The 230686-nt window shown below is 42.8% G+C and carries 184 protein-coding genes, 3 pseudogenes, 2 riboswitches and 1 other annotated feature (2 of these 190 only partly in view); of the genes and pseudogenes, 127 read left to right on the top strand and 60 right to left on the bottom strand.

Annotation, left to right across the window (positions count from 1 at the left end; genetic code table 11):
• Window positions 1-527, top strand: the end of a protein-coding gene (gene glmM / locus NSQ76_RS01335; RefSeq protein WP_024424446.1) for a phosphoglucosamine mutase. The gene continues 820 nt to the left of window position 1, outside the view; 527 of the gene's 1347 nt are visible here — the last part of the coding sequence; the start codon falls outside the window, past its left edge; its stop codon occupies window positions 525-527.
• Window positions 528-1101: 574 nt separating this feature from the next.
• Window positions 1102-2904 carry a glutamine--fructose-6-phosphate transaminase (isomerizing) gene (glmS, locus tag NSQ76_RS01340; protein ID WP_034621707.1) on the top strand — a complete coding sequence of 601 codons (1803 nt, stop codon included), beginning with the start codon at window positions 1102-1104 and terminating at the stop codon, window positions 2902-2904.
• A 57-nt stretch (window positions 2905-2961) separates the two neighbouring features.
• On the opposite strand, the gene NSQ76_RS01345 is transcribed toward glmS, so the two are convergent.
• The gene (locus NSQ76_RS01345) at window positions 2962-6393 is read right to left on the bottom strand and encodes an nSTAND3 domain-containing NTPase (protein WP_341051879.1); all 3432 of its coding nucleotides are present in this window, start codon (window positions 6391-6393) and stop codon (window positions 2962-2964) included.
• Between the two features lie 163 nt (window positions 6394-6556).
• Here NSQ76_RS01345 and NSQ76_RS01350 point away from each other — a divergent pair, with 163 nt between their 5' ends.
• The 15 genes from NSQ76_RS01350 to NSQ76_RS01420 all read left to right on the top strand — a co-directional run bounded on the left by NSQ76_RS01350 (window position 6557) and on the right by NSQ76_RS01420 (window position 19271).
• On the top strand, window positions 6557-6913 hold the full coding sequence (locus NSQ76_RS01350) for a DUF2200 domain-containing protein (protein WP_034621705.1): 357 nt from the start codon (window positions 6557-6559) through the stop codon (window positions 6911-6913).
• Between the two features lie 161 nt (window positions 6914-7074).
• Entirely contained in the window at window positions 7075-7266 is a 192-nt protein-coding gene (locus NSQ76_RS01355) for a PLD nuclease N-terminal domain-containing protein (RefSeq protein WP_034621703.1), read from the top strand.
• Between the two features lie 15 nt (window positions 7267-7281).
• Window positions 7282-8199, top strand: coding sequence for an ABC transporter ATP-binding protein (locus NSQ76_RS01360; protein ID WP_341051884.1), 918 nt, complete (start codon window positions 7282-7284; stop codon window positions 8197-8199).
• Window positions 8196-8960: an ABC transporter permease gene (locus NSQ76_RS01365; protein WP_341051886.1), complete on the top strand. Its 765-nt coding sequence runs from the start codon at window positions 8196-8198 to the stop codon at window positions 8958-8960. Before NSQ76_RS01360 ends, NSQ76_RS01365 begins: the two co-directional genes overlap by 4 nt.
• Window positions 8961-9062: 102 nt before the next feature.
• Entirely contained in the window at window positions 9063-9455 is a 393-nt protein-coding gene (locus tag NSQ76_RS01370) for a RidA family protein (protein WP_056768497.1), read from the top strand.
• A gap of 228 nt (window positions 9456-9683) precedes the next feature.
• Entirely contained in the window at window positions 9684-10406 is a 723-nt protein-coding gene (locus NSQ76_RS01375) for an ABC transporter ATP-binding protein (RefSeq protein ID WP_280149052.1), read from the top strand.
• Complete coding sequence (gene skfF, locus NSQ76_RS01380; RefSeq protein ID WP_280149051.1) at window positions 10399-11820, top strand: sporulation killing factor system integral membrane protein; 1422 nt, start codon at window positions 10399-10401, stop codon at window positions 11818-11820. Before NSQ76_RS01375 ends, skfF begins: the two co-directional genes overlap by 8 nt.
• A 19-nt stretch (window positions 11821-11839) precedes the next feature.
• Window positions 11840-12355, top strand: a complete 516-nt coding sequence (locus NSQ76_RS01385) for a HEAT repeat domain-containing protein (RefSeq protein ID WP_122631571.1) — start codon at window positions 11840-11842, stop codon at window positions 12353-12355.
• A gap of 153 nt (window positions 12356-12508) precedes the next feature.
• Window positions 12509-12706: a hypothetical protein gene (locus NSQ76_RS01390; protein ID WP_236626600.1), complete on the top strand. Its 198-nt coding sequence runs from the start codon at window positions 12509-12511 to the stop codon at window positions 12704-12706.
• Window positions 12707-12859: 153 nt separating this feature from the next.
• Window positions 12860-13987: a DUF418 domain-containing protein gene (locus tag NSQ76_RS01395; protein WP_025093544.1), complete on the top strand. Its 1128-nt coding sequence runs from the start codon at window positions 12860-12862 to the stop codon at window positions 13985-13987.
• Window positions 13988-14195: 208 nt separating this feature from the next.
• The gene (locus tag NSQ76_RS01400) at window positions 14196-15449 is read left to right on the top strand and encodes an MFS transporter (protein ID WP_098677711.1); all 1254 of its coding nucleotides are present in this window, start codon (window positions 14196-14198) and stop codon (window positions 15447-15449) included.
• A gap of 306 nt (window positions 15450-15755) precedes the next feature.
• Window positions 15756-16127 carry a GntR family transcriptional regulator gene (locus NSQ76_RS01405; RefSeq protein ID WP_003217079.1) on the top strand — a complete coding sequence of 124 codons (372 nt, stop codon included), beginning with the start codon at window positions 15756-15758 and terminating at the stop codon, window positions 16125-16127.
• A gap of 5 nt (window positions 16128-16132) precedes the next feature.
• Entirely contained in the window at window positions 16133-17008 is an 876-nt protein-coding gene (locus NSQ76_RS01410; RefSeq protein ID WP_341051899.1) for an ABC transporter ATP-binding protein, read from the top strand.
• Complete coding sequence (locus tag NSQ76_RS01415) at window positions 16992-17597, top strand: ABC-2 transporter permease (protein ID WP_034621699.1); 606 nt, start codon at window positions 16992-16994, stop codon at window positions 17595-17597. Before NSQ76_RS01410 ends, NSQ76_RS01415 begins: the two co-directional genes overlap by 17 nt.
• A gap of 285 nt (window positions 17598-17882) precedes the next feature.
• The gene (locus tag NSQ76_RS01420) at window positions 17883-19271 is read left to right on the top strand and encodes an amino acid permease (RefSeq protein WP_034621697.1); all 1389 of its coding nucleotides are present in this window, start codon (window positions 17883-17885) and stop codon (window positions 19269-19271) included.
• Window positions 19272-19310: 39 nt separating this feature from the next.
• Here NSQ76_RS01420 and NSQ76_RS01425 read toward each other — a convergent pair whose 3' ends face one another.
• The 6 genes and pseudogenes from NSQ76_RS01425 to NSQ76_RS01450 form a co-directional block, all read right to left on the bottom strand.
• Window positions 19311-20192, bottom strand: coding sequence for a glycerophosphodiester phosphodiesterase (locus NSQ76_RS01425; RefSeq protein ID WP_197172510.1), 882 nt, complete (start codon window positions 20190-20192; stop codon window positions 19311-19313).
• A gap of 92 nt (window positions 20193-20284) precedes the next feature.
• Window positions 20285-21619 carry a glycerol-3-phosphate transporter gene (glpT, locus tag NSQ76_RS01430; RefSeq protein WP_061110460.1) on the bottom strand — a complete coding sequence of 445 codons (1335 nt, stop codon included), beginning with the start codon at window positions 21617-21619 and terminating at the stop codon, window positions 20285-20287.
• A gap of 224 nt (window positions 21620-21843) precedes the next feature.
• Window positions 21844-22614: a SurA N-terminal domain-containing protein gene (locus NSQ76_RS01435; RefSeq protein WP_056768484.1), complete on the bottom strand. Its 771-nt coding sequence runs from the start codon at window positions 22612-22614 to the stop codon at window positions 21844-21846.
• A gap of 152 nt (window positions 22615-22766) precedes the next feature.
• Window positions 22767-24650, bottom strand: coding sequence for a thioredoxin domain-containing protein (locus NSQ76_RS01440; protein ID WP_341051908.1), 1884 nt, complete (start codon window positions 24648-24650; stop codon window positions 22767-22769).
• Between the two features lie 9 nt (window positions 24651-24659).
• Window positions 24660-24841 (bottom strand): annotated as a pseudogene (locus tag NSQ76_RS01445) (DUF255 domain-containing protein); the annotation flags it as partial.
• Window positions 24842-24986: 145 nt separating this feature from the next.
• Window positions 24987-25898, bottom strand: a complete 912-nt coding sequence (locus tag NSQ76_RS01450; RefSeq protein ID WP_341051912.1) for a DMT family transporter — start codon at window positions 25896-25898, stop codon at window positions 24987-24989.
• Window positions 25899-26033: 135 nt separating this feature from the next.
• On the opposite strand from NSQ76_RS01450, the gene NSQ76_RS01455 reads away from it, so the two are divergent.
• A complete protein-coding gene (locus NSQ76_RS01455) occupies window positions 26034-27482 on the top strand; it encodes an aminotransferase-like domain-containing protein (RefSeq protein ID WP_341051915.1) in 1449 nt (482 codons plus the stop codon).
• Here NSQ76_RS01455 and NSQ76_RS01460 read toward each other — a convergent pair.
• Together NSQ76_RS01460 and fabF are read right to left on the bottom strand one after the other, a co-directional pair.
• Window positions 27453-27677, bottom strand: coding sequence for a DUF255 domain-containing protein (locus NSQ76_RS01460; protein WP_341051917.1), 225 nt, complete (start codon window positions 27675-27677; stop codon window positions 27453-27455). The two genes, NSQ76_RS01455 and NSQ76_RS01460, sit on opposite strands and share 30 nt — an antisense overlap.
• 132 nt (window positions 27678-27809) lie before the next feature.
• Window positions 27810-29042 (bottom strand): beta-ketoacyl-ACP synthase II, encoded by a 1233-nt coding sequence (gene fabF, locus NSQ76_RS01465; RefSeq protein WP_341051919.1) that lies wholly within the window; start codon window positions 29040-29042, stop codon window positions 27810-27812.
• A 103-nt stretch (window positions 29043-29145) separates the two neighbouring features.
• Here fabF and NSQ76_RS01470 point away from each other — a divergent pair, with 103 nt between their 5' ends.
• Entirely contained in the window at window positions 29146-29982 is an 837-nt protein-coding gene (locus NSQ76_RS01470; protein WP_151863103.1) for a helix-turn-helix transcriptional regulator, read from the top strand.
• A 53-nt stretch (window positions 29983-30035) separates the two neighbouring features.
• On the opposite strand, the gene NSQ76_RS01475 is transcribed toward NSQ76_RS01470, so the two are convergent.
• Window positions 30036-30644 (bottom strand): transglutaminase-like domain-containing protein, encoded by a 609-nt coding sequence (locus NSQ76_RS01475; RefSeq protein ID WP_025092498.1) that lies wholly within the window; start codon window positions 30642-30644, stop codon window positions 30036-30038.
• Between the two features lie 40 nt (window positions 30645-30684).
• Window positions 30685-31191 carry a hypothetical protein gene (locus NSQ76_RS01480; RefSeq protein WP_328699013.1) on the bottom strand — a complete coding sequence of 169 codons (507 nt, stop codon included), beginning with the start codon at window positions 31189-31191 and terminating at the stop codon, window positions 30685-30687.
• Between the two features lie 183 nt (window positions 31192-31374).
• On the opposite strand from NSQ76_RS01480, the gene NSQ76_RS01485 reads away from it, so the two are divergent.
• From NSQ76_RS01485 to NSQ76_RS01515, 7 genes are all read left to right on the top strand, one after another.
• Window positions 31375-31635, top strand: coding sequence for a metal-sensitive transcriptional regulator (locus NSQ76_RS01485; protein WP_003217059.1), 261 nt, complete (start codon window positions 31375-31377; stop codon window positions 31633-31635).
• 123 nt (window positions 31636-31758) lie between these two features.
• Window positions 31759-32241, top strand: coding sequence for a DsrE/DsrF/DrsH-like family protein (locus NSQ76_RS01490; RefSeq protein WP_111927593.1), 483 nt, complete (start codon window positions 31759-31761; stop codon window positions 32239-32241).
• Window positions 32242-32253: 12 nt separating this feature from the next.
• Window positions 32254-32607: a rhodanese-like domain-containing protein gene (locus tag NSQ76_RS01495; RefSeq protein WP_111927592.1), complete on the top strand. Its 354-nt coding sequence runs from the start codon at window positions 32254-32256 to the stop codon at window positions 32605-32607.
• 47 nt (window positions 32608-32654) lie between these two features.
• Window positions 32655-33209, top strand: a complete 555-nt coding sequence (locus NSQ76_RS01500) for a sulfurtransferase TusA family protein (protein ID WP_024427454.1) — start codon at window positions 32655-32657, stop codon at window positions 33207-33209.
• Between the two features lie 14 nt (window positions 33210-33223).
• Window positions 33224-34351, top strand: coding sequence for an MBL fold metallo-hydrolase (locus NSQ76_RS01505; RefSeq protein ID WP_341051928.1), 1128 nt, complete (start codon window positions 33224-33226; stop codon window positions 34349-34351).
• Between the two features lie 33 nt (window positions 34352-34384).
• Window positions 34385-34615: a sulfurtransferase TusA family protein gene (locus NSQ76_RS01510; RefSeq protein WP_024427452.1), complete on the top strand. Its 231-nt coding sequence runs from the start codon at window positions 34385-34387 to the stop codon at window positions 34613-34615.
• Between the two features lie 58 nt (window positions 34616-34673).
• Complete coding sequence (locus tag NSQ76_RS01515) at window positions 34674-35450, top strand: sulfite exporter TauE/SafE family protein (RefSeq protein WP_341051930.1); 777 nt, start codon at window positions 34674-34676, stop codon at window positions 35448-35450.
• 35 nt (window positions 35451-35485) lie between these two features.
• Here the strand turns inward: NSQ76_RS01515 and NSQ76_RS01520 are convergent, their stop codons facing one another.
• Together NSQ76_RS01520 and proS are read right to left on the bottom strand one after the other, a co-directional pair.
• Window positions 35486-35662: a hypothetical protein gene (locus NSQ76_RS01520; protein WP_162860209.1), complete on the bottom strand. Its 177-nt coding sequence runs from the start codon at window positions 35660-35662 to the stop codon at window positions 35486-35488.
• 144 nt (window positions 35663-35806) lie between these two features.
• Window positions 35807-37240: a proline--tRNA ligase gene (gene proS, locus NSQ76_RS01525; RefSeq protein WP_341051932.1), complete on the bottom strand. Its 1434-nt coding sequence runs from the start codon at window positions 37238-37240 to the stop codon at window positions 35807-35809.
• Window positions 37241-37282: 42 nt separating this feature from the next.
• Window positions 37283-37478 (bottom strand) — a binding site (T-box leader).
• 149 nt (window positions 37479-37627) lie between these two features.
• Window positions 37628-37727: riboswitch (purine riboswitch) on the top strand.
• A gap of 77 nt (window positions 37728-37804) precedes the next feature.
• Here proS and NSQ76_RS01530 point away from each other — a divergent pair.
• Window positions 37805-38977, top strand: a complete 1173-nt coding sequence (locus NSQ76_RS01530) for an MFS transporter (protein WP_341051934.1) — start codon at window positions 37805-37807, stop codon at window positions 38975-38977.
• Between the two features lie 56 nt (window positions 38978-39033).
• Here NSQ76_RS01530 and NSQ76_RS01535 read toward each other — a convergent pair whose 3' ends face one another.
• Complete coding sequence (locus NSQ76_RS01535; protein ID WP_285706960.1) at window positions 39034-39801, bottom strand: GNAT family N-acetyltransferase; 768 nt, start codon at window positions 39799-39801, stop codon at window positions 39034-39036.
• A gap of 201 nt (window positions 39802-40002) precedes the next feature.
• Here NSQ76_RS01535 and NSQ76_RS01540 point away from each other — a divergent pair, with 201 nt between their 5' ends.
• From NSQ76_RS01540 to NSQ76_RS01570, 7 genes are all read left to right on the top strand, one after another.
• Window positions 40003-40461, top strand: a complete 459-nt coding sequence (locus tag NSQ76_RS01540; protein WP_024424416.1) for a MarR family transcriptional regulator — start codon at window positions 40003-40005, stop codon at window positions 40459-40461.
• 110 nt (window positions 40462-40571) lie between these two features.
• A complete protein-coding gene (locus NSQ76_RS01545; protein WP_341051941.1) occupies window positions 40572-40802 on the top strand; it encodes a hypothetical protein in 231 nt (76 codons plus the stop codon).
• A complete protein-coding gene (locus tag NSQ76_RS01550; protein WP_125587564.1) occupies window positions 40799-41260 on the top strand; it encodes a DUF523 domain-containing protein in 462 nt (153 codons plus the stop codon). The genes NSQ76_RS01545 and NSQ76_RS01550 overlap by 4 nt, the downstream gene beginning before the upstream one ends.
• 29 nt (window positions 41261-41289) lie before the next feature.
• Window positions 41290-41706, top strand: coding sequence for a DUF5301 domain-containing protein (locus tag NSQ76_RS01555; protein WP_341051945.1), 417 nt, complete (start codon window positions 41290-41292; stop codon window positions 41704-41706).
• A gap of 81 nt (window positions 41707-41787) precedes the next feature.
• Window positions 41788-42615 carry an aldo/keto reductase gene (locus NSQ76_RS01560; protein WP_024427444.1) on the top strand — a complete coding sequence of 276 codons (828 nt, stop codon included), beginning with the start codon at window positions 41788-41790 and terminating at the stop codon, window positions 42613-42615.
• Window positions 42616-42864: 249 nt separating this feature from the next.
• Window positions 42865-43833, top strand: coding sequence for an oxygen-dependent tRNA uridine(34) hydroxylase TrhO (gene trhO / locus NSQ76_RS01565; protein WP_024424412.1), 969 nt, complete (start codon window positions 42865-42867; stop codon window positions 43831-43833).
• Window positions 43834-44174: 341 nt separating this feature from the next.
• Window positions 44175-45794, top strand: coding sequence for an APC family permease (locus NSQ76_RS01570; protein ID WP_034283122.1), 1620 nt, complete (start codon window positions 44175-44177; stop codon window positions 45792-45794).
• A 35-nt stretch (window positions 45795-45829) separates the two neighbouring features.
• On the opposite strand, the gene NSQ76_RS01575 is transcribed toward NSQ76_RS01570, so the two are convergent.
• Window positions 45830-46030 carry a hypothetical protein gene (locus NSQ76_RS01575; protein ID WP_024424410.1) on the bottom strand — a complete coding sequence of 67 codons (201 nt, stop codon included), beginning with the start codon at window positions 46028-46030 and terminating at the stop codon, window positions 45830-45832.
• 185 nt (window positions 46031-46215) lie between these two features.
• Here NSQ76_RS01575 and licT point away from each other — a divergent pair, with 185 nt between their 5' ends.
• From licT to arr, 5 genes are all read left to right on the top strand, one after another.
• Entirely contained in the window at window positions 46216-47052 is an 837-nt protein-coding gene (licT, locus tag NSQ76_RS01580) for a BglG family transcription antiterminator LicT (RefSeq protein ID WP_024424409.1), read from the top strand.
• 235 nt (window positions 47053-47287) lie between these two features.
• Window positions 47288-49147 carry a beta-glucoside-specific PTS transporter subunit IIABC gene (locus tag NSQ76_RS01585; RefSeq protein ID WP_341051949.1) on the top strand — a complete coding sequence of 620 codons (1860 nt, stop codon included), beginning with the start codon at window positions 47288-47290 and terminating at the stop codon, window positions 49145-49147.
• 19 nt (window positions 49148-49166) lie between these two features.
• Window positions 49167-50588 (top strand): glycoside hydrolase family 1 protein, encoded by a 1422-nt coding sequence (locus tag NSQ76_RS01590; protein ID WP_024424407.1) that lies wholly within the window; start codon window positions 49167-49169, stop codon window positions 50586-50588.
• Between the two features lie 153 nt (window positions 50589-50741).
• The gene (locus NSQ76_RS01595; RefSeq protein WP_208946074.1) at window positions 50742-50954 is read left to right on the top strand and encodes a hypothetical protein; all 213 of its coding nucleotides are present in this window, start codon (window positions 50742-50744) and stop codon (window positions 50952-50954) included.
• A gap of 111 nt (window positions 50955-51065) precedes the next feature.
• A complete protein-coding gene (gene arr / locus NSQ76_RS01600; RefSeq protein ID WP_024424404.1) occupies window positions 51066-51482 on the top strand; it encodes an NAD(+)--rifampin ADP-ribosyltransferase in 417 nt (138 codons plus the stop codon).
• Between the two features lie 57 nt (window positions 51483-51539).
• Here the strand turns inward: arr and NSQ76_RS01605 are convergent, their stop codons facing one another.
• The 6 genes from NSQ76_RS01605 to NSQ76_RS01630 are packed head-to-tail and all read right to left on the bottom strand — an operon-like array spanning window position 51540 to window position 59090.
• The gene (locus tag NSQ76_RS01605; RefSeq protein ID WP_341051954.1) at window positions 51540-53459 is read right to left on the bottom strand and encodes a BglG family transcription antiterminator; all 1920 of its coding nucleotides are present in this window, start codon (window positions 53457-53459) and stop codon (window positions 51540-51542) included.
• Complete coding sequence (locus NSQ76_RS01610) at window positions 53456-54340, bottom strand: ROK family protein (protein WP_024424403.1); 885 nt, start codon at window positions 54338-54340, stop codon at window positions 53456-53458. The genes NSQ76_RS01605 and NSQ76_RS01610 overlap by 4 nt, the downstream gene beginning before the upstream one ends.
• A gap of 56 nt (window positions 54341-54396) precedes the next feature.
• On the bottom strand, window positions 54397-57060 hold the full coding sequence (mngB, locus tag NSQ76_RS01615; RefSeq protein WP_341051957.1) for a mannosylglycerate hydrolase: 2664 nt from the start codon (window positions 57058-57060) through the stop codon (window positions 54397-54399).
• Between the two features lie 28 nt (window positions 57061-57088).
• Window positions 57089-58207: a PTS fructose transporter subunit IIC gene (locus tag NSQ76_RS01620; protein ID WP_024424401.1), complete on the bottom strand. Its 1119-nt coding sequence runs from the start codon at window positions 58205-58207 to the stop codon at window positions 57089-57091.
• A 35-nt stretch (window positions 58208-58242) separates the two neighbouring features.
• Complete coding sequence (locus NSQ76_RS01625) at window positions 58243-58572, bottom strand: PTS fructose transporter subunit IIB (RefSeq protein ID WP_024424400.1); 330 nt, start codon at window positions 58570-58572, stop codon at window positions 58243-58245.
• Window positions 58569-59090, bottom strand: a complete 522-nt coding sequence (locus NSQ76_RS01630) for a PTS sugar transporter subunit IIA (protein ID WP_226340863.1) — start codon at window positions 59088-59090, stop codon at window positions 58569-58571. Before NSQ76_RS01630 ends, NSQ76_RS01625 begins: the two co-directional genes overlap by 4 nt.
• Before the next feature lie 179 nt (window positions 59091-59269).
• Here NSQ76_RS01630 and NSQ76_RS01635 point away from each other — a divergent pair, with 179 nt between their 5' ends.
• Both NSQ76_RS01635 and NSQ76_RS01640 read left to right on the top strand, forming a co-directional pair.
• Window positions 59270-61936, top strand: a complete 2667-nt coding sequence (locus NSQ76_RS01635) for a S8 family peptidase (protein ID WP_341051961.1) — start codon at window positions 59270-59272, stop codon at window positions 61934-61936.
• Between the two features lie 107 nt (window positions 61937-62043).
• The gene (locus tag NSQ76_RS01640; RefSeq protein WP_024427435.1) at window positions 62044-62526 is read left to right on the top strand and encodes an Ig-like domain-containing protein; all 483 of its coding nucleotides are present in this window, start codon (window positions 62044-62046) and stop codon (window positions 62524-62526) included.
• Between the two features lie 469 nt (window positions 62527-62995).
• Here the strand turns inward: NSQ76_RS01640 and NSQ76_RS01645 are convergent, their stop codons facing one another.
• From NSQ76_RS01645 to mmuM, 3 genes are all read right to left on the bottom strand, one after another.
• Complete coding sequence (locus tag NSQ76_RS01645; RefSeq protein ID WP_341051963.1) at window positions 62996-63616, bottom strand: hypothetical protein; 621 nt, start codon at window positions 63614-63616, stop codon at window positions 62996-62998.
• A 112-nt stretch (window positions 63617-63728) separates the two neighbouring features.
• Window positions 63729-65132, bottom strand: coding sequence for an S-methylmethionine permease (mmuP, locus tag NSQ76_RS01650; protein ID WP_024427433.1), 1404 nt, complete (start codon window positions 65130-65132; stop codon window positions 63729-63731).
• Window positions 65133-65178: 46 nt separating this feature from the next.
• Complete coding sequence (gene mmuM / locus NSQ76_RS01655) at window positions 65179-66117, bottom strand: homocysteine S-methyltransferase (protein ID WP_212052291.1); 939 nt, start codon at window positions 66115-66117, stop codon at window positions 65179-65181.
• Between the two features lie 336 nt (window positions 66118-66453).
• On the opposite strand from mmuM, the gene NSQ76_RS01660 reads away from it, so the two are divergent.
• The 4 genes from NSQ76_RS01660 to NSQ76_RS01675 all read left to right on the top strand — a co-directional run bounded on the left by NSQ76_RS01660 (window position 66454) and on the right by NSQ76_RS01675 (window position 68466).
• Window positions 66454-67284 (top strand): YitT family protein, encoded by an 831-nt coding sequence (locus tag NSQ76_RS01660; RefSeq protein ID WP_024424393.1) that lies wholly within the window; start codon window positions 66454-66456, stop codon window positions 67282-67284.
• A gap of 117 nt (window positions 67285-67401) precedes the next feature.
• Window positions 67402-67719 carry a PadR family transcriptional regulator gene (locus tag NSQ76_RS01665; protein WP_024424392.1) on the top strand — a complete coding sequence of 106 codons (318 nt, stop codon included), beginning with the start codon at window positions 67402-67404 and terminating at the stop codon, window positions 67717-67719.
• Window positions 67712-68299, top strand: coding sequence for a DUF1700 domain-containing protein (locus tag NSQ76_RS01670; protein WP_024427430.1), 588 nt, complete (start codon window positions 67712-67714; stop codon window positions 68297-68299). Before NSQ76_RS01665 ends, NSQ76_RS01670 begins: the two co-directional genes overlap by 8 nt.
• Window positions 68296-68466 carry a hypothetical protein gene (locus NSQ76_RS01675; RefSeq protein ID WP_167753092.1) on the top strand — a complete coding sequence of 57 codons (171 nt, stop codon included), beginning with the start codon at window positions 68296-68298 and terminating at the stop codon, window positions 68464-68466. The genes NSQ76_RS01670 and NSQ76_RS01675 overlap by 4 nt, the downstream gene beginning before the upstream one ends.
• Window positions 68467-68681: 215 nt before the next feature.
• Here NSQ76_RS01675 and NSQ76_RS01680 read toward each other — a convergent pair whose 3' ends face one another.
• Window positions 68682-69899, bottom strand: coding sequence for a multidrug effflux MFS transporter (locus NSQ76_RS01680; RefSeq protein ID WP_268421357.1), 1218 nt, complete (start codon window positions 69897-69899; stop codon window positions 68682-68684).
• Window positions 69900-70112: 213 nt separating this feature from the next.
• Between NSQ76_RS01680 and NSQ76_RS01685 the strand changes: the two genes are divergently transcribed.
• Window positions 70113-70649, top strand: coding sequence for a GNAT family N-acetyltransferase (locus NSQ76_RS01685; RefSeq protein ID WP_024427428.1), 537 nt, complete (start codon window positions 70113-70115; stop codon window positions 70647-70649).
• Window positions 70650-71021: 372 nt separating this feature from the next.
• On the top strand, window positions 71022-71561 hold the full coding sequence (locus tag NSQ76_RS01695; RefSeq protein ID WP_285706993.1) for a DUF402 domain-containing protein: 540 nt from the start codon (window positions 71022-71024) through the stop codon (window positions 71559-71561).
• A gap of 39 nt (window positions 71562-71600) precedes the next feature.
• Here NSQ76_RS01695 and NSQ76_RS01700 read toward each other — a convergent pair whose 3' ends face one another.
• On the bottom strand, window positions 71601-73214 hold the full coding sequence (locus tag NSQ76_RS01700) for a S8 family peptidase (RefSeq protein WP_231293946.1): 1614 nt from the start codon (window positions 73212-73214) through the stop codon (window positions 71601-71603).
• 187 nt (window positions 73215-73401) lie between these two features.
• Here NSQ76_RS01700 and NSQ76_RS01705 point away from each other — a divergent pair, with 187 nt between their 5' ends.
• The 5 genes from NSQ76_RS01705 (at window position 73402) to NSQ76_RS01725 (ending at window position 77887) form a co-directional block, all read left to right on the top strand.
• Complete coding sequence (locus NSQ76_RS01705; protein ID WP_034621711.1) at window positions 73402-74883, top strand: amidase; 1482 nt, start codon at window positions 73402-73404, stop codon at window positions 74881-74883.
• Window positions 74884-74920: 37 nt separating this feature from the next.
• The gene (locus NSQ76_RS01710; RefSeq protein WP_024424384.1) at window positions 74921-75493 is read left to right on the top strand and encodes a TetR/AcrR family transcriptional regulator; all 573 of its coding nucleotides are present in this window, start codon (window positions 74921-74923) and stop codon (window positions 75491-75493) included.
• Between the two features lie 80 nt (window positions 75494-75573).
• A complete protein-coding gene (locus NSQ76_RS01715; RefSeq protein ID WP_341051986.1) occupies window positions 75574-75942 on the top strand; it encodes a quercetin 2,3-dioxygenase in 369 nt (122 codons plus the stop codon).
• Between the two features lie 53 nt (window positions 75943-75995).
• The gene (locus NSQ76_RS01720; protein ID WP_341051989.1) at window positions 75996-76595 is read left to right on the top strand and encodes a quercetin 2,3-dioxygenase; all 600 of its coding nucleotides are present in this window, start codon (window positions 75996-75998) and stop codon (window positions 76593-76595) included.
• Between the two features lie 158 nt (window positions 76596-76753).
• Window positions 76754-77887: a zinc-dependent alcohol dehydrogenase gene (locus NSQ76_RS01725; RefSeq protein ID WP_024424382.1), complete on the top strand. Its 1134-nt coding sequence runs from the start codon at window positions 76754-76756 to the stop codon at window positions 77885-77887.
• Between the two features lie 22 nt (window positions 77888-77909).
• On the opposite strand, the gene NSQ76_RS01730 is transcribed toward NSQ76_RS01725, so the two are convergent.
• Window positions 77910-78347 (bottom strand): MarR family winged helix-turn-helix transcriptional regulator, encoded by a 438-nt coding sequence (locus tag NSQ76_RS01730; RefSeq protein WP_012008812.1) that lies wholly within the window; start codon window positions 78345-78347, stop codon window positions 77910-77912.
• 261 nt (window positions 78348-78608) lie between these two features.
• Between NSQ76_RS01730 and NSQ76_RS01735 the strand changes: the two genes are divergently transcribed.
• The 4 genes from NSQ76_RS01735 to NSQ76_RS01750 all read left to right on the top strand — a co-directional run bounded on the left by NSQ76_RS01735 (window position 78609) and on the right by NSQ76_RS01750 (window position 83202).
• Window positions 78609-80117 carry a class I adenylate-forming enzyme family protein gene (locus NSQ76_RS01735; RefSeq protein WP_341051993.1) on the top strand — a complete coding sequence of 503 codons (1509 nt, stop codon included), beginning with the start codon at window positions 78609-78611 and terminating at the stop codon, window positions 80115-80117.
• A 66-nt stretch (window positions 80118-80183) separates the two neighbouring features.
• Window positions 80184-81566: an amino acid permease gene (locus NSQ76_RS01740; RefSeq protein ID WP_024424380.1), complete on the top strand. Its 1383-nt coding sequence runs from the start codon at window positions 80184-80186 to the stop codon at window positions 81564-81566.
• 100 nt (window positions 81567-81666) lie between these two features.
• On the top strand, window positions 81667-82032 hold the full coding sequence (locus NSQ76_RS01745) for a VOC family protein (protein ID WP_025092526.1): 366 nt from the start codon (window positions 81667-81669) through the stop codon (window positions 82030-82032).
• Window positions 82033-82341: 309 nt separating this feature from the next.
• A complete protein-coding gene (locus NSQ76_RS01750) occupies window positions 82342-83202 on the top strand; it encodes an alpha/beta fold hydrolase (RefSeq protein ID WP_024427419.1) in 861 nt (286 codons plus the stop codon).
• 38 nt (window positions 83203-83240) lie between these two features.
• Here NSQ76_RS01750 and NSQ76_RS01755 read toward each other — a convergent pair whose 3' ends face one another.
• Complete coding sequence (locus NSQ76_RS01755) at window positions 83241-84668, bottom strand: alanine/glycine:cation symporter family protein (RefSeq protein ID WP_024427211.1); 1428 nt, start codon at window positions 84666-84668, stop codon at window positions 83241-83243.
• A gap of 33 nt (window positions 84669-84701) precedes the next feature.
• A complete protein-coding gene (locus NSQ76_RS01760; RefSeq protein ID WP_024427212.1) occupies window positions 84702-85682 on the bottom strand; it encodes a glutaminase in 981 nt (326 codons plus the stop codon).
• A gap of 517 nt (window positions 85683-86199) precedes the next feature.
• On the opposite strand from NSQ76_RS01760, the gene NSQ76_RS01765 reads away from it, so the two are divergent.
• From NSQ76_RS01765 to NSQ76_RS01775, 3 genes are all read left to right on the top strand, one after another.
• Window positions 86200-87486 (top strand): ATP-binding protein, encoded by a 1287-nt coding sequence (locus NSQ76_RS01765; RefSeq protein WP_341051998.1) that lies wholly within the window; start codon window positions 86200-86202, stop codon window positions 87484-87486.
• A 4-nt stretch (window positions 87487-87490) separates the two neighbouring features.
• Complete coding sequence (locus NSQ76_RS01770) at window positions 87491-88429, top strand: response regulator (RefSeq protein WP_025092765.1); 939 nt, start codon at window positions 87491-87493, stop codon at window positions 88427-88429.
• Window positions 88430-88620: 191 nt separating this feature from the next.
• Window positions 88621-89706, top strand: coding sequence for an SEC-C metal-binding domain-containing protein (locus tag NSQ76_RS01775; RefSeq protein ID WP_341052002.1), 1086 nt, complete (start codon window positions 88621-88623; stop codon window positions 89704-89706).
• Between the two features lie 46 nt (window positions 89707-89752).
• Here NSQ76_RS01775 and NSQ76_RS01780 read toward each other — a convergent pair whose 3' ends face one another.
• The 4 genes from NSQ76_RS01780 to NSQ76_RS01795 all read right to left on the bottom strand — a co-directional run bounded on the left by NSQ76_RS01780 (window position 89753) and on the right by NSQ76_RS01795 (window position 93457).
• Window positions 89753-90793 carry a DUF4352 domain-containing protein gene (locus NSQ76_RS01780; protein ID WP_125587140.1) on the bottom strand — a complete coding sequence of 347 codons (1041 nt, stop codon included), beginning with the start codon at window positions 90791-90793 and terminating at the stop codon, window positions 89753-89755.
• A gap of 313 nt (window positions 90794-91106) precedes the next feature.
• Window positions 91107-91763, bottom strand: coding sequence for a response regulator (locus tag NSQ76_RS01785; protein WP_024427217.1), 657 nt, complete (start codon window positions 91761-91763; stop codon window positions 91107-91109).
• Window positions 91760-92974 carry a sensor histidine kinase gene (locus NSQ76_RS01790; protein ID WP_341052006.1) on the bottom strand — a complete coding sequence of 405 codons (1215 nt, stop codon included), beginning with the start codon at window positions 92972-92974 and terminating at the stop codon, window positions 91760-91762. Before NSQ76_RS01790 ends, NSQ76_RS01785 begins: the two co-directional genes overlap by 4 nt.
• A gap of 18 nt (window positions 92975-92992) precedes the next feature.
• Window positions 92993-93457, bottom strand: a complete 465-nt coding sequence (locus NSQ76_RS01795) for a DUF1453 domain-containing protein (RefSeq protein WP_225315555.1) — start codon at window positions 93455-93457, stop codon at window positions 92993-92995.
• 158 nt (window positions 93458-93615) lie between these two features.
• Here NSQ76_RS01795 and NSQ76_RS01800 point away from each other — a divergent pair, with 158 nt between their 5' ends.
• On the top strand, window positions 93616-94545 hold the full coding sequence (locus NSQ76_RS01800; RefSeq protein WP_024424368.1) for an aldo/keto reductase: 930 nt from the start codon (window positions 93616-93618) through the stop codon (window positions 94543-94545).
• A 32-nt stretch (window positions 94546-94577) separates the two neighbouring features.
• Here the strand turns inward: NSQ76_RS01800 and NSQ76_RS01805 are convergent, their stop codons facing one another.
• Both NSQ76_RS01805 and NSQ76_RS01810 read right to left on the bottom strand, forming a co-directional pair.
• Window positions 94578-95543 (bottom strand): sensor histidine kinase, encoded by a 966-nt coding sequence (locus NSQ76_RS01805; RefSeq protein WP_341052010.1) that lies wholly within the window; start codon window positions 95541-95543, stop codon window positions 94578-94580.
• A gap of 11 nt (window positions 95544-95554) precedes the next feature.
• Window positions 95555-96256, bottom strand: coding sequence for a LytR/AlgR family response regulator transcription factor (locus tag NSQ76_RS01810; protein ID WP_025092773.1), 702 nt, complete (start codon window positions 96254-96256; stop codon window positions 95555-95557).
• 161 nt (window positions 96257-96417) lie between these two features.
• On the opposite strand from NSQ76_RS01810, the gene NSQ76_RS01815 reads away from it, so the two are divergent.
• The 3 genes from NSQ76_RS01815 to NSQ76_RS01825 all read left to right on the top strand — a co-directional run bounded on the left by NSQ76_RS01815 (window position 96418) and on the right by NSQ76_RS01825 (window position 98801).
• Window positions 96418-97158, top strand: a complete 741-nt coding sequence (locus NSQ76_RS01815) for an ATP-binding cassette domain-containing protein (RefSeq protein WP_024424365.1) — start codon at window positions 96418-96420, stop codon at window positions 97156-97158.
• Window positions 97158-98333 (top strand): ABC transporter permease, encoded by a 1176-nt coding sequence (locus NSQ76_RS01820; RefSeq protein ID WP_044333587.1) that lies wholly within the window; start codon window positions 97158-97160, stop codon window positions 98331-98333. The genes NSQ76_RS01815 and NSQ76_RS01820 overlap by 1 nt, the downstream gene beginning before the upstream one ends.
• Before the next feature lie 129 nt (window positions 98334-98462).
• Entirely contained in the window at window positions 98463-98801 is a 339-nt protein-coding gene (locus NSQ76_RS01825; protein ID WP_103132614.1) for a hypothetical protein, read from the top strand.
• Between the two features lie 187 nt (window positions 98802-98988).
• On the opposite strand, the gene NSQ76_RS01830 is transcribed toward NSQ76_RS01825, so the two are convergent.
• On the bottom strand, window positions 98989-100050 hold the full coding sequence (locus tag NSQ76_RS01830) for a DUF4352 domain-containing protein (protein ID WP_341052021.1): 1062 nt from the start codon (window positions 100048-100050) through the stop codon (window positions 98989-98991).
• Between the two features lie 527 nt (window positions 100051-100577).
• On the opposite strand from NSQ76_RS01830, the gene NSQ76_RS01835 reads away from it, so the two are divergent.
• A complete protein-coding gene (locus NSQ76_RS01835) occupies window positions 100578-101006 on the top strand; it encodes a cell wall hydrolase (RefSeq protein ID WP_024424361.1) in 429 nt (142 codons plus the stop codon).
• Between the two features lie 119 nt (window positions 101007-101125).
• Window positions 101126-101904, top strand: a pseudogene (locus NSQ76_RS01840) (glucose 1-dehydrogenase).
• 20 nt (window positions 101905-101924) lie between these two features.
• On the opposite strand, the gene NSQ76_RS01845 reads toward NSQ76_RS01840, so the two are convergent.
• Both NSQ76_RS01845 and NSQ76_RS01850 read right to left on the bottom strand, forming a co-directional pair.
• Complete coding sequence (locus NSQ76_RS01845; RefSeq protein WP_341052024.1) at window positions 101925-102965, bottom strand: acyltransferase family protein; 1041 nt, start codon at window positions 102963-102965, stop codon at window positions 101925-101927.
• A 210-nt stretch (window positions 102966-103175) separates the two neighbouring features.
• Window positions 103176-104168, bottom strand: a complete 993-nt coding sequence (locus NSQ76_RS01850) for an LLM class flavin-dependent oxidoreductase (protein WP_103132612.1) — start codon at window positions 104166-104168, stop codon at window positions 103176-103178.
• Window positions 104169-104582: 414 nt separating this feature from the next.
• On the opposite strand from NSQ76_RS01850, the gene NSQ76_RS01855 reads away from it, so the two are divergent.
• The 15 genes from NSQ76_RS01855 (at window position 104583) to NSQ76_RS01925 (ending at window position 119739) form a co-directional block, all read left to right on the top strand.
• Window positions 104583-105185 (top strand): TerD family protein, encoded by a 603-nt coding sequence (locus NSQ76_RS01855; protein WP_024427228.1) that lies wholly within the window; start codon window positions 104583-104585, stop codon window positions 105183-105185.
• 20 nt (window positions 105186-105205) lie between these two features.
• Window positions 105206-105787: a TerD family protein gene (locus NSQ76_RS01860; RefSeq protein WP_024424356.1), complete on the top strand. Its 582-nt coding sequence runs from the start codon at window positions 105206-105208 to the stop codon at window positions 105785-105787.
• A gap of 41 nt (window positions 105788-105828) precedes the next feature.
• A complete protein-coding gene (locus tag NSQ76_RS01865; protein WP_007498343.1) occupies window positions 105829-106407 on the top strand; it encodes a TerD family protein in 579 nt (192 codons plus the stop codon).
• Between the two features lie 140 nt (window positions 106408-106547).
• The gene (locus NSQ76_RS01870; RefSeq protein WP_024424355.1) at window positions 106548-107327 is read left to right on the top strand and encodes a TerC family protein; all 780 of its coding nucleotides are present in this window, start codon (window positions 106548-106550) and stop codon (window positions 107325-107327) included.
• Window positions 107328-107426: 99 nt separating this feature from the next.
• A complete protein-coding gene (locus NSQ76_RS01875; RefSeq protein ID WP_341052029.1) occupies window positions 107427-108614 on the top strand; it encodes an HpcH/HpaI aldolase/citrate lyase family protein in 1188 nt (395 codons plus the stop codon).
• Window positions 108604-109935, top strand: a complete 1332-nt coding sequence (locus NSQ76_RS01880; RefSeq protein ID WP_341055746.1) for a phosphoribosyltransferase family protein — start codon at window positions 108604-108606, stop codon at window positions 109933-109935. The genes NSQ76_RS01875 and NSQ76_RS01880 overlap by 11 nt, the downstream gene beginning before the upstream one ends.
• Complete coding sequence (locus tag NSQ76_RS01885) at window positions 109928-111037, top strand: cysteine protease StiP family protein (protein WP_280149029.1); 1110 nt, start codon at window positions 109928-109930, stop codon at window positions 111035-111037. Before NSQ76_RS01880 ends, NSQ76_RS01885 begins: the two co-directional genes overlap by 8 nt.
• On the top strand, window positions 111034-111849 hold the full coding sequence (locus NSQ76_RS01890; protein ID WP_056764993.1) for an HAD family hydrolase: 816 nt from the start codon (window positions 111034-111036) through the stop codon (window positions 111847-111849). The genes NSQ76_RS01885 and NSQ76_RS01890 overlap by 4 nt, the downstream gene beginning before the upstream one ends.
• Window positions 111850-111919: 70 nt before the next feature.
• On the top strand, window positions 111920-113536 hold the full coding sequence (locus tag NSQ76_RS01895) for a YceG family protein (RefSeq protein WP_208946043.1): 1617 nt from the start codon (window positions 111920-111922) through the stop codon (window positions 113534-113536).
• Between the two features lie 14 nt (window positions 113537-113550).
• The gene (locus NSQ76_RS01900; protein ID WP_024427234.1) at window positions 113551-114645 is read left to right on the top strand and encodes a toxic anion resistance protein; all 1095 of its coding nucleotides are present in this window, start codon (window positions 113551-113553) and stop codon (window positions 114643-114645) included.
• A 398-nt stretch (window positions 114646-115043) separates the two neighbouring features.
• Window positions 115044-116309, top strand: coding sequence for a glycine/proline betaine ABC transporter ATP-binding protein OpuAA (gene opuAA, locus NSQ76_RS01905; RefSeq protein ID WP_024424349.1), 1266 nt, complete (start codon window positions 115044-115046; stop codon window positions 116307-116309).
• 10 nt (window positions 116310-116319) lie between these two features.
• The gene (gene opuAB / locus NSQ76_RS01910; protein WP_024424348.1) at window positions 116320-117165 is read left to right on the top strand and encodes a glycine/proline betaine ABC transporter permease subunit OpuAB; all 846 of its coding nucleotides are present in this window, start codon (window positions 116320-116322) and stop codon (window positions 117163-117165) included.
• Entirely contained in the window at window positions 117165-118046 is an 882-nt protein-coding gene (locus NSQ76_RS01915) for a glycine betaine ABC transporter substrate-binding protein (protein ID WP_341052039.1), read from the top strand. The genes opuAB and NSQ76_RS01915 overlap by 1 nt, the downstream gene beginning before the upstream one ends.
• 107 nt (window positions 118047-118153) lie before the next feature.
• Entirely contained in the window at window positions 118154-118906 is a 753-nt protein-coding gene (locus NSQ76_RS01920; protein WP_231506829.1) for an alpha/beta fold hydrolase, read from the top strand.
• 110 nt (window positions 118907-119016) lie between these two features.
• Window positions 119017-119739: an SDR family oxidoreductase gene (locus tag NSQ76_RS01925; RefSeq protein WP_125587128.1), complete on the top strand. Its 723-nt coding sequence runs from the start codon at window positions 119017-119019 to the stop codon at window positions 119737-119739.
• A gap of 47 nt (window positions 119740-119786) precedes the next feature.
• On the opposite strand, the gene NSQ76_RS01930 is transcribed toward NSQ76_RS01925, so the two are convergent.
• Entirely contained in the window at window positions 119787-120914 is a 1128-nt protein-coding gene (locus NSQ76_RS01930) for a M20 peptidase aminoacylase family protein (protein ID WP_025092784.1), read from the bottom strand.
• A gap of 153 nt (window positions 120915-121067) precedes the next feature.
• On the opposite strand from NSQ76_RS01930, the gene NSQ76_RS01935 reads away from it, so the two are divergent.
• The 3 genes from NSQ76_RS01935 (at window position 121068) to NSQ76_RS01945 (ending at window position 125327) form a co-directional block, all read left to right on the top strand.
• Window positions 121068-122498, top strand: coding sequence for a YfcC family protein (locus tag NSQ76_RS01935; protein WP_341052050.1), 1431 nt, complete (start codon window positions 121068-121070; stop codon window positions 122496-122498).
• A 216-nt stretch (window positions 122499-122714) separates the two neighbouring features.
• Window positions 122715-123662 (top strand): L-lactate dehydrogenase, encoded by a 948-nt coding sequence (locus tag NSQ76_RS01940; RefSeq protein WP_025092786.1) that lies wholly within the window; start codon window positions 122715-122717, stop codon window positions 123660-123662.
• A 42-nt stretch (window positions 123663-123704) separates the two neighbouring features.
• The gene (locus tag NSQ76_RS01945; RefSeq protein ID WP_103132604.1) at window positions 123705-125327 is read left to right on the top strand and encodes an L-lactate permease; all 1623 of its coding nucleotides are present in this window, start codon (window positions 123705-123707) and stop codon (window positions 125325-125327) included.
• 249 nt (window positions 125328-125576) lie between these two features.
• Here NSQ76_RS01945 and NSQ76_RS01950 read toward each other — a convergent pair whose 3' ends face one another.
• Window positions 125577-126566: a LacI family DNA-binding transcriptional regulator gene (locus tag NSQ76_RS01950; RefSeq protein WP_024424341.1), complete on the bottom strand. Its 990-nt coding sequence runs from the start codon at window positions 126564-126566 to the stop codon at window positions 125577-125579.
• A gap of 109 nt (window positions 126567-126675) precedes the next feature.
• Between NSQ76_RS01950 and NSQ76_RS01955 the strand changes: the two genes are divergently transcribed.
• From NSQ76_RS01955 to NSQ76_RS01985, 7 genes are all read left to right on the top strand, one after another.
• Window positions 126676-128001 (top strand): DegT/DnrJ/EryC1/StrS family aminotransferase, encoded by a 1326-nt coding sequence (locus tag NSQ76_RS01955; RefSeq protein ID WP_125587124.1) that lies wholly within the window; start codon window positions 126676-126678, stop codon window positions 127999-128001.
• Window positions 127976-128842: an HAD-IIB family hydrolase gene (locus NSQ76_RS01960; RefSeq protein WP_149126023.1), complete on the top strand. Its 867-nt coding sequence runs from the start codon at window positions 127976-127978 to the stop codon at window positions 128840-128842. Before NSQ76_RS01955 ends, NSQ76_RS01960 begins: the two co-directional genes overlap by 26 nt.
• A complete protein-coding gene (locus NSQ76_RS01965; RefSeq protein WP_103132600.1) occupies window positions 128839-129885 on the top strand; it encodes a Gfo/Idh/MocA family protein in 1047 nt (348 codons plus the stop codon). The genes NSQ76_RS01960 and NSQ76_RS01965 overlap by 4 nt, the downstream gene beginning before the upstream one ends.
• A 54-nt stretch (window positions 129886-129939) precedes the next feature.
• Window positions 129940-131130, top strand: coding sequence for an MFS transporter (locus tag NSQ76_RS01970; protein WP_025092791.1), 1191 nt, complete (start codon window positions 129940-129942; stop codon window positions 131128-131130).
• A gap of 92 nt (window positions 131131-131222) precedes the next feature.
• On the top strand, window positions 131223-131852 hold the full coding sequence (locus NSQ76_RS01975; RefSeq protein ID WP_341052067.1) for a LysE family translocator: 630 nt from the start codon (window positions 131223-131225) through the stop codon (window positions 131850-131852).
• 307 nt (window positions 131853-132159) lie between these two features.
• Entirely contained in the window at window positions 132160-132543 is a 384-nt protein-coding gene (locus NSQ76_RS01980; RefSeq protein WP_341052070.1) for a UPF0715 family protein, read from the top strand.
• Between the two features lie 148 nt (window positions 132544-132691).
• On the top strand, window positions 132692-133450 hold the full coding sequence (locus NSQ76_RS01985) for a YqcI/YcgG family protein (protein ID WP_172880159.1): 759 nt from the start codon (window positions 132692-132694) through the stop codon (window positions 133448-133450).
• Here the strand turns inward: NSQ76_RS01985 and NSQ76_RS01990 are convergent.
• A complete protein-coding gene (locus tag NSQ76_RS01990) occupies window positions 133445-134761 on the bottom strand; it encodes an amino acid permease (RefSeq protein WP_341052075.1) in 1317 nt (438 codons plus the stop codon). The genes NSQ76_RS01985 and NSQ76_RS01990 overlap by 6 nt on opposite strands.
• Window positions 134762-134873: 112 nt before the next feature.
• On the opposite strand from NSQ76_RS01990, the gene NSQ76_RS01995 reads away from it, so the two are divergent.
• The 9 genes and pseudogenes from NSQ76_RS01995 (at window position 134874) to NSQ76_RS02035 (ending at window position 144960) form a co-directional block, all read left to right on the top strand.
• The gene (locus NSQ76_RS01995; RefSeq protein ID WP_034283248.1) at window positions 134874-135470 is read left to right on the top strand and encodes a DUF1989 domain-containing protein; all 597 of its coding nucleotides are present in this window, start codon (window positions 134874-134876) and stop codon (window positions 135468-135470) included.
• Between the two features lie 199 nt (window positions 135471-135669).
• A complete protein-coding gene (nadE, locus tag NSQ76_RS02000; RefSeq protein ID WP_025092795.1) occupies window positions 135670-136491 on the top strand; it encodes an ammonia-dependent NAD(+) synthetase in 822 nt (273 codons plus the stop codon).
• A 518-nt stretch (window positions 136492-137009) separates the two neighbouring features.
• Entirely contained in the window at window positions 137010-137867 is an 858-nt protein-coding gene (locus tag NSQ76_RS02005; RefSeq protein WP_024427250.1) for a citryl-CoA lyase, read from the top strand.
• A pseudogene (locus tag NSQ76_RS02010) lies at window positions 137864-139287 on the top strand (aldehyde dehydrogenase family protein). Before NSQ76_RS02005 ends, NSQ76_RS02010 begins: the two are co-directional and overlap by 4 nt.
• Window positions 139288-139296: 9 nt before the next feature.
• A complete protein-coding gene (gene aroD, locus NSQ76_RS02015; protein WP_341052080.1) occupies window positions 139297-140070 on the top strand; it encodes a type I 3-dehydroquinate dehydratase in 774 nt (257 codons plus the stop codon).
• Between the two features lie 38 nt (window positions 140071-140108).
• The gene (locus NSQ76_RS02020) at window positions 140109-141869 is read left to right on the top strand and encodes a thiamine pyrophosphate-binding protein (protein ID WP_135032807.1); all 1761 of its coding nucleotides are present in this window, start codon (window positions 140109-140111) and stop codon (window positions 141867-141869) included.
• 23 nt (window positions 141870-141892) lie between these two features.
• Complete coding sequence (locus NSQ76_RS02025) at window positions 141893-142273, top strand: cupin domain-containing protein (protein WP_024424330.1); 381 nt, start codon at window positions 141893-141895, stop codon at window positions 142271-142273.
• A gap of 125 nt (window positions 142274-142398) precedes the next feature.
• Window positions 142399-143601, top strand: coding sequence for a CaiB/BaiF CoA transferase family protein (locus NSQ76_RS02030; protein ID WP_024427254.1), 1203 nt, complete (start codon window positions 142399-142401; stop codon window positions 143599-143601).
• 45 nt (window positions 143602-143646) lie between these two features.
• Window positions 143647-144960: an MFS transporter gene (locus tag NSQ76_RS02035; protein WP_025092799.1), complete on the top strand. Its 1314-nt coding sequence runs from the start codon at window positions 143647-143649 to the stop codon at window positions 144958-144960.
• A 39-nt stretch (window positions 144961-144999) separates the two neighbouring features.
• Here NSQ76_RS02035 and NSQ76_RS02040 read toward each other — a convergent pair whose 3' ends face one another.
• Window positions 145000-146358, bottom strand: a complete 1359-nt coding sequence (locus NSQ76_RS02040; protein WP_341052087.1) for a hypothetical protein — start codon at window positions 146356-146358, stop codon at window positions 145000-145002.
• Between the two features lie 148 nt (window positions 146359-146506).
• Here NSQ76_RS02040 and NSQ76_RS02045 point away from each other — a divergent pair, with 148 nt between their 5' ends.
• The 5 genes from NSQ76_RS02045 (at window position 146507) to NSQ76_RS02065 (ending at window position 151797) form a co-directional block, all read left to right on the top strand.
• Entirely contained in the window at window positions 146507-147280 is a 774-nt protein-coding gene (locus tag NSQ76_RS02045; protein ID WP_341052089.1) for an IclR family transcriptional regulator, read from the top strand.
• Between the two features lie 85 nt (window positions 147281-147365).
• A complete protein-coding gene (locus NSQ76_RS02050) occupies window positions 147366-147923 on the top strand; it encodes a shikimate kinase (protein ID WP_003214270.1) in 558 nt (185 codons plus the stop codon).
• A 343-nt stretch (window positions 147924-148266) separates the two neighbouring features.
• Window positions 148267-149214 (top strand): dihydrodipicolinate synthase family protein, encoded by a 948-nt coding sequence (locus NSQ76_RS02055; RefSeq protein ID WP_024424325.1) that lies wholly within the window; start codon window positions 148267-148269, stop codon window positions 149212-149214.
• Window positions 149215-149291: 77 nt separating this feature from the next.
• Window positions 149292-150299, top strand: a complete 1008-nt coding sequence (locus tag NSQ76_RS02060; RefSeq protein WP_024427258.1) for a LacI family DNA-binding transcriptional regulator — start codon at window positions 149292-149294, stop codon at window positions 150297-150299.
• 121 nt (window positions 150300-150420) lie between these two features.
• Complete coding sequence (locus NSQ76_RS02065; RefSeq protein ID WP_056765056.1) at window positions 150421-151797, top strand: MFS transporter; 1377 nt, start codon at window positions 150421-150423, stop codon at window positions 151795-151797.
• 211 nt (window positions 151798-152008) lie between these two features.
• Here NSQ76_RS02065 and NSQ76_RS02070 read toward each other — a convergent pair whose 3' ends face one another.
• Window positions 152009-152782, bottom strand: coding sequence for a class I SAM-dependent methyltransferase (locus NSQ76_RS02070; RefSeq protein ID WP_025092802.1), 774 nt, complete (start codon window positions 152780-152782; stop codon window positions 152009-152011).
• A gap of 116 nt (window positions 152783-152898) precedes the next feature.
• Between NSQ76_RS02070 and NSQ76_RS02075 the strand changes: the two genes are divergently transcribed.
• Entirely contained in the window at window positions 152899-153816 is a 918-nt protein-coding gene (locus NSQ76_RS02075) for a LysR family transcriptional regulator (RefSeq protein WP_341055747.1), read from the top strand.
• 45 nt (window positions 153817-153861) lie between these two features.
• Here NSQ76_RS02075 and NSQ76_RS02080 read toward each other — a convergent pair whose 3' ends face one another.
• Entirely contained in the window at window positions 153862-154647 is a 786-nt protein-coding gene (locus tag NSQ76_RS02080; RefSeq protein WP_341052095.1) for a carbon-nitrogen family hydrolase, read from the bottom strand.
• Between the two features lie 211 nt (window positions 154648-154858).
• Here NSQ76_RS02080 and NSQ76_RS02085 point away from each other — a divergent pair, with 211 nt between their 5' ends.
• Complete coding sequence (locus NSQ76_RS02085; protein ID WP_341052097.1) at window positions 154859-155815, top strand: acetylxylan esterase; 957 nt, start codon at window positions 154859-154861, stop codon at window positions 155813-155815.
• Window positions 155816-155850: 35 nt separating this feature from the next.
• Here the strand turns inward: NSQ76_RS02085 and NSQ76_RS02090 are convergent, their stop codons facing one another.
• A complete protein-coding gene (locus NSQ76_RS02090; RefSeq protein ID WP_024424319.1) occupies window positions 155851-156165 on the bottom strand; it encodes a hypothetical protein in 315 nt (104 codons plus the stop codon).
• Window positions 156166-156257: 92 nt separating this feature from the next.
• On the opposite strand from NSQ76_RS02090, the gene NSQ76_RS02095 reads away from it, so the two are divergent.
• The 5 genes from NSQ76_RS02095 (at window position 156258) to NSQ76_RS02115 (ending at window position 162468) form a co-directional block, all read left to right on the top strand.
• On the top strand, window positions 156258-157028 hold the full coding sequence (locus NSQ76_RS02095) for a nucleotidyltransferase domain-containing protein (RefSeq protein ID WP_341055749.1): 771 nt from the start codon (window positions 156258-156260) through the stop codon (window positions 157026-157028).
• 161 nt (window positions 157029-157189) lie between these two features.
• Window positions 157190-158107, top strand: a complete 918-nt coding sequence (locus NSQ76_RS02100) for a proline dehydrogenase (protein ID WP_341052099.1) — start codon at window positions 157190-157192, stop codon at window positions 158105-158107.
• Window positions 158108-158130: 23 nt separating this feature from the next.
• Window positions 158131-159678 carry an L-glutamate gamma-semialdehyde dehydrogenase gene (pruA, locus tag NSQ76_RS02105; protein ID WP_135032814.1) on the top strand — a complete coding sequence of 516 codons (1548 nt, stop codon included), beginning with the start codon at window positions 158131-158133 and terminating at the stop codon, window positions 159676-159678.
• Window positions 159679-159804: 126 nt separating this feature from the next.
• Window positions 159805-161037 carry a PucR family transcriptional regulator gene (locus NSQ76_RS02110; protein ID WP_024424315.1) on the top strand — a complete coding sequence of 411 codons (1233 nt, stop codon included), beginning with the start codon at window positions 159805-159807 and terminating at the stop codon, window positions 161035-161037.
• A gap of 132 nt (window positions 161038-161169) precedes the next feature.
• The gene (locus NSQ76_RS02115) at window positions 161170-162468 is read left to right on the top strand and encodes an arsenic transporter (protein ID WP_024427264.1); all 1299 of its coding nucleotides are present in this window, start codon (window positions 161170-161172) and stop codon (window positions 162466-162468) included.
• A 117-nt stretch (window positions 162469-162585) separates the two neighbouring features.
• On the opposite strand, the gene NSQ76_RS02120 is transcribed toward NSQ76_RS02115, so the two are convergent.
• Entirely contained in the window at window positions 162586-163263 is a 678-nt protein-coding gene (locus NSQ76_RS02120; protein ID WP_034283291.1) for an amino acid ABC transporter permease, read from the bottom strand.
• Between the two features lie 12 nt (window positions 163264-163275).
• The gene (locus NSQ76_RS02125) at window positions 163276-164148 is read right to left on the bottom strand and encodes a transporter substrate-binding domain-containing protein (protein ID WP_024424312.1); all 873 of its coding nucleotides are present in this window, start codon (window positions 164146-164148) and stop codon (window positions 163276-163278) included.
• Between the two features lie 182 nt (window positions 164149-164330).
• Between NSQ76_RS02125 and NSQ76_RS02130 the strand changes: the two genes are divergently transcribed.
• Window positions 164331-164660, top strand: coding sequence for a YckD family protein (locus NSQ76_RS02130; protein WP_024424311.1), 330 nt, complete (start codon window positions 164331-164333; stop codon window positions 164658-164660).
• A gap of 45 nt (window positions 164661-164705) precedes the next feature.
• Here NSQ76_RS02130 and NSQ76_RS02135 read toward each other — a convergent pair whose 3' ends face one another.
• Entirely contained in the window at window positions 164706-165470 is a 765-nt protein-coding gene (locus NSQ76_RS02135) for an MBL fold metallo-hydrolase (protein ID WP_034624002.1), read from the bottom strand.
• A gap of 115 nt (window positions 165471-165585) precedes the next feature.
• On the opposite strand from NSQ76_RS02135, the gene NSQ76_RS02140 reads away from it, so the two are divergent.
• On the top strand, window positions 165586-166002 hold the full coding sequence (locus NSQ76_RS02140; RefSeq protein ID WP_341052103.1) for an Lrp/AsnC family transcriptional regulator: 417 nt from the start codon (window positions 165586-165588) through the stop codon (window positions 166000-166002).
• Between the two features lie 28 nt (window positions 166003-166030).
• The gene (locus NSQ76_RS02145) at window positions 166031-166837 is read left to right on the top strand and encodes an aminoglycoside N(3)-acetyltransferase (RefSeq protein WP_025092812.1); all 807 of its coding nucleotides are present in this window, start codon (window positions 166031-166033) and stop codon (window positions 166835-166837) included.
• Window position 166838: 1 nt separating this feature from the next.
• On the opposite strand, the gene NSQ76_RS02150 is transcribed toward NSQ76_RS02145, so the two are convergent.
• The 3 genes from NSQ76_RS02150 to NSQ76_RS02160 all read right to left on the bottom strand — a co-directional run bounded on the left by NSQ76_RS02150 (window position 166839) and on the right by NSQ76_RS02160 (window position 169597).
• The gene (locus NSQ76_RS02150) at window positions 166839-167225 is read right to left on the bottom strand and encodes a competence protein ComJ (protein ID WP_034624004.1); all 387 of its coding nucleotides are present in this window, start codon (window positions 167223-167225) and stop codon (window positions 166839-166841) included.
• Between the two features lie 118 nt (window positions 167226-167343).
• Window positions 167344-169041 carry a methyl-accepting chemotaxis protein gene (locus tag NSQ76_RS02155; protein ID WP_034624006.1) on the bottom strand — a complete coding sequence of 566 codons (1698 nt, stop codon included), beginning with the start codon at window positions 169039-169041 and terminating at the stop codon, window positions 167344-167346.
• A gap of 127 nt (window positions 169042-169168) precedes the next feature.
• Window positions 169169-169597 (bottom strand): NucA/NucB deoxyribonuclease domain-containing protein, encoded by a 429-nt coding sequence (locus tag NSQ76_RS02160; protein WP_024424305.1) that lies wholly within the window; start codon window positions 169595-169597, stop codon window positions 169169-169171.
• Between the two features lie 367 nt (window positions 169598-169964).
• Here NSQ76_RS02160 and NSQ76_RS02165 point away from each other — a divergent pair, with 367 nt between their 5' ends.
• The 12 genes from NSQ76_RS02165 (at window position 169965) to NSQ76_RS02220 (ending at window position 222918) form a co-directional block, all read left to right on the top strand.
• On the top strand, window positions 169965-172025 hold the full coding sequence (locus NSQ76_RS02165; RefSeq protein ID WP_034624010.1) for a hydantoinase/oxoprolinase family protein: 2061 nt from the start codon (window positions 169965-169967) through the stop codon (window positions 172023-172025).
• On the top strand, window positions 172022-174010 hold the full coding sequence (locus tag NSQ76_RS02170; protein ID WP_034624012.1) for a hydantoinase B/oxoprolinase family protein: 1989 nt from the start codon (window positions 172022-172024) through the stop codon (window positions 174008-174010). The genes NSQ76_RS02165 and NSQ76_RS02170 overlap by 4 nt, the downstream gene beginning before the upstream one ends.
• On the top strand, window positions 174007-175092 hold the full coding sequence (locus NSQ76_RS02175; protein ID WP_024424301.1) for an ABC transporter substrate-binding protein: 1086 nt from the start codon (window positions 174007-174009) through the stop codon (window positions 175090-175092). Before NSQ76_RS02170 ends, NSQ76_RS02175 begins: the two co-directional genes overlap by 4 nt.
• A gap of 8 nt (window positions 175093-175100) precedes the next feature.
• On the top strand, window positions 175101-176192 hold the full coding sequence (locus tag NSQ76_RS02180; RefSeq protein WP_034624014.1) for an ABC transporter ATP-binding protein: 1092 nt from the start codon (window positions 175101-175103) through the stop codon (window positions 176190-176192).
• A complete protein-coding gene (locus tag NSQ76_RS02185; RefSeq protein ID WP_025092818.1) occupies window positions 176192-177061 on the top strand; it encodes an ABC transporter permease in 870 nt (289 codons plus the stop codon). The genes NSQ76_RS02180 and NSQ76_RS02185 overlap by 1 nt, the downstream gene beginning before the upstream one ends.
• Window positions 177054-177857, top strand: coding sequence for an ABC transporter permease (locus NSQ76_RS02190; RefSeq protein ID WP_024424298.1), 804 nt, complete (start codon window positions 177054-177056; stop codon window positions 177855-177857). The genes NSQ76_RS02185 and NSQ76_RS02190 overlap by 8 nt, the downstream gene beginning before the upstream one ends.
• Before the next feature lie 368 nt (window positions 177858-178225).
• A riboswitch (cyclic di-GMP riboswitch) is annotated at window positions 178226-178319 on the top strand.
• Between the two features lie 145 nt (window positions 178320-178464).
• The gene (locus NSQ76_RS02195; RefSeq protein WP_341052115.1) at window positions 178465-189171 is read left to right on the top strand and encodes a non-ribosomal peptide synthetase; all 10707 of its coding nucleotides are present in this window, start codon (window positions 178465-178467) and stop codon (window positions 189169-189171) included.
• A gap of 22 nt (window positions 189172-189193) precedes the next feature.
• On the top strand, window positions 189194-199888 hold the full coding sequence (locus tag NSQ76_RS02200) for a non-ribosomal peptide synthetase (protein WP_341052118.1): 10695 nt from the start codon (window positions 189194-189196) through the stop codon (window positions 199886-199888).
• Window positions 199889-199931: 43 nt separating this feature from the next.
• Window positions 199932-203765: a non-ribosomal peptide synthetase gene (locus tag NSQ76_RS02205; RefSeq protein ID WP_341052120.1), complete on the top strand. Its 3834-nt coding sequence runs from the start codon at window positions 199932-199934 to the stop codon at window positions 203763-203765.
• A gap of 63 nt (window positions 203766-203828) precedes the next feature.
• Entirely contained in the window at window positions 203829-213962 is a 10134-nt protein-coding gene (locus NSQ76_RS02210; RefSeq protein WP_341052123.1) for a non-ribosomal peptide synthetase, read from the top strand.
• A 13-nt stretch (window positions 213963-213975) separates the two neighbouring features.
• Entirely contained in the window at window positions 213976-222171 is an 8196-nt protein-coding gene (locus tag NSQ76_RS02215) for an amino acid adenylation domain-containing protein (RefSeq protein WP_341052125.1), read from the top strand.
• Window positions 222172-222177: 6 nt separating this feature from the next.
• Entirely contained in the window at window positions 222178-222918 is a 741-nt protein-coding gene (locus NSQ76_RS02220) for a thioesterase II family protein (RefSeq protein ID WP_135032832.1), read from the top strand.
• 30 nt (window positions 222919-222948) lie between these two features.
• On the opposite strand, the gene NSQ76_RS02225 is transcribed toward NSQ76_RS02220, so the two are convergent.
• The 6 genes from NSQ76_RS02225 to NSQ76_RS02250 form a co-directional block, all read right to left on the bottom strand.
• Entirely contained in the window at window positions 222949-223488 is a 540-nt protein-coding gene (locus NSQ76_RS02225; protein WP_135032834.1) for a hypothetical protein, read from the bottom strand.
• Window positions 223489-223508: 20 nt separating this feature from the next.
• Entirely contained in the window at window positions 223509-224042 is a 534-nt protein-coding gene (locus NSQ76_RS02230) for a stage II sporulation protein M (RefSeq protein WP_024427281.1), read from the bottom strand.
• Window positions 223999-224688 carry an ABC transporter ATP-binding protein gene (locus NSQ76_RS02235; RefSeq protein WP_041116637.1) on the bottom strand — a complete coding sequence of 230 codons (690 nt, stop codon included), beginning with the start codon at window positions 224686-224688 and terminating at the stop codon, window positions 223999-224001. Before NSQ76_RS02235 ends, NSQ76_RS02230 begins: the two co-directional genes overlap by 44 nt.
• An 8-nt stretch (window positions 224689-224696) precedes the next feature.
• Window positions 224697-226121: a hypothetical protein gene (locus NSQ76_RS02240; RefSeq protein ID WP_087975287.1), complete on the bottom strand. Its 1425-nt coding sequence runs from the start codon at window positions 226119-226121 to the stop codon at window positions 224697-224699.
• 64 nt (window positions 226122-226185) lie between these two features.
• The gene (locus NSQ76_RS02245; RefSeq protein ID WP_024427284.1) at window positions 226186-226485 is read right to left on the bottom strand and encodes a hypothetical protein; all 300 of its coding nucleotides are present in this window, start codon (window positions 226483-226485) and stop codon (window positions 226186-226188) included.
• A 346-nt stretch (window positions 226486-226831) separates the two neighbouring features.
• Window positions 226832-227746, bottom strand: coding sequence for a DMT family transporter (locus NSQ76_RS02250; protein WP_034622968.1), 915 nt, complete (start codon window positions 227744-227746; stop codon window positions 226832-226834).
• A gap of 130 nt (window positions 227747-227876) precedes the next feature.
• On the opposite strand from NSQ76_RS02250, the gene NSQ76_RS02255 reads away from it, so the two are divergent.
• A complete protein-coding gene (locus NSQ76_RS02255; RefSeq protein WP_341052137.1) occupies window positions 227877-229214 on the top strand; it encodes an aminotransferase-like domain-containing protein in 1338 nt (445 codons plus the stop codon).
• Here the strand turns inward: NSQ76_RS02255 and NSQ76_RS02260 are convergent.
• From NSQ76_RS02260 to NSQ76_RS02270, 3 genes are all read right to left on the bottom strand, one after another.
• Window positions 229211-229903 carry a 4'-phosphopantetheinyl transferase family protein gene (locus tag NSQ76_RS02260; RefSeq protein ID WP_024427287.1) on the bottom strand — a complete coding sequence of 231 codons (693 nt, stop codon included), beginning with the start codon at window positions 229901-229903 and terminating at the stop codon, window positions 229211-229213. The two genes, NSQ76_RS02255 and NSQ76_RS02260, sit on opposite strands and share 4 nt — an antisense overlap.
• 92 nt (window positions 229904-229995) lie before the next feature.
• The gene (locus NSQ76_RS02265; protein ID WP_024427288.1) at window positions 229996-230586 is read right to left on the bottom strand and encodes a hypothetical protein; all 591 of its coding nucleotides are present in this window, start codon (window positions 230584-230586) and stop codon (window positions 229996-229998) included.
• A gap of 82 nt (window positions 230587-230668) precedes the next feature.
• Window positions 230669-230686: the 3' portion of a YczE/YyaS/YitT family protein gene (locus tag NSQ76_RS02270; RefSeq protein ID WP_024427289.1), read on the bottom strand. Its footprint extends 627 nt past the window's final position; only the last 18 of its 645 coding nucleotides appear in the window; its start codon lies beyond the right edge, outside the window; its stop codon occupies window positions 230669-230671.

A 230686-nucleotide genomic window follows, 5' to 3' on the forward strand; every position in this document is an offset into this window, starting at 1 on the left:
GATTAAAGGATGACACCGTCGTGTCAACGGTTATGAGTAACCTTGGTTTCTATAAAGCGCTTGAGAAGCAAGGCATTAAGAGCATTCAAACTGCTGTTGGTGACCGCTATGTGGTCGAAGCGATGAAAAAAGACGGTTATAATGTCGGCGGCGAGCAGTCAGGTCATTTGATTTTCCTTGATTATAATACGACAGGTGATGGCATGCTTTCTGCGATCATGCTTGTGAATACGCTCAAAGCGACAGGAAAAACATTATCAGAGCTTGCAGCGGAAATGGAAAAGTTCCCGCAGCTTTTAGTGAATGTGAAAGTGTCTGATAAATATAAAGTAGAAGAAAATGAAAAAGTAAAATCGGTGATCCAAGAGGTCGAAAAAGAGATGAATGGTGACGGCCGTATCCTAGTTCGTCCTTCGGGGACAGAGCCGCTTGTACGTGTCATGGCAGAGGCGAAAACAAAAGAGCTGTGTAATGAATATGTGGCTCGAATTACAGCTGTTGTGAAAGAAGAAATGGGTATTGAGTAATAGGTGAAGGCAAACCGCTGGCAGCGGTTTGCTTTTTTTGAATAAACGACATAATTGGATGGATCTATACGAATGATATAAGTGAGGGCAACTTGAAGCTGCCTTCATACATAGGAGAGCACATCAAAGGTAGAACGTGACAAGCCTCATAGCATATAGTGTATGGAGGTCTCACTTTCTCAAATGAAGGGGATCACCCGCTAAATTGTGATTGACGGAGGTCAGACCTTATAGTACAATCATCCTTGTGTTACTGGATTTTTATTCTATCAGGAAAGGCAGGGTAGATGTTCAGAAACTCTCTTATAATTATAGCGCCCGAACTAAGCGATCGGACGAAAGATGCTTAGTTGACGAGGATGGAGGTTATCGAATTTTCGGCGGATGCCTCCCGGCTGATCAAAAAAAGAGATCACAGCCGTAAGTGTTTCTTTAAACCAAAGAGGTGACTCTTTGTACAAAGGGAATACACATGATCTCCCAAAATAAACATGTAGAGAGGGACGAAGAAATGTCCCTTCTATTTTAGTAGGCTTTCTTTGTCCCTTTCACATGATCGGGAGGAAGAATATTTATGTGTGGAATCGTAGGTTATATTGGTCAGAATGATGCGAAGGAAATCTTATTAAAAGGTTTAGAGAAGCTTGAGTACCGCGGGTATGACTCAGCAGGTATCGCTGTGGCAAACGAAGATGGCGTGCATGTGTTCAAAGAAAAAGGACGTATCGCTGAGCTTCGTGAAGTCGTGGATGCAAACGTAGCATCTTCAGCAGGAATCGGACATACACGCTGGGCAACTCACGGTGTACCAAGCCATCTAAATGCGCATCCGCATCAAAGTGCTTCTGGCCGTTTTACGCTTGTTCATAACGGTGTCATTGAGAACTATGTACAATTGACACGCGAATATTTACAAGACGTCACACTAAAAAGCGACACAGATACAGAGGTTGTTGTTCAAGTCATCGAACAATTTGTCAGCAGAGGTCTTGATACAGAAGAAGCTTTCCGTCAAACGCTTCTTCAACTAAAAGGCTCTTACGCGATTGCCCTTTTCGATAACGAAAACAAAGAAACAATCTATGTGGCGAAAAACAAAAGCCCATTATTGGTTGGTTTCGGCGAAGGATTCAACGTTGTGGCTTCTGACGCAATGGCGATGCTTCAAGTAACAAACGAATATGCGGAATTAATGGATAAAGAAATGGTCATTGTCACAAAAGACGAGGTCATCATTAAAAACCTTGACGGTGATATCATGACACGTCCTTCTTATATCGCTGAGCTTGATGCAAGCGACATTGAGAAAGGCACATATCCTCACTACATGTTAAAAGAAACGGATGAACAGCCGCTTGTTATGCGCAAAATCATCCAAGAATATCAAGACGAAAACGGCAAACTGTCAGTCGCTGGCGATATCGCAAGCGCAGTAGCAGAAGCAGACCGCATTTACATTGTGGCTTGCGGAACGAGCTACCATGCTGGACTTGTCGGTAAACAATACATTGAAGACTGGGCAAAAGTACCTGTAGAAGTCCATGTAGCAAGTGAATTTTCTTACAACATGCCGCTTCTATCGAAAAAGCCGCTGTTCATCTTCCTTTCTCAATCTGGAGAGACTGCGGACAGCCGTGCTGTACTTGTTCAAGTCAAAGAGCTTGGTCATAAAGCATTAACGATCACAAACGTACCAGGATCTACGCTTTCTCGTGAAGCGGACTTCACATTGCTTCTTCATGCAGGACCAGAAATCGCAGTGGCTTCAACAAAAGCCTACACAGCACAAATCGCTGTACTTGCAATCCTTGCATCTGTTGCAGCTGAATTAAACGGTCAATCTCTTGACTTTGATCTTGTGAAAGAGCTTGGTATTGTAGCAAACGCAATGGAAGCCCTTGTCGATCAAAAGGATGAAATGGAACAAATCGCTCGTGACTTCTTCACAGTGACACGTAACGCATTCTTTATCGGAAGAGGACTTGACTACTATGTGTGCCTTGAAGGTTCACTAAAACTAAAAGAGATCTCTTACATCCAAGCAGAAGGCTTTGCTGGCGGAGAACTCAAACACGGCACAATTGCTTTAATTGAAGAAGGCACACCGGTCATTGCCCTTGCAACACAAGAGCACGTGAACCTCAGCATTCGCGGTAACGTCAAAGAAGTCGTTGCACGCGGAGCAAACCCATGTGTCATCTCACTAAAAGGCCTAGAAGACGAAGGCGACCGTTTCGTCCTTCCAGCTGTACACCCAGCACTTGCACCACTTGCATCTGTTGTCCCATTACAGCTGATCGCATACTACGCAGCCCTTCACCGCGGGTGTGACGTGGATAAACCACGTAACCTTGCGAAGAGTGTGACGGTGGAGTAGGGTTAATTTTTATAATGAAACACCCCTTTGAGAATTTGTCAAAGGGGTGTTTTTTGTTTAGGTTACTATTATTTGCGAATAATCACCATTTTCAAAGCGTTTAAGGAGATTTTCAATCTTTTTTATGGATGTTAATGAGTGATTATAAACTCCAAGCTCTTTTAATAAACAGATGTTCTCTATTTTGTAAACTGGCATTTGCCAATTATGTACTTTCCGTTTTATTAAATCACCTTTTAATAAATGAGTAAATGTATTTTGGGGAATCGAAGGTAAATCCCAAAAATCAAAATCAGCTATTCCTAATTTCTCGATAAGATTTTGTTCGTCACTAATACTATATTGTTGCCCGATATGATTAATCTCATCATGCTGATCATATTCCAATAACAATTCCATAGTTGATATAAGTTGTAATACCTTTGATGATTCATCGCCATCCCCTAAGTGTTTCATAAATCGCTTAATGGCAGGTTCAACGTAGAATTGATTAAAATGATATGGTTTTAACTCTTCGAAAAGCCGATATAATATGCTTTCCCACTCACTGTTATAGATGTAGTATTCTCCAAATTCAGGATAAAATAGTTCGGATAATTCTTTTCCATTCTCTAGCTGTATTCGTTTGATTTTTTTTGAATTATCACCCCATATTTCTGGGTAGATTTCTAGTAATTCATCATCATCAACGCTAAAACATATACTCATCGAAAAGCAAGCGACGAATAATGGAATATGAATAAATCGTAACCACTGTTCATCCTCTAATATTAAATGTTCATACACAATATTTTTGAGTGAAGGGTTATCTGCTAAATGGTCACTATAAATATTACTTTTTAAAAATTCTCCTTTTCGGAATAAAGGTTTTTCCCTATACATGAATGAATAAAATGAATCAATACAGAAGTTAATTAAATTTATTAATAATGTGGAATCTCCTTGAGTTAAATGGGTTAACATCTTCATATATAAGTCGCTTTCTCTCTCAGGCATCATTGAACCGTCTTTTTCTAACATTGAAATTAACAAATTCAAGGATTCTTTCGTATTTAGTAATTGGTAGATGTAAACTGGTGAATAATTGTCTAATGTGAGAATTAGTTTATCTTTGACTCCATTCGAAAGTTTGCTATTTGATATAAGTTCGATAACTTCATCATTTTCTATTAATGCTTCTTCCTTTCCATACATCCAATCATATGCGTCATATTTTACTGTACTTATGTCATGTTCACTTGAATTATATTCATTCGACAAATGCCTGTTCATTATTGAATGATCATTATTTATTTTTGTAGGTGAGCGTCCATATAGAAGCTCAATTTCTTTATCCATTTCTATTGAGTATTGAACGCCAAAAAAATCACATAAATCAGGAATGCTATCAATTAATATATCTAATTCTACATCCATGCAGTATTCATCTAAAAAATCTAACTCTGAAAAAATTAATTGCTTTATATTTTTTCTAATTTTTGAGTTAAAAGATTCGTAAAATATTTCGTACTCCTTAGGAAATATTTCTCGAAAACGCTCCATCGCTTTATAATGAAACACACTAAAGGCGTTTTTGTAGTATTTATCTATTAATTTATATCCGTTAAAAGTCATTCCAATATTTGTGCAACTTGCGATATAACCAGGTAAATTGTGTAAATCGTTATATTGATATTCTTTAGGATCATTACTCCCCATATCAATACAGTACTGACTGATTTTATACTCTAAAAATTTATAAAGTCTCGGTTGTTTTTGATTTTGTGTTAGATAAATTCTAAGTAAATCAAAGAATCTATCTAAGCTTCCCTTTTCTTGTTCTAAAATATCAACATTCCATATATTATCGTTTTCTGAAAAACTAGTTGTATAATCATCATAATGTTCTATACAACTTTGTATGATTTGTTCACTAACGTTTGAACTACAAAAAGGTGATATATTCTTAAATAGAAATAATAATTGATTATAGAAGGAGCAGCAAGGCAGTAGTTTTGGAATCCATTGTTCACAATTCTCTTTCAAGAAGTCAAGCAGAAAATCTTGTGCTGATGGGTTAATAAAATATAAAAAGATATCATCATACTCATCATCATAAACTGTCTTGATCATGGTTTCTTCAAGTTCTCTGAGACTCTCACTTAAATTCTTCGTGTGCGTTTCAGTGAAATAATAGTGTAAGGAATTTTTGTAGCAGATTTCAATATCCTCTTGTAATGAGGGGGTCGAAGTAATTAGTAGTAGCAAAGCTACAAACTTTGCTTCATTAGATAAATTATCAAAAATATCTCTCCAAAAATCACTTGGACAATCTAAATAATTTAACAATCGATTTAAGTAATCTTCTGGTGTTTCATAACTTTGAGGTTGTTGATCTAAAAATAGTGATAGTACCCTTGGATTATAATTGTCGTGATATACAATTTCATCTGTATGAAGATGCAAATAGTTAACATGCTCATAATTCAGTTTTGAGTAATAGAGGCGACTAAATAAAATACTTATTTTTTCACTCTCGGTGTATGCTTCCAAGTTGCAAATTAAGGTATAGTTATCAAATATTTTTTTAAGTAAAGGACTTTTATGAATGAGTTGTTGAAGAATATATTCTCTTGTTGTAATAATTAATCTTGTATCATTAGGAAAATTTTCGATATCCTTTATTAACTTAGCTAAGCGTTCTTCTTCTTTTTTATTCTTTTCTTTTTCGAGGATACTTCCCCAGTAATCATCTAAAATAAAAACTTGTATTTGGTCTTCATCTAACATACTGTATATATCATCGATTGAGTATACCCATCTAAATCCGTTTAATTGATCTTGATACAAATGGGCTAAAGCTAGAATTTGAGCGATTGTTGTCTTTCCAACACCTGGTTCTCCGGAAAGTATGATAGTTCTGTTAATGTCCCAATTTGTAATTGCTGACCTATAGACTTTTGAAGGTATAAAAGTTTTTGCTGTTTTACAAGCATCTTTTAATCTATAGGCAGACTCTTTATAAATACGACTATGTAAGTATTTTTTTAACAAATGCTCTAGGACATTTGAGTTTGGGATTAAAAGCTTTGGTTGGTTGATTATCACTTTTCTGTAAGTCGGCTGTGAAAGGAGTCTGTTCAATTCAACTCTATCTAATATATCGTGTTCAGTAACGTTGAATTCTTTAAATAAATCAACAATATCTTTTGTTTGTTGTCGTGTTAACTCCATTGATACTCCTAAGATATATCGATCTGGTTTTAATTTACGGATTTTTTGGAGATCCTGCTTTAAAGTCTTCATTAATGGTTTAAAAAATTGCTGACCATAACGTTTAACTTGTATGATGGTTTTAGTTTTACTGTCTGTATAAAATCCATCAATACCTTGATCTCGCCCCTCTTTAAAGGTTCTAAAGGGGACCCTTTCTCTTTGAGACACTACATCACATACCAGCATCTCAAACTCTAATGGTTGAAGTAATGCGTGAAAATCGAAATTAGACAATTTTCTTCTTCCTTTCACATATAATAACGAGTAATTATATCATAATGTATACATATGTGGTTATTATTGTAATATATCTGATGATAAAAGAAATATAAACGAGTGGTTAACTATCTTCTAATGCATCGAAAAAATACTTAAACAAAGAAAGAGAGAAGAGCACATGACCAAACCTAAAATTTACACAATGAGCTTTGCAAAAGTCTATCCTCTCTATATCGCAAAGGCAGAGAGAAAGGGACGAACAAAGGCTGAAGTCGATACGATTATTTGTTGGTTAACAGGGTACAGTCCAGAAGAGTTGCAGGAACAGGTGGATAAAAATACAGATATAGAAACATTTTTTGCCGAGGCTCCTGAGCTTCATCCTTCCCGCAGTTTAATCAAAGGAGTCATCTGTGGTGTACGGGTAGAGGACATTGAGGAAGAAACCATGAAGAACATTCGTTATCTAGATAAGCTGATTGATGAGTTAGCGAAAGGAAAGAAGATGGAAAAGATTTTACGAGGTTCATCATGAGAATAACAAGCAAGCCCAGTGAACTAACCTTCACTGGGCTTTTTTATATTTATAGATCATTCGACCAATAAAAATAAAATCCATTTGAACGAATTCACTCTTCATGTCGTCAAAAGAAGTAATACCAAAACGAATTGGCGTTTGAAAAGGGAGTGGCGTGGATGGATATGAAGATGATATTACCTCTTATTTTGCTGCAAGCGATTTTGATGGTGATTGGTTTGTTTGATTTGCTGAAAAGAGATCCATCGAGGATCAGAGGAGAGGTGAAGTGGATTTGGGCGTTGGTGATCGTGTTTGTGGCGAGTGTCGGTCCTATTGTCTATTTGATTTTTGGTCGTAAATCATCTTAAAAGGGGGGGATTTGCTTGAATATGCTGGAGTGTCATGGGCTGACGAAATCGTATGGTCCGAATGAAGTTTTAAAAAATGTTTCGTTTTCTGTTGGGGAGGTTGGATGTGTTGGCTTTTTAGGAGCCAATGGAGCGGGGAAGACAACGACGATCCGGATTTTGACGGGGCTTGCTCGTCCTACTTCTGGGGTCGTGAAGGTGGCAGGTTTGGATGTCACAAAGGAGATGGATCAAATCAGTCATGTGATAGGGTATTGTCCGCAGCATCCTGCATTTTATCAGGATATGACGGGGCAGGAGTGGATGCATTGGGTTGGCGGGTTATTTCATTTAGAGAAAAAAATCATTCGCTCCAAAACAGAGGAGCTGTTGAAGCTTTGCCGCATATATGAGGCGAAGGATCGTGCCATTGGCAGCTATAGCGGGGGAATGAAGCAAAGGCTTGCCATTGCGCAGGCGCTTATCAACAGCCCGAAGGTTCTCATCTTGGATGAACCTGTGTCTGCACTTGATCCCATGGGGAGAAAAGACGTTCTGACATTGATTGAGCGTCTGAAACAAGAGATGTTGATCTTTATGTCGACCCATATTTTAGATGACATTGAACGTGTGGCAGATCATATTATCATGATCAACAGTGGCAAAATTGAGATGTCTTCTTCCATAAAACAGATTAAAGATGACTATATCCAGCCAGTGATTGAATTTCAATTAGAACAACAGAATATGAAATTAGTGGCTTTGTTAAAAGAGCGGGATTGGGTGGAGGAATGCTTTGAGACAGGAGATGCTTATCAGGTGCGAGTGAACGATCAGCAAATAGCATTGAAGGAGCTGCCTCGTCTCATCACTGAATCTGGGGGTGTTCTCCTCCATTATCGACTATCTAAGATGACGCTTGAAGATATTTTCATGAAGGTTGTGAATGCATGATGATGTTGAAAAAGGAATTTAGGGAGTTATTCACTAGCTATAAAATCTTATTTGTTCCTATCATTTTTACGATTTTAATGATTACGCAGCCTATTACGCTCAAAGTGCTGCCGGATCTTCTATCGAAATCAGCTAATTTACCTGAAGGATCTACATTTTACATACCAGAGCCTAGTGCAGGAGAGGCTTTGGCGAGTGCATTGAGTAAATTTGATTCGCTAGGTGTGTTTATCCTGATTTTGATCGTGATGGGGACGATCGCTGGAGAGCGTGCCTCTGGAGTGACTGCGATGATTATGGTGAAACCGATCAGTCGAACGAGTTACTATGTCTCGAAAATATGCGCCTATGCCTGTTTGACTTTGTTTAGTTTGGTGGTGGCGGTGCTTGCCTCTGTTTATTATGTGGACATTCAATTTGGGCATGTGGATTGGGTCAATGTGTTAAAAGGAACACTTCTTTATTATCCAAATTTATTGCTGATTGTGGTATCGACCATTTGTGCTTCGGCGTTCTTTCAACGTTCTGTCACAGCTGGCGGTGTGTCGCTTTTGATCAACCTTATTCTGTTTACCGTACCTTCATTTTATGAAGAGACATTAGGGAAGTTTGCGCCTAAAGGCGTGACAAGTGCAGCCGAAGAGATGATTCATAAAGGGACTTATTCGGATCAGGCACTTACAAGTTTTCTAGGTGTATCGGTATTGATTGTTTTCTTTTTTCTCATAGGATGTTTTCTTTTTAGAAAACAAGAATTATAGCAGTATCTTCAGGTTTACTTTGAGCATAAAAATCTGAATACGGTTGAAAATTTGATATGATGATAAAAATTGACTGTATTTTCAGAAAAGGGGTTTTTATCAATGAGAACATCACGTAATCCTGAGACCATTCACCCGCCAGTTGCCCCATATACCCATCAAATAGAAACAACTGGACCACAGCGGTGGTTAACTCTATCAGGTCAGGTGGGAATGGAAGCGGATGGGACAATCCCCGAAAGTCCGTTGGAGCAGCTAGAGCTAGCGTTAGAGAATGTGAAACGAAATGTAGAAGCGGCAGATATGGCTGTGGAAGATATAACGAAACTAGTATTTTATCTCGTTGGAGAGTTCGATGCTGAGAGCAGGAAACAAATTATGGGGCAGTTTTTAGGCGATCATCTGCCTTGTATGACGATGATTTATGTGGTGGCTTTGGCTTCACCTGCTTTAAAGGTTGAGGTGGATGCTTGGGCGTGTCAGGAGATGGTATAGGGTTAATAGATAAAAGATTGGGATGCTGCCACCCAATCTTTTTTTATTTTGTACATAAACTATTTTCTTTTTCCGTTGTATATAGAATAGATTACCTCATTCCTATTACCTTGTTATTCTCTATATGGTAATATTAGGGTTAGTGAATAGTGGGTCTAATGACATTCGTTTTTAATTTTAACACACCATAGATAAGCATACATCACTCTAATAAAAGGGAGAGATTTGATGCCGTTCATGGAGGTTCAGAATGTAAGCAAACGATATAGAAATGGTGATGGGATAGAGGATCTGTCATTTTCCATCGAACCAGGGGAGGTTGTGGCGCTGCTTGGGCCTAATGGTGCTGGGAAGACGACAACGATTCGGTGTGTAACAGGTCTATATAAAACAGATGGAGGGGAAATTCTCATAGAGGGTTTCCCGCCTGGTCATGCCCATGTCCAAAAACAAGTAGCTCTTATTCCTGATCACCCCTATTTGTATCCAGACCTAACGGTTGCTGAACATGTTCAATTCCGTGCACGTGGATATCATAAAGGCTTAAAACAGATCAAGGAAAAGGTATATGAAGCGTTGAAAGAAGTACATATGGAAAAGAAGATGAATGAACTGTGCGGAAGGCTTTCAAGAGGCCAAAAGCAGCGTGTCGTCTTAGCAGGAGCCATTGTTCAAGATGCCTCCCTTTTTATATTAGATGAACCGACTGTCGGGTTAGATATTCCGTCTAAACAGTGGCTGTCGGATTGGCTGAGACAAAAAAGCAGTCAAGGTGGGTCGGTCTTTGTGTCGACTCATAGTCTGGAGTTCGTTCTCGATACAGCCAGTAGGGTGGTATTGATTCGAGACGGTGCCATCATGAAGAGTATGGATGTTCCTCAATTAAAGGAAGAACAGGTTGAGTGGAGGGCAGAAGTTATTCAACTTTTGGGGGAGTGGTCAAGTGAATAACACACTCTCCCTTTTATGGATGAAATCTCAAAGGCGCTTGATCAGTAAAAATCAAGAAAAGAAAATGCCTTTTCTGATCTTACTTCTTTTCATAGCGGCAATTGGTTTTCAGCTAAGTGCAGTTTCAAGTATGGGTGATTGGAATACGGGTACAGCTGGATGGATCATTATCTGTTTGTTTGTTCTTTATACGGGGGTTGGTTTGTTTACGAACCGGCTGCCTAGCCAAATGAGCGATATCATTTGGTTATATGGAAATGGCGTTTCTTTATGGACGGTTGTTATCAGTGTGTGGATGTATCACATTTTCTGGCGAGGGGCTCTTCTCATTATCTCTGCTTTGGCTGCGGACCTTCTTCTGTTTTTTATGACACAGCAGTACCCGTTTCTGCTTGGAAAATCACTCATCCTGACAGGGCTGTTATGTTTGGTCGAAACTTGGATGATTGCGGTGTCTTGTGCCAGAACCATTCAAGTATACAAGCGTTTGCTCTTACTCGGTTTTGTATTGATGTTTTGCTTCTTTGCACTGCTTGTGTTGAATCAATTGATGATGAAACAGCCCTCATTGATGAACATTGCTGATTCTTTGATGTTTCAAGTTGGACGTATGATCGAAGAGTTCTCCATTCTTTCTGTCTTCATTTTTATTGGAGTGATGTTTCTATCTTTCATGATGATGTACAGTGCTAGTCATCGTTTAGAGATGAAGGAGTCTTTAGTCAAGGAGGCAGTATTTTGGGAGGAATTTGAGGGGAAACATATTCAATCAAGTCCAATCGTTCAAAAAAAGAGCAGGACATGGTGGGGACTTCCAGCATTAACGGGCGTTTGGGCTTTTCTTTGGATTGAATTATTGCTGATAAAAAAATATATCACCTTCCATGTGCTATCTACCATGCTGTTAATCGGTACTTACTATGTCCTCTTTACTTATTTTTCAGATTGGCTGAATCTATTCTTGATTGTCATTGCTGCATCTGTTCTTTTTAGTTCATATTATGCGGGGATTGTAAGACACGCACAAACAGGAGTGCTCTATCTTTTTCCTGGGGCTTTATATCAAAAAATCATTTTGTTAGAAGTGTTTCAAACCTTTTGGTTGTATGCGTTCTACTTGGTTTCTCTTTATTTGGTTGAGATTCAGGATGTATTGTATTGGACCTTATTTGGTGGAGGAGTTTATATATGGTTTTTGGCCATACGGCTCTTTGCCTTTATGCAGCCTCTGAGAAGAGAAAGGAGTTTTGCTTTGGCCGCCTATTATCGATCATTGCTATTTGCGTTTGTGATCAGTGCGATGGTCATGATTAGTATTCATCTCATCACTGATGGCTTGTTGACTACAATTGTATCTCTAGTGGCTGGGTCTGGATCTTATGTGCTTTGTTATCGAAACCGTGCGGTTCATTAAAAAGAGGAGTTGATTGTAAATGAAACCAGAAAATAAGCTGTCTCAATCCGTTCAACAATTGGCTAATACAAATGAAGTAACGATCGTTCAAGCAATAGGAGATTTGAGAAAATATGGAAAAGATGCAGTGCCCGTCCTTGTTGAGGCTTTAAAAGAAAAAGGCTCTCTGCGGAACATTGCAGCAGCTGTACTTGGTGAATTTGGAGCAGATGCGGGGGACGCAGCAGAACCGCTAGCTCGGCTATTAGAAAGTGACGAAGAAGATACAAGAATGGCCGCTGCCATGTCACTCATGAGGATTGGGCAACCTAGCTTGCCATTTCTTCTAGCACTTGCTAAACGTTATGAGGGACCTACTTGTTTCTGGGCATCATGGTGTATCTCTTGGATTGATCCATCAAAAATTGAAAAAAACATGTACGAGTGCTTAAAACAAGAACAAGAAAATCCAACAGGCAGCGTCACTCCTTTTGCTGCTGAGGAAGCTTTAGGGAAAATTATCGCCTTTCAGTTAAAAGATAAGGGGGATGAATAGTGGGAACGCAGAAACTCAACTGGCCTGAGCATCTTCCTTGGATTTGCCCTTAAGATCAAAGGAGTTTTTAGGGTCAATGAATAGCTTGGAAAATGGGAGATACCGGCTGGTTAGAAAACATTCATTTGGTTAGTAAGTATCAAGGAGGAGAGAGTGTTGTTTCAATCAAACAAAGAATTAAAAAGAAACGTCATTTTTTTCGCAGGTGTTGGAGCGGTTTTGCTGATTTTAATGATGCTGAAATGGTTGCCGATTTCTGCAGACTTGGAAATGGCGTTGATTTTATTCGGTTTGGGAATTTTGTTTTATTTGAAGCGTGTGCTGCGGGAAGAAGAAAGTCATAAGTCATAAGTATTTAGTATGATACCTAGAATATAGATTCTAGGTTTTTTTATTAAATTTACCTTAAAACACACTTTTTCACATGGGGATGGAAACCATTTTTTTAAAAGTGTGGTAGGATAAATATGCTTTATCTTTATATTGTCCGAAGGAGCTGTCGTCTTGAAGGGATCTAGGGTTGAGTTAATTGATAGTTTACGTGGTTTTAGTTTATTAGGTATTTTGATTGTGAATATGCTTAATTTCCAATATGATTATGATTTTGAGAAAATGTTTGATTCGAGTTTTTGGGGACAGGAATTCGGTGTATATGTGACGGAAATTTTGTTCCAAGGGTCTTTTTATCCGATCTTTTCCTTTTTGTTTGGGTATTCTTTTATCAAGCTGATTGAATCGACGAAGGCCAAGGGATTAAATACGAATGCCATTGTCGTTCGCCGTGGTTTTGGTTTGATTGTGCTTGGGATGCTGCATTACATCTTTATTTGGAACGGTGACATTCTTCTTTATTATGGAGCTTGTACGTTTTTCTTGATGATGTTTTTGAGCAGCCGGATTAAAACAATGCTTATTTGGTCGGGTGTGTTAGGTGCGTTGTCATTAGTCGTTTTGCCATACATGATGAAATTTGTTTATGGAACTGATGATTTATTAACCGATGTGTATGCAAAAGGTGATTATGGGGATATTTTGCTCAGCCGGATTACGGTTGAAGACGATATGATGATTGTGACCATGATTCTGGCGATCGTGACCATTACGCTTATGCCGATATTAGGGTTTCTTTTCGGTACGATCATGGTTGGCCCGTTTGCACTGCTTGGCATGGCGATCGGGAAAAAGGGTCATTTGACAGAAGAAGATCGAGGCATGGCTTATCGTAAAGGCTGGGTTTGGATGATTATCATCGGGCTCGTTTTAAAATGTGCGACGTTCATTGATGCTCCTTGGAGTGAATTGGTGATTACGCTGGGTGCCTATGTGCTGACGATTGGGTATATTCAAGCCTTTATTGTTTTCTACTATTCGAAGGCAGCCCAAGGTTTCAAACGCCTGCTTGCAGGGCTTGGCCGTTTGTCTCTCTCAAACTATTTGGCGCAGTCGATTATTTGTACAACGATTTTCTATTCTTATGGACTTGGTCTATTTGGACAATTGGGGTCAATGTTTGGGCTGCTGCTTGCTGTCGGACTGTACACAGCACAGCTGTTCATCAGCTATCTCTATTTGAAAAAATGGAGAAGAGGTCCTGTGGAGTGGCTTATGGGAAAATGGGTGTATTGGAAATAAAGCATATTCTTAAAACATGAGTCTACTATTAAGAATTGAGCACTTTAAGAATGTAATCTCCTCTGACACTTTTACAGGTCACCTTTATATAACATCCAGTATATTTTAAATCGGAAAGAAAATTTGAAAAATCCATTCAAATTCCTTTTTATTTTTGAGATAATGACATCAAATTTACATATTTAGAATAAAAAGAGAGATGGATTGCATGTCACAAATGAAAGCTAATCATGAGGGGAGCTATAGATGGGTTATACTCATAATAGCTACCTTTTCACAAACGTGTGCAACATTTGTAAATTACGGAGTAGGTCCTTTAGCAACATTTTGTCAAGAAATATATAACTTATCACAATTTCAAACAGGTTTAATTGTATCAGCTGTAAATATTGGTCCTATATTCTCTATGCTAATATTCGGTAACATAATGGATAAATACGGTGAACGTTGGGTTGTAGGAATAGGGTCAATTTTATTAGGACTTACCATGTTAATAACAATTCCTATTAATGAATACGTATACCTTTTGATTGTTCTCGCTTTTGTCGGGGTTTGGTATGGGACGGCTCAACCAGGGGGGAGCAGCGCAATCATCAATTGGTTCCCAAAAAACAAAAACAGAGGACTTGCAATGGGGATTCGTCAAACAGGAATACCACTTGGTGGTGCATTAGCTTCAACAACTCTACCTTTTTTCTTTTATAATTATGGTTTATCTTCAGCTAAATTAACACAAGCTATTGTAGCAATTGCAGGTGGTATAATCTTTTCAATTTTCTATAAAGATCATGGAATGACTGCGCAAAGACAACAGAATGATCGTTTTTTGGAGAAAATTAATAAGATTAAAGCAAAATCGAGTCTTTATCCAGTATTTTTTATTGGAATGAGTATGATTTCTTTACAATTAATCATATTAGCTCATCTGATGAGTTATCTAAGCAATACGTTAGATATATCATTAAGTATTTCTGGAACGTTGTTAAGTGTGGTTTTAATTGGCGGTGCAATTGGAAGGATATTGTTAGCATGGATTAGTGACAATTTGTTCAATGGAGATAGAAGTAAGCCATTACAACTTACAATATTATTAACTGTTATTATTTTAATTGTTCTAGTCTATCTTTTGAACTATCTTCCCCTATGGGGAATTTATATAATTTGTTTCATTTTAGGTTTTTTAGGGGTGGGATGGTACAGTTTATTTATTGTGCTAATGTCTGAAAAAGCAGACAAAGAGTTTATTGGATTAACTGTAAGCTTTGGATTAACTTTAAATCAAATGTTTATTGTGCTGGCACCCTCCCTATTTGGCTTATCAGTGGACTATTTTAATGGATATAAACTACCGTTCTTCCTATTAATATTGTTTATATCAATAGGGGGTATATGGCTTAACTTATCCGAAAGAAACAATAAATGTCAAACGCAAAAAGAAACTGAAAACATACCTTTAAAATAGAAAAAAGAAAACGCCATAGAATGATCATTCTATGGCGTTTTCACATTCATAAGTGATTTAAAATTATTAGAAAATTCCACATTGCGTATACCAACATGCGCATTCATTACACCCATTGCTTGGCGAATGAATGCAAATCCAAAAGATAAAAGAACCGTATGGCTTAAGGGCTGTGCGGTTTTTTAATTGCATTCTATTTTTAAAAAATAAGGAGAACATTTTTAAAATGGTTGAATATTCTTTTAGTGTGTATATAATGTATATATAGTGTATATACAATATTTTCTGAAAAAAAGAGGTTTTTATATGCAAATTACGATTTCAAACCATTCTAAGGAGCCTATCTATGAGCAAATTACGAATCAAATCAAATCGATGATTTTAACGGGTGAGCTTGCGGAAGGTGCAGCGCTGCCGTCTATTCGAAAACTGGCGAAGGATCTACAAATTAGCGTGATTACAACAAAGCGAGCGTATGAAGAGTTAGAGAAGGCGGGATTTATTTATTCGATTGTCGGCAAGGGATCATTTGTTGCGGAACAAAACCTAGAAGTGATGAGAGAGAAGAAATTGAAGGTGATTGAGGAACAGCTTGGAGCGGTTGTCACAAACGGGAAAGAATTAGGCTTATCTTTTGATGAATTGCAGCAGTTATTAAAGTTCTTATATGAGGAGTGAGATGAGTGGAGCATGTGATTGAATTCAAAGGAGTAACGAAACGATTCAAGGACTTTTCCGTTCAGGATCTTGATTTACAGGTCAAGAAAGGTTTTGTCACAGGGTTTATTGGAGAGAATGGAGCGGGTAAGTCGACCACCATTAAAATGATCATGAATTTGTTAAAGCCCGATTCAGGTGACATCAAGGTTTTTGGATTGGATTATCATACTCATGAAAAAGAGATTAAGGAACGAATCGGATTTGTTTACGATGCCAATGTTTTTTTCTCAGGGTTGAATTTAAAGGACATCAAACGGATTGTGGCTCCTGCCTATAAACGCTGGGATGACCAGCTTTTTAATCAATATATTGAAAAGTTTGGTCTGCCGCTGAATAAAGCGATCAAAACATTTTCAAAAGGGATGCAGATGAAGGCGTCACTTGCGATTGCGCTGTCGCATCATGCAGAGCTGATTATCATGGATGAACCAACTGCTGGTTTAGATCCGGTTTTTAGAAGAGAGCTGCTCAGCACGTTACAAGAATTGATGATTGATGGAAATCGGACGATCTTTTTCTCGACGCATGTGACGACTGATTTAGACCGGATCGCGGATTATATTACGTTTATACAAAATGGAAGATTGGTCTTTCAACAGTCGATTCATGAAGTGGCAGAAAGTTATGCGCTTGTGAGAGGGAGCCTGGAGTTGTTGGATCGAGACACAGAAAAGGCGTTTATCCATATTCAGCGTACATCAGCAGGTTTTGAAGCATTATCAGATCGAATTGATGAAGTGAAACTTATTTTTGGGGATGCTGTTGTGATTGAACCGGCGTCGCTTGAGGATATCATGTTTTATTTGAAAGGCGGGGCTGCGCATGTTTCATTTAATTAAGCGTGATGTGATTTTGCAAAAGAAGCAGTTACTTATTTTTATTCCGTTTATCTTATTTTTTATTTTCATGGATGTCCATCCAGTATTGACGTTTATAGTCGCTAGTGTCTTCATTCCATTTAACACATATGCGTATGATGAAAAGGCAGAAACGAATATCCTATTAAATTCTTTGCCTTATACCCGGAATGAAATTATTGCCTCCCGTTATCTTGGTGCCGTTTTTTATATGGTCATTTCGATCGGGCTGACAAGTGCTGCATTACTTGTGTTTGGGAAACTATTTTCGCTGTCAGATATTGCGATTGGCAGCGGGTTGTTTTTATTGTTCGCGGCGTGTACGTTTCCATTGTTTTATATCTTAAAGCCTGGTTATATCACAACGGCAGTGATCATTGGCTTTATCGTATTATCTGCTATGGGACCGCCTGTTGTCCTCTATTTAGCAGAGCAATTTAGTGGGCTCACTAATTTTATCATGAATGTATCGATCCCTGTTTTATATACGGGGTCAGCTGTGCTGATTATGCTCTTCTACTTGTTGTCTTGGGGACTTTCTACTGTGATTTACCAGAGGAAAGTGTTTTAGGAAAGCAATTACCGAAGTTCCTATAAATTTACAGTTTGAGCTTAGAAGACCGTGTGAGCGGTCTTTTTTTGAAGATTTTTCTGGTTATTGATTATATCAATATAAAATAATTTGAACTTACTTTTATGTCAGAATATTTTGTTAATAGTGTTTTCCTCAAAAAAACAATTGTTTTTTAAGGGTAGATTTATTATGATAATATACATCGAAAGATTGATGTTTCTCAATCAGAATGAAAATTCTGATTTTTATTTTTATGTTGTTTGTTGATGAGGGGGAAGAAAAGTGGCTCAAAAGGAATTAAAGAGAGGGTTAAGTGCCCGCCATATTCAAATGATCGCTCTTGGCGGCACAATCGGTGTTGGCTTATTTATGGGGTCAGCGAAGGCCATTCAGTGGACAGGTCCATCCGTTCTTCTAGCTTACGCAGTGTGTGGTATTTTTATCTTTTTTATTATGCGTGCGATGGGAGAAATGTTATATCTTGAGCCGAGTACAGGGTCATTTGCTACATTCGGGCATCAATATATTCATCCGCTTGCAGGGTATATGACGGCTTGGAGTAACTGGTTCCAGTGGGTCATTGTTGGAATGTCTGAAATTATTGCGGTTGGGGCTTATATGAAATATTGGTTCCCAGAGCTGCCTGCGTGGATTCCAGGGTTAATTGCGATGATCATTTTAGGAGCGGCCAACTTGATTTCGGTTAAGTCATTTGGTGAATTTGAATTTTGGTTTGCGATGATCAAAATTGTGACGATTATCTTGATGATTGTTGCAGGTTTAGGCATTATTTTCTTCGGTTTTGGAAATGGCGGAACTCCTATTGGGCTGTCTAATCTTTGGGCGCATGGCGGGTTCTTTACAGGTGGGTTTAGCGGATTCCTGTTTGCATTGTCTCTAGTTATTGCTGCTTATCAAGGTGTCGAGCTGATTGGGATTACAGCCGGCGAGGCGCAAAATCCACAAAAGACACTGACAAATGCCATCAAAAGTATCATCTGGCGTATTTTGATTTTCTATATCGGTGCGATCTTTGTCATTGTGACTGTGTATCCTTGGGATCAGCTGAATACCCTTGGCAGTCCATTTGTGGCGACGTTTGCGAAGATCGGGATTACAGCAGCGGCTGGTATTATTAACTTTGTTGTCATTACAGCAGCGATGTCCGGCTGTAATAGTGGTATTTTCAGTGCGGGCCGTATGCTTTATACATTAGGTGTGAATGGTCAGGCGCCTGCTTTCTTTACGAAAATTTCGAAGAACGGTGTACCGTATTTTGGGACATTCGCTGTGCTGATTGGTTTAGCGATAGGAGTGGTCCTGAATTATGTTTCTCCGCCAAACATTTTCGTCTATGTGTATAGTGCGAGTGTCCTTCCTGGGATGGTGCCTTGGTTTGTCATTTTGATTAGTCATATTGGCTTCAGAAAGGCGAAGGGGGCAGCGCTTGATCAGCACCCGTTCAAGATGCCGCTAGCACCGTTTTCTAACTATCTTACAATTGGATTTTTATTGATGGTTCTTGTGTTTATGCTCATTAATCAGGATACGCGTATTTCTCTTATTGTAGCAATTGGGTTCTTGATTTTAGTAGCACTTAGCTTTTTTGTATTTGGGATTGGAAAACGGAAGCCGATTGAAACAGCTTCTTCTGATCAAACGGTGAAATAATAAAAGGCCTTGCGGGATGGACCGCAAGGCTTTTTATATTTAGAGTGAAGCTTTTACACGGTTAAAGACATCTGGAAAGTTGGTGAAAAGACCGGTGACGCCGTATTGCAGTAGACGGGTCATATCTGCTTCGCTGTTGACTGTATATGGATGAAGGAGGAGTCCATGGCTTCTGACCTGCTGGGCGTTTTCAGGTGTTAATGCTCTAAAATTCGGTCCGACCCCTACAGCGTACGTTTTGATAAAGTCGAGCTGATCGTCTGTGATGGATGTCATTTGGTTTCTGTCTAATAGCTGTACTTTTGGCAGGCGTGGGGCTAATTTCTGCAGCTTTAGCAGGCTGTCTTCACTAAATGATTGTATGATAACCTGCCCTTTTCTTGTGTGTTTCCCAAGAAGGTGATGTTTCTTTAAGGCGGCCAATAGTTTTTCTTCCATTTGCGGATAAAGGTCTGGTTTTTTTGTTTCAATATAATAATTCTCTCGTTTGCCGAAATAGCGCAGCACCTCATCTAATGTAAGGACTCTCTGTCCGATATAGTTGGCATTTTGTCTGTCAGGATTTGCTTCGTTAAACCATGTACCAGCATCAAGCTGTTTGATTTCAGCAAGTGTGAGGTCTTTGACCCAGCCTGTTCCGTTTGTGGTTCGGTCAACGGTTTCATCATGCATCACGATGAGATGTCCATCCTTTGTCATTTGAAGGTCGAGTTCGAGGTAATCTGCATTCATCTTTGTGGCGAGCTTGTAGGAAGCCAGGGTATGCTCTGGTGCATACCCTGATGCTCCGCGGTGTGCAACGGTTAAGATGCGATCTGGAGATAAAAGGTTTTCATGTGCCGATACGGTGGCCGGCACCCACACAAAAGACAGTAAAGCAAAAGAGAGCAACACGAAAGCAAGTAATCTACTTTTCTTCATATTTTATCCTCCTTTTACGGTAACTGCCTCCATCATAAGAAATAGATGTAAAGAGCATGTTGGGCGGATATGAATCTTTTATGTGATTTTCATTAAGCTTGCTCAACGCGTTTTCCTGTATTCCATGTCATGGCGAGGAAAACAATCGCAAGCACACAAGAACCAACCAGTAAAATGAAGCCTCCTGTCCAGTCATAGTGATCGACGACGACGCCCATCATGGCATTGGCAAAGGCAGAGCCGCCAATGTAGCCGAAGAAGCCTGTCAGTCCGGCAGCAGTTCCAGCCGCTTTTTTCGGAGCGAGATCAATGGCTTGAAGTCCAATGAGCATAACAGGTCCGTAAATCAAAAAGCCGATGCTGATAAGGGCAATGTTATCGACCATTGGATTGCCAGCAGGGTTTAGCCAGTAAACAAGAACGGCAATTAACACCCCAGCCATAAAGATGACGCCTGCTGGTGCGCGGCGGCTTCTAAAGAAGCGGTCACTGATCCAGCCGCACAATAATGTACCGGGAATGCCTGCATATTCATAAAGAAAATAAGACCAGCGTGAATGCTCTGGTGAAAAGCCCTTTGCTTCTGTTAAGTAGGTCGGCGCCCAATCAACGACACCGTAACGGACAAAGTACACAAACACGTTGGCGATGGCGATATACCATAGGAATTTATTGTTGAGTACATATTTAAATAAAATCTCTTTCACTGTTAATTCTTTTTCTTGATCCTCATACTTTTGGGCCGGATAGTCATTTCGATATTCCTCAATTGGCGGAAGACCAGTGGATTGCGGGGTATCCCGTACGAGAAGAATGATCACGAAGGAGACGATAATGGCAATGATGGCAGGGAAGAAAAAGATACTTTTCCACGTCGCAAACAGCACAATCCCTAATGTGATAAGCGGTGCAAGAATTCCGCCGCCGATATTGTGAGCGACGTTCCAAATGGACATTTTCGTACCACGTTCACTAACCGAAAACCAGTGCGCCATCGTACGTCCGCATGGCGGCCACCCCATGCCTTGAAACCAGCCGTTTAAGAACATGAATAGAAACATGATCCATACACTGGATGTGACCCATGGAAATGAGACAAATAGGATATTGATAAGAGCTGATAAAAAGAGTCCGGCAGCTAAAAAGTATCTGGGGTTACAGCGGTCTGAGATCATCCCCATGATGAATTTACTAAAGCCATAAGCGATAGATACGGCTGCGAGTACAAAGCCTAATTCACTTTTCGTGAACCCCTCTTCCTGTAGATATGGAATGGCAAAAGCGAAATTTTTGCGCAGCAAATAGTAGCCCGCATACCCGATAAAGATGCCTAGAAAGACTTGCAGCCGCAGCCGCTTATACGTCTCATCTGTTTTGGCATCATCAAGCCTGTCGATATGTGGAGCAGGTTTAAACCATTTGAACATAAAGATCCTCCTTTTGTAGATGTCCGATTGACTGAAGCAAAAGTACGAGAATGGCTTTTGATCCTGTACCTTTTCAGAGACAAAAGAATTGTTAGCGCTTTCTTTTGTACTCCCATCATATCGGATGGAAGAGACGTTTATGATGAGGCTTTTGTCATAAATTTGGAAAAATGGTTCGTGAAGTAACAAAAAAATCCGCACAATGGCGGATTTTTTCTTAGCGGTTACAGAGTCACATTAATTTTCGCAGATTTCTTTAGTTTTTCAATTTCTTTTTGTACTTCTTTTTGCTTTTCTTGAGATTCTAGCTGTTTTTTTATTTGTGATTTAACCTCTTTGTATTCTGGTGCTTTTTGCTTTTGTTTTTTCATTTGATCTGCGTATTGATCATAGTACGCTTTGACGTCTTTCTCAGAGACGGAGGCTGATTTGATTTCTTTGTCGACATATTGGCTGTATTTGATGCTGTCGGCAATGTCACTTTTCAGCTGATCCAATGTGAGTCCGCTCTTTTTCAGTGCTTCTTCGAATTGAGCGTTGTCTTTAAACTGTTTCTTTTCTTCCTTTAGCTGCTTATCTACCTCTTTGTCAGAGGCTTTGAAGCCCTTCTTCTCAGCATCTTGCAAGATGAGCTCTTGTCCTACGAGCGCATCAATGGTTTGTTTCTTGACTGCTTTTTCGCCTTCTTTAGAAGTGGGGTCTTGCCCGGACTGCTGAAGCTGGCCTTGAATGGTAGATAAGGCGCTATTGTATTCACTGCCTGTGATTTTGTCTTTGTTGACGGTCGCAACGACCTTTTGATCATCGATTTTTTGTGCGTCTAATTTCTTTTGCATTTCTTCCATTTGCTTTTGCTGCTCTTTTTGATCAGCCTGTGTTGTTTCCTTGTTTTTGGCTGAATCGTTTTGCTTATCTTGTTTGGCATCGTTTGACGAGCAGGCTGCAAGCCCAACAGATAACAAACAAGCGATGAGTGTATATGATACCTTTTTCATCATTTTCTCTCCCTTCGGTATGAGAACGTCTAGTGCGCATTCTAACCGTTTTTTAGGAAAAATAAAACCGTACAGACAATTTGTTAGCGGATTGACATGTTTTTTATCTGTTTGTCCTCATTTTGTCTTCTCATAGTCATCTCATGACAAACTCAATTGTGGAATAATTGTTCCATCACTTCGTCGATATCGGTGATTGGCTGGCGGCAGCTGTAGTTTTCACAAATATACACGGTGGTTTTGCCATCGATTGTTTTGTAATCTTTTGTAAAGGGCGCGAGCTTCGCTAATTCTTTCCCTGTTTCGGCAGTCAATATGATATCAAATGGCACGAAGCGTTTTTGAAGCGCCTGTAAAAGCTGTTCTTTTTGAGGGTCGCCGTTTTTTCCGAGAATGATGATTTCTCTTTTCGTGGCATATTGACTTAGGAGCCCTTGCAGAAACGCTGTGTGTCCGCTTGGGTAGGAAGAGACATCGACATAAAAGGCTTGGAACATCTGCTGTAATGTGTCTAGCCAATTCTGACGTCCGGTCAGTCTGCTTAGCATGAGAAGGTGCTTGAGTGCAGTGCTGTTGCCAGAAGGCATGGCACCGTCGTACACTTCTTTTTCTCGAACGATGAGCGCTTCCGCATCTGATCCTGAGAAGAAAAAGCCCCCTTTTTCCTTGTCCCAAAACAGCTCAAACATGTTCTCGGCAATGGCTGTGGCTTTTTCCAGCCAATCTAATTCAAAGGTCGCTTCGTATAAAGACATATAGGCTTTTAGCATATGCGCATAATCCTCGATAAAGCCGAGATGCTTCACGTCACCTTCTCTGTAGCGGACCATGAGCCGCTCATGTTGAACAAGATGTGTTTCTAGAAAAGACATCGCCTGCTTCGCCATATGGATCGCTTCCTCTTCATCAAAGACCCTTCCTGCTTTGGCGAGAGCTGCGATCATCAGCGCATTCCAAGATGTAAGCACCTTGTCATCGACAAGCGGCGCGGGTCGCTGCTGTCTGACTGATTGTAAAATATGCCGGGCTTCTTGCAGCTTGGATTGAAGGGTTTTATCGTCGATCGAAAAAGAGGCTTTGATGTCCTCAAAAGAGGTAGAAATGGTGTGAGGGATGTTCTCCCCTTCAAAGTACCCCTCTTCTGTGATGTGATAGACGTCGCAAAATAAAGCGCCAAGTTCCTCCCCTAAATGGGTGATGATCTCATCTTTTGACCAGACGTAATATTGCCCTTCTTTCCCTTCAGAATCTGCATCTATCGCTGAATAAAAGGAGCCGCCCGGATTCATCATATCTTGTTTAATAAATTGGATAAGGTGTTGGACAAGCTTTTTATACTCAGGTTTTGAGGTGAGCTGATACGCTTCTGTGTAAGCTTCCATCAACAGGGCATTATCATACAGCATTTTTTCAAAATGCGGCACAAGCCATTTTTCATCCGTCGAATAACGAGAAAAGCCCGACCCAATATGGTCGTATATACCGCCATTTGCCATTCCATCTAACGTTTTCGTGACTGCATACAGCGCATTCTCCTGCCCTGTCCATTCGTAATAGCGCATTAGAAATGAGAGCATATGAGGTGCAGGAAATTTTGGTGCGGAGCCGAATCCGCCATATAGCGTATCAAAGCTGCTCATGAGCTGATAGTAGGCTTTGTGAACTGCCTCTTGAGACAGTGTGTTTTCTGTCTGCCCAGCTGCTTTAATCCGCAAGTTATTTGTCGCTTTCTCAGCCAATGATTCAATATGATCCCGGTCGTTATGGTACGCATCCAGCAGTTGTGTCAGTGCCTCGATGAAGCCAGGACGCCCGTATGCACTTCTCTTTGGGAAATATGTCCCCGCATAAAAAGGCTTTTGCTCCGGCGTGACAAACACGTTGAGCGGCCAGCCGCCTTGCCCCGTCATCATCTGACAAACAGACATATACATAGAGTCGATGTCTGGACGCTCCTCACGATCGACTTTAATCGAAATAAAATGCTCGTTTAAGATGTCAGCGACTTGTTGATCTTCAAAGCTTTCGTGTGCCATGACGTGGCACCAGTGACATGTTCCTTTGGTTATCCATACCCAATAGATACGAGAACAGGCTTGTTTTCGCGTTTCGCTTTTTCAAATGCTTCTTCTCCCCAAGGGAACCAGTCCACAGGGTTATGAGCATGTTGAAGTAAATAAGGAGACTTCTCAGCGATTAATCTATTGGGTTTACTTTTGTTTGGCATGGGATCACCTGCTTTCTATTAATTTGTACGTTTAACATACCATAATTCCCTAAAAAAATTCATACACTCCATTTTGTGAACCAAACCCAAGTTATTAAAAAGGAGAACTGCTTATGACTCTATTTTCAGGGTTAACTTCATCACCTTAATGCTTTTTAGATAAGAAATAAGGAATTAAAATCTTTATCTTTTTATTTACTGTTAGATAGGAGAAACACACCCCGACGACTGTAACCATCCCGCCTGTCAGTGCAATAAACGTAGGTACTTCACCTAACCACACCCAAGAAATGGCCAAGGCTACGGCTGGTGTTAAATAAAGTGAAATTGTTGCTTCTGAAGCACCGACAAGTGAAGTTACATACGCAAGTGCAAAGTAAGGCACAACCGTTGGTAATAAACCTAAATAAACGATAGACAAAGTTGAGTTCATTGAAGCGTTCAAAAACTCTTCCCCTAAGCCAGGCAGAAATAGAAGCATAGGTATTGTCCCGCCCCAAATAGTGAATGTAACGAATGGAATAAATCCATATTTTTTTATATAGCGGGCTTGAAAAACGAAATAAATACTCTCCGAAAATGCTGCCAGCAGGATTAACAAAATGCCGTTCACTGAATTTGTATAGTTTCCCGCCCCAAGTGAAATGATCGACACACCCAATAAACTTATAATAGAGCCGATCCATTTATAAGAACCAAAATGTTCACCAAAAAACAGACGAGATAACATTGCAGAAAAAATAGGTGTCATGGTCACGAGTAAGCTTGCTACCCCTGCGCTGACTGTTTTTTCTCCGATATTCAGCAAAATGTGATATAGTGTAAAACCTAAAAATCCTAAAGATAAAATAGCAGGGATATCCTTCATGTCGGGTAAATGCATATGAGTCAAAACAGCAAAAACCAACAATGCCATTGACCCAATCAACAAGCGAAACAAAGCGAGGTGTTCCGGCGTATAACTCTCCAAACCCGCGCGAATTCCCGGGAAAGCTGATGCCCACAACCCAATCATCAGACTGTAAGATATGCCGATTCGAATTGTTTTCTTTCGCATTTTTCTCACTCCTCTTTACAAAAACCAACCAGTTATTTAATGTGTTTCTATACTAATAAAGATTTGATGATATGACTTCAACCAGTTAAATAGATTTTGACCCAACCACTTTAGTTTTTAAGGAGGATACTTTTTATGAGCGCTTCAGAAGAAAGAAGGATGAAAAAGCTTCCTAAGTACATACAAATCATTCAATTTATAAAAGATAAAATAGGAAATGGAGAATGGCCGATTGGAAGTAAGATTCCAAGCCAGCGCACGCTTGCCAAACACTTTGAGGTGAATAGGAGCACAGTAATTACAGCTTTAGAGGAATTGATGGCGGACGGATTAATCGAAGGCAGAATGGGAAAAGGGACGGTTGTTACGAACAATACATGGACACTTTTGGCTAAGAATTCCGCCCCCGATTGGGATCAGTATGTAATCTCTGGAATCCAGCGGCCAAGCCAAAAAATCGTTCAAGAGATCAATAAATCAGAATCAAATTCTGATCTTATACAGCTCAGTAAAGGAGAACTTTCAAAGGAGATTTTTCCTTTAACTGCTATGAAAGAGATGATGGGAAAGGTATCTCAAAACATAGAGGCATTCGGATATGAGGAACCAAAAGGATATTTACCTTTGAGAGAGGCATTAAGTGGCTATTTAAGAACAATCGGAATTCAAAGTTCATCCTCTTCCATTCTTATTGTTTCGGGTGCACTGCAAGCCTTACAGCTGATATCAATGGGGCTTTTACAAAGGGGATCGACCGTTTATCTTGACCAGCCGTCCTATCTTTATTCATTACACGTATTTCAATCAGCCGGTATGAAGCTGACTGGAGTTCCTATGGATAATGATGGACTTTTGCCGGAACATATCCACGTGGCAAGGGGGGAGCGGGGGAGGGCTATATTATATACAAATCCCTGTTTTCATAATCCAACCGGTATCTCAATGTCAGAACGGCGACGGGAAGAAATACTTGCGGCAAGTGAGAATGCACAGCTTCCCATTATTGAAGATGACATATATCGTGAGTTATGGATCGATGAGATTCCTCCAAATCCTATTAAAACAATAGATAAAAATGGACATGTGCTTTACATAGGCAGTTTATCTAAGACATTAAGCCCCGGCTTAAGAATTGGATGGATCGTCGGTCCAGAATCAGTGATTGAACGTTTATCCGACATAAAAATGCAAACAGATTACGGCTCCAGTTCGTTATCCCAAAGAGTAGCGGCAGAGTGGTTTACATCCGGTGAATACCAACAACATCTAGAACAGGTAAGAAGTCAATTAAAGGTGAGAAGGCAATTGGTCATGAGTCTTTTAGAAACCAATTTGAAGAATGTTGCTACATGGAATATTCCGAAGGGAGGATTCTTTGTCTGGGTAAAAATATTGCCTCCACTATCTATGAAATCACTTTATACAAAAGCTTTGACAAAAGGGATACTTCTCAATCTCGGCAGTATCTATGCTCAAGAAAAGGGGAACTATATTCGCTTATCATATGCTTATGCATCTCTTGAAGACCTGCAAAAGGGAATTTATGAATTGGGTTTAATGATTAAGGAATTGGCAAGCAGATAAATATATAATGAATACTAAAAGACAGTGACAAGTGGCGTAACCAATGCTGACAAGCACTGGTTTATTTTCACGTTTGGCTTTGTCGAAGGCTTCTTGCCCCCACGGGTACCAGTGAACTGGGTTGTGGGCGTGCTGGAGGAGGTATGTTGATTTTTCATGAGTGGGTTGGGTGTTTCGTTGTTTGACATGGGTCACCTTCTTTCTAAATGTTTTTTAGTATTCTCTTTTCTCCATTTAATATATCAGATTGCTGAGGCTCGTCATCATTTGTCTGTGAGTGTTCCCAAAATGAAAAAAATCAAGGGCTATAAACCCTTGATAGCTACATCAATCGTAATGCTTTAACAAGATGGCTGAATTATGTCCTCCAAAACCAAAAGAATTGGATAGCCCATATTTCAATGGAAGCTGTCTCGCTTCTAATACAACATCTAAGTTGCAGTCTGGATCTTGATTCTCTACATTAATAGTTGGCGGAATCATTCCTCGTCTCAAACTTTCCACTAAAGCAATGGCTTCTACTCCGCCAGCAGCACCAAACATATGCCCTGTCATTGATTTGTTTGCCGTTGTTGGAATTTCACCTGAACGTTCACCAAATAATTTCTTAATAGCTAGAACTTCTGAACGATCACCTACTTGTGTACTTGTTGCATGAGCACTAATAACATCAATGTCATCTGTTGATAGTTTTGCACTTCTCAATGCTTTTTTCATGGCTAAGTAGGCACCTTTACCTTCTGGATGGGATGCTACCATATGATGAGCGTCTGAACTAGCTCCGTACCCAACTACTTCACATAATATCGGCGCATCTCTAAGAATCGCGTTTTCTAATGATTCTAATACTAAGATACCTGCGCCTTCACTCATCACAAAGCCATCTCTATCTGTATCGAATGGACGGCTGGCCCGGCTTGGGTCTTGGTTTCTAGTAGATAGTGCGTGTGCGTTTCCAAAACTGGCCAAAGATATCTGTGAAACAGCAGCTTCTGCTCCACCGGCAAATATAATATCTGCATCATCATTTCGGATCGCATTGAAAGCTTCACCAATAGCGGTGTTCCCAATAGAACAAGCTGTGACTGGTGACAATGATGGCCCTTGTGCCCCTAATCTAATGCTGATTTGGGCCGCAGCTGCATTTGAAATCATCATGGGGACAAGGCTGGGGCTTACTCTTGAGGGACCTCGTTTATCTAATACATTGACATGATCAACAAGCGATTGGATTCCCCCGATTCCTGAACCAACATATACGCCTAAACGTTCAAGATCAACTTGATCTAACTGTAATTGCGAATTTTCTAATGCTTGTTCGGCTGCTGCTAAGGCAAACTGACTAAAACGGTCTAATCGTTTTGCTTCTTTTCTTCCCAATATTTCATCTGCATCGAAATCACGAACGATTCCAGCTATTTTTGTTTTATAATCAGTTGTATCAAAAGAATCAATGAGAGATATTCCCGATTGTCCTTTGATTAGTTGATTCCAAAAGCTATTTACATCATTTCCAAGTGGAGAAATAATTCCCATTCCAGTAATGACAACTCTTTTCATGATCATTCCCTCCTTGTTTTTATTAACTTTAGCCATTGTGTTATCCTATTACAAGTTGTTGTTTATCCTAGTATAATTAATAATATTTTAAAGGGAGATCTTCATGAAACCTGAAACAAGACTTCAAGCATTATCAGAATTTCTAAAAAACCAACGTTCGAAAATTACGCCCCAAATGGTTGGTTTACCTGTAGGAACCCGCAGAAGAACACCAGGACTGAGAAGAGAAGAAGTGGCTCAACTAGCCGGTGTGAGTCTTACTTGGTATACATGGTTAGAGCAAGGCAGAGATATAAAAGTATCGACTTCGGTATTAGATGCGATTTCTCGAGCATTACAATTAAATAACGATGAAAGGAGATATTTGTACGCTTTAGCGTTAGAGGAAGGAGTGAAACAATCCTTTATCATTGAGAATGAGAAGGAAATCAGTCCGGCTTTAGTGAAAATTTTGCAGGAACTTCGTTATTGCCCGACGATTGTATCGGATAGAAGAAGTCAGATTGTTGGCTGGAATCAAGCAGCTGCGAATGTATTTTTGGACTTTGAACAAATCAATCCGGCAGAAAGGAATATCATACGCTTACTATTCGCAAGAAAGGAATTTAAAAGTTTAGCGGTGAATTGGGAGCATTTTGTTAGAGGATATATTGCCATATTTAGAACGTATTATGGACAGTATGTGGCAGATGACTGGTATGAGCAATTTATAGAAGAAATGGAGCAGGCATATCCTGAGTTTCGTAAAATCTGGAATGAAAATGAGATCAGCTATGCACCTGAAGTATTAATTGAATTTCGTCATGCTAAGGCAGGTAAAATGTTGTTTAACCTAACTTCATTACAAGTGTATGGGGATACTGATTTAAGATGCAGCGTTTATACTCCAGTGGAGGATACTGAAACGGAGCTTAAGTTAAAACGTTTGATTGAAGGCTAGCTATCGTTTGGATGAAGTTATTGAGTGCATTTAATATAAAATAGATCCCAAGCCTATATCTTTTCTGGTAAATGGTGTTGATACATCTCAATAGCGTCTGTATGTTCTTTTAAAATACTCATTGTTTTTGGATGGGGTCTTACATATATCAAAGGATAGTCGACTTCATCTAATTCTTGTTGGGTATGAAAAGCTAATCTTTCATGATCCAGTGAGAATTGAGCATCAATTCCTGTTTTGTTGCCACGAGAGTCTAATCGAATCCATTTATTAAGTGATTGCAGAAATACTGCATTTAATGCGTGAATACAATATCCTTTATCTGGCGTATCGAACAACATTAATCGCTGGTAACAGAAACCTGTGGGTATTCCTTGTGAGCGCAATAGAGCAGCTAATAGGTTCGATTTTGCGTAGCAAATTCCCTCTTTATAAGTTAATACCTCTGATGCATGACAAGTCACTCGTTTGGATTGGATATCCCATGTATGGGGAATTTCATCTCGAACAAACTCATAGGCTGCTTTTGCTTTTTCTATTTCTGTCTGCAATGGATTGAAAAGTTCATTTGATTTTGCTCGAATAAGAGGATGAGAATAATCAACTTCAGCTAGTTCACATAAATAATCATCAAAATTTTTAGATTCACATGTCAAGTTCATGATGATGTCCCCTTTTCTCTATACTTTTACCGCAGGAGGTCTATTTCTTCACCAACACATATTGTAAGTTTTCTAATTCAAACATATCAATCAGTTCATCGATCTCTTTAAAATCGATATGTTTTCCAAACCGTTTTTTGCTTAGGTCAATTTCTACATCCAATTGATCATCCTTTTCTTTCGTTTCGAGTCCATCTACACAAGAATAGATTTCGATGGTTTCTCCTTTTGACAGCTCTTTTTCAATGAATTTAAAAAGTGCACGAAGAGAATGAATGATGTCTAATTCATAAACAAAAGGATGCGTGAATTTGTTTCTTACCGCTTCATAGACGGTATCTAGATAATCAATGTGAATGCCTTCGAAATCCTCTTCTGTTTCAAATACTTCTATCAAAAGTTCTTCTTTTTGATAGGTTTTTGGCTTTTTTTGTTTTTTATCAAACATGTTGATATTGAGTTCAGAGAATGGTTTATAGGTAGGATTTTGACCAATGGTACCAAGCGGCAGTTCTTTGTTTGATCCGATATAATGATGTAAAGTCATGGGCTGTCCTCTTTTCTTCAATGATTTCTCGTTCGTTGATTATTTTCTTTTTATCAATAAATGGTGGAATGTGCAATTCTTTTCACATACGTTCTCTACAAAAGAGAAGGGCAAGTCGTTTGACTAAATACCTCTTAGGGTATACTATCTGTTCATAGAAAGAATAGAAAGGGGTATTTGTGAATGGAATATAATCAACAGATGAAGAACCGTCTTCGCCGGATTGAGGGGCAGATTAAAGGGGTTCTTGCGATGATGGAGCAGGGAAAGGATTGTCGCGAGGTGGTGACGCAGCTGTCTGCATCACGCAATGCCATTGATCGTGCAATGGGTGTGATTGTGAGTACAAATCTTGAACAATGTGTCCGTGAAAGCCTTGAACAAGGCAAGGATACGGAGGGGCTTGTGAAAGAAGCGGTTGAGCTATTGGTGAAAAGCCGGTAAGAAATTCTTCAGCCTTTGAAGGTTGACGGATTTTTTTACTTGTTATAATATACCCTTACCGGTATGTGTATATATTTTTTGGTTTTTATATACCCCCATGGGTAATGATGAAGGAGGAGCAGAATGGAAGGACAGAAGAAACGCACGACGATTGTGCTATTTAGTGGAGATTATGATAAAGCGATGGCGGCATACATTATTGCCAATGGTGCAGCAGCCTATGATCATGAAGTGACGATTTTTCATACCTTTTGGGGGCTGAATGCCTTGCGCAAGGATGAAATGGTGCCAATGAAAAAAGGTTTTTTAGAAAAAATGTTTGGCAAGATGATGCCGCGCGGGGCTGATCGAATGGGCATTTCAAAGATGAATTTTGCTGGAATGGGCCCAAAGATGATTAAGCACGTCATCAAAAAGCACAATGCCATGACCTTGCCGCAGCTCATTGATATGGCAAAGGAACAGGAGATCAATCTCGTAGCATGTACAATGACGATGGACCTTTTAGGGCTGCAGGAGAAAGAATTATTAGATGACATTCAATATGCTGGTGTCGCCGCTTATTTAGCAGAGGCTGAAATCGGGAATGTGAATTTATTTATTTAGTGAGGTGATGAAATGATTCAAGCGATTTTGTTCGTCCTGGTGATTGGCTTACTCGTGAGCCGGTTCCTTCCGGTTCGAGGTGTGAACCAAATGGATGCAGCCGATATGAAGAAAAGGCTGAAAAACAAAGGTCAACAGCTCATTGACGTACGATCTCCAGTAGAATTTCAAACAAACCATATTAAAGGGTTTCGAAACATTCCTTTACCTCAGTTAAAAGAACGAGCTTCTCAGCTTGAGAAAAATGAAGAGATCTACGTGATATGCCAAAGCGGAATGAGAAGTATGCAGGCAGCGAAAATATTGAAGAAGCAAGGATTTACTCATATTACAAACATCAAGGGTGGTATGAATGCTTGGCATTAAGCACGTATAAAAATATACCCCCACCCCTATATAAAGGAGGACATCACATGCAGCAACCAACAGTCATTTTAGATGCAAAAGGATTGGCATGCCCGATGCCGATTGTGAAAACAAAAAAACAAATGAATGAGCTTTTGCCAGGAGATGTACTTGAAGTGCAAGCTACCGATAAAGGATCAGCAGCGGATTTAGCGGCTTGGTCAAAAAGTGCCGGCCATGAGTTTTTAGGAACAAAAGTAGAAGGTCAGGTGCTCCATCATTTGATTCGTAAGGGCGGAGCGCAAGAGGAAGAGCCTATGATTTCGGAAATATCTTTGAATGCCTTTCAACAGAAGGTAAAAGAAGATCAATCTCTGTTTATTTTGGATGTACGAGAGCTGGATGAATACGAAGCGGGGCATATCCCAGGAGCTGTTCATATCCCGCTTGGTGAGGTGGAACATCGTGCTGAGGAGTTAACAAGAGAATCGGACATTTATCTCATCTGTCATTCAGGCAGAAGAAGTGAATTAGCTGCGCAAAAGCTAAAAGAGAAAGGATTTCAACAATTAATCAATGTGGTGCCAGGCATGAATAGCTGGACAGGAGCCATTGAAAAATAGGAGCTGAATAAAACATGACGGTAAAAGCCATGACTGCAGAGCAGTTAACAAAAAAGATCGTGGGCAAAGAGCCGCTCTTTTTGCTAGATGTGCGAAATCAAGCAAATGTGCAGGACTGGAAGATTGAAGGGGAAGCAATCGTTGATTTGAATGTGCCTTATTTTGATCTGCTTGACGGAGTAGAGGACCTTTTACAGCACATTCCTAGTGACCGTGAAGTATTGGTGGTTTGTGCCAAGGAAGGTTCCTCTATCCTGGTGGCGGAGATGCTGTCAGAGGCTGGCGTGCCTGTTCACTATTTGCAGGGAGGCATGAAGGCATGGAGTGAGCATCTAGAACCAGTGAAAATAGGTAATTTAAGCGGCGGCGGAGAGCTGTATCAATTTGTACGGATGGGCAAAGGGTGTCTGTCCTATATGATCGTGTCCAATGGAGAAGCCGCGGTTGTAGATGCAGCTCGAATGACGGAGGTCTATATCGATTTTGCGAAAAAGCATGATGTCTCTGTGACGCATGTGCTGGATACTCACCTTCATGCGGATCATATTTCTGGTGGGAAAAAGCTGGCTGAACTAACGGGTGCCATCTACTGGCTGCCGCCAAAAGATGCAGAAGAGGTAACCTTTGAATATAAACGTCTTGAAGAAGGACAGCAGATAACGATTGGAACAGCTTCTATTGATATTCAACCCATTTATTCCCCGGGACATACAATCGGCTCAACATCTTTTATCGTAGACAATCAATATCTTCTTTCAGGTGATATTTTGTTTATTGATTCAATTGGAAGACCTGATCTTGCTGGAATGGCGGAGGACTGGGTAGATGATTTGAGAGAGACGCTTTATGAACGGTATATGGCGTTTTCAAAGGAATACATCGTTCTGCCTGCGCACTTCATGACCATCGAAGAAATGAATGAAGACGGCAGTGTTTGGAAGGAGCTCGGCTCACTTTTAAAAGAAAATCATGGGCTCCATATTGAAGATCAACATGTGTTTAGAAAGATGGTGACGGAAGGTCTGCCTGTACAGCCGCATGCCTTCCAAGAGATTCGTCAAGCCAATATGGGGAAGCTGAACCCAGATGTGGAAGAGCAACGTGAAATGGAAATGGGTCCAAACCGTTGTGCGATTCGATAATGTCCAATAAAATAAGAAAAGAGGAACGATTAAATGACATCTGATCAACTATTAGACGTAACAGGGCTCGCATGCCCAATGCCGATTATTCGAACGAAGAAAAAAATGAACGACTTGGCGGAAGGTCAAGTTTTAGAAATACATGCAACAGATAAAGGGGCTAAAGCTGACTTGGCCGCATGGGCGAAGTCAAGCGGACATGAATTGATCACGCAGACAGAAGAAGGTCACGTGCTGAAGTTCTGGATGAGAAAAGGGTCCTAAAGGATGTAGGGGTATCTGCTGAAGATCCCCTTTTCCTTTTGCAAAGGAGGAGACCAGCGTGGATTTTGCATTTTTGATTACTCTTTTTATCATCGGATGTATTGGTTCCTTCTTATCAGGAATGGTGGGGATCGGCGGATCTGTGATCAACTATCCCATGCTTCTTTATATCCCGCCTCTTCTCGGTGTGATGGCACTATCAGCACACGAGGTATCAGGGATTGGCGCCATTCAAGTGCTTTTTTCAACACTGGGTGGTGTACTTGCTTATCGGAAAAGTGGATTTTTACATCGCTCGCTGATTTTATATATGGGAAGCAGTATATTAGCGGGCAGCTTATTAGGCAGTTATGTATCACATTTTATGCCGGAGAAAGGGATGAATCTCGTCTATGGATTACTCGCCATTGTGGCGGTTATTCTCATGCTGATTCCGAAAAAAGGACAGCGTCCAGACGCAGAAGGAGAAGTCACTTTTCATAAAGGACTGGCATCAGGTATTGCCTTTGTAATTGGCAGTGTTTCAGGGGTATTAGGTGCAGGCGGCGCATTTATTTTAGTGCCTGTGATGCTGTCTATTTTAAAAATTCCTGTACGGATGACGATTGCGTCGTCACTTGCGATTACGTTTCTTTCTGCGATAGGCGCATCGACTGGAAAGGTATTGACGGGTCAGGTCATGCTTCTTCCTGCTGTTGTGCTGATGGCGGCAAGTTTGATGGCAGCTCCGATTGGTGCGAAGGTCGGTCAGAAAATCAACGCCGTCTACTTGCAATGGACACTTGCTGTGATGATTACGGCGACAGCGGTCAAAATTTGGCTGGATATTTTATAAAGAAAAGACCAACAAAGCAAGCATGTTGGTCTTTTTTATTGGACGTCATCGTGCTCGATATACGTTTCTAGTGCTGGGTGGTACTCTTTTTGATAATGAAGGTTGGGACATGTTTTCACGACTTTGCCTTGCAGGGCATTGGACTTTGAGACTTCTAATGCTGATTTACATTTAGGACAGCGTTCGGCAAAGAATGAGGGCCAGCGTTTCATGTATCACCACTCCAGTTAAAGTCTTAAAAACCGATTATATTAATATGAATTATAGGGGATCATGCAGGTGAGGTCAATGGGTGTTTGGGTCTTTTTAACAAAAAAAGAAGCATCATGAGGGATGCTTCTTTATCGTTCATATTCTTAATAGGCTTTCGCCCAGAACACCATATCAGATGCAGGCTTTCCGCAGCAGACACATGTGTCAGAAATGGTTTCCTGTTCGAATGGAATACAGCGTGAGGTCGCACCTGTTCTTTCTTTAATGTCGTTTTCACAGGCCTCATCACCGCACCACATGGCTTTAATCAATCGGTTTTCTTCCGCAAGAATTTGCTCGATGTCTTCGATTGTGTGGGCGTGTGATGTCTTTTCATGTAATCGTTCTTTCGCTTTTTCGTACATCGTCCGCTGGATGTCTTCAAGCGTTGCTGTGATGGTTTGTTCAAGGGCATCTAACGTGACAGCTTGCTTTTCACCAGTGTCTCGTCTTGCAAGCATCACCTGTCCTTTTTCGATGTCCTTTGGTCCTACTTCTACACGTAGCGGAATACCCTGCATTTCACACTCGTTAAATTTCCAGCCTGGCTGTTTATCGCTTGCGTCGATGTCAGCACGTGCGATGCGGGCGAGTCGATTCTTCAATTCGTAGGCATGATCCAGCACACCTTCTTTATGAGAAGCGATTGGGACGATACGCACTTGGGTTGGCGCAATATTTGGCGGGAGGACGAGCCCTCTGTCATCGCCATGAACCATGATCATAGCGCCAATGATTCTTGTTGTGAAACCCCAAGAGGTTTGCTGGACGTGCTCTAGTTTTCCTTCACGGTTTAAGAATTCGATGCCAAATGCTTTGGCAAATCCGTTCCCGAAGAAATGAGAAGTGGCAGTTTGCAGCGCTTTTCCATCATGCATCAAGCTTTCAACCGTATAGGTGAAGCGAGCGCCGGCGAATTTTTCCTTCTCTGTTTTTCTCCCTTTAATGACAGGAATGGCAAGGAGATCTTCGCAAAGAGAAGCGTAAATGTGAAGCATTCTTTCTGTTTCTTCAACCGCTTCTTGCTCAGTCTCATGGCACGTGTGCCCTTCCTGCCATAGGAATTCAAGGGTTCTGAGGAAGGGACGTGTTGTCTTTTCCCAGCGGACGACATTGGCCCATTGGTTATATAGCTTCGGTAAATCGCGGTAGGAATGAATAATGTTTTTGTAATGCTCAGCGAACAGCACTTCAGAGGTCGGTCTGACGCAGAGCCTTTCTTGTAATTCGGATTCACCGCCATGTGTCACCCACGCCACTTCAGGAGCAAAGCCTTCAATATGATCTTTTTCCTGCTGAAGCAGGCTCTCTGGGATAAAGAGCGGCATATAGACATTCTCATGACCCGTTTCTTTAATCTGGCGGTCAAGTTCGTCGCGAATATTCTCCCAGATTTTAAAGCCGTACGGCTGAATGATCATACTGCCTCTCACGCTTGAATAATCGACGAGCCGCGCCTTTGTGACAACATCTGTATACCACTGGGCAAAGTCGTCTTCCATGCTTGTAATTTTCTCAACAAATTGTTTCTTTGACATTGCAGGTTCCTCCTTTTTTAAAACAAAAAAGCTGTACTTTAAGTTAGGGACCATTCCTGGTGGTACCACCCTAATTTAAAGCACAGCTTTACACTCAATCATGATAACGGTATGAACCGCTGTATGAAACAGAACTAAATCGGCAGGTTCACTTGAAGATGTCAGTAGGAACTTCTCAGCACCGTTCCCTCTCTGTTAAAGATCGATTCAAGCTACTATTCCAGATCTACGTTGATCCTCGTTCGTTGATTTTTCATCAGTTTACCTGTAAATGGAGGAGAAAGCAAGCTGTTCTGATTCCTTTTACGGCGCCTTTTGTTTAGGTAACGGAATGGCAGTATTTTTCTATTTTTTCAGCTTGCGAGTTATGAAAGGCTATGCTAATATATTTGAAGAAAAAAATAGACTTGTATAACCTCAATAATATGGTTTGAGGGTTTCTACCAGGATCCGATAAATCCTGATTACAAAAGCGCGCTTTCCTTTTTTGTAATCAGGGTTTTTTTGTTTGTCTGCACCCTGTATCAAAAGTGAAAGCGATGATATACAGAAGGGATGTTAGACATGAACTGGAGAGTATTTTTATTAGCCGTTTCTACCTTTGCAGTTGGATTAGTTGAGCTTGTGGTCGGGGGCATTCTGCCAAGTCTTGCAGAGGATTTGAATGTGTCTCTTGCAACAGCCGGACAGCTCATTACGGTATTTGCGATTGTGTATGCCATTTCAGCACCCGTGCTGCTGACCGCTACAGCCAAAATCGAACGAAAGCGCCTTTATTTAATCGCGTTATTGGTGTTTACATTAGGGAATGTGTTCACTTATTTTAGTTCGACCTTTGCCCTTGTCATGATATCAAGGGTGTTGATTGCCATGAGCACAGCGCTTGTGGTGGTATTATCTTTGACGATCACTGCCAAATTGGTGGAACCAGCGCATCGTGCAAAGGCATTAGGGCTGATTTTTATTGGGATTAGTTCTTCGCTTGTTCTCGGTGTACCGATCGGTATTTTTATTACAGAGAGCTTTGGCTGGAGAGTGATGTTTTTAGGAATCAGTATTCTTTCTGCCATATCGATGGTGCTGATCTATTTTCTATTGGAAAAAATGCCTGTTGAAAAAGTGACGCCTCTTAGAGAGCAGATTCGTTCTTTAGGGCATCCGAAAATTTTTAGTGCACACTTGATCAGTTTGTTTATGCTTGCAGGCCATTATATGCTTTATTCTTATTTCACTCCATTTCTGATGGAAGTTCTGCATATGACCCCGTTTTGGATTAGTATTTGTTATTTGATCTTCGGACTTGCGTCGATAGGTGGGAATGGATTTGGCGGCTGGCTGAGTGACAAACTGGGTTCAGGGAAAGCCATTTTGCTTGTGACAATCGCGTTTGCGGTTGTCATGTTTACCATTCCTTATACAGCGGGGGTGTTCGCGCTCTTTATGGTCATGGTTGTCCTTTGGGGTGCGCTCAGCTGGGCACTGACGCCTGCTTTGCAGAGTTATTTGATTCAAACAGATCCTGTCACGTCGGATATTCAGCAGAGCTTAAATACGTCGGCCTTGCAAATCGGCATTTCGATTGGATCAGCGGTTGGCGGAGTCATGTTTACGATGACCGGTTCATCTGTTGATCTGGCTAAATTCGGTGCTGTGTTTGTACTGATTGCTTTTAGCTGTGCGGTGATTTCGCTGAAGAGACCGCCGCTTTATACGGATCGTCAGCATCATGCTGAATAGCTGCCTAACTTTAGGCAGCTTTTTTACGTTCATTTCAAATTCATAAAAAGTACTTTTTATTCAAAGACGGCCATTTCGCCGATTGGTTGGAAGCCGGCACGTTGATAAATGTTTTTGCCGTCAGCTGAAGCTTGTAGGATGACACACTTTTGTTTATTCTCTGTCTGGGTCAGAAGGTAATGAAACATGTCACTGCCAAGTCCTTTGCCGCGGTGTTCTGCCCTAGTCATGACATCGTAAATACCGTAGCTGGCGTTTGTCTCGAATAATAAGCCTGTTGTGACCGGCTTGTGGTGTTCATATCCCACGAACATGCGAGCTTTTGAGTGCAATGCTTCAATCGAAAAACGCTGGAAATAGTCTTCTAAGGCGGCGGCCTCAGTCGATCCTTTGAATAGTTCAATAAAGATATGTTTGTAATCAAATAGTGTCTGCTCATCAAGTACTTCCTTGATTGTAAGTGCTGAGGATGTGACTGGATCAATGTCACCTGTATGCTCAAGCATCATGATGGTATTGCGTTCGACCTCTTGAAGCTGATATTCCTTTAATAAATCAGTCCAATCAGGATAGAGTAAGCGGTGATCGATCCATGTGCTGAAGATGAGTTTCTGTGACCGCATGTGTTCAATGGCCATTTTCACTTTTTTTGGATCTTGGATTTGAGCTGATGTCGGTAAGAGCAAATTGAACGTGTCAGTCGATATATGAGTATTTGATAGAACGAAATCGTCAGATGCAAGGAAGGCTCCGTTCACAGCAGAGGAAAACAGATGTATCTTTTCTTCTAACTGGTGAATGGCCATTTGTTGTTCAGGATTCATTTAGATCACCTTTTCATTATGATAAATTGGATGACATCCCCATGATTATAGCATGTGACAGGATGAGGAGAATCTAGTAAAAAAGTGCATATGCAATTTTCAGGTCTGATGTCCTATTATTTTACTCACATCGACATTTCTTTTGACTCCTTTCTTCATTATTAGTACCATTTTATTAACCAGTTAAGAGTGGAGGTTCAGATGGAAACAAAAGAGCAGATTGTATTAAAAGCGATTCAAGATCTGATTATGCATAGGGAAAAGAGACGGAATGATCCAACAGATCCACTGATTACCACGACTGATACACTCAAACAAGAATGGACACTCACACAGCTTCACATTTTATCGATGATTCAAGCCAATCCAAACGAATCAAACAATACATTTCTATCTCAACAGCTAAAACTATCAAAGCCAGCTATTACAAAGGCTGTGAAAAAACTAATTGAAAAAGGCATGGTGGACTATTGCCACCGGCAAGGTGATAAGAAATCTGTCTATTATTCTTTGACAGAGGAAGGCAAGCAATTGGCGGCGCTGCATGATGAACTACATGATAAAGCAGTCACGTCCTATTTAGAATTTCTCCACCAGTTTCATGAAGATGAATTACAAGTGATTGAGCGCTTCTTAAAGGCTTGGAAAGAAAAGATATAGTTAAAAAACCGAAACCATCGCACAAAGGGAGATGATGGTTTCGGTTTTTTTATGGTAAAATTAACATATATTGACGTTGTTCTTAGCCATGATGAAAGGGAGGGAGCTCATTGGAGAAAGAAATGATAGAAAATTATAAAAAATACGTATTCATCATGCCATTCGTGGGATTGTTTGTCAGCGTGCTATTATTTGTTTATTTTTTTGGCATCACAGGAGTTGAAGGATCAATTTGGGCTGCTGCTTTGTATTGTGCTCTGCCCTTTTTGGTGAATACGATATGTTTCTTGCCTGTATGTATTTATTTTAAAGTCAGCAAAAAAAGTGAGGAACATACATGATTGTCGTCAGTGCTTGTCTTGCTGGGTTGAAGGTTCGTTATAATGGCAGCCATCGATTAGATCAGCGAATTGAGGAGCTTGTTCAGGAGGGAAAGGCGGTCACAGTTTGTCCTGAGCTGCTTGGCGGCCTTTCCACGCCAAGGCCTCCCGCAGAAATCATTGGCGGAGACGGACATGATGTATTACAGGGCCTCGCCTCCGTGATTGATGTACATGGAAATGATGTCACGGAGATGTATGTAAAAGGCGCGAAGGCCGCGCTGGAACAGGTTCAGTCTCTGAAAGCGACGGCAGTTGTGTTAAAAGAGTACAGCCCTTCCTGCGGCAGCCGGATGATTTATCGCGGAGATTTTAACGGGGGGACAAAAGCTGGAGATGGAGTGACATCCGCTTTGCTTAAACAGCACGGAATTCAGGTATTTTCTGAGGAGGATGATTGGACTTCACTGTTTTTATAGGTGTGGTGTGAATAGAAGGAGGAGTTAGGTTGAAAAAGTGGATGATTGGTTTAGTCGTCATTATTTTATTAGGAATTGGTATTTATTTTCTAATCAATGCAAATACATACTCTTTTGATGATGTGGCCTCAATTGATCAGAACAAGGTGACTTCGATTCAAATTGAGCATGATAATGAGCGTGTTAAAGTGGAAAAGAAAGAGGATATTCAAAAGCTGCTGAAGGAATTTTCAGGTATGAAATTAAAGAAGGTGAATGACTCTAAAAAAGACACAAAAGAGTCTTATTGGATCAGGGTGTTAGAGGATGGCAAAGCGACATACGGATTCATCTTTTACGATCAAGCTTATTTAGAAACATATGATGGTTCTAAAACAAAAAATCGGATCAGCGAATATCAAATCATTGACACCAATCAAGTTGATATAGGAAAATATATCAAATAGCTCAGCCAGAATTTCATGCATAATCAATCGAAAATTAGGGTATAGTGCTTGGTAGTTAAAAATGAAGCGGAGGTTTGTTTGATGAGTGGATTAACAGATACAGTCACATTAGCAAACGGAGTAAAAATGCCGAAGCTAGGCTTTGGTGTATGGCAGGTAAAAGATGGGGATGAGGCTGTAAATGCAGTCAAAGACGCTCTTGAAGCGGGCTACCGCAGCATTGATACAGCAGCCGCCTATCAAAATGAAGAAGGGGTAGGCAAAGCCATTCAGCAATCAGGCATCTCTCGCGATGATCTATTCATTACGACAAAGGTCTGGAATAATGATCAAGGCTATGAATCAACACTCGAAGCCTTTGAAACAAGTATGAACAAGCTGGGGCTAGATGTATTAGACCTTTATTTAATTCATTGGCCAGTTGAAGGCAAATATAAAGAAACATGGAAAGCGCTAGAAAAACTATATGAGGATGGACGCGTTCGAGCGATCGGAGTGTGTAATTTCCATCAGCATCATTTAGAGGATTTATTGGAAGAGGCAGAAGTTGTGCCAATGGTGAATCAAATCGAGCTGCATCCGAAGCTGACGCAGGAGCCTTTACGAGACTACTGCAAGTCGAAAGGAATTCATGTTGAGGCGTGGTCGCCATTAGGAAGCGGGAAGCTTCTAAACCATCCTGTTCTCCAAGATATCGCGAAAAAACATGACAAGTCAGTAGCCCAAGTGATTCTTCGCTGGGACTTGCAGCATGGCATTATCACCATTCCAAAATCTGTGACGAAGAGCCGAATCATCGAAAACACACAAGTCTTCGATTTCGAGCTGTCCGCACGTGAGATGGGTGTCATTGATCAGCTCAATGAAGATGAGCGCACAGGTCCAGATCCAGATAACTTTGATTTTTAATCGAAAGAACAGCACAGGTGTGATGCCTGTGCTTTTTTATGTGCAGTTTTTTGATGTTGAAAGGCCTCAATGAGTTGAATGGCGTCGATAATCTTTTCTTTACATAGTCTCCAATCAAACCATCGAATATATGAGAAGAAAGGCCCTTCCGTTTTATGGAATTGAGCCGCCGACATTGCCTTTAGGTATGTATTTCCTGTATGATAAAGAATGGTATGTTTTGATTAAATTTAAGAGGTGTTTATATAGATGGAAAAACAATATCGCGTTTTACTTTACTATCAATATGTCCCCATTGAGGACCCAGAGACGTTTACAGCAGAGCATTTAGCATTCTGTAAGGAGCTTGGTTTGTTAGGCCGTATCCTTGTATCAGCAGAAGGCTTGAACGGAACGGTTTCTGGAACCATTGAGCAAACGGACAAGTACATGCAAGCGTTAAAAGAAGATCCGCGCTTTGCGTCTATGCCGATCAAAATTGACGAAGCAGATGGACATGCGTTTAAGAAAATGCACGTCCGCCACCGGAAGGAACTCGTGAACCTCAGCCTTGAGGATGACGTGAATCCGTTAGAATTAACGGGGAAACATCTTAGCCCGGTCGAATTTTACGAGCAAATGCAATCACCTGATACGGTTGTGATTGATGCACGTAATGATTACGAGTTTGATGTTGGTCACTTTAGAGGGGCAGTCCGTCCTGATATTGAGACATTCCGTGAATTACCTGAGTGGATTCGTGACAATAAAGAGATTCTTGAAGGGAAAAAAATCCTGACTTATTGCACAGGCGGTGTACGCTGCGAGAAATTCTCAGGCTGGTTAAAGCGTGAAGGCTTTGAAGATGTCTCTCAGCTTGACGGCGGAATTGTCACTTACGGAAAAGATCCAGAAGTGCAAGGGAAGCTATGGGACGGTCAATGCTATGTGTTTGATAATCGCTTAACAGTACCAGTGAATCAAACAGAGCATGTGGTTGTCGGAAAAGATTTCTTCACTGGTGAGCCTTGCGAGCGTTATGTGAACTGTGCGAACCCTGCATGTAACCGTAAGATGATTGCCACTGAAGAGAGTGAGCATAAGTATATGCGCAGCTGCAGTCATGAATGCCGCACAAGCGAACGGAACCTGTATGTGAAACAGCACAATTTATCTGAAGAAGAAGTACAAGAAAGACTAGCTGTCATTGAAAAAGAACAAGCGATTTCACAAGGATAGAGGGAATCCCCTCTATCCTTTTTTCTATACATGACGGGGGTTAGAAGATAGAGGAAGTCATTTCCTCTATCTTTTTTGTTTTGTTTTTTTCAAAATAAGGGTAAAGGTAGTTATTCAGTCTAATAGATTGAACAGGTGAAAAAGCGCTTTCTTTTGAAATAAGCATGTTCGACTATTTCAGAAAATGAAGAATTGAGAGATAATATAACAGGCGAAAAAATGAACAAAGATAAAGGTTCATTAGAAGAAATATTTGCCAGTGAAATGAAAAGTGAGCTGCTTTGAAAGAAAGACGCTTGCTTGACACATGCTCTGTATTTTAATCGAAAGGTGTTATGAACATGAATCATTTGCATCGTAGGATGGGAACTTTCGCTTTAATGATGGTAGGTCTTGGCTCAATCATTGGTTCAGGATGGCTCTTCGGTGCTTGGCGTGCAGCTCAAATCGCCGGTCCTGCTGCTATTTTATCCTGGTTGATTGGGATGGTTGTGATTTTATTTATCGCTTTGTCTTATAGTGAACTCGGATCGATGTTTCCTGAGGCAGGCGGAATGGTGAAATATACGCAATATTCACACGGATCTTTTATTGGGTTTATTGCAGCTTGGGCGAACTGGATCGCCATTGTCTCCGTGATACCAGTTGAGGCGGTTGCTTCCGTCCAGTACATGAGCTCTTGGCCTTGGGAGTGGGCAAAGTGGACATCTCATTTGGTCACAAAAGGGGTATTGACGACAGAAGGTCTTATGGTTGCCAGTGTGCTTCTTGTGATTTACTTTCTGCTTAATTATTGGACAGTTGGGTTATTTTCAAAAGCAAATACATTCATTACCGTATTTAAAATTGTCATTCCAGGATTAACAATTGGTGCGCTCTTATTCGTAGGTTTTCATAGTGAGAATTTTACTTCTGGAACAAGTATTGCCCCTAACGGCTGGGCGAGTGTGCTGACAGCTGTTGCGACATCTGGGATTGTGTTTGCCTTCAATGGCTTCCAAAGCCCGATTAATATGGCCGGTGAGGCAAAAAATCCAGGCCGGTCGATTCCAATTGCCATTGTCGGATCGATTTTCATTGCAACTGTGATTTATGTCCTTTTACAAGTCGCCTTTATCGGTGCTGTTGATCCATCTATGATTGTGAACGGATGGGGTCATTTGAATTTCAACTCGCCATTTGCGGACCTTGCCATTGCGCTTGGGATTAACTGGCTTGTTCTGATTTTATATGCGGATGCGTTTGTGTCACCTTCTGGTACAGGAATTACGTATACCGCAACGACGTCTCGTATGATTTATGGAATGGAAAAAAACAAATACATGCCAAGTGTGCTTGGCCGTCTGCACCCTATTTACGGCGTGCCTCGTCCAGCAATGTTTTTTAACTTAGCCGTATCGTTTATTTTTCTGTTTTTATTTAGAGGCTGGGGTGTACTTGCTGAAATTATCTCTGTCGCAACACTTATTTCGTATCTGACGGGACCAGTGACAGTCATGACGCTGAGAAAGACAGGGACAGATTTATATCGTCCGCTTCGAATAAAAGGACTCAGCATCATTGCTCCTCTCGGTTTTGTCTTTGCCTCATTGACACTGTATTGGGCAAGATGGCCGTTAACAGGTCAGGTGCTGTTCATTATTCTCATCGGTCTCCCTATCTATTTTTACTATCAAGCAAAAGCGAAGTGGAAAGGCTTCGGCCGCAACTTTAAGGCGGGTGCTTGGATGGTTGTGTACCTGCTTGTCATGATGACGATTTCCTGTCTTGGCAGTGACAAATTCGGCGGTTATAACATCATTCATTATGGCTGGGACATGGCACTGATTACAGTGGTAGCTCTGCTATTTTATATGTGGGCACTCAAAAGTGGATATGAAACAGAGTTTTTAGAGGATGCGAAAAAAATCAATGATGAGCTGCGTGCTTCTCAGAAAGAAGCTGCAGCAACCAAAGAATAAAGAAACGGCTGCCTGAACACTCGGGGCAGCCGTTTTTATTTGGATGAAAGGTGCATCACATGCCGTTTCAGCCAAGTGGTGACGCCGCGCAAAACGGCCGCTGTGACAAGTGAAATGAGCACATATCTCCAAAGCTGGCCTAAGCCTTGTCCACTCAGCCAGAACACGATGCCTAGGATGATGAGGGTGAACATGAGCAAGAATAAAAATGATGCAGACCAGAAAAAAGCTTTCACAGAAGGCCACCTCCTCAGGAGTATTGTATGCAGGCTGATGCACGATCAGACCAGCAATGAAGAGGTTGACTATTGATGAGAACTATTGCTAAAGTCAGATAAAAATATCAAGTGATTTGACAATTGTGTTAAGATGAGAGCATATTTTGAGTAAAGTTGTTGGTCATAGACGGAGGTGTTTGGAAATGCAGATTCAAAAGGTTCTAAACAATAATGTCATTAGTGTCATAGATGAACATGGAAAAGAAATCGTTGTCATGGGCAGAGGCATCGCTTTCCAGCGACGTCCCGGGGACCCGGTGGACGAATCGTTGATTGATAAAGTCTTCCGCCTGGAGGATCATTCCGTTCACGAGCGGATGAAAATGCTGCTTCAAGAGGTTCCGTATGATGTGGTCAAAGTGACCGAAGAAATGATCCAATATGCACATACAAAGCTGAACCGAAGATTAAATGAAAGTCTGCATGTATCGCTGGCAGACCATATTCATTACGCCATCGAACGGCTGAAGAAAAATCATCTGATTGAGAATTCGCTTATTTGGGAGATTAAACGCTTATACAAAGATGAATTTCTGGTGGCAAAGGACTGTCTTGAGATGATTGAAGAGCGTCTTCATATTGAACTGCCTGAGGATGAAGCGGGCTTTATTGCCATGCATATCATTAACGCAGAGCTCAATGAGGATATGAATACGACGGTCAATATCACAAAGGAAGTCAATGCCATTCTCACCATTGTGAAATATCATCTCAACATGGAATTTGATGAAGACTCGCTTAACTTTTACCGTTTTCTCACGCATTTGCGCTTTTTCGTCCAGCGTCTGATTAACGAAACACTGCTTGTCAGCGAAGATCAGGACTTATATCAGCTGATCAAAGTGAAATATCCGAAAGCATATGATTGCGCAAAGAAAATCGCAGAATATGTCTATCAAACCTATCATCGGGATCTCACATCGGAGGAGATGCTGTATCTATCAATTCATTTGAATCGACTGATCAAACGAGAAAAATAAAGATAGATTTTAAAAGAAAGCGTTGACATGAGAAAAGGTGAGTGGTACTATTTGCTCATAAACATAAAAGAATACGGTTTCACAATGATCGTCTTAGAGGATTGTGACTGTTCGGCAGGCAAAACCTAAACGTTCACTGAAAAAGCGCAACAGCAAGCTGCGACTATTTTTGGTGCCCGTTTAGGTTTTTATTTTGCCCAAAAACGTATTTTTTTGAAAAAAAGGGGGTTTTTGCATGAGTTATCGTCAATTAGCAGAAGACATTATTAAACACATTGGTACAGAGAAAAACGTCCATTCGTTGGTGCATTGTGCCACAAGGCTTCGCTTCACACTAAATGACAGATCAAAAGCGGATAAAGCGGCCATTGAAAAATTAAATGGCGTCGTTACCGTTATGGAAAGCGGCGGCCAATTTCAAGTGGTCATTGGCAATACCGTACCAGAGGTATATCGAGAAATTGGAGAGTTTACGAATCTATTAGAGGATTCCACTGCTTCATCTGCAAAATCAGGTGAAGAGAGCACAAGCCTTTTCGGGAAATTCGTCGACATTGTATCGGGGATTTTCACACCACTTCTCGGTGTCATGGCGGGTGCAGGTATTTTAAAAGGTCTATTAGGTATCTGTATCAACGCGAAATGGTTATCTCCTGAAGATACATCGTATCAAATTTTATTTGCAGCATCTGACAGCTTGTTCTACTTCCTGCCATTATTGCTCGCATTCACTTCTGCTAGGAAGTTTAAAGCGAATCCGTTTGTCGCTGTGACGATAGCAGGTGCACTGATTTACCCAACCATTCAAGAATTGTCAAAAGGCGGCGGAGATGTGACATTCTTCGGGATTCCAGTCGTCTTAATGTCTTATACATCTACGGTCATCCCAATCATTTTGGCAGTGTTTGTCATGGGATATATCGAACGTTTCTTTAACAAAGTTATTCATGAAAGTGTCAAAAACTTTATTACTCCACTGATTTTGCTTGTCACGGTTGTTCCGCTGACACTCATCGTATTCGGACCATTTGGTGTGTATGCAGGGAATGGCATTGCAGCTGTTTTGCTGAAAGTATTCTCCTTTAGTCCTACACTTGCAGGTGCTTTAATTGCGATGGCTTGGCAGATTCTTGTCATCTTCGGTATCCATTGGGGACTTGTGCCAGTCATTTTAAATAATATCGCAGTCCATGGGAAAGATCATATCAAGCCGGCCACTGCGCCAGCTGTATTTTCACAAGCCGGTGCTTCAATCGGTGTTATGCTGAAAACAAAGAATAAAAAACTGAAATCACTGGCTGGATCAACAGCAGTTTCTGCTGTGTTTGGGATCACAGAGCCAGCTGTATACGGGGTCACACTTCGTTTGAAAAAACCATTTATTGCAGCCGTTATCTCTGCTGGGGTCGGCGGTGCGATTATCGGTTATTCACAAAGTATTGCAATTGCGTCAGGCCTTCCAAGTTTACTGACACTGCCGATTTTCTACGGTCAAGGATTTACAGGGTTCATCATCGGAATCTCGGTCTCGTTCGTCCTTTCGATCATCCTAACCTATTTGATTGGATTTAAAGATCCAGTAGATGAAGATGAAACGCCGGCAGCCGCTTCTGCACCGGTAATTGAAAACGAACATGGGGTCAAAGCAGCTCATGTGAAAAGTCCTTTAAAGGGCGAGGTCATCAAGCTGGAGGAAGTGCAGGATAAAGCATTCTCATCTGGTGCACTAGGAAAGGGCGCAGCCATCATTCCATCAGAAGGAAAGCTGTTTGCACCAGTATCAGGAATTGTGACAACGGTGTTCCCAACTGGACATGCGTATGGTCTAACCTCTGAAAGCGGAGCAGAGGTACTCATTCACATCGGACTGGATACCGTACAATTAGGCGGAAAGCATTTTACCCCGAAGGTTGTTCAGGGGCAAACCATCACAGAAGGCGAACTGCTTGCTGAGTTTGACATAGAAGCCATCCAAGCTTCAGGCCTGTCAGTCACAACACCCGTTATTATTACCAATTCAGGTGAGTTTAGCGATATCATTGAAACGGAAGAGAAACAAATCACACCAGGCCAATCATTTTTACATCTAGTTTAATCAAAAGGAGGAAGAAATCATGAGATATTCAACACTAGCATCATTTCCAAAAGACTTTTTCTGGGGCGGATCTACTTCCGCCTATCAGGTAGAGGGTGCGTGGAACGAGGATGGCAAGGGGCCTTCTGTCATTGACATGAGAGCAAGTTATCCTGAAGGGACAACGGATTTTAAAGTCGCAAGCGATCACTATCACCGTTATAAAGAGGATGTGAAGATGTTTGCGGAAATGGGCTTGAAGGCTTATCGCTTTTCCATTGCGTGGACACGGATCATTCCAGATGGAGATGGGGAGATCAATCAAAAGGGGATTGAATTCTATCATTCACTCATCGATGAATTGCGCCGCTATGGCATTGAACCAATCGTGACAATGTATCATTTTGATCTGCCTCATGCGCTTCAAGTAAAGGGCGGATGGTCTAACCGCGGGACAGTAGATGCGTTTGAACGCTATGCAGAGGTGCTATTCAAGGAGTATGGTCAGAAGGTAAACTATTGGCTGACCATTAATGAACAAAACATGATGATCTTACATGGATCAGCGCTAGGTACACTTGATCCAAATTTAGAAAATCCGAAAAAAGAACTGTATCAGCAGAATCATCATATGCTCGTTGCACAGGCAAAAGCCATGACGCTTTGTCATCAAATGCTGCCTGAAGCGAAAATTGGTCCAGCGCCAAACATTGCGCTCATTTATCCGGCTTCTCCAAAGCCTGAAGATGTGCTTGCTGCGGCGAATTACAATGCGATCCGCAACTGGCTTTATCTTGATATGGCGGTGTTCGGGCGTTATAACAACCTGGCTTGGGCGTACATGAAAGAAAAAGACATTCTTCCTGTCATCGAAGAGGGAGATATGGATATTTTGAAAAGCGCGAAGCCAGACTTCATTGCCTTTAACTACTACACCTCACAAACAGTTGAAGCGAGTAAAGGAGATGGCAACGACGAATTTGCACGCGGCGGAGATCAGCATTTGAAATCAGGTGAAGATGGCGTCTACAAAGGCGGCAACAACCCATTCTTAAGCAAAAATGCGTTTGGCTGGGAGATTGACCCTGTCGGCTTCCGTTCAACAATGCGGGAGATTTATGACCGCTATCAGCTGCCGCTTATTATCACGGAAAACGGATTGGGTGCATTCGACAAGTTAGAAGAAGATGGATCAATTCAGGATGATTATCGAATTGATTATCTAGAAAAACATATCGAGCAAATCAAATGGGCGATCACAGACGGCGTCGAGGTATTCGGATACTGCCCGTGGTCAGCCATCGACTTAATCAGCACACACCAAGGATGCTCCAAGCGCTACGGGTTCATCTACGTCAATCGCGACGAATTTGACCTAAAAGACCTTAAAAGAATTCGCAAAAAGAGCTCTTATTGGTATGAAACCTTGATTCAGCAAAATGGAGACAACATCGGGAAATAACGATAAAAAAGCCAATCACCTTATGCGGGTGGCTGGCTTTTTTTCGTTCATTTTATTGGAAAGATCATATTGTTCGAGTTGTTCTAACATGATAGTCTGATGATATATTGTAAAAATTGGATAAAAATCCATTATCAGAAAGGGGTTGTTTATATGATGACGATTTTTTTTATGTTCTTCACATTGTTTTTGATTTTTTATAGTTTGAATTATATAGGACAGAAATTAATTGCGAAGGAATATCCAATGAACCATGGATTGATTGTGACGCTGTCAGCTGTGGAAGGTATTCTTGTTTTCGTCATTGTTGGTGTGAATGCGAAATTTCCGTTTTTATTTACAGTACTTATGTCTGTTCACATCTAACTCTCTACTATTATTATACCCCGAATTTAATGAAATTTATAGACTGTTTCTCGCCCATATCTAGCCGTATACTGTTATACGCAAGTCAAAAACGATAAGGGGTGTGGCTGTATGAATGACAAGCAAAAGGTGTTAGATCCCGGGCCATTTTTTCATGGGACAAAAGCGGAATTGAAGATTGGAGATCTGCTTGAACCGCTGCATTTATCCAATTATCAGGATAAAAAATCGAACCATATTTATTTCACCGGAACACTAAACGCGGCCAAATGGGGTGCTGAATTAGCTAGGTCTGATGCGAAAGAAAGAATTTATATTGTAGAACCGTTAGGCGAGTTTGAAAATGATCCAAATGTGACTGATAAAAGATTTCCCGGCAACCCAACACGTTCTTATCGATCGAAATCTCCGTTGAAAATAGTCGCAGAATTAGGTTCTTGGGAAAGACATTCCGATGAAGAAATCAATCATATGCTGAGCTCCTTAAAAAAATTAAGTGAAGAAGGAAAAAATGTCATCTACGATTAATGATATATATCTAAATAAAAAGGCCGCCTCATGAACTGGGCGGCCTTTTGTTTGATCTTATTGGAACAACGCATCCATCAGCTCATCAAATGTGTTGGCTTGCTTGAGGGCGCGAATGCGGTCTGGATTGTCTAGTAAATCGACGGCCTGTTCAAAGAATTGGTTCATGCAGGCAGCGTCATCCTTATGAATCGCTAATAAAAAGACAAGTGATACCTGGTCTCCCTGCCAGTCAATCGGCTGTTTTAAGTGTGCGATGGCTACAGAGGAGGTGCCTTCATTTGTGATGAGCGGGTGCGGCATTGCAATGCCGCTGCCAAGATAGGTAGACGACATTTGCTCCCGCTCAAGCACCGAGGGCCGAAAAGAAGACGATACTAGCTGATGCGCCTCTAAACGGCTGCATAATATATCTAATACCTCCTCCTTGCTGCTTAGATCAGCATTCATGAAAGTCAATCGCTCTTGAAAAAACGCCATCAGCTCTTTTGAGGGTGCCCCGTGTCCATTTAATAAATGAATGACTTCATTTACACGCTGTATATCATGATGTTCAAAAAAGGCGCTGACCTGAATGACTGGTTTCCCCTTTGATGTGAGAGGCACGGTTGTGATGATGACGTCACACGGCAAAGAGGAGCTCATGAGATAATCCTGATAGGAATAGAGCTCAACAATGTCAAGCTCGTGCTGAAAGGCTGCCTTCAATTTAATTTCAAGCAGTCTGGCCGTCCCTAGTCCAGACCCGCACACGATAATCGCTTTCTTTTTTTGCGAGGTGTCGAGCTGACTTCTTTCAAATGAAGCAGCGATATGCAGGGCAACATATGCCGCTTCATCTTCATTTGGCGTCCGTACCAGCTGTAATGCATTCAGCCCGCTGACAGCCAAATCAAACGGGTAAGGATAGGACGTTTTGATCTCATGCAAAAGCGGATTTTGTAATGATACGCCATATTGGATGCGATTTAATAACGGCTTCATATGAAGCATCAAGTCTTGCTGCAGGATGCTGTCATCAGCAAAACGATGACCGCTTATTTTTTCAATGTGCTGTAAAAAGACTGTAACCGCCTGCTGAACTTCCACTGTCGTCTGATGCTGGGCGGCTTCTTTCCACGTTTGATTCGCCAATAGATGCATGACTAAGTAATCTGTTTCATCCTCTGATAAGGTCACACAAAAAGTGTCACTCACCTGCTGTATGATTTTTTGTGCAATTCTCATCAAAACGGGTGATCTTTGTGTGCGGGCGGTACTGGCGGATATCCGCTGGTTTTTTCGTGTTTGCTGAATCGCAATGGCTAAGTGAATGACTAAATTTTTTAAGGCAATATCTTTAATGAGCAATGACTCTTGATGCAGGTTCGTCAACACAATAGATCGAATGGTTTCAAGAGAAATATCAGGAAAATGGAGCTGCTCCCGCTCGGTGATATGAGAGAGTGCAGGCTCTTCATCAAGAAGTAAGTCTGCATAGCACGTTCTTTTTTGCAGCTCATCTCCTTCAATCTTTAAGCCAAATCCAGGCTTTGATACAAGGGTCATGCCGTAACGGGCTAACAGCTCTCGTCCTTTTTTTAAATCGCTGCTGACCGTCATGCGGCTGATAAACAGTTCTTCAGCCAGCTGGTCAATTTTTAAGTAATCTGATTGAAGCAGCAGCTTTCTCATCATAAATCGTACACGCTCTTCTGGCATGACGGGGACAAGAGAGCGGGCAGGAAGCTTTTGCTGATGAAGCCAAAGTAAGAAAGCATCTTGGTCACTCGTTAAAAGAGTATATCCTTTCCCGCGAATCGTTTTAATCATGGCCCCAGTTTCCTTTAAATACTCATTTGCTTCCTTGATTAAATTGCGGATAGAGCGGTCAGATAAGCGAAAAGAGGCAGTGAGCTCCTCCAGCTTCACGAACCCCTTCGTTTCAAATAGCCGCTGAATCAGCTGATAGGTTCGAGGATCTGCCGTCATCATCATTGCGCGGCTCCTTGCGCCTGTAAGGCATCAGTTCCAAGAGCGATGGCGCCCATTAAACCAGATAATCCATCAAAGGATGGTTTTGTGATAATTTCATGTAAAGGCTTTGGCAGCTGCAAATAGCCGTGAAGCCGTTTGTCTGTTTCATCAAGAATAAGCGGCAGCATAGCGGGCTGTTTCATCACGCCTCCACCTAGAATGATGCGTTCTGGTGAAAGGGTGAGCAGCAGGTTAGCAGTCATTTGCCCGAGATAGTAAGCATGAAGTGACCAGGCTGGATGATCCTCTGGCAGCATTTGTGCCAGTGTATGATAGCGTCCTTCTATGGCAGGACCAGATGCCAGTCCCTCTAAACAGTCATGATGTATAGGGCAGCAGCCTCCGTAAGTGTCATGAGGATGCCGCTGAACAGTGATATGACCCATTTCTGGATGCAGCAATCCGTGAATCAGGCGATGTTCAATATAGGCACCGCCGCCTATTCCAGTCCCAACAGTAATATAGACCAAGGAGGCAGGCTTTTCTGCTTCAGTTGAAAAACGGGCTTCTCCGAGTGCTGCACAGTTCACATCGGTATCAAGCTTCATCGGGATCCCGAGGGCTTGTTTTAAGGTAGAGAGGAAAGGGAATTGGCGCCAGGCTGTTTTTGGTGTGTCTAAAATCGTCCCATAGCTTAGGCTTTGCTCTTTCACATCGACAGGCCCGAATGCCCCAATTCCAATGGCATCGACACGATGCTTTGTAAAGTAATCGATCACTTGCCGGCATGTTTCAACTGGATTCCCTGTTGCAAAGGAAGTCATGTGTTCAATCGTTCCGTCTGTTGTTCCGTAGCCGCAGACAAATTTCGTTCCGCCTGCTTCAATGCCTCCAATTCGCATGATCAATGCCCTCCATTAAAGAGGGGCGGAATCCAATGGATCCCGCCCCTACATGTTCATTTTTTCTTTACAATGTAGGTTTGTACCTGACAAGGTGTAAGCGGTTCAATGTGTAATGATCCATGTTGTGCTTTGAGTATATGTCCTTCAGGTGTTTCTCCTAAATTCGCTGTTTCTCCGTGTTGTAGAGATGAACTATTGATTGAAGCGGCTGTTTGACGCGTTAAATATGGATTGAAGAGACGAATGACAATGCCTGTTCCATGCTCTTCTTTTTTCAGAGCGCTTAGAATGGCTCCATCTGTCTCGATGTCAAGCAGGCTATAAGTAGATTGTAAGTCTTCTTTTTCATCTCGGAAAGAGAAAATTAAACGACCGTTTAAAAAGTCTGCCCGCTCGTAGCATTGAACAGGGGTGGTGTACCGTTTGGCAAGCTGTGCCAAGTGTCCCTCGCTGACTCCGTCCTTGCTATAGTGCATTCCAAATGAGAATGACAGTGCACCTTGCAGCTGAGCGTCAGGTGTATCAACAATTTTTTCCCCAGATGCGCGTCCTGGACGGTAAAGAAGGTTTTCTTTCCCCATTTTTCCGAAGCAGCGGAAGAGCGTATATGCAATCGTTGTATAGCCTTCTCCTGTGATCTGATATTCTCTCACGCAGTCGGTCAACAGAGCGGCACCATATGCTTCATCACGAAGTGCGACAAAGGATTGCATCGGTTCAATAGTGATCGGTTTTTCTTCCCAATGTTCATTGTTCCACCATTCTAGCTCTTGCGTCAGCTCTGTTGGGCGTTCGATTGTACCAAACTGTTGATCGCTCAGTGATACGTTTGATGCGATGCCTGTATCAAAAAGAACGCGTAGGCGATGATCTAACGCATGGTTGTCCACATCTACATGAAAACGGATGACAGCATCGTCTTTGTTTAATGCTATCTTCGCTGTGATCGGAAGTGAAGTCGCAGCCAATTGCTTAGAGCGCTCCTCTAGGTCGTAAGGGACAGTGAGCTGAAGCTTGATGGTCAGCTCTTGCTGCAGGCCGCTTTTAGCCACTGAGATGTCTGCTGATGAAAGATCCTTGGATGACACATACAGGTCCTCACGAGGGGGTGAATAGTTGTAGGAATCCCCATCATCTCCGTTGTCTTCAAAGATCATTTGCTCAGAGAATGTGCGGCCAGTTTGTTTATCTGTGATGTCCAGTGATCCGTTGTCATTTGCCGCAATGCGGTAATACATATTTTCAATCACGTGTCCTTCAGTTTGTTCCCATGCCGATTCGCTTGATTCATCGAAGACCATGCTGACCTGTGTATAACCAACTGACGGTAAGTCGAGGGCTTCGATCAGCAGCACAGCTTTCCATACTTGCTTTGGCATGTACACTTCTTTACTTGGGTTAAGAGAAATTTGCTGTGCCAGCACATAATCTGTGACATCGGTTTTGCTTTTCACTGTGTACTGAAGCGTTCTTCCATTAGCATCCTTTAACGTAAATGGACGTTCCGTGATAAAGGTTTCGACTTCAATGACTTCAGAACGCTTTGAAGGCAGGGTATTGAACACGGTGAATGTGATTTCTTGCTCTGTTTGCAGTCGAATAGCGATGAGACGCATGTGTAAGTCCACAAGATTCTCAGCGATTTCCTTTGCCTGCTTGTAGCGGAAGAAGACGTCTTGATTCGTCGTGTCACTATTACAGCCGCCAATGCTGTCATGCGCTGCATTTTCAAACATGAGGTACCAAATATCGCGAACCGTATCATGCGGATAGTCGTGTCCGAGAGAATAGCTGATCGTTAGGATGGGCTCCATCACATTCACGAGATAGTTTTCAATTTGATTGTTTAAGATTTTTAAATCCGCTCGTGTTGAAAAAATAGATTTATGAATCCGCATATGCTTCGCATGAATGAGCTCTCCGTGTAATGTCTCAAAAGATGTCCGCTCTTTTTTCACGGCTGCAATATAATCTTCTAAACTGCTGATTTCATAGTGATGCTCGTCAAGTTCATTGGCTTTTTCTAATAAATCAGGCAGGTTTTTGCGAATCGGTGCTTGGTCAAAACCATTCGGGAAATAGACATTCTTTGTGGTGGCCTTTGCTTGCAACGCACCGATTTTTTCAGATAAAAAGGCTTGTAAGTCCTCATCCTTCTCAGGGATATTACCACCGTAGTAGTAGCCAAATGGCAGATTCACAGCAAAGACTTCACTGCCGTCAGCACCGCGCCAATTGAATTCAGTATGGTTCGTCATATGGTCAGAAACGCCGCGCCAAAATGCTGTATCGACAATACCGAATCCGCGATAAATTTGAGGCATTTGTGCGGATTGACCGAAGGAGTCAGGGACATAGCCGACTTTCATCACGTGGCCGAACTGTTGACAGCGTTCAATCCCATATTGTAGGTTCCGCACAATCGATTCACCTGAAATGACGAGCTGGTCGGTTTGGGTATACCATGGGCCGATGATGAGACGTTTCGCTGTGACAAGCTTTTTGATTCGATTCTCATCCTCTGGCCGCCATTTCAGATAATCATCTAATAAGGAAGCCTGGGCATCGAGCATGAAGTAATGGAACCTTTCATCTGTTTCAAGGGTATCTAAGATGTCCATTACGCTTTTCATTAAGTAAATACGGGAGCGGGAGGTGGTGAAATACCATTCCCGGTCCCAGTGAGTATGTGGAATCACATGTACATTGACAGTCATTGATCAACGACACCTTTCTTCGTTCAAATTATCCTTCTAGCACAAGGTCAAAATCGTCTTCTTCTTTCTGCTTCTGATCATGTTCCGGCGTTTTTGGCTCTTTTTTCTCAGAGAAATTCACAAGTAGGTTGGCGCCAATACCGATGACGAGTGCGCCAGTTAGAGCTCCAATTAAATAAGCCCACCAGTTTCCGACTGAGAAGAAGCCGTATAGCCCGCCAATTGGCGGCATGATGTCATGAACTCCTAATAATGCAGCGACCCCGCTTCCAACAGCACATGCGACAACATTGAGCGGAATCAATTTCAAAGGATTGACGAGGGTAAAAGGGATCGCCCCTTCCGTAATACCGATAATGCCCATGACAAGGCCGCCACGCCCGGCTTCTCTAAAGGTTGGGGAGAAGTTGCGTTTTCGAATCAATGTCGCAAGCCCGTATCCAAGCGGTGGAATGACAATCGCAATATTGACGAGAATGGCAGGGAGGTAGACACCTGATAGAAAGAGGGCGTTACCAGCCATCCACGCTGATTTATTCACCGGTCCGCCAAGATCGAAGCCAATCATCGCACCTAAAATGAGAGCGAGTGCGAGTGTGCTTGTTCCATCAGCGACCATACCTTTGATCCATTCAATTAATGCTGTGTTCAAAGCGCCTAATGGGCCGCCCAGAAGAACTGACATAAGAAGTCCGGTTAAGCCAACGGTAATAAGCGGCAGGATGAGCAGAGGGACGAGCCCAGCTGCAGAGCCTTGAATTTGAATTTTTCTTTTCACAAAAAGAGCAACATATCCTGCGAAGAAGCCTGCAATGACGGCACCAATAAAACCAGCATTGGTTGAGCTGGCGAGAGCACCGCCGATAAAACCGGCTGCAAGACCTGATTTATCCGCAATGGAATAGGCGATAAATCCAGCGAGCAGAACGTTCATTAAGCCAATGCCTGTCCAGCCGACCTGCTCCATTAAATAGGCACCGTGCAGTATGCCGCCAGCATCCTTATAGGTGTTTAAATCTGAAACACCAAACCCTAACCCGACCAGTTTTGCTAAACCAACGATAAGTGAAGCACCGATGATTACAGGAAGAATATAAGAAATACCGGTCATGAGATGGCCTTCAATGACTTTTAATTTTGCTTTCATTTTCTTTGCTCCTTTCTATATGGCATTGCTCATGTTTATTGAGATTCAGACTTTTTCTTTTCAACAAGTGCTACAGCTTTAGTGATAATTTGCTCGGCATTTTTTAGGGCACGTCCGATTTCGACACGTACAGTGGGAATGCCTGAGAAGCGTTCCGCATCGTTGATATGCTGATTTGAGGCAATGATGCAGAGGTCTGCCTGCTGTGCTTCCTCTGCTGTAATGCCGTTCACCTGTCCCATAATCCCCTGCTGTTCGATTTTGATCTCGTGTCCGAGCTGTTTACCTGCATTTTCTAACGCTTTGGCTGCCATTGGAGTATGAGCTAACCCTGCTGGACATGAAGTGACACCGACAATTTTCATTGTGTAATCCCCTCTTTCAATTGTTGTTCAATGACTTCGTAATAGTAATCAGCTGTTTGACCTGGTTGAATCTTCTCGATAAAAGCAGGTTCCATTAGACTGGTCGCAATACCTGACAGTAATTTCAGATGTGTGACATTTGCTTCTTCTAATGGAACGAGCAGTGTAAATAAATAGCTTGTGGGCAAATCATCGAAGCTTCCCCATTCAATGGGTTGTTCAAGTTCTAAAAAAAGAAGTGAAGCCGTTTGTACAGCGGAGCTTTTTGTATGTGGAATGGCGAAGCCTTGCTGAAGTCCTGTTGAGACTTCGTCTTCGCGTGTCAACAAATCTGCTAATAGCCCCGCCTGATTGTTTGTAATCTGAAGGTCTTCAGCTTTCTCGGAAATGTATTGTAAAATCTCATTCTTTGATCGTCCGTTTACTTGTGTGAAAACATGATCTTTTTGGAACAAGCTGATCCCTTCTCTCTTGTTTGTTAAGCGCTTACAAGTTGATTGTAATGTACTTTTCAGCATGGTTAAATAGCATCATTTTCCGTTTGAAATGGCAAAAAGTTTATGAAGCTATCTGTCTTGCTGACTAAATATCTCAAATCCTAGCTTAAAACGAGTTTAATTATGTAAAAAACAGATTCTACTATATGTATTTCTGTGATATTCTTCCAAGGTATCATAAAAGATAAGGGGGTCTTTTCATGTTCAAAAAGCAGGTCAAATCCTGTGTGATCGTACTCATGGCCATCATTCTATGTATGGCAGCACTACCTGGATACGAGGCAGCAGCTGCCAGTCATGGAACAAGTGTCAATGAAGCCATTGGGTTAAAAAATGGTGAAGTCATCTCAGGTACATTACAGAATGAAAAGGAAGAGTCATGGTATGAAATCACGCCATCTGCACAAGAGGTGGCAAAACATACACACATGCAAATTTCTGTGAAAAGTAAACAAGTGCTGTCCGTATCGGTCTATCCAAGCAAGGACAGAGCGATGAAGGATGACACATATTCAAGATATCGCGTGGACACAGCGAGCGGAGAGACAGAGATCAACTTCCCGCATGCATGGTCAGGTCCCTATTATGTCAAAGTGCTCTATTTAGGGTCAGAGGAAGACAGCCGTGATGAGGAAGAGGATGCGGCATATACACTCGGATATAAAGGAGCTAATCTTCCGCCTTCTGAACCTGTTTTTCCTGAAGAAGATGAGCCTGAAATCATCATTATTGAGAAAAAGTACGGGCGTGAAATTCTTCAATCGATTCGTACAATCGAAGATAAACGATTCAATGAAACGGCAGAAGGTCAAAAGCTTTCGCGTCTGCTCCAAAAGACAAAGCCGTTTCTCAAATCAAAGCTCATCAAACATCAAAAAGAGCAGCAAAAGGTTTACAACCATCTGCTCACATTAAAAACACTGCTAAGTGACGTAGAGAAAAATGGTGCATTTAGTGGTCATATCGTAACAGAAAAAGAACAACAGGCGATCGGCTCCCTTTTTGATATGCTCAAAGAAGCAAGTCCGGCATATTTAAAAAAGGAATTACAAGCCGTCAGTCAAAAAATTGGCATCGATCAGCTTGAAGGAAAGTCAGTTGGTTATGTATTAGAGAAACAAAAGCTTGTAAAAGAAGAGAAGGTTAAAACGAATAAGATCATTTTTAAATTAAAGGATGGCCAAACACTTCAATCTGCGAAAAAGAAAATGAAAAGCTACGGCATCCAAGAAAACCGTGTGACATCACAGTCAGTCAGTCCTTTATTCAAAGGAATGTATGTCTATGATGTGCCAGCAGGGCAAGAATCAGCTGGAAAAACACTAAAAGCAGGCAAAGCGGTCATCAAAAGCACGGCAAGAAAGCTATCCAGCATGCCGAATGTTGAATTTGCAGAGCCTGTTCAAACCTATCGAGCGCTAAGCAACGACGCGCAGTATGGTTATCAGTGGCCGCTGAAAAACAGTGCGCAAAACAGCGGGAAAAAAGGCGCTGACGTCAAATTTGAACAAATGAATACACTGATTGGCACAAGCAAAATGAAGCAAACATTAATTGCTGTTGTGGATACAGGTGTAGACAGCCGTTTGACAGATTTAAGCGGGACTGTTCGGACAGACTTAGGTGCGAATCTCATTGGACGAAACAAAGATGCGATTGATGACAATGGACACGGTACGCATGTGGCAGGCATCATTGCCGCAAAATCCGATAATCATTACTCAATGGCAGGTCTCAATCAACATACGGGCATCATTCCGGTGAAGGTGCTGGATGCCTATGGCTTTGGCGATACAGAGCATATTGCACTTGGGATCAAGCATGCAGTAGACAAAGGCGCAAAGGTGATCAACATGAGCCTTGGCGGCTACTACAGCAGAGTGATTGAATATGCCATGAATTATGCTGCTCAAAGAAATGTACTAGTCGTCGTGGCAAGTGGAAATGATGGCGTACCAGAAATGGGCTACCCTGCGACATCAAAATACGCAATGGCGGTTGGCGCAAGCAACCGTATGGATATTGCCGCTGAGTTCTCAAGCTATGGCAAAGGACTGAGCATGTCAGCACCAGGGTCGGATATTCCGAGCTTAATGCCTGATGGGAACGTCTCATACCTGAGCGGGACATCAATGGCGACACCATATGTGGCAGCAGCAGCAGGATTACTGCTTTCTAAAAATCCATCCTTGAAGCCAAATCAAGTGAGAAATCTTTTGCAAAGTACAGCAGATGACATCTCATTTAAATCTATTGATGGAAAAGACGACGTTTTCTATGATGAAAACGAGGAACCAATTGTTGATCCGAAAATTCCAGGAATTGATTGGATGACAGGACACGGCAGACTGAATGCATTTGCTGCATTAAGTGCTGTCGAATTGAATGCATCTGTGAGCAAAGTGGAGGATCAGCATCAAAAGGTGACAGGTAAAGCAAAAGCCGGTGCTGCTATTTCTGTGTATAGAGGCAAAACGCTGCTTGGAAAAGGCACAGCAGGCAAAAAAGGAACCTTTAGTGTGAAGATTAAGCATCAGAACAAAAACAAGGTCCTTCACATTAAAATGTCAAAAGGAAAGGCCGCTACGACGCTCAAAACCGTCGTGAAAAAAGGAAAAGCACCTGCTAAGCCGAAAGTGAGCAAAGTAACCGTCAAAAGTAAAGCGGTCAAAGGGACTGCGGGTGCAGGTTTGACCATTAAAGTGAAAAACAAATCAAAGAAAGTCATCAAAACAGTCAAAACCAATAGCAAGGGCGCATTTACTGCCCAAATAAAACCACAAAAAGCCAAAACGGTTTTATATGTGACCGCATCAGATGTGAGAAAAAGAGAAAGCAAAGCGGTAAAAGTGGTTGTAAAAAAATAAAAAAAGGACTTCCCTTTCTAAAAAAAGGGAAGTTTTTTTGTTTTTAACTGGAAAAATACCAATTAATGTCGATAGTAAAATAGTAGGAAAAAAAGGAGGATTTATCGATGAAAAAAATCATGTTTGCTTTCGTTCTATCATTGCTTCTCGTATTCCCAAGCTTTGCACATGCTGAAGAAACAGGTGCAGTACCAGCATCAGTAGAAGTAACAAGTGTCACAGCAGCCGATAGTGGAATAGTGAATTACGGTTATGGCAGTAAATATCGCGTGGGTTCTTATTATCCAGCTACGTTTAAAGGGACACTAAAAGATGCAAGCGGAAACCTCATGCCTAATCAGCCGATCAAGCTTTATTTTGAAGCAGCCATCAAATCATATGCTCAAACAGCGACAGGCACAACAGATGAGAATGGACAGTTTTCGCTGACGTTTCAAGTTCCTGCAGGTGCAGGCTACCAATCATACAATAATGCAGGCTGGTCAACACATTACTACGATATCGTTCCAGTGACGTTCACGTCAAACGACATCAAACTATCTTCAAATGTCACAAGTGTGTACCATTTGGCGTATACATCACGTTACTAATCTCATAGAAAAAAAGGATGTCATCAGGTGACATCCTTCAGCGTGTAGACAAACCCTCGCATTCTGTGTCAGGTCTGCGCTCTGGTACTCACGAATGTCAAATTCGCTCCGTTCCAGTGCTCGTCCTTCTTAGACTGCAAAGGTTTTCTATCACGCTGAAAAAAAACAAAGGGCTAAAATGAAAATCATTTTAGCCCTTTGTTTTTTGTTAGCAAACCTGCTGGGCGGCAACCGAAAGAGTCGATAAACAAACACTCATCAGCCGTTATTCCCAGATTCGATCGAGCGTTTAACTTTTAATCTTGAGCTTTGATAGATAAGAACTTTCACACTTGAACTTTGATCCTTGAACGTTCAGCTTTGAGCTTTTATCAAGGATCATCCTAAGATGATCATCAGATGAGGAGGGAATGACCTTTCCCTCGGAGGTGTTTAGTCCTATCGATTTTCGGCTCACTAACAAAATCAATTAATCGATCTGTATTTTCGTTAGTGTATTGCTTTCAGACAAGGAAAAATCAACTTCCATTTGAAAATCTTCAATTTCTTTCGAAAGCTGTTCAATTTTCACTCGAAGACGAAGCGGATCGATGATCACCGCCTCATTTTCAGCTAGAAAAGACTTCACGATCTCTTGGTTGGCGGCCGCTTGTGTCTTTCCATCTTTCCCAAACAAGGTCTCTAAATGCTGATCAAGTCTCATTTTCACATCTTCATTCGTTTGTTCAGCTTTGTCGACCAGCTCTTTGTACACCTGTTTCATTTTCTGTAAATAACGAATATCGTAGTCTATCGACGTCTTTCGTTCAATCGCCTCTGCCACCGTCATACGGACACCCGCCACATCAATCATTGTGGTTGCATTCGATACAACGATGGCTGATTTGATGGCATTCCGGCGTTTGATTAAAGCTCGAATCGATTGATCATCAGCCTTTGCCTTTTTTTCAATCTCTTCTTGATTCTGAAATCCGTGCTGTATATGTCTGCCGATCATTAATCCACCAAGTACGGCTTCATCAACGGTTCGGTTGATTCTTTTATCTAACATTTTCAGTTCACTTAATGCTCTTGTAATGGTCATTTCCATATTCACGACAACTCCCTTGGTTCATCCTGAAAATCATAGATTCCTATCATATACCAAAGTGTGCTTATTTTACTAGCGATATCCTTTTTTGCCAATGAAAAAACCCTGATGTTTATACACCAGGTTTTTCTCGTTTTTTCTGAATCCAAGCTGTCACGTAATAGGCAGCATAGCAGAGCGCAATGAAAGGAATGCCGCAGATGAGGGCAATCCGCTGATTTGGATCAAAGGCAATGCCAATGACAGATGCAAGACATAGGAGGAAGGCTGCAATCGGAACTACTGGATAGAGCGGTGTTCGAAAGGATAAATCATGAAGCTGACCGCCCTCCTGTAAAAATCTTTTCCGAAACATAAACTGTGAGGCAGCAATCCCCATCCATACAACCACAACGGCCAGTCCAGAGATTGACACCAGGACAAGGTATACCGTTTCTGGTGCGATCACGCTCGATAGCAAAGAAAGAATACCACCGATCATACTTAAAATGAGTGCATTCAAAGGAATGCCTTTTGACGTCAGCTTCGCCAGTTTTTTAGGAAGTGTCCGTTCTTCAGAAAGCGACCAAAGCATACGAGATGATGCGTATAATCCTGAGTTTGCGGCAGATAAGATCGCGGTCAGGATGACAAAATTCATGAAATCTGCGGCATAAGGAATCCCGATACGATCAAATACCACGACAAATGGGCTTTTGATCACCCCGGCTTCTTCTACTGGAATCAAGCCAGCCAACACAACGATCGTTCCAACGAAAAACAGGACGAGACGCAGGACGGTTGTGCGAATTGCTCTTGGAATGGTCTCGTCAGGATTGACGCTCTCACCCGCAGCAATCCCAATCAACTCCGTACCTGAAAAAGCAAAATTGACAGCAAGCATCGTCATTAAAATCGGTAAAAAGCCGTTTGGAAAAAGTCCGCCTTCCCCAGTGAAATTAGAAAAGAACGGAGCGGCCTCACCGCCCTTTAATGGGATCAAACCAAACATTGCAGCTCCGCCAAGAATAATAAAGAGAATAATAGCCATCACTTTAATACTGGAAAACCAAAACTCTGATTCTGCAAAAAACTTGACTGTAAATGCATTCAGTAAAAAGATGAGAAGAGCAAACACGCCACTCCACATCCAAACCGAAGTGTCTGGAAACCAGCGCTGCATTAATAGTCCTGCCGCTGTAAATTCCGAACCGAGTGCCACTGTCCATGTCAGCCAGTATAGCCAAGCGACCGTATAGCCTGTACCAGGTCCAATGTATTTTGTTGCATACGTATGAAAAGCCCCTGTGACCGGCATTGCGACAGACAGCTCGCCTAAACAAAGCATCACGAGGTAGACAATTAAAGCCCCGACAAGATAGGCAAGAATGGTCCCCGCAGGTCCGGCCTGATTGATGGTATACCCCGAGCTTAAAAAGAGCCCTGTTCCAATGACACCGCCTAGAGAAAGCATGAACAGGTGCCGGCTCGTCATTTTTCGTTGATATTGTTGTGACTGATCTTTTGCTTGTTCCATGTCTTCCCGCCCTTTTGCTTAGAAGTATGTGTGATGATTCATGATGCTATGATGTGGTTCTTTTTAAGATGTCATTGATATCTTCTGGGGTCGTGCGGCAGCAGCCGCCGATGATATGCGCGCCGTCTTTGTACCATTGATGCGCACATTCCCCAAAAGTAAGATGTGACGTATCTCCGCTCCATACCTTTTCTTCAGGATCATATATTTCACCTGAGTTTGGATAAACCACAATCGGTTTGCTCGTTCCCTTTTTCATTTCTTGAATGAGAGAAGTAATAAATTGCGGCGGCGTACAGTTCACGCCGACAGCAGCGATTTGTTCATAAGGCTCAAGCGCCTGTACACATTCTCGTATGGAATCACCTTCACTAATGTGCAGGCCATCCTTTGCACTGAATGTGATCCAGGCAGATGTCCCGCTGAATTCATCTTGCAGCAGCTTTGCAATGGCAGTTGCTTCAATCAGACAAGGAATCGTTTCGCATGCTAGAATATCTGCACCCGCTTCTACTAATGCCTGAATTCTTGGTCTGTGAAAATCAATGAGAGCCTGCTCTGAAAGCCCATAATTTCCTTTATATTCTGAACCGTCAGACAAATAAGCGCCGAATGGCCCCACAGATCCAGCGACAAATGGTTTTGTCCGTCCTTCACGACGCACTTCATCCTGCCAAAAAAGATCGCGTGCCTCTTTCGCTAGAGTGACAGAGCGTTTCATGAGTTCAATCGCTTCTTCTTTTGTATAGCCTTTTTCAGCAAAGCCTTCAATCGTTGTTTGGTAGCTGGCGGTTGTTGCGCAGTCAGCACCTGCTTGGAAGTAGTCCAAGTGTACTTGCTGAATCAATTGTGGCTGTTCAATAAGTATTTTGGCTGACCATAAACGATCGTTTAAGTTACAGCCCTTTCGTTCAAGCTCTGTTGCTAATGCACCGTCTAAAATCAAAGGTGCGTGAGCCTGTAAACGGCTTTGAATAGGATTCATTGGAATCAAACAGCCTCCTTTTTAGATCGGAAATGATGGATATGATATGAGGCAGTAGTTTAAATGACTAAAGTGTTTTTGTCAAGGAGAGGAAAAAGCATATTAGGGCGCGAAAACCCTGAAAACATGCGGGTTTTGATGTATAAAAATGCAGTCAAAATAATAGAAAACCAAGTCATTGACAGCCTCTAAAAAGAGATATATATTATGGAAAGATTGATTTCAGAAAGCTTCGTCAAAAGGCGCCGTCTTTTGATTTTTATGTTGTCCAACGACTGTCTTCTTTCGTGCAGAAAGAGGGTTTTTTATATGCTTAAAAAAGGAGGAAAGAAGAAATTGAAAAAATGTGTAAAAGATATAGCGATGATTCTAGTTGGTTCTTTTTTATTTGCCGCAGCAGTGAACATGTTTGTCATTCCGCTTGAATTTGGTGAAGGCGGTGTCACGGGGCTGTCCATCATTTTTTATTATTTGTTTGAAATAGCACCGTGGCTGACGAACCTTGTGTTGAATGCGATCTTATTACTTGTGGGATATAAATACTTGGACAAAAAGACCACGATTTATACGGTGGTTGCCGTTGCAAGTAACTCCCTATTTTTACACCTGACCACAACATGGGTCGTGAATGTACATGAATTGATCATTGGAGCGATTTTTGCAGGAATTATCATCGGAATTGGGATTGGTCTTGTGCTCAGAGCCGGTGGAACAACGGCGGGTTCTGCCATTCTCGGAAGAATTGCCAACAAGTATTTAGACTGGAACGTGAGCTATGCCATCTTGTTCTTTGATCTGATCGTTGTATTTGCTTCCTATTTTATTATTGGTGCGGAAAAATTAATGTTTACCATTGTAATGCTGTACGTGGCGACAAAGGTAATGGACTTTGTGATAGAAGGACTTAACACGAAAAAGGCAGTGACAATTATTTCTTCATGCAAAGATGATATTGCGGAAGAAATCAATCACACCCTGGACCGAGGCGTAACGATTTTAAACGGACGCGGTCATTATTCAAAGGAATCGAAGGAAATTCTGTACGCGGTCATTCAAAAGCAGGAGCTCATGCGCCTTAAGAAAATTATTAAGAAAATAGATCGAGACGCATTCGTTGTTGTCCATGACGTACGCGATGTGTTCGGAGAAGGATTTGTAAATATATAAAAATGAAAAGTAGACAAAGAGCTAAAAGACCCGAAAAAGGGTCTTTTTTTTATTCTCTATACCTCTTGTCACACAATACTATGTAATGTATAGTATAAAGAGTTAGGAGTTGTAAACATGAATGCACAATTAAAAAAAGGATTACTGGAATTTTGTGTACTGGCGGTATTAAAGAAAGGCGATTCCTATGGTTATCAAATCATTAAAGATATGTCTCATTGTATTGAGATTTCAGAATCGACATTGTATCCGATTTTAAAGCGTTTAGAGCAAAACAATTATGTGGAGACCTATTCCCAGGAACATAACAGTCGATTAAGAAAATACTACCGCATGACAGAAAGCGGGCGGGAGCATATGGCGCAGTTTTTAGAGGAATGGGATCAGGTGATGGCGATTTACGACTTTATTTCTGGAGGACAGGGCAATGAATAAAAAAGAATTTTTGAGCAGCCTAAAGAAGCATCTGCATCTTCTAGGCGACAAAGATAGTGATCGGTTTATCGAATACTACGATGAAATGATTGAGGATTATCAGGAAGATGGCTACAGTGAACAGGAAGCGGTTCATCAAGTCGGGCAGCCTGCTATGATCGCTGAAGGAATTATGAAGGAACAAGGAATCAAAACCGTTCAGGTGCCGACGTTTGGAGAAAAAGCCACAAGACTCTCCATTCTCATTTTAGGTTTTCCGTTATGGGGCAGTATTCTAGCAACAGTCTTCCTGCTGATTCTTTCTGTGTATATGGTGATTTGGTGCATTCCACTCGTGACAGGTGCGTTGACGCTTACTGGTCTGCTCGGCGGTTTTTGGAGTATCATTGGTTCTCCATTTATTTTTCAGGACGGTTTGCATGTGGTGGTGACGCAGGTTGGTGTTGGTATTCTTCTATTAGGTGTCGGATTATTAAGCGGCATAGCCACGGCGTACTTGACAAAGCTATTTGTGCAAATGACTATTCAAACCACTAAGGCATTCATGGGAATGTTTAAAAAGAAGGTTGTGAGAGTATGAACTTGAATGATTTAAAAAAGCAATGCATCAAATGGGGGATCATCTTCACCGTTGCCGGAGGAATTGTCATGACAATTGGTTTTGGACTATCAGGCTTTGATTTAGATGCATATCACAACAATAACCAGAGCAACGTGTTCCGCACCATCAATTGGAGCAAGCCATAATAAATGAAAAAACCCGCTTATGCGGGTCTCAGCGTGTAGACAAACCCTCGCATTCTTTGTCAGTTCTGCGCTCCGGTGCTCACGAATGTCAAATTCGCTCCGCTCCGATGCTCGTCCTTCCTAGACTTCAAAGGTTTTCTATCACGCTGAAAAGAAGACAAAGAGCTAAAATCAAGATCATTTTAGCCCTTTGTCAACAGTCTAAAAAAACCCGCTTATGCGGGTCTTTTTTTCGCTCGGGCCACAAAGAAGAAATAACAGCAAAGTGCGCCTAGATCACAAAGCATAATGATCAGACCCATTGGAAAGGCTGTTTGGCTTCCGGCTAGTCCGACAAGAGGTGTCATGCAAGCGCCTAGCAGCATTTGCGCAACACCGATCAGTGCAGCTGCACTTCCTGCATGTGCTCCGTGATGCTGCATCGCAAGAGACGGCGCAGAGGTGCCGACAATTCCAACACTTGAGACAACAAAAAACAGCGGAATCAGAATGCCGAACAATCCTGCATCAATCGAGATCATCAAAAATAAAGTGACTCCGCCTAATGCAGCTGTCAGCAATCCAATGCGAAGGACTTTCTCTTCACCGATTTTCGCAGCGACTCGGGCAAATACTTGTCCAGCCGTGATGATTCCAAGACTATTTACCGCAAAGGCTGCACTAAATCCTTGTGGAGAAAGGTTGAAAATTTCCTGAAGCACAAACGGTGAACCAGAAATATAGGCAAACATCGCTGCGAATACAAAACCTTGTGAGAGAGCATATCCAACAAAGAGACGATCACTGGCTAAAATTTTCATCGCGCTTGCAATCTGTTGAAAGCCCCCGGTCTGTCTACGCTCTGCGGGTAAGCTTTCTTGCAGTGAAAAAATCGATCTCAGCAGCATCAATGCCCCGAGAATTCCGAGTAGTACAAATACACCCTGCCATGTTGTGAATCGTAAAATCTGTCCGCCCGCAATAGGTGCTGCTGCCGGAGCAACCCCGTTGACTAACATCAGCAGTGCAAAGAATTTCGTCATTTCTGATCCTTCATAATGATCTCGGACAATGGCTCGTGCAATGACAATGCCAGCTGAACCAGCAAGTCCTTGAATCAATCTAAGAAGAATGAACGTCCAAATCGATGTGACCACTGTACAAAGAAGGGATGCCGCAATAAAGATGATCAACCCAATCATCAGCGGCTTTCTTCTGCCAATGGTATCGCTGATCGGACCTGCAATCAGCTGGCCAAGCGCCAGTCCAATGAGACAAGCCATCAGACTTAATTGAGACAACGCCGTGCTCGCCTCAAAATCACGAGCAATATGAGGCAAAGCAGGTAAATACATATCCATTGCCAGCGGAGCAAGGGCTGTTAAAGATCCGAGCAATGCGGCAAGGAGAAATCGATTTTTTTTCGATTCTTGGGGATAAGATAAAGAACTCATATGATGACAACACTCCTCGTATACTTCCTCAACACAGCATAATGAATCAAGCGTTCCTTTTCAATGAAAAATTTTCAAAGATGATTCCGTGCAAAATGATTGATCTTTCGAATGAGACTCTTTACATTGAATGAGTAGAGAAAAGAGTAAGGTGATCGTATGCAGTGATTGCATGATACGTATACCCACTAATAGAGAGCAGGAGGTGCTGACATGAAGCAGCAAGAGCTGATCATTCGTCAAGCAGTCAAAGAAGATCATGAGGCCATCACACGCGTGCTGATCAAATCCTATGCACAGTATGAGCCTCAATTTACAGAGGAAGGCTGGCAAAATTATTCTGCCGCGCTTGCAGCAGCTGTAGATAATCCGAACATGGAGCTGATGCTTGTGGCGGAGCTTGACGGCAAGGTCGTGGGGACGCTTCAAATGTTCCGGTCATCAGAGCAAGCGTATGACAAACCTGAAATGGGCATTACATCAGCCATCGTCCGGTTTTTAGGAGTAGATCCCGATGTGAGGGGAAAAGGCATTGCAGAATCATTGCTGCGTAAAAGTATTGAACTGACGCAATCATGGGGCGAAAATGTCCTGTATCTTCATACATCTGATAAAATGCAGGCTGCCATTCGCCTATATGAAAGAATGGGCTTTGAGCGTGCGCTTGATAAAGAATTTGTGAACCAAAATGGGACACATGTCAAGAGCTATCAATATGTGATCAAGAAAGAACAGCCGGCAGGCTCATAATATAATGTGCAGCAAAAGGAAGAGCTTACCTCCATGGACAGCTCTTTCTTTTTTTCAATTTACGCCCACAGTACCAGCGCCCAATAGGATACCACCCACGAGATGAAACCGAACATGACAAAGAATTTTAACATGCGCTCATAAGGAGACAGCTTTCGTTCTCTCTTCGTTTTCACCAGCTGCCAATAAAGGACATAGCCGCAAATCATGAGGATGATTTGTCCAAGCTGTGTAAAGTTTCAAGAGTCGTGATTCCGTTCATTTATTTCACCTCATCATAGGTCTTCCATAAGTAAATGAGGCAATCCTTTATTTCTTCAAAAAAATCGGTGTATACTGGAAAGAAACGAGATGTTTAGAGGGAGTTGTGACATGTTGTTTTCGCTGCATGCGGATCGTTGGGATAAAGTCATCGAGAGAAAAATCAAATACGATCAAAAAGTTGTGGAACATACCTGTCAGCTGTTAGACACAAAGGAGCAGCAGGCTGTGCTGTTTCACAAGATTGAAGAACCGTTTACGATGAGGGCAGGTGAGGGTGCTCTAACCATTCCAAAAGGGAGCTATACGACCGCCTATTATTGGAAGGATCGTCCTTATAACATATATTTCTGGAGAGATGATCAAGGGAAGGAACTAGGATCTTATTTGAATATGGTGGGAGATACACAGTTCAACGGGCAGCTGGTCATGTTTGAAGACCTCATTATTGATCTTCTCATTCTTCCGAATGGTGATGTCTTTGTGCTGGATGAAGATGAATTGCCGGAGAGTTTAGCGGATTTTGAACACGGTACAGTACGGCGGGCATTAGAGAGCGTGACGGCTTCGTTAGAAAGCATTCTCGATCAAGTGAGGGCAGATGCCGAAGGGAAATATCATCACAGCTTGTTTGAGCCGATGTTGAGATAGAAAAAAACGATTCCTCGCTGAAAGGAATCGTTTTTTCTGTTAAACCTTAATACGGTTTAATCGTTTTTGTAAATTGGTTTTTGTTTTGGAGGCTTTTAGCTGTTTGACAGCGCTTTGAGCCGCTGCTTTTGTTTTCTTTGTTCGTTTGGTTTCCGCTTTTTTGACCTTTTGTTTAGCGTCCGTCACTTTCTTTTGATAAGCGACTTGTTTTTTAACTTTGTCGAGCCGGTTTTGCAGGCTTGTTTTTTCTTTGCCTTTATTTAGTTTTTTGATGGCCGTTTGAGCACTTTTAATAGCGCCCTGTGTTTTGTTCTTTTCGGCTGTTTTGACCTTTGCACGTGCCGAGCGGATATCAATGGCTGCTTGGACTTTCTTCACCCGTTCTGTGAGTGCTGTTTTTTGCTTGCTTGCAGTGAGCCTGCCAATTCTCGTTTTGGCTTGATTGACATCTGCCTGCTTTTTAGATGTTTCGGCTGTTTTGACAGCACTGGCTGCAGCCTTTAAAAAGGTGGATTGTGGCACATATTGCACGCGGCCATAGCCGAATTGCGGATCCTTCCCTTTTGCGCCAAGATCCACTGTATAGCTGCGCAATAAAGTGCGTAGCTGTGCATTTGTTTTCTTCGGATGAAGCTGCTTTAACAGTGCCAGCATTCCTGTGACATGCGGTGCAGCTTGTGATGTACCCGTTGCATACCAATATTCATTTTTCAAATAGGTACTGATGACGTTCTCGCCAGGAGCAGAAAATTCAATCCCTTTCCCTGTATTCGAGATAGACGCGAGTTTGTCTTTGGAAGTTGTTGCAGAAACGGCAATGACACTATTGTAAGCAGCAGGGTAGCTAATATAATTCTTTTTCCCATCATTTCCGCTTGCAGCAACCACGAGCAGGCCCTTTTTATAGGCTTCATCTACTGCTGAACGCAAGATGGGGATATTGTCTTCAAAGCCTAAACTTAAATTAATAATGTCCATCTTGTTGGTAATCGCCCAATCGATGCCTCGAAGCAGACTATACAGGTCGCCTTCTCCCTTTTTATCTAACACTTTCACAGCATACAGCTTCACACCGGAAGCCACGCCGACTGTTCCATAATCGTTATTAAGCGCACCAATCGTGCCGGCGACATGTGTGCCATGTCCTTCATCATCTTTATAAGAGGATGTGTAGTTCACGAATGATTTACCGCCGGATACCTTTAAATCCTCGTGTGGGAAAATACCAGTATCTAAAACGGCTACTTTTACATTTTTACCAGTGACGCCTTCTTTTATTGCTTGCTTTATATTTAGTTTTTGCAGATTGTAAGATTTTTGTACCAATGCATCTTGATTAGTAGCAGCGGCTGTTTTCTTCACAGTAGAAGCCGCGAGTTTGACCTTTACGTTTTTTGAGACGTAAGCGATGTTTGGGTCTTTTTTGAGTGAGGTGACTGCTTGTTCATCTGCTGTCACAGCGACAGCGGGAAGATGTATGTACTGTGCGTTCACTTTCTCACTTTCCTTAATAGCTGTTTGTTTTCCTTTTTGATTTTTATAGACGATGATGACATCTGTTTCTTTTGGCGGTGCAGCTGCCTGCGAATGGAAGGGCAAAGCAGTTGTCAACGCAAGAAGAAACGCAATGACGATAAGTAATTTCTTTTTCAATGCGTGGCTCCTCTCATCCGATGACCTCGGTCTTTTTTTCTCTATTATATCGGAGAAAGCAGAGGGATGGGATAGTAGAATTGTCGTCTTGTTCAGAAAGTTATTTTTACAAGTAACCTGAAATTGAAATTCATAGAATTCTAGTAGACAATAGAGACATCATGATAAGAGAAAGAAGGACATGCTGATGAACGTAAAAGAGTATATGACGTATGATGCGACTGGCTTGGCAGCACTTGTGCGAAATAAGCAGGTAACGCCCGAGGAGCTTATGCAGGCGGCATTTGATAGATTGAATGAGGTCAATCCAGAACTAAACGCTGTGATACGGACGAGACAAGAACAAGTTTTAAAAGACATCAAGGAGTTACATGAGTATCAGCCATTTGCGGGCGTTCCGTTTGTGCTGAAAAATATATCACAAGGGATAAAAAATGAACCGCTGACAGCAGGAGCTTTGCTGTTAAAGGATGTAAAAGCAAATTCGGATTCGCACTTTGTTGATCGGTTGAAGCAGGCTGGTTTTCTCATGATCGGACATACAAATACACCGGAATTCGGTTTAAGAAATGTGACGGAGCCTGCGTTACATGGTCCAACGAGAAATCCTTGGAATACGGACTATTCTCCAGGCGGCTCAAGCGGCGGGACAGCAGCAGCTGTTGCAAGCGGCATTGTACCTGCTGGCGGAGCAAGTGATGGCGGTGGTTCCATCCGGATTCCAGCATCCTTTACCGGTTTGTTCGGCCTTAAGCCTACGCGGGGAAGAACGCCGGTAGGCCCAGGCGCAGGAAGGCAGTGGCAAGGGGCTTCCATTGACTTTACACTCACAAAAACAGTGCGGGACAGTGCAGCCCTTCTGGATCTTCTTCAAGTCATTCAGCCTGAAGCTGCTTTCCAAACCCCATTATACGATGGCAGTTACCAAGAGGATCTGGTGAAACGTACATCTTCTATGCGAATTGCTTACAGTGTAGAATCTCCAGTTGGCACGAAGGTCAGTGAGGAGGCGAAGCAGGCGGTTCAGCAAACAGTGAAATGGCTGAGTGAGCAAGGTCATCAAGTAGAGGAAGCCAAGCCGGAAATTGATGGGATTCATCTCATGCAGCAATATTACGTGATGAACAGCGGAGAAATGTCTGCGTTATTCACTTCCTTGGCTCGTTCGTTAGGGCGTCCAGTAAAGCCGGAGGAAACGGACATCGTGGCATGGGTGCTGGCGGAGGCTGGCAAGAACGTGACCGCTGCTGCTTATACAGAAAGTCTTGATGCGTGGGATCGGGCTGCTGCACAAATGGCGTCATTTCATCAAACCTACGATCTCTATGTGACACCAGCTACTGCCTATTCAGCTCCAAAGGTTGGTGAACTTATGCATTCAGATCAGGAAACAGCCGCACTTTTACGTGTGTCATCTCTTTCCATGCAAGCACAGCAGGATCTCATTTATGACATGTTCCTCAAGAGCCTGACCTACACCCCATTTACACAGCTTGCCAACTTAACAGGTCAGCCATCAATGAGTGTTCCTGTTCATCTCACTAGCGCGGGCATGCCTTTAGGGGTACAGGTGACAGCACCTAAAGGAAAAGAGGACTGGCTGCTCAGGCTTGCGGCGGAAATGGAGACATCCTCGATTTGGAAAGGAACTAGTCAATTAAATCGATAACGCATGATAAGCGACTTTGGTCTATGGAGGGAAAAGAGTGTCACACGTGAGTACGAAGGACAAAATCATTCAAACGGCAGCACTTCTTTTACGTAAACAGGGATACCATGCGACAGGATTGAATCAAATTATCAGAGAGAGCGGCACACCTAAAGGCTCTCTTTATTATTACTTTCCAAATGGAAAAGAAGAGCTGGCCATTGCATCTGTTGAATACATTAGTCAAAAGGTCATCAATCAAATTGAAGAAGGCTTTGCCTATTCGGATGACCCATATATCGCCATCGATCGTTTTATGACAAAGATCATTCGAGGATTTATGGAGAAAGAAAGTGAAAGAGGGATTCCAATTGTCTTGCTTGCGGCAGAGTCCAAGCCTGAAAACGCGCAGCTTCATGCTGCATGCAAACAAGAAATGATCCGCTGGCAGGAGCTTGTAAAAGAAAAGCTAATGAACAGCGGGTATGAAGAAAACAAAGCGGATGAGCTGGCTTCTCTCCTTCACTCAATGGTCATCGGGGGTTTATCGATGACCACTGCACTCAAACAAACGACCCCTTTAGAACACGTAAAAAGTTACCTTAGACACTTATTTATGCGAGAAGAGTAAAATCTCTCGCATATTGTCTATCTATTATATCAATTGGTCTATATAATATAGATAGTCAATTTGTCATGAGGAGTGATGGGATGTCGGAGCAACCGCAATCGATGAAGCAATCCGAAGGTACCTCTTTTTATACCGTGTCTGGTTCCGGAAAGCTGTATGGGCTGGAGAATCAGCTTGTTCATATGCTGGCAGAAGCAAATCAAACGAATCAGCTGTTTGAGCTTGCCTTAATCACAGGTGGGAAAGGAGCATATTTCCCGCTGCACTGTCATGAGCACTTATTTGAAACCATTTTTGTGCTGGAAGGAAAGCTTGAAGTGATGCTGGACGGTAAAAAATACATGGTCACAGCCTTTGATTATATTCATATCCCGCCCAAAACGATTCATGGCTACAGAATGCATAGTCATAAACAAGATTTATTTCATATACACTGGGCGGAAAAATGACAGATGTCTATCAGCAAATTGGAAAGAGGCTTTTTCAAAATGAATGTTTTTTGATGAATCATGCTTTCGATGCAGCCAGTTTTCAGCAGGCTGAAAAAGAAAGCGATATCATCCTGATGCATGGAATCAGAGAACTGTCTAATACAACGAGGCCCTCCGTTTTATTTCATAGTCAGCTTCCTCACGAGGTACAGCCTTATGTATTAGAGGCTGGTGAAGGGAAGCAATACATCATTGATGGTCAGATTCATGAGCTGATTGCAACAGTAGAAACAACAGGAGGCGGATTCAGTCATTTTGTGGTTGAAGGAGCGAAGGAGAAATATTTCCCGCCGCATTATCATCAAGTTCATACAGAAGCAATCTATTGTGTTGAAGGGAAGATGAACCTTCATTTGAACGGAGAGGAGATTTGCTTGATGCCGGGTGACTTTGCCTATATCCCGCCAGATACGATCCACTCTTATGAATTTGTGTCTCATTCAAATAAAATGTTGGTTTTGCTGCTTCCAGGAGAAATTGAGCAGGTGTATGAGCAGTTTGAAGAATCTCCAAGCCCAAGTATATGCCCCTATTTTATTCAAGAAGGGAATTTCATGTTCAATCGGGAGACTTCAACTCAATATGATTTGTTTTTTGTCGAAAAGGAATAAGTGTGTAACGCGTTACACGACATCATGAGTCTGTCGAAACAATCGACAGGCTTTTTTTGTTTTTTGCCTCCTCCACATAAATTTCTCATTTGATGAATGAACCATTCATTCAAGGTGAAGCTATGTAAAGATGACTTGAGCTAAAGGAGGAAATCCATGTGAGAGCTGTTACTTATCAAGGGAAAAATAGCATTGCAGTGAAGAAAGTAGATGCACCGTCGATTCAAGATCGGGAAGATGTAATCATACGTATTACATCAACAGCAATTTGTGGATCAGATTTACATTTGTATCAGGGGAATTTCCCGCTTCCAATCGGCTATGTGATTGGACATGAACCAATGGGGATTGTGGAGGAAGTTGGCCCGGATGTCACAGCCGTAAAAAAGGGAGACCGTGTGGTCATTCCATTTACAGTGGCATGTGGTAAATGCCAATATTGCGATCATCACTTAGAAAGCCAATGTGACAACTCAAACCCGCACTACGATTCGGGTGGACTTTTTGGCTATAGTGAGAAGTATGGGAATTACCCCGGGGGACAGGCAGAGTATTTACGCGTACCTTTTGGCAACTACACCCCGTTTAAGATTCCAGAGGATTGTGAGCTGGAGGATGAACAATTGCTGTTCTTATCAGATGTCCTGCCAACCGCCTATTGGAGTGTAGAGCACGCAGGTGTGAAAAAAGGCGATACGGTCATCGTGCTAGGCTGCGGACCTGTTGGATTAATGGCGCAGCAATTTGCTTGGCAAAAAGGAGCAGAACGTGTGATTGCCGTCGATTACATTGATTACCGCCTGCGGCATGCAAAACGAATGAGCGGCGTTGAGGTCTTTGACTTTACAGAAGATCCCGACATGGGAGAAACGTTAAAGGAGCTCACCAAGGGCGGGGCTGATGTTGTGATTGATTGTGTGGGAATGGACGGGAAGAAGTCGCCGCTTGAAAAAATTGAGCAAAAGCTCAAGCTGCAAGGCGGAACGATCGGACCCATTCAAATTGCCACAAAAGCCGTTCGCAAATGTGGAACAGTGCAGATGACGGGTGTGTACGGCGGCCTGTACAACATGTTTCCATTAGGCGCTTTTTTCGCAAGAAACGTCACCCTGAAAATGGGCCAAGCCCCGGCGAGAGGATACATGTCAAAGCTCTATCAAAAAGTGACAAGCGGTGAAATTGATCCTAGAGCCATTATCACTCACAAATTACCATTAGATGAAGCTGCACATGCGTACCACATCTTCAATGACAAACAGGATGATTGTATAAAGGTCGTTTTAAAGCCATAAAAAAGAAGGCTTAGGAGTATTCCTAAGCCTTTAATGTGTGCTCGTCCATCATTTTTTCGATTAATTCAAAAAATGTTTTTTTATCTTCCTCTGAAAGGTGGTTGAACAATTGATTCACAAGCAGCTGGCGATTGTCGATCATTTGTTTAGCAATTTGTTCACCCGATTCAGAGAGTTCAATCCACACAGTACGGCGGTCATTATTATTTCGAGAGCGGATGATCAGCCCTTCGTCTTCTAAGTGATTGAGAGCGGTTGTTGTTGCAGAGGGAGATAATGAAACTTCCTGCAGAATATTTTTCACAGTACATGATTGATGGCGGTAGATGATACGTAAAATAAACCCTTTAACATTCGTGACGTTTTTCGGAATATTTTCTTCATCTATTTGTTTCGTCGCCTTTAAATACTTTGTCAGTGCATGGTCTAACAAACTTGCCTCTAGCTCGAAATGTTGCATTCTCCATACCTCTTTTCCTATTGCATTCGCATTTCCGATCAATTACTAGGTCTATCTTATCATAATAATCAACATGATTTAAACCAAAATGGAAGACGGCTATAAAATTACCTATATTATCAATTAATATAAAGAACAATTCCAAAATGAAATGATTTTACTTTCAGCTGTTTTTATTTTAGAATGTGAATGAGATAAAATCTGCCAACCCAATTCGCTGGAAATTGGCTATTGGAAATCAAACGTTTGGAGATGAAGATATTGAATACTTTACAGGCATTACTAAACGACAGAATGGAGCGCTCTTCACAAATTGAGGCGGTAACTGGCGGAGGGGTGTCTTATACATTTGAAGAATATGCAAAACGCATCGACCAGCTTGCACATTACTTAAATCAAAAAGGAATTCGAAAAGGTGACCGCGTTTGCTTTATTTGTCAAAACCATCATCACTTTTCAACGATTATGCTGGCAGCCATTAAAGCAGGTGCAGTCGCAGTTCCGCTTAGCTGGCAGCTTACTTCTTTTGAGCTGGAAGGTATTTTGAAAAAAGCAGAGCCAAAGGCTTTATTTTTTGACCGAGAATTCCGTGATGTGATTGCTGCGGTGAATGTGTCTTTAGACAACTGCCTCATGGTGGAATCTGGTGTAAATGCGAAAACAACGCAGCTGTTTGAAGACATATTGGCTTCAAATGATGGCAGTGATCTTGCGGAAGAGGTATCAGAAGAGGATCTAGCGATGATCTTATTTACCTCTGGGACAACGGGGAATCCAAAAGGCTGTATGGTCGGACATGGACGAATCTATCAATTTTTAACAAGACGCGGGAATCGAGGATTTGACTTGAAAGGGAAACGGTACTTGGCGAGTCACCCTCTCTATCATATGAGTTCAATTAATCATCTGATCGCTGCTGCCATTGAAGGGTATACACTTGTTTTCTTACATGATGCAACGCCGAAGCGCATTTTAGAAACGATCGAAAAAGAAAGAATAACGTTCATGATGGCTTTCCCATCAGCTTATACGTACATGCTGGAAGAAATGAAGCGCGGTTCGTATGACCTTTCATCCTTTGAAATTGCGATTTCTGGCGGTACGAAGGTGCCGGTCCGTTTGATTAAGGACTACAAAGAAGCAGGCATTCAGATGATGCATGGCTACGGAAGCACGGAAGCATGGGTTGTCAGTGCGTGGCATCCTGCGATGGGCGAGGATAAAATGGGCTCTGCTGGTAAAGTGGATCCAGATGTAGAAGTGAAAATCGTTCATCCTGAGACTGAGGAAACACTGCCAGCTGGAGAAATTGGCGAAGTCGTCATGAGAAGCCCATTTTATTTCTTAGGCTATTATCATCAGCCTGACGCTACTGCGAAGGTGCTCAAAGATGGCTGGTTCCATATGGGAGATGCAGGCTATCTAGATGAAGACGGGTTTCTATTTATCACAGGCAGATACAAAGATGTGATTTTATACGGTGGAGATAATATCTATCCTGATCAAGTAGAAGAAGTCATTGAACAAATTCCAGGTGTGATTGAATCAGCTGTCATCGGGGTGCCGGACGAATTATATGGTGAAGTGCCAAGTGCGTATATCGTAAAAGACGAATCCGCCGATTTCTGCGAAGAAGATGTGGTGAACTATTGTCAGGAACGTTTGGCAGATTACAAAGTGCCATCCATTCATTTCATCAGTGATCTGCCAAAAAACAAACTTGGTAAAATTACGAAGAAAGATTTACGTGAATTGGTTGTGAATGCTTAGTACCTATTCTGCTATAATGAAATTTGAATGATTTTTTGTTTTTCTAACGTTTTGGAGGGAAAGGGTTTGCGACATATTCTTCGTAAGAAACACGTTCACGATTTGTTGGAACAGAGCAGACAGCAAAAGGTAAAGAAAACACTGGGCGGGCTCGATCTCACGCTTCTTGGTATAGGGGCAGTGATTGGCACAGGGGTTATGGTGTTAACTGGTATAACAGCGGCTAAGGATGCAGGACCGGCTGTTATTTTCTCCTTTGCGATTGCAGCCATTGTGTGCAGTTTGGCAGCACTTTGTTATGCAGAAATGGCTTCAGCGCTTCCTGTATTCGGCAGTGCGTACATTTATTCATATACGACCATGGGCGAGCTTGTAGGCCATTTGATGGGCTGGACCTTATTGTCTGTTTATATGCTGACTGCTTCAGCTGTCGCCAGCGGCTGGTCGAGTTATTTCAACAGCTTGCTCGAAGGATTTGGAATTTCGATTCCGCATCAATTCTTAGCGGGGCCGGAGCAAGGCGGATATATGAATCTGCCGGCGATTATCATTGCTTTACTGATTGCGTGGATCTTATCTAGAGGAACGAAGGAAAGTAAAAAATTTAATAATATCATGGTGTTTGTGAAACTCGGTATTATTGTTCTTTTCATTGTAGTAGGCGGCTTTTATGTACAGCCATCCAATTGGCAGCCGTTTATGCCGTTTGGCGCAGAAGGCGTCATTGCCGGTGCTGCTGCTGTATTTTTTGCCTTTTTAGGGTTTGATGCAATTTCTGCTTCAGCAGAAGAGGTGAAAAATCCGCAGCGGAACCTGCCAATTGGGATCATAGGTTCATTACTTATTTGTACGATCATTTACATTGTCGTTTGTTTGGTCATGACAGGCATGGTGCACTATACACAGCTGAATGTCACAGAGGCTATGTCCTATGTCCTGCAAAGTGTACATCAAAATAGCGTGGCTGGTATTATTTCTGTTGGTGCAGTCATTGGATTGATGGCTGTGATTTTCGCCAATAATTATGCAGCAACTCGAATTGCCTATGCGATGGGCCGAGACGGACTTTTGCCTAAAGTGTTTTCAAAAACAAACAAAAGCGATACGCCTGTTGCTAGCATATGGATGATTGGCGGAATGACAGCTGTTATTTCAGGCTTTATTGATTTGAAGGATCTGTCCAACTTAGCGAATATCGGTGCGTTATTAACGTTTGCCATGGTCAGTTTATCTGTGCTTATTTTGAGAAAAACACATCAGCAGCTTGAGAGGGGCTTCAGGGTTCCTTTTGTGCCGGTTTTGCCGATTATATCAATGGGCTGCTGCTTGTTCCTTATGCTCAACTTACCAGGCCGGACATGGCTTTACTTTGGGGTTTGGCTGTTAATCGGTGTCGTCATGTATGCAGCGTATTCAAACAAACATAGTGAATTAGCGAAATCTTCATGAGAAAAAGGTGCAAATCCGTTGACGATTTGTGCCTTTTTTCATACGATTTGGGATAAGCTATAAAAGAGATGATGGACGGAACAAGAGGAGGATGAGGGATATGATTAGTGTTAGTCCTTATATTGTTGTAGAAGATGTGAAAGAATCTCTTCAATATTATCAAGGGATTTTTGGTGGGGATATTCAGATCTTAAATGAACATCAAGACCGTGTCCTGCATGCTGAATTGCATCTTGGGGAATCACTGCTTCATTTTTCAGATACATTTGGACGCACGCCAAAGCCAGAGAATCTCAGATTGATCATGCAGTTTGACAATGAAGAAGAACTAAAGGCTGTCTATGAAGCGCTGGAAGCTGATGGAGATGTACTGGTCGAATTACAGGATACCTTCTTTGGCGCACTTCACGGACAAGTACAGGACCGGAAAAATGGGTTGATCTGGGTTCTGAATTATATGAAATAGACGAAGACCTTGACGAGTGTGAAGTTTCAGCGTGTAGACAAACCCTCGCATTCGGTGTCAGGTCTGCGCTCCGGTGCTCACGAATGTCAAATTCGCTCCGCTCCGATGCTCGTCCTTCCTAGACTTCAAAGGTTTTCTATCACGCTGAAAAGAAGACAAAAGGCTAAAATCAAGATCATTTTAGCCCTTTGTCAACAATCTGTACCTTCACGAGTGTGAAGGTTTTTTTGTGAGTGTTTTTATTTTCTGAAAAATGGAAAATATGCTATGTTGGAAGAATAAAAGGACAAGGAGAAGGGTGGCAAAGGAATGGAACAAATTGAGTTTCAATCAATCCAAACAAATGGTGTAACACTTCATACAGCAATGGCTGGACCAGAAAATGGCCCGCTGCTTGTGCTGCTCCACGGGTTTCCTGAGTTTTGGTACGGCTGGAAAAATCAAATCATCCCCTTGGCTGAGGCAGGCTATCGTGTTGTTGTTCCTGATCAAAGAGGCTACCATCTAAGTGACAAGCCAGAAGGAGTCGAATCCTACGTATTAGATAAACTGAGAGATGATATTGTGGGTTTGATCAAGACGCTGAGCCCGAACCAAAAGGCGATTGTCGGCGGACATGACTGGGGCGGAGCTGTTGCTTGGCATTTGGCTTCAACCCGTTCTCAATATGTCGAGAAATTAATCATTGTCAATATGCCGCATCCGCGGGTGATGATGAAGGTTCTTCCTTTTTATCCGCCGCAGTGGAAGAAAAGCTCCTATATCGCTTTTTTTCAGCTTCCGAATGCTCCAGAGGCAGCACTTCAAGAAAATCATTTTCAAAAGCTGGATGAAGCCATTGGGCTGACGGCAAGACCGCATTTGTTCACGAAGGAAGATGTCTCAAGCTACAAGCTCGCTTGGACGCAGCCAGGCGCCTTGACCTCAATGCTGAATTGGTATCGAGCCATCAAAAAAGGCGGCTTTGAAAAGCCAATTTCCAAACGAATTCTCGTTCCTGTTCGCATGATCTGGGGGATGGAGGACAAATTTTTAAGCAGAAAGCTGGCGAAGGAAACGATAAAGATCTGTCCAAATGGCCAGCTGATCTTTGTCGATGATGCCTCTCATTGGATCAATCATGAGAAACCAGAGGTCGTCAACAAACTCATACTTGAATTTTTGACATAAAGAAAAAGCTCTGATCAGTTGACCAGAGCTTTTTTGATTTATCCGATTTGATTCTTTTTCAATGCAGCAGGTTCGTCGTCCCAGCATTCAATTTTCTCATTGTTTGGAACGGCATTTTTATAGAAAACAGGATCTTTGCCTTCTTTTTTCTGTCTCGTGTAGTCCTTCAGTGCTGCGAAGGCGACCTTAGACAGCATGGTAATGGCGATGAGGTTGACGATGACCATGAGTCCCATGAAGAGATCGGCTAGACCCCAAACGAGAGGAACAGTGGCAACCGCACCGAACAGAACCATTCCAATAACGGCAATTCGATAGATGTTAAGCCAAATTTTGTTCGCTCCAAGGAATTCAATGTTCGTTTCCCCATAGTAATAGTTACCGATCAATGTACTAAACGCGAATAGGAAAATCATGATGGCAAGGAAGCCAGAGGCCCAAGGTCCAATATGCTGACTAAGAGAAGCCTGTGTTAATTCAATTCCTTGCAGGTTTGTTGTTTTATACGCATCAGAAAACAGAACAAGGAAGGCTGTGCTTGTACAAATAATTAACGTATCTGTTAACACGCCGAATGCTTGGATTAATCCTTGTTTAACAGGGTGGCTTGTGACAGCCGTTGCTGCTGCGTTAGGTGCACTACCCATACCGGCTTCATTTGAGAAGAGACCGCGTTTAATCCCTTGTAATAAGGCACCGCCTAGCGTACCGCCAGCAAACTGTTCAAACCCGAAGGCGTGTTTCACAATCGTGCTGATGACACCAGGAAGTTCCGTGATATTTGTGACAATAACAAAGAACGCAATTCCGATGTAAGCAACCGCAAGCACAACGACAATGTATTCAGAAGCCTTTGCGATCGCTTGGATGCCTTTGAAAATGATCGCTGCAAAAATGACAGCCATCACAATACCGACGGTTAAACGGTCTAAACCGAAGGAGTTTTTAAAAGCGACAGTGATCGTATTTGATTGAACCGCATTAAAGACGATTCCAAAAGAAATTGTAATCAGGATCGCAAATAAAATCCCCATCCAGCGCTTGTTTAACCCTTTTTCCATGTAATAAGCAGGTCCACCGCGGAAACCTGTTTTGTCTTTTACTTTATATACTTGAGCTAGTGTACTTTCAACGAAACTTGAAGCAGATCCGATAATGGCTACGATCCACATCCAAAAGATTGCACCAGGGCCGCCAATGGCAATAGCGATAGCAATCCCTGTGATATTCCCTGTCCCTACACGTGCTGCCATACTGATGGCAAATGCTTGGAACGGTGATATTCCCTCTTTTTCTTTTCTTCCTTCCTTCAGGACACGCAGCATTTCTTTGATCATTCTCACTTGCAGGAAGCGTGTTCTATATGTGAAGTACACTCCAACACCAAGTAACAGAGCAATCACAATATAAGTCCAAATAAAATCATTTGTATGTGTTAAATAAGATAGCAAAGCTTTTTCGTTCATAACATCACCTCTTCAAATTCATCACTGTTCTTTTTAAAAAATACTGAGATCCCACTCTTTGGCGAGCTTTTTCAGCATCATGACACCGGTAATACTATTTCCGCAATCGTCAATGGCGGGACCGTAAATGCCAATTCCACAGCCTGTCTGAAACGGGAACTCTCTTCTTGCGCTTGGCGGAACGCAAGCCATAATTCCTCCAGACACACCACTTTTGGCTGGAACGCCTACAAAAGCAGCAAAATTCCCAGACGCATTATACATGCCGCATGTCAGCATCAATGCCTTTGTTAGTCTGGCGATATCCTTTGGGATGACTTGAACTTGTTTAAAGGGATGGTAGCCATCACTTGATATAATCAGTCCAATCAAGGCGATGTCCTCTGTTGTGACCTCAATGGAACATTGCTTTAAATACACTTCTAACGTGTCCTCGACATCCGATTCTAAATAATTGGTTTCCTTTAAATAATAAGCAAGTGCTCGATTTCGGTGCGCAGTTGCCCATTCTGATTGATAAACCTCTTCATTAACAGAAGGACGCTTACCTATTAAGTTTTCGATTAAATCGAAAATATATGCTAGCTTTTCTGTAGAAGTCTTTCCGGGAAGGATGGAGGATACGGTAATAGCTCCAGCATTAATCATTGGATTAAAGGGCTTCCCTGGTTTATGCATCTCAAGACGGTAGATGGAATTAAATGCATCACCAGTTGGCTCTACATCTACCCGATCCAAGACGTAAGGTACGCCTCTTCCTAAACATGCAGCTATAAAGCTGATGACTTTTGAGATACTTTGCAGGGTAAAGGGAACGTCCCAATCACCATATCGTACAGATGATCCATCTGGGCCTATCACGCTGATACCAAGTTGAGAGGAATTCACTTTTCCAAGTGCTGGAATGTAGCCAGCATTCTGCCCGTTTGTGTAATACGGACGTATTTCTTCTGCCCATTGATCAACAGAAGACTGGCATGCGTGTTGTGTATTTTTAGAAATTGCTGTTTTCATACGATTCCTCCAATCAAAAATCAAAAAGTACCCTATTGAATTGGCGGATGACAAAAAATGCGATCAAATAGGCACGAAAACATGTTACACATCTTCAAAGAACTTGTCATGCGCTGCTTGCACCACTCCTTTACACCTAAATATATGTACAAATGAAGGCATTGTCGGCGGAAAAACAAAAAGGGTTTTTAGTGAAAATTCAGAAAACGCTTACATATAGTTTCACTAAAATTGTTCATTCAATTTATCTTGGAAACTACACAATCTGACGTAAATCTACAGAAAAACTTACAAATAAAAATCAGTCTGTCGATAATTGTCTAAACAATTCCTATTATTGTCGTCAATGATCAAAACAGTGAATAGCTGAAAGGTCACCTTGCTGTCCCGGAAAATAGTCATAAAAAAGGATTTTGAGGATAAAAGGAGCAGTGAAAATTATTTTTTTGTACATTGTGGAGAAAAGAGTCTCCTTGTATACTGTGGCTATGCAAACAGGGGAAGGGATGTCAGTCATTTGAGTTTAAATCAGCTTGTCAAAAAGGACGCATTCATTTTAATTTTTATGATGGTCATTGTGCCGCTTGCAGGAGAGCTGAAGTTTTATCCTGTGAATGAGACGTTTCGCATCAGCTTTGGCGCACCTGCGTTTTTCTTTTGCTTATTACTCTTAAGAAAATCTAGACCGCTATTGCCGGGATTTTTAACAGGCGCAGCCATTGTGCTTTTTCGGGTAGGTTTAGATTTGATTCAGCAGAATGCTGATCTGGCTTCATCATTTTATCAGCAATTCCCAAGCTTCTTTTTCTATTTCACTTATGCTTTCCTGTTTTTTGCCGTCCGTACGGTACGCTTTAAACAGCGCTCTATTTTCATTGGGATCATCGGTCTGATGATCGAATTAGTTGCTGATTTTGTCGAGCTGTTTGTACAATTTCTAGTGTTTGATACAACGATGACCTTATCAAAGCTGAGCGATATGTTCCTCATTGCGTTTGCTCATAGCTTTGTGGTGATCAGTTTTTTTAATATGATGAAGCTGTATGAGGCTCAATCAAGAGAAAAGCAGATCATGAAACAAAATGAGCATATGATGATGGTCATTTCGAATTTATATGAAGAAACGGTGCATTTAAAGAAAACGTTAAAACATACAGAGCATATTACACAGGAATCATACCGGCTTTATCGTCTGCTGCATGAACACGAAGCAGGGAAAAAAGTGAGTCAGGAGCTGTTAAAGCTCGCAGGAGAAATTCATGAAGTGAAAAAGGACAATCAGCGTATTTATGCTGGGCTTTCAAAGCTGATTTCGAAGGAAAATATGCAAGACTATATGAAGGCGGAGGAGCTTGTTCAAATTGTGATCCGCATTCAAGAGAAGTATGCTTTATCTCTTGGGAAAAACATCTCCTTTACATCTGATATAAGGGGCATTCATCTGCATGATTATCATGTGTTTATTTTCTTATCGCTGATTAATAATTTAATGGCCAATGCAGTCGAAGCAATAAAAGATACCGGGATGATCTCACTCGAATTGAAAGGAAGTCATGATAAAATAGAGATTCGGATTGAAGATGACGGACCAGGGATTCCTATAAAAATGAGAGAGATTGTGTTTGATCCAGGGTATACCTCCAAATTTGATGCATTTGGAACACCGTCTACAGGAATTGGCTTATCCTATGTGAGAGAGCTGGTTCAAGAGCTTGGCGGTCAGATTCAAATCGAACCAAAAGAAACAAAAGGTACAGCTTTTCTGCTTGTCCTTCCTATACAAAATTTAATACAGAGAGGGTGAGTGTATGCGATTCTTCATTGCAGATGATGATCGTGCAATACGCTCGATTTTAGGTCAAATCATAGAGGATGAGGATTTGGGAGAGGTCGTAGATGAAGCGGGTGACGGAGTTGGATTAGAGGCACATTCCCTGAACCTCAAGAAAGTAGACATCCTTTTGATTGATCTTTTAATGCCTGCTAGAGATGGCATTCAAACCATCCGCCATATCCACCCTGAATTCAAAGGCAAGGTCATTATGATTTCCCAAGTAGAGGCGAAAGAGATGATGGCAGAAGCCTATGAACTAGGGATTGAATATTATATCCATAAGCCTGTCAATCGCATTGAAATCGTCAGTGTGATTCGAAAAGTCATGGAGCGTATCAAGCTGGAAAAATCGATTTACGATATACAAGCCTCTCTTCGCCACGTGCTGCCATTAGAGCCTGTGATTTCTCAAGGTGCGGGCGCTGGGGCGAAGAGAAGAACGATGAAAGAGGCTGGGGAATTCCTCTTATCTGAGCTGGGAATTGTCGGCGAGAGCGGCTCTAAGGATTTACTGGAGATACTCATCTACTTACATGAAACACAGTCAGCTAATTCTCATGAGGTCAATTTCCCGCCGCTAAAGCAGCTGTTTATTAAAACAGCAGAAAGAAAACTGGATCATGGTGCAACCGATGTAGAGGTGATGCGGGAAGTGAAAGCGGCGGAGCAGCGGATTAGACGAGCTATTCATCATTCCTTGAATCATTTTGCCTCACTAGGATTAACAGATTTCTCAAATCCTAAGTTTGAGCACTACGCGTCGAAGTTTTTCGATTTTACCGATGTCAGTCAAAGAATGAAAGAAATGCAGAAGACATCTTCTCCCTCAGGATCGACAGGCAGGGTCAATACGAAGAAATTCGTTCAAATCTTTTATTTTGAGGCAAAGCAGTTATTCGAAGGAATGAGCTGAGGAAAATCTGTTGGTATGATTGGAGAAAATAAACAGAGAAAGTCTGTCTTTCCTATGATCTATCGTGATCTTCAGGTGATTTTATAATTTAACTGATCATTCAGATTTTTCTTTTTTCTTGAAAATAAAACCCTCCTGTGCAATCGTTTGTTAAAATAGTGAGGTTAGACTAGAATGTCGGAGGTTTTATTTTGGGAAAAATTAAACGAAATGCGCTCTGCCCATGCGGAAGCGGAAAAAAATATAAACATTGCTGTGGTCAAAAATCAGGCGGAGAACAAACGTCTGAGCTTGTGTTTAAGGAAGCTGTACAAGTTCAAAAGGATTTAATGAATTATGCTTTTTCTAAGCATCAGAGAGCGATCAATCAATTCATTAATGAGTTTTCTTTCCTTGCAGATATGGATAAAGAAACGCAACAAATCTCAGTTTTCCATTTGAGTGTATGGGGCATCTTCTTCCGTCCATTAACTGATCAGAAAGAGACCATTTTCCAAGAGTTCCTGACAAAGAAAGCAGAAGATATTACACGTCCGAAAACAAGACAAGTGGTCCAATCTTGGACAGACATGGAGCCATCTTTGCTTTTATTAAATGAAAAAACGGACGAGTCTCTTTACTTTGAGAATATGATAACAGCGGAGAAGGTTGAAGTAGATGTAAAACCTGATCAAACGGTACTGCCTGAAAAGGGAAGTCTCGTGCTTGGTTTTCCTGTTCAATTTGGAGAAAAGGCAGAGTTTTTCATTCAATATACGATGTTTGCGAAAGAGTTTACAGATACTCTTCTTCTTCAAGTTCGCCAGCTTGTTGACGCATATGAAGCAAATGGAGGGGCGCGCAGCACATTTATGAGAGAATCATTCCCTGATGTGCTGAAGTGTATGTTTGCGAAGCAAGAAGTAGAAGAATCAGAAACACCTGCTCAAACAGAAGGCGATGCAGGTCTATCAGCAGATCGTATGGACTGGGCAAGTGACGTCCAGCTGGAAACTGCTAAGCTGATTGAAGACGGAATGAAGGAGCACGGTGATCAAAGCCTGACAGATGGTGCTTTAACGGTTTGGAAAGCCTACTGTGATCAGAAATCACCTGTGATCCGTAAAGCAGCGTCATTTGCTGCCGGAATCGAATACTACATTCATTCACTTGCAAGCGATGCCCCGCTTTCTCAAGCACAAGTAGCGAAAAAGTATGGCATTAGTGCGTCGACTGTATCGAGCCGTTTTAAAGATATCGAAAAAGCGGTGAAAGAAGAGCAAGAGGCGACAGTATAATCTAAAAAAAGACGCGGCTCCTTCAGAGGCCAGCGTCTTTTTTAGATTATCTCGTTTTAATAAAACCACTCATGTACTGCTCTGTATTATAATCATTGAGGTCAATTTTCCATTGACCATCCCCATTACGTTTCATTTTCACTTCATATTCAGCTGGGCTGGAAACGGGAGCAAGTTTTTCGAATTCAGATGCGTACAAGTTTAAGCTTTTTTTATACAATTCTTCTTTAGAACGGATTTTCCCGTTGTAAAACTCGTCTCTTTGCTTGTCTAGCTTGTCTTTTAAGTTAGAAGCATCAATGCCTGTTACTTGAGCGACAACCTTTGCTTCGTCATCAGAGATGGTTTTCACACTTGTTTCTACTTTGGCTTTATCCTTCATGGTGTTTTGAATGCGTTTGTACATCGACAGAATATCCCGGTCACTCACTTCATTTCCGTATATTCCTGCACTTCTTTTGAAGTCTTTTACAAACATCTCATGGTATTTATTGACGACATCCGATTGGTTGTCACCCGTTAAATCTGCGAATTCATCGTTCTTTTTATCAAAAACAATAATATCGGTATAAGCGGATAACGCTTTTGCTGGGTTATCCAGCTTTTTTGCTGAATCGAGTATTTTGTTTCCATCTAGGTCGATTTGGATGGAATCACTGTTTTTCTTGATACTGTCCTGATAGACGAACTGATATTTCTTCCCTTTGTCTACTAGGAAATAAAGAGCTCCTGAAAGTGACTTGCCTTTGTTCAATGAACCAAGGTCAAGACGGTCTTTGCTGCCGTAGAATTTTAAATCAGATACTTTGGCGTCGTCCTGATAAAGGGAGAAGTCAGAGTTATATAATGAAAGGGCTTTGTCACCTTTGTTTGTGATCGTCAGATTGACTTTTAGCACCAATTCATTGTCTCTCAAGGTAGTTGTTGAGTCTTCTGGTAACGTATATTCGTAGCTATTGACTTTTACCTCTGCTGTTTTCGTTGACTTTTGATCAGCGTCGGTTGATTTGGCTGAGCCCTGGCAGGCTGCAGAGATGATCATCACGAATGAAATCATGAGGAGTGCACTTAATTTTTTAAGATTCACAGTTGAAGCTCCTTTGCTTTTCTTTCGTCATTTCATTCCCGCTATCTGACTAAGAAAAAGGAAACAGATAGATTGGTATATTCGGGTGTTAAAGGGGAAAATATCCTAATGACGATTTGCACTATTCATTCTATCGAAATTCATTCATGATGAGGAATAGGTTTTAGTCCCTATTTTTGATAGTTTTTAACACAATCACCTATAAAATAAGGAATTAAATAAGCATAATATACTAGTTAATAAGTATTAATTTATAGATTTATTTTAGGTTTTAAATGTTTTTTGTATAAAAATCTTGAAGTGAAGGCAGTTTTTATTTCACGAGGCGGTGCCGGATGGCGAAGACGACAGCCTGTGTACGGTCTTGTGCATTGAGCTTTTGTAAAATACGGTGCACATGCGTTTTTACCGTACTTTTGCTGATAAATAATTGATCAGCAATGTCTTCATTCTTTAAGCCATAGGCCATTTGCTGTAATACATCGCGTTCACGTTCTGTGAATGATTCGTGAAGCAGATGAGTGTGATGTGTATCATTTGCCTGCTGAAGAGCTCGTGTCATCATGTGCTCAGAGGCTGCCGTTCGAAATACAGATTCACCAGCAAAGGCGGTGCGGATGGCCTCAATTAATTCCTCAGGCATTGTATCCTTCAGCAAATAACCGACTGCCCCTGCACGAATTCCGTCAAAGACGTATTCTTCCGTATCAAAGGTCGTGAGAATCACAACTTTTACATCTGGATGCTTTTTTAAAATGTGCTCTGTTGCTGTGATGCCATCCATTCCAGGCATTTGTACATCCATCAGCAGTACGTCTGGTGTGTTGATCGAGCAAAGCTCAACCGCCTCCTGACCGTCTGACGCCTCCCATATGACGTCAATATCCTCTTGAGCGCTTGCAATATAACGAAATCCTTGGCGGATCAGCGGCTGATCATCAATAATGCCAATCTTAATAGGGTTTGTCATGTCTCGGAGTCCTCCTTGATAGGAATTTGAACATGGATACAAAAGCCGTGCGGCTCGCGTATGGACGTCTTGAGGGAACCGCCTGCTGCGTCACATCGTGCCTTCATGCCTGACAGTCCAAAGCCAAATGAAATATCTTTTTCGCTGGTCAAATATCCATCGTCTTCAATGTTCATCATCAGTTCATGCTGGTCGTTAGATAGTGTAATGGTCATTGCGGTGGCCTTGGCATGGCGAATTGTATTGGTGATGGCTTCTTGTAAAATGCGGTAAAGCAGTTCAGATACGGAGAGCGGCCATTTTTTATACGTAAGCTGCTCTGTATGAAAGTGAATGTCAAGCTCACCCGATATCTCTCCTTGCTTGATGAGGCTGCGAAGTCCGGCAAGTCCGAGACCTGCATCATCTGACGCCATATGATGAACCACAGAACGAACTTCGGTGAGACAATTTTTAGAAATATGGATCAGCTCCTGAAACGTCTGCGTCATCTGCTCTGGTTCTTCCTGCTTTAAACGGTAGGGCAAAGACTGCAGCTGGACAATCATCGAGGTTAATTGGTGACCGATACTGTCATGCAGGTCACGTGCAATTCTGCTTCGCTCCTCGAGCACTGCAAATTGGAGTGACTGAACGGTCGCTTCTTCAAGCTCCATATGCGCCTTTTTCAATTGTTCATGGGCTTCTGATAATTCCTTGTGAACCAATTGCAGTTCTCCGAAGTGTTCTTCCTTTAATTCCTGTTCACGTCGACGCATTCTAGAAATCAAAACAAGTGTATACACAAGCAGTTGGAATAGCGGGAGAGTGATCACCATGTTCCAAGAAAAATCGTTTATATAATAGCTGATCCCACTGGTGAAAAAGATGATAGCAAATAGATAGGGATGATGCGCCTCTGAAAAACGAAAAGCGATAAAGCCGATCATAAAAAAGGTCAGTCCAATACTGTCTTGAATCTGACCTGTCACCAGCCACAAGAGATGTGTCAAAATCCACATCAAGAGGAGCAGAGAAAATTGCTTTTTAGGTGACAGCTTGTTTTTTGGAAAAAGACAAAGGAGAAACACCAAATAGACGAAGGTGCGAAACACCAATTCGCCTAATGAAAGGGGCTCATACATTTGAATATACATATAGGTCAAAACAAGGCCTAATACGAATTTCCGCCTTATTTGACCTAAAAGCTTGAGTGGCTGCTGAAGGTTCATATCAAAAACTCCTGTCTGTCAGTTAATAGCAGCAGATGCCTTGATGTTCATATATCTTTTTAAAAGAATAAAACGTAAGCCGATCATACTGCCGATTGGAAGGAATGTCAGGCCATTTGCGAAAATGATCAGGGAATGACCGCCATCCTGTACAATTGAACCTACTGTCATCCGGATAAGGATGATTCCGATGAAAAAAAGTGTTCCATAAAGTGAGCTGGCGGCGGTGATACGCCCCGACTGTTGATCATATGTTACTTTGTATAGTTTACCTCTCCATAGCCCGATTGCAAAACCTGTGAGTGCAAAGACAATCATTGCAAGCAGGCTCATCGCCGTGATTTCAATATGCTGGGTAAAGGAATAAGAGAGTGTGCCTAATAAAATGAGCGGTCCTATGAGAAGCCTGATGGGGCGGATTTCTTTTTCCTTGCCTGTTCTTAAAAGCAGAATAATCATAATGATGACAATTTGAATGGTCATGACAAGATCTCCTTTTCGTTTTAGTCTATCTTCATCATACGCATCTTTTATTTTCGCGGCGTCCACCTGCAGGTTGATTTTAGAGAGCGGTATACTTGAATGTTGGAAATGATTCGTGGGAAAATAAGGATGATTATGTAGATAAGGGAGATGAGCTTTTGAAAAAGGTAACGCTTGGACGAACTGATTTGCAGGTAAATCCGATAGGGCTTGGTACGAATGCAGTAGGCGGGCATAATTTATTCCCGAATCTTAGTGAGGATGCTGGACGGGAGCTTGTGGAGACCGCTCTTGATCAAGGTGTCAATTTCTTAGATTCTGCTTTTATTTATGGGCTGGGCCGTTCAGAGGAATTAATCGGTGAGATCATTGCCAAAAGAGGCGGCAGAGAAAAGCTTGTCCTTGCGACAAAAGGAGCTCATAAGGAAGTAAACGGGCAAATTGAACTTGATAACAGCCGTGATTTCTTAAGAGAGCAGGTTGAAAATAGCCTGAAACGACTGCAAACAGATTATATTGATTTGTACTATATGCATTTCCCAGATGGACGTACGCCGCTCGAAGAAGTAGCAGGCACATTAAAGGAATTGAAGGACGAAGGGAAAATCAGGGCAATCGGTGCATCAAACCTTGATTTTGAACAGCTTCAAGCCTTTAACCGAGATGGCTACTTAGACGTGCTTCAATCGGAGTATTCTCTGCTGAAACGTCAGGCAGAGCAGGATCTTCTTCCATACTGCGTCGAGCATGGTATTTCATTTATTCCTTATTTCCCATTGGCATCAGGCTTGTTGACTGGGAAATTTACAAAAGATGCGACATTTGATGATATTCGAGCAAAGGACCCGCTTTTCCAAGGCGATGCTTTCCTTTCAAATCTCGAAAAAGTAGACAAGCTGAAAGCCATTGCTCAATCAAAGAATGCAGAAACAGCACACGTCGCACTTGCTTGGCTCTTAGCGCAGGATGGCATTGATGCTATTATTCCAGGGGCAAAACGAGCAGACCAAGTGCTGCAAAACCTAAAAACAAACGATGTTCAATTAACAGAAGAGGAAATCAATCAAATCGATAAGATCTTCTCTTAACACTAAAAAAAGGTGCAGCTATGCACCTTTTTTTATGACATGGTGAGAGGGATTTTGATGACGAGCCGCAAATTTGGAGAACGGTAAGTGAAATCAAGTGTACCGTCTGCCTTTTCAACAAGCTGTTGAATGATATACGTCCCCATGCCTTGATGATCGCCGCCTTTTGTCGAGCGGCCAAAAGTTTTGAACAAATGATCTAGCACGTGTTTTTCCATACCTTTTGTGCTGTTTTCACAATGGATTAAAAATAGCCCGCTCCGAATAGAGGTCGTGACCGAAATGCTTCCCTCTTTTCCGGCTTGCTTCGCTTCAATCGCTGCATCTAGAGCATTATCAAGCAGGTTGCCAGTAAAACTAACCTGATCCGCCTTTGAAAAAGGAAGCGATGAAAAGGGTGCTTGAAGGTCTAGTGAAAGTGCGATGTCCTCTTTCTCAGCCCGCTCCAAAAAGGGATGTAGGGTTGAGGCTAAATATGCATTTTCTCCTTTAATCCATGGGAAATGTTTGACGTATTGCTGAATCAAATCTTTGATTTCATGCTCGTTGTTCGATGCGGAAAAGGCATTTAAATGTCTAGCTGTTTCATGATGTTTACTGCGCAGCTCAAGAAGTAATTCGTTGGTTCTTGATTCTGCGTCTATGAGCTCTTGAAGCTGTCCATTTAACTGTTTCTCTGTCTGCATCACCTTCAATGAGAGGATGTCGACTGTCACCATCATGATGATCGCCAAAAGACAGCTCAGCTCATTCGGTTGCGTTAGAAAGAGCAAAAGGCCTGTGCAGGTAATGAGTATAAAAGCGCCAAATATCACATCACCACTCGTATGAGGCAAAAATCTTTTGTACATAAAGAATGTATAAACACACAACGCGCAAAAGGTAAGAAGCCACAACACAATGGATGAAAGCGGCAGAAAGGCTTCAGCAGCTGCATGAAACGAAAGACCTAACCATATGAGAGCATAAATGCGAAATCCAAGATAGAAAGCGTTCACGTTCGTTCTCCTTAAAAATAGTATTTCTTAAAGAATTCTAATTGCTGCTTGGTCATCATGGCTTTTTTATCTGTACCTTCAAAAGACACGATATACGAATTTTTAGCATACGCCGAGAAATTCTTAATGTAATGAATATTAATGATAAACGATCGGTGGGAGCGGATAAAATCCTTTTCAGCCAGATCGCCTTTTAGCTCATTTAATGTCTGATAGGTCTGGATATCTCCTGTCGTTGTTACGATAGTTGTTGACCGGCCTGTTCGCTCAACAAAAATAACATCCTTTTTCTGGAGCACATGAATATCTGACTGCTGCTTAATGAGAAGCCGTCCATGAATGCTCTTCTCCTGCTTGGTGGACATATAACGCTCTAAGCATTTGGCAATTCGATCAGCTTGGTAGGGCTTCATAATATAATCATGTACATTCAAATCAAACGCATGGACCGCATATCCACTGTTTCCTGTCACAAAGACCACATCGACATTCAGTGCGTGAGAGTGAATGAGGTCCGCTAATTCATAGCCGGACATTCCAGGCATTTCAATGTCAGCGAACAACAGATCAATGTCTCCTTTTTTGACCTTCTCATATGCATCCTCTGCTGACTGCGTGACAAAGACGATGTCCACAGCCTCCATCCTGCCTACAATGGCGTGCAGCTTTTCTAAATCTACTCGGTAATCGTCGACGAGACCTACTTTTATCATAAAAATCACCTATGACCATTCTTATTATTTGTCTATTTTACCATTTGTTTTTTTGAAATAGATCATTTCAAGACAGAAAAAGGACGTTTCGCGACATTTTTATATCAGGCAAGCGTTATTTTTTCTATCATAGACTTAGAAAGTTGAAAGGGGCGAACCACATGATTACTCTCAGCGATTGCAGCTGCTGGTTTAAAGATAAGAAAAAAGTCGTAAAAGCGATGAAACACATGACGTTCTCCGTGAAGGAAGGGGAAGTCGTTGGCATTCTAGGAGAAAATGGTGCAGGAAAAACAACATTATTGCGCGCCGTAGCCACATTATTAGAGCCTACACACGGAACAGTCACTGTCGCAGGCTTTGATACAGTGAAAGAAGCAACAGAAGTGAAAAAGCGGATTGGTGTCTTGTTTGGCGGAGAGACGGGGCTTTACGATCGTTTGACGGCAAGAGAAAACCTTGAATACTTTGGCAAATTATATGGCTTAGATCAGCATGAAATCAAAGCAAGAATAGAGGATTTGGCAAAGCGTTTTGGGATGAGACAATACATGGATCGCAAGGTGAAAGGATTCTCAAGAGGAATGAAACAAAAGGTGGCGATTGCTAGAACGTTAATTCATGATCCTGACATTATTTTATTTGATGAGCCGACAACAGGCTTAGATATCACGTCGAGTAATATTTTCAGAGATTTTATCCATCAGCTCAAGCAGCAAAATAAAACGATCCTCTTTTCAAGCCACATCATGGAAGAAGTCAGCCAGCTTTGTGACAGTGTGATGATGATTCATCAAGGAGAGCTTGTGTATAAAGGCACACTTCCAGAATTATATACACAGGAACAAAGTGAAGACTTGAACTATATCTTTATGTCGAAGCTCGCTAGGGGGATTTCATAATGTGGAAAACCGTCTTTTTGAAAGAAATGACAGATGCGCTGAGAGACCGAAAAACGCTGCTTTTAACCGTGCTGATTCCTCTTTTGACGATGCTTGGACTGGTGTTCTTTTATGAAAGCATGATTGCAGATCCAGGGGATAAAGCCTATACAGTCGCCATCAATGAACAGCTTCCAGCCGAAATGAACCAAATGATCAAAGAGGTCAAAAACCTAAACCTTGAAACATTTGATGATCCGCAGCAAGCCGTCAAGGATGGGGAGGCAAATGCTTACCTAGAAATGCCGAAAGAGGCAGGCGATATGCTCAAGCATCAAAAGCCATTCGCCATTAAAATTCATGGATATACGACAGATGATGATTCAGTGATCACCGTTCAAATGCTGCAATCATTGCTGGAGCAGTATCAAAACCAGGTGGTCGAGAAGCGCTTAGCAGCGGATCAAATCGATACGTCCGTTATTCATCCGTTTGAAGTGCAGTCCGTTGATGTAGAAGAAGGTGATGAAGGGGAAAACGGAGTGACCGCTATGCTGTTGTCGATTCTCCTTCCAATGATTTTGGTGACCTCCGTGATCTCAGGTGCTTTGCCGGCAGCGCTTGATATTGTAGCAGGTGAAAAAGACCGAAAATCCATTGAAGCGTTGTTTCTGACGCCGGCCAGCAGACTCCAGATTCTCATCGGAAAATGGCTCGCTGTCTCTATGTTCGGTATTTTAAGTGGGATTGTGGCGATCGGCATGTTGCTTCTATCTACTTTGCTCTTTACAGAAAAGCTGAAGCAAGCTCTGAACTTTGGTGATCAAATGTGGAGCATTATCGGCGTTATGTTTGCGGCGCTTATCATCTTCTCCTTCATGGTATCCATGATTGAATTGCTGCTCAGTGTGATGTCGGGTTCAGTCAAAGAAGCGCAATCGTACATGTCCATGATCATTACACTAGGTGTGCTCCCAATGTTCTTTACCATGAGAGCAGGTGCAACGCAGCTAGATACGTATTACTTTGCCATCCCATTTCTCAATATTCATGCGCTGTGTAAGCAATTGATGTTTGGTATCATCGATCCAATGTCCATCACCCTGACACTCGGCTCCTCAGCCTTGGCAGTCGTCATCCTGTTTGTCATCGTCAGAAGCTTGTTTATGAAAGAGAAATGGATGCTTGCGAAATAAAGAAAACTTGCAGATATATTCTGCAAGTTTTTTTATATTCAGAGATTCATATAAAAGAGGCTCGCGATAGCATGATGGAAGAGGAAATGATATAATTATCCTAATTTTACCAAAGAAAGGAGTTCGGATATGTCTTATCAAACAGATGACGATGATGTGTTAGGACTATGTAATATATATGCTCAGCAAACACATCATTTTGAAGCCTTTATTTTGGGAAACAGGGTAGGTTTATTAGAATTAAAAAATGCAATAGACAAGGCTTTAGAAACCGGTAGTTCTACTGCAACGTTATTCCCTTCTGATTATGAGGGATATGATGTCTATATTGCTTTAGTAGACGATGAGCAAAGGTTTGAAAAATTAACAACTCCTTATGTAGAGGAATACGCACAAGAGGAAGATGCGGTTGATCCAATCGAGATCATGAAAGAATATGAAGCTGAAAAGGGGAATTCTTCTTCATGAAATATTCTCGTTATGAAAAAAAGCTGGACCTCACTATATTAATAGTAGCAGCCATTACTATATTTATGGTGGATATTCAGTGGGTGTGGTTGTCGATTTTCTTGCTTTCTTCTCTGTATTTCGGAATCAAATATAGGAAACAACCGAAATAAATTAACAAAAAACCCCCGGAATCGGGGGTTTTTCTTTAGTTCTTGATGAATTTCTCAACTAATGAGCTTGTTTTGTAGTCGTTCAAATCAAGTTTCCATTGGTCGATATCATTTTTCTTCATGTTGACTTCTACTGTTTCTTCAGAAGATGATGGTCCTAATTTTTTAAACTCATCTGGGTAAATTGATAGTAAGTATTTTTGCGCTTCATCATAAGAAGCTGAACGGTTTTTGCTGTAGAACTCAGTCGCTTTCTCTTTCAAACGATCGACAAGCGGACTTGCATCGATTGGTGTAAGAGTCACAGTCACGACAGCTTTATCACCACTGATGGATTTTGTTTTTGTTGAAACTTTTGATTTTTCAGCTAATGTTTCTTTCACTGCTTTTAAAAGCTTATCAAGGTTTTCGTCCTTCGCTGAGCTAGAAGAAATACCTGATGAAGTGATGTAACCTTGTTTGAATGATTTATCAAATTCGTTCACAACAGTTGATTTGTTATCACCTGTTAGTTTTTCGAAATCATCGTTTATCTTACCAAAAATCATCACATCAATATAAGAAGAAAGAGCTTTTGCAGATGCTTGTAGTGTATCTGCTTTTTTCATTAAGTCTTTTCCTTTAATATCGAATTCTAATGTCTTGTCATCTTTTTTCGATCCGCTTCCTGGCTCTGTGTAAACAAGCTGATAGTCTTTGTCTTTGTCAACAACAAAGAAAAGACCGCCTTTAGTCACTTTGTCTGCATTTAAAGAGCTTGAAGATAATACTTCGTTATAGTCATCTGGAGAGATTGTAGATACCTGTGCGTCATATTGGTAAAGCGTGAAGTTGCTTTTATCAACATTGAGAGGCTCTTTGCTGATATTTTTTACAGATACATTCACTTTTAGTACATACTGATCATCCTGTACAGATGTATCGTATTGAGGTGGTAATGTGTACTCAGCACTTTCTACCTTTACCTCTGCTGCATCAAGAGATTTTTTGGTATCGTTTTCTTTCGCAGCTGTTTTGTCTTTTCCACCACTACAAGCAGCAGCGACAACAGTTACACACAAGATCAGAAGAAACAGGGATAATTTCTTTTTAAACATGGCGTGTTTTCCTCCTCGGGTTTATGGTGAATTTCATTGAAAAGCTGTAGTTCATATCATTCTTTTTGCACAAAAAGAAAAATACTGTATGTTTTTTACTGTAGAATGAAGCGAAAGTACTGTCAATACCTCAGTGCGTTTCCGAGGTTGATTGGCTTCAAGTAGTAAAAATGACACTAAGTTGAGAGGAGAAACTTGTAATTTATTATTTGATATCTCCTGTAGAAACTCAACATTTTATATTTTAAGGTTTTGAGTCGGATTATTGAATAGGTTCAAATGACTGTTTTTGAAGATGATGTCGCAATTAGAAGGATTTTTATGACTTGTAAATGAGTATATAGTAATGAATATTTCTTCCTGTTATGTATATGGTCACTTGGTTTGAGTGTTGTTGGCAGCGAGACACATGTCCAGCAAATTTAGACAGGCTGCCGACACTGAACGTGCTTTTTCATGTCAAAATGGCAGTCATCTACACAGAAACGCTACATAAAATAAAAGAGAAACGAACTGGAGGTGGATGTATGGCAGTGGTAAGAGCGACAAGCTCTGATATTGATTTAATGGCCAGACTGCTGAGAGCGGAGGCAGAAGGTGAAGGGAGGCGAGGGATGCTGCTCGTAGGAAACGTGGGCATCAATCGTTTGCGTGCCAACTGCTCTGACTTTAAAGGGCTGCGTACGATTCCACAAATGATTTATCAGGAGCATGCATTTGAAGCGGTCACGCATGGTTACTTCTATCAGCGAGCACGAGAAACGGAAAAAACACTTGCGCGGAGAAATATTAACGGAGAACGTTTTTGGCCGGCAAAATTCAGCCTTTGGTATTTTAAACCGCCTGGCGATTGTCCGGCGACTTGGTACAATCAGCCGTTTGTGGCAAGGTATAAGTCGCATTGCTTTTATCAGCCAACCGCCGAAACGTGTGAAAATGTTTATAACACCTTTTAGCTTGATGAAACGCACAACCCTCTTAGAGTACAAATGCAGAGGGTTGTGTTTTTGTTTTTTCCAAAATGGGTAACCATTGTGTATCAGCAAGATGAAGCACGTGAATGGAGGAAATGAAGATGTATCAAGATTTAAAAGGGAAAACAGCCATTGTCACAGGTTCTTCAAAAGGAATTGGACAAGCGATCGCATTGCGGTTTGGACAAGAGGAAATGAATGTGGTTGTAAACTATAAAGGCGATGAAGATGGAGCTGAAGAGACCGTACAAGCCATTCAGAAGCACGGAGGTGGGGCGGTGAAAGTACACGCAGATGTCTCCAAGAGGAAGGCATCCAAGCCATCATGGATACAGCACTGGAGCATTTCGGTACAGTAGATGTATTCGTCAATAATTCAGGCTTCAACGGCGAAGAAGCGATGCCGCATGAGATGACGCTGGAGCAATGGCAAAACGTCATCGATGTGAACATAACAGGTGCATTTCTAGGCGCAAAGGCTGCGCTCGCCTATATGATGGAGCATGACATCAAAGGATCTATTTTAAATATTTCCAGTGTCCATCAGGAAATTCCACGCCCGTTCAATGTTCATTATTCCACTTCAAAGGGCGGAATGAATATGATGACGAAGACGCTGGCTCTTGATTATGCCGAAGCAGGTATTCGAATCAACGCGATTGCGCCGGGTACCATGGCAACCGAATCGAATGATGATTTACAGGATGAATTGAAAAAACAAAAGCAGCTTGAGAAAATTCCGATGAGAACCTTTGGTGAACCGAAGGAGATTGGGGCCGCTGCTGCATTCCTCGTTTCTAAGGAAGCGGCGTATATCACAGGCACCACCTTATTTGTAGATGGTGGAATGACACTTTATCCTTCTCAAATCAATGATTAATCCAAAAAACATCCGCCTGTTCATCCGGCGGATGTTTTTTGTTCGTAGCGTTGAGCGGCTTTGGCTGGTTTGCCGAGCAGCATCGGGTATTTGCTCAGGAAGGAGATACATGGCACCATGAGCAGCAATGTGCCAATCGTATAAAAAAGTGTCCAAGAGAGCTGTGCTGTATCAGCAATATTGATACCGAGTCCATAAAAAACAAATGCTTTCATGATATCGATACCGGCAAACTGCAAGACAAGAATGACAATAGAATTACGTCCTAGATACGTCAAAATAGGGGATGTTTTCAATTTAAAGCTTAAATAAATCACGGCAGCTGAACCGAGCAGAGCACATGCGTAGAAAATAAAGAGATCACCGTAGTCGTTGACGCGCATATCGATCCGTGAATTAAAGCTTTGCATGTAAGCCGTTAGCACAAGCAGACCTGCACATAAAAGAAGGGTTGGATCTGTTTTTAATTCCACAAACCATTGCTTTGCTAAAAATCCAATCGAATAAAACACAACAGCTGTCAAGGCGACATTAGCGTTCCAAGGAAGACTTTGATCTAAAAGCAAGGTAGAGGCATATCCAGCACCTCCGCAAAGAACAGTCAGCAAGATCACGGCAGCGGGTTTTCCTTTAGAAAGACGATGCATAAAGAAAAATAAAATTTCCACTAAAAAGAGCGTCGTTAAAAACCAAATCGCTGGGTTATGTGTGAGTCTTGCTTCATCTGCATTGGATATGAAAATACCTGTAAACGGAACGAAAGGATCAATATCCGTTTGTCCCTTGAATGCGAAAAAACGGGTAACGGAGAACCAAAATACATACGTAATGATGGAGAAATAGAGATAGGGCAAGAGTAAACTTTTGGCTTTTTTCTGAATAAATGACAGAGCAGGGGATGATGATGATCGAAACATCATGCCTGATAGTAAAAAGAAAAGCGGCATATGAAAAGAGTAAATGAATTGCTTGAGCGAATCTGGAATGGGCACATGCGCCATGACCACGAGCAGAATGCCAATTCCTTTAGCTGCATCAACCCAATCGAGTCTCTTTTTCATGTCTGTCATCTCCTTCTTTCTCAGCGTTGTAAACCGTTCATTGAATATGTACCTCTACTATATAAAAGGTACACCTCTTATGCGTTTACAGTTCGCTAACGATTAGAAGACACATTTGCGATCAGATGACAGACGGAAGGATTTTGACATCTTGATGTTACATTTCCCATTTTTTATGACAATGTAAAAAAGAAGCCTGGAAAGCTGGCTTCAAAATAATTCTGCTATTCTCATGAAGGAACGTTGTTTTTCGATCGGATCAAAGGAATTGTTCAGAATCATGATGTCATCCGTTTGATAGCGGTCCATCAAGGTCTGTAATTGCTCTTTCACCGTTTTCTTCGAGCCTACAATCATCCGCTGGCGGTTTTGCAGCACTTTTTTCTTTTCCTGAGTGGTGTAGTGATAGGCGCTTGCTTCTTCTATAGAAGGAACGCGGCTGTCCAGTCCCTTTTCAACACGAAGCAGCCATAAATCTGTACTGCTGGCGATCCTGTCTGCTTCTTCATCTGTTTCACCGCAGATGACAAAGACGGCAAACATAGATTGTGGCTGCCTAGAAAAGACAGATGGAGAAAAGTGTGATCGATACGTCTCAAATGCTTGTGTGCCGCGTGCAGGATGGATAAAGTGGCCAAAAATATAGTTGATTCCAAGCTCCGCCGCCTGCATGGCACTATTTTCCCCCAGCCCAAGCAGCCAAACCGGCGGATGAGCATCAACAAGCGGAGCAGCTTTCACGCCTGCATGCGGATGACCAGAAGGCAGGCTGTCTGATAAGTAAAAAAGAAGGTCCTTCAGCTGGCGGTCAAACTGAGACAGATCTTTAGGCACGCCGTCCGTCAAAGCGAGCCTCGTCCTTTCGATCCCGCCTGGAGATTTGCCGACACCAATCTCAATCCGTCCAGGATAAAGGGCTTCAAGCTGCCGCGTGACCTCTGCTACTTTAAAAGGACTGTACTGAGGAAGTAAAATACCGCCAGATCCGGTACGCAAGGTCGTTGTATGAGCCGCAATATGAGCCATTAATATTTCAGGCGCTGTACTAGCGAGCCCTCTTGTGCTGTGGTGTTCAGCGAACCAATAGCGCTCATACCCAAGCGTTTCAGCCAGCTGAGCCAGCTGCGTTGTATGAATCAATGTCTCCTGAGCAGACTGACCTTTAGGAATGGCGACTTGATCTAATATATGAAGTGATGGCATCATCAACATCCTTTCATCAACATGCTGAATATAAGTATAAAGAAATCCATAGGTGGAAGGAAACGAAAGGGTTTATCCTTTGATCCTTTGCTTTTATCTTTTCTATATCAACATATGAAACCACATCAATACACTCCTTATCAGCAAGAGCTGTTCATCGGGAATTTTCGACAATGTTTCACATGAAACACTTCATTAACGACATGAACCATTTCCAATGTGCATCTTTCGTTAAAAAAATATAAAGTGTTTGAAACCTATCTTGAACATAGATCGTATATACTAGTAAATAGAAAAAAGAGTAAGAGGCTCCAATGTCATTTCATGAATTTTGTCGAATTTTCATGTATGATGATTTTAATAGGGTCCATCGCTTAATAAATAGATTTTTATTATGCTGGAGGAGTGATTGATTTGGCGATTACATTAGAAAAAGGTCAACGTATTGATTTAACAAAAGGGAAAACAGGGCTGACGAATATTCTTGTTGGACTTGGCTGGGACCCTGTATCACAAGGCGGCGGATTTTTAGGAAAGCTGTTTGGCGGCGGAGGCGGCGCTGATGTTGATTGTGATGCTTCAGTGCTCATGCTGAAAAATGATAAGTTTACGGAAAATAAAGATTTGATTTATTTTGGCAACCTAAAGAGCAAATGCGGCAGTGTTGAGCATACAGGTGACAACCTGACTGGTGAAGGAGACGGAGATGATGAACAAGTCCTCGTCAACTTGAGCAAGGTGCCGGGTAACGTGAATAAATTGGTGTTTGTCGTGAACATTTATGATGCCCTTAGAAGAAACCAACACTTTGGTATGATTCAAAATGCTTACATTCGCATCGTTGATCGTTCAAACAATCAAGAATTAGTGAAATATAATTTAAAAGATGATTATGCAGGAAAAACTTCGTTAATCGTCGGGGAACTTTATCGCCATGAGAATGAGTGGAAGTTTGCGGCGCTTGGAAATGGTACAAATGATGCGAAGCTTGCAGATATTACGAGAAACTATATTTAAACAGAAGGGAGAGGTTCCTAGTGGGAATTTCTTTAGCGAAAGGTCAAAAAATTGATTTAACAAAAACGAATCCGGGTTTAACAAAAGTAGTCGTCGGTCTTGGCTGGGACGTCAATAAGTATGACGGCGGACATGACTTTGATCTGGACGCAAGTGTATTTCTTTTAGATGCGGCAGGTAAAGCAAGCTCTCCATCTGACTTTGTCTTTTACAACCAAACAACTGGCGGAGGCGGCAGTGTCGTACATACAGGCGATAACCGCACTGGTGAAGGGGACGGGGATGACGAGCAGGTCAATGTTGACCTTGCAGCTGTACCAGCAAGTGTTGAAAAGATTTCATTTGTCATTACAATTCATGATGCAGAAGCGCGCAGTCAAAATTTCGGACAAGTGTCTAACGCATATGTACGTATTTTAAATGCAGCATCGAATGAAGAACTCATTCGCTACGATTTGGCAGAGGATTTCTCAATTGAGACAGCCATTATTGTAGGTGAATTATACCGTCATGGCGGGGAATGGAAATTCTCAGCTGTCGGATCAGGCTATCAAGGCGGTCTCGCCCGCATTGCAACGGACTTTGGCTTAGATATCGGATAACGCAATAGTTTCCTATTTTCAAAGACAGGAGAGATACGAATATGGCGATTCAGCTTTCAAAAGGACAACGTGTCGATTTAACCAAAACCAACCCAGGGCTGACGAAAGTGATGATCGGTCTTGGCTGGGATACGAATAAATATTCTGGCGGAGCCGAATTTGATTTGGACGCTTCGGCTTTCTTGGTGGATGCAAACAATCGTTGTCAGCAAGATACAGATTTTGTGTTCTATAATAACCTTCAGCATCCGAGCGGCAGTGTCACTCATACAGGTGATAACCGTACGGGTGAAGGAGATGGAGATGACGAGCAAATTCTCGTTGATTTCTCGAAAATTCCTGCTAACATTGATCGTATCGGAATTACAGTTACGATCCATGATGCAGAGGCGCGCAGCCAAAATTTTGGACAAGTCTCTAATGCATTTGTTCGTGTTGTAAATGAAGAGGGCGGGGAAGAATTGATTCGCTTCGATTTAGGCGAAGACTTCTCAATTGAAACAGCTGTTGTGGTATGTGAATTGTACCGACACGGAAGTGATTGGAAGTTTAACGCGATCGGAAGCGGATTCTCTGGCGGACTTGCAGCTCTTTGTCAAAATTATGGGTTAGAAGTGTAAATAAGAGAAACAAATCAGTTCAAGAGATGCTGTCAAAAGCTCATATGAGGGCCTTTTCCTAAGTGAGAAAGAAACAGCGATCAAGAATAGCAGCAGGCGAAAGCCTGCTGATGCTTCTACACTTATAGGAGGAAAACCAGTTGGACATTTTGAAACATATGTTGGATACATATGCCTCGTTTTTTGATTGGCATATGTGGGCAGAGGTATTAACAGACCCTGTCTCTTGGGGGCTTATTGGGACTCTTGTCGTGCTTGAAGGATTGTTATCAGCAGATAACGCACTTGTATTAGCTGTGATGGTGAAACATCTACCAGAAAAGCAGCGTAAAAAAGCATTAACCTACGGATTAATTGGCGCTTATTTCTTCCGTTTTCTATTCATTGGCGTAGGGATGCTGCTTATTAAGTTCTGGTGGATTAAGGTCCTCGGAGCTGCTTACTTAGCATGGCTTGTTATTAAGCACTTCTGGTTAGGTGACGGCGATGATGAAGCGAAGGAACTGAAAAAAGAAGGCTGGTTGATTCGAGTCTTTGGTGTGTTCTGGGCAACTGTTATTTCTGTTGAAATTATGGACCTTGCCTTCTCGGTTGATAGTATTCTTGCAGCATTCGCTGTATCTGAGGAAGTATGGATTCTACTATTAGGCGGAATGCTTGGAATTCTCATGATGCGTACAGTCGCACAGTTATTCCTTGTTCTCATTGACCGTATCCCAGAGCTTGAGAATACAGCGTTTATTCTCATCGGGATCATTGCGATCAAAATGGGCTTGAGTGCTGCTCACATTGAAATCCCGCATCTTGTATTCTTTGCGATTATTATCCTAGCATTTATCGGAACGTTTATCGTTCATAAAATCAATAAAAAGAAACATCAAGAAGTGACAAACGAAGCTGCGGCTTCAAAAGAAGAATAGGACGATCAAAAAGGAATGGAGTTGATTAGCGGCTCCATCCTTTTTTGAATCATCAAGTCATTTGTTCGATTTTCTCTCAACAACAGGAGGTGGCACAGCATGCGGTATTTTCAGTTTTTATCAGAGGCGAGGCAGCACGATATTTTTTTCAAACGGCCGGGGTCGATGCATTTGATGACGCCAAGGCACGTACTTGCGCATGCATTAGGTGCTACTTTGTATATGCCTGCGACAAGACAGGATATAGCAGACATGCTGCTGTCGCAGAAATATGAAGCGCTTTGCTCTGTTGTATTTTGTTTAGAGGATGCCATCGGTGATCAAGAAGTGGAAATGGCTGAACAGAATCTAGTGGTACAACTAGCCAAACTGTCGGACAAATTAACGCATACACCTGAAATGGCTGAACAAATGCCGCTTTTATTTATTCGGGTTCGTTCGCCGAAGCAGCTGCTGGAAATGGCAGATTTGCTTGGTCCATCTCTTCGTTTATTGACGGGTTTTGTATTTCCAAAGTGTTCTATTCATAATGCGAAGGATTATTTGGACAGCTTGAAACAGGCGTCCGCACAAACGAAGACCACGCTGTACGGTATGCCCATTTTGGAAACACCCGATTTATTAGAAAAAGAAACAAGATATACGGTGCTGTCTAAGTTAAAGCAGATCATGCTGAATGATGAAGAATATATTTTGAATATTCGTATTGGGGCAACGGATCTTTGCGGCTTATATGGCATTCGCCGTGATCGCGACACCACCATCTATGAAATCAGATTGATTGCTGATTTGATCACAGATATTATCAATTATTTTGGCCGTTCCTTTGTTGTATCAGGTGCTGTATGGGAGCATTTTGGCCCTGCACGAAAGGAACAAAAACCATTCATCCGTGCGCTTTCTAAGGGCGGTGAGCTGTCCTTATCTGAATTCGATGACGTACAAGGTTTACTCAAAGAGACAAGACTCGATGTAGCCAACGGCATACATGGAAAGACAGTGATCCATCCAACACATCTCAAGCCAGTGCAAAGCATGTACGTTGTGACAAAGGAAGAGTACTTGGATGCATTAAGCATTCTGGAACATGCCGACGGCACAGTTGGCGTGATGAAGAGTGCTTTCTCTAATAAGATGAATGAAACAAAGCCGCATTACAGGTGGGCAGAGCACATTTTAATTAAGTCAGACATTTACGGGGTGTTTCATGAAAATAGAAGCTATATCGACATACTCACAGAATCAGAAGCGGCATACGCTGAACATCTTGGAACATATGGAGGTTGAGCTTGACCTTAAAGAAGGTGCGCTCCAGCTTGAAAAAGAGCATCTTTTTGAGATGGCGGCAAGGGTGAACAAAAAAAGAGCCTTTTTATTCGTGAGTAAGGTGCTTGGAAAGCATATTCCTGTTCATCCAGTAAAACCGCTCCTTGTCTCGGGTCTTTTAGCGATGGCATATGCCAAAGAGCAAACGGGAAAGACGCCCCCGCACCAAGATCTTCTTGTAGAGGCACTCAAGACGGATGATCACACGGTGTTAACGGCAGCCTATGAAACACTCAAAGAAGAAAAGCTTTCAGCAGGCAATGAGCCTGTCGTCATCGGCTTTGCGGAAACGGCAACAGCCCTTGGACATGGTGTGTATGATGTGATAGAAGGCGCATCATACATTCATACGACACGTGAACAGCTGCTGGATCTTGACCCGTCATTGGTATTTGAAGAAGAACATTCGCATGCAACAGATCAGCTTTGTTATGCAGACGAAGCATTCCTTCGCACAGACCGCCCCATCGTGTTAGTAGATGATGAAGTCACGACAGGCCGTACCAATATCAACATCATTCGTGACCTTCATGCAAAGTACCCAAGGCATTCTTATACCATTCTTTCCATTTTGGACTGGCGGACGGAGGAGCATGAGAAAGCCATGTGCCAGCTTGAAGAGGAGCTTGGAATTCACATCACATCATTGTCTTTATTAAAAGGGCAGATGATTTTTCGAGGCAAAACGCTCGATGAGCCAGCTTATTCGTATGAGATTGCGGAGCAAGAGAAGCAGCCAAGTCTCTCTTTTCACTCTCTTCAATCTTTCTTTAAGCAGGTGCCCTATTCACTTTCTTATGCAGCAAATTCGGCTGGTCATTCGCCATATATACATGAAACGGGTCGTTTTGGTTTAAATGCAGCAGATACGGAAGCGCTCGACCAAGCAGCTGCTGAAGCGGGATTGAGGCTGCGGCAGGAACGCAAAGGAAAACAAACACTCTGCTTAGGGACAGGTGAGCTGATGTATGTGCCGATGAGACTGTCTGCACACATGGGGGAAGGCGTTCTCTTTCATTCAACAACGAGAAGCCCTATTCACCCAGTCGAAAAGGATGGATACGCTGTCCAAAATGGGTTTACCTTTATGAATCCAGAGGATGCCCGAATTCAGCACTACGTGTACAACATTCCAAAAGGTGAATATGATGATGTATTTCTCTTTTTTGAGAAAAAGGTCTCTCAGGAGGCATTGCTTCCGCTTGTTCACTTATTTGCTGAGCGGCATGTGAAGCATGTGCATATTGTGACTTTATCAGACGAGGTGAAGGTGAATGGCTAATGTGTATACAAAGATGGGGAGCTATCCAGAGCAGGATGTAACCTTCTTACTCAAAGATTTATCCTCTATTGAGATGGAGAAAAGTACAGAAGAGCGGGAGCGTTCGATTCAGAGCGGTGCGCATTATTCAGAAATGCTGCCAATTGAGTACAAACCAACGGCATCTTATATGACTTTATTCTATCAATCTCTTGAAGAAAGTAAGGAAAAGGTAGCAGAAGCAGTAGCTGTTGTAGCAGAACAGATTGTGAAGAAACGAGGCTTCCAAACCGTGCTTTGCAGTTTGGCGCGTGCGGGGACACCGATCGGGGTGCTGATCAAACGATATATTCGAAAGACGTATCGTGTCGATCTGCCTCATTACAGCATCTCTATTATTCGCGACCGTGGAATAGACGAGAATGCACTGCATTACATGCTGAAAGAACATCCAGGTTTTGAAATTGCTTTTATCGATGGATGGACTGGAAAAGGGGCGATTTCGAAAGAGCTCCAAAAAGCTGTTCTTGATTTTGAAAAAAAGTATGGTGTACGTCTCTCGAGTGAGCTGGCTGTGCTGGCAGACCCCGGCTATTGTACACATGTATACGGAACGAGGGAGGACTTTCTCATTCCAAGTGCCTGCCTGAATTCGACAGTATCAGGGCTTGTCAGTCGTACGGTATTAAACAACCGCTGGATCAATGCCGATGATTTCCATGGGGCAAAGTATTATAAAGAGCTGCTTGATGAGGATGTGTCCAATCTATATGTGGATACAATTGAAGAAGCATTTTCCAGCCTCGGACCAAATGTACAAGAGAAAGCAGAAAACATACTTACGCAAGGAGCACCGGCAGATTGGCGGGGAATGGCATCCATTGAAGCAATCGGTCAGGAGTTTCAAATTGAAAATACCCACTTGATTAAGCCGGGTGTTGGTGAAACGACCCGCGTGCTGCTTAGAAGAATCCCTTGGAAAATCTTGATTCAGCCTGGATCTCAGGAGAAGCTGAAGCATATTTTGCTTTTGGCAGAGGACAGAGGTGTTCCTGTCATTGAATATGCCAATATGTCCTACACGTGCTGTGGATTAATTCGTCCGCTGGAGCAAACGTCATGAAGACATTTGCATTTGCCAGTGATTTAGACCGGACGCTGATTTACTCACATCGAGTGCTTGACCAGTATGCGTATGAAGGAGAGTATGATTTAGTTGAGGTGCTGGACGAACGGCCGCTTTCCTATATGTCTGTTAAAACGAAAAAATCTTTGCAGACGATTCATCAAGCAGGCTGGTTCATTCCAGTGACGACAAGAACAACCGCACAGTATGAACGAATCACCTTCTTTGAGCAAGAGCTTAAACCCGAGTATGCTGTCACAACAAATGGGGGCTGTATTCTTCATCATGGCAAGCCGCTTGAGGATTGGCAGGCCATTGTTGATGAGAGACTTAGGGAGTGTATGCCAGTCAGAGAGATGCTGAGGGCGATCTCCGAGCTTCCAGTTGCGGCATGGGTGAAGCGTACCCGTACAGCAGAGGGAAGATTTCTTTATTTGATTATGAAAGATGAGTATCTATCTCACATTCCGCTTGCTGAATTGAAGCTGTGGGGCGAAGAGAGAGGCTGGCAGGTTTCTCTTCAGGGACGGAAGCTTTATTTTATTCCACAGCCGCTTAATAAGTGGGATGCTGTTTCTTTTCTAAAGGACAGGCTGCAGCTTGAATACGTCTATGGTGCGGGTGATTCTCTGTTAGATGCAGGGCTCATTCGTCAATCAGATATGGGCTTTGCCCCAAGGCATGGAGAAGTTCTGGACTTTGACCCATCACTTGAGCCGACAGCAGCATCTGGCATGGCCGCAGCGGATGAAATCACCGCTTCTGTCATCGATCAGATGATGAACGCAAAAAAGCCTTCGATTCGATAGCAGAAGTAGAAGGCTGAATGATATGATAGTAGTAGCTTTCGAGAAAATATAGGAGAAAGGAAGGAGCGGCGTGAGTTATAAAGAAATCAATGTCACCCATACACGGGCGGAGCAGGAAGCCTGGAAAAACGTGCTGAAAAAGCCGCTCCCTGAAAGAGACGGTTATGTAAAGGACGAGCATACGTTGTCTTTGCCGCGTCTCGCCGCCCGAGTCCTTGGAACTCCGCATGATGCAACCGATTATTTTATTTATTTACATGAATTATACGAAACAGACGGCATGCATATTTTAAGTGAAACACTCAATCGTCATATTGAGCCGGAGCATTTTCAAGCGCTGCAGCGCATTCATTTGATTAACCAAGAAGAAAAGGGATTGTCCGTGAATCGCTTTGTTGCTTTTTTAGATGGTGAACAGCTGATTGTACGCCATCCAAACCCTGTGATGAACCGGCATATCCGTCTTTCATTGATCAAGGTATTTGAGCATTTCAAGCAGCTGCACGAGGGTGGATTTCAGCATCCTGATTTCCGCCGGGTCCTGCTGGATGTCGTGAAGTTTTCAAATAACCATCTAGGTCCATGGCTGAAGGAAGTCAATATCGAAGAAAAAATGCCGGCTGTCATTTGGTATGGAGAGGCGAATAAAAGTCAGCTTTATTTTCTTTACTATGTCATGCTGATTGGCTGTGATGTTGTGCTATTTCATCCAGAAGGCGAGGATTCGTTCCGCGAATTAGATCCAGAAGAAAAGCTGACTTTTATTGATCAGTACCCGGGGACTTCAAAGCTTGAGCCGTTCCCTACTGAAAAGCCTGAGAGGAAATCAACGGTGGCGTACCGCTCGACAAGAGAGCTTGAAGAGGTGCTTCACACGGAAGATTCAATGCTGTATAAGCCGTGGCAATTCAGAGATCATACTCCTCATTCTATTACACTGAAGACCACGTATGATGAGCTGTTTTTAATTGCAAAGGAACGATCCTTTATCCGCCCGAATTTTAAAGCAGACCGGGACACGATACAGATTCCAAATCTCTTTGCGAAAATGATGGGTGTCACACGAGACAAACGTGAATACTGGGATCGCATTCACACGTTAATGGAAGGGAAAGAGACGAAGACCATTCGCCATTTTCCTTTTACGAAAGAAGTGACTTCGAATTATCAATTTCATTATCAGCATGCACTTTCTTCTGCTGGAGAGATTGATCCTGACTTATTAATGAAAAGCAATGTGTGGCAGTTTTCTCATCTATATGAGGGCACGCAGCGTGCGATTGCAGAGGCGATATCTCGAATCTGTCAGCATCCGAAGCTATTAAAAGAAGGCAATGAAACCGAATTAGATGTCCGTATTTATTTATTCAAGCAGGTTCTGCATTTAAGCCAGGATCTCATTGAACTGATTCAAACCTTTGATTACGCACAAACCGTACCGAAAGTGATTTTATACCATACGGAATATAATGGAGAGCTGACTCGTTCTGATGCGGCCGCCCTGATTTTCCTAAATGAAATGGGTGTGGATCTCTTCGTATATCATCCGGCGGGATATCAGTGTATCGAACGGTATATCGATGACCAACTATTTGATACCCATTGGCTTGATGAGATGGTCATGAACCAGGAGTTTAAAGAGCCGTCCATCGTTAGAAAGTTATTTCAATCCATTAAAAACCGATAAGGAGATCAAAACTTATGACAAATACAAACGGAAATGACATCATTTCAATTGATAAAGAGGAAATCACGATTGAGAAGGCAGACGATATTCGCGTTCAGCTTCGAAATGAACCAGAAGTGCAAAATATTGCGAGACAGATCGATGCGAAAAATCAGCTGGAACTGCTTGAATACGGAAAACAGCCGGCCGTTGAAATTTCTAAGTTCTCTGATCGTATCCTTTCAATGATGCGTTCAACAAGCGTCACTGACTCAGGAACAATGCTGACGCAGCTTGGTAAGATTATGGATCGCTTTGATAAAAATGATTTTGACGAACCGAAGGGTGGTTTGTTGTCAAAAATCTTTAAGCGCGGCGGCAGCATGATCGAAAAGATTTTTAGTAAATATCAAACGCTCGGTGCAGAAATTGAAAAAATTAATGTGGAAATTAGTAAATATAAAGATGAAATGACCAAATCGACTGTGACGCTTGAAGAAATGTATGAGCATAACATTCAATACTATTTGGAGCTGGAAAAGTATGTCGTAGCCGGTCAAATGAAAATCGAAGAATTAAAGCAATTGGTTCCTTCATATGAAGAAAAAGCAGCTAGTGGAAACCAGCTGGCACAAATGGAGCTTGATACGCTTCGTAATGGCATTCAAGCGCTTGAAGAGCGTGTGTATGACCTTGATATGGCACGAATGGTGGCGCTTCAAACGGCACCGCAAATCCGTTTGCTTCAGCGTGGGAATACGAAATTAATCGGTAAAATCAACTCTGCCTTCATCATCACGATCCCAATTTTCAAAAATGGGATCATTCAAGCTGTTACAGCGAAGAGACAAAAGCTTGTGGCTGATTCTATGAGTGAGCTGGATAGAAGAACAAATGAAATGCTGAAACGAAATGCGGAAAACATTTCAAGTCAAAGTGTGGAGATTGCCAAATTATCTGGCCGTCCAAGCATCGACATTGAAACGATCGAATCTTCCTTTAATACAATTGTACAAGGGATGAAAGAGACGAAACAGATCGAAGAAGAGAACAAGCGATTACGCGAAGATGGAACAAAACGTATGCTTGAGCTTCAAGATAATATTAAGCGGGCTGCCCTAGAGTCCTAAAAAACAAGCTGTCTGTAACTAAAGTTGCAGGCAGTTTTTTTATGAATTTAAATAAAATTTGAGGAAAAAGGTTTTTATGTGACCATTTTCGGGTAAATCCTGTTAAGGGGAATGGTTCGCCCATGATTCAAAAAACCGCTATGACGAGGATTCGACTTATTTTTTAGCACAATTAGGAATTTCCAGTAAAATATTGTCTGATGAGAGGAAATACCCCGTAAAATATGTAGTTTATGAAGCATTCTATAGGATTTACGAGTAATACGGCGTATAAACTCTAATGACCAGACCTCTATATGGAATTCATACATATTGTGGGGAAATAAGCGAATTCTAAAGATTGTTCGCATCATAACGCTTATGTTACGGTTATAAAGATGCTAATTTGGAGGGAAAATATGAATTCTGAAGAGAGAAATATCAAAATCAAGATAAATAATGTATCTAAAATTTTCGGTAAAAATGCTAAAAAAGCATCTCAAATGCTTGAAAAAGGGAAAACAAAAAGAGAGATCCTAAAAGAGACCGGCGCAACAGTTGGTGTCAATCGAGCAAATTTTGATGTTTATGACGGCGAGATATTTGTCATCATGGGGCTATCAGGGAGCGGAAAGTCCACACTTGTGCGGATGCTAAACAGGTTAATCGAACCAACCTCCGGTGAAATATATATTGATGGGGATATGATAACAAATATGTCAAAGGATCAATTGCGTGAAGTCAGACGGAAAAAGATCAGCATGGTTTTCCAAAACTTCGCATTGTTCCCGCACCGTACAATTCTTGAGAACACTGAGTATGGTCTTGAATTGCAAGGTGTCGATAAAGAAGAGCGCAGACCAAAAGCGCTTGAATCTTTAAAGCTTGTTGGACTTGAAGGCTTTGAAGAGCAATATCCAAATCAATTAAGTGGTGGTATGCAGCAGCGTGTTGGATTGGCACGTGCGTTAGCAAATGACCCTGACATTTTATTAATGGATGAAGCATTCAGCGCACTAGATCCATTAATTCGTAAAGATATGCAGGATGAATTGCTTGAGCTTCATACATCTGTAGGAAAAACGATCATTTTCATTACCCATGATTTAGATGAGGCGCTTCGTATTGGTGACCGCATTGTACTCATGAAGGACGGAAATATCGTTCAAATCGGAACACCAGAAGAAATTCTGATGAACCCATCGAATGAATATGTTGAACGCTTCGTTGAAGATGTTGACCTTTCTAAAGTATTAACCGCTGGTCATATTATGAAACGTGCAGAAACAGTTCAGATCGATAAAGGGGCACGTGTTGCGCTTACGCTCATGAAAAACCTTGGGATTTCGTCTATCTATGCAGTAGATAAGAAAAAGCATTTATTAGGTGTCATTTCTGCCCAAGCAGCGAAAAAGGCAGCAGAAACGGGAGCGTCACTTGAAACGGTTCTCGATAAAGAATTTACGACAGTGTTGGAATCTACGTATTTGACAGAGATCTTTGATGCGGTGTCTGATGCGAACATTCCGATTGCCGTTGTTGATGAGAAAAACAGAATGAAGGGCATTGTGGTCAGAGGTGCATTGATTGGTGCATTATCAGGAAATGATGAGTATATCAACATGTCTTCTAACAAGCTAGAGGAAATTAAAGCACAAGAGCCTTCTGCACAGGAGGTAGAATAAGATGTTTAGTATGAGTGATTTACCTAGAATTCCGTTTGCGGAATATATCGATCAATTTGTTGACTGGTTAACATTAACGTTTGGTGGTTTCTTTGATGGCATCACAAATGGATTAGCAGGAACAGTAAATGGGATTGTGGCAGCACTTGGCGTCATTCCATCCATTATTTTAACCCTTATCTTTGCCGGCATTGCTTGGTGGATCAGTACAAGAGGAGTTGCTCTTTTCACACTTATTGGATTTTTACTGATCGACTATTTAGGCTACTGGCATCCAATGCTTCAAACACTTGCACTCGTTTTGACCGCTGTGGTCATTTCCATTGTGATCGGGGTTCCGATCGGTATTTGGGCATCACAGAAGGAAACTGTGCGTAAAATTGTGACACCTATTTTAGATTTAATGCAGACAATGCCTGCATTCGTTTATCTATTACCAGCGATCTTCTTCTTTAATATTGGGGTTGTTCCTGGGGTTGTGGCATCGGTTATTTTCTCCATGCCGCCAACGATTCGTATGACCATTCTCGGTATTAAACAAGTACCAGCTGATTTAATTGAAGCAACTGAAGCATTTGGTTCAACGACATTCCAGCGTTTATTCAAAGTTCAGCTTCCACTTGCAACAAAAACCATCTTAGCTGGTATTAACCAAAGTATCATGCTGGCTCTATCAATGGTCGTCATTGCGGCAATGGTAGGTGCACCAGGACTTGGTTCAGAAGTATATAGTGCGGTAACGCAGCTGAAAACAGGTATTGGTTTTGAAGCAGGTATTGCCATTGTGATTGTGGCGATTACACTTGACCGTATTACCCAAAACATTAAAACGAAAAAATCCAGGGGGAATGCTTAATGTGGAAAAAGTCTCTCTACATTGGGATGACCGCCCTGCTTGTCTTTTTACTAGCCGCTTGCGGTACGCAGACAGATTCAAATGCGAGTGCTGCTCAGCAGGTGAATAAAACCATTATCGGAATCGATCCTGGTTCAGGGATTATGGCACTGACAGATCAAGCGAAAAAGGATTACGGCTTAGAGGATTGGACGGTTGTGTCTGCATCAAGTGCAGCCATGACGGCAACGCTCAAAAAATCTTACGACCGTAAAAAGCCAATCATCATCACTGGCTGGAATCCACACTGGATGTTTTCCCGCTATGATTTAAAATATTTAGATGATCCAAAAAAATCTTACGGTGAAGCGGAAGAAATTCATACGATTTCACGTAAAGGCTTTGCGAAGGATCAGCCGGAAGCAGCCAAAATGCTTAGTCAGTTTAAATGGTCTCAAGATGACATGGGCGAAGTCATGATTGATATCCAAGATGGTGTGAAACCAAAGGATGCCGCCTTAAAATATGTGAAAAAACATAAAGACCAAGTAGCGAAATGGACAAAAGGCGTGAAAAAGTCGAATGGTGGAAAAGTCAATCTTGCCTACGTTGCATGGGATAGTGAGATTGCAAGTACCAATGTTGCAGCAGAAGTATTGCGTGAACTTGGGTTTAAAGTAACTTTGACTCAGGTTGAAGCAGGTCCGATGTGGACAGCAATTGCAACTGGAAGTGCGGATGCATCATTATCCGCTTGGCTGCCAAATACGCATAAAACGTATGCAGCGAAGTTTAAAGGAAAATATGATGACCTTGGTACAAGTATGAAAGGTCTTCGAATGGGGCTAGTTGTTCCAACATATATGAAGAACGTAAACTCCATTGAGGATTTGAAAAAATAGTCAATGATATAGTGGTTCCCTTATAATAGAAGGGAGCATGTTGAAAAAGCAGTCTGCTCAAAAAGCGGCTGCTTTTTTCTTATATAGAAGGATGGAGTTGTCGGACGATGGATAAATCAATCATGATTTTTCTGCATGGTGGAGGAGTAAGCAGCTGGATGTGGCAGGAGCAGGTTGAAATATTGAAGGACACGTATGAATGCTTTGCTCCTGATCTCATTGGACACGGGACAAGAGCAAAAGAACAGATATTTTCAATGAATGAAAGCACCCGTGAAGTCATCTCATGGATCAAGGAAAATGCGAATGGCCGTCAAGTGATTCTGATTGGATTTTCTTTAGGTGCGCAGATTGCCGTTGATGTGTTATCAAGAGAGCCGGATATCGTAGACATAGCCGTCATCAATAGCGCCCTTGTGATGCCTTTGCCATGGCTCCATTTCATGGTGAGACCCCTCTTGCCACTGACGTATCCATTATTAAAGAAAGATTGGTTTATCCAGCTCCAAGCCGAAAAGATGGGGCTCTCGCAACATGTACTGCATCATTATGCGGCGGAATCGAAACATCTGCAAAAGAAAACCCTTCTTACGATGTTTCAAGAAAACCTCCATTACAAGCTCCCTGACACGTTTCAACAAGCGAAGGCACGCATTCTTGTCACAGTGGGAGAAAAAGAAAAAGGCATTATGAAACGGTCAGCAAAAAAAATAACGTATTCACATCCGAAGGCAACAGGCTTCATCGTTCCCGGTATTGGACATACATTTACTTTTGAGAAGAAAGAACTTTTTACAGAAATGATCAAATGTTTTATAGAGGCACGTGCATTACCAGTTGAATTAAAGGAAATCCAGTAGCCGCGCCAATCAATAAGTGAAGACGAGCATAAAAAGGGCGCCAGTCTCTTAAAATCTGTATGATATAGGTGTAGAGCGCTTACAGTTTGTGTTTCCTAGAAGGAGGAGCTATGAGTAAAAACTATATCATATTCGGTGCAAGTCAAGGATTAGGAGATGCTTTTGTAAAGGGTCTCCCTTCAAGTGGAGATACAGTTTGGATTGTATCGCGAAGTGAACCAAGCAGTTTGAGCATAGATGACGGTGTACATAGAATTTGGCTGAAAATCGACTTATCAAGCCAAACGCATATCTCTTATATGCTTGAAGCACTGGAGAACAAGACGATTGATGTACTCATCTATAACGTCGGTTTATGGGAAAAACGAGGTTTTGAAGACGATTATTCCTTTGATCACGATCAGCCAGAGGATATTGCACATTTAATCAATGTGAATGTTACCTCAACCATTACATACATCCAGGCACTGCTTCCGCACGTAAGGAAATCAGAGAATGGGAAAATCATCGTGATTGGCTCAACGGCCGGACTCGACCATACAAACCTGCCGCAGGTCTCGTTTGTTGCATCTAAATTTGGCCTGCGCGGAATTGTAAATGCACTGAGAGAGCATGTGAGGAAAGATAAAATATCCGTCACCTGTATCAATCCAGGAGAGCTGGCGGCGGAGGTTCCGTATGAGGATGGAGCCGAAAAGGCCATCACTCTATATGATGAAACGAGAATCCCTGTCCAGGATATTGTGGAGCTTGCGAGATGTGTGATTCATTTATCAAGGGTATCTTGCGTAAAAGAAATCAACGTTCCCGCCATGGCAGATCTGAATGCATAATATAAAGCAGACCACCCGCTTAATGAGAAGGCGGGTGGCTTTTTCATTTATGATGAATGCTGCTGGAGTGTTTGATAGACAGCTTCGGTCAAAATCTCAATGCCGGTAAAGATTGCCGAGCGGTCAAAGGTCATATACGGATGATGAAGACCAGGCTTTAAATCACAGCCTAAACCGAGCATTGTGGATTTGATATGCGGAAGCTTTGCTGCATAAAAGTGAAAGTCCTCTCCACCTGTTGTGACAATCGGGGGATCAAGCTGCTCTTTACCTAAAACCTGTTCAATTGCATGAGACATGATCTGGACAGCTTCCTCATTTAAGGTGGCGGCAGGCAGACGATGGTCTGTTGAAAGTGTAATGGAAGCGCCAAAGGCATCCGCTACAGAATGAACGGCTCTTTCAATTTCTTTTTCTAGTTCATCCATCACTTCGTTTGTTTGCGCCCGTACATCTAATGTAAAAGAAGCTTTACCTGGGATGATGTTTGAGCTGCCCCCGCCAGCATGTAAATTGGTCATTTTGACAGAATGTGCAACTCTTGGATCGACATGGATATGCGCGAGTCTCTGCACAAGGGTAGAAGCCACTTCTATTACGTTGATGCCAAGGTGTGGACGTGCACCGTGCGCTTCCTCGCCAATAATGGTGCCGACGTAATGATTACTTGATCCGTGCAAAATAGCAGGCGCGCAGCGTCCGTTTAATGTTTCTTGAATTGGGCGCACATGTACGCCATATAAGTAATCGACATCTGCGAGCACACCTTTTTCAATCATTTTCAGCGCACCGCCGCCTCTTTCCTCAGCAGGCTGAAAGATGAAACGGATCGTGCCGTTCGGTCGTTCTTTTTCCTTTAATGCCATGAAGGTGCCAAGAGCCATCGTCATGTGTGCATCGTGCCCACATGAATGATTGGCTTGAAACTCACCATCTACTTCCTGCCAAAGTGCATCAATATCAGCTCTCACAGCGACCACTGGTGCGCCTTCTCCAATTTCACCAATCACCCCTGTACAGTCGTCAAATGTTTGAGTTTTGCAGCCCAATTTTTTCAATATATCTTCAATATAAGCGGTCGTTTCTGTTTCTTCCCAGCTGATTTCTGGGTGGGCATGCAAGTGTTCAAAGATGTCTGTCACGGTTTGTTTCATTTCGTTTGTCAAAGTTGTCATGAGAAGCCTCCTTGCTGACAGATAATCTGCCAAAACATTATTTTAATGAAATAATATTGCTCTTAAATATCAACAGTGTTTATAATATAACACATCATTTGATTATTCTGAAAATTAAGTGAAATTCCGATCGGGACAAAGGGGTTTTGACACATGAAAACAGCGACAGTATCAGCACCAGAGAAACAAAAACGAAAACTTCAAATGCCAGATGCGTATGTTCTCTTATTTATGATTGCACTGATTTGTACAATAGCAACGTATTTTGTACCAGCGGGTGAGTTTGACCGAAAGACATCTGGGGAGATCACAACAGCCGTTCCTGGCAGCTATCACCGTATTGATCAATCACCAGTGAGTCCAGTTGGCTTTTTTACAGCGATACAAGAAGGAATGCTAGGGTCCTCTTCTATTATTTTTCTGATTCTATTTACGGGCGGAACCATTGCCATTTTGGAGAAGACAGGTGCTATTAACGGGATGATTCACCATGTCATCAGCCGGTTTCAAACGAAGCAATTATTGTTTATTTGTATTGTTGGGGGATTATTTTCAGTCCTTGGAACGACCGGAATTGTCGTGAACTCTGTCATTGGATTTATTCCAATCGGCATCATTGTAGCACGATCCTTGAAATGGGATGCTGTAGCAGGAGCAGCTGTCATATACATCGGCTGTTATGCAGGATTTAACGCAACGATTTTATCTCCATCTCCATTAGGTTTATCACAAACGATTGCCGAGCTGCCGATCTTTTCCGGCATTGGCCTGCGTGTCATTATTTATCTTTGTTTTCTTATTTCTAGTATTGTGTACATCTATTTATATACAAGACGTCTGAAGAATAAAGAAAAGGGAAGCATTCTTGGCGATCAATGGTTTCCTGCTAAGGGGCTTGGCGGAGCCGATGCGGAATCTGTGGACAAGCCTGCATTTACTGGCAGACATAAGCTGATTTTAGCAGTGTGCGGATTGTCACTTGGAGGTTTCTTATATGGCGCACTTCAGCTTGGCTGGACCGATAAGGAAATGGCGGGTGTGTTCATCTTTATGGCTATCGCTGCTGGACTGCTCGGCGGTTTAGCGGCCAATGATATTGCGAAAACGTTTATTATCGGGTGCCAAAGCCTTGTTTACGGCGCACTTATTGTTGGGATGGCACGCTGTATTTCGGTCATTTTAGAAAACGGGAAGCTGCTTGATACAGTGGTCAACGGCTTGGCGAGTATGCTGACAGGCTTTAGTCCAATCGCTGGTGCGATCGGGATGTATATTGCGAGTGCGCTTCTTCACTTTTTGATTTCATCAGGATCAGGAGAAGCTGTTGTCTTTATCCCGATTCTTGCGCCGCTCGCTGATTTAATGGGTATCACAAGACAGGTAGCTGTAGAAGCAGTGATGCTTGGCGAAGGGGTAGTCAACTGTATCAATCCGACTTCTGGTGTATTGATGGCTGTGCTTGCTGCAAGTGGTATACCTTATGTAAAGTGGCTGCGTTTTATGGTGCCGCTTGCCCTCATTTGGTTTGTCATCGGTCTTATATTTATTTGTATCGGGGTCATGATCAACTGGGGACCTTATTAAATATGTAGGAAGCTGCCGTGAGCGTTTGGCAGCTTTTTTCTTGTGGAAATATGTATGGAGCCAGCGCTTTGAAAGCACAATAAATGTGTTCACAAATTCGCTACATATTTTTTTTGAGCAGTCCCCTTGCAAAAGTTTGTGAAATGTTGCACAATATGAATGTGAAATACTTCACATAAGAAAAACAGCCTAGTTTTACTCAGGAGGATGAGATAAATGACAAACGAAAAAGTAAACAAAGTAGCCCTTATTGGAGCAGGTTTCGTCGGCAGCAGTTATGCCTTTACGTTAATAAATCAAGCAATCACAGATGAATTGGTTGTCATCGATTTGAATCAAGACAAAGCAATGGGTGACGTGATGGATTTAAACCATGGAAAAGCATTTGCCCCGCATCCTGTGAATACATGGTATGGAGATTATGAGGATTGTAAGGATGCAGATATCGTCTGTATCTGTGCTGGTGCAAACCAAAAGCCAGGTGAAACAAGACTTGATCTTGTTGAGAAAAATTTAAATATATTTAAAGGCATTGTAGAAAACGTAATGAAAAGTGGATTTGATGGCATTTTCTTAGTTGCCACAAACCCAGTCGATATTTTGACATATGCGACTTGGAAATTCAGTGGACTTCCAAAAGAACGAGTAATTGGCAGTGGTACGACGCTTGATACGGCAAGATTTAGATACATGCTCAGTGAGTACTTTGAAGCAGCGGCACACAACGTGCATGCGTACATCATTGGAGAGCATGGAGATACAGAGCTTGCTGTTTGGAGTCATGCGAATATCGGAAGTGTACCAATTACAGAATTAATGAAGAGAAATGATCAATACAAACAAGAAGACTTAGATGAAATCATGGAAAATGTCCGTCATGCGGCTTACCAAATCATTGAGAAAAAAGGCGCCACTTATTACGGCGTAGCAATGAGTTTAGCCCGCATTACAAGAGCGATCCTGCACAATGAAAACAGCATTTTAACTGTCAGCACTTACTTAGATGGAGAGTACGGAGCAGAAGATGTCTACATTGGTGTACCTGCCCTTGTGAATCGAAATGGCGCAACAGAAGTGATGGAGCTTGCATTGAACGATACGGAGAAAGAAAAATTTGCACACAGTGTGAATGTGTTAAAAGAGATTTTGGCTCCTCATTTTTAATCAATAAAAGCAACCTATCTGAGCAGAAAAGGATGAATCACTATGTGGCAGCAAATATATGATCCGTTTGGTAATGAATTCGTCAGTGCATTGGTGGCAATGCTCCCAATCTTGTTTTTCCTTCTTGCATTAACCGTTTTTAAGCTAAAAGGTGTTTTAGCCGCTTGTTTTACCTTAATCGTCAGTTTTGTAACAGCTGTTTTCTTCTTTCATATGCCAGTTGAAAAGGCATTATCTGCTGTGCTGCTTGGTATATCTAATGGGCTGTGGCCGATAGGATATATCGTCATCATGGCAGTATGGCTCTATAAAATTGCCGTGAAATCTGGTAAGTTCGATGTCATTCGATCTAGTATTGCAGGAATCTCTCAAGATCAACGTCTTCAGCTCTTATTAATCGGTTTTAGTTTTAACGCATTTTTAGAGGGCGCTGCTGGATTTGGTGTACCGATTGCGATCAGTGCCGCTCTCTTAACAGAGCTTGGGTTTAAACCGCTGAAAGCTGCGATGCTCTGCTTAATTGCCAATGCTGCGTCTGGTGCATTTGGAGCGGTGGGCATCCCGGTGATTACAGGGGCGCAAATGGGCAATATGACGCCGCTTGCGTTATCTCAAACCCTTGTATATACCATCCCATTTATTTCATTCTGTATTCCGTTTCTCCTCATTCTGATTGTAGATGGATTGAAAGGGATCAAAGAAACTCTGCCAGCCTTGCTTGTTGTGAGTGGTACCTATGCCATTTTGCAAGCTGTCACAATGGTGACGATGGGTCCTGAGCTTGCCAATATTATTTCTGCCTTAGCAAGTATGGGAGTTTTGGCTTTATTTCTTCGGAAATGGCAGCCAAAACACATTTATCGTGAAGAAGGAGCGCCAGATATTGAACAGAAACAAACGTATCGCGGCGTTGAAATACTGAAAGCATGGTCTCCGTTCTATATTTTAACTGCTGTTATTACGGTATGGAGTCTGCCGGCATTTAAAGCATTGTTTGCTGTAGGAGGACCGCTTAACTGGACGACCATTTTAGTGAAAATGCCATTTTTACATCAGCAAATTGTGAAATTACCACCAATTGCACAAACGGAAACACCTATTGATGCGATCTTTAAAATTGATGTCATCAGTGCAACGGGGACCGCCATTCTGATTGCGGTCATGCTGACAGGGCTGTTTAGCAGACATATTACATTAACAGAAGGCGCTGTCTGCTTAAAAGCAGCGGTGAAAGAGCTTTGGGTTCCTGTTCTTACTATTTGTTTTGTTATGGGCTTTGCCAACCTAGCGAACTTTGCTGGACTAAGTTCAGCGATTGGACTTGCTCTTGCCAAAACGGGCGATTTGTTCCCGCTTGTCAGCCCGGTGCTTGGCTGGATCGGCGTGTTTATTACGGGGTCTGTCGTGAGTAACAACGCCTTATTCGGTAACCTTCAAGCAGTCACTGCTTCTCAAATCGGTTCACAGGCAGGTTTGTTAATTGGAGCGAATACGACCGGTGGTGTGATGGCGAAATTAATTTCTCCACAATCAATCGCTATCGCTACAGCAGCTGTTGGAGAAACAGGGAAAGAATCTGAGCTCTTCAAAAAGACCGTGAAGTACAGCTTCATCCTGCTCGGTATTGTATGTATATGGACATTCATTCTCGCTCAATTTGTATAGGTTAATAGATAGGGATAAAAAAGACTGAGATCTCTCTCAGTCTCAGCGTGTAGACAAACCCTCGCATTCTTTGTCAGGTCTGCGCTCCAGTGCTCACGAATGTTTCAATTCGCTCCGCTCCGGTGCTCGTCCTTCCTAGACTGCAAAGGTTTTCTATCACGCTGAAAAGAAGACAAAGGGCTAAAATAAAGATCATTTTAGCCCTTTGTCAACAATCTGAAGGACTGAGAACTCTCTCAGTCTTTTTCTTTATGTAGATTCTCTTGTCACGAGCCGGGTAGGCAGCTGGATATGTTCGCGCTGTAATGGTTTTTGGTCTTGCAGGAGCGCGATCATTTGCTGTACAGACCGCTGGCCAAGCTCTACGATCGGTATGTCAATTGTGGTGATCGTTGGAGCTGTCACCTCACAAATGTCTTGGTTGTCATAGCCGATGACCGCTAGATCCCCGGGGATTTGATAGCCGTATGAAATAGCTTGTTTAATGAGTCCTGCTGCGACTTGATCATTGCCGGTGAAAATGGCATCAGGCGCTTCCTTCATGTGATGGATGACCTCCATTAAGCGAAAGCCGTCTTCAATGGTAAAAGCCTCTCCAAACAGCCAATCATCTTGCAGCGGCAAACCGTGAGCAGAGAGTGCATCAAGATAGCCCTGTTTCCTTTGTTTCTGCGCTTCACTGCTTTCTGTATCAAAGCAAAACCCAATCGATTTTCGCCCCGACCGAATCAAATAGTCCACCGCTTTATAGGCGGCTTCCCGTTCATCGTATCCAATAATCGGGATGTTTGCTGTTTGGTGATATTCATTTGCCATGACAATGGGGCCGTTCGTTAAAAATGGCTCAATTTTCTCCCACGTATTTTCTAACGCACCCAATATAACCCCATCGACTTCTTTTCTTTTTAATAATTGAAGCCCTTCAAGCTCTAATGCTTCTTGATAAAACGTCTGGAGCACGATGGCTTTATATCCTTGATCCAGTGCTTCCTTTGAAATGCCTTTAATCAATTGTGCAAAAAAAGGATGGTCCACAGCTGGAACAGACACAGCAATGGTTTTTGTCTGATGTGACCTTAGTGTGCGGGCTGCTGAACTCGGTGTATATTCCATTTCTTTCATCACCTGTAAAATGAGCTGCCGCTTTTCTTCTGACACATATGGGTGATGGTTTAGCACTCTGGAAACGGTGGTGGTTGAAACCCCGCAGCGTTTGGCAATTTCATAAATTGTACACATATTAACAAATCCTTTACACAAAGTTATTGTTCTGAAATCGATAACATCATTTACAATGTGAAACAAGTTAAATATTAACAAAAGGAATTGATTAATTGGAGGGAATGGAATGCAAATATTGACGAAGATATCAGGTAAAAGCAAGGATTATCTTCCTTTGCTGGATATGATCAATCAAGGTGTTCAAGTTAAGGCCGATTCAGTTGAAAAGCATCTAGCAAATGAAAAGCTGGTAACGTTCCTTGAGCAAGATATAGAGCGCACAGGTTTGGAAAAAATTCTCTTCCATTATAAACAAAATAAGGAAAAAAAGATACCGTTTCTGCCAGTTGACAAACTGATTTCAGAAGATGAAATCGATGATATTATGCAGGTGCTGAAGGAAGTATTGAGCTCTGGCCGTTTTACTTCAGGGCCATATATTCCGACATTTGAAAAGGCGATTGCTGAGTACTTAGGGAAAAAATATGTCATTGCCACGTCAAGTGGAACAGATGCATTGATGATCAGTCTCATATCAGCAGGCGTCCATCCAGGAGACGAGGTGATTTTGCCGGCCAATAGCTTTGCTGCAACAGAAAATGCAGTGCTTGCCATTGGGGCTGTTCCGGTATATGCCGATATTGATCCTGAAACCTACTGCCTCTCACCGAGTGAAATAGAGAAACATATCACAGATAAAACGGTATGCATTCTACCGGTTCATTTATATGGAAAGCAAGCGGATATGAAGGAGATTTCGGCGATTGCGAAACAGCATGGGCTGAAAATCATTGAAGACGGCTGTCAGGCGATTGGCAGCAGCGGCCTTGGCGCTTATGGAGATGGACTTGTTCTCAGCTTTAATCCATACAAAAACCTTGGGGTCTGCGGAAAGGCAGGAGCCATCGCTACAAATGATGAGGCCTTAGCGGAAAAATGCATGGAGATCAGCTATCACGGCTTTGAAGCTGGAAAGAAAAATGTCAAACGCAGTGACTATGGCTTTAATTCGAAAATTGATAATTTGCAGGCAGCGATTGGACTCGAACGAATGAAGTATTTAGGACTGCAAAATTTCAAACGTTTTTACTTAGCCAAGCGATACATTGAACAGCTGCAAACGCTTGAGGATGAAGGATATATGAAGCTCCCGACGCTGACAGATGATCATGTATGGCATCTATTCCCGATTAGAGTGCTGAAGGGAGAACGAGATGAACTGGCAGCGAAATTGCTGGAAATGGGCATAGAGACGGATGTCTATTACCCGGTTCTATCGCATCAGCATCAAACAAATCTTGTTTCTCAAAAATATAGACAAACGACACTTCCACACACGGAAAAAGCAGCGCAGCAATTACTTCACTTGCCGCTTTATCCAGGAATGCCGCTGCAAGATCAGGAGAAGGTCATCGAGGGGGTTCATCATGTTATCAAGTCTTCCATTCAATAAAAAACTGCTGAATCTGCCGAAGAATCCGCAGTGGATCGTCTTCTGTGATTTTGATGAAACGTATTATTCTCACGGAATGACAGAGGAGCAGAGAGAGGATGTCAAGCGGCTGGAAGCCTTTGTAGCAGAAAAGAGTGAAGCGGGACAGCTCTTGCTGGGCTGGGTGACGGGAAGCAGCCTCGATTCTGTCACGAGCAAAATGGAAAAAGGCGGGTTTCATCAATTCCCGCATTTCATTGCGTCGAACTTAGGGACTGAGATTGTATATACGTCGGATGCCCATTTTGGACAGCCAGATGCAGAGTGGATGAAGCGGCTGGATGCACAGGGCTTTTCAGATGAAAAAATCGATGACATCCTGGAAACCATCCGAGATGAGGGCATTTCCCTTAGACCGCAAACGCAGCTGGGCAGTTCAGGGTATAAGAAGAATTTCTATTATCAGGAGCAGGATGAACGGACAGATCTTTATCATCTATCATTTATCCAAACACTGGCTAAAGAGCGAGGCGTGGCAGTCAACATCAATAAATGCAACCCGCTTGCTGGAGATCCTGCGGATTGCTATGATGTCGATTTTTTACCAGTCGGAACAGGGAAGGATGAAATTGTCCGTTTTATGCTGAACCAATATGATTTATCGAAAGATCAAGGCTTTGCCTTTGGTGATAGCGGGAACGATTTGCGGATGCTTCAATCCGTCACACACGGCTTCCTTGTCCAAAATGCGACAGCTGAAGCCAAACGGCACCATCACCAAATTTGTCATCATGGGTATGCAAAAGGAATCTATGAAACACTGAAAACAGTGATGTATAAACATGAGGAGGCACATTCATGAAGAAAATTGGAATTGTTGGAGCAGGGAATATTGCAAAAGCACATGCAAGAGCATTATCAACGATCAAAGGTGCAGAATTATCCGGTGTCTATGATTTGCATGAGTCGGTCGCACAGGGATTCATTAAACAGTACGGCGGACGTGTGTATTCAAGTATCGGGACACTGGCAGATGCATCTGATGGATTGATCATTGCATCCCCTAATTTTTGTCACAAGGACCATGCCCTTCAGTCGCTAAGAGCAGGACAGCCGATTTTATGTGAAAAACCGATGGCTGTGTCCCTGAAGGAAGCGAAGGAAATGGTTGAGACAGCCAAACAGTTCCAAGTTCAAGCCAGTATGGGCTTTAACTATCGTTATTTATCCTTTGTGAATATATTGAAGAACTTGATTGCCAACGGTGAATTAGGCCGCATTTTAACCGTCAGAACGCATTTTAAGAAAAACAGTGCCCTTAGAAGAAAGACTTTTTCATGGAGAGACAGCGGCGAAAGTCTGCGTACGAGCGGTGCACTAGGGGATCTTGGCATTCATTTGATTGATATGCTGTGGTACTTATTTGGCAGTGAAATGAAGAAAGAATCACTTAACACCAAGATGCTGACACATGTAAAGGAAAAAGAAGAGAAAAAGGTTCAGGTGGATGATCATACCGAAATTTTTGGGCAGATGGAGAATCAAGTGTTCTTTCATTTGGTGACATCCAAAAGCACGCAGCCTGAGGAATGTGGATTTAGTGTAGAAGTCGTTGGTCATGACAAGGTATTCAAATACCATACGAACATGAAAAACGAATATGAGATCAGTGATGGATTGTGTGTGGAGCGTCATCAAATGCCGCAAACTTTGCTGACAGATCCGCCAAATGAATTTTACGGATGGTCCGATACATTCCGCGATCAGCTGATGCATTGGGTGAATACTGATCCATACCCATCTCATATGAAGGTCGCTGATTTTGAAGATGGTTATCGCGCTCAGGCTGCGCTCAATACATGCTTTGAAAGGGAAGAGGCAGTCGTCTCTGCCCAGGCATATTAAAGAGGTGGAGCGGAGGATATCATGACTCCGCTCCTTTTTAGAGGAAGTGAAAAGATGAAAAAGGTATTTTATTTTGGCTGTGTCTTTTATTTTTTTATTGGGACCATTCATGTATTTTTTGGCAGCTTAACACCTTATTTACTGTCTAGTTACGATAAGGGCCCAGGGGAATTATCATCTTTAATTTTTTTTCAGTTTATTGGTTTTTTGACAGGTGTTCTGTTATCCCCCATTTTAGTGAGAAAAAAAGGCTATGGCGCTGTGCTGACGATGGGTCTTTTGCTGATGATCGGCTCACTTCTGCTGGGGCTATTGGTGCCGGGCTGGACAACGCTTGTGCTGGCAGGTTTTTTTCTTGGGAGCGGCGCTGGCAGTCTTGAGACAACAGCCGGTGCGTATGTCATTTCGATGGCTAATAGTGCAAAGCGAATCAGTATTATGGAAGTCTTTTTTGGATTAGGTGCGCTGTTATTTCCGCTAGTGATTCTGCTGACTGTCACAGAACAGACATGGCAGTATGTGTTTTTATTTCAGGTGGGTGCGCTGACATTTTTCCTCATGCTCTGGCTGGTTTTTATGAACAAACTGCCTCATGGACAGATGGATGCTCCCTCCACAAGGGGGACGCGGAAACCGTCTTTACTTGTTGATCGAAATAATCGAATGATTGTGGTGATCATGATTTGCTTTGCCTTTTTCTACGCAGGGATTGAAACGAACTTTGCGAATTTTTTGCCGTCGATCATGCTGGAAAAAGGGGGAGAAAATTGGGGACTCTTTGCGGTCTCTACTTTCTGGACAGCGATCGTCATCGGCAGAACCGTGATCGCGAGAAAAGCTGATCAGCTGCATCCGCTGCGTTTTTTAAAGCTAAGTGCATCACTGATGATTTTGCTGCTTGTGATATTCGCTCTGACAACCCACATTACCGCGCAGCTGATTCTCATCTTTTTCATCGGCCTTTGCGCAGCTGGCATGTTCCCAATCGCACTGACAGCGTCTGCCTTAATGATTGAAAATGCCATTGATGAGGCGACAAGTTATTTTATTGCAGCCGCGAGCTTAGGCGGAGCCTGCTTGTCCTTTTTGATTGGGTTTAGTCTGGAATGGGCAGGAGCGGCTAGTGCCGTCTTTGTATTTGCTTTCTTAGCTGTTCTTCTGTTCGCAGCTGCGATTCAAATGAATCGTTCTAAGAAAAAAGAAACGGTACACGCGCAGCAGTCAGCACTGAAAGCAGACCGCTAAGCCTCCACCTGAAATGATGACAAAGGACTTGTACTAAAACGCAGAAAGTTTGAATAACATGTACAAGTCAGCATCAAAAGGAGGACGTCTATGTGGCGGTGTTTTTTGGTTATATCTTTTTAGGGTTGTCACTTTCAGCGCCTGTTGGGCCAGTCAATGCAGCCCAAATCGACAGAGGGATTAAAAGTGGATTTTGGCATGCGTGGATTTTTGGTGTGGGGGCTATGGCTGCGGATATTGTCTATATGCTTCTCATCTATTTTGGTGTCGCCCAGCTTTTGACTGCACCTCTTGTAAAAACCTTTTTGTGGCTGTTCGGCTTTTTCGTTTTGACCTATACCGGCATTGAAAGTCTGCGTAAAATCAATTTACAGGAGAGTCCGAAAAAGGACAGCGAAAACACATCAATTGGCAAATCGTTCATGACCGGATTTTTCATTTCTCTATCTAATCCGCTCAGTATTTTGTTTTGGCTTGGCATCTATGGCAGCATCTTAGCCAATACGATCGAAAAGTATGGAGCTTCCCAAATGCTCATGTACAGTATGGCTATTTTTAGCGGCATGCTGATCTGGGATTTCAGTATGGCGCTGCTTGCTAGTTCGTTTAGGCGTTATTTAAGTGAACGTGTTTTACATGGCTTATCCGTTCTTGCAGGTCTATCGTTACTTGGTTTCGGCGTCTATTTTGGGTATCAAGGGATTATGGCGTTGATTGGGTAGAAAAACAGACTGACACATTCAGTCTGTTTCAGCGTGTAGACAAACCCTCGCATTCTTTGTCAGTCCTGCGCTTCGGTGCTCACGAATGTCAAATTCGCTCCGCTCCGATGCTCGTCCTTCCTAGGGCTGCAAAGGTTTTCTATCACGCTGAAAAGAAGACAAAGGGCTAAAATCAAAATCATTTTAGCCCTTTGTCAATAATCTGAAGCAGACTGATCCATTCAGTCTGTTTTTTTGTAAGGATTGACAGACATAACACATTCTTGAATAATGATGGAATAGAAAATGGATTGAAGGAGCTTCTGCTATGCGACTGTTTTTGCCAGTATTCAACTATGTGTGTATGTTGATTTTATCAGTCATCACAGCAACATTCGTTTATACGTTTTTATTCATGCCGCCTGAAGTGGGCTTGAGTTATGTGGAGATGACCAGTCTGTTCATTTTGCTCGCTTATGTCATTTTTGCTGCACCGATTCAGCTTGTTTTACACCGCCATCCTAAGAGGTTTCGAAGCCGTGACTTATTGATTTATTTTATTGCGGCATGGGTAGTTTGTTCAGCTTTGGCTTTATGGATTGATTATGGGCTTGTTGTGTTCATCAGCTATAAAGTCTATCTGTTTAGCTTCTGCGCAGCCCTTATTTATTGGGTGCTGGATTCCGTCTTTTTGATGAAGAATCCATCGTAGGTATGATGAAAGACTCTCTATTAACTTTCACTAGTCTGATCATAGGAAACCCATCTTGTCATACGCTAGGAAGTCGTGGAAGGACAGTCACCACAGCCATTTGCACCTCATAGGCTATGGAGAAGACGCTAAAACGAGGTGTAAGGAAATGGCCCAGCTGTATGCAAAAAGTTGCCTTGATCAAAATCTACGATCACTAGAAGAATGGAAACAGGATGCTTTCACACAATTTGGCGAGATGGTAGGAGATGAAGCCGATACATTCCCTTGTGTACCCGGAAGACAGGGATTTTTTCTCGATCATTTACGCTATGGGTTTGTTGGTGACCCGAGGGAAGAGAAAGCGGTGGATGAATTAGCGCAGCTGCTGAGAGAATATCAAGGCTGTGCGAAAGAAACCGGTCAATATGCTTCATTTATCTGTTTTTTTGAAACACCGCAGGATTTAAAGGAAAGCTCGCTTGAAGAGTTTGAGCAGCAGTTTTGGTCGCTGCTTCAACGGCTGCATCATAAAGATGAAGAACCGTGGCCTGAGGAGATTCCGCTCGATACTCATCATCATGAGTGGGAGTATTGCTTCCATGGGGAAGCGTATTTTATTTTGTGCTCCACACCTGCTCACAAACTCAGAAAAAGCCGCCACTTCCCTTATCTCTTGATGGCATTTCAGCCTAGATGGGTGTTTGAAAAATTGAATGGATCGACCAAGTTTGGACAAAAAATGAGCCAGCTCGTTCGCAAGCGGCTCAAAGCATATGATGAGGTCAGTGTTCATCCATCATTAAAATGGTACGGGGATCCGACCAATCATGAATGGAAGCAATACTTTCTCCCAGATGAAGAAGCGGAGAAACCAGCCTCCGCCAAATGTCCATTTACTGCATTAAAAAACATGATGAAATTATGATGCGGTCTGATCCTGCTTCCACTTTTTCCTCATAAATAGCACCATGATGGCAATCACTGCAATGATCCCAAGACTGATAAAAAAGCCAGGTCGTCCGCTTGCCTCTGTTAATGTGCCTGATACAGCGGCTCCAATTAAGAGCAGCGCAAGAATCATTTCGCACGTTTGGCGGGTGGATGACTTGGATAGCTTTTTACTTGAGAACAGAATAAAAATCCATGTGTACAGCAGGGTAAGACCGGCTGCTGTTGTGAGATGCTCGTAGATGTGTTTGGACAAAAAGAGTGCAAGCAAAATTGAGACAATTAAGCCAGCAGCAGTTAAGATAATCGAAGACCATCTCACATGCGATGGATCTTTTTGTTTAAAACAAGCAGGTGCATCCTGATGCTCTGACATTGTGCCGAGCAGCGTTGTGACCGCATAGAGAGAGGCAACCAATGTCGAAAAACCAGCAATAATGAAAATGCCATTAAAGATATGAAGAAAGATCGATAAATGAAACGGCTCTAATGAAGTAATAAATGGACTGCTGTTCTCATTAAAGGCTGTCACTGGGACAAGCAAGAGAGCAAGTCCGATCGAGACAATATAGATGACCGCTAGAATGATCAGCATGACACGTCCAGCTTTTGCCGCATCCTTCGGGTCCTTTAAATGAACCGCCATCAGCCCCATGACTTCAATTCCCCCAAATGCATAAAACGCATAAATCAATCCATTCCAAAGACCAAGCGGACCAAGAGGCATCCATTCGTGATCCTTGTTAGGCAGATGAAGGGTCGGTTTATGTTCTGTCAAAATGCCGAATAATACAAGCACCGCCAGAATCATAAATAGAAAAATCGCCGCTGTTTTCAGTACCGCAAGAACATTTTCTGTCTTTTGAAAAGAAGAAAGCCCAATGATAATCACGAGCAGGGCAAGAGCGGAATAAATCGCAGAAAACACCCAAAGCGGAACAGAAGGAAACCAGTGGCGGGTAAACAGAGAAATGGCGGTTAACTGACTTCCTGTAATCAGCATTTCTGCAAACCAATACACCCAGCCATTGCTAAATCCTGCCCAGCGTCCGTATGCTTTACGAGCATAGGAACAAAATGACCCTTTATCAGGATTATCAGCTGTCATCGCAGCTAAATGTTTAAAGACGAGATACGTTCCGGCCGCAGCAAGTAAAAAGGAGATGCAGACGGAATAACCGGATTTTGTAATGGCGATGCTGGAACCAAGGAAGAACCCAGTGCCAATTGTACAGCCGACTCCGATGAGAGAAAGCTGCCACCAAGATAAAGATTGTTCTTCTTTCAATGCAAGTGCAACACCTTTCTATTTCAATGACATTAGCTTGTGACCGCGTCTTTTTTTTATACATGATCAAGGGGACATTTTGGGCATACTGTCATGGAAAGGAGTGCATGTGATGAACGGAGAACACGTCATTTTACCAAAGGGTAGACTCGGCTTTCGTTTAGGAAAAGGCCAATGTATGCGAGTGGTTGATGTCGAAGGCCAGCAAGTAGCAGATGTGATGGCCTATCATGAAAAAGATTTTTATGAAAAATTTGACCAAGGTGCGACGATGGACAGTTTGTTCTCGTCTAAAGTGAAAAAAGGCGATAAGCTTTATTCTAATTTATATAAACCGATGTTTACGATCATTGAAGATACAGTAGAATGCCATGATTTATACATGCCCGCCTGCCGGCAAGAGATGTATCAGCTTTTATACGGCCGGACGCACTTAGAGGTCATGCATACATGCTACGACAATTTGCGGACTGCCTTTGAGCCCTTTGGAATTCCAAAGGAGGATATGTACTATCCTTTTAACGCCTTTATGAATACAGTCATTGATGAAAAAGGAAAGCTGTCTGTGGAGCTGCCAAAATCGCTGCCCGGTGACTACATTCGCCTGCGGGCTGAAATGGATCTCATTGTGGCCGTGTCCGCATGCCCTGCTGATATTGGGAAGTGTAATGGATCAAGCTGTACATCCATACGGGTAGAAATTGATTAAAAAAGAAAAAGGACCAGTCCATAAAGACGTGGTCTTTTTCAATTGTGAATGTTTGATCATCTAAGAAATAGGGGAACGTCTAACAAAATGTTCTTGATGAAAACATGGTATAATGGAGATTCAAAAAACGTTGTTAAATCAATGAATTGTGAGTAAAACCTGTTCTCTTCATGTAGAGGATGCTTAGGAGGAAAAGTGTATGAGTTTGCAGAAAAAGATCAGCCAAGAGTTGCATGTGCAGCCCTCAATTGACCCAAAGCAGGAGATCGAAAAACGGGTTGGATTTCTAAAGGAATACTTGAAAAAAACCGGGGCAAAAGGATTCGTACTCGGCATTAGCGGCGGGCAGGATTCAACGCTTGCCGGACGTCTTGCACAGCTTGCTGTCAGTGAGCTTCGTCAAGAAGGAAAAGAGGAGGCGGTCTTTATTGCGGTACGCCTTCCGCATGGTGTGCAGCAGGATGAAGATGATGCACAGCTCGCCCTATCATTTATTCAGCCAGACAAGTCGTGGAAATATGATATTGCACCTGCCGTGTCAGCATTCAGTGATCAATATCAAAAGGAAACGGGCGGCCCATTGTCTGACTTTAATAAAGGGAATGTCAAAGCACGCATGAGAATGATCGCGCAATATGCTGTCGGTGGTGAGGAAGGATTGCTTGTCATCGGTACAGATCATGCAGCTGAAGCAGTAACCGGCTTCTTCACGAAGTATGGTGATGGCGGTGCAGATGTTCTTCCGCTTACTGGTCTGACAAAACGCCAAGGCCGGGCGCTACTCGAAGCGCTAGAAGCGCCGGAGCGCCTGTACTTAAAGAAACCAACAGCCGATCTGCTGGATGATAAACCTCAGCAAACGGATGAAACAGAACTCGGCATTACGTACAATGAAATTGATGATTACTTAGAAGGAAAACCAGTGTCAGATCAAGCCGCCGAAGCGATTGAAAAGCGTTATGTTCAATCAGAGCATAAACGCCAAGTACCCGCTTCCATGTTTGATGACTGGTGGAAATAAAAAAGAAACCTCTGCAGAAGATGGAGAGGTTTCAGCGTGTAGACAAACCCTCGCATTCGTTGTCAGGCCTGCATGCCGGTGCTCACGAATGTCACATTCGCTCCGCGCCGGTACTCGTCCTTCCTAGACTGCAAAGGTTTTCTATCACGCTGAAAAGAAGACAAAGGGCTAAAATAAAGATCATTTTAGCCCTTTGTCAATAATCAGAGACCTCTCCAGATGGAGAGGTTTTTTTATGTTGAATTTCAATTGAGTTTGACAAAATAACCAAAAATTCATTAAATTAGTAGAACGATCTACTTAAGTCCATTTAACTAAATATTGATTTTTTTGAACAATAATAGCAAACATATTTAGTTCGATTCACTTAATTTCGCTCCTATTGACAGTATTTTCAGAAAAAATAATTGACGAATAAAAAGAATGCGCTTACAATGAAACCACATTCCGAAAAGTGAAATTAGATTCCACTGGATGGAATAAAGGGGTGGTTCACCTCCAAATAAGAAGCTAAAGGAATGATTCACACAATGAAAAATCGAAGTGCACTGGAAATTTACAAAGAGGGAGGCGCTTGGTGGGAGACTGAGATTAGTCATATTCAAAAAAATTCAATTGAAATTCGAGGGTATCCGATTGAAGAACTGATTGGTGAATTGTCTTATCCACAAATGCTCTATTTACTGCTTGTTGGTGAATTATTGGATGATTCAAAAGCAGCTCTTTTTGAAAGTGTTCTTGTCGCAGGTGCAGACCATGGACCAAGAGCACCATCTATTGCAGCAGCTAGAATGGCGGTGACTTGCGGCATTTCGTTTAATTCCTCTGTAGCAACAGGGGTGAATCTATTAGGTGACATTCATGGCGGAGCTGGTGAGAAGGCCATGCGCATGCTATACGAGGCTAAAGCGATCTACGATGATCAAAAGGATATACACTCTGCGGCAAAGCAAGTGTGTCAAACATGGTTAAATCGCAAGGAAAAAATCCCGGGAATCGGCCATCAGCTTCATGATGATGATCCGAGGGTGAGACGTCTATATGAGCTGAGTCACAAACATGTCCAGCAAGGTCTTATCAGCGGCACATATTTACGGTTAGCCGAAGCGATTAGGCATGAGCTTGAACAACTGAAAGGGAAGAAAATCACGATGAATATAGATGGTGTATCTGCTGCCATCCAATGTGAATTAAACATTCCAGCAGAAGCAGCAAAAGGCATTTTTTCCTTATCCAGAGGAATGGGAATCGTGGCGCATGCATATGAGGAGCTGACAAAGGGAGCCCTCGTGAAAGGACCTTGTCCGAATGAAGAAAGATTGGTTCGTTATGCAGGACATGGAACGCGGCACTTGAAGGAGGGAGAGAAAATTTGAGTAGTTTGAGAGCGTTGTCATATATAAACGGCGAGTGGCTGGATACCGGTCGTGTGAAAACAGATATCATCAATCCTTACTCAGGAGAAAGGATCGGTACATCCTATCTCGCCTCATCAGAAGACATAGAACAGGCACTTTCTAGTGCGCAGCATGCTAAAAAACAAATAGCGGGAATATCGGCAATCGAACGCTCAAAGCTTCTAACAAAAGCAGCCACCTTGCTTGAAGAACAAAAAGACCATTTTGCAAAACTGATTTCGCTAGAATTAGGCAAACCGCTTAAAAATACAAGAGATGAAGTTTCGCGATCAATCGAGACGCTGGCGCAATCGGCGGAAGAAGCGAATCGATTAATAGGTGAGACCATTCCTGGCAATGTATCATCGCGCGGAAAGGGAGCAATGGCCATGACATTTAAAGTACCAGTCGGAGTTGTGCTGGCGATTACCCCTTTTAATGCACCGCTCAACTTAATTTGTCACAAAGTCGGTCCGGCCTTTGCGGGAGGGAATGTCATCATTTTGAAGCCTGCACCGCAAACATCAGCTGTTGCCACAGCGTTTGTCGAACTCCTTCTCGAAGCAGGATTTCCTGAGGCTGGTTTGCAGCTTGTGATTGGCGGGGTCGACGCCGGGAAACAGTTAGTCACTGATGATAGAACGAATCTCATCTCTTTTACCGGCGGGGCTGCCGGAGGCGAACACATTACAACCTCTGCGGGATTAAAAAAGGTACTGCTTGAACTCGGAGGGAATGGAGCGACGATTGTTCATCACGATGCAGATATTGAACAAGCCGCATCCATGTGTGCCAAAACAGGCTTTAGTAATTCCGGTCAAAGCTGTATTTCTGTTCAAAGAATTTATGTCCACCAGGAAATGATGCCGTCGTTTACTGAGGTATTAAAACAAAAAGTAGAGCAGCTTGTTGTTGGAGATCCGCTGTCCAGTGAGAGTGATATCGGCTGTATGGTCGATGTACAGGCCGCACAGCGTGTTGAGGCATGGATACAAGAGGCAGAGAGCATGGGTGCCCAGCTTTTATGCGGGGGGAAAAGAAATGGAGCGAGCATCACACCGGCTATTTTGCTAAACCCTCCGAAACAGGCCAAGGTCGTCTGTGAGGAAGTGTTCGGCCCAGTTGTCAGCATTCTCCCTTATGAGGAGCTGGAGGAGGCACAAATGATAGCCGATATGGTTTGCAGGCAGGGATCTTTACGAATCAGCTGGATGTGGCATTACACGCAGCAAAAGAGCTTGAAGCTGGCGGGGTTGTCATCAATGGGACATCGAATTTTAGACTGGATCATTGGCCTTATGGCGGGATTAAACGAAGTGGCCTTGGAAGAGAAGGTCCGCGTTTCGCCATCGAGGAGATGACCGAAACCAAAATGGTCGTGCTTCCAAATGGTCTGTGAAAGGGGCATATGGATGTGAATGCATTTCAGCAAAAGGTAAAAAGTGTGCAGGCAGGCGGTCAGCCAATGATTTGTACGCCGCTCATCGGACAAACAAAGGAAGAATTGTTTCATGAGGTCGAGGTGTTAACAGAGAAGAAGCCTGATGTGATAGAGTGGCGGGCGGATTTTTTTCATCACCTTCATGACAAGGATCAAGTGATAGAAACCCTTAAGGGAATGGTAGAAAAGGCAAAGGGCATCCCATTTTTATTCACCATTCGTTCTGAAAAGGAGGGAGGCGAAAGGATATCACTCTCAGAATCTGAGAAGGTTTCTCTGCTTGCCGAACTTTGTTCCACACAGCTTGTGGACGCCGTTGATTATGAATTAATGCATGATGTGACACATATACAGCAAGTCAGTCAGGCAGCTAAAAGACATGGCGTTACCTTGATTGTGTCGTATCACGATTTCGATCGCACCCCTCAGGTGGATCGCCTCGTGCAGCTATTCGTCAATGCAGAATCAGTCGGCGCCGACATCGCAAAGATCGCAGTGATGCCGCATTCCTATGACGATGCATTAACACTGCTCTCGGCGACCAGCCATGCGAAAAAGCAGCTGTCAATTCCCGTTATTTCGATGGCAATGGCGGAATACGGGGCTTTTACAAGAATGATTGGCGGGCTTTTTGGTTCTGTGATGACCTTTGCTGTAGGGAAAGAAAGCTCAGCTCCCGGGCAAGTGGCGATACAGGATTTGAACAATGTTCTATCTATTGTGTTTTCAAAGAATAAGTGAGTAGCAGATTCATAGCTGCACCGTGAGAGGAGAGAAATATGAAGAAGAATATTTCTACACAGGTTATTCAGTACTTAGAAAATCGGGGAGTCGAGCATATTTTCGGCCTCTGTGGTCATACGAATATTGCTTTTTTATCAGCGCTTGAAAAAAGCTCGATTCAATTTGTAAATGTCAGGCATGAACAGATAGCGGCACATGCAGCAGATGGTTATGCGCGGGCAAAGAAACAGACGGCTGTTGTTCTCAGTCATCTAGGACCTGGACTCACCAATGCGGCAACAGGAGTAGCGAATGCAGCACTTGATTCCATTCCAATGGTTGTTATTGCAGGAGATGTCCCAAGTCACTATTACGGAAAGCACCCACACCAAGAAATCAATCTTCATTCCGATGCCTCTCAATACGAAATTTACCGGCCGTTTGTGAAAAGAGCATGGCGAGTTGATATTCCAGAATTATTTCCAGAGATTTTATCAAAAGCATTTCAGTTAGCTGAAAGCGGCCGTCCTGGTCCGGTGCTTATTTCTGTTCCAATGGATGTGTTCTCAAAAGATTTAGATGTGTCCCTGTTTGAACAAATCAACCATCATACACACACCATTGAAAAACCTTCTATTGATGATCAAACGGCCAATCGGATATTAGATCGATTGCTGCAGGCAGAAAGACCGCTCTTATATGTTGGGGGAGGCATTTTATTAGCTGATGCAGCTGAAGAACTAAAGGCATTTTCTGACCATCTAAGTATCCCTGTCGCCCATTCTTTAATGGGAAAAGGAGCCATGCCGGATGATCACCCAATGACCCTTGGAATGACAGGGTTTTGGGGGACGAAATTTATCAATGATCAGTGCAAAGAGGCGGATTATATATTGGCTTTAGGCACTCGTTTTGCTGAAGCTGATGCGAGCTCGTGGGAATCGGAGTATACGTTCAATTTCCAATCAACCAAGCTCATTCATATCGACATAGATCCGAATGAAATTGGCCGGAACTACCCTGTTGAAATTGGAGCAGTAGCCGATCTTAAGCAAGCCTTGACCGTACTCAATCGAGTGGCGAGAGAAAGGCTGCCAAAAGGACTGAATCGACCTGAATTGAAAAAGGAAATTGCGGCATATCGTAAGGATTTTCAGGCTAGCAATCTGACGAATGTTCAAGATGAATCCTTCCCAATGAAGCCGCAGCGTATTTTGCAGGAAGTGCGGGAAGTATTGCCGCCAGATGCCTTTATTACAACGGATGTTGGCTGGAACAAAAATGGGGTCGGACAGCAATTTCCAGTGTTGACGCCAGGAACCATTTTAACGCCAGGCGGCTTTGCAACGATGGGATTTGGAGCCCCTGCCGCACTTGGGGCAAAGATTGCCCAGCCTGACCGTGTTGTTGTGTCACTCGTTGGAGACGGCGGCTTCGGTCAAAATCCATCCGTTCTCGCAACAGCCGTTGAAGAGAACATTCCTGTTGTGTGGATTGTGATGAATAACAGTGCATTTGGCACAATAGCCGGCTTGCAAATGGCGCACTATGAAACGACGTACGGCACTGTTTTCAGAAAAGATGGAGAAAGCTATTCACCGGATTTTGCTGCCATTGCGAGAGGTTATGGAATGAAGGGGATTAAAATCACCTCTGCTTCTGAATTCAAAGAAGCTTTAGCTGATGCCATTGCTTCTCAGGAGCCTTGCGTTATTGATGTAGCAATGAAAAATGATCCTGTTCCTACGGATGGACATTGGAATATTAATGACATTTATTCACCAAATTCAAAGCGCTCACATGTCAGCGTGAATTAATCAAAACGAGGGAGGAATTAACAATGAAAATTAAAGTATTGAATCCGTTTCAAGATGGGAACCCATTATGGTTAGGCTTAGATCGTCCAGAGGAGCAAATGGTTCGAAAGGTATTTCAAACCATTACACCGGATACAGTTGGTTCAGAACATATGATGGCGGGTCTCACCATTTTTGAACCAGGGGAAGCAAGTTCAGTGCACAATCACCCGGGTTCAGAGGAATTTGATTTTGTGATTAAAGGATCTGGCGAAGTCATTTGTGATGGAGAAAGGCAGTCCTTTAAACAAAATGATTTTATGTTCATTCCTGACGGTGTCCCGCACCAGCATGTCAATACAGGAGATGAACCTTTATGGCTCATTTGGCTCTACACACCGCAAGGGCAGCTTCCAAAGGATTAAAAACCTGCACCGGTAAGGCCTCTTTTTGAATCATCAGGGCTTTCCGGGTCAATCAGAAAGATGAAAAGGGCTAAAATTAGGAATGATTTTAGCCCTTCATCACTTGAATGAAAGGGAGTCAAGCAATGAATATGAATACACCGCTCGAAGGAATAAAAATATTAGACGTCTCTACGATGATTGCTGCACCCTATGGCGCGGTGCTTCTAGGGGATTTTGGAGCAGAGGTCATCAAAGTCGAGATTCCTGGCAAAGGCGATACGCTGCGGCATGTCGGCCCTTTTGCAGATGGGGAACCACTTAGATGGTCAGGTCTCTCACGGAATAAGAAATCCCTTACACTGGATCTGCACAAAGACGAAGCAAAAGACATTTTTAAAAAACTTGCGGGTCAGGTCGATGTGCTGATTGAAAATTTCCGCCCTGGAACACTGGAAAAATGGGGCGTTGGGTACGATGTGTTAAAAGAAATCAACCCTCGTTTAATTATGATTCGTGTATCGGGTTATGGTCAAACGGGCCCGTTTAAGGACAAAGCCGGATTTGGAACACCAGCGACGGCGTTTAGCGGCTTTACATATATTCAAGGGTTTCCAGACCGGCATCCAGTCAGCCCTTCCTTTTCTCTCACTGATTATATTGCTGGCATCTATGTGGCGTTTGCTACTGTGACAGCGATGTATTACAGGGATACACATCCAGAAGGAACTGGGCAAATGGTGGATTTGGCCCTCTATGAATCTGTGTTTCGTATGTTAGAGTTTTTGGTTGCAGAATATGACAAGCTTGGGAAGGTGCGTGAGCGTTCACCGGGGCTAAGCGGACATTCAAGCCCTGCCGGCACCTATGAGACAAAGGATGGTCATTATTTGGTTCTTGTGACGAGTACAGATTCGACCTTCAATCGATTGGCAGAGGCGATGAATCGATTAGATTTACTAGAGAATGAAAAATTCGCGGTCAATGCATCCAGGCTGAAGCATAACAAAGAAATGGATGCGATCGTCTCTGAATGGATCGCGTCGAAAACAAGGGATGACGTATTAGAAATTTTAGATACACATGGTGTTCCTGTGAGCCCAATCTTAAGTATTCGGGATATTTTTGAGCATCCGCAATTTAAAGCACGAGAGAATATCGTCGAGGTGCATCACCCTCGTCTTGGAAAAGTGAAGGTGCCTGGGATCATTCCGAAGTTTGAAAAAACACCTGGAAGTATCCGTCACATTGCACCTGATTTAGGCGAACATAATTATGAGATTTTAACAAATATGCTTGGCTTAACAGAAGAAGAGTGTAAGCAGTTAGAAGAAAAAGGGGTTATTTAATACGCTCAACCGAACCGCACGCTGCGGAAACAAAGGAGGATGGTTATGAAAGTGCATTCAGAACTGAAGGGGAATGAATTGCAGCCCGCATATGTGAAACCAACGAAAGCCCGTTTTGGTATATTGATTCTGTTGTTTTTTATTACCGCTATTAATTATATTGATCGAGCCAGTGTATCCATTGTTGCTCCTGCAATTCAATCTTCATTGCAATTAAATCCTGCCTTATTAGGCTTGATTTTTTCAGCATTTAGCTGGACATATACAGCGATGCAAATACCAGGCGGTTTTATTCTCGATAAATTTGGCTCAAAGGTAACGTATGGGATATCACTCGTTACTTGGTCTATTTTCACAGGCTTACAGGCGTTTGCGAACAGCTTTGCCTTTTTATTCGGCTGCCGTTTGTTTATTGGGATTACAGAATCTCCCGCTTTTCCTGCAAATAACCGTATTGTCACCACATGGTTTCCAAGGCGGGAACGGGCTTTTGCAACAGGTGTTTATACTGCTGGAGAGTATGTGGGTCTTGCATTTGCGACACCTCTTCTATTTTGGATCATGACGACTTTCGATTGGAGAACCGTCTTCATTACGGCAGGTGCGCTCGGTATCATATTTGCTTTCTTTTGGTACAAGTATTATCACGAACCGAAAGAGCATCCGAAGATAAATGAAGATGAGTTAGAATTAATCCGGCAAGGCGATGGGCTGACAGTCGCATCACAGGAGAAGCTGAAATGGGCAGACTTTGCCGCCCTTCTAAAATATCGTAAATTGATCGGGCTTTATATTGGCCAATTCTCTGTTGCGTCTACCCTTTTTTTCTTTTTAACGTGGTTTCCGACCTATTTGGCAGAGGCGAAAAATATGGCGTTTCTCAAGGTAGGTTTTGCTGCTTCTCTTCCTTATATTGCTGCCTTCTTTGGGGTCTTGTTTGGAGGTTATGTGTCTGATTGGCTGCTTAAAAAGGGCGTATCAGTGAATGTAGCGAGAAAGCTGCCAGTAGTGGTTGGCTTACTGATGACGAGTACCATTGTTTTAGCAAACTTTACAACAAATATCCCGCTTGTGCTGACCATTTTATCCATCGCTTCATTTGCGCAAGGTCTGTCTAATATCTCTTGGACGATGCTGTCTGAGGTGGCACCGCGGGAAATGGTTGGGCTGGCTGGCGGCGTATTTAACTTTTTTGCTAATTTAGCTGGGATCATCACTCCGCTGATTATCGGATTCATCGTGTCGGCGACAGGCTCTTACAATGGAGGCATTTTATTCGTCAGTTTAGTTGCTTTAGGCGGGGCATTGTCGTACATCTTTATCGTAGGTAAAATTGAACGTATTCAATTAAAGCCATAGAGAGAAAGCAAAAGAGAACTCAAGGATGAGTTCTCTTTTTTATGTATAAAAGATAACGGTGATGATCGCTGCACATGCGATACCCATGCTGATATAAAGGCTGGCAAACCATATATTCCAGCGAGTGATACGGTAAGGGTTGACCTTCATCAAATCAGCTAATAGGGAGACAGAAACATTAAAAGGGCTAAACATAACAGTTGATGTGCCAGCAACGATCAGCATGATGGCAATGGGAAGAGCAGGCAGTTCATGGATGACTGGTGCCATCATACTCACTAACAAAGCAAGTGAGACGAGCGGGTGAAAACCGCAAAGGGCGGTGATCAGAAAATACAACCCAATGACACAATAAACCCAAATGGCATGGTCTGATATACTGACAATAAATGCTTGAATCGGCTGCATACTGTTTGTCGCAAGGAGCATATCGACAAAGAAGCCAGCACTTAAAAATAGACACATATAGTTGGAGAGCTGATGGGTTCTTTCTTTCCAATGAGGCACAGAGACAGCGATATATTGTTTTCTTTTTTTGATAACAGAAGAGAATAATAGAGCAAATGGAATAATCGTCAGTACTACAGCGAATAAATAGCCTTTCCCAATCCATGCATCGACAAGTGAGACGACTGTCATAAAACCTAGCAGCATGAAAGCGAGCTGAAGGGTTTTTCGCTTAATTCGATGAGGATTGGCGTTTGTTTCTGAAGACTGAATGATGTTTGGTAATCGTTTGCTTTGACGAGAAAAAAGCATCCAATCTATCGCCAGCACGACGACCATTAAACCAAAAGTAATAGGTGCAATTTGATAATATTTTAGTTTGGTTGCATCAATGGTGACGCTTACCAGCACTTCAACAGGACTCCAGCTTAAACATAATGCATATGACCTTAAGAGGTTGCGTGTATAAAGATGTTGTTTCACTTGTTCTTTTAGGGATTCAAGCGACGGTTTGAGTGATGTATATAGTAAAGGAATCGTCGCGATATTTAAAAACATGCCGAGTATATGAGTGACAAATGAACTCTTGCGATAAAGCTGATTTGAGCTCGTTGTATGCAGTGTGAGCAGTTTATTTAATTGTGTATCGAAATGTCCAACATGTATGAGAGAATGAATAAAAGGCAACATGAAAAAGAGAGAAAGCAAGCCCAGCATGGAATGAAAGTGAAGAAAAAACGTGTGCAAAGGCTGGCCAGATAAGAAGAATAAGAACAACCCAATGATGAGAAATACAGCACCTGTTTTCAAATAAAGCCCGCTTGCTTTCTTAAAAGAAATGGTGAGCGAAGCAGCGGCCAGCAGACCAACAAAATAGGAGAGTATGGGAGCAGGAAATAGTTGATGAACTATATATAGACTGATAAGCAGTGTAAAAACGAGCAGGTACATTCAAATATCTCCTCCATCAAATATCTTCAATTGATTTTATTCCGTCTGGTGGAATTTGTTTTCTTTTAATGGAACGTTTAAAATGGATTATAGCAAAATCGATCGTTGATGTCGATAAGAAATCAAAGGGGAAAAGGAGAAAGTGAATATGGCTGATAAAAAGTCAAAAGAAGAATCAGGACTGCGTACAGTTCAGCGTGCTTTGGATATTCTGTATTGTTTTAGTGAAGAACGTCAAGAGCTGACGCTAACGGATATTTCAAAAGAGATGAATTTAGCAATGTCTACGACAACGAGACTGCTCAAGGCACTTGAAATGAATCATTTTGTGGAGAAGAATCAAGAAACAATGAAATACCGATTGGGTCAAAGGCTTTATCTCCTCGGATACATTGCAGGGAAGTCCATTAAATTGAGGGAACTGGCTAAGCCACTCATGTACTCACTTCGTGATGAAACAAAGGAAACCGTCAACCTGTATGTACTGGATTCAACAAGCAGGGTTTGTATTGAACAAGCGGAAGGGTTGCAATCGATTCGGCATCTTGTCAAGATTGGTGAAAAGTTGCCATTGTACGCAGGTGCAGGCGGAAAGGTATTATTGGCATTTCAAAGTGAAGAATTTCAACAAAAAGTATTAGCGTCTGAGGCTAATCATGTGATGAAGGGTGACTGGCAAAAGGAACGTAAACATATTCTTGACACATATACTTCTTGCAGCATCGATGAACGCGAGGTAGGATCTGCGGCAGTAGCAGCACCAATCTTTAACATTCATGGTGAGGTGAAAGCCTGTTTATCCATATCTGGTCCAACCCATCGGTTTACTGAAGAAGTCATTCCTCAGTTGCAGCAAAAAGTGAAAGAACAGGCACAGCGGCTTTCTGAACAGCTCGGCTACGTCGTCAAACACAATTTTTAAGATTGCCTATCTTTTCGAGCTCCATTTATCATATAATAGAAACATTATGTAGCATTCCTTGTCGTAGGGAGGACGTGTCACGACCATGAAAATCAATAGAGAAATTCCTGTAAGACAGCGGAATATTGTCCTCATTGGCTTTATGGGTGTTGGGAAAACAACCATTGGGCAGCTGGTTGCCAAAAAGCTATATAGAGATTTTATTGATGTCGATCAGGAGATTGAGAAAAAGTACAACATGACGATTCCAGAGATGTTTCAGCAAAAAGGAGAAGCATTCTTCAGGCAGGCTGAAAAGGATTATATCGTCGATTTATGTGAACATACACAGCTCAAGATCGTTTCCCTTGGAGGCGGTGCATTCAAACAGGAAGAAATCAAACGCGCCTGCTTGAAGCATTGTACCGTTCTTTTCCTTGATCTATCGTGGGAGAATTGGAAGCAGCGGCTTGATATTTTAATCGAAAACCGCCCTGTTCTTCACAACCGGACACTTGATGAGATGAAAGAGCTGTTTGAAGAGCGCCGGGAGATTTATTCTCTTCATAACTCAAGAGTCGAAACAGATCATTTAGAGGCTGAGGAAGTCGCCAATTATATTGTGGACACACTCAAGCTTGGCTGGGATTTATATTCGAAATAAAAAAAGTCTACCGTTGAGGGTAGACTTTTTTTCTATTGAATTCTTTTCCTTCGTACATATGATGATGCTTTGACAGCCAAAATGTATTTATCCTTTTTTTGGTGTGCAGCCGTTTGGAAAAAGCGGTGATCCTCCTTCAATCAATTCATGATGATGAGTTTTTTGATATAGATCATTTTCTTTTTCGGAAAAATAAAATAGTATCTAAATTTTAATTAGAGTTTTTGAATTATGATAATCTTTAAAAAATAATGTTGACATCTTCCGTGAGGACATTCTATGATTGTTTACGTAAACGCTTACGGTAAACGTTTACTATAATCGAATGGGGAGGAATTTGTTGATGAAAAATAAAGAAAAATGGAGCGGTGTATTCCCGGCGGTCTTAATTCCTTTTAAAGATGACTATTCAATTGATGAACCTGCTTTTCGTAAGCTTGTTCGCTGGGTGGCGGAGCACGAAGGAATTAACGGGATTGTTGTCAATGGACATACTGGCGAGATTATGACTTTGCTGCCACATGAACGAGCTGAGGCTGTGCGTATTGCAGCCGACGAATTAAAAGGGGAAGTACCTGTCATTTCCGGGGTTTCAGCTGAAGGGACAATTGAAGCGATCCAGCATGCAAAAGCAGTTCAAGAAGCTGGCGGAGAAGGTATCCTTCTCATGCCGCCGCATTCATGGCTGAGATTCGGTATGCAGCCTGAATCACCTGTCCAATTCTTTAAAGATGTTGCTGAAGCGATTGACATTTCAATCATCGTCCATCAATATCCAACGTGGACAAAAACCTCATATACAACGAATCAATTACTAGAAATGTCGGAAATTGAAAATGTTGTCTCATTCAAAATTGGTCAAAGAGACATGGCACAATATGAAGTCGATGTGCGCGCACTGAAAAAGCATGCACCAGATGTATCGCTGCTCACATGTCACGATGAATATTTATTGCCAACATTAGTTCAAGGGATTGATGGGGCGCTTGTCGGTTTCGGCTGTTTTGTGCCAGATTTGATCGCTGAACTTGTGAAATGTGTGGAAGAACAAGACCTTGCAGCAGCTAATAAAGTGTACGATAGAATCTTTGAATTAAAGCATGCTGTATATAAAATGGATGAACCTTCCTCTACCTCTCATCTGCGAATGAAGGAAGCGATGTTCCAGAGAGGTTTGATCAGCAGTTCGCTTGCTAGAAAGCCGGTATTACCTTTAACTCAAAAGGAAAAAGAAGAGATTCGCCAGGGCCTTCAAAGTGTTGGTTTGCTTAAGGAAAACGTCAGTAGATAACAGACCATTGATTTCATGATGAAGGTGAGTCAGGTTATAATAGGGTATAAAACAACAGACTCCCGGAGGTATGAAATGTGTCAGTAAGTATTAAAGATGTAGCATTGAAAGCAGGAGTGTCTATAGCCTCTGTTTCCCGAGTATTAAGTGGTAAACCAGGAGTAGGCGCTCAAACGGCTGAAAGAATCAAGCAAGTGATTGATGAGTTAGGCTACCGCCCTAATTTAGGAGCGAGAGGGCTCGTGAAAAGAAAGACTGGGAATATTGCTGTAGTGGTTCCTCGCGGTTCATATATTTTGAATAATCCATTTTTTTCAACGATTTTAGATGGCATAGCGAAGGAATTAGATGAGACCGAATTCAATATGCTGATGTCATTTACATCTGTGCAGCAGCAGCGGTTACTTGAGACGCAGGCTGTAGATGGTGCCATTTTATTTTCTCCAAGAAATGAAGAATTGAGCATGGATTGGCTAAAAAGTTTGGCTATTCCCATTATCGTTGTCGGAAGTTACTTAGAGGATTCACCATTTCCATGTGTCAGGCCGGATGATGAAGAAGGTGTTTGTCAATCTGTAACGGCCTTATTTGATAAAGGTCATCGAACCATTGGGCTGGTCAATGGTCCAATGAGTTCGATGCATAGTGTGAGGTATTACAAGGGGTATGAGCGCACACTGAAACGTTTAGGATTAACATTGAACAAAGAGCTTGTGTTTGAGTTAGATGAATTTGATGGGGGAAAAGTAGTAGAAGTGGTTTCTCAATTTCTCCAAGGAAACCAGCACATGACTGGAGTTGTTTGCTCTTCAGATTTTTTGGCGATAGGGGTCATGAAAGCGGCAGAAAACGCAAATGTGTCAATACCTCATGATTTGTCTGTCGTTGGTGCCGATGATGTGCCCATTGCAAGTTTCCTAACCCCTTCTTTATCTTCTGTTCATGTTGATTTAGTTGGAATGGGAAGAAAAGCTGTTTCTTTACTAACACAGTTATTAGAAGGAGAACAGTTAGAGGCGATGGAACATATCTTCCCTATGTATTATATAGATCGGGGTACCACGGGAACGCCAAAAAAGATTTGATAGATGCTGAAAACTCGTATGAACGCTACAGAATTTCAGCTTGATTTAAAATGTAAGCGATTTCTTCAGCGCTCTTCGGCATGTACTTTTGCATCATTTCCTCTAATAAGGAGGAGATACCATGACGTTAGAACTCAGCGGAAATTCAAATTCTCAAGGTGGGCAAGTTGTTGATAGAGCTTCACAACTATTGACTAGGATGGAAAGTGTACCTTTTTCGAGGTGGCATTTAAAACCTCGGATCATTATGGGATCTGCTACCTTTTTTGATGCTTTTGATGCGCTATCTTTAGCGTTTGTTCTCCCGGTCCTCATCGGCATGTGGAATTTATCACCTGCTCAAATTGGCCTTCTTATTGGGTCTGGTTATATAGGACAAGCGGTTGGTGCTATTTTCTTTGGGTGGTTAGCAGAAAGGCGCGGCCGTGTATTTAGTGCAAAGTGGACGGTGTTTCTCATGTCTATTATGAGTATCGCATGTGTATTTTCAGGTAATTTTATGGCCCTTTTTATTTTCCGCTTTATACAAGGGATTGGAGTTGGAGGAGAGGTGCCGGTAGCAGCCTCATATATTAATGAGTTGTCCCGAGCTCAAGGAAGAGGTAGATTTTTTATGCTTTATGAGATGATTTTTCCATTAGGATTAATGATCTCAGCTCAAATTGGGGCATTTGTTGTACCTAGCTTTGGGTGGAAATGGATGTTCTTGATTGGAGGCATTGGAGGTTTAATCGTCTTTGGATTCTTTTTCATGCTGCGTGAATCGCCAAGGTGGCTTATTTCGAAAGGCAGGTTAGATGAAGCCGAAAGAATTATTGAAGAAATTGAAGCTAGTACTGACAAACGAATGCCTGTCGCAAATCAAGTATCCAGCAGTACTGAAAAAGGCGACTGGAAAGAGCTATTTTCAACTTTTTACCGTAAAAGGACATTGGTCGTATGGGGACTATGGTTTTCTGCCTACTTTGTATCGAATGGTTTAAATAACTGGTTACCGAGTCTTTATAATACTGTTTACCATTTGCCAGTCGGAGATTCATTAAGGGCAGCATCTCTCACAAATATTTTACAGACTGTAGGGGTATTCGCTTGTGCATTTTTAATTGATAAAGTGGGACGGAAGCGCTGGGCAACCATTGCATTTGTATTAACAGGTGTTTTATTAACGGCTTTATGGATCAGCGGAGCGACTTCACCAGAAAGCGTCATCTATTTAGGGTCTGCTGCTTACGGAATGATGGGGACAATTACAGTTCTCCTCTATCTATATACACCTGAAATTTATCCGACACGTATGAGGGTGATTGGAACGGCATTTGCTACAGCGTGGCTTAGACTGGCCTCAGCGATCGCTCCTATTATGATAGGTTTTATTTTAGAGGTAAGCGGTGTTTCAACTATTTTTATTCTTTTTGCAAGTGTGACGGTAGTGGGAGCAATTCTTGCTTTTAAAATGATCGAAACGCGCGAGAAAGTATTAGAGGATATTGCACCGTAAGTTACGCATGCAGTAAAGAACTTATTCCAAAGAGGGTAGGTTCTTTTTTTATTCAGAGGATCTAAAATGCCTCACCTATCTTCGTTCATTTATCATATAATAGAAACATAATCTAGTCGTGAAGAGAGACGTGTCACGAACATGAAAACCCACCTGTGAAACAGTGAAGATTAAAAAAGTCTACCGGCGATGGTAGACTTTTTCTATCAGTTTAATGCTTGATTCCCTGAAGCAGTGCAGCTTTTAAACAGAAGGAAATGGGCTGATGCTGTGCATCGAATTGAAGCTGAAACAGCTGCTTTGTGTCAGGGTCTGCGGCTTGAAGGTGGGAAACGATCTCCTTTTGAATATTCTCTGGCGTGCGTCCACGTATAATCCAGTCCTGATAATCAATATGCAGATCCCAGTAACGAATCTCTTTCTGAGTCAATTGGTTGTCATCGAAAAGCTCTTTCCATTCTGATAACGAGCTTTCCCGCACATGAGAAGGGTCTCTCAGTCTATTTAAGTGATTAATAAATGAATCCTGTGCAGGGTTTTCAGGTGCATAATGGTCGACGAGCAGAAATTGGCCGCCTTTTTTTAAGACTCGGCTGATTTCAGACATGGCTGCCGGAAGGTTTGGAAAGTGGTGAGCAGCAAATCGGCACGTCACTAAATCAAATGATTCATCAGAGAAGGGCAATGCTTCTGCGGCTGCCTGCTCAAAAGTAATGTGGTTCAGGTGGCGTTCTTCCGCTAGTGCTGCTGCAATCTCGATCATTTTTTGCGTGACATCAATGCCGACCCCTTTAGAGATAACGTCTGAAAAGGAAAAAACGGTATGTCCTGCCGCACAGCCAATATCAAGTAAATGCTCATGTCCCTTCGCATTTGCTGTTGTTTTCATCCATTCCAGCTCTTCTCCGGCTGCAAATATAGGTGAATCTCGATAGTTCTCGGCATTTTGTGAAAATTGGTTCTCGGCTTTAGCATATGGATTCATTTCTTTTCCCCCTTTGTGGTCTCTTTATCGTAGAATTCCTTCTGTTATTTGTCTAAGACATAAAAGATATGACATGGATAGTTAAAACCTATGAGGTGATGAAAGTGGATATACGAATGATGGAATATGTCATTGAAGTGTACCGGCAGCAAAGTTTTACAAAAGCAGCGGATCAACTTCATATTGCACAGCCTTCTTTAAGCCAGCAAATGAAGAAGCTGGAAGAGGAATTAGACACACCGCTATTTATTCGAAAGTATGGACAAGTAACGCCCACACCTCAAGGGAGACGATTCATTAAAAGGGCTGAGAATATTTTGAAGGAAAGAGATGATTTGCTGCGTGAAATGGGAGAAGCAGCTTATGAAATCGGGAAAGAGCTGAACATTGGAGCGCCAGCAGTGACAGGGGGATATGTCTTGCCCGGTTTATTAAAAAACTTTTGTCAAACGTATCCTCATGTTCACGTTCAACTGATAGAAGAGTCTCCTCGTGAGCTCGAAAAACGTCTATTGGCTGGAAAACTGGATTTGGCTATTTTATCTATGCCTGTCGAGCATGAATCATTGAAAACGAAACAAATGCTGACAGAGCCGCTCCTTCTTGCAGTTCCGCAAGCTGCTCAGCCTTGGTTATCAGAGGAATTGAACGAGATCATCAAGCAAGCAGGGCAAAAAGAGTCCGGTCACGAAATCGTTCCCTTTCAACTTCTTGAAGGTATCCCATTTATTATGCTGAAAGAGGGTTACGGTTTTCGGCAAGTGGTCACGGAACTGTGCCGTTATCACGGTTTTCAGCCAAAAGCGGCTTTTGAAACAAGTCATATTCAAACAGCACAGGCATTGGTCAAAAACGAACTAGGTGTGACCGTTGTGCCGAAAATGGTGGCACAAGAGGATAGGAACCAAGTTATTTATTTAAACATTGATTCATGCCCAACCCGAACACTTGTATTTGCATATGTTGAAGAAAGGTATTTAACGAAAGCCGCTCAAGCCTTCATGGACCTTTATCAGAACCAAGGGGAAGCTTAAACAAACGTTTAATTAAACGCAAACAGCAGGGGAGCACCCTGCTTTTTAATATAAGTCCAGACGCTGATCCGTCATAACCGGAATTTGCTGTCTGACTTCATCCACTAGCTGAAGATCAATTTCCGCATAATAAATATCTTCGTCATCTTTTGTTTCAAGCAGGATGCGGCCGAGTGGATCAATCACCATAGAGTGTCCAGGGAATGCCGTGTCTCTGCTTGTGCCTGTTCTGTTAACAGCAATCATAAATGACTGGTTTTCAATCGCTCTTGCGATGAGCAGGCTGCGCCAATGGTCCACTCTTGCTGACGGCCATTGTGCCGTATTGACGAGCACCTTCGCTCCTTTGTTCACAAGTGTTCTGGAAAGCTGCGGGAAGCGGAGGTCATAACAAATCATCGCACCAATCGTCACAACTTCACCATAGTCAAATAAACCAAGCTGATCACCAGCGGTTAAATAGTTGTGCTCATCCATTAAGCGGAATAAATGAATTTTATCATAATCTAACAGAAGCTCACCTTGGCGGTTAAAAACATACATTGTGTTGGTAATGTGTTCATCTTCTGTCCGTTTATTTAATACACTGCCTGCGATGAGATACACTTGGTGCTTCCGTGCAAAGGAGGAAAAGAGCTGTTTTGTGCGTTCTCCGTTTATATCCGCAAGCTGATCGGCTTGTTCAAGGGCGTAGCCGGTATTCCACATTTCGGGTAAAATGATCAGATCAGGCTGCTCGCGGACTGCTTCTTCTAAAAACGCTTCTGCTTTTTTAAAATTCACTTCAGGTTCTCCAATTTGTACGTCCATTTGGACAAGGGCGATTTTCATATGGGTTCCTCCTTTATTCGCTATATGTCATGTGAAAATCATGAATGTATGTAATGGTTTATTCTAGTCTTCAAGGCCAGTTTCTTTATCATAATGGTTTCCATCATCTTTGCCAATAGAAATGTCAGAAGGTTTTGTTAAATGACTTTCTCAATCAAGAAATGAGTGGTATGATACCTATAACTAATAAAACAAAGGGGAATAGTATGATATGCAATTGTTCGATTTATCACTAGAAGAGCTAAAAAAATATAAACCAAAGAAAACTGCACGTCCTGATTTCTCAGATTTTTGGAAGAAATCGCTAGAAGAACTGCGCCAAGTGGAGGCAAAGCCATCACTTGAACCGTATGACTATCCAGTGAAAGGCGTCAAGGTGTACCGCCTGACATATCAAAGCTTTGGACATTCTAAAATTGAAGGCTTTTATGCTGTACCTGATCAAACTGGCCCGCATCCAGCGCTCGTTCGTTTTCATGGCTATAATGCCAGCTATGACGGCGGCATTCACGACATCGTCAACTGGGCGCTCCACGGCTATGCCACATTTGGTATGCTCGTCCGCGGTCAAGGAGGCAGTGAAGATCAGACAGTGACACCAGGCGGTCACGCTTTGGGGTGGATGACAAAAGGCATTTTATCAAAAGAGACCTACTATTATCGCGGTGTTTATTTAGATGCGGTTCGTGCACTCGAAGTCATTCAGTCCTTCCCTGAAGTGGATAAACACCGGATCGGCGTAATTGGTGGAAGCCAGGGAGGCGCATTAGCGGTAGCAGCTGCAGCCCTTTCAGATATTCCGAAGGTCGTCGCGGCAGATTACCCTTATTTATCAAACTTTGAGCGTGCAGTGGATGTGGCATTGGAGCAGCCTTATTTAGAAATCAATTCGTACTTTCGGAGAAATAGTGACCCGGAAGTGGAAGAAAAGGCATTTGAGACATTAAGCTATTTTGACTTAATCAATTTAGCTGGATGGGTCAAACAGCCAACTTTGATGGCGATCGGTCTGATTGACAAAATTACCCCGCCATCTACTGTGTTTGCGGCATACAACCATTTAGAAACAGATAAAGACCTTAAGGTATATCGCTATTTTGGACACGAGTTTATCCCGGCTTTTCAAACAGAGAAGCTTTCCTTCTTACGAAAGCATTTGCTCAAATAAAAGAACAAAGAGGCCGCTCTAGGAGGGCCTCTTTTTTAATAACTCGTATTTTGTCTCGTTTTTTCATCAGGTACTAACGCGGTGATAATAAGGGCAAGAGCTGTGATGATATGAAGGATGAATCCAAGTATCGGAATCCAGGCGAGGCAGGATGTGATAATCCCAATGATGCTGCCAATCATTGGTCCTTGGTCTCGCTTCGATAAGACGAGTGTGATAATATGCAGAATAAGCATGACCATGAGCGGTGAATAGCCATTGCTAATAATAAATAGTCCTCCGATGACAGGGATGGCAAGACAGGCTTCAAAAATCCCGGTGATCCATTTCATGATGCGAGATATAGACATGAGATCCAACTCCTTTTTCATATATGTCTTATTCGTATTTTACCAAAACGTGAAGAAGTCATGCAGATTTCTATAGAAAGAGTTGATGGATGATGAGAGAGAGAATCAAGGAAGAGCTGAAAATCATCGAAGAAACGTATGACGTAAAAATTTGCCTCGCGGTTGAATCAGGCAGCAGGGCTTGGGGATTCCCCTCGACTGATAGTGATTACGATGTTCGTTTTTTATATGTTCCTCGAAAAGAATGGTATTGGGCAATGGAAGAACATCGTGATGTCCTTGAACGGCCGATTGATGATGTGCTTGATATCAGCGGCTGGGAGCTTAGAAAGGCACTTCGCTTATTCAATAAATCGAATCCGTCCATCATGGAATGGCTGTCGTCTGACATCATCTATGCTGAATCCTTCTCTTTGGCAAAGCAGCTAAGAGAATTAAAGGACCGAGCGTTTTATCCTCCAGCATTGATGTATCATTACCTCAATATGGCGAAGCGGAATGAAAGCCGGCATTTACGAGGAGAGCAGGTGCGAATCAAGAAGTATTTCTATGTACTTCGTCCGCTGCTTGCCTGTCAGTGGATTGAACGATACAGGACGGTTCCGCCGATGGACTTTCATGAACTGCTCGAAGAACTAGTGGAGGAAGGTCCGCTTTTAGCGGAAATCCATGAGCTGCTCAAACGTAAAATGGACGGAGAAGAAATGGATGTAGAGAACCGCCTCGCTTATGTCCATCCATTTATCGACAAAGAGCTCGCGCGATTTGATGAATTGGTGAAAAGCTACAATCAGCCGAAAGACAACCTGTTGCAAGAATTAAATGAGCTGCTGCAGTCTACCCTTGATGAGGTGTGGGCGTAAGCAGGGAAGAGCCAGCCGGATCACGGCAGGCTCTTTTTTATCTCTTATTGTGATAAAACCACAAAAAAAGTCAGAATTTTTGTCATCTTCAAATATTGTAGCGGACAGCTTATGAGCTTTACAATAAAGACATAGCTTACAAAGAGTGGGAGGTGCCCTTTATGGAGTCGGTCACAAGAAATTTCTTCTTGTTTTTGTCAAAGAGCAGTCTCTTGAACCATATTGCTCGTAATTGGGGAAGTGCTGTTGCATCTAAGAAAATCATCGGAGGGAAGGACTTTGAGAGTGCCATCCCTGTTATCAAGCGATTAAATGACCAAGGAATGGCTGTGACAGTTGATCACCTTGGTGAGTTTGTCACAAAGGCAGAGATTGCCAATGAACGGACGACTGAGTGTATTCAAACCATTCAGCGGATTGCTGAGGCGGGACTCAATTCCCATGTGTCACTCAAAATGACATCCCTTGGCCTGGATATTGACGATGACCTTGTGTATCACAATATGAAACGTATTTTAGATACGGCAGAGAAACACCGTATCATGGTGACAATCGATATGGAGGATGAACAGCGCTGTCAAAAAACGCTGGACATTTTTAAAGAGATGAAATCTCAATATGAGTATGTCAGTACGGTCTTGCAGGCGTATTTGTACAGAACAGAAAAGGATCTTGATGACCTAAATGAGCTGCAGCCATTTTTAAGACTTGTAAAGGGTGCCTATAAGGAATCCGCCGAAGTGGCGTATCCAAACAAAAAAGATGTCGATCTGAATTATCAAAAGCTGATCGAAAAACAATTGCTCTCAGGGAACTATACAGCCATTGCGACACATGACGATCAAATGATCAAGTTCACAAAAAATATTGTGAAAAAACACAATATACAGACAAGTCAGTTCGAATTTCAAATGCTGTACGGCATGAGATCAGAAACGCAGCAGGCACTTGTGAAAGAAGGCTATCAAATGAGGGTCTATACTCCGTATGGACGAGAGTGGTACGGCTACTACATGAGACGCCTTGCAGAACGGCCGGCAAACATTGCCTTTGCTCTAAAAGGGATGACGAGAAAATAATTTGAAACGGGAGCGTGACAAAAATGACAACACCTTACAAACATGAACCATTCACGGATTTTAGCCAGGAAGAAAACCGCAAAGCGTTTGAACAAGCATTAGCTAAAGTAACAGAATCACTTGGTCAAACCTATCCGCTCGTGATTAATGGAGAAAGAATTGAAACGAAAGACAAGATTGTTTCGATCAATCCAGCGAAAAAGGATGAAGTGGTTGGAACCGTATCAAAGGCCGGGAAGGAAGAGGCAGAACAAGCGGTTCAAGCAGCAGCGAAAGCATTCGAAACATGGCGCTACACGTCTCCAGAAGAAAGAGCTGGCGTATTATTCCGAGCTGCGGCAAACATTCGCCGTAAAAAGCATGAGTATTCAGCCCTTCTTGTCAAAGAAGCAGGTAAGCCGTGGAATGAAGCAGATGCAGATACAGCAGAAGCGATTGACTTCCTAGAATATTATGCCCGTCAAATGCTGGAGCTGGCGAAAGGCAAACCAGTGAACAGCCGCGAAGGCGAACGCAATCAATATGTTTACACACCAACTGGCGTGACGCTCGTGATTCCGCCGTGGAACTTCTTGTTTGCGATCATGGCAGGAACAACAGTAGCGCCAATCGTCACTGGGAATACAGTTGTTTTAAAACCCGCAAGTGCGACGCCTGTCATTGCAGCCCGTTTTGTGGAAGAGCTTGAGCAAGCTGGTCTTCCAAAGGGTGTTGTCAACTTTGTACCAGGAAGCGGAGCAGAGGTCGGGGATTACTTAGTAGATCATCCGAAAACAAGCCTGATTACATTCACTGGATCAAGAGAAGTAGGGACACGTATCTTTGAACGCGCGGCAAAAGTGCAGCCAGGCCAGCAGCATTTAAAACGTGTCATTGCTGAAATGGGTGGTAAGGATACAGTGGTTGTCGATGAGGATGCAGATGTTGAATTAGCGGCTAATGCCATTTTCACATCAGCCTTCGGATTTTCAGGTCAGAAATGTTCAGCTGGATCTCGGGCTGTCGTCCATGAGAAGCTGTATGACCAAGTGGTTGAGCGAGTGAAGGAAATCACAGAAACGAAAACAACAGCCAACCCACTTTCTGCCGATGTTTACATGGGACCTGTCATTGATCAAGCGTCCTTTGACAAGATCACGGATTATATCGAGGTTGGCAAACAGGAAGGCCGCTTAGTCACTGGCGGAACGAGTGATGATTCGGAAGGATACTTTATCCACCCGACCATTTTTGCAGATCTTGAGCCAACTTCCCGTTTAATGCAAGAAGAAATCTTTGGACCAGTCTTGGCTTTCTCGAAAGTCTCTAGCTTTGATGAGGCACTTGAGGTAGCCAACAACACAGAATACGGTTTAACAGGTGCTGTCATTACGAATAATCGTGATCACATCAACCGTGCGAAGCAGGAGTTCCATGTAGGGAACCTTTACTTTAACCGTAACTGCACAGGTGCCATCGTTGGTTATCACCCATTCGGCGGCTTCAAAATGTCAGGAACGGATTCAAAAGCAGGCGGTCCAGATTACCTAGCTCTGCACATGCAGGCAAAAACGATTAGTGAAATGTTTTAATATGGAAAAAGCATGAACCTGCACTGATGGGTTCATGCTTTTTTTGCCTGCTTGCGACTTGTTTCTATACAAATCTGACTGGAAAGAAGTATGATAAATGTATCACTTAATCAGGGAGCAATCGGGATGGAAGAGATATTAGAAAAGCTTCATACATTTTTTGATGTCGATAAATTAATTGCATTTATTAGCGGCTATTTAAAAAAACCAGTCATTTTAGAAAGCACAGAGTGTCAGCTCCTTGCTTATAATTCTTACAGCATTCAGCAGTTTGACCCAGTCAATCAGCAAACGATTTTCTCCAAGGAATGTCCGGGGTCTGTGGTCGATTGGTTAAAGAAAACAGGGGTAATTGAGCGGCTTCACAAGGAGTCAAAGCCTTTTTATGTGAGCGGCCATGACGAGCTCGGATTTAATCGGCGGGTGGCTGTGAGCGCCAAGCATAAACAAGAGGTAGTAGGCTTTATTTGGGTGCAGGACATTGAGGACTCCCTCTCTCAGGAGGAGCTGCAATTTTTACACGAAGCTTCCTTTCAGGTTGGAAAAGTGATTTATAAGAATAAGAAACAGCTTGAGAAAAAGGAAGGGAAGATTGAAGAGTTTTTCAAAAAGGTCATGGATGATCATTTTTATACTGAAGAAGAGCTGAAATGGGAGGCTGAGAACTTAAGCATTCCACTGCCAGCCGTATTTACCGTTATGGTCGTGCACGCTGCCGATAACAAAAGTGAGACGGCAGAAGATGTGAAGGATGTCATTCGAACGTATTTGCAGCTAGAGGATAAAGTGAATCACGTCTATTCGGTTCAAGCAGATATTGTCGTTATATTAGGCAGCCTGTCAGACCGGCACTCACCGAAAGCGACTGCCGCTGATGTCATCGCACATCTGCAATCAAAAACGAATGCCCATCCTTCCCCTTTGTATATTGGGATGGGAAGAGAGTATCGTGATGTCATGAAAATGAGTACAAGTCGATTTGAAGCGATAGAGGTCGTCAAGGCAGTAAAAATTGTCGGAGGGCAAGAACTGATTCCATATGATTATGAGAATTTAGGGGTCTTCCGGTTTTTAGACTCTATTTACAGCCATCAAAAAAAGAAAAACGACTTCAATCCAGATTTGTTACGCTTGAAGGAAAAAGACCGCGAGAGTCAAACTTCGTTTTTAAAAACGCTGGAAGTCTACTTATTGAATAACTGCAAGCTAAAGCCAGCGGCGGAGCAGTTATTTATTCATCAAAATACATTAAACTATCGAATGAAACAAATTTTTGACATGACTTCGATCGACTTAAGTCATTTTAGCCAGAGATGTGAGTTATTTATTGAATTGATGCTGATGAAAAAAGATCAATAATGATGATGGAATCCGCAGGTGCACGGGATCACCTGCGGGTTTTCATGTGACATGCGAAAATGGCATACAACTGATGCATTTCGTTGTATGATAGATAAAGATTTTATGAGAAAAGTGAAAGGGGGGCCACCTTTGGGATCAGTCACCTTAGCCATTTTGATTTTCATCATGACCCTCGTCCTTGTCATTTGGCAGCCAGGACGTGTCACCATAGGATGGTCAGCGTGTGGAGGCGCCATTCTTGCACTTGCCTTTGGTGTCGTTCATCTAGGCGATGTGTGGGAAGTCACGCAAATTGTATGGAACGCGACCTTTGCCTTTATTGGCATTATTATCATTTCGTTAATTTTAGATGAGATCGGCTTTTTTGAATGGGCTGCACTGCATATGGCAAAAGCCGCAAGAGGCAACGGTGTCCGCATGTTTATTTACTTAACATTGCTCGGCGCTGTTGTGGCTGCTTTTTTTGCCAACGATGGAGCGGCACTGATCTTGACCCCAATCGTTTTATCTGTGGTGAGAGCGTTGAAGCTGGATGAGCGTATGGTGCTTCCTTTTGTGATGGCAAGCGGTTTTATTGCAGATACAACCTCCTTGCCATTTGTCATTAGTAACCTGGTCAATATCGTATCAGCCGACTATTTTCATATTGGTTTTCTAGAATATACAGCGAATATGTTCGTGCCAAACCTTGTGTCGCTTGGAGCGAGCATGCTGGTTCTGTATGTATTTTACCGAAAGCTTATCCCAAAAACCTACGATCTGTCACAGGCAAAGGAACCGGCGTCAGCTATTCGAGATATCCGTATGTTCCGTTTGTCTTGGTATGTGCTCGGCTGTCTGCTTGTGGGTTATTTTGCGGGGGAGCTGATCGGTATTCCAGTGTCCATCATCGTAGGCGGGATTGCCCTTGCTTTCTTGTGGCTGGCGAGAAGAAGTCCACAAGTAGCGACAAAGCGAGTGGTCAAAGAAGCGCCGTGGTCCATTGTGTTTTTCTCGATCGGTATGTATGTCGTCGTATATGGACTGAAAAATGTCGGTCTTACAGAAATATTGGCGGCATGGATTGAACAAGGGGCTTCACATGGCTTGCTTGCAGGAACGATGTTTATGGGCGTGCTTGCCGCAGTGCTGTCCTCTGTGATGAACAATCTGCCGACCGTTTTAATTGATGCGATTGCCATTGGACATACAGATACAGCAGGTGTCATGAGAGACGGACTGATTTATGCCAATGTCATCGGCTCCAACCTTGGACCGAAAATGACCCCAATCGGCTCATTGGCGACATTGCTGTGGCTTCATGTCTTAAAGAAAAAAGGCGTCCATATCTCTTGGGGGGCGTACATGAAAGCCGGGATCATCCTGACCATCCCAACCTTGATTCTCACATTACTCGGGTTATATGTATGGTTATGGCTTATTCATTAATTATCGTGCAGACAAATCCTCGCATTCGCCCGCAGGTCTGCGCTCCAGTGCTTAGGGCTGCAAAGGTTTTCTATCACGCTGAAAAAGAGCAGATCCATGAGATCTGCTCTTTTTTTGCTACAGATATTTCGCATAGCGTTTTTCTAAAAAGTCCTGAAGCAATGAGACGACACTGCAAATGCCCCAGTAAATGAGTGCGACCAAAATATACATGGTCATATAATCGAATTCTCGTCCGCCTACAATTTTTGCTTGCTGGAAGAGCTCTGGTACAGTAATCATTGCTGCCAGTGAGGAAGCTTTGATTAAATCGAGCATGACATTGGTCAATGGCGGCAGGGCGATGCGGACGGATTGGGGCAAAATGACACCACGCATCGTTTGCCAATAGCTGAGACCTAATGATTTAGCAGCTTCCACCTGTCCACTTGGAACAGAGGAGAGGGCCGCCCGGTTAATTTCTGCAATATAGGCAGCACTATTAAAGCTGAACCCAATAATGGCGGCAGTGACCGCTGTGAACTCAATGCCGATATAGGGGAATCCAAAATAGAGAATAAACAAAATCACCAGAATGGGCACGCCTCGCATGAATGAGATATACAGTCGTGCAGGCAGCCGAAGAATCCATGAATTCGCCATCCTGGCAAGAGCGATAAAAAAGCCAAGAATGGTACCAAAAAACATGCTCACAAAGGAAATGAGCAGCGTCAGCCAGATGCCTTTCATAACAAACGGAAATGACGCCTTTGCCAGTGCAGGATTAAATATATATTCTAAATGAATATCTCCCACGATTGCGGCTCCTTATTTGGAAATGTCGACATCTTCGACATCAGCATCAATTTTCTTAGAGACGTCTGCATGATTAAAGAATTTCTCAGAAATCTTTTTCATTGTTCCGTCTTTTTTCATGTCGCCTAATACACGATTTAATTCTTTTTGAAGCTCTTTGTTGTCCTTCTTCATAACAAAACCTTGTTCATTCGGCATGTACTTCAAGTCAGGGTGAATTGTAATATTTAGTTTAGGAAATGCAGCAAGAGCCAGTGTCTGCAAGTAATAATCATTTAGAATAACATCTGTACGGCCGTTTGCAACATCCTTTAGGTATTGCTCGTTTGTCGCATTATCATAAATGACTTCCTTTGCACCGTACTTACGAGCAACATCCATATAAATCGTTGTGGCAGCCCCTGCTGCTTTCTTTCCTTTTAAATCTTTTAAAGTTTTAATGCCAGATAAATCATCTTTCCGAACGATAGCCGTTCCGTAGGAATATTTATAAGGGGTTGAAAAGGCAAACTTGTCTTTTCTGTCATCTGTGATGTCGATATCATTTGCAGCGGCATCCACTTGACCAGAATTAATGGCGCTCAGCATCCCATCATAGCCCATTTCTTTAAATTCTACTTTCACATCAAGACGTTTAAACGCTTCTTTGACGACTTCTACTTCATAGCCAGTTAATTGATCCTTGCCATTAGAAGTATCATGATAAGAAGTTGGATAAAGGGTGCCTGAAGTTGCAACCACGATTTTCCCTTTCTTTTTAATCTGATCCCACTTTGTGTCTTCAGATTGAGATGAGCCTGATTGACTGCAAGCAGACATGATAAGGATGAAAGCAGATACAACAAGCATGATCCATATAGGTTTTTTATGATAAAAACGACTCATTTAAGAATCCTCCTCTATTTTTTATACAAAACAAAACATAGCACGCTTTCTCTATAAGGACAACGTTTTCAGAAGAAAAGTGAAAAAGTAAGAATATTATAAGCAATTTGCGTGTTAGAAATAATGTATAAAAAAGGAAAGCGAGCGCAAAATAAAGGCGAATAAAGGAGGGAACAACAATGATGAAAAAAATAAGTAGTTTGATCATCTTGTCGATGATGCTGTTATTTGGTTTTCATATAGAAACGGCTCATGGAGAAACACCTCAAATGGAAAAGCGCCCGGTGACACATCAAGTGAAATTAACAGCAGAACAACAAAAACAAATTGAAATCCTTGAGCAGCAAATTCTTTCTAAGCGAAAAGAAGTCATTGAGAAATATGTACAGTACGGCGTGTTAACAAAGGAACAAGGCACACACATCACGAAACGAATGGATGAGCATTACACTCATTTGAAAAAGAACGGATTTGTTCCATTGCTGAAAAAACCACAGCACCATCGCCCATGATAATGATGAAACCGGCAGCTTTAAGTGCCGGTTTTTTATTGTCGATCAGAAGGTGAGACTTTCCCCATCTTGAGGGACAAAAATGGCTTGATCTGCATGATGCTCTTGAACGTAAGCTTCTAAAGCAGCTCTTGTTAACAGGCAATGATTCACTGCCTCAAGATGACAGACGACAATTTGAGCTTTTGGCTGAGAACGGTGAATGTCTAGAATCTCTTCCTTGGTCATTGTAATAGGATCGCCTTCTAAAAATTGAGCAGCCCCGCTATTGACCACAATGACGTCTGGCTTGCTTGTATTCACAACCTCTTTCGGTTCATCACACCAAATGGTATCACCTGCAATATAAAGGGTAGGTTCATCAGGGTGAGAGAAAACAAAACCGCTCACCTGCCCCATCCGCTTCGCCGTTTCTCCCGTCCCATGCTGTCCGCCTGTACGTTTAATATGAACGCCGCAAATGTCCATTTCATCTTCAATGCATGTGACATGCTGAAATCCAGCTTCTTCAACTTCTTTTCGATCCTTCTCCGATTGAGTATAAATTGGTTGATCCTGAGCTAATTTCCTTTTGGCCTCGTCGTCAAAGTGGTCCACATGTAAATGAGAGAGTAAGACAGCATCTGGGTGTAACAGACTGTCTAAATCTATATTTACAGGAAGCTCCACAATAGGATTGTTCAAATGTTGATTGGCTGTATGAGGGAACGGTGGATATGTTCCTTTTGCTGCTAAAAAGGGATCGATTAAAAAAGTTGAATGACCATAGTGAAGGTATAAAGTCGCATTGCGAATGAGTGTAATTTTCATAAAAAGGCCTCCTTTTTTTCTGATTAAGTTTACAGTATATTAAAAGAGTTCTACGTGACAGAGGATTATGAAAGTCTTTTGGCAGAAGGGCTTGATTTTTGAAAGAGGTGAGCCAATGCTAGACCAAACAGATATGAATATTTTAAAAGAACTATCAAAGAACAGCCGATTAACGATGAAAGCTCTAGGTGAAAAAGTTCATTTAACCGGCCAAGCTGTTGCAAATCGGGTGTTAAAGCTAGAAGAAGAAGGCGTGATTGAAGCATATACCATTTCAATTGATTGGCAGACACAAAAGACGATTCAAACCTTTTTGCAGCTATGTACCCGTAGTCATCATCATGAACCACTTTTGTCGTTTCTTTATAAAAAGGAAGAAATCAAGAATTTGTTCAAAATAAGTGGTGAAGGCTGTTATATGGCTGAAGGGCATTTCTCCAGTCATGATGAACTTGATCAGTTTTTAACGGAGCTGACGAATTACGCAAATTACAAACTGTCTATTGCGGTTAAACGTCTCATTCATCAGTAATAGAAGAGACGCAGGAGGAAAAGGAACGATGCAAAAATTAATCGAAAATCAAGCTGAACCGATGACAAAGGAAAGAATCAAAGCAGACTTGGTTCAACTTGGTGTGAAAAAGGGCATGATTTTATGTGTTCATTCATCTTTATCATCAATCGGCTGGGTAAATGGAGGCGCTGTAGCCGTCATACAAGCATTGATGGAAACCTTAACAGAAGAAGGGACACTGATTATGCCGGCACAAACGTTAGAGCTTTCTGATCCCGCCGATTGGATCGATCCGCCTGTTCCTTATTCATGGTGGAAATCGATCAAAGAAACAATGCCCGCATTTGACCCAGCTTACACGACACCAGCAGCAATGGGAAAGGTGGCGGAAACATTTTGGAAATACCCAGGCGTGGCGAGAAGCAATCATCCCCATTTTTCATTCACCGCCTGGGGGAAAAGAAAACATGAAATTCTGCAACACCATGCACTTTCCTTTGGATTAGGAGAGCAGTCGCCTCTTGGCCGCATGTATGATCTTCATGCTCAAGTGCTGCTGCTTGGCGCATCATTTGAGAGCATGACAGCTTTTCATCTAGCTGAATACCGAATCCCTCAACAGGACCTCATGACAAGAGGAGCCCCTATTTTAGAGAATGGGTGGAGGGTATGGAAAGAGTACCAAGATATCATCACAAGAGAAGAACTATTTGAACAGATTGGCCGTGATTTTCTGCAATCAGGAGGCATCCATCAGCACAATCAAATTGGACTTGCCAGTTCATATTTACTGCCCATGAGAGAATCGGTAGACTATGCGGAACAGTGGCTTGATCTATACGATCAGTCGTAATCTACACTGTTTGGAAATTTACATAATAAACGTCTTGATCAGGCTGCTGTGAGGTGTAGCAGGTAAGTTGATAGTTTCCTTTTGGAATGGAAAAAGACAGCACATGGGCCATGACGCTTGTGATATAAACTTGGTCACTTGTAAGCGTAAAGGGAACTGTTATGGCTCTATCAACCGAGGCTTGGGGCTCATCGCTATTTAATGTCACAATAATAGACGCCTTCCCATTATTGATTCCTTCAAAGGAAACTCCTTGATCTCCTGTTGCAAATCCTTGAAGAATGTCCTCATCTGTCCAATCAATAACAGGTGGTGTTTCGCTTCCGGTGTATACCGTGATTTGGTGGTAGGAGATAGATAGGGAATAGGCTTGATTTAAGTGATTCATATAAAAAACTCCTTTATTTATGGATTTTTGTTGGAACGTGATGGTTAAAGAGTGATTCTTGAGGAGAAAGTTAGGCAGCAAGACGATTGTCGCCGTCTTGCGCTATTTGGTGTGGGATCTAGATGTGAAATTGCGAGACCATTGCTTTTAAATCTCCTGCTAAATGGGCAAGCGCTTCTGATGAAGCTGTTACTTCTTCCATTGCAGCAAATTGTTCTTCTGTTAAACCGGCTACTTGCTGTGAATGTTCACTCGTTCGTTTCACGCCTTCTGTAATAGACACAAAAGACTGTTTCGCATCGTTTGTATAAGCTGCGATTTTTTGTGATGCACTTGATAAATGCTTAATGCCATTCGCCATTTCTCTCATCGACTGCTGGATATCATGAAATGATTCCTCTGTATGAGAGATAAGTACAGCCCCTTGAGCCGCTTCCTCTCTTACTCGTTTGATGGCATTCGTCGAATGAGTCATCTCTTTTTGTATTTCAGAAATGAGATGGGAAATCATGTTTGATGATGCTTGAGATTCTTCTGCAAGCTTTCTCACTTCGTCTGCGACAACAGCAAATCCTTTTCCGTGCTCACCTGCCCGTGCTGCTTCAATTGCTGCATTAAGAGCTAGCAGGTTTGTCTGGCTGGCGATATCTGTAATGACTTTGGAAATATGATCAATTTCAGCTGAACGTGTTTCCAATGCTTGAATCGCTGTACCATTTTCTTCAATTGATTTGGCAATAGACGTCATTTGTGAATGAACTTCACCGATATTGTGTACACCTTTTTGGGCCACTTCTTGTGCGGAGTGACTTCTTGAAGCCATTTGTCCTGCATTTTCAGTGATGTTTGCCAGCTCGTTTGATACTTGAATCATTTTGTGCTCACTAGCTGTCATTTGAGTGGACTGTTCTTCTGAAGATTGTGCCACTTCTTGAATCGTGTAGGTGATTTTTTCTGATGCTGCACTCGTTTCTTCTGCGCTAGCTGACAGCTGCTCAGAGGATGTGGCCACTAATTCAGACGTGTTCATGACATTTAGAATGGTTTGATTTAGTTTTTCACGCATCTTATTGAAATGGCCAGCCAGATCAGACAATTCATCACCAGCAGTATCCGTCACATTGATGGTTAAATCACCTTCGCCTGCACTCTTAATGGCAGAAGCCATATGCTTGAGGCGTGCCTGAATCCGTTTAGTGAAAATAGAAATAATGATGACCGAAACGATCAGACTTAACAAAAGGACGATGACAAATTGTATATAGAATGACTGAAGCATTTGTGAAATCATGCTTTGATTGGCGCCAGTATAAAAAATACCAATTGTTTCGCCTGCTTCATTTTTGATCGGCATATAAGCCGTTTGATAGTCTTTCCCGGCAACATTTGCAGTGCCGTAATAGTTTTCTCCTTTATCTAAAACAGTGGTCTTCACTTCAGGAGAGACTTCTGTACCTACAGCTCGTTTCCCGTTTAACATGACATTCGTAGCAACGCGGGTATTTCCTTGAAAAATCGTGATTGTATCACCGGTATATTCGGCTAATTGGTCAACCAATGTGTCATGATCATTCATTTGCGTATTTCCTTTGAATAGCTTGTCCTCTTTAATCTGCCACGAGCCTTCTACTTTTTCATTCAGGTAGGCGTAGCCTAGTTTTAAATCACCTTTTGCTTTTTCAGTTGCCATATGCTTGATGTTTTCTGTCATCTCGCGATTCACCACATAACCAACAACTGCGGAAAAGATGATGAGGACACTTAAAAAGATCAGCAAAATTTTGGCGCCAAGCCTCAGTTTTCCCTTTTTCTTCATGCTTTTTAACTCCTTTAGGTATAAGGTAGGATATCCCTCCTTAAGGATTATCGGCATGAAAAAAGTGTTTAAAATACCTGCATGCAGTCATGTGAAAATTTTTTTAATATAGAAAAGGGAAAGGCTGCTAATCGATGATAAATTGAATTCTTGTGCCGTCAGGATCATCCGATAATTGATGACTTACCCACGAGCCTGCGCCTCTATTATCAGAAGGGCGTACATATTTGACAGAAGCTCCTGTGCCTCCTTCTTTGCACATTGCCATTGGCCATTCGTCACGATCATACCCGCGCTTTGTTGGAACGCCATGTAATGATCGATCCCTCTGCTCATCACTATGTTTACGGTCAATTGTACAAATGGATGAATGACCTTCATCAATGGCTTCTTCTATGTGCTTGGCTGTTTCGGGGTAGCGGTCTGATGGAAAATGAATCGTTTTGTCATAAGATGAATTCGCTGTCTCTTGTTTCCCTTGCTCCAGCTGGATATAGCCTGTTGCTACACCAATAACAATCAATAAAAGCAAGAGAATCATTTTAAGAAGTTTCATAGGTGCTGGCTCTCTTTCTTGTTTGCGTATTTTGTAAACAGAAGTATAGCAGAATTACTTACCAATTTCTCCTGGTTTTGAAAAAACGCCTTTTAAAATTCAAAAAACAGATTTTACTTGATTTCTTGTTTTTCATTTTTGTAGAAATTCATAAAAATTTTAATTTTGTAGAGCATAAAACGATTATGCTCATCCAAAATGGCTTTATCACTGCTTTTTGAGCTAATTTCAAGAATTTAACACACAGAAATTTCAAAAAAATAAAATTGACTAGACCGATCTGCTTTAATAATATGGAGTCAAATATCAAAAAATGTCGTAATTTATCAAAATATGATTCTAATTACATTGTAGGAGGGAAGTACAAATGGCGGATGTCTCATACCGGCTCGGAATAGACATAGGCGGAACATTTACTGATTTATCGTTGATAAATGAAGCAACAGGGGAGCTGACTGAACTCAAGACACCCACAGTGACTGATGACCCAGCCCAAGGTATTATCAATGGGTTAAATCTTCTAAAAAAAAGAGGTGTTGATTTATCCAACATCCAATACCTCGTTCACGGAATGACAATCGGTCTTAATACATTATTGCAGCGAAAAGGAGCAGATTTAGCCCTTTTTGTGACAGAAGGATTTCAAGATATATTGTCACTTCAACGTTTACGACTACCCATTCCTTATGACTTCAATTCTCGTTTGCCAGAACCATTGATACCTCGGAAACATGTATATCCAATCTCTGAAAGGTTGATACACGATGGTACGATCAAAAACCCTCTCCATCTGCAGCAGTTAGATGATGCAGTCCAGCATGTTATATCTAAAAATCTAGCAGGTATCGTCATTTCTTTTTTACATAGTTATCAAAACCCAGTTCATGAATTACAGGCAAAAGCCTATATCAATCATCATTATCCACAGTTAGAAGTCCTTACTTCATCTGAATTATGGCCTCAAATGAGGGAATACGAGCGTACAGTGATGTCTGTTGTTAATTTGTACATTCAACCAAAGGTGAAACAGTATTTGCAAACACTGAAAAGTCGTTTGAAGGAAGAAGGTGTACCAATTTCTCCATACATTACACAATCAAATGGTGGTTTAATGGATGCAGAAAGTGCGGCAACTTCGCCTGTTAAGACTCTCTTTTCTGGTCCGGCAGCTGGTGTCATCGGTGCGGCGAGAATTGCAGCATCAGCTAGTGAACCCAACCTGATCACTTTTGATGTCGGGGGGACGAGTGCAGATATCTCGATTATTCAAAATGGACAGCCTACAATGGCGCAATCCAATCAGCTTTCAGGCTTTCCAATTATTCTCCCATCTGTTGCGATGTATTCAATAGGAGCAGGAGGAGGTTCGGTAGCATGGATTGATCAGGGCGGACTTCTAAAAGCGGGGCCAGAATCAGTTGGCTCAAATCCGGGACCAGCTTCGTATGGAAAGGGAGAAAAAGCAGCTTTAACTGATGCGTTTCTTATATGCGGTTATCTCAATCAAGAACGTTTTGCCGGAGGACATTTACAATTACAGTTGTCTGCGGCGAAAAAGGCCTTTCAGCCAATTGCTGATCAGCTCAACAAAACGGTTGAAGAGGCTGCTGACCAGCTCATTCAAGTAGCCGTAGCCAATATGTACACAGAATTAAGCAATGTGATGGAGCAGCAAGGATTTGACCCTAGAGATTTTAGTTTGCTGGCGTTTGGCGGAGCAGGGCCGGTTGTAGCGAATTTTCTTGCGAGAGAAATTCATGCGAAAAATGTGGTTGTTCCTCCGAGTCCGGGTACATTATGTGCATTAGGTGCTCTGACCGCTGACTTTATTCATGATGCGGTGCTGTCGAAGAAAATATGCTTACAAGACTATTCGATCAACCAACTAAAACAAGATTATGAGAAGCTGTCGCGAAAAGCGACTGATTGGGTCAGCCAGCAGGACATTCAGCATATCAATCAGACATCCATTCTATTATTAGCAGACGCACGTTATCAAGGACAGGCATTTGAGATTGAATTGCCATTATCGATTGATTGGCTAAAGCAAGAACAAGACATCCACCAACTCATTGAAGCATTTCACAAATTGCATCAGCGTCAATATGGTCATAGGGATGATCAGGCAAACATCGAGTTTACTCATTTGCGCGTTCGAGTCATAGGCGAGACGCCTCCGCTGCCTTTTTCACCTGGTCATGAAAGCAGCGGACAGTCTTTGAAACCATATGAATATAGACGAATCTTTATAGAGGAAAAAGAATACGAAGCATCGGTTTATAACCGGGATACTCTGTCAGTAGGTTCTATTGTAAATGGACCAGCCGTTATTGAGCAGGATGATACAACAACATTAATTTTGCCAAACTGGGCAGGCAGCATTGATCCATCAGGTAACTTAGTGATTTCAAAGGAGGCAGCTTTATGAGAACTGATCCAGCAAAGCTTGAGATGATGCGCAGTTATTTTAATGCGATTGCATCAGGCATGGGACATGTCATTGAACGAACGTCATTTACGACCTTCGTCAAAGAATCTGCTGACTTTGCGACAGCGTTAGCCACGCCTTCTGGAGATTTCTTTGTTTATCCGAAGACAGTGGGTGTGACGATCTTTTTAGGGTTGAGTCTAAAAAAAGCGATTGAAGAAAGCGGACCGATGCAGCCAGGAGACATTATCATTACTAATGATCCTTATACGACAGATGGTTTGGCGACTCACCTGCCAGATGTCCATATCATTAAGCCGATTTTTGTAGATGATGAAATCGTAAGCTATGCTTGGTCTTTTGTTCATGTCAGTGATGTGGGTGGACTTGTGCCTTCGAGTATTTCACCGACAGCAACGGATGTTCATCAAGAAGGATTAAGAATTCCGCCAGTCAAAATTTATGAAGGCGGAAAAGAGAATCAGGTCGTACGTACCTTGTTAAGAGCTAACAGCCGCGCTAGTCATCTAAATGATGGTGATATCAATGCGATGATTGCTGCAGTGAATACAGCAGATATTCGGTTAAAAGAAATGATTGAGAAATTCGGAAAAAACGAAGTGAAACACGGAATGATAGACTTGCTGAAGCAAGCCGAGGATCGTGCTGGAAAGGTCATTGAAGCTATACCGGATGGAACGAGTGAATTTGCTGATTATTTAGATGATGATATGATCTCAGGCGTCCCTATTCGGTTGAAAATCAAGCTAACGATCAAAGGAAAACGGCTGACGCTCGATTTTTCTGAGTGTGATCCGCAAGTAAAAACAGCCTTTAACCTTGTTACCAATGGTCAGAAACATTCCTTTCTTTATCAAGGGTTGATTAATTACATCATTAGTAAGGATCCTTTTATACCGATTAATGGTGGAATAACGTATCCAATTGACGTGATCTCTCCTAAAGGAACGCTGGTGCATCCAGAATACCCGGCTTCTGTCGGGATTCGTCACTCGATTACGATGAGGCTGTACAATGTCGTGCTAGGCGCCATTGGTAAGCTGCTGCCTGAAGCAGTGCCGGCAGCAGGTGCAGGTCAATCTGCCATTGTGGTTCTCTCTGTACCTGATGATCAAACGGGTGGAAGGAAAATGTCCGTTGTCGAACCATTAGGCGGAGGCGGAGGTGCTCAAAATGGTACTGATGGAGTGGACGGTATTGATCATTCGTCAGGCTTTTTGAAGAATACCCCAATTGAGAGTTTGGAACAGCATATTGATATTCATGTTCACCGATATGAGCTTCTGCCGAATACAGGTGGAGCTGGTGAAAATCGAGGCGGACATGCGATTGGTTTGGAATTTGAAATGATAAAGCCTGAATCGATGGTGACAGCACGAGGAATGGAACGGATGAAGTTTCAGCCTTGGGGATTAATGGGCGGCCGAGCAGGAGCGGTTGGTGAGGTCAAGCTGATCACAGCTAATGGTGAGAAACAAGACCAGCCCAAAATAGATGTCTTGCGACTTGATAAAGGCGATATCGTTCAATTGATTTCACCAAGTGGAGGCGGCTGGGGGAATCCATTTGACAGGAAGAAAGAAAAAGTCCTTCAGGAAGTGGAAGCAGGTCTATTAAGTGAAGAAAGAGCGCTGCAGCAATATGGTGTGAAAGTATATTTAGACCAAAATGAATGGAAGATTGATGAGGAGCAGACGAGCAGGGTGCGTGAAAAGGTTAATCATTCTCCATCTACTGACGTGTGGGATTTCGGAGAACAAAGAGCAGCTTATGAGAAAGTATGGACGGACGAAGCCAGCAGTGAGCTTGCCGTTCAGCTTCGTTCCTATCCGGCTAATGAACGTACGCACTATAAACATGCAGTTCATCAACATTTCAGTCATAGAAATGAGCCGTTAACAAAGGAAGATATTACTCAAGCACTTCGTCAAATGAATGGACAAAAAGGGGGAAATGAATCATGAAAAGAAGATTAATCGCTATTTTTGCAGGGATCCTATCAATCGTTGTACTGCTGACCGCTTGTGGTGGAAATGGAAAGGATCAAGGCAAACAGCAGCAGACTGTGATTGTTGGCGTATATGGAGGCGATTGGGAAAAGAATATCAAACCAATCCTCGAAAAGTTTGAAAAAGATACAGGAATTAAAGTGCAAACCGTCTCTGGGGCGGATTCTGAATGGTTTACAAAATTAAAAGCGTCAAATGGGAAAAATCCACCATATGACTTACTAATCTTACAGCCTGATACGATTCAAAGAGGTATCGCGGCAAACGTTCTTGCGCCTATTGATGAAGATCAAGCGCCGAACGTCAAAAAGCTTTACCGTTCTGTCCAAAAGAAGCTTACTGTGAATGGAAAACAATATGCAGCAGGCTTTAGTATGGGGCAGCTTGGTATTGCTTATAGAAAAGACCTCGTCAAGCAGGAACCAAACAGCTGGACTGACCTATGGAGCAGTCAGCTGAAAGGGAAGGTAGCCATTTCATCTCCGACTTATTCAGCCGGTTTGCAATTTTTCTCTGCACTTGTTCATGCGCAAGGGGGGACAGAATCAAATCCTAAGGATATTGATAAAGCATTTAAAAGTCTCGCGCAGTTAAAAGGTCATGTTGCTGCTTTTCCAGATAACCCAGGATCGATTCAAACCTTGTTAGAACGTGGGGATGTTGCGGCTGTTCCATATTGGGACGGGCGAGTATTTGCACTTGAAGAAGAAGGAATGGATATTGGTTTCTCATATCCGAAAGAAGGTGCTGTTGCAGCTGTTGCGAGCTGGGCTTTAACGAAGGGAAATCAGCACGAAGAAGCGGCGTACAAACTATTAAACTACTTAAGTGGAAAAGAAGCTCAGGAGGCTTTCTCGGAAAAATCTTATTATGGCATGTCGAATTCTGATGTGAAATACGATGACAAGATTAAGGGGAAAGTGAAAGTTGGAGAAAATTATTACAGCAAGCTGACGTGGGTAGATTATGAAACAGCGACCTCTGAGCTTGGCAATTGGACAAACCGATGGAACGAAGTATTAGGCGGAGGAAAATAGGTGATCGCATGAGTGGAATTCATTTAGAACACATCAGTCAGCACTTCGGTGAGCAGATTGCTCTCAACGATGTCAGTCTTACGGTGAATGAGGGAGAGTTTTTCTCCCTTCTTGGTCCTAGCGGCTGCGGAAAATCAACATTATTAAACATCATTGGCGGTTTTTTAGAACCAACAAAAGGCGTCGTCTATATTGGCGATCAGGATGTGACAGCTTTGCCGCCTTACCAAAGAAAAACAGGTATGGTCTTTCAAAGCTATGCACTTTTTCCACATCTGACTGTATTTGATAATGTGGCGTACGGGCTAAAGGTTCAAAAGAAAAAGAAGGCGGAAATTAAAGAGAAGGTAATGGAAAGCTTGTCTCTTGTTCAATTAGAGGCATTTGCGAAACGGATGCCCCACCAATTAAGCGGTGGTCAGCAGCAGCGGGTAGCGATTGCAAGAGCGCTGGCGATTCAGCCGTCTGTTCTCCTTCTTGATGAACCGCTCAGCAACCTAGATGCCAAACTAAGAAAAAACATGCAGACAGAGCTGCGAAATATTCAAAGGAATGTCGGGATTACCACCATTCTTGTGACACATGATCAAGAGGAAGCCTTAAGCCTTTCTGATCGGGTTGGAATTTTAGGAGAGGGAAGAATTCAGCAGATTGGGACGCCTTTAGAGGTGTACCGCCAGCCAAACAATCGATTTGTAGCTGAATTCATCGGACAGGTGAACATCTTTGAGGCCGTGTACAATGAAGTTGATGCGGCATTTACAGTTCCGCATGTCACCCATTCAAACGGTCAGCATCTTCAACTGCAGGCTGCGGCACATCAAGAGAAGAGGGAAAAGCAACTGCTTATGCTGCGTCCTGAAAGAATCAGCATCTCTTCTGAGCGGGAGGAAGTAAAGCCGAACCATGTATCAGGCGTGCTGTCAGATGTGAGTTATATTGGGCATTCATTACGTTTGGTTGTGGGGCTTGATAATGGTGAAATCATTGTCCATGCTTCTGATGCGGCATTTCCCGAACTGCCTGAAGTTGGAGAAACCGTCCATATCCATTGGCAGCCTGAAGATATCGTTTTCTTAGATTCGAAGGTGCATACGTGATGCGAATCAAGAAAAAGAATCAACGATTTCATTGGTTTATGCTGCTGCCAGCCTGTTTGTTTCTTGTAGTATTTTTACTAGCTCCTCTGGTGATGATGCTCGTTCTCAGTTTTCGCGATGTCGATTCGATGATGAATACATTACAAACGTATAGCTTTTCTCAATATATGCATGTGTTCACGACAGATGCATATGTAAAGGCGATTGGAAGTACTGTGTGGGTGGCTTTGCAGACAACGGTGATTTGTTTATTGATGGCATACCCCGCAGCATACGTGCTCGTCAAAGCACCTAATCCGCGTTTGCGGGCATTTTTCTATATCCTACTTGTGTCGCCGCTTTTGACAAGTGTTGTGATTCGGACATTTGCATGGATTGTTCTTCTTTCGCAAAATGGTCTGATCAATGGCATGTTACTAGATTTACAGGTGATTGAGAAGCCGCTCTCGATGCTGTGGAATATGAATGCGGTCATTATTGCCTATGTCCAAGTCATGCTGCCATTTGCAGTACTGCCGATCGCAACAAGCTTAACCGATATGGATCGTCACTTAAGACCGGCTTCTATGAGTCTTGGAGCTGGCCGGATTCGAACCTTTTTTCATGTCACCTTACCACTGACCATTCCAGGCATGGTGACTGGCGCGATCATCGTCTTCTCATTGGCAGCAGGAAGTTATATCACCCCGCTGTTAGTCGGCGGACGGATGCAGCCGCTGCTGCCGCTGTCAATTTATCAGCAGGTCATGCAGGTGTATAATCTGCCTCTTGCTGCAGCTATGTCCTTTACATTATTGGTTTGTGTGCTTGTGGTAGTCAGTCTATTAAGCTATTTATTGAAGCGTTGGGAGGCGAGGATGCATGCGTAAAAAGTCAATAGGTGACCGCTTGCTTTCCATCCTGATTTGGACTGCTGGGTCATTGGTTTATCTTTTTTTAACCATACCTGTTCTTGTGATCGTCCTATCTGCTTTTAGTCCAAATGCCTTTCCTGAATTTCCACCGACTTCGTTCTCTGTGCGCTGGTTTCATGAGGTCGTGTCAAATCCAGAATGGATGGAATCTCTTCGGATCAGTGTGATTCTGCTGTTCATCGTGACGCCTCTCACGGTTCTTTTAGGGACAATGGCTTCGTATGCTTTAGCAAGGCTTTCCTTTAAGGGAAAGGAGGCTGTCCAAGCTTTCATTCTGTCACCTCTCATGATTCCTCAGGTGGTGTTAGGGATTGCAATGCTTTACTTGTTTACGGCTATGGGTTTTACAGGGTCTTTGTGGGCGCTCGTCATTGGTCACGTCATCATTGGTTTTCCCTATGTGGTTCGAACGGTAGGCGTGAGTGTTTCGAATTTAGATCCGCGGCTTGAGCTGGCTTCAATGAATCTTGGCGCAGGACCCATTCGCACGTTTTTTCGAGTCACATTACCTTTGATTAAGCCGGGAATCATTGCAGGAGGGGTGTTTTCAGCTGTGACGTCATTTGGGGAAATATCGATCAGTTTGTTCGTTTCCTCTCCTCAAACCATTACAATTCCTGTCAGGACCTTTAATTACATTGAGCAGACCTTTGATCCAAGTGTCAATGCGATATCTGTCATATTTATTATCATTTCTATCATTGCGCTGCTCATTATTGAAAAAACGATTGGTCTGTCTAAGGTGATGTAAATATAATGAAGAAACAAGGAGTTGTCATTTGAAATGACAGCTCTTTTTTTTGTTGTTTTTACAGTAAAAAAATTCACTTTTTTAGGGAATATAGTTCTTAAGATTTAAGAATTTGCGGGGAACGCAAGGAGACCTCTATCCTACATTTTCGGTCATATTTTCAAAATTTAAGGGAAAATATGAAATTTTTGCGGTATTTAGTCGATTATTTTCGGTTGAACGCAACTATTATTAGTTATTTTCGGTAAATATCGTCAATTCTCACAGGATCCCTTCGGTATAACGCATGAATCTTTACACCCATTTTTCGGTGAAAAAAACAATATTTTCATATAAAGTGGACGTAAATAGAAAATATCTAAAAGAAAAGAAGAAAAAGGCAAATCTATGGAAACATAGAGACGCAAAGCCATGTCCTAAGGTAAATGATTCTTTTTTTGCTAAGGTCGGCAGGCTACCGAATGAAAATGGGAGTCCCTCCGTTTTATTCGGGGTGGGCTCCTTTTCTGTTTAACCGTCTATTTTAATGAAATAGACTTGGTTCTTTTGATATAGAGGGTGCAGGGTGAAATTGGTGGAGAAAACATAGAAGAGGCGGAGGATGAGAATGAATACAGTTTATTACCCCTTAACACATGCGCAAAAGCGAGTATTCTACACGGAAAGATTTTATCCAGGTACAAGTATTTCTAATTTGGGTGGATTCGCCAGGTTGAGATCAGCATCTGGTCTCGATCCTTCTTTGGTCGTCGATGTGCTTCAAGCGTACATTCGACAAACTGACTCTCTTCGGCTGAGGCTCGTGTATCGAGATGAAGAAGAGGAGCCTGTTCAATATATCAAACCTTATGAAAAACAGCCGATTCGCATGGAAAAGGGCTGGAGTGAAGAGGAAGTAAGGGTTTGGGCAAACGAGCAGATTCGTGAGCCGATGCCATTTATTGACAGCCCTTTGATTGAATTTACGGTGTTTCAAATCAGTGATCAAGAGTGCTGGCTGTTCTGTAAAGCACATCATATTGTCGCGGATGGTATTTCCATCATTTTAATGGGAAATCGCATTATTGATTTATATCATGACATGCTGCAAGGAGTAGACATCTCGCCAGTTGAGGAGATTTCCTTCGTTGATCACATCATGAGTGAGCAGACCTATGAATCTTCTAAACGTTTTCAAAAAGACCAAGCTTTTTGGAATGAGCAATTTGCTCATATTCCAGACTTCGCATCTTTAAAACCGCATAAGGGATACGAGATGAGTTTGCATGCGGAGCGATTTTCAGGGGATGTTCCAGATTCTTTAAAGGAGAAGCTTCGTGTTTTTTGTGAAGAACAGAAAGTCAGTATGCTTTCGATGTTTATGTCCACTGTCTATATTTACTTACATCGCTTTAGCGGTATGGAGGATGTCGTTCTTGGAACCTTTATGGGCAACCGGACGAATGCCAAAGAAAAAAAGATGATTGGGATGTTTGTATCTACGATTCCAATGCGTGCTTCTGTTCAAGGGTCGCAATCGTTTCTTGATTTCGTAAAGCAGGTCATGGCGGATCAAATGAAGATCTTGCGACACCAAAAGTACCCTTACAATTTGCTCATGAATGATTTGCGGGAAAGAGAAGGGTTTACAGGACGCCTTTTTGATATTTCTTTAGAGTATCAGGTGATGCAGTGGCAGAAAAAAGAGAATCTGTCGTTCATTACTGAACCGATTTTTAGCGGGAGCGGAATGAATGATATTTCAATACATGTGAAAGACCGCTGGGATACTGATACATTGACCATTGATTTGGATTACCGTACAGATGTATTCACAGAAGAAGAAATGAGTAAGATGTTTGATCGATTCTTGATATTACTAGAAGCGGCCGTCTCTCAGCCTGATCAGCTGATCGGGACACTGCCTTTACTTTCAGCAGGTGAACAAAAGGAGCTGCTGCAATTATCTGAAGGAGAATCGTTTGAAAGGCCAGCAGCAAAACCGGTTCATCACCTGTTTGATGAGACAGCCAACAAATATGCAGACCGGACAGCCGTTGTAGCAGAAAATGGAACAATTACTTATGGAGAGCTGCAACAACAGGCAGAAAAGCTGGCACGTTTTTTACAAATGAAAGGTATCTCACGTGATGTGCCTGTTGCTGTTTTGATGGAGCGGAAGACAGATGCCATGGTAGCAGTCTTCGGCATACTAAAGGCTGGCGGGGCATATGTACCAATTGATCCGGCATTACCTGAGGAGCGCATTCAATTTATTGTGGAGGATTCAGGTGCTTCTATTGTGTTAACAGAGGAATCGTTCATTCAAGAGTACCCAGCCCTCTCGGAAAAATTGATCGTGCTGCAGCAAATATTATTAGATGATGGACGGCTGCCTGAGCTTATAGATCAGACGGCGCCGGATGATTTAGCCTACATGATTTATACATCGGGTACGACTGGAAAGCCGAAGGGTGTCATGATTGAGCATCTTCAGCTTCATCATTTGGTCCATGCTTTGCATCATGAGATTTATCAAGGGGCGAATGAGCTACAAATGGCGCTTATAGCCCCATTCCATTTCGATGCATCGGTCAAACAAATCTTTGCTGCCCTTTTATTTGGACATACGCTTCATATCATCCCGCGAGAAACGACGAGAAATGGCATGCAGCTAGCGGCTTATTACAGAAAACATCAAATTGAAGCGGCAGATGGAACACCGGCGCATGTGCAGCTTTTACTTGCTGCGGATTTGGACGGGCTGTCATTGACACACATGTTGATTGGGGGAGAAGCGCTGCCTGCGAAAGCAGCACGTTCACTCATCGAAGCAGTTCGTATGAGTCAGCCTGATTTTACTCTGTGGAATGTGTATGGTCCAACTGAGACGTGTGTGGATGCGGCGGTGCATCGCCTGAATCTCAGTGAGCTGAGCGAATCAACTGAACAGCGCTATGTGACGATTGGAAAACCGCTTGGTCATCATCGTATTTATATTTTAAATGAATATGATCAATTACAGCTGCATGGGGCAGCAGGAGAACTGTGCATTGCCGGTATAGGTGTTGGGCGAGGCTATGTGAATCAGCCTGAATTGACGGAGAAGGTATTCACAGCAGACCCGTTTTCTCCACATGAGCGGATGTATCGAACGGGGGATCTAGTCAGATGGCTTCCGGATGGTACGATTGATTATCTTGGCAGAATGGACGATCAAGTGAAAATAAGGGGTTACCGGATAGAAACAGGCGAGATTGAAGCTGTGATGGAGCAGGTAGATGGAGTTGATAAGGCTGTCGTGCTAGTGGTTGACGAAGCGGATGGAGAAAAGGCGTTAAGTGCTTATTATCAAGCTCGTCATGAAGGTGTGTCTGTTGACATGCTGCAAGCGGCTATCAAACATCAGCTTCCAGCGTACATGATGCCTCTTTATTTCAAAGAGCTCGATGCTTTTCCGCTCACAGTCAGCGGCAAGGTCGACCGTCGTGCACTTGCTGCATTAAAAGGTGATAGAGCGGTACATGCTGTTTATACGGCACCTAGAAACGATATAGAAACGAAGCTTGTTCATTTGTGGGAAGACATTCTAGATCAAGAGAAGATCGGTGTGTATGATTCTTTCTTCGATCGAGGCGGGCATTCGCTCAAAGCGATGACCGTACTTACCAAGGTTCAGCGAGACTTTGAAGTGGAGGTGCCGCTCTCCGTTTTATTTGAACAGCAGACAATTGCTGCTCTAGCTGCTTATATTGAGCAAGCAGAAAGGTCTTCTGAAACGGTGATACCAAAAGCGCCGGCTGCTGATCATTATCCATTGTCGCCTCCACAGCAGCGCGTCTATATGGTGAGTCAATTGGAGCAAAGCACTGCATATCATATGCCTGCTGTTGTGAGGTTAAAAGGAACTCTGCAGCTTGAGAAGCTGACTGAAGCCTTTGGCAGACTGATCTCACGTCACGATATGCTGCGCACTTCTTTTCATACGATAAAAGGTGTTCCTCGTCAGCGGATCGTTTCATCAGTGTCCTTTCAAATAGAACAGCTGACAGGCGGTACGATGGAAGAAAACATGCAGCAATTTGTCAGACCTTTTGATCTTGAGTGTGCGCCGCTTCTTCGAATTGGTTTGCAGTCATTGCATGATCAGGAGCATTTGCTCTTTTTCGATATGCATCATTTGATTTCAGATGGTCTTTCGATCGATTTGATGCTGCGTGAGCTGTCAGATGCTTACGAGGGATCGGTTAAAGCGCCATTGAAGCTTCAATATCAAGATTATGCTGTTTGGCAACAGCACCAAGGCTTTCAAAAAGAAGAGGCATTTTGGCTGCAAGAATTTTCGGGTGATATTCCGGCTTTACAGCTGCTGACTGATTATCAGCGTCCAGCTGTCCAGTCTTTCGCAGGTGATCGTGTCATCAAAGAAATAGATGAAGCGTTAAAGAATCAATTACAGGAGCTTGCAGCAAACCATCACACGACACTGTATACGGTCTTGCTTTCTGCTTACTATACATTGCTTGCCAAATATACAGGTCAAAAGGAATTCGTGGTCGGAACTCCGGCGGCAGGGCGTGTGCATACAGATTTGAATGACATGATCGGTATGTTTGTCCAGACACTTGCTTTGCGGTCTGAGGTAGATCCGAATGGAACCATGTCTCAGTTGATTGAGCAAGTAAAGAAAAAGACAATGCAGGCATTTGAGCATCAGCAATATCCATTTGAACGGCTGCTTGAAAAGCTGAATGTGCCAAGAGATTTTAGCCGTCATCCATTGTTTGACACCGTCTTTACACTCGCGCCAGATCATGGAGCAGCCCAGCATATTGGAGACATGCTGGTCGAGGTTGAAGAAACCAATTTTCATATTGCGAAATTTGATTTAACACTGCAAGCGATGGAGTCCGATCAAGGTTTATCCTTTGTACTTGATTACAGTACGGCGCTATTTAAACGAAGTACGGCAGAGCAGATGATGAAACATTATGTTTATCTGCTGGAGCAGATGGTTCAAGCGCCGCAGGAAGCTATTCAATCCTATCGATTACTGTCTGAACAAGAAGCAGAAGCTCAGTTAAATAGGTGGAATCCGTTACCTTCGCCTTATCCAGCAGAAGAAACCATTGTGACGCAGTTTGAAAAACAGGTGCAGCAGTATGGTCATCAGCCTGCATTGCAATGTGAAGATGAGATTCTTTCTTATCAAGAGCTGAATGACCGAGTGAATCAGCTTGCTCATTATTTGCGTGAAAATGGTTTTGAAAAAGGGATGAAAGCGGCCTTATTCTTTGAACGTTCCAATGAAATGGTGCTCTCTGTTTTGGCTGTGCTTAAGGCTGGCGGTGTCTATGTACCAATTGACCCCGATTTCCCTGATGAGCGCGTGAAGCACTTTTTAACAGACAGCGGTGCACAATTCTTACTGACACATCAAGTGCTGCGCCATCGCTCGGTGCTCACTGCATTTGAGGGAACCATCATAGAAACAGAAGATCAAGCGATTGCTCAGCAGTCAGACAGCCCTATAGATGCTCATATTTTACCTGAGGACTTGGCGAATTTGACCTATACATCAGGTACAACCGGTAAGCCTAAAGGAAATATGGTGACACACCGGAACATTTTGAGAACGGTGAAGCAATCGAATTATCTCACCATTCATCATGAAGACACGGTGATGAGCCTCTCAAACTATGTATTTGATGCCTTTATGTTTGATGTGTTTGGTGCATTATTAAACGGAGCGAAACTCATTGTTCTGCCAAAGGATCATATTTTAAACATGAATGAGCTTTCTGGAGCGATTGAGAAGGAAAAAGTCAGTATTTTAATGATCACAACAGCTCTTTTTCACTTACTTATCGACATGAAAAAAGACAGCCTGAAAAACGTAAGAAAAGTGCTGTTTGGCGGAGAACGTGCTTCTGTGCCTCATGTAGTGACTGCACTTGAGACAGTTGGGAAAGACAAGCTTGTTCATATGTACGGACCTTCTGAGAGCACAATTTTCACCACATATTATCCTGTGAATCATATTGAGAAGCAGGCGTTATCCATCCCAATCGGAAAGCCAGTGAGTCAAACGGCTGTTTATATTGTAGATGAGTTTGGACATGTTCAGCCGCCGGGTGTGGCGGGAGAGCTATGTGTCGCTGGTGATGGACTGGTGAAAGGATATTATAAGCAGCCAGAACTAACAAGCGAAAAGTTTGTCAAAAATCCTTTCCGCCCTGGAGAGACCATGTATAAAACGGGCGATCTTGCACGCTGGCTGCCGAATGGAAATATTGAATTCATTGGACGGATCGATCATCAAGTGAAGATTCGCGGACAGCGTATCGAGCTTGGTGAAATTGAACACCAGCTGCTGCAGCATCCTCAGGTGAAGGAAGCTGTCGTCATTGCTGCTTCGAATGACACCTTATGTGCGTATTTCACAGCGGAAGGATCTGTTTCATTATCTGATTTGCGCGAGCAAGCAGGACGTGAACTGCCTGTATATATGATGCCGGCATTTTTCATGCAATTAGACGAGCTTCCTTTGACGAATAATGGCAAGGTCGATAGACGGGCGCTGCCGGCACCTGATCTCAGTGAGCAGGGGGCAAATGAATACACCTCTCCTCAAACAGAAACAGAGCGTCTGCTGGCGAACATTTGGGAGGAAGTTCTTGAAGTGCCGCGAATCGGCAGGCACGATCATTTCTTTGAATGCGGGGGCCATTCGCTGCGCGGCATGAAAATGCTGAACAGGCTATATGAAAAGATGCAGGTGGAGCTCACATTGAAGTCTTTATTTGAATCCCCAACATTAGAAGCGTTCGCCCTTGCGGTTGATCAAGCGGATCAAACGGAGATCAAGCGAGTAGAAGTTGCCAAAGAGGCGTCCTATTATCCAGTGACATCTGCTCAGAAAAGACTGTTTGTTTTGGAGAAAATGACTGATGCGGAGCAAAGCTATCATATGCCGGCTGCCTTAAAGCTAGAAGGCGCCTTTGATGAAAAACGATTTGAAAAGGCAATTGATCAGCTAGTCCAACGTCATGAAGCTTTCCGAACGAGCTTTGATTTTGTTGAGAATGAACCTGTTCAACGCATTGAAACAAATGTCTCTATAGACATTGAAAAAATTGAACAGAACGGCCGAGACATACAGGAATTAATGAATGACTTTATCAGGCCATTTGATGTAGAAAAAGCGCCTTTACTCAGAATAGGGCTGGTTTCCGTCTCCGTAAATGTCCATTATTTACTGATTGATATGCATCATATCATTTCAGATGGTGCGTCTGTTGGCATTTTAATTGAGGAGCTATCAGCCCTGTATCGAGGAGACAAACTAGAGGAATTACCTGTTCAATATAAGGATTATGCAGTTTGGTCAAAAAGTGAGGCATCTGCTGCGCAAAAAGCAGCTGAAGAGGCTTTCTGGCTGGATCAATTACAAGGGGAGCTGCCTGTACTGGCACTGCCAGAAGATCTGCCAAGGCCAAAAGTGCAAACATTCGCAGGAGATCGTGTCTCATTTACAATCGAAGGTTCGCTTAAAGCGAAATTGGACGAACTCGTTAGAGCGCTCAACAGTACGACCTATACAGTCCTGCTTGCTGGCTACAGTATTCTTTTGAGCAAGCTTTCAAGACAAGAAGATATCATCATTGGTTCTCCGGTTGTTGGCAGAACCCATCCTGATATTCAATCTGTGATCGGCATGTTTGTGAACACGCTGGCACTTAGAACAAGACCATCAGGACATCAGACAGCTGCTGAATTTGCTTCAAATGTTCATCAGCTTGTGTTAGAGGCAAATGAGCATCAGCTGTACCCATTTGAAGAATTGGTAGATCAGGTGCAAACGGTTCGCGACACAAGCCGTCATCCAATTTTTGATGTGGTATTCTCAATGGAAAATGCGGATATTCGTGATTTATCAATGGATGGGCTTCACATTGTACCACAGCCATTCGAAGAGAATATTGCCAAATTTGATTTGACCTTAACTGGAAACGAATCCGCAGATCAAATTGAACTCGTGTTTGATTTTAATTGTTCTATCTTTCAAAAGACGTCAATTGAAAAGTGGAAAGAATATTTCCTTCATTTGCTGGAACAAATGGTGTCAGCGCCAGATCAATCGTTAGATCAAATGCAATTATTGTCACCGCAGCAGCAGCAAAAACAGCTGAACGAATGGTCAGGTCCTGTTCTAGACGTCCCGTCAGATCAAACCGTTCATGCCTTGATTGAGGATAAGGCACAAGAAGCACCTCATCAAAAAGCGGCAACCTTCTGCGGAACGAGCTGGACGTATAAAGAACTGAACAGCCGGGCGAATGTAGTCGCTTCAAGACTCATCGCAAACGGCACAAAACCAGGCGGCCGCGTCGGCATTCTCACCCGCCCATCCCTTGATATGACAGCTGCTGTCCTTGGCGTTCTCAAGGCAGGTGCGGCATTCGTTCCGATTGATGCAGATTATCCGGCGCAGCGTATTGCCTACATGCTGGAAGACTGCGGGGCAGAGGTGCTTCTGATGCAAAAAGGACTCACTGCACCATCTTCATTTACAGGTCAAGTGCTGTTCATAGAAGATGCCGTAGAAGGAGAAGCTCACGAGATTCAGGTTCATATCAAACCAACGGATCTCGCTTATATGATTTACACCTCTGGGACGACAGGACAGCCGAAGGGTGTCATGGTCGAGCACCAGTCCCTTGTGAATCTTGCGTTCTGGCACAATGATGCCTTCCAAGTGACGCACGAAGATCGAACTGCGAAATATGCCGGCTTTGGCTTTGATGCCTCCATTTGGGAAATGTTCCCGACGTGGATCGCCGGCGCAGAGCTGCACATTATTGACGAAGCGATTCGTCTCGATATGATCAAGCTCAATGCGTATTTCAATAAAGAAGGCATCACCATTGCCTTCCTGCCGACCCAGTTATGCGAGCAGTTTATGTCAATGGACAACCATTCTTTACGCTACTTACTAACAGGCGGAGACAAGCTGAAACAAGTGAAGCCAGTCCCATACAAACTCGTCAATAACTACGGTCCAACTGAAAATACAGTCGTAGCGACAAGCGGAATGATCGATCCAGAACAAGGCACGATTCCGATAGGAACAGCCATTGCCAATACACGTTTTTACATCATGGGTTCTTTATACGACCTGTCGCCGCCGGGCGTACCAGGTGAGCTCGTGATCGTAGGAAAAGGACTGGCAAGAGGCTACTGGAATCTTCCAGAAGAAACAGACAAACGATTTGTCCCAGATCCATTTTATCCGGGCGAGCGCATGTACCGCACAGGCGATCTAGTGAAATGGACAGAGGATGGTGAGCTGATTTATCTCGGTAGAATAGACCATCAGGTCAATATCCGCGGCTTCCGTATTGAGCTGTCAGAAATTGAAGCGCAGCTCCTGACGCTGGATTCGGTCAAAGAAGCCGTCGTGACAACGGTCAAAGATGCGAGTGATCAAGATGCACTTATCGCTTATGTCATCGCGGCTGAAGAAACAACAACCCTGAAAGAAAGCCTAAAACGAACGTTGCCTGAATACATGGTGCCATCATGGATCATAAAACTAGACCAATTTCCAATGACGGCCAATGGAAAGGTCGATCTCAAAGCATTGCCAGCTCCTGATATCGAAGCGAACCAAACGGTATACGAAGCACCAAGAGACGAAGTGGAAACACTGCTTTGCGGCATTTGGGAAGATGTCCTTGGCGTCAGCCAAGTCGGCATTCACGATCACTTTTTCTTCCTTGGCGGAGATTCGATTAAAGGCATCCAAATGGCAAGCCGACTCACGCAAGCAGGCTGGAAGCTCGATATGAAACTTCTATTCCAGTATCCGACCATTGTGGAGCTTCGCCCATATATTGAAGAAGCTGATCTTCTCACAGCCGACCAATCACCTGTCGAAGGAGAAGTCATTTTAACACCGATTCAGCGCTGGTTCTTTGAACGAAACTTTACGAATCAGCATCACTGGAACCAATCGATGATGCTTCATGCGCCAAATGGTTTAAATGAGAAAAACGTTCAGCAAGTGTTGGAGCAGCTCATGATTCATCATGACGCATTGCGAATGGTATATCCGCTCGAAGAAGGGCGCGTCATCCAGCGTCATCGAGGAATCGAGGAAAACAATGTGGCAATTGATGTGGTGGAAGTAAAAGGAGAGCTGTCGCAGCAAATTCAGCAGGTAGAAAAGCTGGCAAATGAAGTGCAGGCGAGTATATCGCTAGCAGACGGGCCTTTAGTGAGACCTGCCATTTTCCGAACAGATCAAGGAGATCATTTATTGCTCGCTGTACACCATCTTGTCATTGATGGTGTGTCATGGCGCATTTTCCTTGAAGATTTCATGGCTCTTTATGAACAGTTGAAGCGCGGGGAAACTCTTACCCTCCCTGAAAAAACACACTCCTTCCAAGAATATGCCCAGAAGCTGACTGAATACGCTGTGTCAGATGAGCTGCTATCGGAAAGAGAGTATTGGAAAAAGGTGCTTGCGCATTCCGTTCCTCCGCTTCAAAAGGACCATGTCACGGAGGATCAACGAATGCTTCATACAGAGACCCTTCGTTTTACATTGTCTGAGGAGGAAACACACAGTCTGCTGACGGATGTACATGAAGCCTATCAAACAGAAATCAATGATATTTTGCTGACGGCATTAGGATTGTCCATGAAAGAGTGGACAGGTGAAGACAGACACTTTATTCATCTTGAAGGGCACGGGAGAGAGGACATCCTCCCTGCGGTTAATGTATCACGGACCATCGGATGGTTTACTAGTATGTATCCTGTGTTATTGGATATGTCGCATGCAGACGATCTTTCTTATCAGATCAAGTATTTAAAAGAGGAACTCAGACACATTCCGAACAAGGGCATCGGCTATGGCGTTTTAAAATACTTAACGCCTGACAAGATGAAGGACGATATCGATTTTCAAGTTACACCAGATATCAGCTTTAACTATCTTGGTCAGTTTGATGAACAGATCGGCGGCGGTGAACTGAGACGCTCTGCATGGCATGCAGGACAATCGCTGAGCCCTGAATCCGAGAAACCTCATGGGCTGGATATTGTTAGTTTCGTAGAACAAGCCATGCTCCATGTGACGATATCCTATCATCACCTTGAATTCGAAGAACGTACGATCGAACAGTTCAAGGAACTCTTAGAAAAGAATGTGAAGGCATTGATCTCACATTGTCTATCACAGGATGAGAGTCAGATCACACCTAGTGATGTGGGGGATGAGGATCTCACCATGGACGAACTTGAAAAGCTAATGGATCTATTTTAAGCAAAAATGAAGAGGTGGACTTATGAGCAAGCAGAAAATTCAAAAGGTATATCCTTTAACACCAATGCAAGAGGGCATGCTGTATCATGCCATGCTAGACCCTAATTCCTCCTCTTATTTCACACAGCTTGAGCTTGGAATAAGCGGAGATTTTGATCTCGATCTTTTTGAAAAGAGTCTCAATGAACTCGTACGGACATATGACATTCTGCGTACAGCCTTTGTCTATCAGCAATTACAAAAGCCTCGTCAGGTTGTACTGGCTGAACGTCATATAGATGTGTATAGAGAAGATCTATCTCATCTGAATCATCAAGAGCAGAAAAAGGTATTGGATCAATATAAAAAGCAAGTGAGAAAGCAAGGATTTCACTTAACGAATGATCTGTTGTTGAAAGTCGCTGTTTTTCAATTAAATGAAACAAACTGGCACCTGATTTGGAGCAACCATCACATTATTATGGATGGTTGGTCCATGGGTGTTTTGATGAAAAAACTGTTTCATTACTATGAATCTTATCAGAACGGCCGAACGCCGGATCGCTCACAAGGTAAGCCTTATGCGGACTATATCCAGTGGCTTGGAAAGCAAAACAAACAAGAAGCGGAAGACTATTGGACGGAGCGGCTGGATGGTGCTGTTCAGCACCAAGGGCTGCTGCAGCAAAAAGAAGCGAACGGACAATATGACCATCAGGAATGGACGTTTACATGGGACGCTCAAACCGTACAAGCCATTCAAGATGCGGCAAGACAATGCCAAGTGACAGCACCGAACCTTTTTCAGGCTGTCTGGTCCGTTCTTTTAGGCACCTATCATGCAGCAGATGATGTCACATTCGGAACAGTCGTATCAGGCAGACCTCCAAGTGTGTCTGGGATTGAGCGGATGGCAGGGCTGTTTATCAATACGATACCTGTTCGGGTGACATTAGATCAGGAGCAGACCTTTAAACAGCTGTTTCAAACGGTTCAGCAGCATGCACTGGAAGCGGAAAACTATGACTTTATGCCGCTTTATGACATTCAGCAGAGAACAGCTGCTGGAGGAAAGCTCTTTGATCATTTGGTTGGGTTTGAAAACTATCCTTTAGATCAGGAGCTGTCTGGTGACACCATGTCTGCACGTCTCGGTTTTGCCATTGATGTAAAGGACGGATTTGAACAAACGAATTTCGATCTCAATGTCCTTGTCTATCCTGGTGAAACGTGGACATTGAAATTCAAATACAATGCGATGGCTTTTGAAGAAAAGGTCATTGAAAACATATCCAAACATCTGACCAACCTCATGAAGCAAATCATTCACAATCCTGACATACGTCTTCATGAAGTAACATGTATCACAGAAGAAGAAAAGCAGCAGATTGAAGCATGGAACAAGACGGAGCGAGATTATCCGAAGCATCTGTCCATTCCTGAGCTGCTCGATGAACGTATCAAGGCGCAGCCTGACCATCCGGCATTAGTCGAAGGCGAGCGAACATTCACATACGAAGAGCTTGGACAGGAAATCCGTCGTTTAGCGAGCAGTCTTGTAGAAAACGGCGTTCAGCGGGGGGATGCTGTCGCGGTATATATGAACCGATCAGCAGATGCGGTGATCTCTATTTTAGCCATTTTACATGCTGGGGCTGCTTATGTACCGATTGATCCAGCTCAGCCTGAGGAGAGAATCCGTTGGATGCTTGAAGACAGCGGCGTATCCGTTTTGCTCTATGCTGACAGCCAGCCGCCAGTTGATGAAAGCATCAAAGCTGTTCATGTGACCGGTATGTCTCATCACTCACAAGCGGAGTTATCAGTCGAGACGTCTCCATCTCAATTGGCATATATCATGTTCACTTCGGGATCAACTGGACGGCCAAAAGGAGTTCAAATTGAGCATCAGCATATTGTGAGGTTAGCATGCTCTCAGGAGAAAATAGGATTGAACACGTCGGATCGTATGGCGCATACAGGGGCTGTTAGCTTTGATGCGATTACCCTTGAAATCTTCACTACGCTTCTGAATGGGGCGACGCTTTATCCTGTTCTTCGTGATACTTTATTGGATATTCATCGATTTGAACAATTTATCCAAACACATCAGATCACAGCGCTCTTTTTAACGACTGGTTTATTTAATCAGCTCGCTCAGCAGCGGCCGCAAATGTTCAAAGGATTAAAAACATTATTCACCGGCGGCGATGTGATCAATGTGAAAAGTGCGGAGCTTGTGAAAAAGCATCATCCGTCAATTACCTTGCTGAATGTCTATGGCCCAACTGAAAATACAACCATCTCGACCATTTACGAAGTAAGAGGAGATGAAACGGGTCCGATCCCAATTGGTCAGCCGATCAATCATACGTCAGCTTATATTTTAGATGACTATCAAAGACTGCAGCCAATTGGAGCACCGGGAGAGCTGTATGTTGGCGGAGATGGTGTTTCAAGAGGCTACATCAAACGTCCAGATTTGACTGATCAAGTATTCATGGCAGATCCTTTTAAGCCGTCAGGACGGATGTATCGAACAGGGGACTTGGCTAGATATGGTGCAGATGGTCAGATTGAATTCCTCGGCCGTGCCGATGATCAGGTGAAAATTCGTGGTTTCCGTATTGAGCTTGGTGAAATTGAATCAGTGCTTCACCAAGAAGCGGGGATAGATGAAGCAGTTGTACTTGTTCAGCAGCTTTCTTCAGATGAAAAGGAAATCATCGCTTACTTCACAGGGTCACTGACAGAAGAAGAGGTACGAGATGTATTCAATCAAAAACTGCCAGCTTATATGGTGCCGCACCATGTGATGAAGCTGGATACCTTTGCACTGACATCGAACGGGAAGGTAGATCGAAAAGCTTTACCTAAGCCTGACGAAGTGCATCGCGAGGAAATCAAAATCATTCTGCCTGAGACTGAGACAGAAAAGGCACTCGCTGACATTTGGGAGGAACTTCTTGGGAAAACGGTTGGGGTAGACGAGCATTTCTTTATGGCTGGCGGGCACTCACTCAAGGCGATGATGATGTCTGCGAAGGTTCAAGAAGTGCTTCAAAAGGAAGTGCCGATTCAAGTGATTTTCGAGAAGCCGACGATTCGCTCATTAGCGGCTTACATCGATCAGGATGGTCAAGAAGAAGCCGGACATCCTATTTTGCCAGCAGAGCAGGCGGACGAATATCCGGTATCACCAGCTCAGCGCCGTTTATATATTTTGCAGACACTTGAACCTGACAGCACGAATTATCATATTCCGATCGTCTTAACGCTTGAAGGAACACTCGAATATCAGCGGCTCAAATCAGCATTTAATCAGTTAATCCAAACACATGAAATCTTAAGAACGAGCTTTCATATGAACGGAGAAGACATTGTCCAAAGAGTGCATGAATGGACTGAATTTGACCTTCCTGTTCATGACATCAAGGAAGAAGAGGCGGAGGCATTTCTTACTGAACGTCAATCGCCATTTGATTTAACAGCAGCACCCCTTTTGCGAGCTCAGCTGCTGAAAGTCAGTGAGAACCGTCATCTTCTCGTCTTAGAAGCACATCATCTCATTACAGATGGCAGCTCCATGAAGACATTCATTCAAGATTTGGCGAAGGCCTACGATGGAGAAGCTCTTGCTGAACGAGCCCTTCATTATAAGGATTACGCTGTCTGGCAGCTAAGTGAAGAAGAAATGGAGAAACAGAAGGAGCATGAAGCGTATTGGCTGAAGCAATTTGAAGGAGATTTACCGGTTTTAGAGCTGCCAACTGATTATCTGCGTCCAGCAGAACGTGATTTTTCTGGAGAACGATTCATGTTTGGCTGTGATCAAGCAACGACTCAGCGCATTCATGAACTGCTTCAGAAAACCGATACGACCATGTATATGTTCTTGTTATCCGCCTTTCAGGTGCTGCTTGCCTCCTATAGCGGGCAGGAAGATATCATTGTGGGTTCGCCTGTTGCTGGACGGACACACCCTGATATCCAAGACATGCCGGGGATGTTTATCAACACCATTGCGATGCGCGGAAAACCAGAACAAACCAAAACATTTTTACAGCTGCTTGAAGAAATAAAAGAAACAAGTGTTGATGCTTTTGCACATCAAAGCTATCCGCTCGAAGAGTTAATTGCACATCTTCCATTAGACCGTGATACAACTCGGAGCCCGCTTTTTAGCGTGTCATTTAACATGCAGAACATGGAGGTACCAGCGCTAAAGCTCGGCGATCTGCACATTTCGCCTTATGCCATTCAGCATCACTCGGTCAAATTTGATCTATCTTTAGAAGCATTTGAACGCGAGGGAGCATTAAAGCTGAGCTTTGACTATGCAGCAGCGTTATTTAAAGAAGAGACCGTCCGCCGGTTCGGAACTCATCTTCTGGCGATTATTCGGGAGGCGGTTCGTCATCCAGAGGAACAGATCGGCTTGCTCCATATACTGGATCAGCATGAACAAATAGAGCGTCTGGAGAAAAAAGCCGAAGGACAAACGAATCGTCATGAGCCATTCCATGTCCAATTTTCACATCAGGCGAAGGAAACACCGGATGCTATCGCCGTTATGGATGATCAAAGAAAACTCACCTACCGCGAGCTTGAGGATATGTCATATGCACTTAGCTGTGAACTTAAAAAACGAGGCGTCGAGAAGGAACAAACTGTGGCACTGATCCTTGACCGCTCTGTCTATGTCATCGTCTCCATGCTTGGTGTGATGAAAGCAGGAGGAGCGTTTGTCCCGATTGATCCGGCCTTTCCGGCTGAACGAATCCGCTACACATTAGAGGATTCAGGTGCACAAGTCATCGTGACAAATGAGTCTCTAGCAGATTCCTATCAAAATCATAAGTCGATTCAAGTGGTGCAGGTTGAACAAGCAGTGCATCAAAGTCATCCACTAGAATTGCCGGAAGTATCGGTTGATCAGCTTGCTTATGTCATTTACACATCTGGGACAACAGGGAAGCCGAAGGGTGTACAGCTCACGCATCGTAATCTATCACACTATGTCAGCTGGCTGAAAAATGAGGTGACATTGCAGGAATGTGATCGGACGGCACTGCTTTCTTCTTATGCATATGATCTTGGTTACACAAGCATTTTCCCTGTTTTAAAAGCAGGGGGGACACTCTATGTTCCTCGTGAAGACGTGTATACAGACCCTGTACGTCTGATGCGGTTGATTGATGAACAAGAGCTGACTTATATCAAAATGACACCATCCTTATTTCATATGATGGCAGATTCTAAGGAACATTCATTTAATGCTTTACGCCTGGTGGTACTTGGAGGAGAACCGGTGATCCCTGAGGATGTTGAAACATTTATGATGCAGCATCCATGCGTGGCAGTAATGAACCATTACGGTCCGACTGAGACAACCATTGGTACAGTGACCAAGCTGATCACATCGCAAGAGCTGGACGCTTTGAAGGAACGATCTTTGATCGGACAGCCAATTGCTCACACAAGAGCGCTCGTATGCAATCAGCAGCAGCGGCTTGTCCCTTATGGCGCGCCGGGAGAGCTTTATATATCTGGAGAAGGCGTGTCGAGAGGATATTTGAATCAGCCTGAATTAACAGCAGAACGTTTTCTTGAAAATCCATATGATCCTCAAGAGAGAATGTATCGCACAGGGGATTTGGTCAGACAGCATGCAAATGGAGATATTGAGTTTCTTGGACGAGTCGACGATCAAGTGAAAATCCGCGGCTATCGCATTGAGAAACAGGAAATTGAGCATGCCGCACGTACTCTGGCATCTATTCAAGAAGTCTATGTAAAAGTCCTGCACCTGTCCCGTTTACCGGAGCTTGCACTCTATTACACAGCGCCTGAACACATTGGAACACTGACGTTTAGAGAAAATCTTGCGGAGACACTGCCGGATTATATGATTCCAACGTACTTTGTGAAAGTCGATCACATTCCACTCACCCAAAACGGAAAGGTGGATGCGAAGTCTCTGCCGCTTCCGCATGAGGTACATATGAACCATGCGGCGCATGTGGCACCAGAAACGGAACTTGAGCAGGCGCTGTGTGACATTTGGTCAGAAGTTCTTGGGGTTGAACAAATAGGTGTTCATGACCACTTCTTTGAATTGGGAGGTCATTCCCTCAAGGGCATGGTGCTCATTTCGAAGGTGCAAGCAAAGCTGAACAAGCATGTGCCGCTCAAAGTCCTTTTTGAAAAACCAACCATACGGGCAATGGCAGCCTACTTGGAAGAAACAGATTCTTCGGTGGTGACATCCATTCAGCCAGCGGAAAAGCAAGATTTCTATCCCGTCTCTTCTGCTCAAAAGCGTATGTATGTACTGCAGCAGTTGCATCCAGAAGCAGTCACTTATCATATGCCAGCCGTTTTAATGATGGAAGGCAGCCTTGATGTGAAGCAGCTGGAAGCAGCGCTTCAAGCCTTGATCGACAGACATGAATCACTTCGGACAGCCTTTGTAGAAATTGACGGCGTACCCGTTCAAAAAGTCTATCGCCAAGTGCCGTTTACATTAGAGGTTGATGAAATAGAGGGCGATCAGGAGCAGTCTGTCATCGAGTCATTCATTACACCATTCTCATTACATCAAGCACCATTAATGAGGGCAAAAGTGGCGAAGCTTTCTGATGAGAAATATGTATTCATGATGGATATGCACCATATCATTGCGGATGGTGTCACACGCAGCCTGCTCATTCAAGAACTCGCAGAGCTGTATGAGAAAAAGACGTTACCGCCAGTTCAGCTGCATTACAAGGATTTTGCGGTATGGCAGCAGGAAGAAAAGCAGCAGGCGCTGCTTGAGAAACAGCGGCAGTATTGGCTGGAGCAATATGCACAGCCGCCAGAAGACTTAGCGCTGCCCCTTGATTTTCCGCGTCCTCAAGTTCAGTCATTTGAAGGAGGGCGAGTCGATAGATGGTTGTCTGCTGAAAAGGTGCAGTCCATCAAAACGCTTATGGCGGAAAAAGGTGTGAGCTTGAACATGGTGATGCAAACGGCATTTGCTATTTTCCTTTCCAAATTAACGGGACAGACAGATATCGTCATAGGCGCTGTGACCGCAGGACGTACGCATGCTTCGATCGAACGGGTTCCAGGCATGTTTGTCAATACACTGGCTCTTCGAAACGAAGTGCAGCCAGAAGAAACGACAGCACAGCTGCTTGAAAAAATGAAAGATCGCAGTCTATCAGCCTATGAACATCAAGAATTCCCGTTTGAGGAATTGGTGGCTCAGCTAGATCTTCCGAAAGACACAAGCCGCAATCCATTGTTTAGTGTCATGCTGACAACAGATGACCGTGACCTGACGTTACCGGATTTGAATGGACTCAAGCTGTCGCAAAAGCAGCAAGATACCGTTCATGCAAAATTTGATATAACGCTCGGTGTATTTGAAGAAAATGACCAAGTGGGTTTGCGCTTTGAGTATGCAGCGGCCCTGTTTCAAAAGAGCACCATTCAGCGCTGGAGCATGTATATTGAAAAAATCATAGATGATATGCTGGCTAAGCTGAATCAGCCAATTTCAGCGCTATCTCTCATAACTGAAGAGGAAAAACGAGAGCTGATCAATGAATGGTCAGGACCAGACCTTGACGTCCCGTTAGATCAAACCGTTCATGCCTTGATTGAAGCTAAGGCACAAGAAGCACCTCATCAAAAAGCAGCGACCTTCTGCGGAACGAGCTGGACTTATGAAAAACTGAACCATCGGGCGAATGTAGTTGCTTCAAGACTCATCGCAAACGGCACAAAACCAGGCGACCGCGTCGGTATTCTCACCCGTCCGTCCCTTGATATGACGGCAGCTGTTCTTGGCGTTCTCAAGACAGGTGCGGCATTCGTTCCAATTGATGCAGACTATCCAGCGCAGCGTATTGCGTACATGCTGGAAGACTGCGGGGCAGAGGTACTTCTGATGCAAAAAGGACTTACTGCACCACCTTCCTTTACAGGTCAAGTGCTGTTCATAGAAGATGCCGTAGAAGGAGAAGCTCACGAGATTCAGGTGCATATCAAACCAACGGATCTCGCTTATATGATTTACACCTCTGGGACGACAGGACAGCCGAAGGGTGTCATGGTCGAGCACCAGTCCCTTGTGAATCTTGCGTTCTGGCACAATGATGCGTTCCAAGTGACGCACAAGGATCGAACTGCGAAATATGCCGGCTTTGGCTTTGACGCCTCCATTTGGGAGATGTTCCCGACGTGGATTGCCGGCGCAGAGCTGCACATTATCGATGAAGCGATTCGTCTCGATATGATCAAACTCAATGCGTATTTCAATAAAGAAAACATCACCATTGCCTTCCTGCCAACGCAGTTATGCGAGCAGTTTATGTCAATGGACAACCATTCTCTGCGTTATTTACTAACAGGCGGAGATAAGCTGAAACAAGTAAAGCCAGTCCCATACAAACTAGTGAATAACTACGGTCCAACTGAAAATACAGTCGTAGCGACAAGCGGAATGATTGATCCAGAACAAGGCACGCTTCCAATTGGAACAGCGATTGCCAATACACGTTTTTACATCATGTGTTCGTTATATGACCTGTCGCCGTCAGGCGTACCAGGTGAGCTCGTGATTGCAGGAAAAGGACTGGCAAGAGGCTACTGGAATCTTCCAGAGGAAACCGACAAACGATTTGTCCCAGATCCATTTTATCCGGGCGAGCGCATGTACCGCACAGGCGATTTAGTGAAATGGACAGACGATGGTGAGCTGATTTATCTCGGCAGAATAGACCATCAGGTCAATATCCGCGGCTTCCGTATTGAGCTGTCAGAAATTGAAGCGCAGCTCCTGACGATGGATTCGGTCAAAGAAGCCGTCGTGACAACGGTCAAAGATGCGGGTGAACAGGACGCCCTTGCCGCTTACGTGATTACGGAGAACGATACAGAGGACTTAAAAGAAAGCCTAAAACGCACGTTACCAGAATACATGGTGCCATCATGGATCATAAAGCTAGATCAATTTCCAATGACGGCCAATGGAAAGGTCGATCTGAAAGCATTGCCAGCTCCTGATATCGAAGTGAACCAAACGGTATACGAAGCACCAAGAGACGAAGTGGAAACACTGCTTTGCGGCATTTGGGAAGATGTCCTTGGCGTCAGCCAAGTCGGTATCCACGATCACTTCTTCTTCCTTGGCGGAGATTCGATTAAAGGCATCCAAATGGCAAGCCGACTCACGCAAGCAGGCTGGAAGCTCGATATGAAACTTCTATTCCAGTATCCGACCATTGCAGAGCTGCGCCCATATATTGAAGAAGCTGATCTTCTCACAGCCGACCAATCACCTGTCGAAGGAGAAGTCATTTTAACACCGATTCAGCGCTGGTTCTTTGAACGAGCATTCAGCGATCAGCACCATTGGAATCTCTCGATGATGCTTCATGCACCAAATGGATTTGACCTTTCCATTACAGAACAAGTCATGCAAAAACTACTTTTACATCATGATGCACTGCGTATGGTATACAAGCAGGAACATGGCGGCATCCTGCAATACAACCAGCGGGAGCTCACGGAACCGCTGGCGATTATTTCTCATGATGTCTCAAAAGAGTACGACGTGAAAAAGGCTATTTCCACATATGCCAATGAGTATCAGCGTCAGCTGAACCTCGAAACAGGTCCGTTAATGAAAGTGATTTGTTTCCAAGCAGAAGATGGCGATCATTTACTCATCGTGACACATCATTTAATCATTGACGGTGTCTCATGCCGAATTTTACTAGAGGACTTTATGTCTCTATATCAGCAGGCAGCTCAGGGACAAAAGCTTGTCCTGCCGCTGAAAACTCATTCCTTTAAAGAATGGGCTGAGGCCATTGAACGTTATGCACAGTCACAGCCATTAAAAAATCAGCAGGAGTATTGGGCAGAAATTGAAAGCAAACCATTAACCTCATTACCTGTTGATCATGAAGTGACAAAAAGAAAAGTTGCCGAAACCAAATCAGTTCAAATGCAGCTGACAGAAACAGAAACTGAGCATCTTTTGACCGATATTCATCTGCCGTACACAACGGAAATGAACGATATTCTTTTATGTGCTCTCGGTCTTGCTGTTCAAGAGTGGACAGGTGAGTCCCATGTACATGTGCAGCTTGAAGGTCATGGTAGAGAGGATATTTTATCAGGGCTGGATGTCTCTCGCACGATTGGCTGGTTTACGAGTATGTATCCAGTTGTACTTGAAGCGAAGCCGGATCAGACCATAGCTGATGCTATTAAAGGAACGAAAGAAATGCTGCGGCGTGTTCCAAATAAAGGAATCGGCTACGGGATCTTAAAATACATGACAGCTGCTGAACCGTCAGGACAGCACGTACATCCTGAAATCAGTTTGAACTATCTTGGACAGATTGATCAGGAAGTGACGACAGAACTCTTTGGGCCGTCGACTTATGATATGGGACGACAAGCAAGCCCTGATTCGGAAGCTGTTTATAAGCTGAACGTTAGTGGTCTTGTTCAACAAAATCGATTCATTTTGTCTTGTTCCTATTGTGCAAGTGAATATGAAGAACAGACGATACAGCAGTTCATGGCATTGTTGAAGGGGAAAATTCAATCTATCATCACCCATTGCTTAGCGCAGCAAGAACGGGAATTTACGCCAAGTGACTTCTCTGCGGCTGACCTTGAAATGGATGAAATGGACGACATTTTTGACATGCTTGAGGAGAAATTGACTTAACAACACGAGATGAATCATAAAAAAGGAAGGGAGGATGAAATAGATGAGTCAATTTAAAAGGGATCAAGTTCAAGACATGTATTATCTGTCACCGATGCAAGAAGGAATGCTGTTTCATACCCTCCATCATCAGGAAAAGGGCTTTTATGTAGAGCAAATGGATATGAACGTTAAGGGCACACTGCGTTATGACTTACTTGAGAAAAGCATGAATATCATCGTGGAGCGGTACGATATTTTTCGTACCGTGTTTCTCCACGAAAAAGTAAAGCGCCCTGTCCAAGTTGTACTAAAAGAACGTCCTTTTACACTTGATGTTGTGGACTTGCAAGATCTTTCTGAAGACGAACAGCTTGAACGTATAGAGAAATTCAAACAACAGGATCAGCTGAGAGGATTTGACCTCTCGAAGGATTCTCTCATGCGGGCGTCTGTTTTCCAAACGGGCCCTGCCAGCTATCGCTGGATATGGAGCTATCATCATATCCTTCTGGATGGCTGGTGCTTTGGACTTGTGGTGCAGGAGTTATTTGCGATTTATCATGCACTTTTACATGGCATCCCTTATAAGCTAGAGCCGGTCAAACCATATAAAGAATATATAAAGTGGCTGGAAAAACAAGATAAGCAAGCATCACTTCAATATTGGCAGCAATCATTAGCAGGGTTTGATGGACAATCGACCTTTAAAGAGCAGCGAAAACAAACGAATGAACATGAATTAGGCGAAATTGAGTGGTCCATGAGTAAAGAAGAAACGGCCGCTTTATCAGAGTTAGCGCTGCAGCAAAATGCAACGTTAAGCAGTGCGCTTCAATCAGTCTGGTCTGTTCTGCTGAGCAGATATCAGCGGTCAAATGATGTGCTGTTTGGAACAGTTGTGTCAGGACGTCCGGCAGACTTGGCTGGCGTTGACAGGATGGTTGGATTGTTCATCAATGTCATCCCAAGAAGAATTCAGCTGACAGATCACATGACATTTCGTGCGCTCCTGTCAGAAACACAACAGCAGTCTCTTGCAGCCGAGCCGCACCAATATATTCCGATTTATGATATTCAGGCAAAGTCAGGTCAGCAGCAGCTCATTGATCATATTGTTGTGTTTGAAAATGTCCCAGCCGCAAAGAAGGACGAGCAAGAAGCACGGTTAGGGTTCACGGTGGAGGACATGAATGTCTATGAAAAATCAAACTATGATCTCAATCTGCTCGCATCGCCTGGAGAAGAATTACTATTGAAGCTGGCCTTTAACCAAAGAGCGTTTGATCCTCAATTTGTTCATAAGTTAAAGGAACAGCTCAGCCTATTGATACATGAGGCGGTCAAGCATCCTGATCAATCGGTTCATACACTCCCATTCGTCACAAAACAGGAAAAACAGCTGATTCTTGAAGAATGGAATGCACCTGAGCTTGAGCATGACCAGCTGTATTTATCGAAATGGTTTGAGCATAATGTCCGCAAACAGCCAAATGCAGTGGCGCTATCAGCAGAAGAGCAAACGATGACATATGCTGAACTGAATGAACAAGCCAATCGATTGGCACGACATTTGCAAAAAAATGGAGCCGAACATCAAACGGTCATCGCCATTTTAGCCGATCGAACGCCTGAACTCATTGTCAGTCTGCTTGCTGTCTTAAAAGCAGGCGCAGCCTATGTGCCAATTGATCCTGGCTATCCAGAAAGCCGCATTCAATACATGCTTAAAGACAGCGGAGCGACGCATCTTCTGACTCACTCATCCTTTATTGGTCAGGCGAAGGGACTTGGGTTTGCTGGCACGTATCTGTTTGCAGATGATCAGGAGATTTCACTAATGAGCTCAGAGAATCTGCCGCTGGAAGCAGGTTTACACGATACGGCATATATCATGTATACATCAGGCACAACGGGTCAGCCAAAGGGCATCATGACAACCCATTCCAATATTGCCCGGGTGGTCAAAAATACGAACTACTTAACCATTTCAGAAACAGATACACTACTGTCGCTATCCAACAGCGTATTTGATGGCTTTACCTTTGATGTATACGGTGCACTTTTAAACGGAGCAAAGCTTGTCCTGCCGAAAAAAGACACCATTTTAGATATGCATGAGCTGACGGAGCTGATTAAAAGAGAAAGCATTTCTGTCATGTTTGTTCCAACTGCTTTATTTAATCTTCTTATTGATGAAGAAACCGATTGGATGCGTAGTGTGCGCAAGGTGCTGTTCGGAGGTGAGCGTGCATCTGTACAGCATGTGAGAAAAGCCTTTGATGTCATGGGGAAAGGCAGACTAATCAATGTCTACGGCCCAACTGAATCAACGGTTTTCGCCACCTATTATCCTGTAGATGAAGCTCCTCCGATCGAAGCGCATTCTATTCCAATCGGAAAGCCGATTAACCAAACGGGTGCTTATATATTGAGCCAGCACGGACAGCTTCAGCCGATTGGAATGGTTGGAGAACTTTGTCTCAGCGGCAAAGGGCTTGCGAAGGGGTATTTGAATCGTCCTGATCTGACAAAAGAAGCCTTTATCACACATCCATTTGCTGCGGGAGAAAGGCTGTATCGTACGGGAGATTTGGCTTATTTTCGAGCAGACGGTCTGATTGAGTATGCAGGCAGAGTGGACGATCAGGTGAAAATTCGCGGCCACCGAATTGAGCTGACAGAAATTGAAGCCCACCTTCTCATGCATCCGGGTGTAAAGCAAGCTGCCCTTATGACGGATCAGCATGGCTCGCAGCATACAAGACTGCTCGCCTATATGACGTGTGAGGAGGAGTGGAAGGACAAAGTTGATGTGATCAAGTCAGGGCTGAAGGAGAAACTTCCGGCTTACATGCAGCCTCATGAGCTGATCAGACTTGAGAAAATGCCGCTGACACCAAACGGAAAGGTTGATAAACGTCAGCTGCCAAAGCCGGAGACGCCTCAAGGAAACCGCCATGTGAAGCTTCCGGCCAATGAGATAGAACAAAAGCTGCTTGTCATGTGGCGTGAAGTACTTGAACGAAATGATATCAGTACAGATGACCATTTCTTTGAGCTTGGCGGACATTCTTTAAAAGCGATGTCACTTTTATCAAAGGTGTCGAAGGAATTCGATGTTCAGGTGCCTATTCACTTGCTGTTTGAGACGCCTACAATTGAAGCCATCAGCCGTTATATTCAACAGCAGGATCATGAAGCTGCCGGCTATCTTGTATTCAATGAATCTCAAACGCCAACAGTCTTTGCTCTTCCGCCATTACCGGGCTACGGCTTTATCTATCAGGAAGCTGCCAAAACGCTTGATAGCGTTCGTTTGATTGCCTTTGACTTTATTGAAGCTGATCAACGCATGACGCAATACGTTCAGCATATTCAGCACCTTCAGCCTGAAGGGCCGCTGACTTTGATGGGCTACTCTGGCGGGTGCTATCTGGCCTTTGAGCTCGTTCAATCGCTTGAACAAGCAGGGCGGACGGTGGAAAAGGTCATCATGATCGATTCCTATAAGAAAATTGGTGAAAGTGATTTAGAAGGACGATCCATTGATGACGATATCGCAGCGATTGTCCATCAATCAAAGCAAAGTGAACTTGCCCAAGAAGAGCTCGTTCAAGAAGCGCTTGCTCAAAAAACGCGGGCCTATTATGAAACATTTGTTAAGGGGGTGAATCAAGGAAAGATACAAGCAGATATTGATTTCATCCAATCAGAAGAGCAAATTGATATTCCAGACTGGATGGATCATTGGGAAGAAGCGACGACCGGTGCTTATCGCTATTATCAAGGCTATGGTCAGCATGCTGACATGTTCAAAAACAAAGAATGTGCAGCCCAAAATGCCCAGCTGATCCAAAAGATCGTCAATCAAAAAAATAGAGAAGCCGTTTTGTAAACTTTAGATCAGGCAGGGGTGCACATTAGCAGTCCTGCCTGACAAAAAAGGAAAGGAACTCATATGAAACCATCAATTATGAACCAATCAAATGTACATGAATCAATGGATAAGATTTTACAAGATGTACAGAGAACCATTTTACAAACCAACGAAATCGAACGCTTCGCTGTTTTTTCTCGTGAAAAAACCATTCGACCGCGGCCATATCACCTCTCTCATTTATTTCTCGACAATCACATGGAGCAGGAGGCCGCATCTGAATCGATACAGACGCAAACGGCTTCCCCTGCTTTAGCGGACATGCCGCCCGCCCTTTCCTATGGAGGGGATCTAGATGTTAAGGCAGGAGCCCAAACCTTGCAGGACGCCTTAACGGAGGCGGCAAAAACGACAAATGGGCTGACTTATATCGTCAATAGTGAAAATGAACTCACACAATCCTACGCGCAGTTAAAGGAGGATGCTGAGCGGGTTTTGACAGGTTTAAGGGCGCTCGGACTTGAACCAGGTGATCCTGTGTTCTTTCAGTTTTCATCCAATCATGCGATGGTAACAGCCTTTTGGGCGTGTGTGTTAGGCGGATTTGTTCCAACACTAGTGTCGGCTGCACCGACCTATCGGGAAATGAATGCCTCCGTGAAGAAGCTTCATCATGCGTGGAACCTGCTGGAGCATCCGCTCATTTTAACAGATGACTCGCTGATTGATGAGGTGCAAGGCTTAGCTTTATTGTGGCATACAGACAAGTTACGAGTCGCAGCCGTTGAGCCGATGCTTTCTTTAGAAAGAGATATAGAAGCTTATCCAGCGTCACCGGATGATTCAGTCTTTTTTATCTTAACGTCTGGAAGTACAGGGATGCCCAAATGCGTAGAGCATTCTCATCGAAGCGTGCTGGCGAATATCAAAGGAACAGTGGCAGCCAATGGGTTTACACAAGAGGATGTGTCGTTAGACTGGATGCCTTTAGATCATATTGGCGGTATTGTGATGTTTCACCTTGTCAATGTGTACACGGGCTGTGAGCAGGTTCGGGCAAGAACAGATGATTTTATCGCTCAGCCGCTGCGCTGGCTTGACTGGATGGACCGCTACCGTGCAACGAAGACATGGGCGCCTAACTTCGCATTTGCGATGATCAATGATTATGAGAAAGACATTTCATCAGGATCTTGGGATCTTTCTGCTATGACTTGTATGATCAATGGGGCTGAAGCGGTCGTACCGAAGACGATTCACCGATTTTTACACTTGCTTGCTCCGCACGGCTTAAAGGGAGACGTCATGAGACCGGCATTTGGCATGTCTGAAATCTCTTCAGCCGTTGTCTTCTCTTTTGCGATAGAACGGGGAGATGAAAGCAGCGGGGTTCTAACCTTTGAGGAAACATCACTCACAGAGCAGCTAAGACCAGCGGAGGCACGTGAGACAGGAACTGTCAGCTTTACAGAGCTGGGAAGGCCAATTCCTGGTATCACGATTCGTATCGTTAATCATCAGAATGAGCTTCTTCCCGAAGATCATATTGGCAGTGTGCAAATTAAAGGGCCGACGACAATGAAGGGCTATTACAAGAATGACGAAGCGAATCAAGAAGTCTTTCAAACAGACGGCTGGTTTCACACGGGGGATTTAGGTTTTCTGCACGATGGAAGGCTGACATTAACCGGAAGAGAAAAAGACATGATCATCATCAACGGGAAAAATTATCACAACTATGAAATAGAAGTCGTTGCAGAGGAAGTACCTGGCGTCGAAACGAGCTTTGTAGCCGCTTGTTCCGCCCGGATGGAAGCATCTGCATCCGACGAGCTGATTCTCTTTTTTACACCGAAGCTGTATGAACCTTCTTATATCATGAGGGCAAGTCAGAATATCAAATCCCATATTGCAACAAAAATGGGGTTGTCTGCATCGCGTGTGATCCCTGTCCAGAAGCACGCCTTTCCGAAAACAAGCTCTGGAAAAATAGAAAGGGCACAGCTCAAGAAGCGATGGCAGGAAGGCGAATTCGATGAAATCATCAAGGAGCTGGACATCAGACTTGAAAATGAACACACCTTGCCTGATTGGAGTTTACAAAAGAAGTGGACACCTGCTCCGCTTCATGAAGCGGAAAAACAAACAGAAGGGAATATGGTGATCTTTGCAGACACACTAGGGCTGGCAGATCAATTGAGATCCCTTTCAAGCAATGAACAAACATATATTACGGTTGAACCGGGTCAAGCATTCACACAACTTACACATACACACTTCATCATCCACCCGAATCGGCCGTCTGACTACGAACAACTCTTTGAGACGCTCCGTTCGTATGGCGTTTCGGTGAAACAAATCATTCACCTTTGGAACTACACAACTCAAGAAGACACACTTCATGCAGCGTTGGCGAAAGAAGCGCAGAAAACTGGCAGCATGAGTGCATTATATGTAACTAAAGCGGTCGCTGCCTATGATGAGCCGGTAGAGATCACCTTTGTCTCTGCCAATGCGATGAATTTGCCGGAAGATCAAACACATGATGTGGAGAAAGCAACGACAGCAGGACTGATGACAGCTGTTCAGCATGAATGGCCGTTTATCAAGGTGCGGTGTCTTGATTTTTCTCTGACAGAACCGGATGCTGGCCGTTCTCATGCATCATCGATCATGACAGAGCTCACACATGACACAAGCCATCATATCGCCGCTTATCGTGAAGGTGTTCGTTATACTCCTCTTTTAACACCGCTTCATCTGGAAAAAGAACAAAGGATGAAGAAACCGCCATTTGAATCATCCGGGCTTTACGTGATGACAGGCGGGCTTGGCGGCATTGGGAGGATGCTTAGTGAGTACCTGCTGACATCCTATCAAGCGCATCTTGTGCTGGTTGGAAGAAAAGCGAGAGAGGCTTTATCTGAGGAGCAGCAAGACGTATTGATTTCACTTGAGAATCAAGCGGAAAAGCACGGAGGTACAGTTCTATATGAAAAGGTGGACATCACTGACGCACAAGCCATTGAAGCCCTGATCTCAAGACAGGAGACGGCATTAGGTAAAAGGCTGCATGGCGTTATTCATTTCGCTGGCATCATTCAAGAAGAGCTGCTTCGTGATATGACGTCTGTATCATTACATGCGATGTACGAAGCGAAGGTATATGGCACGATTGCGCTTCATGAAGCAGCCTCTAAACGGGAGAATGTCATATTCCTTTCTAGCTCGTCAGCTCGAACGTTAAAGGGCGGGATGACCGTTGGCGCTTATTGTGCGGCAAATGAGTTCGTTGAACAATTTGCTCATTATCAGAGGCTGGCATCTACAGTAAAACCGTATTGCTTTAGCTTTAGCATGTGGGATGAGACCGGAATGAGTGAAGGTTCGATGATCAAAGGTATGCTAAAAGAAAGGGGCTATCTCCCGATTCCAAAGCGGGCGGGCATTCAAACAATGCTTGCATGCATGATGACAGAAGCTCCACTCATTTATATCGGGCTGGATCAGGCGAAGCAGGAAATTCAAGAGATGATACAGGGGGAGACTCAAACAGAGCAGGTCATATATGTCTTTTTCAAAACCGATCAAACAAAGGCTGTTGAAGAAAGGCTGTATCAATCCATTTATACGTGTATACAGTCTCGTCTCTCTGGTGAATATTCCGTCCATCTATATCCTGAAGAATACTGGAAAGAAACAGAGGATGGGATGCCGGACGAAGTGCATTTCAATGAATTAATAGAGGAAAGCGGACATGCTTCAGAGGACAGAGCACCTCAAACCGAGACGGAAAAACTCTTGGCACACATTTGGTCCGAGCTGCTTGATGTCTCAAACATCAGCTGTGGTGATCATTTCTTTCTACTCGGAGGTCATTCGCTCAAGGCAACGCAAATGCTGTCTGCTGTTAGACAGAAAACGGGATTTGACGTGCCGCTCGCTGTTCTTTTTGAGCATACGAGACTTGGAGAGTTAGCGAAGTGGATTGATTCACATGCCAAAGCCGATGAAGCGATTCTGATACGGAAAATAGAAAAGGGTCAGGAGCTTCCGATGTCCTATGCCCAGCAAAGACAATGGTTTCTCTATCAATTACAGCCTGATCTGCCATTATACAATAATACGATTTCCTTTCGGATGAATGGACCTTTAGATGTAAAGGTGCTTCAGCGCAGCCTGCAGCAAATGGTGCAAAGGCATGAATCACTCAGAACATCCTTTGCGATGAACGGCGATGAACCGGTACAGATCATACATGAGCATATGACTCTTCCAGCGCTTGAGGTGGTCGATGTATCAGATTTGGCATCACAGGAAGAAAAAGAACAAAAAGCGGATGAGTGGGCGAAAAAAGAAGCGGGCACGCCTTTCCGCTTAGAGCATGATTCACTCTTTCGCGCAAAACTGATTCGGCTGTCAGAAACAGATCATTTGCTGCTGATGTCCATTCACCACATCGTGTCAGATGGCTGGTCGATTGGCATTGCCGCAAGGGAGCTATCCGAATGGTATACAGCGATGATCGAGGGGAGGGAGCCTGATCTCTCACCGCTGCCGATTCAATATGCAGATTACGCACTATGGCAGAAGGAGTATTTGACGGGAGAAACGCTTCAGAAGCAGCTTTCCTATTGGAAGGAGCAATTTGCGGTACCTGTGGAAGACTTGATGCTGCCGTATGACTACACGCGTCCGGCTGTTCAATCCTATAGGGGAAAAACGAAAAAATACCGCTTAACGAAGCCGCTGTCTGACCAGCTGGCTGCTCTTTCTCAGAAAACAGACAGCACCCTTTATATGACATTACTTTCGGCTTTCTCTACCTTGCTGCATCGATTGTCTTCACAGGATGAGTTTGTCATTGGATCCGTCATTGCCGGGAGAAATCGGACGGAGATGGAGCAGCTCATCGGATTTTTCGTGAATACGCTGGCACTTCGGATCGATCATAGCGGGAATCCGGCTTTCACAGAGCTATTAGAGCGAGTGAAGGAAACAACAATGGGTGCCTATGCGCATCAGGATGTGCCGTTTGAGATGGTCGTAGATGAGCTGAATATTGTACGTGAGGCTGGGAAGCAGCCGCTGTTTCAGGTCATGTTCGTTCTGCAAAACCTGCCCCTTGAAGCTTCTCCGATGGGTGAGGTGACATCTGTTTTAGCTATTGAAGATAATGATACAGCCAAATTCGATCTCTCTCTGTTTGTTTTTGAAGGGGCGGAGGGTCTTCAATTAAAACTAGAGTATGATGCAGACTTATTTTCTGACGACACGATGGAACGGTTTCTTCGTTACTACGAGCAGCTGCTTGCATGTATTTGTGAAAATCCAGCACAGCCGATTAGACAAATGAATTACCTGCCAGAAAAAGAGAGGCATCAGCTGCTCTATGAATGGAGCGGCACAACAGATCAACCAGCAGGCCCGCTTCTCATCACAGAACGGTTTGAAGCGCAGGTGAAAAAGACGCCTCATGCGATCGCCCTCGAATCAGGGGAAAATAAGTGGACGTATCAGGAGTTAAAAGAGAAAGTCGATCGGCTTGCCGCTTATCTGCAGCAGCGAGGAGTGAAGCCGCATGAACCAGTAGGGCTTCTGATCGACAGGTCGCCTGAAATGATTTTTGGGGTGCTGGCGATTGTGAAAGCAGGAGGGGCCTACGTCCCAATTGATCCTGAATATCCATATGCACGCATTGATTATATGCTGAGGGATACAGGTATTCAGCTGTTACTGACAAAAAATGAATGGCTGAAACAAGTCTCGATCAGTCAAACCGAGCTCATTTGTCTTGATCAGGGGTATGAAGAGTTTTTATCAGAGGCAGAACTCAAGTCTGCTGCTTTAAAACCTGATGGACTCGCTTATATCAATTACACATCAGGATCAACCGGTCAGCCAAAAGGGGTTTTAATTCCGCATCAAGCGGTCATCCGGCTTGTATGCGAAACAGATTATGTCACCCTTAATGAACAAACGCGTATTTTACAAATCGCGAGCTTTTCCTTTGATGCCTTTACGTATGAAATATGGGGAGCCCTGCTCAACGGGGGAAGGCTGATACTGACCGATCGAAATACGATCTTATCAATGGATACACTGGCTGACACGCTGACATCTTACAAGATCACAACAGGATTTCTGACAGTGCCGCTGTTTAACCGATTAACAGAGGAACATCCAGAAGCTTTATGTGGATTCGATGCCTTATTGGTCGGCGGTGATGCTTTGTCAGCTGCTCATATCCGTAAAGCGCTGCCGTATTTACCTGAAGGCCTTTTAAACGGCTATGGACCAACTGAGAATACGACGTTCTCCTGTGTGCATCACATTCGGGCAGTGGATGAGGGGCAGGCAACAATTCCTATCGGTCAGCCAATTGCGTATTCTCAGACCTATGTACTAGACGACCAGCTACAGCCGGTTCCGCAAGGTGTTATTGGAGAGATTTACGTAGGCGGTACAGGGCTTGCACTCGGATACCTTGGAGATGAAGAAAAAACATCGCAATCATTTATCCCGCATCCTTTCCAAGAAGGAGCGCGTTTATATAAAACAGGCGATATGGGCCGCTGGCTGCCAAACGGCATCATCGACTGCCTTGGAAGAATCGATCATCAAGTGAAAATTCGCGGACACCGCGTCGAATGCGGAGAAATTGAAGCTGCTATGCTGCGCTTTGAAGACATCATAGAATGTGCGGTCATTCCGCATCAGCATGAGAGTGGTCATAAGCGATTGATCGGTTATTTTGTCCAAAAGGGCAGCATGACCACGCAAGACATTCGCCATCAATTAAAAGAAATACTGCCAGATTATATGGTGCCAAGCCTATTAATAGAGCTGGAGGAACTCCCGCTCACACCAAATGGCAAGGTAGACCAAAAACGTCTCCCGCCGCCAGAGTGGAGACAGGAAGAAGTGGACAAACCGGCTGACAGGGCACTCAGTGAGGAAGAGCGTGTACTGGAAAAAGTATGGACTCAGCTGCTCGGTACGCCTTCGATTGGCGTACATGATAACTACTTTGAGCTTGGCGGAGATTCGATTATTGTCATACAAATGGTGGCGCGCTTAGCACAGGAAGGCTATGTCATTCAGCCGAGAGATGTATTTGAAAAACAGACGATTTCACAGCTGGCACTTGCTATGAAAAGGTCAGATGCTGCTGCGTTCTATGACCAGTCACCTGTCACAGGAGCTGTTCGTCTGCTTCCAATCCAATCATGGTTCTTTGAGCAATCAATGACAAACCAAGATTATTGGAATTTATCAGCGCATATGGAATTCAAGCAATCCATACAGCTCAAGCAGCTGACACAGGTTCTCTCAAAAATTGTCGATCATCACGATATGCTGAGAGCGATGTATACAAAAACAGCAGATGGATCATGGATTCAAACCATTCGTGCGCCTGGCATCACCCCTTGTGTCACCTTCTTTGATCTGACGGGTGTTTCTCAGGAGGAAGCGCTGGAACAAATCCGCATGGAGACCGCCGCTTGTCAAGGAACGTTGTCATTAGAACGGGGAGAAGTGATCAAAGCCATTCTTTTTCACACAAGTGATGGTACGTCTGAACTCTTTATCGCTGCCCATCATCTTGTAATGGATGGAATCTCATGGCGCATCATACAGGAAGACCTATTAAATGGACTGAAGCAGCTTGCGGCAGGGCAGGAAATCGCGCTTGCAAAGAAAACTGCGTCCTATCAGCAGTGGGCAGATGCTCTTTATGAATATGCACAAACCGATCAATTACAAGAGCAGGTTCCTTTTTGGCAAAATATCATCAGTCAAGAGGAAGAGGGTTCTCCTTTTCAAACACCTGCGCTTTTCAATATAGAAGAACATGCAGAGATCCTGTCTATTCAATTGACGAAGGATCAAACAGATATTTTATTAAGACAGGCATCACAAGCGTACCGAACAGAGGTAAACGATTTACTCTTATCAGGACTCACACAAGCCGTTGGAAAGCCGCTGCTCATCACGTTAGAAGGGCACGGACGCGAGGATTTATTTGAACAGATGGATTTGTCACGAACAGTCGGCTGGTTTACAAGCTCTTATCCTATTTTTATTCCTTTTATTCAAACCGATATTGAGAGACAAATCAAAGATGTCAAAGAAACCTTAAGAGCTGTGCCGCAAAAGGGAATCGGCTATGGCTTGCTTCAATATATGACAGCATCTCGTTTCCTCAAAAAGGCAGCGCCGCAAATGAGCTTTAATTATCTTGGACAGTTAGATCAAATAGACGGTGAAGCACATCTTTATTTAGCAGATGAACGAAATGGACTTGTACATGATCCAAAAGCAGAAAGACAGCATTTGATCGATGTGTACGGATATGTTGTGAACGGTCAGCTTCAGATGAATTTTATGATAAACCGTGAACTGCTTCAGTATGAAGAGGTGCGCCTGTTACCTGAACGGTTCAAAGAAAAAATGGAGGATATTCTGACGCATTGTGTAGAGACAAAAGGCGGCTTTACGCCATCTGATTTTCCAATGGTTCAGCTGACGCAAGAGCAAATCGATGAGCTTCCAGACAATGTAGTGGATGTGTATCCACTATCTCCAATGCAGCAAGGGATGCTGTTTCATGCTCTATTAGATCAAGCGTCACAGGCGTATTTTGGTCAAGTGCATATGACGCTCGTAGGCTTAACGGACGGCGCAGCCTATGAAAAGGCCTGGAATCTGCTTGTAGAGCGTCATTCGATTTTACGGACAACATTTGCTTGGGAAGGGCTAAAGGAGCCTGTTCAGTTGATTCAATCAGAAGGAAGCATTCATCTCACTCAGCACGATGTGCGCCACCTGAGTGAAACGGATCAGAAGGAAGCCATCCAGCAATATTTGCAAACAGATCGTTTAAAGGATTTCAAACTAGAAGATACGGATGAACCGCTGATTCGTATTGCTTTATTCCATCGTGATGAAAACACATGCACGTTTATTTTTAGCTTTCATCATATTTTAATCGATGGCTGGAGCTTGTTCAGCTTTATTGAAGAATCCTTTTCTTTATACCGCTCTCTTGTGGATGAACGGGAGGTGGATCTTCCTGCTGTACGTCCATATAAAGATTTTATCGAGTGGCTGCAAAAGCAGGATCAAGAGAAGGCGCTAGAGTTCTGGAAAGGTTATATGTCAGGAGTAGAAGAGGCTACACCACTTCCAGGAGACGGCGGGCATGCTTCGGATGAAGATGCAGGTGTTGATCAGCTAAGTATCAAACTAACACCCGAGATGCAGGAGAAACTCGAAAAGATGACAGGCGCGCAGAAGGTGACAATGAGCACATTGATTCAAACAGCATGGGGGCTGCTTTTGCATCTTCATTCAGGATCAGAGGATGTTGTGTTCGGAGTGACAGTATCAGGACGGCCGGCGGATTTACCACAGGTTGAAAGCATGACAGGGCTCTTTATAAACACATTGCCGCTCCGTTTGCCGATTACGCCAGAGTGGACCATTTCCAAGCTGCTGGCACATACGCAGGACACAGTTTTTCAGATGCGGGAATTCGAATATACCGTACTGCCAGATATTCAGCAGCTGACCCACATCCCGAATGGAGATTCATTGTTTAACAGCATTGTCGTGTTTGAAAACTATCCGATTGAATCTATCGAGCCATACGGGGTACGCATTTTAGACATTGCGAGTCATGAAGAAACGAACTATGACCTGACCCTTGTGGCAGTTCCGGGAGATACGCTGGAGCTTCGGGTCACATATCGCTTCAATCAATATACAGTAAAGCAAATACAATCGCTGATGCAGCAGCTGATCCATACACTTGAAGCGATGACAGAACAAATGGAGACACCCCTCTCTTCCTTCACGATTGTGACGAATGAAGAAAAAGAGCGGATGATCACCGATTGGGCGAAAAACGCACAAGTCAGCGTGCTGTACCCAGATCAAGAAGAGGTCTATTCAGGTGTGCATGATCCTTCCTGTGAGACGGAAATATATGTCCTGAGCGAAGAGCATCAGCTCATGCCGGTAGGATTTTCTGGAGATATTTTTATCGGTGCAAAGGATATCAAAGCAATTTGCGGGGAGCTTGCCGATTGGATGGAGACGCATAAAATTCCGCATCCATTCAAACATCAAACTGGCGAATACCTCTATCCGACAGGGGATGTCGGCGTTTGGACTGAAGAAAACAAGATTCAGATTTTGGATTGGATGTAGGAGGAGAAGAACGATGCTAGTGAGTAGACGAAAAGGACATGCAGCAAATCATATCGTCAGAATCAACGGAAAACGGATAGATCTTAAAGCATTAGAGCAAGTCATGATGCTTCATTTTCCGCTAAAGGAATGTGCAATCATTCCGAAGAAAAATCAAGAAGGCAGTCTATCGCTTGTGCTATTTGCACAGGCGAAGGACGCTTCGTTGACAAGAGAGGATCTGAAGAAAGGTCCGCTTCATCCTCATGAAGTGCCAGCCGCTCTCGTCTTATTACCTTCTTTGCCAAAGACAGAAAGTGGAGCAGTCGACAAAGAGGCACTGCTTTCAATTGAAATCATAGATCAAGATGAATTAAGAAAGATAGAAGAGCGCACCAAAGCTATAGATGGAGTAGCGGAAGCGGCCGCTTTCATTGAAAGTCAGTCAGAAAAACAAACGCCCTATCACCTAGATGACCTGTTTCCTGATCGACAGCGTACTCAAGGGAACGAACCGATTTCGAAAAGTGAAGCGAGCGAAACAAAACAATCATCTGTCCATGAAAAGCCGCCCGCACTTGTGTATGGCGGAGATGTGATCAAAAAACCAGGCACACCTGTCACACTGACAGAGGTGCTGATTCGATCAGCCTTTATGTCACCAGACCGCGGGGTGACTTATTTGAAAGAAGGCGGGCGTACGTTGACCCAAACCTATCCTGAATTACTAACTAGCGCTGAACGGATTCTGTCCGGCTTAAGGGCAGCAGGACTGTCAAACGGCGATCAAGTATTACTTCAATTGAAAGACCATCAAGATTTTATCACGGTGTTCTGGGGCTGTATTCTCGGAGGAATCATTCCGACCCCAGTCTCTGTGCCGCCTGTTTATGATGAAGTGAATCAAGGTGTGAATAAGCTGAAGGGCGTGTTTCAGCTGCAAAATGAACCTTTCATTATTACGAATGAAGCAAGTGCTGGGGACATTGCTGGCCTGCGTCAGACATTTGAAGCAAAGGTCGTGCCTATCTTAACAATTGAAACATTGCTGGCGTATGAACCAGATGAACAGCATTATGAGCCAGAGCCGGATGAGCCTGTGTTGCAGCTGCTGTCTTCAGGAAGTACGGGTGTACCAAAGTGTATCCGTCATCATCATCAAAGCATTTTATCTAGAATTATGGCCTTTGAGCAGGTAAACGGCTTTACACATGAGGATGTGTCACTTAACTGGATGCCGCTTGATCATGTTGGTGGAATTGTCATGTTTCATGTACATGACGTCTACCTTGGCTGCCAGCAGATAAGTCCATCCATCGATCAATTTATCGAGCGGCCGATGGTGTGGCTGGATTGGGTAGAAACATACGGGGTCACAAGGACATGGGCACCAAACTTTGCCTTTGCCATGATGAATGAATATGAAGACGACATTCGTAAGGGAAACTGGGACCTGTCCACTCTGACTTATATCATGAATGCAGCCGAAGCGGTTGTTCCGAAAGTCACGCAGCGCTTCATGCACATCATGGGGCAGCACGGATTAAGCCGTCATGCGATGGTACCTGCTTACGGTATGTCAGAAACATCCTCAGCCATTGTTCAGTCAAAGAAATTTATGCGGAACAGTGAACAGGATGGACAGCTGACGATTGATCAGACCTCGTTAACAAGTGAGATCGAATATGTGACGCACGATCATCCGAACAAGATGACGTTTACAGAAGTCGGCACGCCGATTCCGTCTGTATGGATTCGAATTGTAGATGAGCATCACGAGGTGCTGCCAGAAGATCAGGTTGGGCGCTTGCAGGTGAAGAGTCCAACAATTATGATGGGCTACTATCAAAATGAGGAAGCCAATCAAGAAGTATTTGCGGAAAACGGCTGGTTTCACACAGGGGATTTAGGTTTTATTCATGAAGGGCGTCTCGTTCTGACAGGTCGAGAAAAAGACATCATTGTTATCAACGGCGCTAACTATTTGAATTACGAAATTGAAGCGGTTGTAGAAGAGGTGGACGGGGTCGAAGTCACCTTTGCCGCTGCGTACGGCATTTATAATCCCGAATCAAGCAATGACACGCTTGCCGTCTTTTTTGTCTCACAAAGGGATTCAATAGAGGAACAAATCGCGTTAATTCAACAGATAAGAGAGGCCATCATTCGAAAAATCGGCATAGAGCCTGATCACATCATTCCGGTGAAAAAAGACCAATTTCCAAAAACGGAGAGTGGGAAAATCCAGCGTGCCCAGTTAGGCGCAGCACTAAAAGATGGAGCCTTCCGTGACATTGAACAAGCACTGGATCTTGCTTCTGAAAATGAACAAACACTCCCAGACTGGTTTTTCAAACGCATGTGGGCTAAGGAGCATATCGGTCCAACTCAGCCTTTTACTGATCATGCACTCGTTTTCGAGGATGAAAAAGGGCTGTATCAATCGCTTTACGCCCAATTTGAGCAAAAGAAACAGCCATATATTTCTGTGAGAAAAGGGCATGAATTTTTGCGTCTGTCCAAAGGGATGTACCAGATAAATCCGAGAATCAAGGGGGATTACGTCAGGCTCATTGCCGCACTTGAAGCAGATGAACTAAAGATCGGGCGTATGCTCCATCTTTGGAATGTGTCAGACAAAGAAGACATCGTTGATCCTGCGCAGTTCAAAGAGCTGCATGCCAGTACCAATCAATCCATTTTGTACTTGTATCAAGCCTTGAGACAAGCAAATAAAGAGCCCATCCGTCTTGTCGTTGTGACAAAAGGTGGTCAATTTGTGAAGCCTGAAGATGATCTTCATGTGGAGAAAACGCCGCTTGCAGGTCTGCTAAAAACCATTCCCCAAGAATGGGAAGGAGCAGAGGTGTCTCATCTTGATATTGAAGCGGAGAATGTAGAACAGGATGCCAAGCATATTGCGGAAGAATTGTCTGCGATTCATATAAAAGCAGAGGTTTCTTACCGAAATGGGGACAGATTCGTACCAAAGCTGGAAAAAGTCAATATGATCGAAGCGCCTCAAACAGAAGGTTTTTTAGAATATGAAGGTCTTTATTTATTAACTGGAGGACTTGGCGGAATTGGGTTTGAGCTGTCTAAGCAAATGCTCCAATTTGGCTTGAAACTCGTATTGATCGGACGGACATCTCTAGAAGACAGCTTGGAAAAGAAAGAAGCCTTGTCACAGCTAAAAGATGCTGGTGACGTCATTTATATCCAAGCAGATGTGACCGATTTACGTGAAGTTGAACAGGCGATTTATGAAGCAGAAAAGCACTTTGGACAATCGATCCGGGGTGTGCTGCATTTGGCCGGTGCTGGTAATGTGTCTGAGCATTTTCAGCAGGCGGACAAGTATACACTGGCTCATACGTCAGAAGAGGATTTCACAAAAGAAATGTCAGGGAAAGCAGACGGAGCATGGGTCCTGCAGGAAGCCTTTAAGTATGATCCGACAGTACCGCTTGTCTTTTTTGGATCGGTCAATGGCTTTTTTGGCGGCACAACATTTGGGGCATACTCTGCGGCCAACAGCTTTTTAGATGGACTCGCGCACGCTCTCACCTTTCAAGAAGGAAGACGAGCAATCTCTTTGAACTTTAGTATGTGGGATAATCTCGGTTTGTCTAAGGGTCATACCGGAGCAGCTCTCACCGTTCGCAAGGGATTTCAATTGATTGGAAAGAAACAAGGTCTCCATTCATTATGTTTAGGTGTCCGGCTCAATGAAGCGCATCTGTTTATTGGTCTGGACGGAGCAAATCCAGACATCGCCGGGTATCTTCAGCCAGCTCCAATACCGGTCTTTGAGAAAAAGCTTTTTTACACCGTTCAGCCTGGCAAAGAAGTGCATGTTGAAGAGATCACGAGCATCTCAAAAGGCAAATGGGACATTCAGCAAGTACAGGAAATACCGAAAAAGCAAGATGGCTCTATTGATTATGAAGCACTCAAATTGAATCATGGCAAAAACGGACAAAGCCTTGAAAAGCAATTGCCAGAAACGAAGACAGAGCAGCTTCTTGCCGCCATCTGGGAGGACATTTTAGAAGTAGATCGTGTGTATAAAGAGGATCAATTCTTCGACCTTGGCGGGCATTCACTAAAGGCGACTCAAACCATTTCTCGGATCAATCATGAATTTTCAATGAAGGCGCCTTTAAAAATATTATTTGAAAGCAAACATCTGGCACATCTGGCGCAAATGGTTGATGACATCAAAGGAACGCCAGCCGTTCAGGAAGCGGAAATTCCAAAGCTTGAAAAGCAAACAAGCTATGAGCTGTCACATGCCCAGAAGCGTATTTGGTTCTTATCGACATTAGAAAAGAACCATCATTACAATATATTAGGTGCTTGGAAGCTGACAGGACCATTACACGTTCAAGCATTAACAAAAGCGATTGGCCTTTTAACAAAGCGGCATGAAGCACTTCGGGCAGTATTTAAATCACTTGGCGGCAAGCCGGTTCAACTTATACGTGAAGACCTTCCGCCATCTGTGACTGTGGCAAATTTCTCGTTATTTAATGAAAAAACAAGAGCGAGAAGACTCAAGCAGCTCATTCAGCAAGAGGCAGACCGCGTTTATGATTTAGAAAGAGGACCTCTTGCGCAGTGGACGATAGTAGATATGGGCAAGGAGGAGTATTATCTCCTTTGCGCGCAGCACCACATCATTTCAGATGCATGGTCACTCAGCCTGCTCATTCAGGAATTAGAAGTGGCATATGAAGCGCTGCTTGCAGATGAAACGCCGCAGCTCCCAGCCTTAGAAATCGAATGGACAGACTATGTACATTGGGAAAATGAACAATTAAAGCATCATCAAGAAGACCAAGCCTATTGGCTCAATACGTTACAAGGTGAACTTCCAGTGCTGGAGCTGCCGTTTGACCGTCCTCGTCCGCCGGTTCAAACATTTAACGGTGCTACAGAGCAAATCGTACTGGATGAACCGCTTATCCGCCGCTTGCAGGCTTTGTCCAAGCAGCAGGGCACGACCTTGTTCATGACGATGCTGTCCGCGTACTACGTCCTGCTTCACAAGCTGTCCGGACAGACAGATATCATCATTGGATCGCCTATCGCGGGCCGGGATGCCAAGCAATCAGAGCAGCTCGTTGGGATGTTTGTGAATACACTTGCGCTGAGACAGGACGTCTCAACAGCAGAGACGTTTGCCGACCTCTTGGAAAACGTGAAAGAGATGACATTAAAAGCGTTTGAGCATCAGCATTATCCATTTGACAAGCTTGTCGATGACCTTTCGTTAGATAGAGATTTAAGCCGGTCCCCTATTTTTCAGGCGGCAATGGGGTATGTCACCGATTCGCTCGATGTAAACCTTAAAGGGCTGACAAGTGAACATGTGATGGTCCATCATACAGTATCTAAATTTGATCTCACCCTGCATGTATTTGAACAGGAAGAGCAGCTGTCGATTCAGGTGGAATACAATACGGATTTATTTGATCAAGAGACCATTCATCGTTATATGAACTATTATCTCCATGTGCTAGATGGCATGACGGCACAGCCTGAGCGTACATTTGCGGATTATTGCTTAATGAACAAAGCGGAACAGGCGGCCATGATTCTAGGCAAAAATCAAACAGATACGCCATATCCAAAGCGAACGCTTCAAGAATTGTTTGAAGAGCAGGTGCAGCGTCATCCGCATCGTATTGCCTTGTCCTATATGGATGAACACATGACATATGAAGACTTGGATGAAAAGGCGACAAAGCTTGCTGCTTACTTGCAGTCAAAAGGAATTGGACCAGGCTCCCTTGTACCGATGCTATTTGATCGCTCCTTTGACATGATTGTGTCGGTTCTAGGAATCGTCAAATCTGGTGCTGCATATGTTCCAATGTCACCTGAATATCCTGATGCACGCATCCGTCTCATCGTTCGTGATACGCAAAGCGATGTGATCATCACCCAGTCTCATCTTGCAGATCGTCTCGTAGACTTTACAGGTACAAAGATTGTCATGGACAAGCCAATACTAGAAACAAATGCAGTGTATCAAAGAGAAGCATCGATCATAGGGGAAGACCAAATAGCCTATGTCAACTACACATCAGGCTCAACAGGTACACCAAAAGGCGTGATGCTCCCTCATGCAGGAGTTGTCCGCTTGGTTAGAGAAACAAATTATATAAAGCTCGGTCCAGATGACAAAATGCTTCAGCTCTCAAACTATGCTTTTGATGCTTTTACATTTGAATTATGGGGGATGCTGCTGAATGGCGGTCAGCTGATTCTGCTCCCAAAATATGCAGCACTGAATATGGAAGAATTAACGCAATTCATCAAAACGTATCAAGTGACTGCCAACTGTCTGCCAACCGCTTTATTTAATCGACTGGTAGAGCACGATCCGAAAAGTGTGGCAGGCTACCGCACATTACTCGTTGGCGGGGAAGCCATGTCAAGTGAGCATGCACGAAAGGCATTGATGCATATGGAAGGTGTGCTAGTCAATGCTTACGGTCCAACAGAAAACACGACATTAGCCACAACACATCAAGTCTCACATGTGCCAGCAGGCGCAAAATCAGTTCCAATTGGTGTGCCAGTGTCGAATTCAACTGTCGTCATACTGGACGATGCGCTCAATCCAGTACCAGCAGGCGTCAAAGGAGAAATTTATATCGGTGGAACCGGTCTTGCGAAAGGCTACCTTCATGATCCAGAGCAGACAAAGGAGCGGTTTATTGACAATCCTTTCCCTGAACTAAAGGGAGACAAACTGTATCGTTCAGGCGACCTTGGTACATGGCGATCAGATGGCACCATTGAATATCTCGGCCGAAAAGATCATCTAGTGAAAATTAGAGGCTACCGAATTGAATGCGGAGAAATTGAGACAGCCCTGCTCAAGCATCCGCAAATCAAAGAATGTACAGTCATCGCCAAAACGTATGGCAGCTCAAAACGGCTGGCGGCCTACCTTGTGACAGATGGAGAAAATCCTGTTCCGGGCTGGAAAGCCTTTTTGCAGGAAAGCCTGCCAGGCTATATGATTCCAAGTTACTTTGTCGTACTGGATGAAATGCCGGTGACAACGAACGGGAAGGTTGATCAAAAAGCACTGCCAGAGCCAACAGAAACAATTTCCCTTTCCGATGATGACGACAAACCGGTCACCGAAACGGAGGTGCGGATTGTCGCAGCTTTCAAGGAAGTGCTTGGTGTGAAGCAAGTAGGTATGCATGACTCCTTCTTTGATCTGGGCGGCGATTCCATTATGAGTATTCAGGCTGTGGCCAAATTAAAAGAAAAAGGTGTTCGTGTTGATCCAAAATGGATTTTCATGCACCCGGCGCCTGCGCAATTAGCAGCCCATTTGGACGCAGTGCCAGAAGCCGCTGAGAACGTTGAAAGGTCTCCGAAGGACTACGTGATCGAGCTGAAAAAAGGCGATCCAGCCGAACCGAGAATATTCTTCGCGCCGCCTGCTGGTGGAACAGTGATGGGCTATATTGATGTTGCTAAGCTCATGACACATCAAGGGGCTGTGTATGCCTTGCAGTCTCCTGGACTATATGAGGATGAAGAGCCGCAATTCCTCCATTATACGGAGCTTGTGACCCTTTTTATTGAAGCTATTGAGACGTTCTACCGTCCGGGGATTGACTATCTCGCAGGGCATTCAATGGGCGGGCATCTTGCCTACGGAATGAATCAGCGGCTCTGCCATGCAGGAAAAGCACCGAAAGGACTCATCATTTTAGATACGGTGCCAGTGCTAAGAGATGAGGCAGATCAGGCACTTCATGCCGATATGAACGAAGAAGAAGTAAAAATGCTCGCACTTGTCCTTGGAATGGGGAACCTGGTCGGCATTCAGCCAGAAGCTTTACAAGGATTGAGCTTCCAAGAAGTAAAGCAGAAAATTCTCAAAGAGGCAGAAAAGGATGAAGTTGTTCATCAATTCATGAATGATCAATATTTAGATAAATATTTGCAAATGCAAACGCATAATACGATCATGTCACAAGCCATTGAATTAGAAAAAGAACCATTCCCTGTGCCATTTTATATTGTCCAAAGCAGTGATCACGCAAGCGATTTCCAGAAGAAGTTCGCAGATTGGGAGGCTTATACGAAAGAGTCGTGCTCGTATTACCACATCAAAGGCGACCATGTCACCATGATGAAAAGACCGCAGGCAGATGAACTGGCACGGATTCTTCAAACGATTATAAAGGGGTAAAGACGTATGAATCAGTTATTGAAAACCTTTGAAAAAAAATCAGATCTCATTCAGCTTATTTGTTTTCCTTTTGCCGGCGGATATTCCGCCTCATACCGTCCGCTCTTTGAACAGCTAAAAGACGTGGCCGAAGTCACAGCAGTAGAGCCCCCAGGGCACGGCACCAATCTCATGCCGCTTGAATCAAGCATTGACCGGCTGGCAGAGCTGTATAAAGAAGGACTTACGGACAAATTGAACCGCCCATTTATTCTGTTTGGACATTCAATGGGAGGGCTTGTGGTATACAGACTAACCCAGCTGCTAGAAAAGGAAGGAATTTATCCTGCAGCAGTGGTGATCTCAGCCATTCAGCCTCCGCAAACAAAACGGCAGATGCTGACGCATTTATCCAATGAAGCATTTGTACAGCATATTGCCGAAATGGGCGGGATTCCAAAGGAATTACTAGAGAACAAACCAATGATGGATTACTTTACGCCGTCATTGCGTGCAGACTACAAGGCACTAGAAACCTTCCAGCACACAGATCAATCGATTATCGACACACCTGTTTATTTATTCAATGGAAGGCAAGATGAGAAATGCATGCAGGATGCAAGCGGCTGGTTAAAATGGGCAAAAACCATCGAACGCACCAATTTCGATGGAGGCCACATGTACATCAACACACACCTTGAGCCATTTGCAGAGCAGATGAGACATGTGATTGAGCTAACAGCCCAGCAGCAATTGATCAAGAATTAAGAAAAAACGACCCATCAATAGGGTCGTTTTTTACTGAGGAATAATACTTGAAAACGCTGATATAGCTAATGAAAATAAGAATAATAAAACGAATGGGATGTAAAATTTATAACTTCTATTTTCTTGATCTTTTAAGTAAGAATAGCACCACACACTAAATGCGACTATAACGAAAATGTTGATGTTCCATAAAAATGGAAGTGTAATCGTGCGTTCAGCATTAGATACCTTAAATAGGTATAAAATAATAACAATCAAGTTGCCTAGTAAAATGTAATAGTAAGCTAATATCCCTTTTTTAAAAATATTTTTATAGGAATCTTTTATTCCAAAAATAATAAAACTTAAAAAAATGACTAATGAAAAAAATAAAACTTCAATCATTGGCTTAAATATTTCTCCAATCACAGCAAGTGAAATACCTATCCACTTACTAACTTCAATTACATCTTGATTCCCATCAAGTTGTAGTTCTAGTAGATTTTTATTTATTTCATCCATTTTTAATATAGAAAGGATGAAAGCTATTATACCAGAAAGCATACATACTAATAAAATGTGTTTTTTCATAATAGCACCCTTTAACAATATCAAATTTTTATAAAATAAAATTCAACCATCGAAGCAATAAATAATAAGAAAACACCGGTTATAAGCTGACTAGCATAGATTTTCCCTTTTGTTTTAAATGAAATTTTGTTTTTAGATATGATATATCCTATAATCTGTCTTGATATATCAAAAGAGACAAAATAAAAAAGGAACAAACCGACAATCTCCATCGGAGCGTGGAAAATAATATAGTATAATGCTATATCAAATCCATATATATAGGTATACGATATAAAAAATGCACCTAAGAAAAAACCATTTAGAAAAATAATCATGCTAGATAACAAACCTAAACTAACTATTCCAGATATTAATATTAGGAGTGACACAAAAAGATTATTAAAAAAAATGTCTAGATAGCTATGAATCTCAATGTTGTTTTTAAAATCTATACTATCTATAAATGTTGAAGCAAAAATACTTAAACTAAAACCTCCTAAAAATAATATGATAAAAACTGAAAAATTTTTAAGATAATTTTTCAAAAAATTTCTTTTCGAGCTGATCCTCATGAAAAGTCACTCCTGAAGATTTTTTTTCTGAGTGAATAATACTACCATTATCAATAAAAAGGATTTCATCACATAAGTCTGCTGCAAATTGAATGATATGTGTGGAGAGCAAAATGATTTTGTTGGCATCTCTGAAATTTCTTAAATGTTTTTTCATGTCAGCCATGTTAGTAGGATCAAGACCTGTAAATGGCTCATCTAATAAAATAATGTTTGGATGATGTAATATTGTTAATATAAAAGACATTCTTTGTCTCATACCTCTTGAAAGAGCAGAGGAACGGCGGTGAGTTTGTTCTTCTAATCCATATTTGCTCAATAAATCCTTGATTTGTTCATTTTCTAAAGGTTGTTCTACAAGCATAGATTGATATTTTACAAGTTCAAAACAGGTTAAGTTTTCAAATAGAGTTGGATCGTCTTCCATATATCCGACAGAAGAAAAATTTTGCTTACTATGATTTATTAATATTTGACCTTCATCAGGATTTATCAATCCAGCTACCATTTCTAAAATAGTCGTTTTTCCAGCACCATTTTTACCTAATAGTCCGATAATTCTACCCTCTTGGAAATGCATCTCAGGGATCATAACTTTAAAGTTAGACTCTTTGTACTCTTTAATTAGACCTTGAATTGATAACATACAATCCCTCACTCAAATAATGTTTTAAATGATTTGTAGTTTTTGTTGATTGTTCTATCCCAAAATTTAATCATTAAAAATAAAATGATGAATGAACAAGCAGCCATAACAGAATTTGTTAAAATGAAATATACTGTGCTGTATGAGGAAATCACTGATAAAGCTAGAATAAATCCATAACAAATATTTAAAGTCAATTTACTAAGAGAACTTGGAACTTGATAAACAAATTCCCAATTAAAATAAGGAAATACAACAGTAGAACCGACAGTACAAATACCGACGAGAATGCAAGTGTTTATTAAAGTAATCATCACGTAAAAAGGCTGATCTAGTTTTAATACAAAGCTTGAAAAAATGATATATAAAATACAAAAAAACAAGTGTAATATAATAGATAAAATTATCTTATTTTTAATTTTATTTTTCACTAAGTTAGGTAGATTCTGTTTTAAAGGAAGAATGGGTCCATCAATATCAAAAGAGACATATGGTTGTATTGCATTCGATATAATAATCATTGGAAAAATTACACTAAAAATAAACAAAAAATCATTTTCTATATTCAATGTTTCAAGCTGATTTGTATTAACACCATAAAGAATTAGACCAAATAACCCCCCAGATAAGGTTAATATGAATAATAATACTGACCATTGAATAGGGGGATTTCTCATGAGAAGCGTAATTTCATAAAACAAAATATGATTAAACTCTCTAGATGTTCTTTTTCGTTTTTCTTTTAATTCTTTTTGGGAATTAAAAATTGGTACATTACGAACATTTTTCTTCCAATTCATCAATAACAATAAACTAATGAATGTGAAGGTTAAAATAAAATATATTGAATAACTAGATAAAGAATTTGTTAATAAATTGAATCTAAATACAGTGAATACCCATAGAGCAATGAGGCCTGTAGTTATATAACCAATGCTCGATGAAATTGAGAAAAACTTTGGATTAGAAAGTAGCAACAAGACGTGTAATCTAAGTAAGTAACCTAAAATAAAAGAAGTGGCGGCGAGAGCTGCTATTGTAAAAGCTCCCTCATACCCATTTATAATTAAGTTTGCTAAGTAGGACCCTAATATGAAGAATAATACACCCACAATAGTGCTGAAAAACTTACTCATATCTTTGCCGAAAATGTATTGATCAAGATGAACTTTTAAAATAGCCATCTGTTTTTTATCAGAGGAGAAAAGTATTCTCATCAAACTCTTATCAATATTAACTGTAAACATAAATATAAACAGCGATAAATAAATTATTGATAAATCCTTAACGAAAAAAGGAGTTAATATACCTAGTAATAGTGGTGTTATTATGTATAAAAAAGCAAAAAATACAAAAATGAGAGCATTTTTTCGATGATGTCTTCTTAAATCATTGATTAACAAGATTTTTGTATATGTTAAATATTTATGCATTTACAACACTTCCATTTTAAAGGTGTATAGAGAAGGCTGTTACACCTTCTCTATTAAATCTTTTTTAGAAAGAAATAGCGTATTTCACTCCGTATTTTCTAGCATAACTAATGACCAGAGAAGCAATAGCACCAAGTCCAAAAGTACCTAAGACAGCAGCAACAGCACCCACTGTACCTGCAGCATTTAGAATTGCACTAACAGAAGTTATAGCCCAGCCAGGTATTTGAGGATAGTTTGCTACTAGATTTGCAAAAGGTGTAACTGGTTCAAGAGTCAATAAAATCATAGTTGTCAAAGTTAGAGTGAAAATAAGACTCAAGCCTACAATTGCAAAAAATCTATTTTTTAAACTCAATTCCATAATTAACACCCCCTCCCTTGCTTATATGCCCGTATTATACAAAAAAAGGATATTTAATAAACGGGTTTTTTATACTGTATTTTATTTCTCTGTAACGAAAGATTTAGTAGTAGTTTGATGGAATATGAGAAAAGGTAGTAAAATTACTCGAGAATTAATAGCCCATAAATCTATTTTTTATATTGATAATGACATTACTTCAGTAACTAGCTATGAAATACAAGGTGAAATCACTTATTTTATTAAATATGATATTTAATTTGGACGAAAAAAGAAGCTTATACAAGACTATCAACAATTAATAGGACATAAGAAAAGCGGCTCTCTATAAAGATGCCGCTTTTTCTTATGAATGCTGTTTCTTCACCACATTCCCGCCAATCACCCCGCCAATGACCAGCACCCCTCCGAGGAGATGATACCAATCAATCGTTTCGTGTAAAATGAGAACCCCGGCGGCGACCGTGATAAACGCGGATAAATTGTTAAAGATGCTGACCTTTGCCGCTTCAAGCTGCGAGAGTGCATAGTTTGATAAATACGCCGTGAGAAGCGATGAAAGAATACCTAAAAAGAGCATCGACCATACAAAGGATGCTTCTGTAAATGGACTGAAAAACTGAGGCAATGACCCATTGATCGAATGCCGAATAAGCGCAGCGGCATTAAAAAAGACAAAGCCAAAGAAGGTCATCACAAAGGTGAGTTCGATCACATGGAATCGTTTTGTAATCACTCTGGCAAACACACTATATGCACTGGATGACAGGGCTGAAAGTAAAATCAGTACATAGCCGATGAAATGAGAATGCTTAACATCAATTCCCTTCATGACAAAGAGAAGCATCACCCCGCACACAGAAAGAAAGGTAAACAGCACTTGTATCCATGTCGCACGTTCCTTTAAAAACCAGGCTGCCAGCAGCATCGTCAAAATGGGAATCGTCGCTTGAATGATGCCAGCCTCTGAAGAAGATGTATACATCAATCCCCACACTTGAAAAGCAAAGAACAAAACAGGGTAAAGCAAGGAAAACGGTACGATATAAATGAGATCACGCCATTGAATGGATATGCGATACTTTTTTCGTAGAAACGGATACAGCAATAAAGCGGCTGCAAAAGAAACAGTAAAGCGGTGTGCCAATAAATCGATTGGATTTGCTGATTCTAATGCTATTTTGACAAACAAAAAGGAAAAACCAATGATAGAGGCGTATGCGACCGCGGCAGCATACGCTTTTTGTTTTGACATATTCATAACGTGACTCCTTACATGAGCATGCATGCTTCAAATGAATTGACCGGTTCTGTTCTTCTATCGTAATCGGATCATCTAACGTGTACAATAAGAGAACATGATATCTGTACCGGTACAAGGAGGAAAAGGCGTGAGGAAATATGATCAGCTTGTCTCGAGTTTAAAAGAAAAAATGGATTCAGGTGAGTACAGCGCTGGAATGAAAATTCCCTCCATTCGCCACTTAGCGGCTCAATATGCAGTGAGTAAAAGCACTGTCATCAAAGCGCTGGAGACATTGGAGCGTGAACATCTGCTGTATTCTGTAGAAAGGTGCGGCTATTATGTCGTGAAAACGAAGCAATCAGCAGGTAAGCAGGACGGCACATGGATTGATTTTGCTTCATCTGCTCCTGATCCCGTTGTGTTTCCATATGTCGATTTCCAGCACTGCATCAACCAAGCGATCGATTTATATCAAAATGACTTATTTATTTACGGCACAGCCAACGGCTTACCATCCCTGCTGCCAGTCATTTCAAAGCGATTAATGGATTATCAAGTGTTTGCTCATCCAGAACAGATCGTCATGACCTCTGGTATTCAGCTCGCGTTATCCATTTTAAGCACCATCCCTTTTCCGAATGGAAAACAAACCATACTAGTCGAACAGCCGGGGTATCACTTATATCTCCAATATTTAGAGAAAAACCAATTGCCTGTGCGCGGAATTCAACGGACGGAAAAAGGGATCGATCTGATCGAATTAGAACGTATCTTTCGAGAAGAGGAGATTCGTTTTTTCTATACGATGCCAAGATTTCAAAACCCGCTTGGAACGAGTTTATCAAAGCAAGAAAAAAGAGCGATTGCAGCCCTTGCTGAGAAATATGATGTCTACATTGTTGAGGATGATTATCTAGCAGATTTAGAATTCGACACAAAAAGAGACCCGATCTATTCATACGATCAGGCAGGAAAGGTTATTTATTTGAAAAGCTTTTCTAAAATCATTTTTCCGGGACTGCGAACAGGAGCTGTCGTCTTACCTGAAGAACTGATTACACCTTTTAGCGAACACAAACGGCTGATTGATATCGACAGCTCCATGCTGTCCCAGGCAGCCTTAGAAATCTATTTAAAAAGCGGGATGTTTGAGCGGCATAGAGACAGGATGCGGGCGAGCTATCGAAACCGCTCCAAGCAGCTCGTGGCAAGTTTAAAAAATGATCAAAGCGCTTATCAGCTGGGAGAATGGGAACCAGCTACCCATACACATGTACGTGTCGACCGGTCGATTCCCATGAACCAGCTCATTCAGCAGCTGAAAAAGGCATCTGTTTCCATTCAGCCAATTGACCGCCATTACCTACAGGCCTATCAAAAGGACCCCATTCTTCAGCTGAACATCTGGCAGGTGAAAGAAGAGCAGATCACACGTGGAGTCGATCTATTAAAGACGGTATTTCAGCAAAGCACGCGTTATTAAAGACGGGACAGCACATCACTGCAAGTGATTTTCTCTACGCTTTCAGCCGCAGCAGACTTTCGTGTGCATACCGCCATTTGGTAGGCAGGGTCAAGTGAATAAGTTTGAACAAAGCAAGGTGTTTCATGATCAGGTAATGTCAACGCAGCCTGTCCATCCTCTGACAGACGGGCTGTAAAGGACGAAAGCCCATAGGATAAGCCTTTTCCAGTGAGCTTGATAAAGGCCTCCTTCATTGACCATAGATGAAAGAAATACGCTTCCTGCCGTTCTGCCGGCTGTGAGAGTAAATCCTGATACTCATCCGCTGAAAAAAATCGTTTGGCAATCGCCAGATCAATAGGTTTGATTTCCTCAATATCAATGCCAACAGGTGCATCATCTACTGCGCAAACGACCCAATCGCCAGAATGAGAAAGATTAAAATGAAAAGAAGGAAGCTGCCGGACAACAGGCTTGCCATTGCCCTCAGTTTCAAAAACGATCCGATCCATAGGCAGATCGTACATATCATGGATCGTTTGACGAACCAGCACCTCACCTAACAAGGTTCTTCTTGCATCGATCAAAAAACGAAAGCGTTCAGCCGCAGCACGCTTTTCAGATGACACAAAGGGTTTCAGCCGCTCTATTTGTTGTTGTGCATCAATTTCATCTAAGTGTTGTAATTTGATAGCAAATATCTTCATAACGAACCTCTAATTTTTTACATTGATTGTACCATTGAAGAGTGCCGCTTAAAAGGGTCCATTAACGTAAAGAGGCAGCGAGCCTCGCTGTTTTACGTCTGTTTCACGATGTGAACACCATTCGGATCAGTTGTATCAACTCCATCATCATCTGTCATAATCACGTTAAGCAGGGAAAGCTGTTCACCTTTTTGCCAGTGAATGGGCTGATGCAAAGGTGATAGCAGCTGATCCACTTTAGGTGTCTGTGACAAATCAGGAACAGCAATTGTCATAGCGTGCAGCGCATCGGTTCCCGTTTCAATGACATCTGTACGCCGCTGTAACTCAAGCCTTAAACGAAGAGGTGTCGAAAGAAACGTTCTCCGTTCCCCAGCTTGGATTGGCCAGTTTAGTTCTTTAGCTTGTGCAAGCAGCTGAGCATATTCTTCGTCTGAGACAAGAAAGCCGATGTGATCAAAAAGGACTTTTTTGCTATAGCCAAAAGTGATATTGATCTGACCTTTTCTCATTTCGATGATCCGAAAGGTGGGCTGCTCTTCTCTAAAATCTTCCCAAGTGAGCGGGGGATGAAAGGAGCCACTTTTTGTGAAACGACCTTTTACCTCAAAGCCTAGCGAACGATATGCTTGCTCTGTCTCTTCAACAAATGGTGTCCAGTAATGATAGTGGAAAAGCTGCATAGGTCTCATCTCCTGTGTGTGAATATTCTGTTTATTTATTTTAGCACAAGAAAAGCCATTCTAATTATAGAATGGCTTGTTCTCATCTAGTCAGGGTTTG

The organism is Bacillus sp. FSL M8-0256, assembly GCF_038005765.1.
Classification (GTDB): Bacteria; Bacillota; Bacilli; order Bacillales; family Bacillaceae; genus Bacillus; species Bacillus safensis.

Bases quoted from the DNA above. Each gene is read 5' to 3' on its own strand.
- NSQ76_RS01875 (WP_341052029.1), top strand. From the start codon at position 107,427: ATGCGGTATTTTCAGTTTTTATCAGAGGCGAGGCAGCACGATATTTTT.
- NSQ76_RS02055 (WP_024424325.1), top strand. From the start codon at position 148,267: ATGAAAAATAAAGAAAAATGGAGCGGTGTATTCCCGGCGGTCTTAATT.
- NSQ76_RS01845 (WP_341052024.1), bottom strand. From the start codon at position 102,965: ATGAAAAAGAGACTCGATTGGGTTGATGCAGCTAAAGGAATTGGCATT.
- NSQ76_RS01595 (WP_208946074.1), top strand. From the start codon at position 50,742: ATGATGACGATTTTTTTTATGTTCTTCACATTGTTTTTGATTTTTTAT.
- NSQ76_RS02170 (WP_034624012.1), top strand. From the start codon at position 172,022: ATGAGAACTGATCCAGCAAAGCTTGAGATGATGCGCAGTTATTTTAAT.
- NSQ76_RS02150 (WP_034624004.1), bottom strand. From the start codon at position 167,225: ATGAATCACTTAAATCAAGCCTATTCCCTATCTATCTCCTACCACCAA.
- NSQ76_RS01770 (WP_025092765.1), top strand. From the start codon at position 87,491: ATGCGATTCTTCATTGCAGATGATGATCGTGCAATACGCTCGATTTTA.
- NSQ76_RS01535 (WP_285706960.1), bottom strand. From the start codon at position 39,801: ATGAATCCTGAACAACAAATGGCCATTCACCAGTTAGAAGAAAAGATA.
- NSQ76_RS01405 (WP_003217079.1), top strand. From the start codon at position 15,756: ATGCAAATTACGATTTCAAACCATTCTAAGGAGCCTATCTATGAGCAA.
- NSQ76_RS02250 (WP_034622968.1), bottom strand. From the start codon at position 227,746: ATGAATATGTCAAAACAAAAAGCGTATGCTGCCGCGGTCGCATACGCC.
- NSQ76_RS01570 (WP_034283122.1), top strand. From the start codon at position 44,175: ATGAATCATTTGCATCGTAGGATGGGAACTTTCGCTTTAATGATGGTA.
- NSQ76_RS02125 (WP_024424312.1), bottom strand. From the start codon at position 164,148: ATGAGTCGTTTTTATCATAAAAAACCTATATGGATCATGCTTGTTGTA.
- NSQ76_RS01675 (WP_167753092.1), top strand. From the start codon at position 68,296: ATGAACTTGAATGATTTAAAAAAGCAATGCATCAAATGGGGGATCATC.
- NSQ76_RS01630 (WP_226340863.1), bottom strand. From the start codon at position 59,090: ATGCTGAAAAGTACATTACAATCAACTTGTAAGCGCTTAACAAACAAG.
- NSQ76_RS01985 (WP_172880159.1), top strand. From the start codon at position 132,692: ATGGCCCAGCTGTATGCAAAAAGTTGCCTTGATCAAAATCTACGATCA.
- NSQ76_RS01610 (WP_024424403.1), bottom strand. From the start codon at position 54,340: ATGCGAATTGGAGGCATTGAAGCAGGCGGAACGAAATTTGTCTGCGGC.
- NSQ76_RS02090 (WP_024424319.1), bottom strand. From the start codon at position 156,165: ATGTCTATATCTCGCATCATGAAATGGATCACCGGGATTTTTGAAGCC.
- NSQ76_RS01365 (WP_341051886.1), top strand. From the start codon at position 8,196: ATGATGATGTTGAAAAAGGAATTTAGGGAGTTATTCACTAGCTATAAA.
- NSQ76_RS01850 (WP_103132612.1), bottom strand. From the start codon at position 104,168: ATGCCATCACTTCATATATTAGATCAAGTCGCCATTCCTAAAGGTCAG.
- NSQ76_RS01470 (WP_151863103.1), top strand. From the start codon at position 29,146: ATGAAACCTGAAACAAGACTTCAAGCATTATCAGAATTTCTAAAAAAC.
- NSQ76_RS02070 (WP_025092802.1), bottom strand. From the start codon at position 152,782: ATGAATCCATATGCTAAAGCCGAGAACCAATTTTCACAAAATGCCGAG.
- NSQ76_RS01645 (WP_341051963.1), bottom strand. From the start codon at position 63,616: ATGGAAATGACCATTACAAGAGCATTAAGTGAACTGAAAATGTTAGAT.
- NSQ76_RS01880 (WP_341055746.1), top strand. From the start codon at position 108,604: ATGGAGGTTGAGCTTGACCTTAAAGAAGGTGCGCTCCAGCTTGAAAAA.
- NSQ76_RS02095 (WP_341055749.1), top strand. From the start codon at position 156,258: ATGAGAGAGAGAATCAAGGAAGAGCTGAAAATCATCGAAGAAACGTAT.
- NSQ76_RS02185 (WP_025092818.1), top strand. From the start codon at position 176,192: ATGCGAATCAAGAAAAAGAATCAACGATTTCATTGGTTTATGCTGCTG.
- NSQ76_RS01355 (WP_034621703.1), top strand. From the start codon at position 7,075: ATGGATATGAAGATGATATTACCTCTTATTTTGCTGCAAGCGATTTTG.
- NSQ76_RS01950 (WP_024424341.1), bottom strand. From the start codon at position 126,566: ATGTGTACAATTTATGAAATTGCCAAACGCTGCGGGGTTTCAACCACC.
- NSQ76_RS02190 (WP_024424298.1), top strand. From the start codon at position 177,054: ATGCGTAAAAAGTCAATAGGTGACCGCTTGCTTTCCATCCTGATTTGG.
- NSQ76_RS02145 (WP_025092812.1), top strand. From the start codon at position 166,031: ATGCAAAAATTAATCGAAAATCAAGCTGAACCGATGACAAAGGAAAGA.
- NSQ76_RS02215 (WP_341052125.1), top strand. From the start codon at position 213,976: ATGCTAGTGAGTAGACGAAAAGGACATGCAGCAAATCATATCGTCAGA.
- NSQ76_RS02175 (WP_024424301.1), top strand. From the start codon at position 174,007: ATGAAAAGAAGATTAATCGCTATTTTTGCAGGGATCCTATCAATCGTT.
- NSQ76_RS01670 (WP_024427430.1), top strand. From the start codon at position 67,712: ATGAATAAAAAAGAATTTTTGAGCAGCCTAAAGAAGCATCTGCATCTT.
- NSQ76_RS01560 (WP_024427444.1), top strand. From the start codon at position 41,788: ATGAGTGGATTAACAGATACAGTCACATTAGCAAACGGAGTAAAAATG.
- NSQ76_RS01605 (WP_341051954.1), bottom strand. From the start codon at position 53,459: ATGATGATGACGGCAGATCCTCGAACCTATCAGCTGATTCAGCGGCTA.
- NSQ76_RS01635 (WP_341051961.1), top strand. From the start codon at position 59,270: ATGTTCAAAAAGCAGGTCAAATCCTGTGTGATCGTACTCATGGCCATC.
- NSQ76_RS01505 (WP_341051928.1), top strand. From the start codon at position 33,224: ATGACGGTAAAAGCCATGACTGCAGAGCAGTTAACAAAAAAGATCGTG.
- NSQ76_RS01885 (WP_280149029.1), top strand. From the start codon at position 109,928: ATGGCTAATGTGTATACAAAGATGGGGAGCTATCCAGAGCAGGATGTA.
- NSQ76_RS01720 (WP_341051989.1), top strand. From the start codon at position 75,996: ATGAATCATGCTTTCGATGCAGCCAGTTTTCAGCAGGCTGAAAAAGAA.
- NSQ76_RS01400 (WP_098677711.1), top strand. From the start codon at position 14,196: ATGTCACAAATGAAAGCTAATCATGAGGGGAGCTATAGATGGGTTATA.
- NSQ76_RS02050 (WP_003214270.1), top strand. From the start codon at position 147,366: ATGAAAATCAATAGAGAAATTCCTGTAAGACAGCGGAATATTGTCCTC.
- fabF (WP_341051919.1), bottom strand. From the start codon at position 29,042: ATGAAAAGAGTTGTCATTACTGGAATGGGAATTATTTCTCCACTTGGA.
- NSQ76_RS01350 (WP_034621705.1), top strand. From the start codon at position 6,557: ATGACCAAACCTAAAATTTACACAATGAGCTTTGCAAAAGTCTATCCT.
- NSQ76_RS02200 (WP_341052118.1), top strand. From the start codon at position 189,194: ATGAGCAAGCAGAAAATTCAAAAGGTATATCCTTTAACACCAATGCAA.
- NSQ76_RS02240 (WP_087975287.1), bottom strand. From the start codon at position 226,121: ATGCATAAATATTTAACATATACAAAAATCTTGTTAATCAATGATTTA.
- NSQ76_RS02210 (WP_341052123.1), top strand. From the start codon at position 203,829: ATGAAACCATCAATTATGAACCAATCAAATGTACATGAATCAATGGAT.
- NSQ76_RS01425 (WP_197172510.1), bottom strand. From the start codon at position 20,192: ATGAAGAAAAGTAGATTACTTGCTTTCGTGTTGCTCTCTTTTGCTTTA.
- NSQ76_RS02165 (WP_034624010.1), top strand. From the start codon at position 169,965: ATGGCGGATGTCTCATACCGGCTCGGAATAGACATAGGCGGAACATTT.
- NSQ76_RS01890 (WP_056764993.1), top strand. From the start codon at position 111,034: ATGAAGACATTTGCATTTGCCAGTGATTTAGACCGGACGCTGATTTAC.
- NSQ76_RS02180 (WP_034624014.1), top strand. From the start codon at position 175,101: ATGAGTGGAATTCATTTAGAACACATCAGTCAGCACTTCGGTGAGCAG.
- NSQ76_RS01540 (WP_024424416.1), top strand. From the start codon at position 40,003: ATGGAAACAAAAGAGCAGATTGTATTAAAAGCGATTCAAGATCTGATT.
- NSQ76_RS01510 (WP_024427452.1), top strand. From the start codon at position 34,385: ATGACATCTGATCAACTATTAGACGTAACAGGGCTCGCATGCCCAATG.
- NSQ76_RS01960 (WP_149126023.1), top strand. From the start codon at position 127,976: ATGTTATCAAGTCTTCCATTCAATAAAAAACTGCTGAATCTGCCGAAG.
- NSQ76_RS02035 (WP_025092799.1), top strand. From the start codon at position 143,647: ATGAAAGTGCATTCAGAACTGAAGGGGAATGAATTGCAGCCCGCATAT.
- NSQ76_RS02155 (WP_034624006.1), bottom strand. From the start codon at position 169,041: ATGAAGAAAAAGGGAAAACTGAGGCTTGGCGCCAAAATTTTGCTGATC.
- aroD (WP_341052080.1), top strand. From the start codon at position 139,297: ATGGATGTGAATGCATTTCAGCAAAAGGTAAAAAGTGTGCAGGCAGGC.
- NSQ76_RS01550 (WP_125587564.1), top strand. From the start codon at position 40,799: ATGATTGTCGTCAGTGCTTGTCTTGCTGGGTTGAAGGTTCGTTATAAT.
- NSQ76_RS02235 (WP_041116637.1), bottom strand. From the start codon at position 224,688: ATGTTATCAATTCAAGGTCTAATTAAAGAGTACAAAGAGTCTAACTTT.
- NSQ76_RS01385 (WP_122631571.1), top strand. From the start codon at position 11,840: ATGAAACCAGAAAATAAGCTGTCTCAATCCGTTCAACAATTGGCTAAT.
- NSQ76_RS01450 (WP_341051912.1), bottom strand. From the start codon at position 25,898: ATGCGAAAGAAAACAATTCGAATCGGCATATCTTACAGTCTGATGATT.
- NSQ76_RS02085 (WP_341052097.1), top strand. From the start codon at position 154,859: ATGCAATTGTTCGATTTATCACTAGAAGAGCTAAAAAAATATAAACCA.
- NSQ76_RS01995 (WP_034283248.1), top strand. From the start codon at position 134,874: ATGAACGGAGAACACGTCATTTTACCAAAGGGTAGACTCGGCTTTCGT.
- NSQ76_RS02080 (WP_341052095.1), bottom strand. From the start codon at position 154,647: ATGAAAATCGCCCTTGTCCAAATGGACGTACAAATTGGAGAACCTGAA.
- mngB (WP_341051957.1), bottom strand. From the start codon at position 57,060: ATGACTGTCAATGTACATGTGATTCCACATACTCACTGGGACCGGGAA.
- NSQ76_RS01745 (WP_025092526.1), top strand. From the start codon at position 81,667: ATGATTAGTGTTAGTCCTTATATTGTTGTAGAAGATGTGAAAGAATCT.
- NSQ76_RS01520 (WP_162860209.1), bottom strand. From the start codon at position 35,662: ATGAAACGCTGGCCCTCATTCTTTGCCGAACGCTGTCCTAAATGTAAA.
- NSQ76_RS02030 (WP_024427254.1), top strand. From the start codon at position 142,399: ATGAATATGAATACACCGCTCGAAGGAATAAAAATATTAGACGTCTCT.
- NSQ76_RS01435 (WP_056768484.1), bottom strand. From the start codon at position 22,614: ATGAAAAAGGTATCATATACACTCATCGCTTGTTTGTTATCTGTTGGG.
- NSQ76_RS02195 (WP_341052115.1), top strand. From the start codon at position 178,465: ATGAATACAGTTTATTACCCCTTAACACATGCGCAAAAGCGAGTATTC.
- NSQ76_RS01940 (WP_025092786.1), top strand. From the start codon at position 122,715: ATGACAAACGAAAAAGTAAACAAAGTAGCCCTTATTGGAGCAGGTTTC.
- NSQ76_RS01795 (WP_225315555.1), bottom strand. From the start codon at position 93,457: ATGACCATTCAAATTGTCATCATTATGATTATTCTGCTTTTAAGAACA.
- NSQ76_RS01820 (WP_044333587.1), top strand. From the start codon at position 97,158: ATGTGGAAAACCGTCTTTTTGAAAGAAATGACAGATGCGCTGAGAGAC.
- NSQ76_RS02260 (WP_024427287.1), bottom strand. From the start codon at position 229,903: ATGAAGATATTTGCTATCAAATTACAACACTTAGATGAAATTGATGCA.
- NSQ76_RS01970 (WP_025092791.1), top strand. From the start codon at position 129,940: ATGAAAAAGGTATTTTATTTTGGCTGTGTCTTTTATTTTTTTATTGGG.
- NSQ76_RS01620 (WP_024424401.1), bottom strand. From the start codon at position 58,207: ATGAAAGCAAAATTAAAAGTCATTGAAGGCCATCTCATGACCGGTATT.
- opuAB (WP_024424348.1), top strand. From the start codon at position 116,320: ATGAGTGATTTACCTAGAATTCCGTTTGCGGAATATATCGATCAATTT.
- NSQ76_RS01965 (WP_103132600.1), top strand. From the start codon at position 128,839: ATGAAGAAAATTGGAATTGTTGGAGCAGGGAATATTGCAAAAGCACAT.
- licT (WP_024424409.1), top strand. From the start codon at position 46,216: ATGCAGATTCAAAAGGTTCTAAACAATAATGTCATTAGTGTCATAGAT.
- NSQ76_RS02065 (WP_056765056.1), top strand. From the start codon at position 150,421: ATGACGTTAGAACTCAGCGGAAATTCAAATTCTCAAGGTGGGCAAGTT.
- NSQ76_RS01680 (WP_268421357.1), bottom strand. From the start codon at position 69,899: ATGAGTTCTTTATCTTATCCCCAAGAATCGAAAAAAAATCGATTTCTC.
- NSQ76_RS01945 (WP_103132604.1), top strand. From the start codon at position 123,705: ATGTGGCAGCAAATATATGATCCGTTTGGTAATGAATTCGTCAGTGCA.
- NSQ76_RS01750 (WP_024427419.1), top strand. From the start codon at position 82,342: ATGGAACAAATTGAGTTTCAATCAATCCAAACAAATGGTGTAACACTT.
- glpT (WP_061110460.1), bottom strand. From the start codon at position 21,619: ATGTTCAAATGGTTTAAACCTGCTCCACATATCGACAGGCTTGATGAT.
- arr (WP_024424404.1), top strand. From the start codon at position 51,066: ATGAATGACAAGCAAAAGGTGTTAGATCCCGGGCCATTTTTTCATGGG.
- NSQ76_RS01490 (WP_111927593.1), top strand. From the start codon at position 31,759: ATGGAAGGACAGAAGAAACGCACGACGATTGTGCTATTTAGTGGAGAT.
- NSQ76_RS01920 (WP_231506829.1), top strand. From the start codon at position 118,154: ATGGATAAATCAATCATGATTTTTCTGCATGGTGGAGGAGTAAGCAGC.
- NSQ76_RS01415 (WP_034621699.1), top strand. From the start codon at position 16,992: ATGTTTCATTTAATTAAGCGTGATGTGATTTTGCAAAAGAAGCAGTTA.
- proS (WP_341051932.1), bottom strand. From the start codon at position 37,240: ATGTCAAAGAAACAATTTGTTGAGAAAATTACAAGCATGGAAGACGAC.
- NSQ76_RS02160 (WP_024424305.1), bottom strand. From the start codon at position 169,597: ATGAAACTTCTTAAAATGATTCTCTTGCTTTTATTGATTGTTATTGGT.
- opuAA (WP_024424349.1), top strand. From the start codon at position 115,044: ATGAATTCTGAAGAGAGAAATATCAAAATCAAGATAAATAATGTATCT.
- NSQ76_RS01530 (WP_341051934.1), top strand. From the start codon at position 37,805: ATGAACTGGAGAGTATTTTTATTAGCCGTTTCTACCTTTGCAGTTGGA.
- NSQ76_RS01900 (WP_024427234.1), top strand. From the start codon at position 113,551: ATGACAAATACAAACGGAAATGACATCATTTCAATTGATAAAGAGGAA.
- NSQ76_RS01955 (WP_125587124.1), top strand. From the start codon at position 126,676: ATGCAAATATTGACGAAGATATCAGGTAAAAGCAAGGATTATCTTCCT.
- NSQ76_RS02265 (WP_024427288.1), bottom strand. From the start codon at position 230,586: ATGCAGCTTTTCCACTATCATTACTGGACACCATTTGTTGAAGAGACA.
- NSQ76_RS01810 (WP_025092773.1), bottom strand. From the start codon at position 96,256: ATGATAAAAGTAGGTCTCGTCGACGATTACCGAGTAGATTTAGAAAAG.
- NSQ76_RS02040 (WP_341052087.1), bottom strand. From the start codon at position 146,358: ATGTACCTGCTCGTTTTTACACTGCTTATCAGTCTATATATAGTTCAT.
- NSQ76_RS01475 (WP_025092498.1), bottom strand. From the start codon at position 30,644: ATGAACTTGACATGTGAATCTAAAAATTTTGATGATTATTTATGTGAA.
- NSQ76_RS02005 (WP_024427250.1), top strand. From the start codon at position 137,010: ATGATTCACACAATGAAAAATCGAAGTGCACTGGAAATTTACAAAGAG.
- NSQ76_RS02220 (WP_135032832.1), top strand. From the start codon at position 222,178: ATGAATCAGTTATTGAAAACCTTTGAAAAAAAATCAGATCTCATTCAG.
- NSQ76_RS01665 (WP_024424392.1), top strand. From the start codon at position 67,402: ATGAATGCACAATTAAAAAAAGGATTACTGGAATTTTGTGTACTGGCG.
- NSQ76_RS01625 (WP_024424400.1), bottom strand. From the start codon at position 58,572: ATGAAAATTGTCGGTGTCACTTCATGTCCAGCAGGGTTAGCTCATACT.
- NSQ76_RS02205 (WP_341052120.1), top strand. From the start codon at position 199,932: ATGAGTCAATTTAAAAGGGATCAAGTTCAAGACATGTATTATCTGTCA.
- glmS (WP_034621707.1), top strand. From the start codon at position 1,102: ATGTGTGGAATCGTAGGTTATATTGGTCAGAATGATGCGAAGGAAATC.
- NSQ76_RS01495 (WP_111927592.1), top strand. From the start codon at position 32,254: ATGATTCAAGCGATTTTGTTCGTCCTGGTGATTGGCTTACTCGTGAGC.
- NSQ76_RS02020 (WP_135032807.1), top strand. From the start codon at position 140,109: ATGAAGAAGAATATTTCTACACAGGTTATTCAGTACTTAGAAAATCGG.
- pruA (WP_135032814.1), top strand. From the start codon at position 158,131: ATGACAACACCTTACAAACATGAACCATTCACGGATTTTAGCCAGGAA.
- NSQ76_RS01825 (WP_103132614.1), top strand. From the start codon at position 98,463: ATGTCTTATCAAACAGATGACGATGATGTGTTAGGACTATGTAATATA.
- NSQ76_RS02075 (WP_341055747.1), top strand. From the start codon at position 152,899: ATGATGGAATATGTCATTGAAGTGTACCGGCAGCAAAGTTTTACAAAA.
- NSQ76_RS02225 (WP_135032834.1), bottom strand. From the start codon at position 223,488: ATGAAAAAACACATTTTATTAGTATGTATGCTTTCTGGTATAATAGCT.
- NSQ76_RS01865 (WP_007498343.1), top strand. From the start codon at position 105,829: ATGGCGATTCAGCTTTCAAAAGGACAACGTGTCGATTTAACCAAAACC.
- NSQ76_RS01640 (WP_024427435.1), top strand. From the start codon at position 62,044: ATGAAAAAAATCATGTTTGCTTTCGTTCTATCATTGCTTCTCGTATTC.
- NSQ76_RS01485 (WP_003217059.1), top strand. From the start codon at position 31,375: ATGGAATATAATCAACAGATGAAGAACCGTCTTCGCCGGATTGAGGGG.
- NSQ76_RS02135 (WP_034624002.1), bottom strand. From the start codon at position 165,470: ATGAAAATTACACTCATTCGCAATGCGACTTTATACCTTCACTATGGT.
- NSQ76_RS02110 (WP_024424315.1), top strand. From the start codon at position 159,805: ATGGAAGAGATATTAGAAAAGCTTCATACATTTTTTGATGTCGATAAA.
- NSQ76_RS01980 (WP_341052070.1), top strand. From the start codon at position 132,160: ATGCGACTGTTTTTGCCAGTATTCAACTATGTGTGTATGTTGATTTTA.
- NSQ76_RS02245 (WP_024427284.1), bottom strand. From the start codon at position 226,485: ATGGAATTGAGTTTAAAAAATAGATTTTTTGCAATTGTAGGCTTGAGT.
- NSQ76_RS01715 (WP_341051986.1), top strand. From the start codon at position 75,574: ATGTCGGAGCAACCGCAATCGATGAAGCAATCCGAAGGTACCTCTTTT.
- NSQ76_RS01760 (WP_024427212.1), bottom strand. From the start codon at position 85,682: ATGAAAACAGCAATTTCTAAAAATACACAACACGCATGCCAGTCTTCT.
- NSQ76_RS01835 (WP_024424361.1), top strand. From the start codon at position 100,578: ATGGCAGTGGTAAGAGCGACAAGCTCTGATATTGATTTAATGGCCAGA.
- NSQ76_RS02230 (WP_024427281.1), bottom strand. From the start codon at position 224,042: ATGAGGATCAGCTCGAAAAGAAATTTTTTGAAAAATTATCTTAAAAAT.
- NSQ76_RS01375 (WP_280149052.1), top strand. From the start codon at position 9,684: ATGCCGTTCATGGAGGTTCAGAATGTAAGCAAACGATATAGAAATGGT.
- NSQ76_RS01915 (WP_341052039.1), top strand. From the start codon at position 117,165: ATGTGGAAAAAGTCTCTCTACATTGGGATGACCGCCCTGCTTGTCTTT.
- nadE (WP_025092795.1), top strand. From the start codon at position 135,670: ATGAGTTTGCAGAAAAAGATCAGCCAAGAGTTGCATGTGCAGCCCTCA.
- NSQ76_RS01455 (WP_341051915.1), top strand. From the start codon at position 26,034: ATGAGCGCTTCAGAAGAAAGAAGGATGAAAAAGCTTCCTAAGTACATA.
- NSQ76_RS01755 (WP_024427211.1), bottom strand. From the start codon at position 84,668: ATGAACGAAAAAGCTTTGCTATCTTATTTAACACATACAAATGATTTT.
- NSQ76_RS01370 (WP_056768497.1), top strand. From the start codon at position 9,063: ATGAGAACATCACGTAATCCTGAGACCATTCACCCGCCAGTTGCCCCA.
- NSQ76_RS01830 (WP_341052021.1), bottom strand. From the start codon at position 100,050: ATGTTTAAAAAGAAATTATCCCTGTTTCTTCTGATCTTGTGTGTAACT.
- NSQ76_RS01790 (WP_341052006.1), bottom strand. From the start codon at position 92,974: ATGAACCTTCAGCAGCCACTCAAGCTTTTAGGTCAAATAAGGCGGAAA.
- NSQ76_RS02025 (WP_024424330.1), top strand. From the start codon at position 141,893: ATGAAAATTAAAGTATTGAATCCGTTTCAAGATGGGAACCCATTATGG.
- NSQ76_RS02140 (WP_341052103.1), top strand. From the start codon at position 165,586: ATGCTAGACCAAACAGATATGAATATTTTAAAAGAACTATCAAAGAAC.
- NSQ76_RS01925 (WP_125587128.1), top strand. From the start codon at position 119,017: ATGAGTAAAAACTATATCATATTCGGTGCAAGTCAAGGATTAGGAGAT.
- NSQ76_RS02100 (WP_341052099.1), top strand. From the start codon at position 157,190: ATGGAGTCGGTCACAAGAAATTTCTTCTTGTTTTTGTCAAAGAGCAGT.
- NSQ76_RS01935 (WP_341052050.1), top strand. From the start codon at position 121,068: ATGAAAACAGCGACAGTATCAGCACCAGAGAAACAAAAACGAAAACTT.
- NSQ76_RS01500 (WP_024427454.1), top strand. From the start codon at position 32,655: ATGCAGCAACCAACAGTCATTTTAGATGCAAAAGGATTGGCATGCCCG.
- NSQ76_RS02130 (WP_024424311.1), top strand. From the start codon at position 164,331: ATGAAAAAAATAAGTAGTTTGATCATCTTGTCGATGATGCTGTTATTT.
- mmuM (WP_212052291.1), bottom strand. From the start codon at position 66,117: ATGAATCCTATTCAAAGCCGTTTACAGGCTCACGCACCTTTGATTTTA.
- NSQ76_RS01705 (WP_034621711.1), top strand. From the start codon at position 73,402: ATGAACGTAAAAGAGTATATGACGTATGATGCGACTGGCTTGGCAGCA.
- mmuP (WP_024427433.1), bottom strand. From the start codon at position 65,132: ATGGAACAAGCAAAAGATCAGTCACAACAATATCAACGAAAAATGACG.
- NSQ76_RS01685 (WP_024427428.1), top strand. From the start codon at position 70,113: ATGAAGCAGCAAGAGCTGATCATTCGTCAAGCAGTCAAAGAAGATCAT.
- NSQ76_RS01815 (WP_024424365.1), top strand. From the start codon at position 96,418: ATGATTACTCTCAGCGATTGCAGCTGCTGGTTTAAAGATAAGAAAAAA.
- NSQ76_RS01785 (WP_024427217.1), bottom strand. From the start codon at position 91,763: ATGACAAACCCTATTAAGATTGGCATTATTGATGATCAGCCGCTGATC.
- NSQ76_RS01440 (WP_341051908.1), bottom strand. From the start codon at position 24,650: ATGGCACACGAAAGCTTTGAAGATCAACAAGTCGCTGACATCTTAAAC.
- NSQ76_RS01930 (WP_025092784.1), bottom strand. From the start codon at position 120,914: ATGACAACTTTGACAAACGAAATGAAACAAACCGTGACAGACATCTTT.
- NSQ76_RS02045 (WP_341052089.1), top strand. From the start codon at position 146,507: ATGGCTGATAAAAAGTCAAAAGAAGAATCAGGACTGCGTACAGTTCAG.
- NSQ76_RS01585 (WP_341051949.1), top strand. From the start codon at position 47,288: ATGAGTTATCGTCAATTAGCAGAAGACATTATTAAACACATTGGTACA.
- NSQ76_RS01695 (WP_285706993.1), top strand. From the start codon at position 71,022: ATGTTGTTTTCGCTGCATGCGGATCGTTGGGATAAAGTCATCGAGAGA.
- trhO (WP_024424412.1), top strand. From the start codon at position 42,865: ATGGAAAAACAATATCGCGTTTTACTTTACTATCAATATGTCCCCATT.
- NSQ76_RS01590 (WP_024424407.1), top strand. From the start codon at position 49,167: ATGAGATATTCAACACTAGCATCATTTCCAAAAGACTTTTTCTGGGGC.
- NSQ76_RS01730 (WP_012008812.1), bottom strand. From the start codon at position 78,347: ATGCAACATTTCGAGCTAGAGGCAAGTTTGTTAGACCATGCACTGACA.
- NSQ76_RS01480 (WP_328699013.1), bottom strand. From the start codon at position 31,191: ATGACTTTACATCATTATATCGGATCAAACAAAGAACTGCCGCTTGGT.